The organism is Kitasatospora sp. NPDC094015, from assembly GCF_040304075.1.
Lineage (GTDB): Bacteria > Actinomycetota > Actinomycetes > Streptomycetales > Streptomycetaceae > Kitasatospora.
The window spans coordinates 56654-287339 of sequence record NZ_JBEOUL010000002.1 but is presented as its reverse complement, the minus strand read 5'-3'; the positions used below and the strand labels follow the sequence as shown (position 1 = coordinate 287339).

201 protein-coding genes, 2 pseudogenes and 3 riboswitches (2 of these 206 cut by a window edge) are annotated in these 230686 nt (G+C 73.5%); of the genes and pseudogenes, 124 read left to right on the top strand and 79 right to left on the bottom strand.

All coding sequences use genetic code 11. The features are described from left to right. A protein-coding gene (locus tag ABT014_RS03575) for a bifunctional [glutamine synthetase] adenylyltransferase/[glutamine synthetase]-adenylyl-L-tyrosine phosphorylase (RefSeq protein WP_350636600.1) crosses the window boundary here: on the top strand, positions 1 to 1388 show its 3' portion. It extends 1651 nt beyond the left edge of the window; 1388 of the gene's 3039 nt are visible here — the last part of the coding sequence; its start codon lies off the left edge, out of view; it ends in the stop codon at positions 1386 to 1388. 96 nt (positions 1389 to 1484) lie between these two features. Here ABT014_RS03575 and ABT014_RS03570 read toward each other — a convergent pair whose 3' ends face one another. Further along, positions 1485 to 2441 carry a phosphatase PAP2 family protein gene (locus tag ABT014_RS03570; protein ID WP_350636598.1) on the bottom strand — a complete coding sequence of 319 codons (957 nt, stop codon included), beginning with the start codon at positions 2439 to 2441 and terminating at the stop codon, positions 1485 to 1487. A gap of 419 nt (positions 2442 to 2860) precedes the next feature. On the opposite strand from ABT014_RS03570, the gene pulA reads away from it, so the two are divergent. From pulA to ABT014_RS03550, 4 genes are all read left to right on the top strand, one after another. Continuing rightward, complete coding sequence (pulA, locus tag ABT014_RS03565; protein WP_350636596.1) at positions 2861 to 8398, top strand: pullulanase-type alpha-1,6-glucosidase; 5538 nt, start codon at positions 2861 to 2863, stop codon at positions 8396 to 8398. A 527-nt stretch (positions 8399 to 8925) separates the two neighbouring features. Beyond that, complete coding sequence (locus ABT014_RS03560; RefSeq protein WP_350636594.1) at positions 8926 to 11253, top strand: M4 family metallopeptidase; 2328 nt, start codon at positions 8926 to 8928, stop codon at positions 11251 to 11253. A 142-nt stretch (positions 11254 to 11395) separates the two neighbouring features. After that, the gene (locus ABT014_RS03555) at positions 11396 to 11734 is read left to right on the top strand and encodes a P-II family nitrogen regulator (protein WP_350636592.1); all 339 of its coding nucleotides are present in this window, start codon (positions 11396 to 11398) and stop codon (positions 11732 to 11734) included. Positions 11735 to 12098: 364 nt separating this feature from the next. Then, complete coding sequence (locus ABT014_RS03550) at positions 12099 to 13862, top strand: carbohydrate-binding module family 20 domain-containing protein (protein ID WP_502894831.1); 1764 nt, start codon at positions 12099 to 12101, stop codon at positions 13860 to 13862. Between the two features lie 94 nt (positions 13863 to 13956). Here ABT014_RS03550 and ABT014_RS03545 read toward each other — a convergent pair whose 3' ends face one another. Then, on the bottom strand, positions 13957 to 14700 hold the full coding sequence (locus ABT014_RS03545) for an SDR family oxidoreductase (protein ID WP_350636590.1): 744 nt from the start codon (positions 14698 to 14700) through the stop codon (positions 13957 to 13959). Positions 14701 to 15169: 469 nt separating this feature from the next. On the opposite strand from ABT014_RS03545, the gene ABT014_RS03540 reads away from it, so the two are divergent. The 3 genes from ABT014_RS03540 (at position 15170) to ABT014_RS03530 (ending at position 18182) form a co-directional block, all read left to right on the top strand. Next, a complete protein-coding gene (locus tag ABT014_RS03540) occupies positions 15170 to 16189 on the top strand; it encodes an alpha/beta hydrolase (protein WP_350636588.1) in 1020 nt (339 codons plus the stop codon). A 230-nt stretch (positions 16190 to 16419) separates the two neighbouring features. Then, complete coding sequence (locus ABT014_RS03535; RefSeq protein WP_350636585.1) at positions 16420 to 17157, top strand: hemerythrin domain-containing protein; 738 nt, start codon at positions 16420 to 16422, stop codon at positions 17155 to 17157. A gap of 62 nt (positions 17158 to 17219) precedes the next feature. Next, the gene (locus tag ABT014_RS03530) at positions 17220 to 18182 is read left to right on the top strand and encodes a DUF1152 domain-containing protein (protein ID WP_350636583.1); all 963 of its coding nucleotides are present in this window, start codon (positions 17220 to 17222) and stop codon (positions 18180 to 18182) included. Positions 18183 to 18217: 35 nt separating this feature from the next. Here the strand turns inward: ABT014_RS03530 and ABT014_RS03525 are convergent, their stop codons facing one another. After that, on the bottom strand, positions 18218 to 18766 hold the full coding sequence (locus tag ABT014_RS03525) for a DUF1697 domain-containing protein (RefSeq protein ID WP_350636581.1): 549 nt from the start codon (positions 18764 to 18766) through the stop codon (positions 18218 to 18220). A gap of 127 nt (positions 18767 to 18893) precedes the next feature. Here ABT014_RS03525 and ABT014_RS03520 point away from each other — a divergent pair, with 127 nt between their 5' ends. Then, positions 18894 to 19364, top strand: a complete 471-nt coding sequence (locus ABT014_RS03520) for a pyridoxamine 5'-phosphate oxidase family protein (protein WP_350636579.1) — start codon at positions 18894 to 18896, stop codon at positions 19362 to 19364. A gap of 24 nt (positions 19365 to 19388) precedes the next feature. Here ABT014_RS03520 and ABT014_RS03515 read toward each other — a convergent pair whose 3' ends face one another. Continuing rightward, on the bottom strand, positions 19389 to 19748 hold the full coding sequence (locus ABT014_RS03515) for an arsenate reductase family protein (RefSeq protein ID WP_350636577.1): 360 nt from the start codon (positions 19746 to 19748) through the stop codon (positions 19389 to 19391). A 172-nt stretch (positions 19749 to 19920) separates the two neighbouring features. Between ABT014_RS03515 and ABT014_RS03510 the strand changes: the two genes are divergently transcribed. Both ABT014_RS03510 and ABT014_RS03505 read left to right on the top strand, forming a co-directional pair. Next, positions 19921 to 21159, top strand: coding sequence for a cytochrome P450 (locus tag ABT014_RS03510; protein WP_350636575.1), 1239 nt, complete (start codon positions 19921 to 19923; stop codon positions 21157 to 21159). A 32-nt stretch (positions 21160 to 21191) separates the two neighbouring features. Beyond that, positions 21192 to 21386 carry a DUF6011 domain-containing protein gene (locus tag ABT014_RS03505; protein ID WP_350636573.1) on the top strand — a complete coding sequence of 65 codons (195 nt, stop codon included), beginning with the start codon at positions 21192 to 21194 and terminating at the stop codon, positions 21384 to 21386. A gap of 15 nt (positions 21387 to 21401) precedes the next feature. Here the strand turns inward: ABT014_RS03505 and ABT014_RS03500 are convergent, their stop codons facing one another. Beyond that, positions 21402 to 21983, bottom strand: coding sequence for a Uma2 family endonuclease (locus ABT014_RS03500; protein ID WP_350636921.1), 582 nt, complete (start codon positions 21981 to 21983; stop codon positions 21402 to 21404). 448 nt (positions 21984 to 22431) lie between these two features. Next, a complete protein-coding gene (glnA, locus tag ABT014_RS03495; RefSeq protein WP_350636570.1) occupies positions 22432 to 23844 on the bottom strand; it encodes a type I glutamate--ammonia ligase in 1413 nt (470 codons plus the stop codon). A gap of 271 nt (positions 23845 to 24115) precedes the next feature. Between glnA and ABT014_RS03490 the strand changes: the two genes are divergently transcribed. Then, entirely contained in the window at positions 24116 to 24583 is a 468-nt protein-coding gene (locus ABT014_RS03490; RefSeq protein ID WP_350636568.1) for an RDD family protein, read from the top strand. A 112-nt stretch (positions 24584 to 24695) separates the two neighbouring features. Here the strand turns inward: ABT014_RS03490 and ABT014_RS03485 are convergent, their stop codons facing one another. The 7 genes from ABT014_RS03485 to ABT014_RS03455 all read right to left on the bottom strand — a co-directional run bounded on the left by ABT014_RS03485 (position 24696) and on the right by ABT014_RS03455 (position 32149). Then, complete coding sequence (locus ABT014_RS03485) at positions 24696 to 25385, bottom strand: DUF4191 domain-containing protein (protein ID WP_350636566.1); 690 nt, start codon at positions 25383 to 25385, stop codon at positions 24696 to 24698. 69 nt (positions 25386 to 25454) lie between these two features. Next, positions 25455 to 25691 (bottom strand): hypothetical protein, encoded by a 237-nt coding sequence (locus ABT014_RS03480; protein WP_350636564.1) that lies wholly within the window; start codon positions 25689 to 25691, stop codon positions 25455 to 25457. A 217-nt stretch (positions 25692 to 25908) separates the two neighbouring features. Then, complete coding sequence (gene lipA, locus ABT014_RS03475; RefSeq protein WP_350636562.1) at positions 25909 to 26862, bottom strand: lipoyl synthase; 954 nt, start codon at positions 26860 to 26862, stop codon at positions 25909 to 25911. A 118-nt stretch (positions 26863 to 26980) separates the two neighbouring features. After that, on the bottom strand, positions 26981 to 27781 hold the full coding sequence (lipB, locus tag ABT014_RS03470) for a lipoyl(octanoyl) transferase LipB (RefSeq protein ID WP_350636919.1): 801 nt from the start codon (positions 27779 to 27781) through the stop codon (positions 26981 to 26983). Positions 27782 to 27898: 117 nt separating this feature from the next. Next, entirely contained in the window at positions 27899 to 29836 is a 1938-nt protein-coding gene (locus ABT014_RS03465; RefSeq protein WP_502894829.1) for a helix-turn-helix domain-containing protein, read from the bottom strand. A gap of 69 nt (positions 29837 to 29905) precedes the next feature. After that, positions 29906 to 31270, bottom strand: a complete 1365-nt coding sequence (locus ABT014_RS03460) for an MFS transporter (protein WP_350636560.1) — start codon at positions 31268 to 31270, stop codon at positions 29906 to 29908. 114 nt (positions 31271 to 31384) lie between these two features. Further along, positions 31385 to 32149 (bottom strand): 3-hydroxybutyrate dehydrogenase, encoded by a 765-nt coding sequence (locus tag ABT014_RS03455; protein WP_350636558.1) that lies wholly within the window; start codon positions 32147 to 32149, stop codon positions 31385 to 31387. Positions 32150 to 32449: 300 nt separating this feature from the next. Here ABT014_RS03455 and ABT014_RS03450 point away from each other — a divergent pair, with 300 nt between their 5' ends. Beyond that, complete coding sequence (locus ABT014_RS03450; protein ID WP_350636556.1) at positions 32450 to 34174, top strand: NsdA family TPR-like regulatory protein; 1725 nt, start codon at positions 32450 to 32452, stop codon at positions 34172 to 34174. Between the two features lie 1132 nt (positions 34175 to 35306). On the opposite strand, the gene ABT014_RS03445 is transcribed toward ABT014_RS03450, so the two are convergent. Continuing rightward, positions 35307 to 36635 (bottom strand): FAD-dependent oxidoreductase, encoded by a 1329-nt coding sequence (locus ABT014_RS03445; RefSeq protein ID WP_350636554.1) that lies wholly within the window; start codon positions 36633 to 36635, stop codon positions 35307 to 35309. A gap of 402 nt (positions 36636 to 37037) precedes the next feature. Continuing rightward, entirely contained in the window at positions 37038 to 37943 is a 906-nt protein-coding gene (locus ABT014_RS03440) for a TIGR01777 family oxidoreductase (protein ID WP_350636552.1), read from the bottom strand. A gap of 69 nt (positions 37944 to 38012) precedes the next feature. Here ABT014_RS03440 and ABT014_RS03435 point away from each other — a divergent pair, with 69 nt between their 5' ends. Continuing rightward, positions 38013 to 38510: a GNAT family N-acetyltransferase gene (locus tag ABT014_RS03435; protein WP_502894828.1), complete on the top strand. Its 498-nt coding sequence runs from the start codon at positions 38013 to 38015 to the stop codon at positions 38508 to 38510. 86 nt (positions 38511 to 38596) lie between these two features. Beyond that, positions 38597 to 39601, top strand: coding sequence for a DUF2510 domain-containing protein (locus tag ABT014_RS03430; protein ID WP_350636548.1), 1005 nt, complete (start codon positions 38597 to 38599; stop codon positions 39599 to 39601). 67 nt (positions 39602 to 39668) lie between these two features. Here the strand turns inward: ABT014_RS03430 and ABT014_RS03425 are convergent, their stop codons facing one another. The 7 genes and pseudogenes from ABT014_RS03425 to cobU form a co-directional block, all read right to left on the bottom strand. After that, positions 39669 to 40184: a DUF4240 domain-containing protein gene (locus tag ABT014_RS03425; RefSeq protein WP_350636915.1), complete on the bottom strand. Its 516-nt coding sequence runs from the start codon at positions 40182 to 40184 to the stop codon at positions 39669 to 39671. Between the two features lie 139 nt (positions 40185 to 40323). Continuing rightward, a complete protein-coding gene (gene sucB / locus ABT014_RS03420; RefSeq protein WP_350636546.1) occupies positions 40324 to 42147 on the bottom strand; it encodes a 2-oxoglutarate dehydrogenase, E2 component, dihydrolipoamide succinyltransferase in 1824 nt (607 codons plus the stop codon). Positions 42148 to 42203: 56 nt separating this feature from the next. Continuing rightward, a complete protein-coding gene (gene lpdA / locus ABT014_RS03415) occupies positions 42204 to 43592 on the bottom strand; it encodes a dihydrolipoyl dehydrogenase (RefSeq protein ID WP_350636544.1) in 1389 nt (462 codons plus the stop codon). A 383-nt stretch (positions 43593 to 43975) separates the two neighbouring features. Beyond that, positions 43976 to 45472, bottom strand: a complete 1497-nt coding sequence (locus ABT014_RS03410) for a leucyl aminopeptidase (RefSeq protein ID WP_350636542.1) — start codon at positions 45470 to 45472, stop codon at positions 43976 to 43978. A gap of 266 nt (positions 45473 to 45738) precedes the next feature. Beyond that, on the bottom strand, positions 45739 to 46503 hold the full coding sequence (locus tag ABT014_RS03405) for an adenosylcobinamide-GDP ribazoletransferase (protein ID WP_350636540.1): 765 nt from the start codon (positions 46501 to 46503) through the stop codon (positions 45739 to 45741). A gap of 11 nt (positions 46504 to 46514) precedes the next feature. Next, positions 46515 to 47633, bottom strand: a complete 1119-nt coding sequence (locus ABT014_RS03400; RefSeq protein WP_350636537.1) for a nicotinate-nucleotide--dimethylbenzimidazole phosphoribosyltransferase — start codon at positions 47631 to 47633, stop codon at positions 46515 to 46517. Between the two features lie 28 nt (positions 47634 to 47661). Further along, positions 47662 to 48240, bottom strand: a pseudogene (cobU, locus tag ABT014_RS03395) (bifunctional adenosylcobinamide kinase/adenosylcobinamide-phosphate guanylyltransferase); the annotation flags it as partial. A 92-nt stretch (positions 48241 to 48332) separates the two neighbouring features. On the opposite strand from cobU, the gene ABT014_RS03390 reads away from it, so the two are divergent. Then, the gene (locus tag ABT014_RS03390) at positions 48333 to 48533 is read left to right on the top strand and encodes a hypothetical protein (RefSeq protein ID WP_350636535.1); all 201 of its coding nucleotides are present in this window, start codon (positions 48333 to 48335) and stop codon (positions 48531 to 48533) included. 14 nt (positions 48534 to 48547) lie between these two features. Here ABT014_RS03390 and ABT014_RS03385 read toward each other — a convergent pair whose 3' ends face one another. After that, complete coding sequence (locus ABT014_RS03385; RefSeq protein ID WP_350636913.1) at positions 48548 to 49318, bottom strand: methyltransferase domain-containing protein; 771 nt, start codon at positions 49316 to 49318, stop codon at positions 48548 to 48550. A 170-nt stretch (positions 49319 to 49488) separates the two neighbouring features. Beyond that, complete coding sequence (locus ABT014_RS03380; protein WP_350636533.1) at positions 49489 to 50085, bottom strand: DUF3043 domain-containing protein; 597 nt, start codon at positions 50083 to 50085, stop codon at positions 49489 to 49491. A 271-nt stretch (positions 50086 to 50356) separates the two neighbouring features. Between ABT014_RS03380 and ABT014_RS03375 the strand changes: the two genes are divergently transcribed. Both ABT014_RS03375 and pspAA read left to right on the top strand, forming a co-directional pair. Beyond that, a complete protein-coding gene (locus ABT014_RS03375) occupies positions 50357 to 51142 on the top strand; it encodes a PspA/IM30 family protein (protein ID WP_350636531.1) in 786 nt (261 codons plus the stop codon). Between the two features lie 31 nt (positions 51143 to 51173). Further along, positions 51174 to 51467 (top strand): PspA-associated protein PspAA, encoded by a 294-nt coding sequence (gene pspAA, locus ABT014_RS03370; RefSeq protein ID WP_350636529.1) that lies wholly within the window; start codon positions 51174 to 51176, stop codon positions 51465 to 51467. 101 nt (positions 51468 to 51568) lie between these two features. Here the strand turns inward: pspAA and nadA are convergent, their stop codons facing one another. After that, entirely contained in the window at positions 51569 to 52750 is a 1182-nt protein-coding gene (gene nadA, locus ABT014_RS03365) for a quinolinate synthase NadA (protein ID WP_350636527.1), read from the bottom strand. Between the two features lie 191 nt (positions 52751 to 52941). On the opposite strand from nadA, the gene ABT014_RS03360 reads away from it, so the two are divergent. From ABT014_RS03360 to ABT014_RS03350, 3 genes are all read left to right on the top strand, one after another. After that, a complete protein-coding gene (locus ABT014_RS03360; RefSeq protein WP_350636525.1) occupies positions 52942 to 53871 on the top strand; it encodes an NADP-dependent oxidoreductase in 930 nt (309 codons plus the stop codon). Between the two features lie 85 nt (positions 53872 to 53956). Further along, the gene (locus ABT014_RS03355; protein WP_350636522.1) at positions 53957 to 54421 is read left to right on the top strand and encodes an Lrp/AsnC family transcriptional regulator; all 465 of its coding nucleotides are present in this window, start codon (positions 53957 to 53959) and stop codon (positions 54419 to 54421) included. Between the two features lie 251 nt (positions 54422 to 54672). Then, positions 54673 to 56019, top strand: a complete 1347-nt coding sequence (locus ABT014_RS03350) for a pyridoxal phosphate-dependent decarboxylase family protein (RefSeq protein ID WP_350636520.1) — start codon at positions 54673 to 54675, stop codon at positions 56017 to 56019. 231 nt (positions 56020 to 56250) lie between these two features. Here ABT014_RS03350 and ABT014_RS03345 read toward each other — a convergent pair whose 3' ends face one another. Continuing rightward, a complete protein-coding gene (locus tag ABT014_RS03345) occupies positions 56251 to 57123 on the bottom strand; it encodes a GNAT family N-acetyltransferase (RefSeq protein WP_350636518.1) in 873 nt (290 codons plus the stop codon). Between the two features lie 204 nt (positions 57124 to 57327). On the opposite strand from ABT014_RS03345, the gene erpA reads away from it, so the two are divergent. Next, positions 57328 to 57684: an iron-sulfur cluster insertion protein ErpA gene (gene erpA / locus ABT014_RS03340; RefSeq protein WP_350636516.1), complete on the top strand. Its 357-nt coding sequence runs from the start codon at positions 57328 to 57330 to the stop codon at positions 57682 to 57684. Positions 57685 to 57769: 85 nt separating this feature from the next. Here erpA and ABT014_RS03335 read toward each other — a convergent pair whose 3' ends face one another. Together ABT014_RS03335 and ABT014_RS03330 are read right to left on the bottom strand one after the other, a co-directional pair. Further along, complete coding sequence (locus ABT014_RS03335; RefSeq protein WP_350636514.1) at positions 57770 to 58387, bottom strand: hypothetical protein; 618 nt, start codon at positions 58385 to 58387, stop codon at positions 57770 to 57772. 101 nt (positions 58388 to 58488) lie between these two features. Next, the gene (locus tag ABT014_RS03330; protein ID WP_350636512.1) at positions 58489 to 58707 is read right to left on the bottom strand and encodes a hypothetical protein; all 219 of its coding nucleotides are present in this window, start codon (positions 58705 to 58707) and stop codon (positions 58489 to 58491) included. A gap of 222 nt (positions 58708 to 58929) precedes the next feature. Here ABT014_RS03330 and ABT014_RS03325 point away from each other — a divergent pair, with 222 nt between their 5' ends. Beyond that, positions 58930 to 59904 carry a carbohydrate kinase family protein gene (locus tag ABT014_RS03325; protein ID WP_350636510.1) on the top strand — a complete coding sequence of 325 codons (975 nt, stop codon included), beginning with the start codon at positions 58930 to 58932 and terminating at the stop codon, positions 59902 to 59904. On the opposite strand, the gene ABT014_RS03320 is transcribed toward ABT014_RS03325, so the two are convergent. Then, positions 59897 to 61324, bottom strand: coding sequence for a cysteine desulfurase/sulfurtransferase TusA family protein (locus tag ABT014_RS03320; protein WP_350636508.1), 1428 nt, complete (start codon positions 61322 to 61324; stop codon positions 59897 to 59899). The genes ABT014_RS03325 and ABT014_RS03320 overlap by 8 nt on opposite strands. A gap of 385 nt (positions 61325 to 61709) precedes the next feature. On the opposite strand from ABT014_RS03320, the gene ctaC reads away from it, so the two are divergent. The 4 genes from ctaC to ABT014_RS03300 all read left to right on the top strand — a co-directional run bounded on the left by ctaC (position 61710) and on the right by ABT014_RS03300 (position 66291). Further along, on the top strand, positions 61710 to 62564 hold the full coding sequence (gene ctaC, locus ABT014_RS03315; protein WP_350636506.1) for an aa3-type cytochrome oxidase subunit II: 855 nt from the start codon (positions 61710 to 61712) through the stop codon (positions 62562 to 62564). Further along, positions 62561 to 64339 (top strand): aa3-type cytochrome oxidase subunit I, encoded by a 1779-nt coding sequence (gene ctaD, locus ABT014_RS03310; protein WP_502894827.1) that lies wholly within the window; start codon positions 62561 to 62563, stop codon positions 64337 to 64339. Before ctaC ends, ctaD begins: the two co-directional genes overlap by 4 nt. Beyond that, entirely contained in the window at positions 64339 to 64737 is a 399-nt protein-coding gene (locus ABT014_RS03305) for a cytochrome c oxidase subunit 4 (RefSeq protein WP_350636504.1), read from the top strand. The genes ctaD and ABT014_RS03305 overlap by 1 nt, the downstream gene beginning before the upstream one ends. 285 nt (positions 64738 to 65022) lie before the next feature. Then, positions 65023 to 66291, top strand: a complete 1269-nt coding sequence (locus tag ABT014_RS03300; RefSeq protein ID WP_350636502.1) for a L,D-transpeptidase — start codon at positions 65023 to 65025, stop codon at positions 66289 to 66291. Positions 66292 to 66319: 28 nt separating this feature from the next. On the opposite strand, the gene ABT014_RS03295 is transcribed toward ABT014_RS03300, so the two are convergent. The 5 genes from ABT014_RS03295 to ctaE all read right to left on the bottom strand — a co-directional run bounded on the left by ABT014_RS03295 (position 66320) and on the right by ctaE (position 71131). Continuing rightward, the gene (locus tag ABT014_RS03295; protein WP_350636500.1) at positions 66320 to 66727 is read right to left on the bottom strand and encodes a GntR family transcriptional regulator; all 408 of its coding nucleotides are present in this window, start codon (positions 66725 to 66727) and stop codon (positions 66320 to 66322) included. Positions 66728 to 66819: 92 nt separating this feature from the next. Then, positions 66820 to 68481 (bottom strand): cytochrome bc1 complex cytochrome b subunit, encoded by a 1662-nt coding sequence (qcrB, locus tag ABT014_RS03290; protein WP_350636498.1) that lies wholly within the window; start codon positions 68479 to 68481, stop codon positions 66820 to 66822. Further along, complete coding sequence (gene qcrA / locus ABT014_RS03285) at positions 68478 to 69548, bottom strand: cytochrome bc1 complex Rieske iron-sulfur subunit (RefSeq protein WP_350636496.1); 1071 nt, start codon at positions 69546 to 69548, stop codon at positions 68478 to 68480. Before qcrA ends, qcrB begins: the two co-directional genes overlap by 4 nt. Next, positions 69545 to 70354: a cytochrome bc1 complex diheme cytochrome c subunit gene (qcrC, locus tag ABT014_RS03280; RefSeq protein WP_350636494.1), complete on the bottom strand. Its 810-nt coding sequence runs from the start codon at positions 70352 to 70354 to the stop codon at positions 69545 to 69547. The genes qcrA and qcrC overlap by 4 nt, the downstream gene beginning before the upstream one ends. A gap of 156 nt (positions 70355 to 70510) precedes the next feature. Continuing rightward, positions 70511 to 71131 carry an aa3-type cytochrome oxidase subunit III gene (gene ctaE, locus ABT014_RS03275; RefSeq protein ID WP_350636492.1) on the bottom strand — a complete coding sequence of 207 codons (621 nt, stop codon included), beginning with the start codon at positions 71129 to 71131 and terminating at the stop codon, positions 70511 to 70513. A gap of 436 nt (positions 71132 to 71567) precedes the next feature. Between ctaE and ABT014_RS03270 the strand changes: the two genes are divergently transcribed. The 3 genes from ABT014_RS03270 (at position 71568) to ABT014_RS03260 (ending at position 74919) form a co-directional block, all read left to right on the top strand. Beyond that, positions 71568 to 71993, top strand: a complete 426-nt coding sequence (locus ABT014_RS03270; protein WP_350636490.1) for a hypothetical protein — start codon at positions 71568 to 71570, stop codon at positions 71991 to 71993. A 162-nt stretch (positions 71994 to 72155) separates the two neighbouring features. Next, on the top strand, positions 72156 to 73232 hold the full coding sequence (trpD, locus tag ABT014_RS03265; RefSeq protein WP_350636488.1) for an anthranilate phosphoribosyltransferase: 1077 nt from the start codon (positions 72156 to 72158) through the stop codon (positions 73230 to 73232). Positions 73233 to 73362: 130 nt separating this feature from the next. Beyond that, a riboswitch (SAM riboswitch) is annotated at positions 73363 to 73480 on the top strand. Positions 73481 to 73527: 47 nt separating this feature from the next. Continuing rightward, a complete protein-coding gene (locus ABT014_RS03260; RefSeq protein WP_350636486.1) occupies positions 73528 to 74919 on the top strand; it encodes an aminotransferase class V-fold PLP-dependent enzyme in 1392 nt (463 codons plus the stop codon). Between the two features lie 60 nt (positions 74920 to 74979). Here ABT014_RS03260 and ABT014_RS03255 read toward each other — a convergent pair whose 3' ends face one another. Together ABT014_RS03255 and ABT014_RS03250 are read right to left on the bottom strand one after the other, a co-directional pair. Next, positions 74980 to 75258 carry an Lrp/AsnC family transcriptional regulator gene (locus ABT014_RS03255; protein ID WP_350636484.1) on the bottom strand — a complete coding sequence of 93 codons (279 nt, stop codon included), beginning with the start codon at positions 75256 to 75258 and terminating at the stop codon, positions 74980 to 74982. Positions 75259 to 75300: 42 nt separating this feature from the next. Beyond that, complete coding sequence (locus ABT014_RS03250) at positions 75301 to 76083, bottom strand: rhomboid family intramembrane serine protease (RefSeq protein WP_350636482.1); 783 nt, start codon at positions 76081 to 76083, stop codon at positions 75301 to 75303. 148 nt (positions 76084 to 76231) lie between these two features. On the opposite strand from ABT014_RS03250, the gene ABT014_RS03245 reads away from it, so the two are divergent. From ABT014_RS03245 to ABT014_RS03220, 6 genes are all read left to right on the top strand, one after another. Further along, entirely contained in the window at positions 76232 to 76495 is a 264-nt protein-coding gene (locus ABT014_RS03245) for a hypothetical protein (protein WP_350636480.1), read from the top strand. A gap of 207 nt (positions 76496 to 76702) precedes the next feature. Then, on the top strand, positions 76703 to 78082 hold the full coding sequence (locus tag ABT014_RS03240; protein WP_502894841.1) for an NYN domain-containing protein: 1380 nt from the start codon (positions 76703 to 76705) through the stop codon (positions 78080 to 78082). Between the two features lie 189 nt (positions 78083 to 78271). Then, a complete protein-coding gene (locus tag ABT014_RS03235; protein WP_350636478.1) occupies positions 78272 to 79300 on the top strand; it encodes a C40 family peptidase in 1029 nt (342 codons plus the stop codon). Positions 79301 to 79690: 390 nt separating this feature from the next. After that, positions 79691 to 79874, top strand: a riboswitch (cyclic di-AMP (ydaO/yuaA leader). Positions 79875 to 79884: 10 nt separating this feature from the next. Further along, positions 79885 to 80967: a C40 family peptidase gene (locus ABT014_RS03230; RefSeq protein ID WP_350636475.1), complete on the top strand. Its 1083-nt coding sequence runs from the start codon at positions 79885 to 79887 to the stop codon at positions 80965 to 80967. Positions 80968 to 81214: 247 nt separating this feature from the next. Then, positions 81215 to 82279: a C40 family peptidase gene (locus tag ABT014_RS03225; RefSeq protein WP_350636473.1), complete on the top strand. Its 1065-nt coding sequence runs from the start codon at positions 81215 to 81217 to the stop codon at positions 82277 to 82279. 20 nt (positions 82280 to 82299) lie between these two features. Then, on the top strand, positions 82300 to 83574 hold the full coding sequence (locus ABT014_RS03220; RefSeq protein ID WP_350636471.1) for a hypothetical protein: 1275 nt from the start codon (positions 82300 to 82302) through the stop codon (positions 83572 to 83574). A 34-nt stretch (positions 83575 to 83608) separates the two neighbouring features. Here ABT014_RS03220 and ABT014_RS03215 read toward each other — a convergent pair whose 3' ends face one another. Both ABT014_RS03215 and ABT014_RS03210 read right to left on the bottom strand, forming a co-directional pair. Then, a complete protein-coding gene (locus ABT014_RS03215; protein ID WP_350636469.1) occupies positions 83609 to 84523 on the bottom strand; it encodes a carbohydrate kinase family protein in 915 nt (304 codons plus the stop codon). Between the two features lie 157 nt (positions 84524 to 84680). After that, positions 84681 to 86072 carry a glycosyltransferase 87 family protein gene (locus tag ABT014_RS03210; RefSeq protein ID WP_350636467.1) on the bottom strand — a complete coding sequence of 464 codons (1392 nt, stop codon included), beginning with the start codon at positions 86070 to 86072 and terminating at the stop codon, positions 84681 to 84683. 247 nt (positions 86073 to 86319) lie between these two features. Between ABT014_RS03210 and ABT014_RS03205 the strand changes: the two genes are divergently transcribed. Beyond that, the gene (locus ABT014_RS03205) at positions 86320 to 87456 is read left to right on the top strand and encodes a glycosyltransferase family 4 protein (protein WP_350636465.1); all 1137 of its coding nucleotides are present in this window, start codon (positions 86320 to 86322) and stop codon (positions 87454 to 87456) included. An 82-nt stretch (positions 87457 to 87538) separates the two neighbouring features. Here the strand turns inward: ABT014_RS03205 and ABT014_RS03200 are convergent, their stop codons facing one another. Then, a complete protein-coding gene (locus tag ABT014_RS03200; RefSeq protein WP_350636463.1) occupies positions 87539 to 89332 on the bottom strand; it encodes an AMP-dependent synthetase/ligase in 1794 nt (597 codons plus the stop codon). Positions 89333 to 89619: 287 nt separating this feature from the next. Between ABT014_RS03200 and ABT014_RS03195 the strand changes: the two genes are divergently transcribed. The 5 genes from ABT014_RS03195 (at position 89620) to ABT014_RS03175 (ending at position 93778) form a co-directional block, all read left to right on the top strand. Then, positions 89620 to 90054: an SRPBCC family protein gene (locus ABT014_RS03195; RefSeq protein ID WP_350636461.1), complete on the top strand. Its 435-nt coding sequence runs from the start codon at positions 89620 to 89622 to the stop codon at positions 90052 to 90054. Between the two features lie 67 nt (positions 90055 to 90121). Continuing rightward, on the top strand, positions 90122 to 91300 hold the full coding sequence (locus tag ABT014_RS03190; RefSeq protein WP_350636459.1) for an ArsA family ATPase: 1179 nt from the start codon (positions 90122 to 90124) through the stop codon (positions 91298 to 91300). Positions 91301 to 91399: 99 nt separating this feature from the next. After that, on the top strand, positions 91400 to 91705 hold the full coding sequence (locus ABT014_RS34570; RefSeq protein WP_502894824.1) for a DUF5304 family protein: 306 nt from the start codon (positions 91400 to 91402) through the stop codon (positions 91703 to 91705). A 193-nt stretch (positions 91706 to 91898) separates the two neighbouring features. Next, positions 91899 to 92840, top strand: a complete 942-nt coding sequence (locus ABT014_RS03180) for an ROK family glucokinase (RefSeq protein WP_350636457.1) — start codon at positions 91899 to 91901, stop codon at positions 92838 to 92840. A gap of 122 nt (positions 92841 to 92962) precedes the next feature. Beyond that, positions 92963 to 93778: an endonuclease/exonuclease/phosphatase family protein gene (locus ABT014_RS03175; protein ID WP_350636455.1), complete on the top strand. Its 816-nt coding sequence runs from the start codon at positions 92963 to 92965 to the stop codon at positions 93776 to 93778. On the opposite strand, the gene ABT014_RS03170 is transcribed toward ABT014_RS03175, so the two are convergent. After that, the gene (locus ABT014_RS03170) at positions 93733 to 94701 is read right to left on the bottom strand and encodes a DUF4352 domain-containing protein (protein ID WP_350636453.1); all 969 of its coding nucleotides are present in this window, start codon (positions 94699 to 94701) and stop codon (positions 93733 to 93735) included. The genes ABT014_RS03175 and ABT014_RS03170 overlap by 46 nt on opposite strands. A gap of 221 nt (positions 94702 to 94922) precedes the next feature. Here ABT014_RS03170 and ABT014_RS03165 point away from each other — a divergent pair, with 221 nt between their 5' ends. Beyond that, the gene (locus ABT014_RS03165; RefSeq protein WP_350636451.1) at positions 94923 to 96089 is read left to right on the top strand and encodes a low temperature requirement protein A; all 1167 of its coding nucleotides are present in this window, start codon (positions 94923 to 94925) and stop codon (positions 96087 to 96089) included. Between the two features lie 31 nt (positions 96090 to 96120). On the opposite strand, the gene ABT014_RS03160 is transcribed toward ABT014_RS03165, so the two are convergent. Then, positions 96121 to 96708 (bottom strand): hypothetical protein, encoded by a 588-nt coding sequence (locus ABT014_RS03160; protein ID WP_350636449.1) that lies wholly within the window; start codon positions 96706 to 96708, stop codon positions 96121 to 96123. 10 nt (positions 96709 to 96718) lie between these two features. After that, a complete protein-coding gene (locus tag ABT014_RS03155; RefSeq protein ID WP_350636447.1) occupies positions 96719 to 97498 on the bottom strand; it encodes an alpha/beta hydrolase in 780 nt (259 codons plus the stop codon). Positions 97499 to 97708: 210 nt separating this feature from the next. Here ABT014_RS03155 and ABT014_RS03150 point away from each other — a divergent pair, with 210 nt between their 5' ends. The 3 genes from ABT014_RS03150 (at position 97709) to ABT014_RS03140 (ending at position 100585) form a co-directional block, all read left to right on the top strand. After that, a complete protein-coding gene (locus tag ABT014_RS03150; protein WP_350636907.1) occupies positions 97709 to 98575 on the top strand; it encodes a lysophospholipid acyltransferase family protein in 867 nt (288 codons plus the stop codon). A gap of 226 nt (positions 98576 to 98801) precedes the next feature. Next, positions 98802 to 99920 carry a MacS family sensor histidine kinase gene (macS, locus tag ABT014_RS03145; protein WP_350636905.1) on the top strand — a complete coding sequence of 373 codons (1119 nt, stop codon included), beginning with the start codon at positions 98802 to 98804 and terminating at the stop codon, positions 99918 to 99920. Beyond that, positions 99920 to 100585 carry a response regulator gene (locus ABT014_RS03140; RefSeq protein WP_350636445.1) on the top strand — a complete coding sequence of 222 codons (666 nt, stop codon included), beginning with the start codon at positions 99920 to 99922 and terminating at the stop codon, positions 100583 to 100585. The genes macS and ABT014_RS03140 overlap by 1 nt, the downstream gene beginning before the upstream one ends. Before the next feature lie 24 nt (positions 100586 to 100609). Here ABT014_RS03140 and ABT014_RS03135 read toward each other — a convergent pair whose 3' ends face one another. Both ABT014_RS03135 and ABT014_RS03130 read right to left on the bottom strand, forming a co-directional pair. Then, positions 100610 to 101374 carry a hypothetical protein gene (locus tag ABT014_RS03135; protein WP_350636443.1) on the bottom strand — a complete coding sequence of 255 codons (765 nt, stop codon included), beginning with the start codon at positions 101372 to 101374 and terminating at the stop codon, positions 100610 to 100612. Between the two features lie 186 nt (positions 101375 to 101560). Next, on the bottom strand, positions 101561 to 103552 hold the full coding sequence (locus ABT014_RS03130) for an anthranilate synthase family protein (RefSeq protein WP_350636441.1): 1992 nt from the start codon (positions 103550 to 103552) through the stop codon (positions 101561 to 101563). A 205-nt stretch (positions 103553 to 103757) separates the two neighbouring features. Here ABT014_RS03130 and ABT014_RS03125 point away from each other — a divergent pair, with 205 nt between their 5' ends. After that, the gene (locus tag ABT014_RS03125) at positions 103758 to 105209 is read left to right on the top strand and encodes a class II 3-deoxy-7-phosphoheptulonate synthase (RefSeq protein ID WP_502894823.1); all 1452 of its coding nucleotides are present in this window, start codon (positions 103758 to 103760) and stop codon (positions 105207 to 105209) included. A 238-nt stretch (positions 105210 to 105447) separates the two neighbouring features. Beyond that, positions 105448 to 105684, top strand: coding sequence for a (2Fe-2S)-binding protein (locus tag ABT014_RS03120; protein WP_350636437.1), 237 nt, complete (start codon positions 105448 to 105450; stop codon positions 105682 to 105684). A 54-nt stretch (positions 105685 to 105738) separates the two neighbouring features. Here the strand turns inward: ABT014_RS03120 and bfr are convergent, their stop codons facing one another. Further along, the gene (gene bfr / locus ABT014_RS03115; RefSeq protein ID WP_350636435.1) at positions 105739 to 106218 is read right to left on the bottom strand and encodes a bacterioferritin; all 480 of its coding nucleotides are present in this window, start codon (positions 106216 to 106218) and stop codon (positions 105739 to 105741) included. A gap of 190 nt (positions 106219 to 106408) precedes the next feature. Between bfr and ABT014_RS03110 the strand changes: the two genes are divergently transcribed. Continuing rightward, positions 106409 to 107038: a sulfite oxidase-like oxidoreductase gene (locus ABT014_RS03110; RefSeq protein WP_350636433.1), complete on the top strand. Its 630-nt coding sequence runs from the start codon at positions 106409 to 106411 to the stop codon at positions 107036 to 107038. A gap of 40 nt (positions 107039 to 107078) precedes the next feature. Here the strand turns inward: ABT014_RS03110 and ABT014_RS03105 are convergent, their stop codons facing one another. From ABT014_RS03105 to thiO, 7 genes are all read right to left on the bottom strand, one after another. Continuing rightward, positions 107079 to 107747 (bottom strand): hypothetical protein, encoded by a 669-nt coding sequence (locus ABT014_RS03105; RefSeq protein ID WP_350636431.1) that lies wholly within the window; start codon positions 107745 to 107747, stop codon positions 107079 to 107081. Then, positions 107744 to 108733 (bottom strand): WXG100 family type VII secretion target, encoded by a 990-nt coding sequence (locus ABT014_RS03100; protein ID WP_350636429.1) that lies wholly within the window; start codon positions 108731 to 108733, stop codon positions 107744 to 107746. The genes ABT014_RS03105 and ABT014_RS03100 overlap by 4 nt, the downstream gene beginning before the upstream one ends. After that, the gene (locus ABT014_RS03095; RefSeq protein ID WP_350636426.1) at positions 108730 to 109044 is read right to left on the bottom strand and encodes a WXG100 family type VII secretion target; all 315 of its coding nucleotides are present in this window, start codon (positions 109042 to 109044) and stop codon (positions 108730 to 108732) included. The genes ABT014_RS03100 and ABT014_RS03095 overlap by 4 nt, the downstream gene beginning before the upstream one ends. Positions 109045 to 109212: 168 nt before the next feature. Beyond that, positions 109213 to 110973, bottom strand: coding sequence for a Stk1 family PASTA domain-containing Ser/Thr kinase (gene pknB / locus ABT014_RS03090; RefSeq protein ID WP_350636903.1), 1761 nt, complete (start codon positions 110971 to 110973; stop codon positions 109213 to 109215). Positions 110974 to 111067: 94 nt separating this feature from the next. Then, on the bottom strand, positions 111068 to 111865 hold the full coding sequence (locus ABT014_RS03085) for a thiazole synthase (protein WP_350636424.1): 798 nt from the start codon (positions 111863 to 111865) through the stop codon (positions 111068 to 111070). Positions 111866 to 111870: 5 nt separating this feature from the next. Next, entirely contained in the window at positions 111871 to 112080 is a 210-nt protein-coding gene (gene thiS, locus ABT014_RS03080; protein WP_350636422.1) for a sulfur carrier protein ThiS, read from the bottom strand. Beyond that, complete coding sequence (thiO, locus tag ABT014_RS03075; RefSeq protein WP_502894822.1) at positions 112077 to 113240, bottom strand: glycine oxidase ThiO; 1164 nt, start codon at positions 113238 to 113240, stop codon at positions 112077 to 112079. Before thiO ends, thiS begins: the two co-directional genes overlap by 4 nt. Then, positions 113233 to 113345: riboswitch (TPP riboswitch) on the bottom strand. Its footprint overlaps the gene before it by 8 nt. Positions 113346 to 113423: 78 nt before the next feature. On the opposite strand from thiO, the gene ABT014_RS03070 reads away from it, so the two are divergent. From ABT014_RS03070 to thiE, 3 genes are read left to right on the top strand one after another with little or no spacing between them, the layout of a single operon-like run. Then, complete coding sequence (locus ABT014_RS03070; RefSeq protein ID WP_350636418.1) at positions 113424 to 114617, top strand: NAD(P)/FAD-dependent oxidoreductase; 1194 nt, start codon at positions 113424 to 113426, stop codon at positions 114615 to 114617. Positions 114618 to 114664: 47 nt separating this feature from the next. Then, the gene (locus ABT014_RS03065) at positions 114665 to 115030 is read left to right on the top strand and encodes an Rv2175c family DNA-binding protein (RefSeq protein ID WP_350636416.1); all 366 of its coding nucleotides are present in this window, start codon (positions 114665 to 114667) and stop codon (positions 115028 to 115030) included. Beyond that, positions 115027 to 115674 carry a thiamine phosphate synthase gene (gene thiE, locus ABT014_RS03060; protein ID WP_350636413.1) on the top strand — a complete coding sequence of 216 codons (648 nt, stop codon included), beginning with the start codon at positions 115027 to 115029 and terminating at the stop codon, positions 115672 to 115674. The genes ABT014_RS03065 and thiE overlap by 4 nt, the downstream gene beginning before the upstream one ends. A 4-nt stretch (positions 115675 to 115678) precedes the next feature. Here the strand turns inward: thiE and ABT014_RS03055 are convergent, their stop codons facing one another. Next, the gene (locus ABT014_RS03055) at positions 115679 to 116785 is read right to left on the bottom strand and encodes a polyprenyl synthetase family protein (protein WP_350636410.1); all 1107 of its coding nucleotides are present in this window, start codon (positions 116783 to 116785) and stop codon (positions 115679 to 115681) included. A gap of 201 nt (positions 116786 to 116986) precedes the next feature. On the opposite strand from ABT014_RS03055, the gene metF reads away from it, so the two are divergent. Together metF and ABT014_RS03045 are read left to right on the top strand one after the other, a co-directional pair. Further along, a complete protein-coding gene (metF, locus tag ABT014_RS03050) occupies positions 116987 to 117901 on the top strand; it encodes a methylenetetrahydrofolate reductase [NAD(P)H] (protein WP_350636407.1) in 915 nt (304 codons plus the stop codon). 99 nt (positions 117902 to 118000) lie between these two features. Next, positions 118001 to 118795, top strand: coding sequence for a hypothetical protein (locus tag ABT014_RS03045; RefSeq protein WP_350636404.1), 795 nt, complete (start codon positions 118001 to 118003; stop codon positions 118793 to 118795). Positions 118796 to 118827: 32 nt separating this feature from the next. On the opposite strand, the gene ABT014_RS03040 is transcribed toward ABT014_RS03045, so the two are convergent. Together ABT014_RS03040 and ABT014_RS03035 are read right to left on the bottom strand one after the other, a co-directional pair. Beyond that, positions 118828 to 120252: a phytoene desaturase family protein gene (locus tag ABT014_RS03040; RefSeq protein ID WP_350636401.1), complete on the bottom strand. Its 1425-nt coding sequence runs from the start codon at positions 120250 to 120252 to the stop codon at positions 118828 to 118830. Positions 120253 to 120319: 67 nt separating this feature from the next. Next, positions 120320 to 120925, bottom strand: coding sequence for a DUF4126 domain-containing protein (locus tag ABT014_RS03035; RefSeq protein ID WP_350636398.1), 606 nt, complete (start codon positions 120923 to 120925; stop codon positions 120320 to 120322). A gap of 427 nt (positions 120926 to 121352) precedes the next feature. Between ABT014_RS03035 and ABT014_RS03030 the strand changes: the two genes are divergently transcribed. The 3 genes from ABT014_RS03030 (at position 121353) to ABT014_RS03020 (ending at position 123555) form a co-directional block, all read left to right on the top strand. Beyond that, complete coding sequence (locus ABT014_RS03030; protein ID WP_350636395.1) at positions 121353 to 121970, top strand: SAV_6107 family HEPN domain-containing protein; 618 nt, start codon at positions 121353 to 121355, stop codon at positions 121968 to 121970. A 108-nt stretch (positions 121971 to 122078) separates the two neighbouring features. After that, the gene (locus ABT014_RS03025; protein WP_350636392.1) at positions 122079 to 122831 is read left to right on the top strand and encodes a methyltransferase domain-containing protein; all 753 of its coding nucleotides are present in this window, start codon (positions 122079 to 122081) and stop codon (positions 122829 to 122831) included. Positions 122832 to 123171: 340 nt separating this feature from the next. Further along, positions 123172 to 123555, top strand: a complete 384-nt coding sequence (locus tag ABT014_RS03020; protein WP_350636389.1) for an SCO2097 family morphological protein — start codon at positions 123172 to 123174, stop codon at positions 123553 to 123555. A gap of 113 nt (positions 123556 to 123668) precedes the next feature. Here the strand turns inward: ABT014_RS03020 and ABT014_RS03015 are convergent, their stop codons facing one another. The 4 genes from ABT014_RS03015 to ABT014_RS03000 all read right to left on the bottom strand — a co-directional run bounded on the left by ABT014_RS03015 (position 123669) and on the right by ABT014_RS03000 (position 129303). Continuing rightward, positions 123669 to 126077, bottom strand: coding sequence for a transglutaminase TgpA family protein (locus ABT014_RS03015; protein WP_350636386.1), 2409 nt, complete (start codon positions 126075 to 126077; stop codon positions 123669 to 123671). Next, the gene (locus ABT014_RS03010; protein WP_350636383.1) at positions 126074 to 127411 is read right to left on the bottom strand and encodes a DUF58 domain-containing protein; all 1338 of its coding nucleotides are present in this window, start codon (positions 127409 to 127411) and stop codon (positions 126074 to 126076) included. Before ABT014_RS03010 ends, ABT014_RS03015 begins: the two co-directional genes overlap by 4 nt. Position 127412: 1 nt before the next feature. Further along, positions 127413 to 128351, bottom strand: coding sequence for an AAA family ATPase (locus ABT014_RS03005; protein WP_350636901.1), 939 nt, complete (start codon positions 128349 to 128351; stop codon positions 127413 to 127415). A 391-nt stretch (positions 128352 to 128742) separates the two neighbouring features. Then, positions 128743 to 129303 (bottom strand): beta-class carbonic anhydrase, encoded by a 561-nt coding sequence (locus ABT014_RS03000; protein WP_350636380.1) that lies wholly within the window; start codon positions 129301 to 129303, stop codon positions 128743 to 128745. Between the two features lie 518 nt (positions 129304 to 129821). Between ABT014_RS03000 and rsmH the strand changes: the two genes are divergently transcribed. The 15 genes from rsmH to ABT014_RS02925 all read left to right on the top strand — a co-directional run bounded on the left by rsmH (position 129822) and on the right by ABT014_RS02925 (position 147611). Beyond that, positions 129822 to 130790, top strand: coding sequence for a 16S rRNA (cytosine(1402)-N(4))-methyltransferase RsmH (gene rsmH, locus ABT014_RS02995; protein ID WP_350636377.1), 969 nt, complete (start codon positions 129822 to 129824; stop codon positions 130788 to 130790). Between the two features lie 53 nt (positions 130791 to 130843). After that, positions 130844 to 131461: a cell division protein FtsL gene (gene ftsL / locus ABT014_RS02990; RefSeq protein ID WP_350636374.1), complete on the top strand. Its 618-nt coding sequence runs from the start codon at positions 130844 to 130846 to the stop codon at positions 131459 to 131461. Next, a complete protein-coding gene (locus tag ABT014_RS02985) occupies positions 131458 to 133521 on the top strand; it encodes a peptidoglycan D,D-transpeptidase FtsI family protein (RefSeq protein WP_350636371.1) in 2064 nt (687 codons plus the stop codon). Before ftsL ends, ABT014_RS02985 begins: the two co-directional genes overlap by 4 nt. Continuing rightward, complete coding sequence (locus tag ABT014_RS02980) at positions 133521 to 135203, top strand: UDP-N-acetylmuramoyl-L-alanyl-D-glutamate--2,6-diaminopimelate ligase (protein WP_502894820.1); 1683 nt, start codon at positions 133521 to 133523, stop codon at positions 135201 to 135203. The genes ABT014_RS02985 and ABT014_RS02980 overlap by 1 nt, the downstream gene beginning before the upstream one ends. Continuing rightward, positions 135200 to 136603 carry a UDP-N-acetylmuramoyl-tripeptide--D-alanyl-D-alanine ligase gene (locus tag ABT014_RS02975; protein ID WP_350636365.1) on the top strand — a complete coding sequence of 468 codons (1404 nt, stop codon included), beginning with the start codon at positions 135200 to 135202 and terminating at the stop codon, positions 136601 to 136603. Before ABT014_RS02980 ends, ABT014_RS02975 begins: the two co-directional genes overlap by 4 nt. Further along, a complete protein-coding gene (mraY, locus tag ABT014_RS02970) occupies positions 136600 to 137661 on the top strand; it encodes a phospho-N-acetylmuramoyl-pentapeptide-transferase (RefSeq protein WP_350636362.1) in 1062 nt (353 codons plus the stop codon). The genes ABT014_RS02975 and mraY overlap by 4 nt, the downstream gene beginning before the upstream one ends. Next, complete coding sequence (murD, locus tag ABT014_RS02965) at positions 137658 to 139091, top strand: UDP-N-acetylmuramoyl-L-alanine--D-glutamate ligase (protein ID WP_350636358.1); 1434 nt, start codon at positions 137658 to 137660, stop codon at positions 139089 to 139091. Before mraY ends, murD begins: the two co-directional genes overlap by 4 nt. Before the next feature lie 45 nt (positions 139092 to 139136). Further along, positions 139137 to 140504: a putative lipid II flippase FtsW gene (gene ftsW / locus ABT014_RS02960; RefSeq protein WP_502894819.1), complete on the top strand. Its 1368-nt coding sequence runs from the start codon at positions 139137 to 139139 to the stop codon at positions 140502 to 140504. A gap of 6 nt (positions 140505 to 140510) precedes the next feature. Then, positions 140511 to 141617 carry an undecaprenyldiphospho-muramoylpentapeptide beta-N-acetylglucosaminyltransferase gene (gene murG / locus ABT014_RS02955; RefSeq protein WP_350636355.1) on the top strand — a complete coding sequence of 369 codons (1107 nt, stop codon included), beginning with the start codon at positions 140511 to 140513 and terminating at the stop codon, positions 141615 to 141617. Next, entirely contained in the window at positions 141610 to 142383 is a 774-nt protein-coding gene (locus ABT014_RS02950; RefSeq protein ID WP_350636352.1) for a cell division protein FtsQ/DivIB, read from the top strand. Before murG ends, ABT014_RS02950 begins: the two co-directional genes overlap by 8 nt. A 361-nt stretch (positions 142384 to 142744) precedes the next feature. After that, positions 142745 to 143950 (top strand): cell division protein FtsZ, encoded by a 1206-nt coding sequence (gene ftsZ, locus ABT014_RS02945; RefSeq protein WP_350636349.1) that lies wholly within the window; start codon positions 142745 to 142747, stop codon positions 143948 to 143950. A gap of 299 nt (positions 143951 to 144249) precedes the next feature. After that, positions 144250 to 145038 carry a YggS family pyridoxal phosphate-dependent enzyme gene (locus tag ABT014_RS02940; RefSeq protein ID WP_502894817.1) on the top strand — a complete coding sequence of 263 codons (789 nt, stop codon included), beginning with the start codon at positions 144250 to 144252 and terminating at the stop codon, positions 145036 to 145038. Positions 145039 to 145249: 211 nt separating this feature from the next. Continuing rightward, positions 145250 to 145858, top strand: a complete 609-nt coding sequence (locus ABT014_RS02935) for a cell division protein SepF (RefSeq protein ID WP_033825327.1) — start codon at positions 145250 to 145252, stop codon at positions 145856 to 145858. A gap of 75 nt (positions 145859 to 145933) precedes the next feature. Continuing rightward, positions 145934 to 146224: a YggT family protein gene (locus ABT014_RS02930; RefSeq protein ID WP_033825326.1), complete on the top strand. Its 291-nt coding sequence runs from the start codon at positions 145934 to 145936 to the stop codon at positions 146222 to 146224. Positions 146225 to 146273: 49 nt separating this feature from the next. Beyond that, positions 146274 to 147611, top strand: coding sequence for a DivIVA domain-containing protein (locus ABT014_RS02925; RefSeq protein WP_350636344.1), 1338 nt, complete (start codon positions 146274 to 146276; stop codon positions 147609 to 147611). Positions 147612 to 147749: 138 nt separating this feature from the next. On the opposite strand, the gene ileS is transcribed toward ABT014_RS02925, so the two are convergent. Continuing rightward, positions 147750 to 150884 (bottom strand): isoleucine--tRNA ligase, encoded by a 3135-nt coding sequence (ileS, locus tag ABT014_RS02920; protein ID WP_350636341.1) that lies wholly within the window; start codon positions 150882 to 150884, stop codon positions 147750 to 147752. Positions 150885 to 151485: 601 nt separating this feature from the next. Between ileS and ABT014_RS02915 the strand changes: the two genes are divergently transcribed. From ABT014_RS02915 to ABT014_RS02900, 4 genes are all read left to right on the top strand, one after another. Continuing rightward, positions 151486 to 151992, top strand: a complete 507-nt coding sequence (locus ABT014_RS02915) for a TraR/DksA family transcriptional regulator (protein ID WP_350636338.1) — start codon at positions 151486 to 151488, stop codon at positions 151990 to 151992. Positions 151993 to 152107: 115 nt separating this feature from the next. Continuing rightward, positions 152108 to 152851 carry a signal peptidase II gene (gene lspA / locus ABT014_RS02910; RefSeq protein ID WP_502894840.1) on the top strand — a complete coding sequence of 248 codons (744 nt, stop codon included), beginning with the start codon at positions 152108 to 152110 and terminating at the stop codon, positions 152849 to 152851. Between the two features lie 86 nt (positions 152852 to 152937). Continuing rightward, a complete protein-coding gene (locus tag ABT014_RS02905; RefSeq protein ID WP_350636332.1) occupies positions 152938 to 153876 on the top strand; it encodes an RluA family pseudouridine synthase in 939 nt (312 codons plus the stop codon). Positions 153877 to 153886: 10 nt separating this feature from the next. After that, entirely contained in the window at positions 153887 to 154342 is a 456-nt protein-coding gene (locus ABT014_RS02900) for a GNAT family N-acetyltransferase (RefSeq protein ID WP_350636329.1), read from the top strand. Positions 154343 to 154398: 56 nt separating this feature from the next. On the opposite strand, the gene ABT014_RS02895 is transcribed toward ABT014_RS02900, so the two are convergent. Both ABT014_RS02895 and ABT014_RS02890 read right to left on the bottom strand, forming a co-directional pair. Further along, positions 154399 to 155418, bottom strand: a complete 1020-nt coding sequence (locus ABT014_RS02895) for a mechanosensitive ion channel family protein (protein WP_350636326.1) — start codon at positions 155416 to 155418, stop codon at positions 154399 to 154401. A gap of 129 nt (positions 155419 to 155547) precedes the next feature. Then, entirely contained in the window at positions 155548 to 157614 is a 2067-nt protein-coding gene (locus ABT014_RS02890) for an N-acetylmuramoyl-L-alanine amidase (RefSeq protein WP_350636323.1), read from the bottom strand. A gap of 291 nt (positions 157615 to 157905) precedes the next feature. On the opposite strand from ABT014_RS02890, the gene ABT014_RS02885 reads away from it, so the two are divergent. The 3 genes from ABT014_RS02885 to ABT014_RS02875 all read left to right on the top strand — a co-directional run bounded on the left by ABT014_RS02885 (position 157906) and on the right by ABT014_RS02875 (position 162959). Then, complete coding sequence (locus tag ABT014_RS02885) at positions 157906 to 160665, top strand: alpha/beta fold hydrolase (RefSeq protein WP_350636320.1); 2760 nt, start codon at positions 157906 to 157908, stop codon at positions 160663 to 160665. After that, positions 160662 to 161528, top strand: coding sequence for an ABC transporter permease (locus ABT014_RS02880; protein ID WP_350636317.1), 867 nt, complete (start codon positions 160662 to 160664; stop codon positions 161526 to 161528). Before ABT014_RS02885 ends, ABT014_RS02880 begins: the two co-directional genes overlap by 4 nt. A 216-nt stretch (positions 161529 to 161744) precedes the next feature. Beyond that, entirely contained in the window at positions 161745 to 162959 is a 1215-nt protein-coding gene (locus tag ABT014_RS02875) for an MFS transporter (RefSeq protein WP_350636314.1), read from the top strand. Positions 162960 to 163069: 110 nt separating this feature from the next. On the opposite strand, the gene ABT014_RS02870 is transcribed toward ABT014_RS02875, so the two are convergent. Continuing rightward, positions 163070 to 164728 (bottom strand): alkaline phosphatase D family protein, encoded by a 1659-nt coding sequence (locus ABT014_RS02870; RefSeq protein ID WP_350636311.1) that lies wholly within the window; start codon positions 164726 to 164728, stop codon positions 163070 to 163072. A 386-nt stretch (positions 164729 to 165114) separates the two neighbouring features. Here ABT014_RS02870 and ABT014_RS02865 point away from each other — a divergent pair, with 386 nt between their 5' ends. The 3 genes from ABT014_RS02865 (at position 165115) to ABT014_RS02855 (ending at position 168835) form a co-directional block, all read left to right on the top strand. Beyond that, positions 165115 to 167655 carry a collagenase gene (locus tag ABT014_RS02865; RefSeq protein ID WP_350636308.1) on the top strand — a complete coding sequence of 847 codons (2541 nt, stop codon included), beginning with the start codon at positions 165115 to 165117 and terminating at the stop codon, positions 167653 to 167655. Positions 167656 to 167830: 175 nt separating this feature from the next. After that, the gene (locus ABT014_RS02860; protein ID WP_350636305.1) at positions 167831 to 168415 is read left to right on the top strand and encodes a dienelactone hydrolase family protein; all 585 of its coding nucleotides are present in this window, start codon (positions 167831 to 167833) and stop codon (positions 168413 to 168415) included. Between the two features lie 6 nt (positions 168416 to 168421). Further along, complete coding sequence (locus ABT014_RS02855; RefSeq protein WP_350636302.1) at positions 168422 to 168835, top strand: DUF3052 domain-containing protein; 414 nt, start codon at positions 168422 to 168424, stop codon at positions 168833 to 168835. A 21-nt stretch (positions 168836 to 168856) separates the two neighbouring features. Here the strand turns inward: ABT014_RS02855 and ABT014_RS02850 are convergent, their stop codons facing one another. Continuing rightward, a complete protein-coding gene (locus ABT014_RS02850; protein WP_350636299.1) occupies positions 168857 to 169627 on the bottom strand; it encodes a hypothetical protein in 771 nt (256 codons plus the stop codon). A gap of 131 nt (positions 169628 to 169758) precedes the next feature. Beyond that, positions 169759 to 171087, bottom strand: a complete 1329-nt coding sequence (locus ABT014_RS02845; protein ID WP_350636296.1) for a DUF2252 domain-containing protein — start codon at positions 171085 to 171087, stop codon at positions 169759 to 169761. Between the two features lie 212 nt (positions 171088 to 171299). Between ABT014_RS02845 and dnaE the strand changes: the two genes are divergently transcribed. Further along, positions 171300 to 174833, top strand: a complete 3534-nt coding sequence (dnaE, locus tag ABT014_RS02840) for a DNA polymerase III subunit alpha (protein WP_350636293.1) — start codon at positions 171300 to 171302, stop codon at positions 174831 to 174833. Here the strand turns inward: dnaE and ABT014_RS02835 are convergent. From ABT014_RS02835 to ABT014_RS02815, 5 genes are all read right to left on the bottom strand, one after another. Next, positions 174796 to 176688, bottom strand: a complete 1893-nt coding sequence (locus ABT014_RS02835; protein ID WP_350636290.1) for an NACHT domain-containing protein — start codon at positions 176686 to 176688, stop codon at positions 174796 to 174798. The genes dnaE and ABT014_RS02835 overlap by 38 nt on opposite strands. 97 nt (positions 176689 to 176785) lie before the next feature. Next, positions 176786 to 177238: a type II toxin-antitoxin system PemK/MazF family toxin gene (locus ABT014_RS02830; protein ID WP_350636287.1), complete on the bottom strand. Its 453-nt coding sequence runs from the start codon at positions 177236 to 177238 to the stop codon at positions 176786 to 176788. A 107-nt stretch (positions 177239 to 177345) separates the two neighbouring features. Beyond that, complete coding sequence (locus tag ABT014_RS02825; RefSeq protein ID WP_350636284.1) at positions 177346 to 180321, bottom strand: AAA family ATPase; 2976 nt, start codon at positions 180319 to 180321, stop codon at positions 177346 to 177348. Between the two features lie 205 nt (positions 180322 to 180526). Beyond that, positions 180527 to 180946, bottom strand: coding sequence for a recombinase family protein (locus tag ABT014_RS02820; protein WP_350636281.1), 420 nt, complete (start codon positions 180944 to 180946; stop codon positions 180527 to 180529). A gap of 362 nt (positions 180947 to 181308) precedes the next feature. After that, a complete protein-coding gene (locus tag ABT014_RS02815; protein WP_350636278.1) occupies positions 181309 to 182193 on the bottom strand; it encodes a LysR family transcriptional regulator in 885 nt (294 codons plus the stop codon). Between the two features lie 72 nt (positions 182194 to 182265). Here ABT014_RS02815 and ABT014_RS02810 point away from each other — a divergent pair, with 72 nt between their 5' ends. The 7 genes and pseudogenes from ABT014_RS02810 to ABT014_RS02785 all read left to right on the top strand — a co-directional run bounded on the left by ABT014_RS02810 (position 182266) and on the right by ABT014_RS02785 (position 188576). Continuing rightward, the gene (locus ABT014_RS02810) at positions 182266 to 183150 is read left to right on the top strand and encodes a dihydrodipicolinate synthase family protein (RefSeq protein WP_350636275.1); all 885 of its coding nucleotides are present in this window, start codon (positions 182266 to 182268) and stop codon (positions 183148 to 183150) included. 108 nt (positions 183151 to 183258) lie between these two features. Further along, positions 183259 to 184287: an aspartate-semialdehyde dehydrogenase gene (locus ABT014_RS02805; protein ID WP_350636272.1), complete on the top strand. Its 1029-nt coding sequence runs from the start codon at positions 183259 to 183261 to the stop codon at positions 184285 to 184287. A 218-nt stretch (positions 184288 to 184505) separates the two neighbouring features. Further along, positions 184506 to 185768 carry an NYN domain-containing protein gene (locus tag ABT014_RS02800; protein WP_350636269.1) on the top strand — a complete coding sequence of 421 codons (1263 nt, stop codon included), beginning with the start codon at positions 184506 to 184508 and terminating at the stop codon, positions 185766 to 185768. Between the two features lie 284 nt (positions 185769 to 186052). Then, positions 186053 to 186556: pseudogene (locus ABT014_RS34565) on the top strand (ABC transporter ATP-binding protein); the annotation flags it as partial. Next, positions 186545 to 186922, top strand: coding sequence for a hypothetical protein (locus ABT014_RS34560; protein ID WP_502894839.1), 378 nt, complete (start codon positions 186545 to 186547; stop codon positions 186920 to 186922). The pseudogene ABT014_RS34565 and the gene ABT014_RS34560, both read left to right, overlap by 12 nt. A gap of 31 nt (positions 186923 to 186953) precedes the next feature. Continuing rightward, positions 186954 to 187763: an ABC transporter permease gene (locus tag ABT014_RS02790; RefSeq protein WP_350636266.1), complete on the top strand. Its 810-nt coding sequence runs from the start codon at positions 186954 to 186956 to the stop codon at positions 187761 to 187763. A gap of 45 nt (positions 187764 to 187808) precedes the next feature. After that, positions 187809 to 188576 carry a DUF2567 domain-containing protein gene (locus ABT014_RS02785; RefSeq protein WP_350636263.1) on the top strand — a complete coding sequence of 256 codons (768 nt, stop codon included), beginning with the start codon at positions 187809 to 187811 and terminating at the stop codon, positions 188574 to 188576. Between the two features lie 35 nt (positions 188577 to 188611). Here ABT014_RS02785 and ybaK read toward each other — a convergent pair whose 3' ends face one another. From ybaK to ABT014_RS02770, 3 genes are all read right to left on the bottom strand, one after another. After that, entirely contained in the window at positions 188612 to 189106 is a 495-nt protein-coding gene (ybaK, locus tag ABT014_RS02780) for a Cys-tRNA(Pro) deacylase (RefSeq protein WP_350636260.1), read from the bottom strand. Positions 189107 to 189137: 31 nt separating this feature from the next. Beyond that, the gene (locus tag ABT014_RS02775) at positions 189138 to 189866 is read right to left on the bottom strand and encodes an LON peptidase substrate-binding domain-containing protein (RefSeq protein ID WP_350636257.1); all 729 of its coding nucleotides are present in this window, start codon (positions 189864 to 189866) and stop codon (positions 189138 to 189140) included. Between the two features lie 163 nt (positions 189867 to 190029). Next, positions 190030 to 191607, bottom strand: a complete 1578-nt coding sequence (locus ABT014_RS02770; RefSeq protein WP_350636254.1) for an oxidoreductase — start codon at positions 191605 to 191607, stop codon at positions 190030 to 190032. Positions 191608 to 191702: 95 nt separating this feature from the next. Between ABT014_RS02770 and hisD the strand changes: the two genes are divergently transcribed. Genes hisD through hisF form a run of 8 tightly spaced genes read left to right on the top strand, consistent with a single transcriptional unit; the run spans position 191703 to position 197458 of the window. Further along, positions 191703 to 193010 (top strand): histidinol dehydrogenase, encoded by a 1308-nt coding sequence (gene hisD / locus ABT014_RS02765; RefSeq protein WP_350636251.1) that lies wholly within the window; start codon positions 191703 to 191705, stop codon positions 193008 to 193010. Beyond that, complete coding sequence (locus ABT014_RS02760; RefSeq protein ID WP_350636248.1) at positions 193007 to 194116, top strand: histidinol-phosphate transaminase; 1110 nt, start codon at positions 193007 to 193009, stop codon at positions 194114 to 194116. The genes hisD and ABT014_RS02760 overlap by 4 nt, the downstream gene beginning before the upstream one ends. Further along, positions 194113 to 194706 (top strand): imidazoleglycerol-phosphate dehydratase HisB, encoded by a 594-nt coding sequence (gene hisB / locus ABT014_RS02755; RefSeq protein WP_350636245.1) that lies wholly within the window; start codon positions 194113 to 194115, stop codon positions 194704 to 194706. Before ABT014_RS02760 ends, hisB begins: the two co-directional genes overlap by 4 nt. Then, positions 194703 to 194855 carry a CG2302 family histidine operon protein gene (locus tag ABT014_RS02750; protein WP_350636242.1) on the top strand — a complete coding sequence of 51 codons (153 nt, stop codon included), beginning with the start codon at positions 194703 to 194705 and terminating at the stop codon, positions 194853 to 194855. Before hisB ends, ABT014_RS02750 begins: the two co-directional genes overlap by 4 nt. A gap of 23 nt (positions 194856 to 194878) precedes the next feature. After that, a complete protein-coding gene (gene hisH / locus ABT014_RS02745; protein ID WP_350636239.1) occupies positions 194879 to 195514 on the top strand; it encodes an imidazole glycerol phosphate synthase subunit HisH in 636 nt (211 codons plus the stop codon). Between the two features lie 20 nt (positions 195515 to 195534). After that, positions 195535 to 196260, top strand: coding sequence for a bifunctional 1-(5-phosphoribosyl)-5-((5-phosphoribosylamino)methylideneamino)imidazole-4-carboxamide isomerase/phosphoribosylanthranilate isomerase PriA (priA, locus tag ABT014_RS02740; protein WP_033824737.1), 726 nt, complete (start codon positions 195535 to 195537; stop codon positions 196258 to 196260). Beyond that, positions 196257 to 196691, top strand: coding sequence for a RidA family protein (locus tag ABT014_RS02735; RefSeq protein ID WP_350636235.1), 435 nt, complete (start codon positions 196257 to 196259; stop codon positions 196689 to 196691). The genes priA and ABT014_RS02735 overlap by 4 nt, the downstream gene beginning before the upstream one ends. Then, positions 196688 to 197458, top strand: coding sequence for an imidazole glycerol phosphate synthase subunit HisF (gene hisF / locus ABT014_RS02730; protein WP_350636232.1), 771 nt, complete (start codon positions 196688 to 196690; stop codon positions 197456 to 197458). The genes ABT014_RS02735 and hisF overlap by 4 nt, the downstream gene beginning before the upstream one ends. A 25-nt stretch (positions 197459 to 197483) precedes the next feature. On the opposite strand, the gene ABT014_RS02725 is transcribed toward hisF, so the two are convergent. Next, on the bottom strand, positions 197484 to 198263 hold the full coding sequence (locus ABT014_RS02725; protein ID WP_350636229.1) for a VOC family protein: 780 nt from the start codon (positions 198261 to 198263) through the stop codon (positions 197484 to 197486). A gap of 141 nt (positions 198264 to 198404) precedes the next feature. After that, a complete protein-coding gene (locus ABT014_RS02720) occupies positions 198405 to 199046 on the bottom strand; it encodes a TIGR03085 family metal-binding protein (RefSeq protein ID WP_350636226.1) in 642 nt (213 codons plus the stop codon). Positions 199047 to 199185: 139 nt separating this feature from the next. Between ABT014_RS02720 and ABT014_RS02715 the strand changes: the two genes are divergently transcribed. Further along, a complete protein-coding gene (locus ABT014_RS02715) occupies positions 199186 to 199881 on the top strand; it encodes an ester cyclase (protein ID WP_350636223.1) in 696 nt (231 codons plus the stop codon). Between the two features lie 31 nt (positions 199882 to 199912). On the opposite strand, the gene ABT014_RS02710 is transcribed toward ABT014_RS02715, so the two are convergent. Further along, a complete protein-coding gene (locus ABT014_RS02710) occupies positions 199913 to 200425 on the bottom strand; it encodes a hypothetical protein (protein WP_350636220.1) in 513 nt (170 codons plus the stop codon). Between the two features lie 115 nt (positions 200426 to 200540). Here ABT014_RS02710 and ABT014_RS02705 point away from each other — a divergent pair, with 115 nt between their 5' ends. The 22 genes from ABT014_RS02705 to ABT014_RS02605 all read left to right on the top strand — a co-directional run bounded on the left by ABT014_RS02705 (position 200541) and on the right by ABT014_RS02605 (position 222752). Continuing rightward, positions 200541 to 200981: a hypothetical protein gene (locus ABT014_RS02705; protein WP_350636217.1), complete on the top strand. Its 441-nt coding sequence runs from the start codon at positions 200541 to 200543 to the stop codon at positions 200979 to 200981. A 36-nt stretch (positions 200982 to 201017) separates the two neighbouring features. Continuing rightward, positions 201018 to 201392: a phosphoribosyl-AMP cyclohydrolase gene (gene hisI / locus ABT014_RS02700; protein ID WP_350636214.1), complete on the top strand. Its 375-nt coding sequence runs from the start codon at positions 201018 to 201020 to the stop codon at positions 201390 to 201392. 45 nt (positions 201393 to 201437) lie between these two features. Continuing rightward, entirely contained in the window at positions 201438 to 202955 is a 1518-nt protein-coding gene (locus ABT014_RS02695; RefSeq protein WP_350636211.1) for an anthranilate synthase component I, read from the top strand. 49 nt (positions 202956 to 203004) lie between these two features. Further along, positions 203005 to 203583: a Uma2 family endonuclease gene (locus ABT014_RS02690; protein ID WP_350636893.1), complete on the top strand. Its 579-nt coding sequence runs from the start codon at positions 203005 to 203007 to the stop codon at positions 203581 to 203583. A 7-nt stretch (positions 203584 to 203590) separates the two neighbouring features. Further along, a complete protein-coding gene (locus tag ABT014_RS02685) occupies positions 203591 to 204211 on the top strand; it encodes a TIGR02234 family membrane protein (RefSeq protein WP_350636208.1) in 621 nt (206 codons plus the stop codon). A gap of 150 nt (positions 204212 to 204361) precedes the next feature. Further along, on the top strand, positions 204362 to 204622 hold the full coding sequence (locus ABT014_RS02680) for an HGxxPAAW family protein (RefSeq protein WP_350636205.1): 261 nt from the start codon (positions 204362 to 204364) through the stop codon (positions 204620 to 204622). Positions 204623 to 204746: 124 nt separating this feature from the next. Continuing rightward, positions 204747 to 205187, top strand: coding sequence for a DUF2752 domain-containing protein (locus ABT014_RS02675; RefSeq protein WP_350636202.1), 441 nt, complete (start codon positions 204747 to 204749; stop codon positions 205185 to 205187). A gap of 241 nt (positions 205188 to 205428) precedes the next feature. After that, positions 205429 to 206241 carry an indole-3-glycerol phosphate synthase TrpC gene (gene trpC, locus ABT014_RS02670; protein WP_350636199.1) on the top strand — a complete coding sequence of 271 codons (813 nt, stop codon included), beginning with the start codon at positions 205429 to 205431 and terminating at the stop codon, positions 206239 to 206241. A gap of 8 nt (positions 206242 to 206249) precedes the next feature. Continuing rightward, positions 206250 to 206399, top strand: coding sequence for a tryptophan biosynthesis modulator TrpM (gene trpM, locus ABT014_RS34555; RefSeq protein ID WP_502894814.1), 150 nt, complete (start codon positions 206250 to 206252; stop codon positions 206397 to 206399). A gap of 58 nt (positions 206400 to 206457) precedes the next feature. Further along, the gene (gene trpB / locus ABT014_RS02665; RefSeq protein WP_350636196.1) at positions 206458 to 207696 is read left to right on the top strand and encodes a tryptophan synthase subunit beta; all 1239 of its coding nucleotides are present in this window, start codon (positions 206458 to 206460) and stop codon (positions 207694 to 207696) included. A gap of 2 nt (positions 207697 to 207698) precedes the next feature. Next, positions 207699 to 208508, top strand: coding sequence for a tryptophan synthase subunit alpha (gene trpA / locus ABT014_RS02660; RefSeq protein WP_350636193.1), 810 nt, complete (start codon positions 207699 to 207701; stop codon positions 208506 to 208508). A 150-nt stretch (positions 208509 to 208658) separates the two neighbouring features. Beyond that, positions 208659 to 209087, top strand: coding sequence for a helix-turn-helix domain-containing protein (locus ABT014_RS02655; protein WP_350636190.1), 429 nt, complete (start codon positions 208659 to 208661; stop codon positions 209085 to 209087). A 32-nt stretch (positions 209088 to 209119) separates the two neighbouring features. Next, positions 209120 to 209503, top strand: coding sequence for a DUF4180 domain-containing protein (locus ABT014_RS02650; protein WP_350636187.1), 384 nt, complete (start codon positions 209120 to 209122; stop codon positions 209501 to 209503). Positions 209504 to 209666: 163 nt separating this feature from the next. Beyond that, complete coding sequence (locus ABT014_RS02645) at positions 209667 to 209924, top strand: hypothetical protein (protein WP_350636184.1); 258 nt, start codon at positions 209667 to 209669, stop codon at positions 209922 to 209924. 152 nt (positions 209925 to 210076) lie between these two features. Further along, positions 210077 to 210592, top strand: coding sequence for a MauE/DoxX family redox-associated membrane protein (locus ABT014_RS02640; RefSeq protein WP_350636181.1), 516 nt, complete (start codon positions 210077 to 210079; stop codon positions 210590 to 210592). 55 nt (positions 210593 to 210647) lie between these two features. Beyond that, positions 210648 to 211505, top strand: coding sequence for a DsbA family protein (locus tag ABT014_RS02635; protein ID WP_350636178.1), 858 nt, complete (start codon positions 210648 to 210650; stop codon positions 211503 to 211505). A gap of 182 nt (positions 211506 to 211687) precedes the next feature. Continuing rightward, on the top strand, positions 211688 to 212680 hold the full coding sequence (gene lgt / locus ABT014_RS02630; protein WP_350636175.1) for a prolipoprotein diacylglyceryl transferase: 993 nt from the start codon (positions 211688 to 211690) through the stop codon (positions 212678 to 212680). A gap of 183 nt (positions 212681 to 212863) precedes the next feature. After that, positions 212864 to 213601 carry a VIT1/CCC1 transporter family protein gene (locus ABT014_RS02625; RefSeq protein WP_350636172.1) on the top strand — a complete coding sequence of 246 codons (738 nt, stop codon included), beginning with the start codon at positions 212864 to 212866 and terminating at the stop codon, positions 213599 to 213601. Between the two features lie 482 nt (positions 213602 to 214083). Then, entirely contained in the window at positions 214084 to 218667 is a 4584-nt protein-coding gene (gltB, locus tag ABT014_RS02620; protein WP_350636891.1) for a glutamate synthase large subunit, read from the top strand. After that, complete coding sequence (locus tag ABT014_RS02615) at positions 218660 to 220120, top strand: glutamate synthase subunit beta (protein ID WP_350636169.1); 1461 nt, start codon at positions 218660 to 218662, stop codon at positions 220118 to 220120. Before gltB ends, ABT014_RS02615 begins: the two co-directional genes overlap by 8 nt. A 243-nt stretch (positions 220121 to 220363) precedes the next feature. Further along, complete coding sequence (locus tag ABT014_RS02610; RefSeq protein ID WP_350636166.1) at positions 220364 to 221230, top strand: Sco1979 family transcriptional regulator; 867 nt, start codon at positions 220364 to 220366, stop codon at positions 221228 to 221230. A gap of 64 nt (positions 221231 to 221294) precedes the next feature. Continuing rightward, a complete protein-coding gene (locus ABT014_RS02605; protein WP_350636163.1) occupies positions 221295 to 222752 on the top strand; it encodes an aldehyde dehydrogenase family protein in 1458 nt (485 codons plus the stop codon). 78 nt (positions 222753 to 222830) lie between these two features. On the opposite strand, the gene ABT014_RS02600 is transcribed toward ABT014_RS02605, so the two are convergent. Next, positions 222831 to 223820: an ArsR/SmtB family transcription factor gene (locus ABT014_RS02600; RefSeq protein ID WP_350636160.1), complete on the bottom strand. Its 990-nt coding sequence runs from the start codon at positions 223818 to 223820 to the stop codon at positions 222831 to 222833. Positions 223821 to 223912: 92 nt separating this feature from the next. Between ABT014_RS02600 and ABT014_RS02595 the strand changes: the two genes are divergently transcribed. Continuing rightward, positions 223913 to 225232 (top strand): MFS transporter, encoded by a 1320-nt coding sequence (locus ABT014_RS02595; RefSeq protein ID WP_350636157.1) that lies wholly within the window; start codon positions 223913 to 223915, stop codon positions 225230 to 225232. A gap of 39 nt (positions 225233 to 225271) precedes the next feature. Here ABT014_RS02595 and ABT014_RS02590 read toward each other — a convergent pair whose 3' ends face one another. Next, on the bottom strand, positions 225272 to 225793 hold the full coding sequence (locus tag ABT014_RS02590; protein WP_350636154.1) for a GNAT family N-acetyltransferase: 522 nt from the start codon (positions 225791 to 225793) through the stop codon (positions 225272 to 225274). Between the two features lie 190 nt (positions 225794 to 225983). Then, on the bottom strand, positions 225984 to 227801 hold the full coding sequence (locus ABT014_RS02585; RefSeq protein ID WP_350636151.1) for a bifunctional metallophosphatase/5'-nucleotidase: 1818 nt from the start codon (positions 227799 to 227801) through the stop codon (positions 225984 to 225986). Positions 227802 to 228230: 429 nt separating this feature from the next. Here ABT014_RS02585 and pyk point away from each other — a divergent pair, with 429 nt between their 5' ends. Continuing rightward, a complete protein-coding gene (pyk, locus tag ABT014_RS02580) occupies positions 228231 to 229658 on the top strand; it encodes a pyruvate kinase (protein WP_350636148.1) in 1428 nt (475 codons plus the stop codon). Between the two features lie 246 nt (positions 229659 to 229904). After that, positions 229905 to 230686, top strand: partial view of a hypothetical protein gene (locus ABT014_RS02575; protein WP_350636145.1) — the 5' portion only. 214 nt of this gene lie beyond the right edge of the window; the window shows 782 of its 996 coding nt (coding positions 1-782); the start codon lies at positions 229905 to 229907; its stop codon lies beyond the right edge, outside the window.

Sequence of the window (230686 nt, the reverse complement as noted above, 5' to 3'; positions counted from 1 at the left end):
CCGCCATCCAGCGCACCCTGCTCCCGGTGATGCTGGGCTGGTTCGCCGACTCCGCCGACCCGGACGCCGGGCTGCTCAACTTCCGGCTGGTCTCCGACGCGCTCGGCCGCACCCCCTGGTACCTGCGGCTGCTGCGGGACGAGGGCGCCGCCGCCGAGCGGCTGGCCCGGGTGCTGTCGGCCGGCCGGCTCGCCCCCGACCTGCTGCTGCGGGCCCCGGAGGCGGTCGCCATGCTCGGCGACCCGCAGGGGCTGGTGCCGCGCGGCCGGGCCGCGCTGGAGCAGGAGATCCTGGCGGCGGTCGGCCGGGCCGGCAGTGCGGCGGCCGGGGTCGCGGCGGCCCGTGCGGTGCGCCGCCGGGAGCTGTTCCGGACCTCCGCCGCCGACCTGCTGGGCCGGTTCGACCCCGACCCGGCGCGCGCCCTCGACCTCGCCGGCGAGGCGCTCACCGCGCTCAACGCGGCCACCCTGCAGGGCGCGCTGCGGGCCTGCACCGCGGGCTGGGAGGCGGCCCACGGCGAGCTGCCGACCCGGATCGCGGTGATCGCGATGGGCCGCTTCGGCGGGAACGAGCTCGGCTACGGCTCCGACGCGGACGTGCTGCTGGTGCACGAACCGCTGCTCGGCATGCTGGACGAGGACGCCGCCCGGGCCGCCCACGCGGTCTGCCACGAGCTGCGCACCCTGCTCGCCGCACCCGCCACCGAACCCCCGCTGGTGGTCGACGCCGACCTGCGCCCGGAGGGCCGGCAGGGCCCGCTGGTGCGCAGCCTGGCCTCGTACGAGGCGTACTACCGGCGCTGGTCGCACGTCTGGGAGAGCCAGGCGCTGCTGCGCGCGGAGCCGGTGGCGGGCGACGCCGAGCTGGGGGAGCGGTTCCGGGCGCTGATCGATCCGCTGCGCTACCCGGGCGCCGGGGTGCCGGAGCGGGACCTGGTGGAGATCCGTCGGATCAAGGCCAGGATCGAGTCCGAACGGCTGCCGCGCGGGGCCGACCCGACCACCCACACCAAGATCGGGCGCGGCGGGCTCGCCGACGTGGAGTGGACGGTCCAGCTGCTCCAGCTCCAGCACGGGCACGCGGTGCCGGCGCTGCGCACCACCCGGACCAGGGCGGCGCTGGCGGCGGCCGCGGAGGCCGGGCTGATCGAGGCCGAGGACGCGGCGGTGCTGGACACCGCCTGGGTGCTGGCCTCCCGGGTGCGCGGCGCGGTGATGCTGGTGCGCGGCCGGGCCGGGGACTCCTTCCCGGGCGATCCGCGCGAGCTGTCCGGGGTGGCCCGCTACCTGGGTTACGGCGAGGGGCACAGCGGCGAGCTGGTGGACGACTACCGGCGCACCACCCGGCGGGCCCGCGCGGTCGTGGAGCGGCTGTTCTACGGTCCGTGACCAGGGCCCGTCCGGCCACCAGGAAGCCCGGAGCCCCGCCACGGCGAAGGCCCCGCCCGGACGGATCCGGGCGGGGCCTTCGGTGGCGGGGGAGGGTCAGCGCGGGCCGACGCCGACCGTGCTGCTCCACTGCTCGGGCACGGTGACCGGCTTCTCCTGCGGGCCGCCGGGGAGCCGGGGCAGCTGGTAGACCCAGACGTGGTAGACGGCCCGGGCGGCGACGAAGCCGACCGTCAGGCACAGGGCGCCGCCGACGGCGTCCATCCAGAAGTGGTTGGCGGTCGAGATGATCACGACCAGGGTGGCCGCCGGGTAGAGCAGGCCGAGCAGCCGGACCCAGAGCGGGCGGGCCAGGAAGAAGATGGTGAGCCCGCACCAGAGCGACCACCCGATGTGCATCGAGGGCATCGCCGCGTACTGGTTGGAGACGTGCGCGCCGGCGCCGGAGGCCATCGAGCCCCAGGTGTGGTGGGTGAGCACGGTGTCCACGAAGCCTCCGCCGGTCATCAGCCGGGGCGGGGCGAGCGGGAAGAAGTAGAAGCCGACCAGCGCGATGCCGGTGGTCACGAAGAGGACCGTGCGGGCCGCCGCGTAGCGGCCGGGGTGCCTGCGGTAGAGCCAGACCAGGACACCGATGGTGACGATGAAGTGCAGGGTGGCGTAGTAGTAGTTCATCCCCACCACCAGCCAGCCGACCGAGTCGACCGCGTGGTTCACCGAGCGCTCCAGGGCGATGCCGAGGGAGCGCTCGAAGTCCCATATCCAGGTCGCGTGCCGCTGGGCGATCGAGGCCTGCTCGGGCACCGCGTTGCGGACGAGGGAGTAGAGCCAGTAGCTGATGCCGATCAGCGCCAGTTCGAACCAGAGCCGCGGCCGGGCGGGCCGTCTGCGCTGCTCGCGGACCCGGCCGCGCAGGGCGGCGCGGGAGGACTGGGCGACCCGGGTGGCTCCGTCCGGCTGCCGGCCCGGTCGGGCGGCGCCAGGCACGGAACCACCGGTGGTCGCGTCGGCGCGGTCGGCGTCGGCTGCGTTGCTCTCGGTCGGTTCCCCCATGGACGAGAAGTCTGCCAGACGTCCCGTGGCCGCCTGCTCATCCTCTGGTCGGGGATTCTTCACCGACCGTCCCCCTACGGGGGTACGGGTAGAAGAGGTATAGGGACGCATATCGACCATTGTGGCTCGACGGTAACGGCCGGTCGAACGCGGGTGGTCGTTCTTGACCGGACCTTTGACCGGCGGTCCGGGTACGGCCGACCGGCCGTAGGGGTGCCGCAGGGCCGTGGTCCGGGTACGGAGGGGGCTGTGGCCCGCCGGGGGTCAGGTGTCCGGCGGGCGAACTCGACTCTGCTGCCTGCGCAACGGTTCGGTCAAGACCTTGCTTGCAACAATTTCAGCATCTTGCTGAAACATATTTCAGCGCGCTACGGTCCGGCCACTCATCGACGACGAGCCGCATCGAGGGAGAGCCAGCCGTGGCCGAAGTCCAGCCCCGCCCACCCCGGAGCACGACGCCCCACCGCACCCCCGGCCGAGCCGCAGTCCTGCTCGCCGCATCTCTGATCGCCGTCACGCTCGGCGCGGCCCCGGTGGCCGCCGCCGCCCCGCCCACCCCGCCGTCCGACGCCGCGCTGGCGGCCACGGCGGGCCGGCACGACCTCACCCGGGAGCAGTTCTACTTCGTCCTCCCGGACCGCTTCGCCAACGGTTCGAGCGCCAACGACACCGGCGGCGTCACCGGCGGGCGCCTGGACAACGGCCTCGACCCCACCGACAAGGGCTTCTACCACGGCGGCGACCTCCAGGGCCTGATCGACCGGCTCGACTACATCCAGGGCCTGGGCACCACCGCGATCTGGATGGCCCCGATCTTCAAGAACAAGCCGGTCCAGGGCACCGGCGCCGACGCCTCGGCCGGCTACCACGGCTACTGGATCACCGACTTCACCCAGGTCGACCCGCACTTCGGCACCAACGCCCAGCTCAAGGAGCTGATCGCGAAGGCGCACCGCAAGGGCATCAAGGTCTTCTTCGACGTCATCACCAACCACACCGCCGACGTCCTCGACAACCGCGAGCAGAGCCACGGCTACCGCTCCACCGGCGCCTACCCGACCCTGGACACCGACGGCAACCCGGTCGACGAGACCGCGCTCGCCGCGGCCGGCGCACCCTGGCCGAGAACCACCGCCGACTCCTTCCCGTACAGCCCGGTGCTGCGCACCAAGGCCGACGCGACCGCCAAGACCCCGTCCTGGCTGAACGACCCCGCGCTCTACCACAACCGCGGCGACTCGACCTTCGCCGGCGAGTCCGCCACCGAGGGCGACTTCTCCGGCCTCGACGACCTGGACACCCAGAACCCCAGGGTGGTCGAGGGCTTCAAGAAGGTCTACGAGCAGTGGGTCCGCGAGACCGGCGTCGACGGCTTCCGGATCGACACCGTCAAGCACGTCGACCTCGCGTTCTGGCAGCAGTGGGCGCCGGCGCTCAAGAAGTACGCCGCCGACCAGGGCGACAAGCGGTTCTTCATGTTCGGCGAGGTCTACTCCGGCGACCCGGCGATCACCTCCCCGTACGTCACCCGGGGCAAGCTCCAGGCCACCCTGGACTTCCCGTTCCAGGAGGCGGCCCGCTCCTACGTCTCGCAGAACGGCTCCGCCGAGGCGCTGGCCTCGGTCTACGGCCAGGACTACCGCTACACCACCGCCGACACCGACGCCTACGAGTTGCCGACCTTCCTCGGCAACCACGACATGGGCCGGATCGGCTCCTTCCTGCGCACCGACGACCCCGGCGCCGGCCCCGAGCAGCTGCTGCGCAAGGACCAGCTGGCGAACGAGCTCCAGTTCCTCACCCGCGGCCAGCCGGTCGTCTACTACGGCGACGAGCAGGGCTTCACCGGCGCCGGCGGCGACAAAGACGCCCGCCAGGACATGTTCGCCTCGAAGACCCCCTCCTACAACAGCGACCCGGTGATCGGCGGCGCCCCCGGGTCCGCCGACCGCTACGGCCGTACCGGACCCCTCTACCAGGGCATCTCCACCCTCGCCGGGCTGCGCCGGGACAACCCCGCGCTGGCCGACGGCGCCCAGATCGAGCGCTACGCCGCCGACGGCCCGGGGGTGTACGCGTTCTCCCGGATCGACGCGACCCAGCAGGTCGAGTACCTGGTGGCGGTCAACAACGCGGCCGAGCCGAAGACCGTCACGCTGGACACCTTCTCCGCCGGCATGGCCTTCGACCGGCTCTACCCCTCGGCCGGGCAGCGGCTCACCAGCGGCGCCGACCGGAAGGTCACCGTCACCGTGCCGGCGCTCTCCTCGGTGGTCCTCAAGGCCGCCGGGAAGCTCGCCCCGGTCACCGCCGCCCCCGCGATCACCCTGCACGCCCCCGCCGACGGGGCCACCGGCACCGTCACCGTCGGGGCCGCGGTGCCCGGCGGCGGCTTCGACCGGGTGAGCTTCGCCGCCCAGATCGGCTCCGGCCCCTGGCGCACCCTGGGCACCGCCGACAACGGCGACTACCGGGTCACCCAGGACCTGACCGGGACCGCCCCCGGCACCGTGGTCCGCTACAAGGCCGTGGTCCGCGACTCCAGCGGCCACCTGCGCTCCGCCACCGCGAGCTTCACCACCGGCACCCCGGCGCCCGCGCCGGTGCCCACGGCGTCCTCGCGCCCGTACGCGGTGGTCCACTACCAGCGCCGGGACGAGGACTACGACGGCTGGAACCTCTACGCCTGGGGCGACCTCGCCGACGGCGAGTCCACCCCCTGGCCGGCCGGCCACCCCTTCACCGGCCGGGACGCCTACGGGGCGTTCGCCTACGTGAAGCTGAAGAACGGCGCCGCCGACCTCGGCTTCCTGGTGGAGAAGGACGGCACCAAGGACGTCGACACCGACCGGCACATCGAGCTCGGCAGCACCGGGGAGATCTGGCTCAAGGAGGGCGACCCGACCGTCCGCACCAGCAACCCCGACCCGGTCACCCCCGTCCCGGCCGGCACCGCCGTGATCCACTACCACCGGGCCGACGGCACCTACACCGGCTGGGGCCTGCACGACTGGACCGGCGCGGCCACCCCCACCGACTGGGGCAACCCGCTGCCGCCCGCCCGCACCGACGCCTTCGGCGCCGTCTTCGAGGTGCCGCTCGCCCCCGGCGCCACCAGCCTCAGCTACATCCTGCACAACGGCAACGACAAGGACCTGCCCACCGACCAGTCGCTGGACCTCGCCACCACCGGCCGGGAGGTCTGGATCATCGGCGGCCAGGAGGGCCACCTGCTCCCGCAGGCCCCCGGCAGCAGCTCGCAGCTCGACCTCGGCTCCGCCCGCGCCCAGTGGATCGACGCCACCACGGTGGTGGTCCCGGCCGGGTACGGCGCCGGGGACACCGCCCTCGCCGGCGGCACCAGCGCCCAGCTGGTCTACGACCCCGAGGGCGGCATCAAGGCCGACAAGGGCGCGCTCACCCGGCCCGGCCACTGGATCCGGCTCACCCCGACCGCCGGCGGCCTGACCGCCGCCCAGCGGGCCAAGTACCCGCACCTGGCCGGCTACCGCGCCTTCACCGTCGACCCGCGCGACACCGGCCGGGTCACCGCCGCGCTGCGCAGCCAGCTGATCTTCACCGAGCACCTGCCGAACGGCGCCGTGCTCGCCGGCACCGGCGTGCAGATCCCCGGCGTGCTCGACGACCTGTACGCCGGCAAGGCCGCCGCCGCCCGGCTCGGCCCGGTCTACACCGCCCGCCCGGGCCAGGACTGGCTGCGCCGCGACCGCCGGACGGTCACCCTCTCGCTCTGGGCGCCGACCGCCACCGAGGTGTCCGTCCAGCTCTTCGACCGGGCCACCGGCGGCACCCCGCGCACGGTGCCGCTGCGCCGTGACGAGGCCAGCGGGGTCTGGTCGCTGACCCGGGACTCCGGCGAACTCGACGGCCGCTACTACCTGTTCCAGGTCAAGGTGTGGGCGCCCGGCGTCCAGCAGGTGGTCACCAACACCGTCACCGACCCCTACTCGGTGGCCCTGTCGGCGGACTCCCGGCGCAGCCTGGTCACCGACCTCGCCGACCGGGCCAACAAGCCGAAGGGCTGGGACGAGCACCGCACCCCGCCCGCCGTCCCGGCCGTCCGGCAGCAGATCCAGGAGCTGCACGTCCGCGACTTCTCGGTGGCCGACAGCACGGTGCCTGCCCCCGAGCGCGGTACCTACCTGGCCTTCACCGAGTCGCAGTCGGCCGGTATGAAGCACCTGCGCGAGCTGGCCGCCGCCGGCGTCACCACCATCCACCTGCTGCCCACCTTCGACATCGCCACCATCCGGGAGAACCGGGCCGAGCAGCAGCTGCCGGCCTGCGACCTGGCCGCGCTGCCGGCCGACGGCGAGAAGCAGCAGGAGTGCGTGGCGGCCGTCCAGGCCGGCGACGCCTACAACTGGGGCTACGACCCGCTGCACTACACGGTGCCCGAGGGCTCGTACGCCACCGATCCGACCGGCACCGCGCGCACGGTGCAGTTCCGCGCGATGGTGCAGGCGATGCACGAGGCAGGCCTGCGGGTGGTGCTGGACGTGGTCTACAACCACACCGCCGCGGCCGGGCAGGCCGAGCACTCGGTGCTCGACAAGGTGGTGCCCGGGTACTACCAGCGGCTCGGCGACAGCGGCCAGGTGACCACCGACAGCTGCTGCGCCGACACCGCGCCCGAACACGCCATGATGAACAAGCTGGTGGTCGACTCGGTGGTGACCTGGGCCCGGCAGTACCGGGTGGACGGCTTCCGCTTCGACCTGATGGGGCTCGACCCGAAGTCGACGATGCTGGACGTGCGTTCCGCGCTGTCCACGCTGACCGCGCAGCGGGACGGGGTCGAGGGCAAGGACGTCTTCCTGTACGGGGAGGGCTGGAACTTCGGCACCGTCGCCGACGACGCCCGGTTCGTCCAGGCCACCCAGGCGAACATGGCGGGCACCGGGATCGCCACCTTCAACGACCGGATCCGCGACGCCGCGCGCGGCGGCAACTTCCAGCTCACCTCCGCCCCGCAACAGGGCTTCGCCTCCGGCCTGTTCACCGACCCGAACGGCTCGGCCGACAACGGCACCCCCGAGCAGCAGAAGGCCCGGCTGCTGCACCAGATGGACCAGATCAAGGTCGCACTGGCCGGCAATCTGGCCGGATTCGGCTTCACCGACAGCAGCGGCAAGGCCGTCACCGGTGCGGGCGTCGACTACAACGGCGCCCCGACGGGCTACGCGGCCGCGCCCGGCGAGGCGGTCGAGTACCTGGACGCGCACGACAACGCCGACCTGTTCGACGCGCTCGCGTACAAGCTGCCGCCGGCCACCGCGCCGGCCGACCGGGCCCGGATGCAGGCGCTCGGGCTGTCGCTGACCGCGCTCGCCCAGGGGCCGGGCTTCGCCCAGGCCGGCAGCGACCTGCTGCGTTCCAAGTCGCTGGACGCCAACTCCTACGACTCGGGCGACTGGTTCAACGCGATCCACTGGGACTGCCGGCAGGGCAACGGCTGGGGCCGGGGCGTGCCGATGGCCGCCGACAACCAGGCGATGTGGCCGGTCGCCAAGTCGCTGCTGGCCGATCCCCGGCTGACCGTCGGCTGCAACGAGACCGGCGCGAGCAGCGCGATCTACCAGCAGTTCCTGCGGATCCGGCAGGCCTCGCCGCTGTTCGCCCTGAGCAGCGCCGCCGAGGTGCAGCGCCGGCTGTCCTTCCCGCTGTCCGGCGGTGCGGGGGAGACCCCGGGGGTGATCACCATGCACCTGGACGGCACCGGGCTGGCCGGCGCCGAGAAGGGCCTGACCGTGGTCTTCAACGCCACCCCGACCACCCAGCGGCAGACCGTGGCCGTGCTGGCGGGCACCGCCCAGAGCCTGCACCGGGTGCAGGCGCAGGGCGCCGATCCGGTGGTCAAGCAGGCCGGGTTCGATCCGGCCACCGGCGCCTTCACGGTGCCGGCCCGGTCCGTGGCGGTGTTCGTGCAGAACTGACCGAGATCCCTTGCGCCACAGGGGCCCCGCCACCGCGGGGCCCCTGTGGCGTACGGGGGTCTCGGGGGCGCCGGTGGCCGAAAAAGGCCGCTCCAGGCTTGAAGAGTCTGACATGTACGGGCCCTTGCGATCTTCCGGAACCGACCGTCCGTTCGGCCGGTCTACGCGCGCAGTGCGGCGGCTAGCTCCATCGCTGCCGAAGCGCAACGACATCCATGCCCAGGAAGCCGCGACCGTGGCACCGCTCCGGCTTTGCGGTGCCATTGGCAGTAATTGGCCAATCAGTGGCATGCATCTGTCATTCATGGTCCGTTTGCTGCCACGATTCCCCCGGCTGCAGACGAGTGGGGCCCCACCCCCCGGTGCAGCCGATCCAGCGCAGGTTCAGCGCTACCGCACTTCGCTCCGCTCCTGATCGCACCGCACCCACGCCGCGCACCAGCGGCAGGGCCCCCGCTGCGCCGCAACCCCGCGGCCAGGTTCTCTCCACCGGACGTGACCCCGCGCCGGTCGGAAAAGGAGTCTGCATGCCCCGCTACACCCATGCCCGGACGAGTCTGGCCGCCCTCGCCGCCACCACCGCGCTGCTGGTGACCGGCTTCCCGGTCGTCGCCGCGCAGGCCGCTCCGGCCGCTCCCGCCCCGGTCTCGGCGGCCGGTCACGCCTCCGCGCTCGCCGCCGCCGGCCAGCAGAGCGCCGCGCTGGCGCAGACCCTCGGCCTCGGCAGCCAGGAGAAGCTGGTCGTCAAGGACGCCTTCAAGGACGCCGACGGGACCCAGCACTTCCGCTACGAGCGCACCTACGCCGGACTCCCGGTGCTCGGCGGTGACCTGGTGGTGCACCAGACCGCCGGCGGCGTCGTGAAGGGTGTCGACAAGGCCACCCAGGCCTCGCTGACCGGTGTCAGCACCACCCCGGCCCTGGCCGCCCCGAAGGCGCAGGCCACCGCGCTCGCCGCCGAGGCCGGCTCCAGCCTGGAGGCCGCCCCGCGCCTGGTCGTCTGGGCCGCCGACGGCAACCCGCGGCTCGCCTGGGAGACCGTGGTGTCCGGCAAGGAGGCCGACGGCACCCCGAGCAAGCTGCACGTGGTCACCGACTCCAGCACCGGCGCGGTGATCCACTCGTTCGAGGGCATCCAGACCGGCACCGGCCAGGGCGTCTTCGTCGGCAACGTCACCATCGGCACCACGCTGTCGGGTTCGACGTACCAGATGAAGGACACCACCCGCGGTGGGATGTACACCACCAACATGAACAACGGGACGTCCGGCAACGGCACCCTGTTCACCAAGTCCACCGACGCCTGGGGCAACGGCCAGGCGAGCAACAAGGAGTCCGCGGCCGTCGACGCCCACTACGGCGTCGCGATGACCTGGGACTACTACAAGAACACCTTCGGCCGCAACGGCATCCGCAACGACGGTGTCGGCGCCTACAGCCGCGTCCACTACGACAACGGCTACGTCAACGCGTTCTGGGACGACTCCTGCTTCTGCATGACCTACGGCGACGGCGCGAACAACACCGCCCCGCTCACCGAACTCGACGTGGCCGGCCACGAGATGAGCCACGGCGTCACCGCCGCCACGGCCAACCTCAACTACTCGGGCGAGTCCGGCGGCCTCAACGAGGCCACCTCGGACATCTTCGGCTCGATGGTGGAGTTCTACGCCAACATCCCGTCCGACAACCCGGACTACCTGATCGGCGAGCTCATCAACATCAACGGGGACGGCACGCCGCTCCGTTACATGGACAAGCCGTCCAAGGACGGGGCCTCCGCCGACTACTGGTCCTCCACCGTCGGCAACAAGGACGTCCACTACTCGTCCGGCGTCGCCAACCACTTCTTCTACCTGCTGGCCGAGGGCAGCGGCGCGAAGGTGATCAACGGCGTCAGCTACAACAGCCCCACCTCCAACGGCTCCACCCTCACCGGCATCGGCCGGGACAAGGCCGCCGCGATCTGGTACCGCGCGCTGACCACCTACATGACCTCCACCACCAACTACGCGGCCGCGCGCACCGCGACCATCAACGCCGCCAACGACCTGTACGGCGCGAGCAGCGCCGAGGCCGCCGCGGTCGCCAACACCTGGGCCGGCGTCAACGTCGGTTCCGTGGTCAGCAACTCGCCGGTGGTGGCCAACCCCGGCAACCAGACCACCCAGGTCAACACCGCGGTCAACCTGCAGATCTCGGCCACCGGTGGCACCGGCGCGCTGACCTACTCGGCCACCGGCCTGCCGGCCGGCCTGTCGATCAACGCCTCCACCGGCAAGATCACCGGCACGGTGACCACCGCGGGCACCTCCAGCGTGGTCGTGACCGCCAAGGACACCGCCAACAAGACCGGCACCACCAGCTTCACCTGGACGGTCAACAGCACCGGCGGCGGCTGCACCTCGACCCAGCTGCTCGGCAACGCGGGCTTCGAGACCGGCTCCGCCGCGCCGTGGACCACCACCTCCGGCGTGGTCGACAGCAGCTCCTCCCAGGCCGCCCACTCCGGCTCCTGGAAGGCCTGGCTGAACGGCTACGGCTCCACCCACACGGACTCCGCCGCCCAGACGGTGACCATCCCGGCGGGCTGCCACGCCACCCTCAGCTACTGGCTGCACATCGACACCGCGGAGACCACCACCACCACCGCGTACGACAAGCTGACCGTGACGGTCAACGGCACCACCGTGGCCTCGTACTCGAACCTCAACAAGGCCACCGGCTACGCCCAGAAGACCGTCGACCTGTCGGCCTACGCCGGTCAGACGGTGACCCTGAAGTTCAACGGCGTCGAGGACTCCTCGCTGCAGACGAGCTTCGTGATCGACGACACCGCGATCCAGACCAGCTGACACCGGCTCGGTGAAGAAGGGCCCGGCAGCCACGGCTGCCGGGCCCTTCGGCGGTACGATCGCGTCGTCCCGGACCGCGCCGGCCTTCGCGGCCCGCGCCGCCGCAGCCACGCACCCCGGACCCCGGACGGAACCCCGCGCCATGAAGCTGATCACCGCCGTCGTCAAGCCGTTCAAGCTGGACGAGGTCAAGACCGCGTTGCAGGAGCTCGGGGTGCACGGACTGACCGTCACCGAGGCCAGCGGGTACGGCCGCCAGCACGGGCACACCGAGGTCTACCGGGGTGCCGAGTACCGGATCGACCTGGTGCCCAAGGCGCGGCTGGAGGTGGTGGTGGAGGACGCCGACGCCGAGGCGGTGATGGCGGCGATCGTGGCCGCCGCCCGGACCGGGAAGATCGGTGACGGCAAGGTGTGGTCCGTCCCGGTGGAGGGGATCGTCCGGGTCCGCACCGGGGAGCGCGGGCCCGACGCGGTCTGACGCGCTCCGACGGCGGGTCCGCACCCGCCGCTGCTGTTCCGGCACCGTGTCGACCTTCCGGTGCCGCCGCGGCCACCGCCCGCCCCCGCTGGGGGAGCGGCCGGTGGCGCCGCCGTGCCCGGCGGCCGGGCCGAACCGTTGCCGCGCACGCCCTTGACGCGCCCACGACGCGGCCATATGTTTCCAGCGCACTGCAAGTTTCCTGAAAGTTTCAATGAGCTTTCAGCGGGCTTTCACGCCGGGTCGCGCCCCACCTTCCGCACCCGTCGGCTCCGCCGTGCCACCTCACCGCCCCCGCCGTACCCGCCCGTGCACCTGCGTCCACGGGCCGAACCAGGCCGCCCACCCGCCCCCTGGAGACATCGTGGTCACCCTTCCCCCCACCCGCCGGCCCGCCCGCGCCACCGGCGCGCTGGCTGCCGCAGCCACCCTCGCGCTGTCGATCGGCGCCGGCCTCACCCTGGCGCCCAGCGCCGACGCCACCCCGCCCGGCGGTGGCAAGGACGTCACCGCCACCCTCTTCGAGTGGAAGTTCGACTCGGTCGCCAAGGCCTGCACCGACACGCTCGGCCCCAAGGGCTACGGCTTCGTCGAGGTCTCGCCGCCCCAGGAGCACATCCAGGGCGCCCAGTGGTGGACCTCCTACCAGCCCGTCAGCTACCGGATCGCCGGCCGGCTCGGCGACCGCACCTCCTTCCAGGCCATGGTGGCCAGCTGCCACGCGGCGGGCGTCAAGGTGATCGCCGACTCGGTGGTCAACCACATGTCCGCCGGCTCCGGCACCGGCACCGGCGGGACGGTCTACAGCAAGTACAACTACCCCGGGTACTACCAGGACCAGGACTTCCACTCCTGCCGCACCGCGATCTCCAACTACGCCGACCGCGGCAACGTGCAGAACTGCGAGCTGGTCAACCTCTCCGACCTCGACACCGGCAGCGCGTACGTCCGGCAGACCATCGCCAACTACCTCAGCGACCTGCTCTCGCTCGGCGTCGACGGGTTCCGGATCGACGCGGCCAAGCACATCGCGGCCGCCGACCTGTCGGCCATCAAGGCCAGGACGAGCAACCCGAACGCCTACTGGGTGCAGGAGGTGATCTACGGCGCCGGCGAGCCGATCCAGCCCGCCGAGTACACCGGCACCGGCGACGTCGACGAGTTCCGCTCCGCGACCTGGCTGAAGAGCGCCTTCGACGGCGGCCGCATCGCCGACCTCTCGACCTGGGGCTCCGGCCTGCTCGGCAGCTCCCAGGCCCGCACCTTCGTCGACAACTGGGACACCGAGCGCAACGGCTCCACCCTCACCTACAAGTACGGCAACACCTACACCCTGGCCAACGTCTTCCTGCTGGCCTCGCCGTACGGATCGCCCAACGTCTACTCCGGCTACGCCTTCAACGGCAACGACGACGGCCCGCCGAACGGCGGCACCGTCAACTCCTGCTACCAGGACGGCTGGAACTGCACCCACGCCTGGCGGCAGGTCGCCAACATGGTCGGCTTCCGCAACGCCGTGGCCGGCACCGCGCTGACCGACTGGTGGTCCGACGGCAGCAACGCGATCGCGTTCGGCCGCGGCGGCAAGGGCTACGTGGCGATCAACCACGAGAGCGGCCCGCTCACCCGGACCTTCCAGACCTCGCTGCCGGCCGGCAGCTACTGCGACGTCCAGCACGGCGACCCGGTCGCCGGCGGCTGCACCGGAGTGAGCTACACGGTGGGCGCGGACGGCAGGTTCACCGCGACGGTCGGCGCGGGCGACGCGGTCGCGCTGTACGTCGGCGCGGGTGGCGGCGGCACGACCGCGTCCCCCTCCCCGTCCTCCTCCGCGGCCGCCGGGGCCTCGTTCGCGGTCAACGCGACCACGGTGTTCGGCCAGAACATCTTCGTGGTCGGCGACAACGCCGCCCTCGGCGGCTGGGACCCGGCCAAGGCGCTGCCGCTCTCCTCGGCGTCCTACCCGGTCTGGAAGCTGGACCTCGCCCTGCCGGCGGGCACCGCCTTCCAGTACAAGTACCTCCGCAAGGAGGCGAACGGCTCGGTCACCTGGGAGAGCGGCGCCAACCGCACCGCCACCGTCCCGGCCGGCGGCAAGGTCACGCTGAACGACACCTGGCACAGCTGACCCGGCCCCCCGATCCCCGCCCGGCGAGGCCGCGGCGGGGGTCACGGCTTCGCCCCGGACCCGGTGGCGCGCCGCCGTTCCGGGCGGCCGCCCCTCAGCCCCGCCCGATGTACGGCATCGCCGTCGCCAGCACGGTGGCGAACTGGATGTTGGCCTCCAGCGGCAGCTCGGCCATCTGCCGCACGGTCCGGGCGACATCGGCCACGTCCATGGTGGGCTCGGCGGCGATCCGCCCGTCCGCCTGGCGCACTCCCACGCTCATCGCCTCGGTCATGTCGGTGGCCGCGTTGCCGATGTCGATCTGGCCGCAGGCGATCCGGTACGGGCGGCCGTCCAGCGAGAGCGACCTGGTCAGACCGGTGACGGCGTGCTTGGTCGCGGTGTAGGCGATGCTGTGCGGGCGCGGCACGTGCGCGGAGATCGAACCGTTGTTGATGATCCGCCCGCCCTGCGGCCGCTGCCCCTTCATCTGGCGGAACGCCCCCTGGGCGCACAGGAAGGCGCCGGTGAGGTTGAGGTCGACCACCGCCCGCCACTCGGCGTGGCCCAGCTCCTCGACCGGGGTCGGGGCGCCGAAGGTGCCGGCGTTGTTGAAGAGCAGGTCGAGCCGGCCGAAGCGTTCGGCGGTCTCGGCGAACAGCGCGTCCACGGCGGCGGGGTCGGTGACGTCGGTCGGCACCACGGCCGCCGAGGGCGCGCCGAGCCGGGCGGTCTCGCGCAGCGGCTCGCTGCGGCGCCCGGCCAGGACCAGCTGCCACCCGGCCCCGGCGAGTTCCAGGGCGACCGCCCGCCCGACCCCGCTGCCGGCTCCGGTGACCACGGCGACCTGCTGCGACACGTGCTGCTCCTCGGTGCTCGACGCTGCCCCGATGATCCCCCGCCCCGGCCCGGCGCGTCACTGGTACGAGCGTCCAAGCCCGGCACCGGCGGGCGGCGGGCCCGCTGGCGGGACGTCCGGAACGGCGCGGCCCGGCGTGAGAGTGGTCACGCCGGGCCCCGGGCGAGGCGCCGGCCGGGGCGTCCGTGCCGCCCGTCGTACGCCGGGCCCGGCGGGACGGGCCCGCGGGCCGACCCTGTCCTCCGGCGGGGTGAGACCCCCGCCGGACGGGGGGTTCCGCCCCTGTGGCGCAACCGGTCGCGGGGTCGACCCGTCATAGGATCACAGGTGCTGCGGTCCCCGTTCGGGGCCCGCCGTGCCAGTTCCGGGGCGGCTGACGCGCAGTGGTCGGTCGCCCGTTCCCAGGCCCCGTCGGGGCCACTGCCCGGATCCACCGACCGGGCGAGACACCGCTCGGAGAGTCCCCACCGTGCAGCCGCAGCCGCTCGCCACCCGTACCCGCGCCGTCCTGTCCGCCGTCGCCGCCCTCGGCCTGGCCGCCGCCCTGGCGGCGTGCGGCAGTACCGACACCGGCAAGCCGGTCGGCGACGGTGCGAAGACGGCCGGTGGGTCCGCCCCCGCCGCCCCGCCGAGCCCCACCAAGGCCTCGAAGGTGCTCAAGCCGACCGGACCGGCCGCCGAGCTCAAGACGGTCGGGCAGACCGGGGTCGGCCCGATCCTGTCGACCACGCTGACCGGGGCGAAGTCCGGGGTCACCGGCAAGGTCTGGGTCTGGCTCCCGCCGGAGTACAACGACCCCAAGTACGCCAACACCGGTTTCCCCGTGCTCACCCTCTACGCGGGCGGCCAGAGCGCCGGCTACAACACCTGGACCGACAACCAGCTGCCGATCCAGGCCGCCGACGTGGAGCTGACCAAGCAGGGCAAGGCGCACCCGTTCATCATGATCATGCCGGTGCAGAACCTGAACTCCAGCGAGGCCACCGCCATGGAGTGCGCGGACATCCCCGGCCAGCCCAAGATCGGCACCTGGATGGCCGAGGACATCCCGGACTTCGTCCGCGCCAACTTCCGCACCGTCAAGGGCCGGGACGGCTGGGCCGTGATGGGTGCCTCCACCGGCGCGTTCTGCAGCGCCAAGCTCGCCCTCCAGCACCCGGACGTGTTCAAGGCCGCCGTCCCGATCGACGGGTACTTCAACCCGGACTCCCCGCTCTGGAAGGGCCACGAGCAGGAGCGGCTGGCCAACAGCCCCGACCAGCTGGCCGCCGTCGGCACCGCGGACGTCCGGATGCTCGCCACCGCCGGCCAGGCCAACACCGGCGAGGTCAAGACGGTCAAGGCCTGGGTGGCCAAGGTGAAGGCGCCCGCCACCGTCGAGTACTACGAGCAGCCCGGCGGCAAGCACCTGACCTCCGACTTCAAGAAGATGATCCCGCTCACCCTGGAGTGGCTGTCCAAGAACGTGGCCGGCCCCGAGAGCGACTGACCCGGGACGGGGTTCGCGAAGCCGCCCCCGCCCGGGGGCGGCACGCGCGATACTGGTCGGGCAGGCCCCGCGGCAGGCCGGCGAAAACCGCCGACGACCCCGCTGACCTGCGCGTCAATCAGACATTGATTCGACCCTGATGGCATATCACCACCCTGGAGACCCGGGCCGGGACGCCGCAGATGCGGAGTCCGCAGCGGCCAGCCTCAGCCAGTCGTGAAGAGAGCGCCATGCCCAGCCACCTGCTGCCCGTCAGGACCCCGCACGTCCCCGCCCAGCCGGACGGGGAGAGCGCTCGGGCCACCGCCGAACCGCCCACCGAGCCGATCCCGTTCGCCGGCCTCCAGCTGGTGCACGCCGCCCTGCGCCGCGACCTCGCCCGCCTGCCCAACGCGCTCCGGCTGCTCCAGCCCGGCGACACGGTGGCCGGTGACGCGCTCCAGCGGCACTGGGACTTCATGATCGCCATGATCACCTGCCACCACGAGCAGCAGGACACCCGGCTCTGGCCGCTGCTGCGCCGGTTCGTCCCCGAGCTGCGGCTGCTGCTCAACTGGCTGGAGGCCGACCACCACAACCTCGACCACTCGTTCACCCGGGTCACCACCCTGGTCCGGATCGCCACCCGGGACGCGGCCAGCAGCTGGCCGGTCGCGTACGCGGTCGAGGAGCTGGCCGCCCGGCTGGAGACCCACCTGCGGATCGAGGAGCGCCAGCTGCTGCCGCGGATGGCCGGCGTCTTCCCGGCCGGCTCCCGGATCGGCACCCTGCCCGAGCTGCTCGACCTGATCCGGCTCGCCGACGGCCCGGCCTCCTCGGACGCCCTGGTCTGGCTGCTCGACGGCGTGCCCGAGGACCAGATCGACCGGCTGCTCGCCGACTGCGACCACGAGACCGCCCGCCACTGGCCGCACTGGCGCGACACCTACGCCCGCTGCACCGACCAGCTGTGGGGACCGCGGGTCTAGCGACCGCCCGGCGGAGGTGAAAACCGGCCCGGCGGCGGCCGCCGCCCTGGTAGCGTCCGCCGGTGCCCTCGCTCTTCGAACCCCCGCTGCTCACCCGCCTGATGGCCGCCGACCGGATCCTGATCGCCGGCGCGGGCGGAGGCTTCGACGTCTACGCCGGCCTGCCGATCGCCCTCGCGCTGCGCGAGGCCGGCAAGGACGTGCACCTGGCCAACCTGTCGTTCAGCCACCTCCACGGCCTGGACACCGACGTCTGGCTGGAGTCCGACGTGGCCGCCGTCCGCCCCGACACCCGGTCGGCCGAGCGGTACTTCCCGGAGCGCACCCTGGCTCGCTGGCTGCGGACCCACGGCATGCCGGACACCGTCTGGGCCTTCGACCGGGTGGGCGTCCGGCCGCTGCGCGCGGCCTACCGGGCGCTCGTGCGACACCTGGGCATCGACGCGATCCTGCTGGTCGACGGCGGCACCGACATCCTGATGTGCGGGGACGAGGCGGGGCTCGGCACCCCGGAGGAGGACATGGCCAGCCTCGGCGCGGTGGCCGGCCTGACCGAGGTCCCCGAACGGCTGGTCAGCTGCCTGGGGTTCGGCGTCGACGCCTACCACGGCGTCAACCACAGCCTGGTGCTGGAGAACCTGGCCGCGCTCGACCGGGCCGGCGGCTACCTCGGCGCCTTCTCGCTGCCCCGCGACTCCCGCGAGGGCGCGCTCTACCTGGACGCGGTGGCGCACGCCCGGGACGCCTTCCCGGAGCACCCCAGCATCGTGCACGGATCGGTCGCCGCCGCCGTGCGCGGCGAGTTCGGCGACGTCCGGTTCACCGAACGCACCCGGCACAGCGAGCTGTTCGTCAACCCGCTGATGACGCTGTACTTCTCGGTCACCGTCGAGGCGCTGGCCGCCCGGCATCGCTACCTCGACCGGATCGAGCACACCGTGCTGCTGCGCCAGATCAGCACCGCCGTCGAGGAGTTCCGCGACGGCCTCGCCGGGCTGCGGGCGCCGCGGATGTTCCCGCACTGACGGCCCGCCGGCCCGGCCCTCCGGACCCGGCGGCCTCAGGCCTTCCGGGCCGCCGCGACGATCTTCGCGGTGGTGTGGAAGAAGCGCGAGGTGCCCTGGCCGCCGTACCCGGGGGGAAGGGCGGTGGCCGGGTTGGACCCGAGCCGGCCGCCGCGCAGGTGCATCACCACGTACGCCGCGCCCGGGGTGGCCCCGAGGATCTCCCAGTCGCCCTTGGCCGAGCGCAGCGGGAACTCCAGGCCCCCCGGCAGCGGTTCGGACAGGAACACCACGCACAGGCGCAGCTCCGGCGTCACCTCCACACCCGCGAACGGCTCGGCCGCGACCAGCTCCTCGACCTCCTCGACGGTGCGGACCATGGTCGGCACCGGGAAGCCGAGGGCGGCCTCCAGATGCCGTCCGATCCGCCGGCCGAGCGCGGACAGGTCCTGCTCCTCGGTGTCGAAGAAGACGTTCCCGCTCTGGATGTAGCTGCGCACCCGCTCGAGCCCGAGCTCGGCGAAGAGGGCGCGCAGCCGCTCCATCTTCACGGTCCGCCCGCCGACGTTGATCGCGCGCAGGAATGCGATGCAGGTCTGTGCCATCCGGCCAGTCTCGCAGTGACCACCGACAGCGACCACCGAGAGCGACCACCGGCGGCAGCGCCTGTCGGCCCCCGACCCGGGGCCCGGCCTGGGCCGGTCCGTCGGTGGCCGCTGGCACACTGGCGCCATGGCTACCTGGCAGGATTTCGAACAGCAGGCCCCGGATCTCGCACCCGCCGTACGCGCCCGGTTCGAGGCCCACAAGCACCACGTGCTGGCCACCCTGCGCAGGGACGGCGCGCCGCGGGTCAGCGGCACCGAGGTGCAGTTCATCGGCGCGGAGCTGACGGCCGGGTCGATGTTCGGCGCCGTGAAGGCCCGCGACCTGCAACGGGACGGGCGCTACGCCCTGCACAGCCACCCGGGCGACGAGACGATGGTCGACGGCGACGCCAAGATCTCCGGGGTCGCCGCCGAGCTCACCGACGCGCTGGAGCTCGCCGCGTACGAGAGCGAGCTCCCGCAGGCCCAGCCCGGCCCGTACCACGCCTTCCGGCTGGGCCTGTCCGAGGTGGTGCTGACCACGGTGGACGGCGACCGGCTGGTGATCCGCTCCTGGCGCCCGGGCGAGGAGGTCCGGACCACGACCCGCACCTGACCGTGCGGGGCCCGGCCGCGCCGATCAGCCGGGGAGGACCGAGCGGACCGCCTCCGGGGTGCGGGCCACCACGGCGTGCCCGTCGTCCGCGGTGATGATCGGGCGCTGGATCAGGATCGGGTGCTCGGCCAGCGCGGCGATCCAGCGGTCCCGGTCGGCCGCCTCGCGCGGCCACTGCTTCATGCCCAGGTCCTTGGCCACCTGCTCGTCCAGCCGGGTGATGTCCCACGGCTCCAGCAGCAGCCGGCCGAGCACCTGCTCCAGCTCGGCGGCGGTCGGCGGGTCCTCCAGGTAGCGGCGGACGGTGTACTCGGCCCCGGCCGCGTCCAGGTCGGTGAGGGCGCTGCGGCACTTGCCGCAGCGCGGGTTGATCCAGATCTCCATCCCGCCACCCTACTCAGCGCGGCCCCGCCCACCCGGGGTCCCGGCCGGGTGTCGGCGGCTCCGCCGCGGCCGGGTGCGGGCCGGCCCTGCAGCCCGGGAACGCCGCCGCGCCCGCCGTCCGTTGCTCCCGGGGCGGAGTGATCACGATCAAGGGGGCGGTGCCGTGGACGGCATGGCGATCATCGAGCACCTGGTGTCACCGGAGGGCCGGGCCGACCCGTACCCGCTGTACGAGCTGGCCCGGCAGCAGAGCCCGGTACTGCCCTGCGGCGACGGGCTGGTGCTGGTCACGGGGTACCGGGAGGCCGACCGGGTCCTGCGCGACCCGGCCTTCGGGGTACGGAGCGCGGAACAGCAGCCCGAGGTGGGCCGGCCGCCGGTCGCCGGACCGGCCCGGGAGCTGTTCGCCCGGTCCGTGCTGGAGACGGACGCACCCGACCACACCCGGGTCCGGTCGCTGATCGGCTCGGTCTTCACCGCCCGCCGGGTGGCCGCCCTCGCCCCGGCCGTGGCGCTGGCCGTCGACCGGCTGCTCGACGAGCTGGCCGAGCGCGGCGCCGGCGGTACCCCGGTCGACTTCATGGACGCCTTCGCCTTCCGCCTCCCGGTCGGAGTGGTCTGCGAACTGCTCGGCGTGCCCGAGCAGGATCAGCACCGCTTCCGCGGGCTGGCCACGGACCTCACCGCCGCACTCGAACTCGACGCGGAACCGGCCGAGTTGGACGCCGCCGACCTGGCGGCCGAGGAGCTCGGCGACTACTTCCTGACGCTCGCCGCCCGCCGTGCCGCGGATCCGCGCGACGACCTGGTCAGCGACCTGGTCGAGGTCGCCACCGCGGACGGCCGCCGGCTCGGCGGGCACGAGCTGATCGCCAACCTGGTGGTGCTGCTGGTGGCCGGCTTCGAGACCACCACCAACCTGCTGGGCAACGCCCTGCAGCTGCTCTTCGACCACCCGGAGCCGCTCGCCCGGCTGCGCGCCGGCCGGCTCGCGCCGGGCGCCGTCACCGAGGAGGTGCTGCGGTTCGACCCACCGGTGCAGCTCACCACCCGGATGGTGCAGGGGGACGGGCAACGGCTCGGCGGGGTCCCCGTCCCGGCCGGCACCGGGGTGCTGCTCCTGCTCGGTGCGGCCAACCGCGACCCGTCCCGCTATCCGGAGCCCGACCGCTTCGACCCCGACCGCTTCGACCCGGCCCACTGCGGCCCGGCGGGCCCGGCGGGCCGGCCGCTCAGCTTCGGCGCCGGCGCCCACTTCTGCCTCGGCGCCCGCCTCGCCCGCCTGGAGGCCGACCTCGCCCTGCCCGCCCTGCTCGACCGCTTCCCGGCGCTCGCCCCGGCCGCCGCCCCGCCCCGGCGCGAGCGCCTGGTCCTGCGCGGCTACCGCGCGATGCCGGTCCGCACGGTCTGACCCGGGGGCGAGCGAGCGGGCACACTGTGGGGGTGTCGGACCCCGCCCTGATCCCCCCGATCCCCGCCCGCCTGCCGGCCGAGGTGCGCTGCCTGCGCTGCGGCCGCCCGCTGCACGACCCGGAGTCCCGGATGCTCCGGCTGGGCCGCGAATGCCGCCGCCCCGACCCGTCCGTCCGCGTCCTCCCCGGCGACCAGGACCCCCTCCCGGGCCTCACCACGGACTGAGCCGGGCGCCCGGCGCTACCAGCTGTCCGGGTAGCGGGTCAGCCCCGCCGTCTCGAAGACCCAGCGGTCGACGTGCACGGCGTCGCCGAACGCGTGCGTGCGGGCGGTGGCGTAGCGCGTCCCCTCGGGCGAACGGACCGGATCGCCGTAGACCGACAGGGTCGCCTTGCGCGGATCGACCACGAGATAGGTGGGGATGCCCATCCGCGGGTAGTCGTCGAGCTTCTCGCGGTAGTCGTTGTTGGGATTGCTCCCCGAGACCACTTCGACCACCAGCAGCAGGTCACGCGAATTGACCTTCCGGGCCGCCAGGTCGATCCCGTCGGCCGCGAGCACCATGAGGTCGGGAATCTTGCGGAGCCCGGTCACCGGGTCCTCGACGTCGGTGTCGCTCAGCACGATGACGTCCGGCGTCTGTGCCTCGACCTGCCGGCGCAGGTGGCGGACGTTCAGGCCGCGAGGCAGCGTCCGGTCGACCATCACGACGGAGATCTGCCCTTCGGTGATCTCCACCTTCCAGCCGCCCTCCAACTGCTCGACGACTTCCCGCAGTTCGTCGGCCACCTCGCGCAGCCGCCGGATCTGTTCGGGGTCCATGCTGTTCACGCCGCCCTCCGTGGGTACCTGGGTTCAGGCTGCATGGGAGCGGGCCGGGCGGGTCGTACGGCCAGGGCGGCCGTCCCCGGGGCGACGGCGTGGCCGACGAGTCCTTCCTTGTTCGGCCGACCGGAAAAACCCGTTGCCCGTACCGCCCGCTCCCGTGCAGCCTGACCGGGTGTCCAGAGTGCCCTACCCCCGTGAACTTGCCTGGGAGGACGTCGATCCTGCCCGTCATCCTTTCGATCCCGGTGCGGTGGCACAGGTGGTCAACTCCCTCGGACCGGCGAGGCGGGTGCCCTCCCGTACGGATCCGGAGATCGACCTGACCCGGGTCAATTGGGTGCTCGGAGCGAGTCCGCGGTACGACATTTCCTCAGGTCAGCGAGGTGCTGACCTGCGGAAACATTGAGAGATCGACCTGCGTTCCCGCAGGTCGGAGGTCCCCCTACAGGTCGTAGTACAGCTCGAACTCGTGCGGGTGGGGCCGCAGGGCGATCGGGGCGATCTCGTTGGTGCGCTTGAAGTCGATCCAGGTCTCGATCAGGTCCGGGGTGAAGACGCCGCCCGCGAGCAGGTACTCGTGGTCGGCCTCCAGGGCCTCCAGGACGGCGCCGAGGGAGGCGGGGACCTGGGGGACGGCCGCGTGCTCGTCGGGGGCGAGCTCGTAGAGGTCCTTGTCGACCGGCTCCAGCGGCTCGATTTTGTTCTTGATGCCGTCCAGGCCGGCCATCAGCATGGCGGCGAAGGCCAGGTACGGGTTGGAGGCCGGGTCGGGGGCGCGGAACTCGATCCGCTTGGCCTTGGCGTTCGAGCCGGTGATCGGGATCCGGATCGCGGCCGAGCGGTTGCGCTGCGAGTAGACCAGGTTGACCGGTGCCTCGAAGCCCGGGACCAGGCGGTGGTAGGAGTTCACCGACGGGTTGGTGAAGGCGAGCAGCGAGGGCGCGTGCTTGAGCAGCCCGCCGATGTAGTACCGGGCGGTGTCGGAGAGGCCCGCGTAGCCCTGCTCGTCGTAGAAGAGCGGGGAGCCCTCGGTCCACAGCGACTGGTGGACGTGCATGCCGGAGCCGTTGTCCCCGAAGATCGGCTTCGGCATGAAGGTGGCGGTCTTGCCGTTGCGCCAGGCGACGTTCTTGATGATGTACTTGAACAGCATCAGGTCGTCGGCGGCGTGCAGCAGGGTGTTGAACTTGTAGTTGATCTCCGCCTGGCCGGCCGTGCCGACCTCGTGGTGCTGGCGCTCCACCTCCAGGCCCGCCTTGGCCAGTTCGAGCGACATCTCGGCGCGCAGGTCGGCGAAGTGGTCGACCGGCGGGATCGGGAAGTAGCCGCCCTTGTACTTGACCTTGTAGCCCCGTACGTCGCCCTCGGCGGAGCCGCTGTTCCAGGCGCCCGCCTCGGAGTCGATGTGGTAGTACGAGGCGTTGGCGCTGGTCTCGAAGCGCACCGAGTCGAACACGTAGAACTCGGCCTCCGGGCCGAAGAACGCTGTGTCGGCGATGCCGGAGGAGGCCAGGAACGCCTCGGCCTTCTTGGCCACGTTGCGCGGGTCGCGGCTGTAGGCCTCGCCCGTGATCGGGTCCTGGATGAAGAAGTTGATGTTGAGGTGCTTCTCGGTCCGGAACGGGTCCAGACGGGCGGTGGCCAGGTCCGGGACGAGTGCCATGTCGGACTCGTGGATGGCCTGGAACCCGCGGATCGACGAGCCGTCGAACATCAGGGTCTCGGACGGGTCGAAGGTGGCCGCCGGCACCGAGAAGTGCTGCATGACGCCCGGCAGGTCGCAGAACCGGACATCGACGAACTTGATGTCGTTGTCGGCGATGTACTGCTTCACCTCGTCGGCGTTGGTGAACATCCATCCTCCTCAGCGTGCGGTCTGGTGGCGCCCTAGGGCGGCTCACGTTAGAGCTGGGCCGTTTCCGGCCGGTGACTCCACCGTTTCCTGAATGTTAACCGGACCGCGCCGCCGGGCGGCAAAGCCGTACGGTTCCGGACAAAACGCGGCCCCCGGCGGCACCCTGGACCCCAAGTGGTCCAGACCACTTGTGGCAGTCCGGCGACACCGGATTCACCCCTCGGGGGGAGGGCGGCGAAGATCGCCCGAGAGGTCCGGATACTGTGGATTCGTGGATACCAGAGAAGCGTTGGGATCGTGGATCGACGGCCCGAAGGCCGCGGCCGAGCGGATGGGCGCCGACTTCGGCCACCGCGGCGAGCGCCTGGGCCTGCCCGCGGAGGGCCCCGGCTCGGTCGCCGGCCCCGGCCGGCGGATCGGCGCGCTGTTCGTCGACGGCTGGCTGTGCAGCCTCGTCGCCTACGGGCTGCTCGCCCGCGGTGACCAGGCGGTCGCCAACCTGTGGACCACCCCGCTGTTCTACCTGGTGACCGTGGTGCTGCTGGCCACCGCCGGCTTCACCGTCGGCAAGCGGCTGTTCGGCCTGCGGGTCGTCCGGCTCGACGGCAGCCGGCCCACCGTGCCGCAGGTGCTGCTGCGCACCCTGCTGCTCTGCCTGGTGGTGCCCGCGCTGGTCTGGGACCGCGACTCCCGCGGCCTGCACGACAAGGCCGTCGGCACCGTCGAGGTTCGGATCTGACGAGGTCCGGATCCGACACCACGACCTGACAGGTCGAGAACGGCCCCGCACGTCGAACGGCCCCGCCGCGAGTGGATCGCGGCGGGGCCGTGGTGTCGTCGGGGCCGCTCGGTCAGCGGGCCTGGCCGCCCTTGGGTATCCGGGCGCCCTTGGGCATCGGGCCCTTGGGGATCGGGGCCTTGGAGAGCAGGTCGCCCAGCGCGCGCAGCCGGTCGTTGGTCTCGGTGACCTGGCCCGGGGTGATCGCCCGCGGCAGCCGCATCAGGTGGATCTGCAGCTTCTTCAGCGGGATCTCGCCGTCGCCGTTGCCGACCATGATGTCGTGCACCGGGATGTCGCCGACCACCTTGGACATCTTGCGCTTCTCGGCCGCCAGCAGCGGCCGGACCCGGTTCGGGTTGCCCTCACCGATCAGCGCGATGCCGGCGCGGCCGACCGCCCGGTAGACCGCGTCCTGGTTGCGGGTGACCGCGACCGGGGTCGAGTTCGCGCTCCAGCCGCGGCGGATGTTGTCCAGCACCGCGGCGACCGCGCCCGGCTGGCCCTCCATCTGCCCGAAGGCGGCCCGCTCGGCCCGGCGGCCGAAGACGATCGCCATGGCCAGGAAGGCCACGATGAAGCCCAGGATGCCCAGGTAGATGGGGTGACCGATCAGGAAACCGATGGCGAGGAACACGCCGAAGGTGAGGAGGCCGATGCCTCCGATGATCAGGCCGATCTTGGTGTCGACCTTCTTGGTCATTTGGTATGCCGTGCGGATCTGCTTCAGCCGCCCGGGGTTCTCGGATGTTTCCCTCGCCATACCGCTCATGGTACGTGTGGCAGGTACGGGATATCCAAGGGCGGTGCCGGTTCGTGACCTGGTCGTCCGCTACGCGTGCTGCCGGGAGCCGGTCGGACCCCCGCCCCGGACGCCGGACGGCGCGGTCCCGTCCACCCGGTCGGCCGCGTGCCGCCGGTTCTCGCAGACCGCGGACCAGGCGTTGATCCGGGCGCGGCGCTGGCCGCCGGCCAGCAGGACCCGCTCCGCCAGCCGCACCGCGTCCCCGACCGACCGCACCCGGCCCAGGTCGAGCCCGCCCCGTACCGCTCCGATACCTGCCTGCATGTCGCGCGCTCCCGTGCCTGTCGGATTGCCTGTCGGATCGCCGGTCGGACCACCTGGCCGGTGCCCACCGGGTGAGCCCGCCGGGACCGGTCCGACCCCGCCATCATGACCGCCCGCTGTTACCGGTCGGTGACCTCGGCGTCAAAGGCCGATGAAGCCACCCGGACGCGACGACGGGGCGGGCCCCAACGGGACCCGCCCCATCATCGGACGAAACTCAGACCGCGGCCTGCGCGCGGTGCTCCAGCGCCTGCCGGTACAGCCGCCCGGCGCGGTAGGAGGAACGCACCAGCGGACCGGACATCACCCCGGCGAAGCCCAGCTCCTCGGCCTCCTGCTGGAGCTCGACGAACTCGTGCGGCTTCACCCAGCGCTCCACCGGGTGGTGGCGCACGGACGGCCGAAGGTACTGGGTGATGGTGATCAGTTCGCACCCGGCGCCGACCAGGTCGGCCAGCGCCTGGCTGACCTCCTCGCGGGTCTCGCCCATGCCCAGGATCAGGTTGGACTTGGTCACCAGACCGGCCGCGCGGGCCTGGGTGATGACGTCCAGCGAGCGCTCGTAGCGGAACGCGGGGCGGATCCGCTTGAAGATCCGCGGCACCGTCTCGACGTTGTGCGCGAGCACCTCGGGGCGGGAGTCGAAGACCTCGTCCAGCAGCGCCGGCACCCCGTTGAAGTCCGGGATCAGCAGCTCGACGCCGGTCCGGCCGGCGGCCCGCTCGGCGGTCAGCGCGTGCACCTGGCGGACGGTCTCGGCGTACAGCCACGAGCCGCCGTCCTCCAGGTCGTCACGGGCGACGCCGGTGATGGTCGCGTAGTTCAGGTCCATCGTGACGATCGACTCGGCCACCCGGCGCGGCTCGTCCCGGTCGAAGTCGGCGGGCTTGCCGGTGTCGATCTGGCAGAAGTCGCAGCGGCGGGTGCACTGGTCGCCACCGATCAGGAAGGTCGCCTCGCGGTCCTCCCAGCATTCGAAGATGTTGGGGCAGCCCGCCTCCTGGCAGACCGTGTGCAGCCCCTCCTTCTTCACCAGCGACTGCAGCGCGTTGTACTCCGGGCCCATCTTCGCCCGGGTCTTGATCCACTCGGGCTTCCGCTCGATGGGGGTCTCGGCGTTCCGGACCTCCAGACGGAGGAGCTTCCGGCCGTCGGGTGCGACAGCGGACACGTGCGACTCCTAGGACTAGACGGGGTACCCCCAGGGTACGCCTGTACTTTCTTCGATTGCGCCGGGCCCGGCCCTGCAATCGCAGGGCAACAACCGAGACCCGGTATGGATTCCCGGCTCAGTGGGCGAGCGAGGGCTCCGCGAGCTCGGCCAGCACCGCCGTGAGCTGCCGCTCGACGACCGGCAGCGCGTCGGCCACCGTGAAGTCCCGGCCCAGCTCGGAGCTGACCGAACCGACCCCGGCGTCCCGGATCCCGCACGGCACGATCTTGTCGAACCAGGTCATGTCCGGGTCGCAGTTGAGCGCGAAGCCGTGCATGGTCACGCCGCGCGCCACCCGGACGCCGATCGCGGCCAGCTTGCGGTCGTCACCGCGCTGGCCCGCGTTGGACGGCGCGTACTCCGGGCCGGCCAGCCGCGGATCGATCCCCAGCGGCAGGCCCATCCGCAGCGTGAGCTTGCCGATCTCCACCACCTGGGACGGGTCCACCACCGCGTCCGGGATCTCCGCGCCCAGCTTCCAGACCCCGCTGCGGCCCTCGATCCTGGTGGTCTCCACGCCGAACTCGGCGCACGCCCGGATCAGGGCCTCCTCCAGCCGCCGCACGTAGGCGACGACGTCGATCGGGTCCGGCAGCTTGACGATCGGGTAGCCGACCAGCTGGCCGGGGCCGTGCCAGGTGATCTCGCCGCCCCGGTTGACCTCCACCACGGGGGTGCCGTCGAGCGGCAGGTCGGCCGGGTTGGTGCGCTTGCCCATGGTGTAGACGGGCGGGTGCTCCAGCAGCAGCACGGTGTCCGGGATCTCGTCCGCGACCCGCAGCGCGTGCAGCCGCTGCTGCTCGGCCCAGGCCTCCTGGTACGGGACCGCGCCGGCGCCCGTCCCCAACCGCACGAACCGTATCTGCTCGCTCACCACTGCTCCTTGCCAGGCGTTCGAGACCAACCCCAGAACTGTACGCCTGCGCCGCGGCGGCGCGTCCGGCAGCGCCCCGGCCCCCGTCCGGCCCCCGCCCGGCCCGCGGCGGGCGGGGGTTCAGCCGGCCGCGAGCAGCTGGAGGCGCAGCGCGAGGTGGAGTTCGAGGCTGCGCTCGGGCCGGTTCCAGTCCGCCCCGAGCACCGCCTCGATCCGGTCCAGCCGCTGCACCACCGTGTTGACGTGGACGTGCAGCTGGTCCTTGGCCCGGGTGAGGCTGCCGCCGCAGTCGAAGTACGCCCGCAGGGTGCGCACCAGCTCGGTGCCGCGCCGGGCGTCGTACTCCAGCAGCGGTCCGAGGGTGGCGCCGACGAAGGCGTCCACCTCGTGCCCGTCGCCGAGCAGCACCCCGAGGAAGCCCAGGTCGGAGGCGGCGGCGCCCTCACCGTCCCGGCCGAGCACCCGCAGCGCCCGCACGCAGCGCAGCCCCTCCGCGTACGCCGCGGCGAGCGGTGCCGGCCCGGTGGCGGGCCGGCCGACGCCGACCGTCACCGGGGCGCCGGCCAGCCGGGCCAGCCGTTCGGCGGTGTCCCGGGCGAGCGGGCCGGGGGCCGTGCCGTCCTCGGGGAGCAGCAGGACGACGGCCTCGCCGTGCTCGGCGCTCAGGCCGCGGGAGCCGAACAGGTGGCGGGCCGCGGCGCCGGCCAGCCGGGTGCGGCCCTCGGCGGTGGTGGTGGCGACCAGGGCCAGGTGCGGCCGGGCGAGGTCGACGCCGAGCCGGCGGCCGCGGGCGGTCAGTCCGGCCGGGTCGCGGTCGGGGGCGGTGAGCAGGTCGGTGAGCAGTTCGCCGCGGATCCGGTTCTCGGTCTCGGCGACGGAGCGCCGCAGCAGCAGGAGCAGCGCGGTGACCACCCCGGCGCGCTCGAAGATCCGGCGGTCGGCGTCGTCCAGGCCGGGGCGGCCGTGCAGCGCGAGGCCGCCCAGCAGTTCCTGGCCGGCCAGCACGGCGCACACCCAGCCGGTGCCGTGCCGCACCGCCCGGGCCTCGCGGCGGGAGGCGGCGAGCGCCTGCGCCAGGTCGCCGCCGGTCAGGGCCCGGCCGGTGACCGGGGCGCCCTCGGGGTCGTGGACGGAGACCTCCGCGTCGAGCAGGACGGCCACCTCGGCCGCCACGTCGGCCACCTCCGCGCCGCGCAGCACCAGGTCGGTGAGCCGGTCGTGGGCCTGTTCGGCGCGCTGGACGGCGGCGGAGTGGGCCCGGATGACCTCGTTGGCGGTGGCGAGCCCGGCGAGCGCGGCACGGGTCTCGGCGAGCGAGCCGGCGGTGTCCAGGGCGATCGCGGCGTGCGCGGCCAGGGTGCAGAGCAGGGCCACCTCGTCGGGCGAGAAGGCGCGGGCCGAGCGGTCGGCGGCGAACAGCACGCCGATGACCCGCCCGCCGAGCAGCAGCGGCACCCCGATGATCGCGACCAGGCCCTCGTCCAGCACGCCGGCGTCGATCCGGGCGGTGTGCCGGAACCGCTCGTCGGTGCGGTAGTCGGGGGTGGCGTACGGGCGGGCGTGCTGGGCGACCAGGCCGCCGAGGCCGTCGCCGAGGCTGAGCCGCAGGTGCTGGAAGAGCGCGGAGACCGAGCCGTCGGTGACCCGCATGTAGGTGTCGCCGGCGGCCTCGTCGGGGAGCGTGAGGTAGGCGGTGTCGGTGCCGAGCAGCATCCGGGCCCGGCGGACGATGGCCTGCAGCACGGAGTCGAGGTCGCGGGAGGCGGCCAGGTCCCCGGCGGTGTCGAAGAGCGCCGTCAGCTCGGTCTCCCGGCGCCGGTGCTGGCGCAGGGTCCGGTGCACCCGCAGGGCCTGCCAGGTGGCGTCGTCGATCTGCGCGAGCACCTCGGCCGGGGCGCCCCGGCGGCGGGCGTCGGCGAGCACGTCGGCGAAGTCCTCGGTGGCGGCGCCGGCGGCCAGCAGGTCGAGCAGCCGGCGCAGCGCCGGGGCCGCGGTGGGGTCCGTGGCCGGGGCGCCGGGCGCGGTGCCGGTGTCGGGGTGGTCCATGGTGCGGGACATCGTGCCAGTTCTCGCTGGAGGGCGGAACGGCCCGGCGCGGATGGCGGAGCGCGCCGGGCCGTACGGGGCTCAGACGGTGACCGCCTGCCCTGCCGCCCGCTCGCCGGCCGCGCCGGAGGCCTCGACCTCGGTCAGGTCGCTGCCGCGGGTCTCGCGGGCGCACAGTACGGCGAGCACGGTGACGGCGGCGGCGATCGCCACGTAGACCGCGATCGGGGTGGCGCTGCCGTAGTCCTTGAGCAGTGCGGTGGCGATCAGCGGGGCGGGCGCGCCGGCGGCGACCGAGGAGAACTGGGCGCCGATCGAGGCGCCCGAGTAGCGCATCCTGGTCGCGAACAGCTCCGAGAAGAAGGCGGCCTGCGGTGCGTACATCGCACTGTGGAAGACCAGGCCGACGGTGACCGCCAGCACCAGCGAGCCAAAGTCCTTGGTGTCGACCAGGCCGAAGAAGACGAACGCCCAGATCCCCACCCCGACCGCGCCGACCAGGTAGACCGGCTTGCGGCCGACCCGGTCGGAGAGCGCGCCGAACAGCGGGATCAGCGCGAACTGGACGGCGGAGCCGATCAGTACGGCGTTCAGCGCGGTCTGCTTGGACAGGTGGACGTGGCCGACGGCGTAGGCCAGCACGAAGGTGGTCATCACGTAGTACGAGATGTTCTCGGCCATCCGGGCGCCCATCGCGACCAGCACGTCCCGCCAGTGGTTGCGCAGGACCGCGACCAGCGGTGGCTGCTCCTGGCCGCCCCGGGCCTCGGCCGCGGCCAGCGCCTGCTTGAACAGCGGGGACTCGTCCACCGAGAGCCGGATCCACATCCCGACTATCACCAGCAGCGCCGAGAGCAGGAAGGGGATCCGCCAGCCCCAGGCGAGGAAGTCGGCGTCGCTCTGCACGGTGGTCAGCAGCGAGAGCACGCCGGCGGCCAGCAGGTTGCCGGCCGGGGCGCCGCCCTGCGGCCAGGAGGCCCAGAAGCCGCGCCGCCGCCGGTCGCCGTGCTCGGAGACCAGCAGGACGGCCCCGCCCCACTCGCCGCCGAGCGCGAAGCCCTGCACCAGGCGCAGGGCGGTCAGCAGCAGCGGCGCGGCCACGCCGACCTGGCGGTACGTCGGCAGGCAGCCGATCAGCGTGGTCGCCCCGCCCATCAGCAGCAGGCTCAGCACCAGCAGGCGCTTGCGGCCGATCCGGTCGCCGAAATGGCCGAAGACCAGCGCACCGAGCGGGCGGGCGGCGAAGCCGATCGCGTAGGTGAGGAAGGAGAGCAGGGTGCCGGTCAGCGGGTCGCTGTTCGGGAAGAAGACCTTGCCGAAGACCAGGGCGGCGGCCGTTCCGTACAAGAAGTAGTCGTACCACTCGATGGTGGTGCCGATCAGGCTGGCACCGACCACCTTCCAGAGCCGGGAGCCGCTTCTCGCGGCGTCGGGGGAGCTGGCCATCGGGGTCACCTCGGGGGGTCGGGTGGTGCGGGGCGGGTGGGTGCGTGCGGGGGTGCGGCGGGTGCGTGCGGGGCGGGTGGGGTGTCAGGGGCGGGGCCGGGTGGTGCGGGTGGGTCAGTGCGCGGTCCAGCCGCCGTCCACGGGGAGGCTGGTGCCGGTGATGTACGAGGCGGCCGGCGAGCAGAGCCAGACGGCCAGCGCGGCCACCTCGGCGGGCTCGATCAGACGCTTGACGGCGGTGCGGTCGAGCATGATCCGCTCCACCACCTCGTCCTCGGCGATGCCGTGGGTGTCCGCCTGGTCGGCGATCTGCCGCTCCACCAGCGCGGTGCGCACGTAGGCGGGGCTGATGCAGTTGCTGGTGACGCCGTACCGGGCGCCCTCCAGGGCGGCGGTCTTGCTGAGTCCCTCCAGCGCGTGCTTCGCGGTGACGTACGCCGATTTGAAGGGGCTGGCCCGCAGGCCGTGCACGGAGGAGATGTTGACGATCCGTCCCCAGCCCTCCCGGTACATGTGCGGCAGGGTGCGGCGCAGGATCCGGAACGGCGCCTCCACCATCACCCGCTGGAGCTGGAGGAACCGTTCCACCGGGAACTCGTGCAGCGGAGCGACGTGTTGGAGGCCGGCGTTGTTGACGACGATGTCGGCGTCGTCCGGCAGCGCGTCCACCGCCACCGGGTCGGCGAGGTCGGCGACCCAGGCGGTGCCGCCGATCCGGCCGGCCACCTCGGCGGCCCCGGCGGCGCTCAGGTCGACGACGTGCACCCGGGCGCCGGCCGCGGCGAGCGCCTCGGCGCAGGCCCGGCCGATGCCCGCGGCGGCCCCGGTGACCAGGGCGGTCCGGCCGCTGAGCGGGCCCGGGGCGGAAGTGGTGTCCATGGCCGAGAACGGTAGGAACTGCGGGCCCGTCCTCCTATGTGACCGACCGCCACAGCACCCGCCCCGGACATGGGGTTCGACGCCATGGGGGCGGATTCGGCGCAGCAGACGTCCAAGCCAAACACGCGGGACCCGAGCTTCCCCACAACGGACGCCAATGCATCACCCGTTCGGAGGATTGCCCGCCCAGATCCGCCCATAGCGCCCGAATGCTCGCTACATTCACGCCGATTCCCGACAGGGGGCGCCGCACCGAGCACCGGGGGGATCCGGTGCGTCGCTCGAGAGGTGTTGACAGACATGCCCCAACGGCCTGCAACCGACAGCCCGGCGTACGGACCGCTCGACCCGCTCGACCCGCACAAGGTGCCGGCCGGGGCCCCTGCGCACGCGCCCACCGTGCCCACCGTGCCCAGCGGGTCCGCTCTGCCCGGCGGGTCCGCCCTACCCGGTGGGTCCGCCGCCGACCACCCGGCCGACCCGGCCCCGGCCGGTCCGACCCGTACCCAGAACCCACAACTCGCCGCGCTCATCGAGGAGTCCGGCTTCTCGCACGCGGGGCTCGCCCGCCGGGTCGACCAACTCGGCCTGGAGCACGGGCTCGACCTGCGCTACGACAAGACCTCGGTGACCCGCTGGCTGCGCGGCCAGCAGCCCCGCGGGGCCACCCCCGCGCTGATCGCCGAGGTCTTCACCCGCCGCCTCGGCCGCCGGCTGACCGCCCAGGACGTCGGGCTGGACGCCTGCGCCCCGGTCTACGCCGGCCTGGAGTTCGCCGAGACGCCGCAGGAGGCGGTCGACATCGTCGCCTCCATGTGGCGCAAGGACAACGGCCCGTACGCCGAACTCCGGAAGATCGCCTTCACCCCGGCCGGTCTGGTGGTGCCCAGCCGGGACTGGCTGATCGGCCGCACCGACGAGCGGGTCGCCCGGGACGGCTCCGCGCCGCCCCCGGAGGAGGCCCCGCCGACTGCCCGGGTCGAGCTCCCGGCCGCCCGGGCCGGCCACCACGCGGGCCCGCCCCGGGTGCCGCAGCAGGGCCGGCCGCCCCAGCACGGCCGCCGGCCGCCGGCCGGTCCCGACCAGCCGGAGCAGCCCCGCGACCACCGGCCGCCGGTCCGGGTCGGGCGGGGCGACATCGCCGCCATCCGCGCCGTCGGCGACCTCTTCCGCGCCCTCGACCACGCCTACGGCGGCGGCCACGCCCGCCAGGCGCTGGTCCGCTACCTGGAGAGCGAGGCCGAGCCGATGCTGCGCGGCCGCTACGGCGAGCCGGTCGGCCGGGCGCTGTTCAGCGCGGTCGCCGACCTGACCAGGCTGGCCGGCTGGACCTCGTTCGACATCGCGGCGCACGGCCTGGCCCAGCGGTACTTCGTGCAGGCCCTGCGGCTGTCCCAGGCGGCGGGGGACAGAGTGCTCGGCGGCTTCATCCTCACCACCATGAGCCAGCAGGCCGTCCACCTCGGCCACGCCCGGGAGGCCATCCAGCTCGCCCGGGTCGCCCAGCAGGGCGTCGGCAGCACCGCCGTACCGGTGGTGCAGGCGCTGATGCACGCCGCCGAGGCGCGCGGTCACGGCCTGGTCGGGGACGTCCGCTCCTGCACCACCGCGCTGGTGCGCTGCGAACGGGCCCTGGCCACCAGCCGCCCGAGCGACGAAGTGCCCTCCTGGGCACGGTACTTCGACGACGCCCAGCTGGCCGACGAGTTCGCGCACTGCTACCGCGACCTCCAGCAGTGGCGGCCGGCCGCCCAGCACGCGGAGAAGTCGCTGCGGCTGCGCGGGCCCGCCTACGCCCGCAGCCGGATCCTGTGCCGGCTGGTCCTCGCCTCCGCCCGGCTGGGCCTCGGCGAGGTCGAGGAAGCCTGCTCGATGGCCACCGACGCGCTGCGGGCGGCCGGTGAGATGCGCTCCGCGCGCACCGTCGAGTACCTCCGGGACTTCCACCGCCGGCTGGCCCCCTACCGCAGCCACAGCGGCGTCCGGGCCTTCGAGGACGCGGCCCGGCAGTCGGGCGTGATCTGACCCCGCCCCGGCCGAGGCCCCACGCCCGCCCCGCCGCACGGCCACCCGGCCACGGGGCGGGCACGGGGCCCGACCGGAGACGGACACCCGGCCACGGACCACCCGCGGGGCGATCCGTACGCGCGCGTCGGTGATCCGCCGCGGTGCGCGGGGCGTGCGGAGTGGTGGCGCTCCCGGAGACCGGCGCCCCGGGTGATCTGCCGCCCCTGACGCCCTTCGCGCCGGGGGCGGGTCACGCCGCCCATCGTGCGTCGTCGCCGGGCAACGCGGTGCACGCGCGGGGCGCTGGGCCACCACGTCGACCGTCCGCTGCCGTGCGCGGGTGGGCGAAGCGGTGCCGCTCCTGGGTCCGGAATGCCGGGTATCCGGCCGCCCGAAAGCACTCTGCGCCGGGGTGGGTGATGCCGCCCATCCGTACGGGCGGCGCAGGGAGGCCCGACGACGCGACAGGAGGCGGGCGGGCCCACCCGCTGGGCGCTGGGCACCAGGTCGGCCACCCGTCGCCGTGCGCGGCCGAGCGGAGTGGTGCCGCTCCCGGGGACCAGCATGTCGGTTCACCCGTTGTTCGGATGCCCTCTGTGCCGGAGGTGGGTCATGCCGCCGATCCGTGCGTCGTCGCCGGGCTCCGCAGTGAGTCCTGACGACGCGACCGGAGGTGCGAGGGCCCACCCGCCGGGCGGCCGGTGCAGGCGGCGCGCTGGGCACCAGGTCAGCCACCCGTCGGTCCTGCCGTTCCCGGGGACCGGCAGGCCGGGGCGCCCGCCGCCCGAACGCCCTACGAACCGGAAGCGGTCACGCCGCCCGTCGGGCACCGCAGGGAGGGCCGTCCGGTACCCCGGGCCCCGCGCAGCCCGATCGGCCGGCGGCACGCCGGAGTTCCCGGGGGTCCGCCGGGCCGTGGGCGGCAGCCTGCCACCCACCAGGCCACCTGCCGCCCGGGCGGTATGGCGCTCCGGACCCCCGGCCCGGACGGCTACCGGCTCGGCCGCCCCCTCACCGGCCGAGTCACCTGTGTCACCCACCCGCCGGTCGGAGGCCGGGGGAGGGCCGGTCCGGCCGGTGTCCGGATCCACCGCGCCCCCCGGTACGAGGGTGATCCGGACACCGGCCCCGCCGCTGCGCCACTGCGCCCCTACGCGGCCACGTCCGCCGCCCGCTCCGCCGACGGCACGCCGAGGTCGCTGAGCACCGCCTCGGCCGCCCGCCGCCCCGACACCAGCGCGCCCTGGACGGTGCTGGTGTCCCGGTGGTCGCCGCAGGTGTACAGCCCGGCGAGCAGCCGTACCGGGCGGCGGACGTTGTGCGGCGGCGGCATCGCCGGCACGGCGTCCGGCTGGTGCCGCACGCTCAGGAACTCCCAGCCGGCCGTCCCCGTGCCGTACAGCTCCGCCAGCCGCCGCCGTACCGCCGGCTCCGCCCCCGCCGGGCCGCCCGGGTCGAAGCTCTGCCGGCCGAGCACGGTGGTGGCGATCAGCGACCGCCCGGCCGGCGCGTAGGACGGGTCCAGCGCGCTGAGCACCAGCGAGTGCGAGATCCCGCCCCGCGCCGTGTCCCGGTCGGCGTCGAGCAGCAGCAGCGGCTCGTCGGTCGGGGCGCGGTCGGCGGCGTGGAAGTACGTGGTCACCGGGTGGAAGCCGGGCAGCCGCAGTCCGGGCAGCAGTACGGCGGCCGAGCGTGCGTCGGTGGCCACCACGACCGCCCGGGTGGCGATCCGGCCGTGCGCGGCGGTCTGCACGCCGTCCGCCGAGACCGCGACGGCCTCGACGCCGAGCCGGACGGTGCCGGCCGGCAACTGCTCGGCCAGCTGGGCGGGCACCGCGCTGGCCCCGCCGGCGGGCAGGCAGAGCCGGCCCCGGGCGTAGCTGCGCAGCACCAGGTCGGCCACCCGGCTGCTGGTGGTGAGCGCCGGGTCGGCCAGCAGCACCCCGAGCAGCGGCCGCAGGAAGCCCTCCACGATCCGCGGCGACAGGCCGCGCTCGGCCAGGGCGCGGGCGGCGGTGGTCTCCGGGCGGGCCAGCAGCCGGGAGGCCGGCGTGGCGGCGAGCCGGCCGAGGGTGGCGGCCAGCCGGGCCTTGTCGAGCGGGCTGCCGAGCGGGCCTCGAGTGGCGGCCTGGCGGGCGGTGGTCTGCTGCGGGTCGCCGACCCGGTGCCGCCGGCCGCCGCTGTACACCAGCATGCCGGGGGCCAGCGGGCGCAGCGCGAGCCGGTCCACGTCGAGGCGGCGGCCGAGCTCCGGGAAGTCGGTGTTCAGCAGCAGGGCGCCCTGGTCCAGCCGGAAGCCGTCCAGCTCGCGGGCGGCCATCCGCCCGCCGAGCTGCTCCGCGGCCTCCAGGACCTGGACGGTGATCCCGCGTGCGGTCAGCGCCCGGGCTGCTGCGAGGCCGGCGAGACCGGCGCCGATCACGACGACGTCGGGGTCCGACGGCTGGCGGATGCGGCGGGTGAAGTCGTATGCGGGCACGGATGTGCTCCTCCCTGACGGTGGTCTCCGCGGCCGGGCGCGGCCGGACCGGTGAACTCCGGCCGTGCGGGCAGCGTCGTGCCGGGAACCGGTCCGTTCTCGTGATGCCCCGTCAATGTGCTGATCAGACCGCAGGGCCCGGTGGAAAGGGGAGTCACGGGAGGGGCGTGGCGGCACCAGGCGGGGGCACGGTCACGGAGTGTGCGCCATCCGGGGGCGGCCGGTGGGGTCGCGGGCGCGTACGGTCACCACAGGCGCGCAACGCGCCGTCGGCATGCCTCCGTGCGCCCCCCGGTGTGCGCGGTCGCCGGGAATGCACGGCCCGAAGCGCCGTTCCCACCCGTCCCCGCAGCCCGCACCCGCCCGCAGGACCCCCGCCTACAGCGCCGCCCGGACCCCCGCCTACAGCGCCGCCCGGACCACCGCCTCCGCGTCCCCGTGCCGGAACTCGAACCCGGCCGCCAGGAGCCGCTCGGGCCGCACCCGGTGGCTGCCCGCCACCTCGACCGCCATCTCGCCGAGCACCGTCCGCAGCGCGAACTCCGGCACCGCGAACACCGTCGGCCGTCCGAGCACCCGGCCCAGCACCTCGGTCAGCTGCCGGTTGGTCACGGGCTCGAGGCCGGTCAGGTTGACCGGCCCGCTCAGCTCCGGGGTGTCGATCAGGAACCGCAGCGCCGCGACCTCGTCGGCCAGCGAGATCAGGCTCCAGTACTGCTCGCCGGAGCCGAGCCGGCCGCCCAGCCCCAGCTTGAACAGCGGGAGCAGCCGGGCCCCGGCGCCGCCGTCCGGCGAGAGCACCAGCCCGGTCCGCGGGTGCACCACCCGGATGCCCGCCTCGGCGGCCGGCCGGGCCGCCTGCTCCCACTCCACGCAGACGGAGGCCAGGAAGTCCCGCCCGGCCGGGTCCGTCTCGGAGATCACCCGGGCGCCGGTCTGGCCGTAGTAGCCGACGGCCGAGCCGCTCACCAGCACCGCCGGCGGGTCCTTCAGCCCGGCCAGCGCGCCGGCGATCGCCTCGGTGCCCAGCACCCGGCTGTCCCGGATCTCCCGCTTGTACGCATCGGTCCAACGCCGGTCACCGACCCCGGCACCGGCCAGGTGCACCACCGCCTCGACGCCCTCGAGACCGGCCGTGTCCACCCGCATCAGGTGCGGGTTCCAGCCCACCCCGACGGTGCCGTCCGGCTGCGGCCCGGTCCGGCCGCGCTGCCGTACCAGCCGCACCACCTGGTGCCCGTCCGCCAGCAGCGAGCGGACCAGCGCCGAACCGATCAGACCTGTGGAACCCGTCACCGCGATACGCATGCGGCCATCCTCGCAGCCCCGGGGCCGCGGCCGGGGTCACAGCCGGGGTCACGGCCTACCATGTCGGCCATGCGCACCAGTGATCTGACGATACGTCCGGCCGTGGTCGAGGACGAGCCGGCCCTGCTGGCCCTGGACCGCGCCGTCTGGTCGCCGGTCAGCGAGGTCACCCCCAGGCGGACCGAGGACGCCGTGCTCTTCGACGAGCGGCACGTCCCGGAGCAGTTCCTGATCGCCGAACTGGCCGGCCGGGTGGTCGGGTACGTGCGGCAGGTCCCGCCCACCCCGCTCGCCAGCAACCGGCACATCCGCCAGATCCAGGGCCTGGGTGTGCTGCCCGAGGCCCGTGGCCGGGGCGTCGGCGACGCGCTGATCGAGGCGGCCTGCGCGGCGGCCCGCGCCGAGGGCGCCCGCCGGATGACGCTGCGGGTGCTCGCCCCCAACACCGCCGCCCGCCGGCTGTACGAGCGCCGCGGCTTCCGGGTCGACGGCGTCCTGCCGGGGGAGTTCCTGCTGGAGGGCTGCTACGTGGACGATGTGTTGATGGGCCGTCGGCTCGACGGCTGAGCCCCGCCCGGGACGCGCCCCGGCGTGCCAAGTCGTGACCGCTCCGCCCTGCCGCCCGCCGGTCCGGGGCCGGTACCGTTGCGGGGGTGACCAACTCGATCCCTCCCGGCTGGTACCCCGTCCAGGGGACGTCCCAGGAGCGTTGGTGGGACGGCACCGCCTGGACCGCCGACGTGCGCCAGGCCGGTGCGCCCACCCCCGGCCAGCTCGCGGACGCGCCGACCCAGGCCTGGGAGAGCCCGGCCGCCGCCCAGCCCGGACAGTCGGCGCAGCCCGCCCAGCAGCCGGCGCAGCCGGGGTACGGCCCGGCCGCCCAGCCCGCCTACGGTTACCCGCCGCAGGGCCAGCTCGGCGGCTACGGCTACCCGGGACCCCCGCCGGAGCCGCGGCGCAACGGGCTGGTGATCGGCATCAGCATCGCCGTGGTGGCGGTCCTGGTCGCGGCGGCCGCGATCGGCTACGCGTACACCCGCGGTGGCGACGACCCCACGCCGCCCCCGCCGTCCCCCTCGCCGTCGGCGTCCGCCTCGCCCAGCAGGTCGGCGCCGCCGTCCCGCAGTCCCAGCCCACGCCCCAGCCCCTCGCCCAGCGCGGGCGCCGCGACGACGGTCACCGACGCCCAGCACGGGCTGCGGGTCACCGTCCCGGCGGGCTGGACGTCCCGGGACGCCACCGCGGTCGCCTCGATGCACGCCACCAGCGGTCCGTACGACTGCGGGCTGTCCGAGCAGTGCGTGCGCGGCCAGTTCTCGATCGAGGCCCAGGCGTTCCCCGGCACCGACGCCAAGATCGCGGCGGAGGCGGCGATGGCCAACTACGCCCCGGCGATCTTCGGCAAGCTGACCGGCCACCGCGACCTCACCTCCGGCCCGATCACCGTCGCCGGCGTCGACAGCTACGCCGTGCGCTGGTACGTCACGCCGGAGCAGGGCGCCAGCGGCTACGTCCTGATGGTGGCGGCGCCGGCCGAGGGCGGCGGCTTCGTGCTGCTGCACGGCGGGGTGGACGACGACCCGCTGGCCCCCAAGCCCGCGGTGCTGGAGCAGATCGTCGCGGGCATCCGCTCCACCGCCGGCGGCAGCGGCGCCTGACCGGCGGGCGGGTGGGCCCGGCGCCGAGCCGGGCCCACCCGCTCCTGATGCACTCACCCCGTGGCGCTCACTCCCCGAACCGCTCCCAGAGCAGGGGGAACCGTTTCGCCATCACCGCGGGGTCGTCGAAGTCGAACGGCTCGCCCTCGGGCCCGTCCGGCTGCTCCAGCCCGAGTTCGGGCAGCGGCAGCCCGGTGAGCTGCTCGTACGCCTCGTCGGCGGCGTAGCCCAGGTCCTCGGCCTCGCCGTCCTCCTCGTCGTCGAAGTCCGGCACCAGCTCGGCCAGCGCGTCCGGCTCGTGCACGGCGCCCTCGTACACCTCGCGGCCCTGCCCGATCAGCCAGCACCGGAAGTAGTCGAAGGTGTCGTCCGAGGCACCGTCCAGGAGCAGGTACGCGGCGCCCCACAGCTCGGTCCGGTACGCCCGCTGGAACCGGGCCTCGAACAGCCGGGCGAAGTCGATCACATCGTCGGGCGTCAGCTGCACCAGGCGCTCCACCAGCGCCTCGGCCTGGTCGTCCGGGTCGCCGTCGGCCGCGTCCCTGGTCTCGTCGATCAGCTGCCAGAACTCCGTCTCGTACATCACCGCTCCAGCATCCCCGTTCCCCCCGGCCCGCGCACACCCGGCGCACGGCGGGGCGGCCGGCGAATCCGAGCCCTTTCCCGGGAACGACGGTGCCCCGCCCGTCCGAGGACGAGCGGGGCACCGGGGTGCGGCCGGATCAGAGGCCGAGGTCGCCCTCGAAGGCGCCCTCTTCCAGACGGGCCTTGACCGTGCCCAGGTAGCGGGCGGCGTCGGCGCCGTCCACGATCCGGTGGTCGTACGACAGGGCCAGGTAGACCATGTCGCGCACGGCGATCGTCTCGCCCAGGTCCGGGTGGTTGATGACCACCGGGCGCTTGACGGCGGCGCCGATGCCCAGGATCGCCACCTGCGGCTGGTTGATGATCGGGGTGTCGAACAGCGCGCCGCGCGAGCCGGTGTTGGTGATGGTGAAGGTGCCACCACCCAGCTCGTCCGGGGTGACCTTGTTGTCGCGGGTGCGGGCCGCGAGGTCGGCGGTCTTCTTGGCGATGCCGGCGATGTTGAGGTCGCCCGCGTCGTGGATGACCGGGACGAGCAGACCGCGCTCGGTGTCCACCGCGATGCCCACGTGCTCGGCGCCGTGGTAGGTGATGGTGCCCTCGGCCTCGTTCACCTGGGAGTTGACGACCGGGTGGGCCTTCAGCGCCTCGGTGGCGGCCTTCACGAAGAACGGCATCGGGGACAGCTTGACGCCCTCGCGGGCCTCGAAGCCGGCCTTCGCCTTGGCGCGCAGGCGCATCAGCTTGGTGATGTCGACCTCGACCACGGTGGTCAGCTGCGCCGACACCTGGAGCGACTCGACCATGCGCTTGGCGATGACCGAGCGCAGGCGCGACATCTTGACCGTGGTGCCGCGCAGCGGCGAGACCTCGGCGACGGTGGCCGGGGCCTTCGCGGCGGAGGCGGCCGGGGCGGCGGTACGGGCCTTGGCGGCCTCGGCCGCGGCCAGCACGTCCTGCTTGCGGATCCGACCGCCGACACCGGTGCCGGTGACGGCGGACAGGGCGACACCCTGCTCGGCGGCGAGCTTGCGCACCAGCGGGGTGACGTAGGCGTCACCACCGTCGGCGGCCGGTGCGGCCTGCGCCACCGGAACAGCGGCGACCGGGGCGGCCGGAGCGGGAGCCGCGACCGGGGCCGGGGCGGCGACCGGGGCGGCCGGAGCCACCGGGGCCGGGGCCGGGGCGGCGACCGGGGCGGCCGGAGCCACCGGGGCCGGGGCCGGGGCGGCCGGAGCGGCGGCGACCGGAGCCGGGACCGCAGCCGGAGCCGCGGGGGCGGCCGGAGCAGCCGCCGGAGCCGGAGCGGCCGGAGCCGCGGGGGCGGCCGGAGCCGCACCCGCCGCGCCGATCAGCGCGAGCTGGGCGCCGACCTCGGCGGTCTCGTCCTCGCCGACCAGGATCTTGACCACGACGCCGGCGACCGGCGAGGGGATCTCGGTGTCGACCTTGTCGGTCGAGACCTCGAGCAGCGGCTCGTCGACCTCGACCGTGTCACCCTCGGCCTTCAGCCAGCGGGTGACGGTGCCCTCGGTCACGCTCTCGCCCAGGGCGGGCAGCAGGACCGGGGTGGCGTCGGCAGCGGGCGCGGCCGGAGCGGCGGCGGCCGGCGCGGCAGCCGGAGCAGCCGGAGCGGCGGGGGCCTCGGCCACGGGGGCCGGGGCGGGGGCGGCGGCCGGAGCGGCCTCCGCCACCGGGGCGGCAGCGGCGGCGGGCGCGCCGGAGCCGTCGTCGATGACCGCCAGCTCGGCGCCCACCTCGACGGTCTCGTCCTCGCCGACCTTGATCGAGGCCAGGATGCCGGACGCCGGCGCCGGGATCTCGGTGTCGACCTTGTCGGTCGACACCTCGAGCAGCGGCTCGTCCATCTCCACGTGCTCACCCTCGGCCTTCAGCCAGCGGGTGACGGTGCCCTCGGTCACGCTCTCGCCCAGTGCGGGCAGTGTTACTGAGACCGCCATGGTTTCAGCGACTCCTATCAAGTCTTGCGTACAGGAATGGGGGTGCTCGGTCGCGATCAGTCGTGCGCGTGCAGCGGCTTGCCGGCCAGCGCCAGGTGCGCCTCGCCGAGGGCCTCGGACTGGGTCGGGTGGGCGTGGATGAGCTGGGCCACCTCGGCCGGCAGCGCCTCCCAGTTGTAGATCAGCTGAGCTTCGCCGACCTGCTCGCCCATGCGGGCGCCGACCATGTGGACGCCGACCACGGCGCCGTCCTTGACCTGGACGAGCTTGATCTCGCCGGCGGTCTTCAGGATCTTGCTCTTGCCGTTGCCGGCCAGGTTGTACTTGAGCGTGACGACCTTGTCCTTGCCGTAGATCTCCACGGCCTTGGCCTCGGAGATGCCGACCGAGGCGACCTCCGGGTTGGAGTAGGTGACCCGCGGCACGCCGTCGTAGTCGATCGGCACGGCCTTGAGGCCGGCCAGCCGCTCCGCGACGAGGATGCCCTCGGCGAAGCCGACGTGGGCCAGCTGCAGGGTCGGGGCGAGGTCGCCGACGGCGGAGATGGTCGGCACGTTGGTGCGCATGTACTCGTCGACGAGGACGTAGCCGCGGTCCATCGCGACGCCGTTCTCCTCGTAGCCGAGGCCGGCCGAGACCGGGCCGCGGCCGATCGCGACGAGCAGCAGGTCGGCGTCGATCTGCTTGCCGTTCTCGGTGGAGACGCGGACGCCGTCGGCGGTGTACTCGACACCGGAGAAGCGGGCCTTGAGCTCGAACTTGATGCCACGCTTGCGGAAGGCACGCTCCAGCAGCTTGGAGGAGTTCTCGTCCTCCAGCGGCACCAGGTGCGGCAGGGCCTCGACGATGGTGACGTCGACGCCGAACGACTTCCAGACGGAGGCGAACTCGACGCCGATCACGCCGCCGCCGAGGATGACGGCCGACTTCGGGATCCGGTCGAGCTTGAGGGCGTGGTCCGAGGAGATGATCCGGTCGCCGTCGATGGTCAGACCGGGCAGCGACTTCGGCACCGAACCGGTGGCGAGGATGATGTGGCGACCCTCGATGCGCCGGCCGTTCACGTCCACCGAGGTCTGCGAGGAGAGCTTGCCCTCGCCGGTGATGTAGTTGACCTTGCGCGAGGCGACCAGGCCCTGCAGGCCCTTGTACAGGCCGCTGACCACGTCGTCCTTGTACTTGTGGACACCGTTGATGTCGATGCCCTGGAAGGTCGCCAGGACGCCGAACTCGGCGGCTTCCTTGGTCTCGTCGGCGATCTCGGCCGCGTGCAGCAGGGCCTTGGTCGGGATGCAGCCGCGGTGCAGGCAGGTGCCGCCGAGCTCACCCTTCTCGATCAGGGTGACGCTCAGACCCAGCTGGGCGGCGCGGAGCGCCGCGGCGTAACCGCCGCTTCCGCCTCCGAGAATGACTACGTCGAAAACGGTGCTGGCGTCGTTCGCCACGTCACGTCCTCCATGCAAGGGGTGCGGTTCGCCGGGCCGGTCGCGGTCCGGTGGGTCGGAAGCCTTTGTAAGGCGCCCAGTCGTGCCGGAAATACATCTTTGCACTTGTTGGCGGCGGCTGGCGTCGGGGGCTGCCCCGAAGGGCCCCTCGAGGGCGCCGACGGGGGGCCGAGCCGCCCCTACGTGTGGTCATTGTCGCAGCTCAAACCCCTGTCGGGGCAGGGCCGAAGGGCCCGGCGGCCGGCCGGGGCCCCCGCCGCCTTCCGCTCTGCGGAACAAAGTTTCGCCGGAGGCGAACAGGCGATCTCATTGCGAAGCCCGTTACCGGCTGGTAATGCCGGAGGGGCCCGGCACCGTCACGGCGCCGGGCCCCTCCGCGGGGGTCACGCGTTCGCGGTGTCCTCGGCGAAGCGCACCAGGGTGCGGATCGCGCTGCCGGTGCCGCCCTTGGGGGTGTAGCCGTACGGCGCACCCTCGTGGAAGGCCGGGCCGGCGATGTCGAGGTGGGCCCAGTCGATGCCCTCGGCGACGAACTCCTTCAGGAACAGGCCGGCGACCAGGCCGCCACCCATCCGCTCGCCCATGTTCTGCAGGTCGGCGATGGTGGTCTCGACCATGGCCTTGCGCAGCTCGGCCGGCAGCGGCATCGGCCAGGACTGCTCGCCGACCGCCTCGGCGGTCTCGTGCAGCCGGGTGCGCAGGTCGTCGTCGTTGGCCATCACGCCGAAGGTGCGGTTGCCCAGGGCGAGCACCATGGCGCCGGTCAGGGTGGCGACGTCGACGATGACGTCCGGGTTCTCCTCGCCGGCCCGGACGATCGCGTCGGCGAGCACCAGCCGGCCCTCGGCGTCGGTGTTGAGGACCTCGACGGTCTTGCCGCCGTACATCCGCAGCACGTCGCCGGGGCGGGTGGCGGAGCCGGAGGGCATGTTCTCGGCCAGCGCGAGCCAGCCGGTGACGTTGACCGCGAGGCCCAGGCGCTTGGCGGCCACCACGGCGGCGAACACGGCGGCGGCGCCGGACATGTCGCACTTCATGGTCTCGTTGTGGCCGGCCGGCTTCAGCGAGATGCCGCCCGAGTCGTAGGTGATGCCCTTGCCGATGAAGGCGAGGGTCGCCTTGGCCTTCGGGTGGGTGTAGGCCACCTTCACCAGGCGGGGCGGGTTGGCCGAGCCGACGCCGACCCCGAGGATGCCGCCGAAGCCGCCCTTGGCCAGCGCCTTCTCGTCCAGCACCTCGACCTTGAGGCCGTGCTCCTTGCCGGCCGCCTGGGCGATCGCGGCGAAGGCCTTCGGGTGCAGGTCGTTCGGGGCGGTGTTGATCAGGTCGCGGGCGCGGTTGATCTCCTCGCCGAGCGCGGTGGCGCGCTCCGCGGCGGCCTTGGCGTCCTTGTTGCCCTTGCGGGCGGCCAGCAGCACCAGCTCGCCGACCGGCTCCTTGCCGCTGCCGGCGCCCTTGTAGCTGCCGAAGCTGTACGCGCCGAGCAGGCCGCCCAGCGCGACGGCCTCGATCTCCTCGGCCGACTCGGCGGGGAGCAGCAGCGCGGCCTTCTTGACGCCGGCCAGGGTGCGGGCGGCGACGCCGGCGGCACGGCGCAGCGTCTCGGCCCCGTAGCCGGCCTCGGCGGCCTCGCCCAGGCCGACGGCCAGCACCAGCGGGGCCTTCAGACCCGTGGCGGCGGGGAGCTTGACCGCCTCACCCTCGGCGCCGGTCGCGCCCAGGGTCGTGAGGACCTCGGCCAGCTTGCCCTCGAACGCCTCGGCGACGGCCTCGGCGCCGGAGGCGACGACCAGGCCCTTGGGGCCCTTCGCCACGCCGATCACCAGGGCATCCGCGCGCAGCGATGCGGCGGAGGAGGTGCTCACAGACAGTGCAGTCACGTAAATGCGTCCTGTTCTTTCGCGGTCCACGGCCGGGTACGGCACCGGTGCCGTACCGGCATAACCCCGGCGTGATCCGCGGGAAACGGGCACAGGGCTACGATTGCTCCCCGCATGGTAGTCCGCATGGTGGGATCACGCGCCCCCGGTGTCCCGGCCGTCGCCGGCGCCGTCCGGCGGTGCGGGTCCCGGCCCGCGCCGGGTGCATCGTCCCCGATCGGCCGTCAGCCGGGCCCGGCTCGCCCTGCCGGGCCGTCAGGCGCTGGTCAGAGCAGGGCCAGCGCCACCAGCGCGCCGGTCGCCGCGGTCTCCGCGAGCGCCCCGAGCACGTCCCCGGTGACGCCGTCGAAGCGCCGCACGCAGCGCCGCAGCAGCAGCCCCGCGCAGCCGAGTCCGAGCAGCAGGGCCAGTGGTGCGCGCAGCGCGGCCCATCCCTGGCCGGCGCCGGCGAGTGCGAGCACCGCCGCCGAGGCCGCCGACACCGCGAGCGCCCCGGCCACCGGGACGGTGCCCGCGACGGTCGCGCCCAGCCCGCCGGGCCGCGCCGCCGGCACCTGGCGCAGGCAGCCCCAGGCGAGCGCGCAGCGGGCGGTCACCGCCGCGGTCAGCACGGCCAGCGCGCCCCGTGCGGTCGAGGCGGCGAAGGCGTCGGCCAGGGCGGCGATCTGAGCCAGCAGCACCAGCAGCAGCGTCAGCACCCCGAACGGGCCGATGTCCGACTGCTTCATGATCCGCAGGGCGTCCTCGGCCGGCTTCCCGCTGCCCAGCCCGTCCGCGACGTCGGCCAGGCCGTCCAGGTGCAGCCCCCGGGTCAGCGCGGCGCCCGCCGCGACCGCGGCCACCGCCGCCAGCGGCGCACCGCCGCGCCAGGCGACCAGCGCGCCGGCGGCGGCGGCCAGGGCGCCCAGCAGCAGGCCGACCAGCGGGGCCGCGAGCATCGCCCGCCTCGCTGTCGGGCGGTCCCAGCGGTCCACCCGCACCCGCAGCACCGACAACGTCCCGAACGCGAACCGCAGTCCGTCGAACGCCACCGGGCCCGCCCCTAGCCCCGGCCCAGCAGCTCCGCCGCGCTCGGCAGCCGGGCCGGCGGCCGCGGCTCCAGCGGGCCGGCCGCCGGCACCGCCGACGGCTCGGCCAGGGTGTCCGAGGCGGCCTGCAGCAGCGGCAGCGCCAGCAGTGCGCCGGTGCCCTCGCCCATCGAGACGCCGAGGTCCTGCACCGGGGTCAGGGTCAGCCGGTCGTACGCCTTCGCCTGGGCCGGCTCGCCGGTCGACATGCCGGCCTGCCACCACTCGGGCGCCCGGAACGCGATCCGCTGCGCCACCAGCGCGCAGGCGGCCGAGACCACGCCGTCCAGCACCACCGGCAGCCGGCGCACCGCGGCCTGCAGCAGGAAGCCGGTGATCGCGGCGAAGTCCGCGCCGCCGGAGGTCGCCAGCAGCGCCAACTGGTCGCCCAGCACCGGGCGGGCGCGGCGCAGCGCGTCCCGTACGGTGGCGCACTTGACCATCCAGATCCGGTCGTCGATGCCCGAGCCGCGCCCGGTGACGGCGGCGGCGTCGGTGCCGCAGAGCGCGCCCACCAGCACGGCGGCGACGGTGGTCGAGCCGACCCCCAGGTCGCCGAGGACCACCAGGTCCGTGCCGGCGTCGGCCTCCTCGTCGGCGATCGCAACACCGGCCCGGAAGGCGCGGGCGGCCTCCTCGGCGCTCACCGCGTCCTCGACGTCGATCCGCCCGGAGCCGCGGCGCACCCGGTGCCGGACCACCTCCTCCGGGAACTCCCCGGGGTCGGCGTCCACCGCGAGGTCGACCACCCGGACCTGGGCGCCGTAGCGGCGGGCGAGCAGCGCGACCGGCGCGGTGCCGTCCAGCACGGCGCGGATCCGGCGGGCGGTGCCGCCGGGCGCCTGGGGCCGGGACACCCCGAGCGAGGCGACGCCGTGGTCGCCGGCGAAGAGCAGCACCTTCGCCGCCACCAGCGGCCGGGTCGGCGCGGCGCCCTGCACCGAGGCGAGCCAGCTGCCCAGCTCCTCCAACTGCCCGAGCCCGCCACGGGGCTTGGCCGACGCCTGCCAGCGCTCCTCGGCGGCGCGCCGCGCGCTCTCGTCGGGGCGCTCGACGAGCGAGGAGAACGTATCGAGATCCACGGTGGTGTCCATCGTCCGGAAGGCTACACGGCACCCGTCGTCAGGCAGCAGCAGGCTTGATGGTCAGCGTCTGACCCGCTACGACGAGCAGCACCCGCTCCGAGCCGTCCGCCACCGCCATGTTCAGCCGGCCGAGGGTGTCGCGGAAGCGCCGGCCGGCGGCGGTGGCCGGGACCACGCCCATCCCCACCTCGTTGCTCACCGCGACCACCTGACGGGCGGTCCGCCGCCAGGCCAGCGCGAGCGCCTCGCAGCGGGCCCGCACCGCCTCCTCACCACCGGCCGCCCAGCGGTCGTCCGCCCAGGCGTCGTGCTCGTCCATCACCGTGGTCAGCCACAGTCCGAGGCAGTCCACCAGCACCGGCGCCGGGTCGGTGCGGTCGGCCAGCACCGGCTCCAGGTCGCAGGTCTCGGCGGTGCGCCAGCCGGCCGGCCGCCGCTCGCGGTGCAGCTCGATCCGCTGCGCCCAGTCGACGTCGCCCTCCCGGCGCCCGCCGGTCGCCACGTACAGCACGTCGGGGTGGTCGGCGAGCAGCTGCTCGGCCCGGGTCGACTTGCCGGAACGGGCGCCGCCGAGGATCAGGGTGCGGGGGAGCTGGGCCATGCGCCCCATCCTGCCGGAGAAGCGTGCCGGTGAGGGTATGGGACCGATCACGGCGGGCACGCTACTGTCCGTACGACACAGCGGTCGGACGGTGGGAGGAGCACGGCATGGTGTGGACGTGGCGGTTCGAGAAGGAGGACGGCTCGCAGGCCGTCGAGGCCGGCGGCCAGGAGGAGTTCAGCAGCCAGGGCGACGCGGAGTCGTGGATCGGCGAGAGCTGGAAGGACCTGGTGGAGGGCGGCGCGGACCGCGCGGTGCTGCGCGACGACGACCAGGTGATCTACACCATGAGCCTGCACGAGGGCTGAGCCCGCCCGGCGGCCTACTTGCCGCCGAAGACGTGGAGCAGGGCCGCGACCTGGCGGTACGGGTCCTGCCGGCCGGCCCGCTCCTCGGCGTCCAGCAGCTGGGCGAGCTGGCGGCCGTCCACCGGCGCCTCGTGGTCGGCGGTGTTGTCGGTGAAGACCCGCACGCCGTACCAGGCGCGCAGCGGCACCGAGATCTCGGTGAGCGTGACGGAGAGGTCGGCCAGCCGGTCGGCGCGGGCCGACAGGCCCAGCCGGTTGGTGTAGCGCACCGAGTCGAACGAGTGCAGGGCGCCGCGCCAGTCGCCGGCCAGGCCGGGGCGCATCGCGAGCGCGTCGGCGTTGCGCACCAGCAGCGAGAGGACCCCGCCGGGGGCCAGCACCCGGGCCAGCGAGGCGAGCAGCGGATCCGGGTCGGAGAGGTACCTGAGCACGTCGTGGCAGAGCACCACGTCGAAGCTGCGCGGGCCGAACCAGCGCCCGCAGTGGTGGCCGTCGCCGGTGAGCAGCTGCACCCGGGCGCGCACCTCGTCCGGCTCGGCGGCGAGCGCGGCCTGGGCGGCGCCGAGGGTCACCGGGTCCGGGTCGAGGCCGGTGACCAGGTGGCCGGCGCGGGCCAGGCGCAGCGCCTGGGTGCCCTGGCCGCAGCCGACGTCGAGCACCCGCAGGCCGGTGTGCCCGGCCAGCTGCTCGGCGAGCTGCCGGGCGACCAGTTCCCGGCGGACCAGGTTGCGCAGCCCGCCCTGCCGCTCCAGCCACTGGCCGGCGGCGCTGCCCAGCGGCGGCATCCCGCGGGCCGGCAGGTGGGCGGGCGGCAGGTGGGCGGGCGGCAGGTGGGCGGGCGGCAGCGGTGCGGTGAACCGGTCGTGCTGGCCGCCGCCCTGCCCGGGCAGCGCGTACAGCCCGGGTGTCTGCGGATCGACCGCGGACACCCAGTACGGCGGGACCGGCTCCGCGGTCAGGGCCGCTCGCCCCGCTTCACCTGCGGCTTGGGCAGCCGCAGCCGGCGCATCTGCAGGGTGCGCATCATCGCGTAGGCGACCACGCCGCGGGAGTTGTCGTTCGGGAAGCGCTCGCGCAGGGCCTTGCGCAGGCCGAGGCCCAGGCGCAGGAAGTCGAGGATGACCACGACGAAGAAGGCCATGAAGAGCAGGGTCGACAGCACCTGGAGCGACTGCACCTGCATCACACTGAGCACCAGCACGACCACCGCGTACGGCAGGAAGAACTCGGCGGCGGACCAGCGGGAGTCGATGTAGTCGCGGGCGAAGCGCTTCACCGGGCCCTTGTCGCGGGCCGGGAGGTAGCGCTCGTCGCCCTCGAGCAGGGCGGTGCGCTGCTTCTCGCGCTCGGTGCGCATCCGGTCGCGGGCCTGGCGGTTCGCCTCCTTGCGGTCCTTGGGCACGGTCACCCGGGTCCGCCGGTGGGCCTCCGCCTCACTGCGCTTGGGCGTCGGCCGGCCCTTGGGGGCCTGCGGGTCACGGGACAGGGTCTTCTCGTCCTGCTCGGCCAGCGCGGTGGCGGAGGAGGCGTCATCTGAGCGGCGTCGGAACACACCACCAGCGTACGTGCTGACCGGGTGCTTTCGGCCAGGGCCGTCGGACCCGAACCGGTATCGATCACCCGGGCGTGTCCCTCAGGGGTGGCCCCGGCCTCCGGTGGATCATGGGATCAGGGTCGGATCCACCCCAGGGACGATGCCGCACGGGCGCCCGGTGTAGCAGTCTTGTTGCAGCTCGTGCACTGCGGCGACCACCTCGCTGCGAATACACTCGACGTGTTACGAGACGAATCCGCAGGCCCGAAGAAGGGGGCACTCGAGGCCCATGAGCGACGGAATCATGAAGCGTATGGGGCTGATCTTCCGCTCCAAGGCGAACAAGGCCTTGGACCGGGCGGAGGACCCGCGCGAGACGCTCGACTACTCCTACCAGAAGCAGCTCGAACTGCTGCAGAAGGTGCGCAGGGGCGTCGCCGACGTGGCCACCTCGCGCAAGCGCCTGGAGCTGCAGCTCACCCAGCTCCAGCAGCAGTCCGCGAAGTACGAGGACCAGGGCCGCAAGGCGCTCTCGCTCGGCCGCGAGGACCTCGCCCGCGAGGCGCTGACCCGCAAGTCGAACCTGCAGTCCCAGATCACCGACCTGGAGGTGCAGTACCAGCAGCTCCAGGCCGAGGAGGAGAAGCTCACGCTCGCCTCCCAGCGGCTGCAGGCCAAGGTGGACGCCTTCCGCACCAAGAAGGAGACCATCAAGGCCACCTACACCGCGGCCCAGGCGCAGACCCGGATCGCGGAGTCCTTCTCGGGCATCTCGGAGGAGATGGGCGACGTCGGCCTCGCGATCCAGCGGGCCGAGGACAAGACGGCCCAGATGCAGGCGCGGGCCGGTGCGATCGACGAGCTGCTGGCCTCCGGCGCGCTCGACGACGCCAGCGGTCTCGGCCGCAAGGACGACATCGAGGCCGAGCTGGAGCGGGTGGCCGGCGGCAGCGACGTCGAGCTGGAGCTGGCCCGGATGAAGGCCGAACTCACCGGTGGCACCCCGGGCGGGGCGCCGCAGGCGATCGAGCAGGGCAAGCAGGACAACCCGCCCACCATCAACTACAACAAGTGACCTGACCTCGACGGACCGGGAGACGCGCGGCATGATCATGAGGGTCATGGGTGAGGGGCAGTTCAAGGTCGGCGACGGCCATCTGAACGAGCTCAACCGGCTCGACGACGAGCTGCTCACCGCGCTGGAGGCGGGTGACGAGACGGCCTTCCGGGCCGCGCTCGGCAACCTGCTCGAAGCGGTGAGGAAGTTCGGCTCGCCGTTGCCGGACGATTCCCTGGAGCCGTCCGATCTGATCCTCCCGGACGCCGAGGCGACGGTGGAGCAGGTCCGCGAACTGCTGCGGGACGAGGGCGACGGCCTGATCCCGGGGCTTCCGGAGTAGTAGTCCGTGACATGGAGCGGGGCGGCACCCACCGGGTGCCGCCCCGCTCCATGTCCGCACGGGCGTGCGGAAACGTTCCTGCATGCCGCAGGCCCGCCGCCTTACGGCAGGGCGAGCATCCGGTCCAGCGCCGCCTTGGCGTACTTCTCGGTCTCCGGGTCGACCGTGATCACGTTCGGCACCCGGCCGTCCACCAGCGACTCCAGCGCCCAGACCAGGTGCGGCAGGTCGATCCGGTTCATGGTGGAGCAGAAGCAGACCGCCCGGTCCAGGAAGACGATCTCCTTGTCCGGGTGCGCCTTGGCCAGCCGGCGGACCAGGTTCAGCTCGGTGCCGATGGCCCACTTGGAGCCGGGCTCGGCCGCGTCCAGCGCCTTGATGATGTACTCGGTCGAGCCGACCATGTCGGCGGCCGAGACCACCTCGTGCTTGCACTCGGGGTGCACCAGCACGGTGACCCCGGGGATCCGGGCCCGCACGTCGTTGACCGAGTCCAGCGAGAACCGGCCGTGCACCGAGCAGTGGCCGCGCCACAGGATCATCTTCGCGTCGCGCAGCTGCTCGACGGTCAGCCCGCCGTTCGGCTTGTGCGGGTTGTAGAGCACGCAGTCGTCCAGCGAGAAGCCCATGTCGCGCACGGCGGTGTTGCGGCCGAGGTGCTGGTCGGGCAGGAAGAGCACCTTGCTGCCCTGCTCGTACGCCCACTCCAGGGCCCGCTGGGCGTTGGAGGAGGTGCAGATGGTGCCGCCGTGCTTGCCGGTGAACGCCTTGATGTCGGCCGAGGAGTTCATGTACGAGACCGGGACGGTGACGTCCGCGATGCCCGCCTCGGTCAGCACGTCCCAGCACTCGGCGACCTGCTCGGCGGTGGCCATGTCGGCCATCGAGCAGCCGGCCGCGAGGTCCGGCAGCACGACCTGCTGGGCGCTGCTGGTGAGGATGTCCGCGGACTCGGCCATGAAGTGCACGCCGCAGAAGACGATGTACTCCGCCTCCGGTCGGGCGGCCGCGTCCCGGGCCAGCTTGAAGGAGTCACCGGTGACGTCGGCGAACTCGATGACCTCGTCACGCTGGTAGTGGTGACCCAGGATGAAGACGCGGTCGCCCAGCTTCTCCTTGGCCGCCCGGGCGCGCTCGACCAGGTCGGGGTCGGAGGCCGCGGGCAGGTCGCCCGGGCACTCGACGCCGCGCTCGCTGTTCGGGTCGGCCTCGCGGCCGAGGAGCAGCAGTGCGAGCGGCGTCGGGGTGGGGTCGACGCCGTAGGTCTCGGTGGTGGTGGTCACGGGCGGGTGCCCTCCTGTGCGGCCGATCGAACGAACCAGCCTTCTCGTCTATCTGACACTATCTATGATAACCCGTTAGCGTCACTCTGACGATGGCCGTCCTGTCAGTGTGACGAGAACCGCTCGCCGGTTCGGCGTCTTCCCGGCGTGCCCGAATCGATATCCGGGCCCGGTCGCGCTTGGCTTGAGCCATGAAGGCAATCGCGATCAGAAGGTACGGCGGCCCCGAGGTCGTCGAGTACACCGAGCTGCCGGACCCGAAGGTGGGGCCCGACTCGGTCCTGGTGCAGGTCAGGGCGGCCGGGGTCAATCCGGTCGACTGGAAGATCCGCGAGGGCGCGATGGACGGCCTGATGGACGTCCACTTCCCGCTGATCATGGGCTGGGACCTGGCCGGCGTGGTGCTGGCGGTCGGCGGCGCGGTCACCGAGTTCGCCCCGGGCGACGAGGTGATCGGCTACGTCCGCAAGGACGCGGTGGAACACGGTACCTACGCCGAGCTGGTCTCCGCCCCCGTGCGCACGCTGGCCCGCAAGCCCGCCTCGCTGGACTGGGCGCAGGCCGGCGGTCTGCCGCTGGCCGGCCTGACCGCCCGGCAGTGCCTGGTCGGGGCGCTCGACCTGCGGCCGGGCGAGAGCGTGCTGATCCACGGCGCGGCCGGCGGGGTCGGCTGCCTCGCGGTGCAGCTCGCGGTGGCGATCGGCGCCCGGGTGATCGGCACCGCCAGCGAGCGCAACCACGCGTTCCTGCGCGGCCTGGGCGCCGAACCCGTGGCGTACGGCGAAGGGCTGGTGGACCGGCTGCGCGAGCTCGCCCCCGCCGGTCTGGACGCCGCGCTGGACCTGGTCGGCGGCGGCGAGCCGCTGGAGGTGTCGGCCCAGCTGGTGGCCGATCCCGCCCGGCTGGCCTCGATCACCGACTACGGCGTGGTGGCCCGCGGCGGGCACTACGTCTTCGTCCGCCCGGACGCCGAGGGGCTGGCCGAACTGGCCGCGCTGGCCGACCGCGGCGCGCTGCGGGTGCCGGTGGCGTCCACCTTCCCGCTGGCCCAGGCGGCCTCCGCACAGGCGCTGAACGCCGAGGGCCGGACCAGGGGCAAGATCGTGCTGCTGGTGGACTGACCCCGGTCCTGGTCAGAATGGGGTCGGGCGCCGTCCGCGACGGGGCCCGACCTCCCCACCCGCACCACCCGTGGAGCCCGCACCGATGACCACGCACCGACCGGCAGACCAGGGCGGGGCGTCGCTGGACGAGACCGACCGGCTGCTGCTGCGCCACCTGAGCCGGGACGGCCGCGCCTCGTACGCGGAGATCGGGCTGCTGGCCAACCTCTCCGCCACCGCCGTCCGCCGCCGGATCGACCGGCTGCGCTCGCGCGGCGTGGTGCGGGGCTTCACCGTGGTGCTCGACCCGGCGGTGCTGGGCTGGCAGACCGAGGCCTTCGTCGAGGTCTACTGCCGCGAGCGCACCGCGCCCGAGGAGATCCTGGCCAGCCTGCGGCAGTTCCCCGAGGTGGTCGCCGCCTGGACGGTCACCGGGGACCCGGACGCGCTGGTGCACCTGCGGGCCGCCGACACCCGGCACCTGGAGGCGGTGATCGAGCGGATCCGCAAGGAGCCCGGCGTGCAGCGCAGCCGCAGCTCGGTGGTGCTCTCCCGGCTGATCGGCTGACCGGCCGACCGGCCGGAAAGGGCCCCGGGAGGAGCCGCGCAGGATTCCTGCGCGAGGTGCCCCGAACGCGCTCGAATCCGTCCCGGAGGGCCTCGTTCCGACGCGCGGCGGAACGTTTCTGCTGCCTAGGCTGAAGAGCGTCCGGACGGCCCCACCAGCCCCACCAGCCGCCGGAATCCCCGCTCCGGGAGCAGCCCGTCGAGCCGCGAGAACGACTGAGAGGGACACCGGTGTCCGCAGCCCCGCACCGCATGCACCAGCCCGACAACGAGCTGGTCGACCTGGTCTTCGACTACATGCGCGAGCGGCTCCAGTACGACCCCGTACCGCTCGACCACCCCGGCGACGGCGACCACCTGCGCCGCCAGCTGGCCGGCCTGCTGAACGAGCGCGGCAACGACGCCGCCGACGTGCTCAAGCTCTACGACCACGAGCTCTCCAGAGCCGTGATCTCCGCCGACAGCCCGCGCTACCTGTCGTTCATCCCGTGCGCCCCCACCAAGGCCGCGCTGCTCTTCGACATGGTGGTCTCCTGCGCCTCCCTGCAGGGCATCTCCTGGCTGGAGGCGGCCGGCGCGATCGCCGCCGAGAACCAGGTGCTGCGCCTGATCGCCGACCGGGCGGGCCTGCCCGGCACCGCCGGCGGCACCTTCGTCTCCGGCGGCTCGGCCGGCAACCTGTCCGCGCTGGTGGTCGCCCGGGACACCGCCCGGCGCCGGCTCGGCGTCGGCCCCGAGGCCCGGCTGCGGATCGCCGTCGCCGACCAGGTGCACTCCTCGGTCAAGAACACCTTCAACATCATCGGCGTGGAGGCCTTCAAGGTCCCGACTGTCGACCGCCGCTTCACCGGCGAGGCGCTGCGCGCCGCGCTGGCCGCCGACCCGAACCCGGAGACGGTGATCGCGGTGGTCGGCACCGCCGGCACCACCAACGAGGGCATCGTCGACGACCTGGCCGGGCTCTCCGAGGTCACCCGCGAGCGCGGCATGTGGTTCCACGTCGACGGCGCCTACGGCGGCGCGGGCCTGTTCGCCCCCTCGGTCCGGGAGCGCTACAACGGCATCGAGCACGCCGACTCCTTCGTGGTGGACCCGCACAAGTGGCTGTTCGCGCCCTTCGACTGCGCCGCGCTGATCTACCGCAACCCCCAGCTCGCCCGGGCCGTGCACACCCAGGACGCCTCCTACCTGGACGTCCTGCACACCGAGGGCGACGAGTGGAACCCCACCGACTACGCCTACCACCTGACCCGGCGCGCCCGCGGCCTGCCGCTCTGGTTCTCGCTTGCGGTGCACGGCACCCAGGCGTACACCGACGCGATCGAGGCCGGGCTGACGCTGGCCCGGGACACCGCCCAGGTGATCCGGGACACCGAGCACCTGGAGCTGCTGCACGACCCGCAGCTGTCGGCCGTCTGCTTCCGCCGCACCGGCTGGACCCGCGAGGACTACTACCGCTGGTCCCAGCAGCTGCTCGCCGACCAGATCGGCTTCGTCACCCCCACCGGCTGGGACGGCGAGACGGTCGCCCGCTTCGCCTTCCTCCACCCGGGCACCACGATGGAGATGGTCGAGGAGATCCTCGCCACCATGGTCTGAGCCTGCGCCCGCCGGCCGGGGGAGCGCCCCCGGCCGGCGGCTTTCCCTGACCTCGGGGGGCTGCGGCCTAGGGCTTGTCTGACAATTCGCGTCGGATGAGCGCGCGGCGGTGGGCGCCCGGCTGGGCGTGCCGGCGAAGCGTCCTCGTACTGGACGTACTTGGACGTTTCGCCGGTGCGTTCAGGCGGGATGCCCGGCGTCGCGCGCCCGGCGGGAATTGTCAGACAAGCCCTAGAGCAGCCCGCCGTCCGGTATGTACGGCGTCGGCGGCCGCATCCCGCGCAGCGCGAGGTAGCCGCGGGTCTCCAGGGTGAGGCCCAGCTCCAGGCCGACGTCCACCGCCCACTCCTGCTCCGCCGTGAGGTGCTCCACCCGCGCCTCGGTGCCGTCCGGGACCCGGGCCAGCGCCTCCCGCAGCAGCCGGGTCGCGATCCGCTTCGAGGTCGCGCCCAGCAGCCGCACCGCCCCGCCGTCCCGGTAGCAGTACCCGCTGCCGGCCAGGCTGTCCGCGATCAGCAGCTCCTCGTAGTGGCCCATCAGGTAGGCGTGGTCCGGCCCGTGCGCCGCGCCGCGCAGCCGGCGGTCCACCGAGTCGAGCAGGTGCAGCTGCCCGGTGCCCCCGGGGTGCACCGGGATGTCACCCGGGTCCAGCAGCCCGGCGCGGTCCACCGAGCCGCTCAGCGCCATCGCCGGGTGCAGGGTGAACCCGGCCCGCCGGTAGTGCCGGGCCGCCGCCGGCGACGGCGAGCCGCACACCATCCCGCGCAGGCAGCCCCGCCCGTACGACGCCGTGCGCTCCAGCAGCAGCCGGCCGACCCCGTGGCCCCTGGCCTGCGGCACCACCGCGAACAGCGCCATGATCCAGACGCCCTCGCGGCGCAGCGACAGCGCCGCGCCGAGCGGCTCGCCGTCCCGCTCGGCGATCCAGCAGCCGGCCGGGTCCGCCCGCACCAGGTGCCGGGTGAGCGCCAGCTGCCGCACCACCGCGGGCCGGTCGCCGGGCCGTTCGGTCGCACCGCCGGGCGGGCGGCGCGCGGCAGCCCGCACCACGCGCTGCACGGCCCTGGCGTCGGTGGCCGTGTCCTGGAGCTGACGAAGGATCACGCCTGCCATCCTCGCCGCACAGGGCCCGTGACGTGGCCGGTTCGCCCGGATCGGGCGGTGACCAGGGTGCCGCGGTGTGCGAGCATGGGTGTGTGGGGGAGCGGGCGACGAAAAGTCCCCCGGAAGCACCACCGACCGGAAATGATTCCGGGAGGCCGCTGGTTGGCACTGGCGGCAGATAGTCGTCAAAGACCGGGAGTAAGCATGACCGTCCAGGACGAGACCACCAAGGTCGAGAGTGGCATCCAGCTCACCGATGCCGCAGCGGCCAAGGTGAAGGGCCTGCTCGACCAGGAGGGCCGCGACGACCTCGCGCTGCGGGTCGCCGTGCAGCCGGGCGGCTGCTCGGGCCTCCGCTACCAGCTGTTCTTCGACGAGCGCTCGCTGGACGGCGACGTCGTGAAGGACTTCAACGGTGTGAAGGTCGTCACCGACCGGATGAGCGCCCCCTACCTGGGCGGCGCGACCGTCGACTTCGTCGACTCCATCGAGAAGCAGGGCTTCACCATCGACAACCCGAACGCCACGGGCTCCTGCGCCTGCGGCGACTCGTTCAGCTAAGCGCTGATCTGCCGAAGGGCGGCCCCGGGATCATCCCGGGGCCGCCCTTCGGCCGTTCCCGGCCGTTCCGTGCCACGGATCGGCGTCAGCGCGGCCCACCGGCCGGCTGGCCGCCCGGCTGGACCTGCTCGCCGGTCGCCACGTCGAGCACCGCCTCGCCGTGGAACGGCTGCGGCAGCGTCGCGGACACCTCGTTCACCCTCACCAGCGCGGCGCACGCCTGCCCCTTGGGCGCGGGCTGGGCGATCACCACCCGGACCCGGATCACCCCGGGCGTGGGCTCCTCGGCCTTCAGCCCGTACTTGTCGCAGGTGCCGCCGTAGAACGACACCACCAGCGTGCTGGCACCGTCCACCCGGTAGCCGAGCGCCGGGTACTTCGGCGCCGACGGGTCCGGCTCGCCCACCGCGATACCGGGCTTGGTGGGGCTCCCGGCGGACGGCTGCGCGCTCGGGTCGGCCGGCGGCGTGGACGCCGGGGCGGAGGCCGAGGCCGGCGGCGAGGCCGCCGCGCTCGATGCGGGCCCGCTCGGCGATGCGGCTCCCGAGGAGCCCGCCCCGGCCGAGGAGCTGTCCGAGGCCGTGGTCGACCCGGTCTGCCCGCACGCGGTCAGCGCACCCGCCCCGACCAGCAGGGCTGCCAGTGCGACGGCGCCCCGGCGGCGGGCGCTGCGGAACGGTACGGCTGCGGTCCTGTCGTCCATGGTGTGACTTCCTCCCGAGGGCTGCGCAGCCCGCCTCCGCGGTGCTGCGCGGATCTGACGTGCCCCGGAGGAATCCGGTTCCCCGGCGGTGGATCCGGACGTCAGCCGCCGTAGTCCGGCATGCCCGCCACCAGGCGCTGCGCCCCGGGCGAGACCTTCACCCCGCCCGGCGCGACCGCGGCCGGCTGCGGACCGGACGCCAGCGGGGGCCAGAACCGGCCGAGCCGCCGGGAGGAGCGGACCAGCGCGGCCAGGCTGTCCGGATCGGCGTCGCCCCGCGGCGTGCTCGTCGGCCTGACGGGGGAATGGCTGGGAATCATCGGTGATTCGCTCCGATCGCCGCGCCGCGGCGCGGTGCCGCGGCCCTGGAGAGGCCCGGTCGGGCCCCCTGTCTGCGACCCTAGGCCCGCCCGGGCGGCCTAGCCAGGCCTACCACGGGGTAGCACTCGGACGACGGACGGTCGGCCCGGCGCACGGACCCCTGTACCGTAGGTGAGTTACCGTTCACCGCTTCCGGCCCCCTTCCGCCCGAGGAGACCACCGTGCGTATCGCCGTCGCCGGCTCGATCGCCACCGACCACCTGACGACCTTCCCCGGTCGCTTCGCCGATCAGCTGGTCGCGGAGCAGCTGCACACCGTCTCGCTCTCCTTCCTGGTCGACACGCTCGACATCCGGCGCGGCGGCGTCGGCCCCAACATCGCCTTCGGCATGGGCAGCCTGGGCCTGCGCCCGATCCTGGTCGGCGCGGCCGGTGCGGACTTCGACGAGTACCGCAGCTGGCTGGAGCGCAACGGCGTGGACACCCAGTCGGTGCACATCTCGGAGACCCGGCACACCGCCCGCTTCATGTGCACCACCGACCAGGACCACAACCAGATCGCGTCCTTCTACACCGGCGCGATGGCCGAGGCCCGCAACATCGAGCTCAAGCCGATCGCCGACCGGGTCGGCGGCCTCGACCTGGTGCTGATCGGCGCGGACGACCCGCAGGGCATGGTCCGCCACACCCAGGAGTGCCGCACCCGCGGGTACGCCTTCGCCGCCGACCCCTCCCAGCAGCTGGCCCGCCTGGAGGGCGACGACATCCGCGAGATCGTGGACGGCGCCGCGTACCTGTTCACCAACGAGTACGAGGCCGCGCTGATCGAGACCAAGACCGGCTGGAGCGCGGAGGAGATCCTCACCCGGGTCGGCACCCGGGTCACCACCCTGGGCGCCAAGGGCGTCCGGATCCAGCGCAAGGGCGAGCCGGACATCACCGTCGGCTGCCCCGCCGAGGACCGCAAGGCCGACCCGACCGGTGTCGGCGACGGCTTCCGGGCCGGCTTCCTGGCGGGCCTGTCCTGGGACCTCGACCTGGAGCGCTCGGCCCAGCTCGGCTGCATGCTCGCCACCCTGGTGATCGAGACCGTCGGCACCCAGGAGTACCAGCTGCGCCGGAGCTCCTTCCTCAAGCGCTTCGAGGCCGCCTACGGCGCCGAGGCCGCCGCCGAGGTCCGGGCCAAGCTCAGCTGACCCGGCGCACCAGGTAGGCCTGGCCCCGGTCGCCGCCGTACCCGGCGGCCGGGGCCTCGCCGAGGTACTCCTGCCCGCGCATCGCGCACCACGCCGGGATGTCCAGCCGCGCGGCCTCGTCGTCGGCCAGCACCGCCGCGGTGCCACCGACCGGCAGCTCGCCGAAGCGCTTGGCCAGCTCGATCACCGGCAGCGGGCACCGCTTGCCGAGCGCGTCCACCACCAGCGGGTCCGCCGCCGGTTCCGGCACCGGGGACGCCGAAGCCGGGGCCGGCGCCGTCGCGGCCACCGGCTCCAGCCCGAGCGGCGCCCGGACGCCCGCGACCAGGTCCGGCAGCACGGCGAGGAACCGCTCCACGTCCGCCTCGGCCACCCCGTACGGGAGCGAGACCCGCACGTTGCCCTCGGTCAGCACCCCCATCGCCGCCAGCACATGGCTCGGGGTCAGGGTCGAGGAGGTGCACGAGGAGCCCGAGGAGACCGCGAACCCGGCCCGGTCGAGCTCGCTCAGCAGTACCTCGCCGTCCACGTACAGGCAGGAGAAGGTGACCAGGTGCGGGAGCCGGCGCACCGGATCGCCGACCACCTCCACCTCCGGCACCAGCTGCGGCACCCGGGTCCTGATCCGCTCGACCAGCGCGTGCAGCCGGTCGTTCTCCCGTTCGGCCTCGGCCCGGACCGCGCGCAGCGAGGCCGCCGCGGCCACGATCGCCGGCACGTTGACGAACCCCGGCACCCGGCCGCCCTCGCGCTCGTCGGCCGGCAGCGGCGAGGCGTACCGCACCCCCTTGCGGACGGCCAGCACCCCGACGCCGGCCGGGCCGCCCCACTTGTGCGCGGAGGCCGTGAGCAGCGACCACCCGGCGGGCACCGGCTGCCGGCCCGCGCTCTGCGCCGCGTCCACCAGCAGCGGGACCTGGCGCTCCGCGCAGAGCGCCGCGACCTCGGCCACCGGCTGCACGGTGCCGACCTCGTGGTTGGCGCTCTGCAGCACCGCCAGCGCCGTCCCCTCCCGCAGGCGCGCGGCGTAGCCGGCGGGGTCGACGCGGCCGTGGCGGTCGACCGGCACCGCGTCCACCTCGCCGCCCTGCGCCTCGTGCTGCTCGGCGACGTGCAGCACCGAGGAGTGCTCGACCGCCGAGTGGAGCAGGTGCGCGCCCCGGCGGCGGTTGCTGCGCAGCGCGCCGAGCACGCCCAGCTGCACCGCCTGGGTCCCGCTCGCGGTGAACGCGATCTCGTCGGCCCGGGCGCCGAGCACCTCGGCGACCGTCCCGCGGGCCGCGTCCAGCAGCATCCGGGCCTGCCGGCCGGAGCGGTACAGCCGGGCCGGGTCGGCCCAGCCCTCCTCCAGCGCGGCGGTCAGCGCCTGGCGGGCGACGGGGTGCAGCGGGGCGGTGGAGGCGACATCGAAGTACGACACGACTCCCACGCTATCCCGCCCGCCGGGCGGTGCCGGGCGGCGCTGACAGCGGCTCAGTCGGGCTCGGTCCGGTGGTCGGGATGCACCTGCTTTCGGCTGGTTCGTCCCGGCCCGACGGGCCGTCACCCGCGTGTCGCAGTGCCGTCGCCCGATCGGGCGTGCGACCCTCGGACGCCTGCGATGACCTGCGGGTCAGCCCTGCCCGGGTCTGATCGGGTAGCCGGGCGGCGCGTTACCGGGGGCTGCTCGTGAGTGGCGCATAAGGATGCAGTAGCGTTTGGCCCGCATAAGCATTCAAACCGTGCCCGTGGCCGGGCCGCCGGGGGAGCAGAGGCTCCCCGTCCAGGGTGGCGCGATCGCGGGCGAGACTTCGGGAAGGCGCTACGTGAGTCCCAACGGCTCCGACCGCTCGCCGCGGCGCACGATGCGGCGGAAGCTGCCTCAGGCGCTGGCACTGGGCCTCGTCATCGCGTCCGCCACCGGCTGCTCGGCCAACGACCTGCCCAGGCTTGGCCTCCCCTCCCCGGTCACAGAGGAAGGGCCCCTGGTCCTCCATATGTGGCAGGGGTCGTGGATCGCGGCGTTGGCTGTCGGCGCACTGATGTGGGGTCTGATCCTCTGGAGCGTGATCTTCCACCGGCGCAGCCGCACCAAGGTGGAGATCCCCGCTCAGACCCGGTACAACGTGCCCATCGAGGCGCTGTACACAGCGGTCCCCCTTGTCATCGTCTCGGTGCTCTTCTACTTCGTCGCCCGCGACGAGGCGACGCTGACCTCCACCTCCGCCAAGCCCCAGCACACGGTCAACGTGGTGGGCTTCCAGTGGAGCTGGGCGTTCAACTACGAGAACACCGAGAAGCCGGACCCGGCGAGCACCACCGCCGCGTACGACATCGGCACGCCGCAGGAGCCGCCGACGCTGTGGCTCCCGGTCAACGAGTCGGTGAAGTTCGTCCTCACCTCGCGGGACGTCATCCACGACTTCTGGCCGATCAACTTCCTGATGAAGCAGGACGTCGTGCCGGGCGTGGTGAACGCCTTCGAGGTCACCCCGACCGCCGAGGGCACCTACCGCGGCAAGTGCGCGGAGCTGTGCGGCGTCGACCACTCGCGGATGCTCTTCGACGTGAAGGTCGTCTCGCACGACGAGTACGAGCAGCACCTCAAGGAGCTGCGGGCCAAGGGCCAGAGCGGCGCGGTGCCTTCGGGCATCACGACCACGGGAAGTGAATCAGAGTGACCATCCTCAACGAGCCCGCCGCGGCCGGCGGGGGCGCCGGGGCCGTCACGGCCGGCGGTGCCACGCGCACCCGCAAGCCGGGTTCCACCATCATCAAGTGGCTCACCACCACCGACCACAAGACGATCGGCACGATGTACCTCGGTACGTCGTTCGCGTTCTTCCTGATCGGTGGCATCCTCGCCCTGGTCATGCGCGCCGAGCTCGCCCGTCCCGGGACGCAGATCCTGTCGAACGAGCAGTTCAACCAGGCGTTCACCATGCACGGCACGATCATGCTGCTGATGTTCGCCACCCCGCTCTTCGCGGGCTTCGCGAACTGGATCATGCCGCTCCAGATCGGCGCTCCCGACGTCGCGTTCCCGCGGCTGAACATGTTCGCCTACTGGCTCTACCTGTTCGGCTCGCTCATCGCGGTCGCCGGCTTCATCACCCCGCAGGGCGCCGCCGACTTCGGCTGGTTCGCCTACTCGCCGCTCTCCGACGCCGTCCGGTCCCCGGGCATCGGCGCGGACATGTGGATCATGGGTCTGGCCTTCTCCGGCTTCGGCACCATCCTCGGTGCGGTCAACTTCATCACCACCATCATCTGCATGCGCGCGCCCGGCATGACGATGTTCCGGATGTCGATCTTCGTCTGGAACGTCCTGCTGACCGCCGTGCTGGTCCTGCTGGCCTTCCCGGTCCTGGCCGCCGCGCTCTTCGCGCTGGAGGCGGATCGGAAGTTCGGAGCACATGTCTTCGATCCGGCCAACGGTGGTGCGATGCTCTGGCAGCACCTGTTCTGGTTCTTCGGTCACCCCGAGGTGTACATCATCGCGCTGCCGTTCTTCGGCATCGTGTCGGAGATCATCCCGGTCTTCAGCCGCAAGCCGATGTTCGGCTACTCCGGCCTGATCGCGGCCACCATCGCGATCGCCGGTCTGTCCGTGACGGTGTGGGCGCACCACATGTACGTCACCGGCCAGGTGCTGCTGCCGTTCTTCTCCTTCATGACCTTCCTGATCGCGGTCCCGACCGGTGTGAAGTTCTTCAACTGGGTCGGCACCATGTGGAAGGGCAGCCTGAGCTTCGAGACCCCGATGCTCTGGACGGTCGGCTTCCTGGTCACCTTCCTCTTCGGTGGTCTGACCGGCGTGCTGCTGGCCTCCCCGCCGATCGACTTCCACGTCTCGGACTCGTACTTCGTCGTCGCCCACTTCCACTACGTGGTCTTCGGCACCGTCGTGTTCGCGATGTTCGCCGGCTTCCACTTCTGGTGGCCGAAGATGACCGGCAAGATGCTGGACGAGACGCTCGGCAAGATCTGCTTCTGGACGCTGTTCATCGGCTTCCACGCGACCTTCCTGGTGCAGCACTGGCTCGGCGCGGAGGGCATGCCCCGCCGCTACGCCGACTACCTGGCCTCGGACGGCTTCACCACGTTGAACACGGTCTCCACCATCGGCTCCTTCCTGCTCGGCCTGTCGATCCTGCCGTTCCTGTACAACGTCTGGAAGACCGCCAAGTACGGGGAGAAGGTCGAGGTCGACGACCCGTGGGGCTACGGCCGCTCGCTGGAGTGGGCGACCTCCTGCCCGCCGCCGCGGCACAACTTCCTCACCCTGCCGCGGATCCGCTCCGAATCGCCGGCCTTCGACCTCCACTACCCGGAGATCGCCGCGCTGGACTACCTGGAGAACCACGGCGAGCACGCCAAGCACTTCGCCGGTGTGACCCCCGCGCAGTACGACCGCCCCCCGCTGGGCAAGGGCAAGAAGGAGGGTGACGCCTGATGAAGGAGCAGGGCAAGATCTTCATCGGCTTCGCCGTCTTCATCCTGGCGATGGCCATCACGTACGGCCTGTGGTCCAAGGAGCCGGCCGGTACCACCGCGCTGTTCCTGGCCTTCTCGCTGTGCGCCTTCATCGGCTACTACCTGGCCTTCACGGCCAAGCGGGTGGACGCCGGCCCGGGTGACAACCCCGAGGCCGAGGTCGCCGACGACGCGGGCGAGGTCGGCTTCTTCGCCCCGCACAGCTGGCAGCCGCTCTCGCTGGCCGTCGGTGGCGCGCTCGCCTTCCTGGGCGTCATCTTCGGCTGGTGGCTGCTGTACTGGTCGATCCCGATCATCGTGGTCGGCCTGTACGGCTGGGTCTTCGAGTTCTACCGCGGCGAGAACCAGAACCAGTAGGTTCCGCTCCCGCCGCACGCACCGGGCCGGGCATCCCTTCGGGGGTGTCCGGCCCGGTGCTTCGTGCTGTCCGGCCACCGCCCCGGGCCGCGGGAGGCGGCCGCGCGCCACGCCGGGGACGCCACGCCGCGCAGTCGGGGGTCCGTCGTTCGGCCGCTCAAGCCACGACCCAAGCGCCCCAAGGGGCCCATCACCCGGGTGGGGCAACCGGCGCGGCGCCGGGGTGCCGTCCGTCCGGGTGCTTCCTACGCTCCGAGTAATCGTCTCAAGAGCTCGGAGGAAACGATGGGCCGCAGTCGGAGACACACGAACGGGCGGACCACCGCCGCCGCGATACTGCTGCTGGTGCCGATCGCGGCCTGTTCATCATCGGGCGGGGCCAAGGACGACCTCACCTACGCGACGGTGGACGCCGGGCCCCTGGTGCACGCCGCGGCCGACACCGACGTCGACCCGTCGAAGCCGTACACCGTCACCGCCTCGGCGGGCAGCCGGCTGACCGACGTGACCGTCACCGGTCCGGACGGCAAGCAGGTGGCCGGCCAGCTCGCCGGTGACCAGGCCAGCTGGCGGACCACCGGACGGCTGCGGGCCGGCACCCACTACACCGTCCAGGTGGCCGCGGACAACGGCAAGGGCGGCCGGGGCCTGACCACCACCGCCTTCACCACCGTCGCCGCGCAGAACCTGCTCACCGCCGAGCTGGGGCCGGACTCCTCCGGCAGCGGCCTGTACGGGGTCGGCCAGCCGCTCACGGTCAAGCTCTCCGCCCCGGTCAAGGACCCGGCGGGCCGCCAGGAGGTCGAGCGCAGCCTGACCGTGCGCTCCGAGCCGGCCGCGGTCGGCGCCTGGTACTGGGTGGACGACCAGAACCTGCACTTCCGCCCGCAGACGTACTGGCCGGCCAACGCCAAGGTGCAGCTGCTCTTCGACGCGGCCGGCGCCCGGATCGCCGACGGCCTGTACGGCGGCGACCCCAAGAGCCTCAGCCTGCGCACCGGCGACAAGGTCGAGGCGCTGGTGGACGCCGGCACCCACGAGATGACCTTCAAGCGCAACGGCGAGCTGGTGAAGACCCTGCCGGTGACCACCGGCAAGCCCGGATTCGACACCCGCAACGGCATCAAGGTGGTGCTCGGCCAGGAGTCCCAGGTGCGGATGAGCGGCGAGAGCATAGGCATAGCCGCCGGCAGCGCGGACTCCTACGACCTGGAGGTCATGTGGGCCACCCGGGTGACCTGGAGCGGTGAGTACGTGCACGCCGCGCCCTGGTCGGTCGGCTCCCAGGGCGTCGCCAACGTCAGCCACGGCTGCACCGGCATGAGCACCGAGAACGCCCACTGGTTCTTCGAGAACACCCGGGTGGGCGACATCGTCCAGGTGGTCAACAGCCTGGGCGACAGCATGGAGCCGTTCGGCAACGGCTTCGGGGACTGGAACGTCTCCTGGGAGGACTGGGTCAAGCACAGCGCCCTCGGCAAGCCGGTCTCCACCTCCGGCACCGTCGACGGCGGCCCCGGCCAGGCCTGGGGCGGGCTGCTGCCGCAGGTCTGAGCCGTTCCCGACGGTCCGCAGGGGCCGGCTACAGGGCGCGTTCGCCGTACGCCACGGCGAGCGCGCCCGCCGCTGCCGCCAGCGCCTCCTCGCGGGTGACCCCGAGCCGGACCGCCTGCCGGGCGTACTCGGCGGCCGCCGCGGCCGTCAGCCGGTGCGCGGTGTCGCCGACCGCGGCGATCAGGGTGCCGCGCCGGCCGTGGGTCTCCACCACCCCGTCCGCCTCCAGCTCCCGGTAGGCCCGGGCCACGGTGTTGGCGGCCAGGCCGAGTTCCTCGGCGAGCGCCCGCACGGTGGGCAGCTTCAGGCCGACCGGCAGCTCGCCGCCGCGCGCCAGCTCGGCGATCCGGGCGCGCACCTGCTCGTACGGGGGGACGGGGGAGTCGTGGTCGACGGACAGCTGCACGGGGGCTCCTGACGGTGGGCCGGGCACCATCGTGCCCGGCGGGCGGGGGACGACGAGGGCCCCCGCGCTGCTGCGCGGGGGCCCTCGTGCTGTGGCGGATCAGCTGGGTCGGTCAGACCCGGTCAGTGGTGGCCGTGGCCGCTCTCGATCTCGCGGAACTCCTCGACGGTCGGCTTGGCGATCTGGCCGCCCTCGCCGTAGTAGCCCTCGGAGAGCTTGGCGCGGGTCTTGGCCACGAGGCCGGCCTTGCGGGCGACCCCGTTCTCGTCCGTCTGGGCGGGGAGCTCGATCGGCCGGGGCTGCTCGTGCGCCGTGAGGGTGTGCAGGTCCTTGGCCGCGAGCGGCGCGTGGACCTCGACGAACTCACCGTGCGGCAGGCGCTTGATGATGCCGCTCTCGCGGCCGTGCAGCACCTTCTCCTTGTCGCGGCGCTGGAGGCCGAGGCACCAGCGCTTGGTGACGAAGAAGACGATCACCGGCACCACGAAGAAGCCGACCCGGACGAAGTACGTGATCGAGTTCAGCGACAGGTGGAAGTGGGTGGCGAACAGGTCGTTGCCACCGCCGACCAGCAGCACCAGGTACAGGCTGATCCAGGCCGCGCCGAGACCGGTGCGGACCGGGGCGTTGCGCGGGCGGTCCAGGATGTGGTGCTCGCGCTTGTCGCCGGTGATCCAGCCCTCGATGAAGGGGTAGACCGCGATCGCGACCAGGACCATCGGGAAGATCGCCAGCGGGATCATCACGCCCAGGTTGAGGGTGTGACCGCCCCAGACCGAGATCTCCCAGCCCGGCATGACGCGGATCAGGCCCTCGGAGAAGCCCATGTACCAGTCGGGCTGGGCGTCGGTCGACACCTGGTCCGGACGGTACGGGCCGTACGCCCAGATCGGGTTGATCGTGGCGATCGCCGAGATGGCCGCGATGATGCCGAAGACCAGGAAGAAGAAGCCACCGGCCTTGGCCATGTAGACCGGCATCAGCGGCATGCCGACGACGTTCTTCTCGGTCTTGCCAGGGCCCGCCCACTGGGTGTGCTTGTGGTAGAAGACCAGGATCAGGTGCGCCACCAGCAGGCCCAGCATGATGCCCGGGATGAGCAGCACGTGGATGGTGAAGAACCGCGGCACGATGTCGGTGCCGGGGAACTGCCCGCCGAACAGGAACATCTGGATGTAGGTGCCCACCAGCGGCACCGCCAGGATCGCGCCTTCCATGAACCGGATACCGGTGCCCGACAGCAGGTCGTCGGGGAGCGAGTAGCCGAAGAAGCCGTCGAACATGCCGAGCACGAGTAGCAGGAAGCCGAAGACCCAGTTGATCTCACGGGGCTTGCGGAACGCGCCGGTGAAGAAGACGCGCATCATGTGCACGAGCATCGCCGCCACGAAGACCAGCGCGGCCCAGTGGTGGATCTGGCGGATCAGCAGACCGCCGCGGATCTCGAAGCTGATGTTCATGGTCGAGGCGTAGGCCTCGGACATCCGGATGCCGTCGAGCGGGGCGTACGGGCCGTGGTAGACGACCTCGGCCATGCTCGGCTTGAAGAACAGCGTCAGGTACACACCCGTGAGGATGATGATGACGAAGCTGTAGAGGCAGATCTCGCCGAGCATGAAGGACCAGTGGTCCGGGAAGATCTTGCGCAGGTTGGACTTGGCCAGGGTGTAGATGCCCAGTCGGCCGTCCGCCCAGTCCGCGACCGACTCCGCCTTGTTGGCGGGCTTGGCGCGGGTGCTGGCCGGCTTGGAGGCGCTGGAGGTCGCGCCGCTCGTCGTGCTCATCGCTTGCGCTCCCAGAAGCTCGGACCGACGGGCTCGTCGAAGTCGCCGGTGGCGACCAGGAAGCCGCGCTCGTCAGTGGTGATCTTCAGCTGCGGAAGCGGGTGACCGGCCGGGCCGAAGATGACGCGGGCGCCGTCCGCCAGGTCGAAGGTCGACTGGTGGCAGGGGCAGAGCGCGTGGTGGGTCTGCTGCTCGTACAGGCTGATCGGGCAGCCGACGTGGGTGCAGATCTTCGAGTAGGCCAGGATGCCCTCGAAGCCCAGGTCGCGGGAGGTGGTGTCCTTGATGTCCTCCGGAGCGATCCGGACCAGCATCAGGGCGTCCTTGGCGATCTGGACCTGGAAGTCCTCCGCGTCCTCCTCCAGGCCCTCGGGCTTGGCGAAGGTGAGCGAGCCGACGATGATGTCCTCGGCCTTCATCGGCTCGTTGGTGTTCATGTTGATCAGCTGCAGCGGCTTCTGGGGGGTCGCGACCTCCCAGCCGGTGTGGTTCAGCTTCTGCTCCGGCAGCGGGCCGAGGTCGCGCAGCAGCACGACGCCGGACAGCGGCACCAGGGCCATCGAACCGATCAGGGTGTTGCGGATCATCTTGCGGCGGCCGAAGCCGGACTCGCCGGCGCCGGTCTTGAACTGCTCGATGACGTCCGCGCGCAGCTCGTCGTCGGCCTCGATCGGGTGCCGCTCGGCCGGGATCTCGTGGTCCGACATCAGCGTGCGGGCCCAGTGGACCGCGCCGGCGCCGATGCAGAAGAGCGCCACACCGAGGGTCAGGCCGAGCGCGAAGTTGAGCGCGCTGACCTTGCCGATCGGGAAGACGTAGACGATCTTGTCGATCGGGAAGATCACGTACGAGGCGATGAAGCCCACGGTCGCCAGCATCGAGACCACGAACATCAGCGACACCTGGCGCTCGGCCCGCTGGGCGGCCCGCTCGTCGATGTCGGTGCGGCGCGGCTGGTGGACCGGCAGGCCCGGGTCGGCGAACGGGTCGTCGTGGACGGCGACCGCGTGGCCGTGGGAGTCGCCGTGCGACTCCGGCAGGTTCTCTTCAGAGATGTCGTGGCTCATGACTTCTTGGCCTTGGTGGTGTGGGCGGCGACCCAGATCGCGACCGCAATGAGGACGCCGAGACCGAAGATCCAACCGAACAGGCCCTCGGTCACCGGACCGAGGCTGCCCAGCGTGAGACCACCGGGGTTGGGCTCCTCGTTGGTGGTGTGGCGGACGAAGGCCACGATCTGCTTCTTCTGCTCCTCCGGCATGGTGGTGTCGGGGAACGACGGCATGTTCTGCGGGCCGGTCTGCATGGCCTCGTAGATGTGCTTCGAGTCGACACCCTCCAGCGACGGCGCGTACTTGCCCTTGGTGAGCGCACCGCCCTGGCCGGCGAAGTTGTGGCACTGGGCGCAGTTGGTGCGGAACAGCTCGCCGCCCTTGGCCACGGCGTTCGGGTCCGTCGCGGTGTACTGCTCCGCGGTCGGGGTCACCGGGCCGGGGCCGAGCGAGGCCACGAAGGCCGCCATCTTGTCGATGTCGTCCTGCGAGTAGATGTTCTTCTTCGCCGGCACCTGGGCGCCGGGCTGCTGCGCGGGCATGCGGCCGGTGCCGACCTGGAAGTCGACCGCGGCGGAACCGACGCCGACCAGGCTCGGACCGTCGGAGCTGCCCTGGCCGTTCAGCCCGTGGCAGGAGGAGCAGCCCACGGCGAAGAGCTTGCGGCCCTCGTCGATCTGCAGGGACTGCGCGGCGGTGTCGGCCTGGGCCTTCTCGGCCGGCGCGAAAGCGGCGTACAGCCCCCCGGTGGCCGCCAGGGCGAGAAGTAGGACGACCAGCGCCGCCAGTGGGTGGCGCCGTCGTGCGGAGAGCTTTTTCACGGAATAACCCCGGTGTCAGGATCTGGTCGGCTGGTGGCTGCGTCCGGGTGCCTCGGCTGCTCAGGCCGGGCAAGGGGACGCGAGGTCGGGTCGGTGGGGCGCCTGCCCGGGGGCAGGCACGGTCTCCGGCCGGCGGCCAGCGACCTGATCAGCTGGTTACTTGATCAGGTAGATGGTCGCGAACAGGCCGATCCACACGACGTCGACGAAGTGCCAGTAGTACGACACCACGATCGCGGCGGTGGCCTGCTCGTGCGTGAACCGCTTGGCTGCGTACGTCCGTCCCAGGACCAGCAGGAAGGCGATCAGACCACCCGTCACGTGCAGACCGTGGAAGCCGGTGGTCAGGTAGAACACCGTGCCGTACGGGTCGGAGGAGAGCGAGAGCCCGTCCGTCTTCACCAGCTCGGTGTACTCGAAGATCTGACCACCGATGAAGATCGCGCCCATCACGAAGGTGATGGTGAACCACGAGCGGAGCTTCTTCACGTCACCGCGCTCGGCGGCGAAGACGCCGAGCTGGCAGGTGAGCGAGGAGAGCACCAGGATCGTGGTGTTCACCGAGGAGAACGGGACGTTGAGGGCGCTCGCCTTCTCGGTCCAGAACTCCGAGCCCTTGACCGAGCGGAGCGTGAAGTACATCGCGAACAGGGCCGCGAAGAACATCAGCTCGGAGCTCAGCCAGACAATGGTTCCGACGCTGACCAGGTTCGGCCTGTTGACCGCTCCGTGCGCGTGTCCGGTTTCTGTTGCTGTTGCTGTCGCCACGACGGACATTATGTCGGTCCCTTATTCCGTCTTCACGTCGGGGGGTCTCCCTCGGAGTGTCCGGTGCGTGCGGTATGCCCCGTTGGACGCGCGGCGGCGGCCGCCGGGTGCCGCTCGCTGGGCATTGTCCGATTTCTGACGGTTGTTCGGTGGGCCCCTGGCGGGCCCGGCCACTCGTCTGCTCCGTGTGTCCCCCGGGGCCCCGGGGTGGCAGGGGTGTAAAGGCGGAGCCGTCCGGGTGGTCCGCGGCGCACAGGGTGACGGCGGTACACCCGTAGGAGTGAGCGGTGCGCGCGGCGGCTTGAGCGAGATCGCGTCAGGGGCTCACCACGGGGGGTGGGCGGGAGTAGCATCCGGAGGTGAACGTGGTCCGGATCACACCGGCCGCGCGGAGCCGACACGCACGACACCTATTAATGGGGACGAGCACCCGGGAGCAGGGCCCATGGCGCACAGGACCGACGAGACGCTCACCGTTCTCGTCTACAGCGACGACCGCAACACCCGCGAGCAGGTCACCCTGGCGCTCGGGCGCCGCCCCGCCACCGACCTTCCCGAGGTCACGTACCTGGAGTGCGCGACCACCCCGGCCGTGCTGCGGGCGCTGGAGAAGGGCGGGATCGACCTCTGCGTGCTCGACGGCGAGGCGGTGCCGGCCGGCGGGCTGGGCCTCGCCCGCCAGCTGAAGGACGAGATCTACGGCTGCCCGCCGCTGCTGGTGGTGATCGGCCGCCCGCAGGACGCCTGGCTGGCCGCCTGGAGCCGGGCCGACGCCGCGGTCTCGCACCCGGTCGACCCGGTGGCGCTGGCCGGTGCCGCCGCCACCCTGCTGCGGGACCGGATCTCCCGGCGGACCCCGGCGCACCGCTGACCGGACCGCTCTCACCGCTCGTCCGCCGGTCGTCCGGCGGTCGTCCGGTCGGTCGTCTCACCAGGAGAGAAGCCGTCCCGGGATTTCGGCGCGGGCCCCGCGCCGGTCGCTAGGCTGGCTCCGACCCGACGGCGATGTACCGATTGAGAGCTGGAGTCAGCCATGGTGAACGTGCACCCTGCGAACGGCGGCGACGACCCCGCGCAGGTGGTCCGCACCTGGCCGGACGTCCTGACGATGCTGTTGAAGGGGGAGGACCTCGCCCAGGCCGACGCGGCCTGGGCGATGGACCGGATCATGACCGGCGAGGCCACCCCGGTCCAGGTGGCCGGCTTCATGGTGGCGCTGCGGGCCAAGGGCGAGACGGTCGAGGAGGTCTCCGGCCTGGTCGACGCGATGTACGCGCACGCCGAGCCGCTGTACATCCCGGGCCCGGCGGTGGACATCGTCGGCACCGGCGGCGACCGGGCCAAGACGGTCAACATCTCGACCATGTCGGCGATCGTGGCGGCGGCGGCCGGCGCCAAGGTGGTCAAGCACGGCAACCGGGCCGCCTCCTCGGCCAGCGGCTCCTCCGACGTGCTGGAGAAGCTCGGCATCCGGCTCGACCTGAGCGCCCGGCGGGTCGCCGAGGTCGCCGAGGAGACCGGCCTGACCTTCTGCTTCGCGGCCAAGTTCCACCCCGCGATGCGGCACGCCGCGCAGGCCCGCCGCGACCTGGGCGTGCCCACCGCCTTCAACATCCTCGGCCCGCTCACCAACCCGGCCAAGGTGACCGCGCACGCCATCGGCTGCTTCGACACCCGGCTGGCCGGCCTGATCGCCGGCGTGCTGGCCCGGCGCGGCTCCACCGCGCTGGTCTTCCGCGGTGACGACGGGCTGGACGAGCTCACCATCTCCACCACCTCGCGGATCTGGCTGGTGCGCGACGGCCGGGTGGAGGAGAGCAGCTTCGACCCGCGCGAGGTGGGCATCGAGCTGGTCGGCATCGAGGCGCTGCGCGGCGCCGACGCCGAGTACAACGCGAGCGTGGTGCGGCGGCTGGTGGCCGGCGAGCGCGGCCCGGTGCGGGACGCCGTCCTGCTGAACGCGGCGGCCGCGCTGGTGGCGCTGGACCTGACCGACGCGCCCCTGGCCGAGCAGCTGGCGGCCGGGATGGCGCGGACCGCCGCCGCGATCGACTCGGGCGAGGCCGAGGCGACCCTGAAGGACTGGGTGGCGGCCACCGCCCGCGACTGAGCGGAGCCGACCGGACGAGCGCCGGAGCCGACCGGGGCCCGCCGTGCCGAAAGCGCGGCGGGCCCCGGTGCGTCCGGATGCCGGAACGGTGTTTGACCACCCTCCGGATGCTGTCCTAGAGTCCACGACAGGTCATGAGTGACAGCGACAAGCCCCAGCTTGCTGTCCGGCAACCCTCCGTCCGTGGCGGGGTGCCCTGGGTGAGGACCGGGCCACTCGGCGATCCGTCCGCGTGGCAAGCGCGGACCTCCGGCATCGCACTCCCGGGGTCCTTTCCCCAGGAGGAGTGCATCCCATGTCCCTTGCCACCATCACCCTGCCCGCCGCCCCCGAGGGCGAGCCGGCCTCCTGTGCCCCGCTGGCCGTGCTCGGCCACGACGTCCAGGTGCCGCTGGTCGGCGGCGAGAAGGTCACCTACGCCGCGCTCGACTACGCGGCCAGCGCCCCCGCGCTCCAGCGGGTGTGGGACGACGTCGCCGCCTACGCCCCCTACTACGGCAGCGTGCACCGCGGCGCCGGCTACCTCTCCCAGCTCTCCACCGACCTGTTCGAGCAGAGCCGGCAGGCCGTCGCCGACTTCCTCGACCTGCGCGAGGGCGACCAGGTGGTCTTCACCCGCGCCACCACCGACTCGCTCAACCTGCTGGCCGCGGCGGTGCCCGCCGGCACCCGGGTGTTCGCCTTCGAGACCGAGCACCACGCCTCGCTGCTGCCCTGGCGCCGGGACGGCCTGACCGTCAGCTACCTGCGCGCCCCGCGCTCGCACGCCGAGGCGGTCGCCGCGCTGGAGGCGGCGCTCACCCAGCACCCCGAGGGCCCGCGGCTGTTCTGCGTCACCGGCGCCTCCAACGTCACCGGCGAGCTGTGGCCGGTCGCCGAGCTGACCGAGGTCGCCCACCGCCACGGCGCCCGGGTGGTGCTGGACGCGGCGCAGCTGGCCCCGCACCACCGGGTCTCGGTCCGCGAGCTGGGCGTGGACTGGATCGCCTTCTCCGGGCACAAGCTGTACGCGCCGTTCGGCGCCGGGGTGCTGGCCGGGCGCAGCGACTGGCTGGACGCGGCCGAGCCGTACCTGGCCGGCGGCGGCGCCAGCCGGACGGTGGCCCGGGAGGTGGACGGCTCGGTGGCCGTCGAGTGGCACACGGGCCCGTCCCGGCACGAGGCCGGCTCGCCCAACGTGATCGGCGCCTATGCGATCGCCTCGGCCTGCCGGGCGCTCACCGAGGCCGGCTTCGACGCGCTCCAGGCCAGGGAGCAGGAGCTGATCGAGCGGCTGCAGACCGGGCTGGCCGCGATCCCGGAGGTCAAGGTGCTCAGCCTGTTCGGCACCGACGCGGCCCGGGTCGGGGTGCTCTCCTTCGTGGTGCGGGGCTGGAACAGCTCGCACTTCTCGGCCGCGCTGTCCGCCGAGTACGGCATCGGGGTGCGCGACGGCCTGTTCTGCGCGCATCCGCTGGTGCGGACCCTGCTCGGCGGCGAGGAGGCGGCGCCCTCCGAGTGCGGGGCGCCGGAGGCCTCGCTGCCCGGCGAGCGCAGCCTGAACGCGATCCGGGTCAGCTTCGGTGCCGGCACCCCGGACGAGCACCTGGACCGCTTCCTGGGCGCGGTCCGCGAGCTGGTCGCCGACGGCGCCCGCTGGAGCTACCGCAACGAGGGCGGGCGCTGCGTGGCCGACACCCGCCGCTGAACGCCCGCTCCGGGCCGGTCACTCCGGGCCGGTCACTCCGGGCCGGTCACTCCGGGCCGGTCACTCCAGACCGAGCGCGAAGGCGGCCTCCAGGTCGTGCTGCGAGTAGGTGCGGAAGGCGATGTGGGTCTCGGTGTGCTCCACCCCGGGCACCTTGTTGACCTGGCCGGGGATCACCTCGGCCAGGTCGTCGTGCTGCCGCACCCGGACCATCGCCACCAGGTCGTAGCTGCCGGTGACCGAGTAGACCTCGCTGACGCCCTCGATCGAAGCGATCGCCTCGGCGATCTCGGGGATCCGGTCGACGCTGGTCTTGATGAGGACGATGGCGGTGATCACGCTGGACTCCTGTGTGAGGGGACGGGCCCAGCGTATCGGCCGTCAGGTGGCGCGTCTCCTGGCCCGCGCGCAGCCGGCCCAGGCGGCCGACCAGCCCACCGCGAAGCCGATCACGTGGACCAGGTAGGCCACCCCCGAGCCGCCCGAGCTGACCGACCACCCCTGCAGGGCGAACCACAGCCCGAGCACCAGCCAGGCCGGGAAGCGCAGCGGCAGGAAGAGCAGGACCGGCACCAGGGTTGTCACCCGGGCCCGCGGGAACAGCCGCAGGTAGGCGCCGAGCACGCCGGCGATCGCGCCCGAGGCACCGACCAGCGCGCGCACCGAGTCCGCCGAGTGTGCCTCGGCCAGCGCGTAGCCGTAGGTCGCCAGGTAGCCGATCCCCAGGTACAGCAGCAGGAACCTGACCCGGCCCAGGCGCTCCTCCACCCCGGGGCCGAAGACGAACAGGAAGAGCATGTTGCCGAGCAGGTGCAGCCATCCCGCGTGCACGAACAACGAGGTCAGCACCGACAGCGCCGGGCTCTTGCCCGGGGTGGCGTGCAGCGTGCAGCCGTCCGCCGCGGTGGGCAGGGCGGCCAGCTGGTCCGCCGTCAGCGGATGCCGGCTCAGCAGTTCGGCCGGAACGGCCCCCCAGCGCTGCTCGTAGCGCTGCTCGGCGCAGGCCCGGGCGGCGCCGGTGCCGTACACCGGGTTGAGACCGAAGCTCGGGCCGCAGAGCAGGACCAGGGCGCTCAGCGCGATCAGCGCGTAGGTGACCTGCGGCGCCCGGAGCCGGCCTACGGCCTGCGGACGGACGGTCCGGTCGAGGAGGGGGAGCGCCATCCTCCGAGCATTGCCCGGCCGGGGACGGGGGGCACCGCGGGACTACTGCGCGCGGGTGAGGGCGCCGGTGGTGGACCGGTGCCGGGGCGCGGGGGCGCAGGCAATAGGCTGGAGGGCCCGGAACCGGGACGATCCGAGAGGACCTCCGATGACCATCGCCGCCCCCACTGCCGAGACCCGCTGGCGCTGCACGCTGTGCGGGAACCTCACCCGCTTCGACGTGACGCGCAGTGCCCGGGTGGTCGAGTACCTGCACTTCGACCTGGCCGGCGAGTCGAAGGTCGAGGAGACCGAGGTGCTCAGCGAGACCATCGAGTCGGTGCGCTGCCGCTGGTGCAACGCGGTCGACCAGGTCGAGCTGGTGGCGCGTCCCGGCGCCGACGAGGCCGCGGACGAAGCACCCGGGGCCTGACCGGCCCGGCGCCCGGACGGCCCGCCCCGATGTGTGGCGTGCTGTCGGTGGGGCACGGTAGACGGGACAATTGCAGAGAGCGGTGAGTTCCAGGGCAGCGGCACAGGGCCGTGCGGACCCCGCCGGACCAGGATCGGAGCCGAGCACGTGGTGGACGCAGCGAGGGGGCCCGCCGAGCCGCAGGGGCAGCAGCCCGCCGCGGACCCGGTGCTCCCCGGCCCGGACGACGCCGCGGCGACGGTCGAGCCCGACCCCGGGGCGGAGGACCCGGGCGCGCCCGAGCAGCTGGACCGGCCGCTGCCCGAGGGCGTCCGCCGCCGGGTGGTCGGGCTGGCCGCCGACGCGCTCGGCGGGATCCCCGCCGCCGACCTGCCCGCCTCGCTGCGCCAGTACGCCAAGTTCACGCCGGCCCGGCGGGCCAAGTACGCCGGGACGGCGCTGGCCGCCGCGCTGGAGGCGGACCCGGCGTTCCGGCTGCGGATAGCCGACCGCCTGCGGCTGGGCCAGCCGGACCTGGTGAAGTCCCTCGAGTCGGGCACCGTGCCCGGTGCGGCCGACCCGATGGACGTGGCCGCCGGTGCGTACCTGCTGCGCACGGCCGGCTGGACCAGGGTCGTGGTGGAGGCCGGCGAGGAGGTCGAGCGGGCCGGCGCGGAGGGCGCCGCCGCGGAGGCCGCCCGGCTGGTCGAGAAGTTGCAGGAGGAACTGGCCGAGGCCCGCGCAGGGGCGCGGGCCGACCTGGAGCGCCAGCGGGCCGAGGCGGAGGGCGTCCGCAAGGAGGCGGAGGCCCTGCGCAAGCGGGTCCGCACGCTGGAGAGCGACACCCGGCGGGCGCAGGCCGAGAGCCGAAAGCTGCTGAGCGAGCTGGAGGCGCTGCGCACCGCGGGCGCGACCGAGCGCAGCACCGCCGACAGCGAGGTGCGCCGGCTCAAGCACCGGATCACCGAGCTGGAGACGGCCGTGGAGACCGGCCGGCGCTCCGCCCGCGAGGGCCGCACGGTGGAGGACATGCGGCTGCGGCTGCTGCTGGACACCGTGCTGCACTCGGCCCAGGGGCTCCAGCGGGAGCTGGCGCTGCCGGTGGTCCAGCTGCGTCCGGCGGATCTGGTGGACGCGGTGGAGCCGGTCTCCGCCTCGCCCAACGACGTGGCCCGTCGCGGGCTGGCCGAGGACGATCCGGCGCTGCTGGACCAGCTGCTGGCGATCCCGCAGGTGCACCTGGTGGTGGACGGCTACAACGTGACCAAGTCCGGGTACCCGGCGCTGCCGCTGGAGCAGCAGCGGATGCGGCTGCTCGGCGGGCTGGCGATGCTGGCGCAGCGCACCCAGGCCGAGGTGACCTGCGTGTTCGACGGGCAGGACCTGGACGTGCCGGTGATGATGGCGCCGCCGCGCGGGGTACGGGTGCGGTTCAGCCGGACCGGGGAGACCGCGGACGAGCTGATCCGCCGTCTGGTGCGGGCCGAGCCGCAGGGGCGTCCGGTGGTGGTGGTGTCCACCGACAAGGAGGTGGCGGACGGCGTGCGCAAGGCCGGCGCGCGCCCGGTGGCCTCGATCCTGCTGCTGAATCGGTTGGCCCGGGCCTGAATCGGTGAGCCGTCGTCAGCCCCTGGTTGACGGGATGTGTCGGCGGCGTGAAGTCCCGTGGCGGGTAGGAAGTTCGTTCCGGTAGGGGAGTGGCGCCGGAGCATGATCTTCACTAGGGTCTGGCGTCAAACCTATATTCCGGACTTTCGCTCGTTCGGGTGAGTCCAGCAGGAAGAAGGAGCTACCCCCTTGGCCTCCCACCGCCGTCCTAAGCAGCCGAGCCGTGCGCGGGTGACCGTGCTGACCGCTGCCGCAGCGACCGCGGTCGCCCTGTCCGCCCAGGTGAGCGCGCACGCCGCGCCCGCCAAGCCGAACAAGGACGAGGTCAAGGCGCAGGTCGACAAGCTGCTGGACGAGCAGGAGCAGGCCGCCGAGCGCTACAACGGCGCCAAGGAGCGGGCCGACCAGCTGCGCAAGCAGGCCGACCAGCTCCAGGACCAGGTCGCCCGCGGCCAGGGCCAGATGACCGAGCTGGCCTCCGGGCTGGCCGCGGTGGCCGGGCAGGAGTACCGCTCCGGCGGCATCGACCCGTCGATGCAGCTGATGCTCTCCACCAACCCGGACGGCTACCTGGCGCAGGCCTCCAGCTTCGAGCAGGCGGCCAGCACCCAGGCGGACACCCTGAAGTCGCTGAAGGACCAGCAGCGCCGGCTGGACCAGCAGAAGCAGGAGGCGGCGACCGTCCTCGCCGAGCTGGACCGCAGCACCCAGGCGCTGAACGACGCGAAGAACGACGTCCAGGCCAAGCTCAAGGAGGCGCAGCAGCTGCTGAGCCAGCTGAGCGCCGCCGACCGGGCCGCGGTGATGGGCGACAAGGCATCCCGCAGCGACTCCCGCTACGACCTGGCGAACCTGCCGGCCCCCAGCGGCTACGCCGCGGCGGCGGTCGCGGCCGCGATGAGCAAGCGCGGTTCGGCGTACGTCTGGGGCGCCACCGGCCCGAGCACCTTCGACTGCTCCGGCCTGATGGTCTGGGCGTACGCCAAGGCCGGTGTCTCGCTGCCGCGCACCTCGCAGTCGCAGGCCAGCGTGGGTACCAACGTCGGCACCAACATCGCCAACGCCCAGCCCGGCGACCTGGTGATCTACCACAGCGACGCGCACCACGTCGGGATGTACATCGGCAACGGCCTGGTGGTGCACGCCCCGCACACCGGTGACGTGGTGAAGGTGATGGCGGCCGACGCCATGCCGATCAAGACCATCCGCCGGGTCTGAGCCACCTCGGCCGCGCCGGCGGCGGGCCCCTGACGGCCCGTCCCATATCGGACATTTGCCCGTACTTCCGGCGAACTGACGGCCCATGACACGCCCGGGCGGGTCGAGATCTCCTTGTGATCTCCGACACGTTCGGGTGTTTCGCATTCCGGCCGTTTCCGGGATATCCATCATCCCTGCGTAGGGAAGCTGTCACTGTCGGTCGCAATCGCAATCGAACAGGGCAAGGATTTCGACTTTTTTCCGACAAGGATTTGAACGGATCACGGATGGGTTACTAGGGTCATCCCACGGACCGCCGCCCAGTCGCTCACCCAACCAGGGTGACAACGGTGGTCGCCGCCGAGTCCGAGACGCAGCTGGGCAGCCCGACTGCCCAGGGGGAAGCCCCCGTTGGGGGTGCTGTCGATCGGAGCCGGGGAACCACGTTCCTCGGGGTGAATCGGCGCCAGGCCGCCGCTCCGGCGGTGCGCGGAGGACCGCGCACCTGACGGGTGGTCGGTGAGGCGTCGTAGGGCATCTCTTCCGGCCCGAACCCGTCAGCTCACCCGGTAGGCGGTGTGAGGAAGAAGGAGTCCGCCTTCGTGGCGTCCCATCGTCGTCCCAAGCCCGCCGGTCGGGCCCGTGTCTCGATCCTGACGGCCGCCGCGGCCACCGCGGTGGCGCTCTCCGCGCAGACCGGCGCGCACGCCGACCCGGCCCCCACCAAGGACCAGGTCAAGCAGCAGGTCGATGAGCTCAACGAGCAGGCCGAGGTCAAGACCGAGGCGTTCAACGCCGCCACCGAGCGCGAGCAGGACCTGCAGAAGCAGGTCGGGCAGCTCCAGGACCAGGTGGCCCGGCAGCAGGCGCAGGTCAGCGGCATCCAGGGCACCCTGGGCGAGCTCGCCGCGGAGCAGTACCGCACCGGCGGGATCCCGCAGACCGTGCAGCTGATGCTCTCCGCCAGCCCGGACTCCTTCCTCAACCAGGCCGGCGCGGCCAACCAGGTCGGCAGCTCGCAGGCCGACGTGCTGAAGTCGTTCAAGGACCAGCAGGCCAAGCTCGACCAGCAGAAGGTGGAGGCCGAGCAGAAGCTCGCCGAGCTGGACGCCACCACCAAGCGGCTGAAGGCCGACAAGGAAGAGATCCTCGGCAAGCTCGCCAAGGCGCAGAGCCTGCTCGACTCGCTCACCCAGAAGGAGCGGGACGACCTCGCCGCCGCCGAGGCGAAGTCCGCGGCCGAGGCGAAGGCCAAGGCGACCTCCGCCCCGGCGCCCGAGCGCGCCTCCCGCGACTCCGCCCGCGCCGACGTGCCGGTCAACGTGCCGGCCGGCTCGCACGCCGCCGCCGCGATCGCCGCGGCCACCTCCAAGCTCGGCTCGCCGTACTCGTACGGCGCGGCCGGCCCGAGCGCCTTCGACTGCTCCGGTCTGATGAAGTGGGCCTACGCCCAGGCGGGCGTGTCGCTGCCGCGCACCTCGCAGGACCAGGCCGGCGCCGGCACCAGCATCGGCACCAACGTGGCCAACGCCCAGCCGGGCGACCTGATCATCTACTACGGCGACCAGCACCACGTCGGGATGTACATCGGCAACGGCCAGATCATCCACGCGCCGCGCACCGGTGTCCCGGTGCGCTACGAGTCGGCGACCGCGATGCCGATCTCGAAGATCGTCCGCCCCTGACCCCGTGTCACGCCGTCCGCCGGCCCGGTGCTCCCACGAGCACCGGGCCGGCGTCGTCGTACCCGCCGACCTGCGGCGGGCCGGGGATTGGGCCAGCTGTCCGATTAGTGCTCAAATATTCGCTCCTGGAGGGGTTTGGACTGGATCGCCGCGACTCGCTAGGGTCTGCCCCCGGACCTCCGCGAGGACGGCCGACCCGGTCCGGGCGGCGGCGGTGGCCCGGTCGCAGGAACGGAGCCGCCGCAGCATGACCGTGCACCGCCGTCCCCAACTGCCAGGCGTGCGGCGGCTCGCCCGCGCACTCGCGGTCACGGCCGCCGCCACCACCGCCCTCGGTGTGACGGTCGCGGGCAGTGCCCATGCCCTCCCCGGCGCCCCGGTCGAGCCGACCGCCAAGAAGGACGTGAAGGCGCAGATCGACCAGCTCTACGACGAGGCCGAGCAGGCGTCCGAGAAGTACAACGCCGCCCAGGAGTACCAGAAGCGGCTGCAGCGCGAGACCACCCTGCTGCAGGGCCAGGTCGCGGCCGGCCAGGAGGACCTCAACCGGCTCCGCCAGGACCTCGGGTCGCTGGCGGCCGAGCAGTACCGCTCCGGCGGGATGGACCCGGGGGTGCGGCTGATGCTCGACTCCGACCCCGACGCCTACCTGGCCGGGGCCCGCGTGCTCGACCAGGCCGCGCAGCGGCAGAACGACGCGCTGCACCAGGTCCTGGACCGCCAGCGCCGGCTGGACCAGCGCCGCCAGGAGGTCGGCGCCAAGCTCACCGAGCTGGAGGACGTCCGGCGGACCCTCGCGGAGAGCAAGACCGAGATCCACCAGCGGCTGGTGAAGGCGCAGCACCTGCTGAACGGGCTGGGCACGGTCGAGCGGGCCCGGATGGCGGCCGACGACGCCCGGGAGGCCGAGCAGCGCGCGACCCGCGGCACGGACCGGCTCGACCTCGGCGACCAGCCGCCCTCCTCGGGCCGGGCGGCGGCCGCGCTGGCCGCCGCGATCAGCAAGATCGGATCACCGTACGTCTACGGATCGACCGGCCCCCGTACCTTCGACTGCTCCGGTCTGATGTACTGGGCGTGGCGGCAGGCCGGAGTGACCCTGCCCCGCACCTCGCAGGCGCAGGCCTCGGCGGGGCAGCGGATCAGCCTCGGAGAAGCACGGCCCGGAGACCTGGTGATCTTCTACAAGGACATGCACCACGTCGGCATGTACGCCGGCGGCGGCGTGGTCGTGCACGCCCCGTACCCGGGCGCCCGGGTCCGCTACGAGAGCGTCAACGCGATGCCCGTCGCCGGGGTGGTACGGGTCTGAGCGGCGAGCCGGAACAGCTGGTGACCGACCTGCCGCCGCAGCCGCCGGCAGGGCGGTCCCGGCTGTCCCGGCGGGCCGCGCTGCTGCTCGCGGCCGGCGGGCTGGCCCAGGCCTCGGTGCCGCTGCTGCGCCCGGCGGCGCGCCCGTCCGCGGTGCCCGAGGCGGCCCGGCCCGGGGTGCGGCCGGTGGTCGAGGGGCTGCTGGCCGAACGGGCGGCGGCGCTGCTGCGCCACGACCGGGCGGCGCTGGCCGCCGGAACGGCACCGGACGCGGCGCAGGCCCAGCTCGCGCTGCTCGACCGGCTGGCCGAGGTCCCGTTCGCGGAGCTCGGCTACCGGATCACCTCCTTCACCGAGCCGCCGCCGGAGGCGGACCGGATCGTCGTCGCCGCCGAGCTCGACCACCGGCTGACCGACCTGGACCAGTACCCCGCGGTGGTGTCCCGGCGACTGGCGTTCGTCCGGCTCCCGGAGGGCTGGCGGCTGGCCGAGGACGAGCCGTCCGGCGCCCCGGCACTCTGGGACCTCGGGCCGGTCCGCGCGGTGCGCGGGGCGCGCTGCCTGGTGCTCGGGCTCGCCGAGCAGACCGAGCTGGCCACCCTCGCCGCCCGGGCGGACCAGGCGGTGCCGGCCGTCGGGGCCGTCTGGGGGGACGCCTGGCCGGGCCGGCTGCTGCTCGAACTGCCCGGCTCGGAGAGCGAGTTCGCCCGCCTGCTGGATGTGCAGCCGGAGTCGTACCAGGGCATCGCCGCGGTCACCGTGGCGGTCTCCGGCGCCCCGGAGCACACCCCGGCCGACCGGATCCTGGTCAACCCGGAGGCGTACCGCGGGCTCAGCGAGCTGGGCCGCCGGGTGGTCGTCACGCACGAGGCCACCCATGTCGCCACCCGGGCCTACACCCGCGGCTGGACCCCGATGTGGCTCTCGGAGGGCGTCGCCGACCACACGGCGTACCTGGACACCGGGCGCAGCGCCCGGCAGATCGCCCCCGGGCTGGCGCAGGACGTGGCGGCCGGCCGGATCCCCCGGACGCTGCCCTCGGACGCCGACTTCACCGCGGGCGCCGCCCGGATCGGGCAGGCCTACGAGCTGTCCTGGCTGGCCTGCGGGGTGATCGCCCGGGAGTTCGGCGAGCGCAGCCTGGTCCGGTTCTACCAGGACGTCGGCGAGTCGGGACGGCCGGCGGCGGGGGAGAGCCCGGACGCGGTGCTGGACCGGCTGCTGCGCGGCCGGCTCGGGATCGGCGTGGCCGATTTCACCGCGCTGTGGACCGCCGAGGCCGCCCGGCTGGCCTGACCGCCGCTCCCCCCGCTCACCCCCGAAGGCCCGCTCACCCCCGGACGGCGGTCGCGCCCAGCGCGGCCCGCAGCCGGGCCGGGTCGATCAGCGCGGTGTGCGTGCCCGGCCGGGTGCAGGCGTACGCCCCGGCGGCGGCACCGGCCCGCATGCACTCCTCCACCGGGCGCCCGGCCAGCCGGCGGGCGAGGAACCCACTGACGAAGGCGTCCCCGGCGCCGTTGCTGTCCAGCACGGGCAGCCCGGGGTCGGTGGCCGGGAAGTGCCGGACCTCGTCGCCGTCCCGGGTCAGCAGGTAGCTGCCCCGGGCGCCGGCGGTGGCCACCACCAGCTCGGCCCGGCCCCCGGCCAGGATCGAGCGCATCACCTGCTTGTGCCGGCCCGCGCAGCCGGCGGTGGACAGGAACACCAGGTCGGCGCGGTGCGCGTAGGAGCGGTGGTGCTCCTCGACGCCGTCCCAGGCGTGCAGGTCGGTGGAGCAGCTCACCCCGAGGCGCCGGATGTCGGGGTCGAGGTCGCGGTTGACACCGGTGATCGACAGGTGGACGTGGCGCGAGCGCTCCAGGAAGGGCAGCCAGAAGGCGCGGGGGAGCCGGAGGTCGGCCGGGTGCCGGCCGTCGTAGAAGGACAGCCGCCGCCCCGCGCCGTCCACCAGGTTGACCCCGCGCGGGGTACCGGCGGGCGAGATCAGGTGGCCGAAGTCCAGGCCGTGGCGGCGGAAGGCGGCCAGCACCAGTTCGCCCTGCGGGTCGTCGCCGAGGAAGTCGAGGAACTTGGTCCGCAGGCCGAGCGTGTGGCAGCCGAGGGCGACGCCGCTGCCGGTGTGGCCGACGTGGTCGTGCACCGGCGGGACCTGCACCGAGTCCGCGTCCGGCAGCTCCAGCCGGTCGACCCGGACGATGGTGTCGACCCCGGCGCCGCCGACCACCAGGACGTCGTACTCGGACAAGGCGGCTCCCGGAGACCAGGTGGGCAGGACGGTGCCCGATGCTGCCAGGGGTGGCGCCGCTCCTGCAAGACCTTGCAGGAGCGGCGCCACCGCTCCTGCAAGACCTTGCAGCAAGTTTCCAACTGCCGTCGAGCGCCGGATCTCCCCGGCGGTCGGCTCAGGAGGCCGTGCTCCGCCCCACCGGCTGGTCCAGCCCGTCCAGCAGCGCCTGCTCGTACGCGATGCCCGGCCGGACGGGGTAGCCGACGGCGACCGGCTCGGCGGTGGCGGGCAGCACCACGGTGGTGACCGGCTCGATCCGGCGGGTGGAGCGCCACAGCCGGCGGCAGGAGATCAAGGTCGCCGCCAGCAGGGTCAGGTTGCGCGCGCTGATCACGATCACGCCGAGCAGCTGGCTCTTCTGCACCTGGCCGAAGAGCAGCGGGAACTCCAGGGTGGTCAGCACCGCGGCGACCAGGATCAGCACCGCCACCGGCTTCTGGCTGGTGCCCCGCACGGTCAGGCAGACCGCCGCCAGCCCGATCAGCCAGATCATGTACTGCGGGCTGATCACCCGGCTGGTCACGGTGAACACCAGCAGCGCCGCCAGCGCCGCGTCGAACGGCGTCGCCGCCTGCCAGCGGGCCGCCCGCAGCCGCCAGATCAGCAGCCAGCCGAAGCCGACCGCGGTGCCCGCCAGCGACAGCTTGGCGATCACCGGCACCCACGGGCCCAGCATCTCCTGGGCGCCGTAGTTCATGGTGACCTGGCCGTGCCAGGCGCCGAACAGCCGGGCGAAGTGCAGCGGCAGGGCGCCCAGCGACTCGATCTCGATCCCGCGCTCCTTCTGGAACTTCAGGAAGTCGAAGGCGCCGTTCATCCCGGCGGTCAGCAGGAAGCCGAGCGCGCCCGCGGTGGCGGCCGCGGCCGTCCAGGACCGCCTGGTCCGCCGGCCGCGCGGGGTGCCGGTCAGCGCCAGCACCGGCCAGACCTTGATCAGCGCGCCCAGCCCCAGCAGCAGCCCGCCGACCGCGGGCTTGCGCAGCACGACCAGCAGCCCGATCACGGTGATCGCGGTGACGATGATGTCGTACCGGCAGTAGACCGTCGGCCCGAGCAGCGGCACCCCGACCACCCACATCCAGGCGCCGGTGAAGCTGCGCCCCTTGCGCTGGCCGACCCGCATCAGCAGGCCCATGGTCAGCGCGTCGAACAGGCCGCAGAGCACGAAGAACGAGACCAGGTACGACCAGGGCAGCACCCCGGGCAGCATGATCACCAGGGCGGCGCCGGGCGGGTACTGCCAGGTCACGTCGTCCAGCGGGAAGGTGCCGGTGCGCAGCACCTCGAACCAGCCGTGGTAGATCACCGAGACGTCGGTGGAGACGTCGGCGCCGGAGAACCGGACGATGCCCAGCACCATCAGCACGATCAGCACCCGGGTGGCGAGCCAGCCCGCGCCGAGCCCCCAGAGCGCGCCGCCGGCCGGGCTGGGAGCCGACGGGGACAGCGCGGGGCGCTCGGTGTTGCCGACGCTGCGCTCGGCTCTGCCGGCCGGGGCCAACTCCACGACTCTCCTTCGTTCGTCACAGACGCGTCCGGCTCCCGGGCCGCGGCCGCGGTCGGAGGTCGGACGCCGTGGGCCGCGCACCCGCGGCGTGCCAACAGCTGCTCCCCCCGGGGCCCACCTGCTAGGACCCGCCCCGAGCCGAAACGGTTGCGCGGGCATGCTTCGTTCCCGACGCGCCGGGGTGTTGACCTATGGTACGGATCAGCGAGCGGTACACCGAGCACCCCCCGACCGAGCGAGCCGTGGCATGCACAAGACCCTGATCGTCACCAACGACTTCCCGCCCCGGCCCGGCGGCATCCAGGCCTTCGTCCACAATATGGCCGTCCGCCAGCCGGCGGGCAGCATTGTGGTCTACGCCTCGACCTGGCGGGACGGCAGCGAGGTGGCCCGGTTCGACGCGGAGCAGCCGTTCCCGGTGATCCGCGACCGGACCAGGATGATGGTGCCGACCCCGCGGGTGACCCGCCGGGCCGCCGAGATCCTGCGGGCCGAGGGCTGCAGCTCGGTCTGGTTCGGTGCGGCCGCGCCGCTCGGCCTGATGGCGCCCGCGCTGCGCCGGGCCGGCGCGGCGCGGCTGCTCGGGATGACCCACGGGCACGAGGCGGCCTGGGCCCAGCTGCCCGGCTCCCGGCAGCTGCTGCGCCGGATCGGCGCGGGCACCGACACCCTCACCTACCTCGGCGAGTACACCCGCTCCCGGATCGCCGCCGCGGTCGGCCCCGAGGCGGCCGGGCGGATGGTGCAGCTGCCGCCGGGGGTGGACGAGCAGACCTTCCGCCCGGACTCCGGCGGCGCCGCCGTGCGGGCCCGGCTCGGCCTCACCGACCGTCCGGTGGTGGTCTGCGTCTCGCGGCTGGTGCCGCGCAAGGGGCAGGACACCCTGGTCTCGGCGATGCCGCGGATCCTGGCCGAGGTGCCGGACGCGGTGCTGCTGATCGTCGGCGGCGGCCCCTACCGGGCCGACCTGGAGAAGCTGGTGGACGCCACCGGCGTGCGCGAGGCGGTCCGGTTCACCGGCGCGGTGCCCTGGGAGGAGCTGCCGGCCCACTACGGCGCGGGCGACGTGTTCGCGATGCCCTGCCGGACCAGGCGCGGCGGGCTGGACGTGGAGGGGCTCGGGATCGTCTACCTGGAGGCCTCGGCGACCGGGCTGCCGGTGGTGGCCGGGGACTCCGGTGGTGCGCCGGACGCCGTCCTGGAGGGGGAGACCGGCTACGTCGTGCCGGGCCGCTCCACCGAGATCACGGCCGAGCGGATCGTCCGGCTGCTCCAGGACGAGGAGCTGCGCCGGCGGATGGGCGAGGCCGGGCGCCGCTGGGTCGAGCGCTCCTGGCGCTGGGACCTGCTGGCCGGGCGGCTGACCTCGCTGCTGGCCGGCTGAGCCCGGCACCGGCCCGCGCCCCGACGCCGATGGCCCGCCCGCTCCCCTCGGAGCGGGCGGGCCATCGGGCGTCCGGCGGCGGTCAGCGCTGGTAGAGCGCCTCGATCTCGGCCGCGTAGTCCTTGAGCACCACGTTGCGCTTCAGCTTGAGCGAGGGCGTCAGGTGGCCGCTGTCCTCGGAGAAGACGGTGTCCAGCAGGCGGAACTTCTTGACCGCCTCGGCGTGCGAGACGGCCTGGTTGCCCTCGTCGACCGCCGCCTGGAGGGCGGCCAGCAGGTCCAGGTCCTCGCGCAGCTCGGCCAGCGTGGCCTCGGCCGGCTTGCCGTTGAGCTCCTTCCACTTCGGGAAGAACTCCGGGTCGACGGTGATCAGGCAGGCGATGAACGGCCTGCGGTCGCCGACCACCATCACCTCGCCGACCAGGGCGTGGGCGCGGATCCGGTCCTCGATCACTGCGGGGGCGACGTTCTTGCCGCCCGCCGTGACGATGATCTCCTTCTTCCGGCCGGTGATGGTCAGGTAGCCCTCGTCGTCCAGGGTGCCGATGTCACCGCTGGCGAACCAGCCGTCGCGCAGCACCTCGGCGCTGGCGTCGGGGTTGTTCCAGTAGCCGGTGAACACCTGCGGGCCCTTGAGCAGCACCTCGCCGTCCTCGGCGATCTTCACCGCGGAGCCGGGCACCGGCTGGCCGACGGTGCCGATCTTCGGCTTGTCGTGCGGGTTGAAGGCGATCGCCGCACAGGTCTCGGTCAGGCCGTAGCCCTCCAGGACGGTGAAGCCGATGCCGCGGTAGAAGTGGCCCAGGCGCTCGCCCAGCGGGGCGCCGCCGGAGATCGCGTGGGTGCAGCGGCCGCCCAGCGCGGCGCGCAGCTTGCTGTAGACCAGCTTGTCGAAGACCGCGTGCCGGATCCGCAGCCCGAGCGGGACCCGGCCGGCGTCCAGCGCGCGGCTGTACGCGATCGCGGTGTCGGTCGCCCGGTCGAAGATCTTGCCCTTGCCGTCCGCCTGGGCCTTGGCCCGCGCGGTGTTGTAGACCTTCTCGAAGACCCGCGGCACGCCCAGGATCAGGGTCGGCCGGAACGAGCCCAGCTCGGCCGTGACGTTCTTGATGTCGGAGACGTGCCCCAGCTTGATCGGGGTGATCGCGGCGGCGATCTCGGCGATCCGGCCGAGCACGTGGGCCAGCGGCAGGAACAGCAGCGTGGAGCTCTCACCGGTGCGGAACAGCGGCTCCAGGCGGGCGGTCACGTTGCCGAGCTCGGAGATGAAGTTCGCGTGCGTCAGCTGACAGCCCTTCGGGCGGCCGGTGGTGCCCGAGGTGTAGACGATGGTGGCGAGCGAGTCCTCGGTGGCGATCGAGCGGCGCTCGGTGACCGTGGCGTCGGTGACCTTCGCGCCGGCCTCGGCCAGCTGCGCCAGCGCCCCGGCCTCGATCTGCCAGGTGTGCGCCAGCTCCGGCAGCTCGGCCCGCAGTCCGGCCACCACGGCGGTGTGCGCGTCGGTCTCGGTGATCACGGCGACGGCGCCGGAGTCGCCGAGGATCCAGCGCACCTGCTCGGCGGAGGAGGTCTCGTAGACCGGCACGGTGACCGCGCCCGCGGACCAGATCGCGAAGTCCAGCAGGGTCCACTCGTACCGGGTGCGGGAGAGGACGCCGACCCGGTCGCCCGGCTCGATGCCGGCCGCGATCAGGCCCTTGGCCGCGGAGTGGACCTCGGCCAGGAACTGCACCGCGGTGACGTCCTGCCAGACTCCGTCCACCTTGCGCCCGAGGACGGCCACGTCCGGGTGCCGCTCGGCGTTCTGGTGGACGAGGTCGGAGAGGTTACCGCCGCTCGGTACCTGGTAGAGGGCCGGAAGGCTGAACTCGAGCAAGACTGCTCCTCGTCTGCGACGCTGCGGGACGGCAGGACGTTACTGCCCGGTAGGTCGATTCGACCAGGGGGGTTGGCTTCGGTGTTCCGATAGTCACACCCGTCACATCGGGTGACCCGGGCAGCTCTGTTCCCCTCCGCACCTTACGACAGCCCCCAGGTGACCGATCGGTAGCGGGTGCGCCCCGGGCCGCTGGTCACGGCGGTGCCAGGGGCGGCGGGCCGGGCGGCGGCCGGATCGCGATAGCCTGCCCTGGGCGCACAGCTGGAGAGACGCGGAGGGCCGTCATGGCGGAGCACACCAGGTCGAGCATCATCATCGACGCCACCCCGGCCGAGGTGATGGCCGTGATCGCGGACTTCGCCGCGTACCCGGCCTGGACCGGGGAGGTCAAGGAGATCGAGGTGCTGGCCACCGCCGAGGACGGCCGCGCCGCCGAGGTCCGGCTGCTGCTGGACGCCGGGGCGATCCGCGACGAGCACGTCCTCGCCTACACCTGGGACGGCGACCGCGAGGTCTCCTGGACGCTGGTGAAGAGTCAGATGCTCCGCGCCCTGGACGGGTCGTACGCGCTGGCCCCGCTGCGCAGCGGCTCCACCGAGGTGACCTACCAGCTGGCCGTGGACGTGAAGATCCCCATGCTCGGGATGATCAAGCGCAAGGCCGAGAAGGTCATCATCGACCGCGCGCTCGCCGGCCTGAAGAAGCGCGTCGAGGGCTGACGCCCGGCCCGCCCCGGGCCTTCCCGACCCCGACGCCTCCCCACCCGACGCCGAGCGGAGACACCCCGTGGCACCCCGCACGATCCTGGTCAGCGGCGCCGAAGGGGCGGCCGCCACCGTCGCCGCCGCCACCGCGCTGCACGCCGCCGGCACCGGCCGACGCACCCTGCTGCTGGCCGCCGACGACCCGCACCGCACCCTGGACACCCTGCTCGGCACCCGGATCGGCACCGATCCCACCCGCTGCGCCGACCATCTGACGGTGGCCCGGATCGACGAGCAGAGCGCCTTCCGCGACGCCCTCGGAGCGCTGGAGGGCCGGCTCGCCCCCGCCCTCGCGCTGATCGGCGCCGAGCCGCTCGACCCCGAGGAGCTGACCCCGCTCCCCGGCACCCGCCAGCTCGCCCTGCTGCGCCGGCTGCGCACCGTGGATGCCGAGGTGGTCGTGGTCGCGGCCCCGGCCCCGGCCGAGCTGATCGCCACCCTCGCCCTGCCCGAACAGCTGGAGCGTTACCTGGCCCGGCTGCTGCCCGAGCAGCGCCAGGCCGCCCGCGCGCTGCGCCCGCTGCTGGCCGCCGTGGCCGGCGTCCCGATGCCCGCCGAGTGGCTGTTCGAGGCCGGGGCCACCGCCCGGCAGGCGCTCGCCGAGGCCCGTGCGGTGCTCGCCTCGCCGCGGACCAGCGTCCGGCTGGTGGTCGACGCCGAGACCCACCGCCCCGAGGAGCTCCGCCGGATCCTGGCCGGACTCGCCCTGCACGGGCACCGGCCGGACGCCGTGGTCGCCCACCGGGCCCTGCCCGCCGGCGCCACCGACTCCCCGGACCCGTGGCTGGCCGAGCTCGCCGCCCGCGAGCGCGACCGCCTCGCCGAACTCGCCGCCGAGCTCGGCCCGCCGCTGCTGATCGGCCGCCGGCCCGACGTGACCCTGGAGCAGGTGGCCGCCCAGCTGTACGCGGCGGGGGAGCCCACCCCCGAGCCCGCCCCGGCGCCCCGGGTCGAGGACCGGCTGGCCGAGGACGGCCTGCTGCTCTGGCACCTGCCGCTGCCCGGCGCCGACCGCGGCGAGCTGGAGCTGGTCCGGCGCGGCGACGAGCTGGTGCTGGGGGTCGGCCCGTACCGGCGGATCCTGCTGCTGCCCTCGGCGCTGCGCCGCTGCGACGTGGGCGGGGCCGCGCTGGCCGACGGGGTGCTGTCGCTGCGGTTCGTGCCCGACCCCGCGCTCTGGCCGGCGGGTCCCCGCGGCTAGGAGCCGTGCCCGCCCGGGTCGGTCCGCACGCTCGGGCGACCCGGGGCGGGGGCCGGTTCCGGTAGCGTCGGGGGTTCACCGCGGCGAGAGGGACCAGTGATGGCGGAGCAGCAGGGCGACCGGACCGAGCGGCCGGAGGGCTCCGGCGAGCCGTTCGGTCCGGAGCTCGGGCCGCTGGTGGACGAGGTCCGCCGGTTCGCCGAGGCGGTCGGCGGCAAGGCCCTGGAGTTCGGGGTCCGGTTCCGGGAGAGCAACCCCGAGGTGTACGGACACCTGGCCGCCGCCGGTGGTGAGCTGCTCGCCGCGTACCGGGCGGCCGTGACCGGCCACGAACGCCGCTGGTCGGGGCCCGGACACGCCGACTCCGAGCGCATCGACGTCGACGAGCCGTCCGACAACTTCTGAAGCTGCAGCTCAGCCATGGTGACCGAAGGTCCTGCTCATGTCACTCTGAGGGGCGAACATTACGACTTTTGAAGGCGACTCGGGCATATTCTCGAAAATTGTCTTCGATTTATGTATGTCGCACTGTGTACGGGAGTACGGGTCAGCGGGTAGCGTTTCGCTCAGCGGGAACGAGTGAATAGCTGAGGGACACATGGCTCTGACCATCGGCGTCGATGTCGGCGGGACCAAGATCGCGGCCGGTGTGGTCGACGAGACCGGCGAGATCCTGGCCAGGACGCGGGTACCCACCCCGGCCGACCCCCAGTGGGCGGTCGACGCGATCGCGCAGGCCGTCCGCGAGCTCAAGGAGCAGTACCCGGGCGTGGCCGGTGTGGGCGTGGGCGCCCCCGGCTTCGTCGACCGGGACCGTTCCACGGTGATCTTCGCGCCCAACATCGACTGGGAGAACGAGCCGCTCAAGGCCCGGATCGAGGAGCTCACCGGCCTTCCCACCGTGGTCGAGAACGACGCCAACTGCGCCGCCTGGGCCGAGTTCCGGTTCGGTGCCGCGGCCGCCCACGAGGACATGGTGCTGATCACCGTCGGCACCGGCATCGGCGGCGGCATCGTGCTCGACGGCCGGCTGCACCGCGGCCGGTTCGGCGTCGCGGGCGAGATCGGCCACCTCAACATGGTTCCTGACGGCCTGCTCTGCGGCTGCGGCGGCCACGGCTGCTGGGAGCAGTACGGCTCCGGCCGCGCGCTGCGCCGCTACGGCCGGGAGAAGGCCGCCGCCGACCCGATCGCCGGCAAGCGGATGCTGGAGCTCAACGACGGCGTCGCCGAGACCATCCGCGGCATCCACATCACCGAGGCGGCCGAGGACGGCGACCCGCTCGCCCTGGAGTGCTACGCGGAGCTCGCCGACTGGCTCGGCCGCGGCATGGCCGACCTCGCCGCGCTCTTCGACCCCGGGGTGTTCGTGCTCGGCGGTGGCGTCTCCGACTCCGGCCGGCTGCTGCTGGAGCCGGTCGCGGCCGCCTTCGGCCGGTACCTGACCGGTGGTGTCCACCGGCCGCGCGCCGACGTGGTGCTCGCCTCGATGGGCTCCGCCGCCGGCATCGCCGGCGCCGCGGACCTCGCCCGGACCTGACTCCGCGCCGCCCGCCGCCGGCCCCGGAAACCGCATCGGGGCCGGCGGTCCGGCTGCCCCGATGCGCCCGATCCGCGTGCTGATCCTGCGTCACGTACCCGGCAGGGCCTAGCATCGGCTGCGTGACGTCAGCGACCGAGCCGCCCGAGCTGCCCGAACTGCCCACCTCCGGCGCCGAGCCCGACGGGGCCCAGCGGGTCCGGGTGCTCAGCTACAACATCCGTTCGCTGCGCGACGACCGCGAGGCGGTGGCCCGGGTGATCCGGGCCTGCGCGCCCGACCTGGTGTGCATCCAGGAGTCCCCGCGCTACTGGAAGCCGGTCAAGCAGGCCGCCCGGCTCGCGCACCGGACCGGCTTGATCATCCTCGCGGGCGGCGGCCGGATCGCCGCCGGCCCGCTGGTGCTCGGCCGGCTGCGGGTCGACGTGCTGGGCACCAGGGACCGGCTGCTGCCCAAGTCCCGCGGCCTGCACGCCCGCGGCTTCGCCACCGCGCTGGTCCGGATCGGCCACTCGGTGCCGTTCTCGGTCACCAGCTGCCACCTCAGCCTCGACGCGGACGAGCGCCGCCGCCAGTTCGCCCTGCTGCCGGGCCAGTTGGACCCGGGCGAGGCGGGCGTGATCGCCGGTGACCTCAACGAGCACCCGGACGGCCCGGGTTGGCGCTCGCTGGCCGAGCGCTTCCAGGACGCCCACGTCACCGCGCCCTGGGGCGGCACCTTCACCTCCGTACCGGAGAAGCCGTACCAGCGGATCGACGCGGTCTTCGCCACCCCTGGGGTGTCCGTGCTGGCCTGCGGGGTCCCGCACGGGCTGCCGGGGCTGGACCCGGCCGACCTACGGGCCGCCACCGACCACCTGCCGGTGCTGGCGGTGCTGCGGGTACCGGCCGATCAGCGGATCGAGGCGCCGGTGATCACGCCGTCCACCACCGTGTAGCTGCCCGCGAAGTGGCGGTGGCTGCCGTCGCGTTGGACCGCGTCCAGGGTGACCTCGACGGTGTTGCCGTGGACCCCGGTGACGGTGAGCGTGTCGGCGGCGGTGTCGGCGAATCCGGCGCTGAACGCCGCCAGGCTGGGGCTGAGGTTGCGCCCGCCGAGGGCCCAGGCGCGGGCGTAGTCATGGGCGTTGATGGCGGCGTAGTAGTCGCGCACCACCTGCGCCGGGTCCGCGGCCGTCACGGTGGCGGTGGTGGTCGCCGTGGCGGTCGGTGCCGTGGTGACGGTCGAACCGGCGGGCGCCGACGGGGTGGTGGGGACGGCCGGGGTCGTGGCCGGCCCCCCGGTGACCGTCCACTGGCCGGTCTGCGCGGCGAGGCCGGACTCCAGGGTGAACTGGACCTTGGCGGGGGTCGATCCCACCGGCAGGTCGAAGCTGATGACCCCGAGCGCGCTCTCGCCCCGGGCGATCCGCAGCGGGGTCGCGAAGGGCGGGCCGGCGGTGGTCGGAGCGATCGTGGCGTTGAAGCTCTGCCCCTGGGAGTCGATCAGGGTGGCCCCGTTCGAGGGGGCGTCGGCGTAGTCGGCGGTGCCGGTGTTCTGCAGCCGGAACTGGACGGCCACCAGGCGGTGGCCGGGGCTGGGGGCGACGACCTCCGAGGTCGGCCGGGCCGGGTCGACGACCTGGGTCGCCGTCACCGTCATCCGCTCGCCCGCGTCGAAGCCGGTGAGTTCCAGGGAGTCGCCGATCACGGCCCGCTGGGATGAGCTCCGGGCGGCCGAACTCCCGGCGGCCGGGGTGCTCGTGGCGGGGGTGCTCGTGACCGGGGCGGTGGTGACCTGCGGGGATCCGCAGCCGACCAGGAGGCCCAGAGCGAGGGCGGCGCAGGCCACGGCGGCACGGGCACGGTGAGCGGCACGCACGGTCCACCCCCTCCTCGATCGGCGGAGTGTTCCCGTCCAGCACTCTCCAGGGTAGGTCCGGGCGGCGAACTCCCGCCTGCCGGGCGCGGCCTGGGCCCGTCCACGGCCACGCCACGGGCGCCCGGGACGGCCTTTGGGACGGCCCCCGGGGGCCGGTCGGGCGCCGGATCCGCCCGGCGAGCCGCTGGCCAAGGACCCCGGGGGCCGCGCAGAGTATGGGCGTGAGCGAGACGACGACGGCGGCGGACCCGGAGGACCACCGGGCGGGCTGGTTCGAGCTGTTCTTCGACCTGGTCTTCGTGGTGACGGTCAGCGTGCTGGCCCGCGCCCTGCACGGCGACCCGGACGCGGCGGACTTCGGCACCTTCGTGGTGCTGTTCTTCCCGGCCTGGTGGGCCTGGGCCAACCTGATGGTGACCGTCAACGTCTTCGGTTCGGCCCGGCCGGGCGTGCAGGCGATGCTGCTGTGCGCGATGCCGGGGCTCGGGCTGATGGCCGCCGCCGCGCCCGAGGGGCTGGGCGACCGGGCCTGGGCGTACGCGCTGGGCGCCGCCTGGGTGCGGCTGGTGTTCTTCGTGATCTGGTACGACCGGGCCCGGCGCGGTGACGACCCGGTGCCGCTCTGGCGCCCGCTTGCCTACGGGCTGCTCCCCGCGCTGCTCTGGGCGGTGTCGGCGGCGCTGCCGGGCAGCGGGCGGTTCGTGCTCTGGGGGGTGGCGATCGCGCTGGAGGTGGTCCTGCTGGCGGTCCGGACCGGGCTGACCGATGAGTTCTACGGCCGGTTGTCCACCGAGCACCTGGTGGAGCGGATCAGCCTGTTCGTGGTGATCGTGCTCGGCGAGAGCGTGTTCACGGTGGTGGCCACGCTGGCCGACCACTTCACCACGGCCTCGGCCGGCGCCGCGCTGGCCGGTTTCGTGGTGGTCGCCGAGCTGGCCATGGTCTTCTTCGCCTGGGGCACCACCAGCGCCGCCCGCGGCCTGGACCGGGCCCAGGCCGGCGGTTCGACCAGGGCGATCCGGGACACCGTGATGTACCTGCCGTTCGTCCTGGTCGCCGGGATCACCGTGATCGCGGCCGCGCTCGGCACCGCGGTCGCCGAGCCCGACCACCACCTGCCGTCCGGGTCCTGCTGGGCGCTGTGCGGGGGCGTGCTCGCGTTCTACACCGCCAACGCCGCCATCGCGCTGCGCTACGGCGACGGTGGCCGGGTGGTGCTGCGCTGGTACGCGCCCTGCCTGGTGCTCACCCTCGGCGTCCTGCTGCCCGCCGCGCTGCTCCTGCCGGCCTGGGCGGCGGTGACCTGTGCGGCGGGGGTGGTGTTCCTGCTCGCCAAGATCTCCCGCCGCCGCCTGCGGGTCCGCGGCCTGCTCGGTGCTGCCGGCTGAGCCCGCGGCCCGGGCCCGAGGGGACGGCCGCTCAGACCACCGCGCCGCCGGTCGGGTCCTCCGGTTCGTCGTCGTCGCCGGCCTTCATCCGCGCCACCAGGGTCACGAAGCCGCCGAGGAAGGCGCTCACCCCGACCCAGGCCGGCCAGCCGGAGACCTCTCGCCAGACCAGCGCGTCGAACAGCAGCAGGGCCGGGCCGCCCAGCACCGCGAGCCAGGCGAACTTGGCGGTGGTGTCGGCCGGGGGCAGCGGCGGCGGCTCCGGCGGTACGAAGTGGCCCTCGTCCGGGTCCTCCGCCGCCACGTAGTCGCGGGGCCCGCCCTCGCCCCGGCGGGGGCGGGGCTGCGGCGCCAGCTCGTGCAGGACGGGGTCGGCCGGCCGCTCGGTGGCCGCGCGCAGGTTCTCGATCTCCGGCCACTCCGGGTCGGTGAGGTCCACCGGGTCGTCGAACTGGGCGACCAGGGCGGCGAAGATCGCGTCCTGCTCGGCCTGGCTGCCGGCGGCGGGACGGCGCGGTGCGGCGCCGGCCGGCTCGGCCGTGTCCTGGTCGGCGGGCTCGCTCTCGGCGCCGCCCCGGGGCAGCTCCTCGTCGCCGCCCGCCTTGTTGGTCTCGTGCACTGCCGGCCCTTCAGCCCGAGTGGTTGTCGGCTTCGACTGTCGCCACCGGTGCCAGCCGACGGATGAAGTCGAGGCTCGCCTCGAAGATCAGCCCGGCGTCGTGGTCCAGTGTTGCCACGTGGTAGCTGCGTTCAAGTAGCAGCTCGGTCACATCGGTCGAGGATATCCGGGCGAGTACCAGTTCCGAGTTGGCCGGCGAGACCACGTGGTCCTGCGGGCTGTGCAGCAACAGGACGGGCTGCTCTATTTCCGGCAGCACCGATTGGACGTCCTTCCACAGCCGGGACAGCGACCAGGCCGCGTGCAGCGGCGTCCGGTCGTAGGCCAGCTCGGTGGAGCCCTCCAGCGCGATGTCGTTGGCGACCCCGGGCAGGCTCGGCACCAGGTGGCGCAGCGCCGGCAACAGCACACTCGCGGGGTTGTCCGAGCGGACGGACGGGTTGACGAGCACCAGTCCGGAGATCGCCGAGCGGTGCCGGGAGGCCAGCCGCAGCGCCAGCGAACCGCCCATCGACAGCGCGCAGACGAAGACCTGCTCGCACTCGGCCAGCAGGGTCCGCAACTCCCGGTCGACCTCGGCGTACCAGTCCTCCCAGCGGGTGAGCTGCATGTCCTGCCAGCGGGTGCCGTGGCCGGGGAGCAGCGGCAGCGAGACGGTCAGCCCGGCCGCGGCCAGGTGGTCGGCCCACGGGCGCAGCGACTGCGGCGAGCCGGTGAATCCGTGCACCAGCAGCACGCCGACCGGGCCGCCCTGATGGCGGAATGGTTCGGCACCGGGCAGTGGCGGCATCTACGGGCTCCTCGGCGGGGCGGGGACGGGGTCGGCCGATCGTCCCACGACCGGCGCGGCCCGTACAGGGCGTGCCCCGGCCGGGGAGCCGGGGCCCGGGCGGGCGCCGGGCGGGGAAACGGGACGGCCCCGCCGGTACTGAGCCCGCTGCCGTGGGCATTAGGATCGACCGGTCCGCATAACAGGAGGCCCGGGTTGTTCTACCGACTGATGAAGATGATCGTCGCACCGCTGCTGCGGATCTTCTTCCGGCCCTGGATGGAGGGCGAGGAGAACATCCCCGACGAGGGGCCGGCGATCCTCGCCAGCAACCACCTGTCCTTCTCCGACTCCTTCTTCCTGCCCGCGCTGCTCAAGCGCCGGGTCACCTTCATCGCGAAGGCGGAGTACTTCACCACCCCCGGCCTCAAGGGCCGGCTCACCGCCGCCTTCTTCAAGGGCGTCGGCCAGCTGCCGGTCGACCGCTCGGGTGCCCGTGGCGCCGGCGAGGCGGCGATCCGCAGCGGCATCGCGGTGATCGAGCGCGGCGAGGTCTTCGGCGTCTACCCCGAGGGCACCCGCTCGCCCGACGGCAAGCTGTACCGCGGCAAGGTCGGCGGCCTGGCCCGGGTGGCGCTGGCCACCGGCGCCCCGGTGATCCCGGTCGCGATGATCAACACCGAGAAGGTGCAGCCCCCCGGCCAGGTGGTGCCCAACTTCGGCATCCGCCCCGGCATCCGGATCGGCCGCCCGCTGGACTTCTCCCGCTACCAGGGCATGGAGAACGACCGCTTCATCCTCCGTTCGGTGACGGACGAGGTGATGTACGAGATCATGCGGCTCTCCGGCCAGGAGTACGTCGACATCTACGCCACGGCGGCCAAGCGGCAGCTCACCGAGGACAAGAAGCGCGCCGACGCGGAGCGCAAGGCCGTCCAGAAGGCCGAGGCGGCCGAGCAGAAGGCGGCCCAGAAGGCGGAGAAGGAAGCCGAGAAGGAGGCCGAGCGGGCCGCCGCCGAGGCCGCTGCCGCCGCCGGTACCGAGGCCGAGACCGCTGCCACCGAGACGGCGAAGCAGGACGAGGCCGGGGAGAAGTAGCCCCGGGCGGGGCGAGGGGGAGCGGATGGCGGAGCACGGCTCCGGCGGCCCGGCCACGGCCGGGACCGGCCCGGCAGCGGACCTGGCGACGGCCGGTGGCACCACCGCCGGGCCCACCGGCACGGGCCTCGCCGGGTCGGACCGCGGCGGCCCGGACCGCGGCGGCCCCGTCGAGGTCGCCCGCGCCCTGAGCGCCCCGCTGCGCGGCAGCCTCGCGGCCGGCGGCATGTCGGTCGAACTGCCGCTCTGGCGGGCCATCTCCTACTTCCGGATGCTGGCCCTCGCCTACGCGGTGGTCCGGTACTTCGACTCCTACCTCGACTTCCGCCACCCGGTCTCCGGCTGGATCTACCTCGGCGCGCTCACCCTGTGGACGCTCGCCTCCACCCGGGCCTTCGCCAACCCGCTGCGCTGCACCTGGGCGGTGCTCGGCTTCGACCTCACGATGGCGCTGACCGGCGTCGTGATGAGCGGCTTCATCGACACCCCGGCCCGGATCCACGCGGGCGCCCTCACCCTGCCCACCATCTGGGCCTGCGGCACCGTACTGGGCTTCGCCTGCAAGGGCGGCTGGAAGGCGGCCGCGTTCGCCGCCACCCTGATCGGGATCGCCAACATCGGCGGCCACGGCGGTATCAGCCCCGACAACCTGCACAACATCGTGCTGCTGCTGATGGCCGGTTGCGCGATCGGCTACGTGATCGAACTCGCCCGCGCCAGCGAGGCGGTGCTCACCCGCGCGCTCCAGGTCGAGGCCGCCACCCGGGAACGCGAGCGGCTCTCCCGGGACATCCACGACGGCGTCCTCCAGGTGCTCGCCATGGTGCAGCGGCAGGGCGCGGCCGCCGGCGGCCCCGGCGACCTCGGCGACCTGGGCCGGCTGGCCGGGAAGCAGGAGCGGGCGCTGCGCACCCTGATGACGGGTGCTCCGGTGCCGGCGCAGGCCGCCGCGGCGCAGGACCTGCGGCAGCTGCTCGCCCCGTACGCGGACGAGCGGATCACCGTCTCGGCGCCGGCCACCCCGGTCCTGCTGGCCGGCGCGGTGGCGACCGAGCTGGCGGCCGCGGTCGGCGCAGCCGTCGACAACGTCCGCAAGCACGCCGGGCCGGCCGCCCGGGCCTGGATCCTGATCGAGGACGAGCCGGAGGCCGTCACCGTCTCGGTCCGCGACGACGGCCCGGGTTTCGAGGCCGGCCGGCTCGGTGAGGCGGAGCGGGCCGGACGGCTCGGCGTCTCGCAATCGATCCGCGGCCGGCTGCTCGACCTGGGCGGCAGCGCGGAGCTGTACGCGGTGCCCGGGGAGGGCGTCGAGGTGGAACTCCGGGTTCCCAGGGAGGGGTTGTGATGACCGAGCAGGTCCGGGTGATGGTGGTCGACGACCACCCGATGTGGCGGGACGCGGTCTCACGCGACCTCGCCGAGGCGGGCTTCCAGGTGGTCGCCACCGCCGGCGACGGTGAGGAGGCGCTGCGCCGGGCGCGGGCGGCCGGGCCGCAGGTCCTGGTGCTCGACCTCAACCTGCCGAGCCTGCCCGGTGCGGAGGTGTGCCGCCAACTGGTGCAGCACGACCCGACCTTGCGGGTCCTGGTGCTCTCCGCCAGCGGCGAGCACGCGGACGTGCTGGAGGCGGTCAAGTCCGGCGCCACCGGCTACCTGCTGAAGTCGGCCGGGCGCGAGGAGCTGATCGAGGCGGTCCGGCGCACGGCAGCCGGCGACCCGGTCTTCACCCCGGGCCTGGCGGGCCTGGTGCTCGGAGAGTTCCGCCGGCTGGCCACCGAACCCGCGGCCCCGGCCGCACCGGTCGCCCCGCAGCTGACCGCCCGGGAGACCGAGGTCCTGCGGCTGGTGGCCAAGGGGCTGTCGTACCGCCAGATCGCCGAACGGCTGGTGCTCTCGCACCGGACCGTCCAGAACCACGTCCAGAACACCCTCGGCAAGCTCCAGCTCCACAACCGGGTCGAACTGGTCCGCTACGCCATCGAACAGGGCCTGGACGACGACCTGCGCTGAGCCCGACGGGCCACGGGCGGGTCGTCAGAAGTGGAACCGCATCCGAACCACGAGACAGTCCGGCGCGAGGTTGTCCAAGTGGTCGTCGGCGAATCGGTGGTAGTCGCCCGTGCGGCCGAGCTTGCTTCCCCAGTGGTCGGAGGTGCCGTCGATCCAGTGGCCGTCCAGGGTCAGCAGGTAGTTCGTCGGAACCACCCTCGACGTCTCACGCTGGACGAACTCCTCCGGGCTGCCGCGGAAATGGCCGAGCGGATCGGTCATCCGCGGGAAGAGCCCGCACGCCTCGCCGGGGGCGTCGGCAGCGTTGATCAGTGGCTGTGCGAGGAAGTCCTCGCGTGCCCGAGCGACGGGGTAGGCCGTGAGGTCACGGCGGGCGCGCTCGATGAAGTCCTCGAAAGGGACCGCGGGAGGGTAACCGGCCGAGAAGAGGTCCCACGCCCGGCGACGTTCCGCAGCGCGTTCGGCCACCGGCGCCCGGGCGGCGTCGAAGTCGAGCAGGCCCCGGGGCCCGCCGTCCCAGCGCAGCGGCGTCCGTTCGCGGATGGTGCCGGTGGGCATGGACGGCTCGAAGATCAGCCGGGGGTCCGCCTCGTGCTCCGGGGTGACCCGGAAACCGTCGCCGTCGTACCCGCCGTAGACGTGCCACCAGTCCCATTTGCCTTGCCAGGCGGGCCCACCCGGCTGCTCGTCGAAGTTGTAGTCGAAGGGGGCCATGGCAGCGTCCAGCGCTGCCATCACCTCGCCCGGCGGGGTCGGGGGAAGGACGACGGTCAGGAGATCACGTGCCATGGTGTGCGCCTCGGGGATCGAACGGTCCGGGCCGCACGGGGCGGCCTGCCGATCCTACTGATCACCAGGTCAGGTGCTGCAGGTCAGGGCCAGGTGAACACCCTCCCGCGCCCCGAGGTCCTCCAGCACCACGAGCCGCCTCCGGATGCTCGGCCGACCTTGCCCCAGGGTACGGCTGACGTCCGCTCAGCCTCCCACCGGGCTGGTCGCCCCCTGGAGGAGGCCGGCGACGATGTCGACGCCCTCGCGGGTGAGGACGGACTCCGGGTGGAACTGGAGGGTGGCGAAGCCCGGGCCGCGCAGGGCGTGGACGTCGCCGGTCAGCGGGTCGCGGGCGACCTCGATGCCGTCCAGGGCGAGCCGGGCCGCGTCGGCGTCGCCGCAGCGGGCGGTGAAGGTGTTGTAGAACCCCACGGTGCGGCGCACGCCGAACAGGTCGATGCTCTCCTGGGCGCCCTGGTACGGGATGTGCTTGCGCGTCAGCGGCAGACCGAGCCGGTGGGCGGTCAGCTGGTGGCTGAGGCAGACCGCGAGCAGCGGCGCGGTGCGGGTGCCGGAGCGGGCGGCCGCCAGGGCGTCGGCGGTGACCGCGCGCAGCAGCGCCATCTTGGGGTCGGCCGCATCGGCCGGATCGCCGGGGCCGGGGCCGAGCACCAGCGGACCGCGGTGCGCCGCCGCCGTCTCCCGCAGCCCCCGGGCGTCGTAGCGCAGCACCTCGACCCGGTGGCCGAGCGAGCGGAGCAGGTGGGCGAGCATCGAGGTGAAGGTGTCCTCGCCGTCCACCACCAGGGTGTCCTGACCGGGCACCGGGGTGACGGGCTGTTGCATCCGCAGCCAGAACGGGGCCAGCCCGCCCCGGCGCGCGTCCAGCGCGGCCTGCACCCGGTGGTCGTCGGCCAGCCGCCGGGCGCCGCCGCCGGCCGCGCCGCCACCGCCGTCCACCGCGCCCCCACCCGCACCGCCCGAGCCGCCGGCCCGGGCCGGCCCCGGCCGGGCGCCGATCGCGGCGAGCACGCCGGCCGCCTTGGCGTGCGTCTCGGCGACCTCGGAGTACGGGTCGGAGTGCCGGACCAGCGTGGCGCCGACCCGGACCACCAGGGCGCCGGTGGCGGGGTCGATGTCGGCCGCCCGGATGCAGATCGGCGAGTCCAGCTGCTGCCCGCCGCTGGCGCCGCGGCCGATCAGGGCCAGCGCGCCGGAGTAGTAGCCGCGCCCGCCGCGCTCGTACCGCTTGATCACGCGGGTGGCGTTCTGTACCGGGCTGCCGGTGACGGTGGCGGCGAACATGGTCTCCTTCAGCACCTCCCGGACGTCCAGCGAGGTGCGCCCGCGCAGCTCGTACTCGGTGTGCGCGAGGTGGGCCATCTCCTTGAGCCGGGGGCCGAGCACCTGGCCGCCGAGGTCGCCGACGGTGCACATCATCTTCAGCTCCTCGTCGACCACCATGGTGAGCTCCTCCAGCTCCTTGGGGTCGTGCAGGAAGTCGAGCAGCGAGTCGATGTCGGAGCCGGCGGCCGGGTAGCGGTAGGTGCCGGAGATCGGGTTCATCACCACCGTGCCGCCGGACTGCCGGACGTGGACCTCGGGGGAGGCGCCGACCAGCACCCGGTCGCCGGTGTGCACCAGGAAGGTCCAGTACGCGCCCTGCTCCTGCGCCAGCAGCCGGCGGAACAGGGCGAGCGCGGTGCCCGTCCCGAAGTCCTCCAGCGTCGCGTCGAAGTCGCGCCGGATGACGAAGTTGGCGCCCTCGCCGTTGCCGATCTCGTCCCGGATCACCCGGCGGACGATCCCGGCGTACTCCTCGTCGTCGATGTCGAAGGCGCCGCCGCGCAGCCGGACCGCCTCGTCGGGCAGCGCCGCGACCAGCTCGGCCAGGCCGAAGGCGTACTGCTCCTCGACCAGCAGCGCCTGCAGCGGGGCGCCGTCGTCGTGCGCCTCGAAGCCGCGTTCGCGGATCTGCCGGTACGGGACCAGGGCGAGCAGGTCGTGGCGCGGCCCGTCGGCCGGGATCCCGGCCCGGACCGGCAGGTCGGCCAGCTCCTGGTAGCGGCCGACGGTGCCGAGCAGCACCTCGACGGTGTCCGGGGCGAGCCGGGGGGTGCGGCGGTGCAGCAGGGCGAAGGCGGGCGCGCCGGGGGCGGTGAGACGGGCGAGCAGGGCGGCGGGACTGGTGGTCACGGTGCGGCTTCCTTCCGGGAAGGTGGGCGGGGAGCTGTGCTCCGGTCCGCTGTCCGGGAGGGCCGTCAGAGCCTCGATACGCCGACGGCCGCCCCGAGGGGCGGCCGTCGTTCGTCTCAGGGACGCGCGATTCGTGGACCACCCGACGGGTTGGTCCACCACCAGCTGAGGGTGTGCGGCGCGTTCATGGGGACGAGCGTAACCGATGGCCCGGGCGTGTGAAACGGATCACCGAAATGTCCACCGGGTGTCTCATCCAGCGGGCGGCGGTCACAATCCGCTTGTCGCACCCCGTAGCCTTGATCCTGTGACCGTGACGACTGAGACATCGAGGACTGGCCACTCCTGGCAGTCCCTGCCCGCGGCGCAGCAGCCTGAATGGCCGGACCAAGAGGCGCTGCGCAAGACCCTTGCGGACCTCGCCTCCTATCCGCCGCTCGTCTTCGCCGGCGAGTGCGACCAGCTGCGCGCCCGGCTCGGTGCCGTCGCGCGGGGCGAGGCGTTCCTGCTCCAGGGCGGTGACTGCGCCGAGGCCTTCGACGGGGTCTCGGCCGAGCAGATCCGCAACAAGCTGAAGACGCTGCTGCAGATGGCCGCCGTGCTCACGTACGCGGCCTCGGTGCCGGTGGTGAAGGTCGGCCGGATCGCCGGGCAGTACTCCAAGCCCCGCTCCAAGTCGACCGAGACCCGCGACGGGGTGACCCTGCCGGTCTACCGCGGCGACTCGGTGAACGGCTTCGAGTTCACCCCCGAGTCCCGGATCCCGGACCCGGACCGGCTGAAGCGGATGTACAACGCCTCCGCCGCCACCCTGAACCTGGTCCGCGCGTTCACCACCGGTGGCTACGCGGACCTGCGCCAGGTGCACGCCTGGAACCAGGACTTCGTGCGCAACTCGCCGGCCGGCCAGCGGTACGAGAAGCTGGCCCGCGAGATCGACAACGCGCTGGCCTTCATGAACGCCTGCGGGGTCGCTCCCGAGGAGTTCAAGACGGTCGAGTTCTTCTCCTCGCACGAGGCGCTGATCCTGGACTACGAGACCGCCCTCACCCGGACGGACTCGCGGACCGGCCACCTGTACGACGTCTCCGGCCACATGGTCTGGATCGGCGAGCGGACCAGGCAGCTGGACCACGCGCACATCGAGTTCGCCTCGAAGATCCGCAACCCGATCGGGGTCAAGCTCGGCCCGACCACCTCGGTCGACGAGGCGCTCACCCTGATCGACCGGCTCGACCCGGACCGCGAGCCCGGCCGGCTGACCTTCATCACCCGGATGGGTGCGGGCAAGGTCCGCGAGCACCTGCCCAACCTGGTCGAGAAGGTCACCGCCTCCGGCGCCCAGGTGGTGTGGATCTGCGACCCGATGCACGGCAACACCTACGAGGCCGAGACCGGCCACAAGACCCGCCGCTTCGACGACGTGCTCGACGAGGTCAAGGGCTTCTTCGAGGTGCACCGCGCGCTCGGCACCCACCCGGGCGGCATCCACGTCGAGCTGACCGGTGACGACGTCACCGAGTGCGTCGGCGGCGGCGACGAGGTGTTCGAGGACGACCTGCACCAGCGCTACGAGACGGCCTGCGACCCGCGGCTCAACCGCAGCCAGTCGCTGGACCTGGCCTTCCTGGTGGCGGAGATGTACCGCGGCCACTGAGGCCCGGCGGCGGGTGCCCGACGGTGCCCGGCCGCGTCCGGTGTGACGAAAGCCCCTCCCCACTCGGGTGATCCGAGTGGGGAGGGGCTTTTTCGCGCCCCGATCGCCGGGTAAGGTAAGGCTTAGCGAGGTAAGGCAAGGCTCTACTGATCTTGCCCGCCGAACCGCCGGTGCTAGGCCGCCGGCGCAGAACTACCAGTACCGCCAGTACCGTCCAGCACCACCGGGAGAGACCGCGATGTATGTCTGCATGTGCCATGCGGTCACCGAGGCCCAGGTGAAGGACGAGATCGACGCCGGCGCCGTCACCCCGCGCCAGATAGCCAAGGGCTGCAAGGCCGGTACGGACTGCGGCTCGTGCGTGCGGCGGATCCAGGCGCTGCTCGGGGAGCACGGTGCCCGCCCGTGCCCGACATCGAGGCTGGCGGCCAGGCTCGGGCTCGCGGAGCCCGGTTCCGAACCGCTGGCGGCGTGACACCCTGGTCGCCCTAGGCCCCCGGGAGGGACCTGCGGCGGCCCGCCGGTCGGCTCAGGACTCCGGCTGCTCGATCAGCTGGGCCAGGTAGAGCGGCTCGCCGAGCTTCTCCAGGAGTTCCAGCTGGGTGTCGAGGTAGTCGATGTGGTGCTCCTCGTCGGCCAGGATGTCCTCGAAGATGTTGGCCGAGGTGACGTCGTTCTTGGCCCGCATCACCACGATGCCCCGGCGCAGCCGGTCGATCGCCTCGACCTCGACCTGGCGGTCCGCCTCGAACATCTCCTTCACGGTCTGCCCGATCCGGACGTGGAACAGCCGCTGGTAGTTGGGCAGGGCGTCGAGGAACAGGATCCGGTCGGTGAGCGTCTCGGCGTGCTTCATCTCGTCGAACGACTCGTGCCGGGTGTACTTGGCGAGCTTGGTCCAGCCGTTGTTCTCCTGCATCTTGGCGTGCAGGAAGTACTGGTTGATCGCGGTCAGCTCGGCGGTGAGCTGCTCGTTGAGGAATTCGATGACCTCGGGGTCGCCCTTCATGGCGGTGCCTTCCTGTCCCATGCGTCACTCGCGCTACCGCGATTGAGGGCATCGTGGCACCGTTGCGCGCGCGAATTCCAGTAAGTTCACACTCACTAGGACATGTGTCGGATTGTCCGATATGCGTCAAGTGGGGGCGTGAACGAGGGGCGCGCACGGCGCGGCGCCCGCCGTCTGTCACCATGGACGTATGGGTCAGCACCAACCGGAACAACCTCGGCCGACCGACCCGCGGCTCCCCCCGGGCCAGCGCCTGCAGCGCGGCTGGCCGGTGCTGCACTACGGGCCGGTGCCCCGCTTCAAGCCGCTGAGCTGGGACTTCCAGGTGTTCGGTGCGACCGCCTCGGCCGAGAAGCAGAGCTGGGACTTCACCGCCTTCCACGCCCTTCCCCGGGTCACCGTCCGTGGCGACCTGCACTGCGTGACCAAGTTCTCGATGCTGGGCAACGAGTGGGGCGGCGTGGCCGCCAAGACCGTCCTCGACCTGGTGCCCCCCGCGCCCGGCGTCACCCACGTCATGGTCTGGGCCGAGTACGGCTACAGCGCCAACCTGCGGCTGGCCGACTTCGCCGACCCGGCGACCGTGTTCGCCACCCACCACAACGCCGAGCCGCTCACCCTCGAGCACGGCTTCCCGGTCCGCCTGGTGGTGCCCCACCTGTACGCCTGGAAGGGGCCCAAGTGGGTCCGCGCGGTCGAGTACATGCGGGCCGACCGGCGCGGCTTCTGGGAGGAGCGGGGCTACCACAACCTGGCCGACCCCTGGGCCGAGCAGCGCTACTCGTACCAGGAGGAGCCGGGCGACGGGCCGCTGCGCTAGGGCTTGTCAGACAAGCCCTAGCGGCGGCCCGCCCGCCCGGTCAGTCCAGGACGGCGTGCAGTGCGGCCACGTCCTCGGTGCGGTCCATCCGCAGGGCCAGCCAGGAGCCGTCGGCGAAGGCCAGGTCGACCCGGCGGGTCTGGCGGGCCGGGTGCGGCTCGCGGCGGCGGTGGTAGCCGCCCCTGGGGATCGCGGCCAGCAGTTCCTCGGGTTGCGGGCGGCTCGGGGTGGATCCGTCGGTCAGCACCAGCAGACGCCGGTCGGTCACGGCGACCAGGAGGTTGTCGTCGTCCCAGCGCACCGGCCGCAGCCGGGCCGACCCGCGGACCGCGGCCAGCACGCCGCCGGCCGTACCGGACCAGTCGCCCGACCAGGAGCCGCCGTGGAAGGCCCGGCGCACCGCGCGGTAGGAGCGGCGGCCGAAGGCGGGGCCGTGCCAGCTCACCGCGAACGGGTTCAGCCATTCGGGCAGCAGCTGTTCGAAGACCGCACCGAACCAGCTCTCGGCGTCCCGCCCACCCGGGCGCGGGCGGCGGTGGGCCCGCGGCACCTTCAGCGGCAGCAGGTCGTCCAGATCGCACTGGAGGACCAGCAGCAGCTGCTCGCCGGGCCACAGGTGCGGGGCCAGGACGGGGGCGAACGGGCCCGGCCCGACCGGGTACGAGGTGCTCATCGCGTTCGCCCCGCCCATCGCGTTCGTCCAGCTCATCCGAAGGCCTGCTCGATCCGGCCGCGGTCCACGTGGTACGCGGGCGGGGCCTCCTCGCCGTCGTCCAGCAGCGACCGGCGGCCGTTCGCGTCCTTCGCGAAGTCCTTCAGCGGGCCGGTCCACTTCTTGTCGATGCCGACCTCCTTGAGCCCCTTGCCGACGAGCTTGGCGGGCGCCCCGATCGCCTGGCGCTGCAGGAAGCCCAGGCCCTCCTCCTTGCCCTCCTTGCCGCTCAGCGCCTTGGCGGTCTTGCGCAGGTCGGCGGCGGCGGACCGGACCTTCTTGGCCTCGGCCAGGATCTCCTTGATCGGCTTGCCGGCCCGCTGCGCCTCCTTGAGTTCCTTGACCGCCTTCAGCAGCTCCTCCAGCGCCTTGCCGAGCCGTACCGAGACGGCCGAGATCCGCTCCACGTAGACCGCCACCTCGGCGCCGCTGACCAGCGCGTCGACCACGGTGGCGAGGCCGAAGCTGACCAGGTCGAGGATGAAGCTGGTGGCCAGCTGGGCGATCAGCAGGTCGATCAGCTCGGAGATCAGGTGGATCACCGTCTCCTCGGCCAGCTCGCACTCCTTGGCGGCCTGCCCGAGGATCTGCGCGGTCCGGCCCATGTCCTGCGCGGTCGCGTCGATCGCCTCGACGACCTGCCCGGTGTGCCGGGCGAAGTTGTCCGAGGCGACGCCCTGCCACTGCTGGGCCAGCGGGGCGGCGCCGGCCCGCAGCTCGTCCGCGACCCCGGCCAGGTCGACGGCCCGGTCGCGCCAGCCGTGGGCGGCCTGCGACAGCAGCTCGGGTGCTCCGGTGATCTTCTCCAGCCACTCCAGGACGCCGGTCTTCTCCAGGGTCCACTCGACGGCCTCGTCCAGCGCGCCGCTGATGCCGTCCCGGTCCGGGCTCTTGGCCTCGGGTATCGCCGGGAAGTCGGGCCGCGCGGACCGCCTGGTCCAGCCGTACGCGTCCGAGGTGCCCTGCTCGCTCATCACGCTCATGCGGGGATGCCGCCCATCGCGCCGGCCAGCTCGGCGTCCAGGGTGCGGTAGCTGTCGGCCGTGCCGGTCAGGCCCTCGGCGGTCTCGGACAGCAGCTGGGCGAGGTCGGCCAGGTTCTGCACGTCCGCGTCGTGGTGCTCCTGGTACGAGGCGGCCAACCCGTGCGAGTCGGGGAGCTTGCCGAAGGCGTCCTCGGGGACGTCGACCGAGCCCAGCGAGCTCATGAGCTGCGAGATCCGCTGCCCGGCCTGCTCCAGTGCCGAAGCGTACCGATCGAGTGCGTCCGGTTGGACCTGGAACCCCGTGCTCATGACTCTCCCCGTGCTGAACTGACGTTCGGACGGTGCGTCAAGTTACCCGACCCGGGGCGCCGATCAGCTCGTGAGCGGCCGCCCCGGGGCGGTTGTGATGAAGTCATCGCGGAAAGATGGGCTGCTCTTTGCCGTCGGGCGGCCGGAGCGGGCAACCGCGCCCGCGGCCTAGAACAGCCCGAAGTCCAGCGTCACGGTGGTGCCCTGCGGACGGGGCTGGCCGGCGGCCGGGTTCTGCTTGTTCACGGTGTTCAGCAGGCCGAACAGGTCACGGCCGGTGATCTGCGCCTTGAACCCGGCGTCGGCGAGCGCCTTGGTGGCCGCGTCCTTGTCCATCCCGACCACGTTCGGCACCAGGACCATGCCCTTGCTGACCACCAGCGCGACCGGGGCGCCGACCGGGAGCTGCTGGCCGGCGGCGGGGGCGGCGCTGACCACCGCGCCCTTGGGCACCGTGTCGTCGAACGCCTCGGTGACCGTCCCGGGCGTCAGCCGGGCGTCGGTGAGCGCCTTGCGGGCGGCCTCCAGCGGCTTGCCGGCCAGGTCGGGCACCGCGATCCGCTCCGGGCCGCGGGAGACCCGCACCTTCACCGAGTCGCTCTTGCGCACCTTGCGGCCCACGTCGGGATCGGTCGAGATCACCTGCCCGGCCTCGACCGACTCGCTGAACTCCTGGACGTAACTGCCGTGCAGGCCGGCCTTGTCCAGCGTCGCCTGGGCCTGCGCCTGGCTCTGGCCGAGCACGCTCGGCATCTTGGTGTACACCGCGCCGGACAGCGTGTACGTGGCGACGCCGACCAGCGCCAGCACCACGGCCACCACCGCGGCCCAGACGAACGGCTTGCGCGAGCGCCGCCGCCGCGCCGCCCGGCCCGGCCGGACCGCGCGCAGCTGCACCGTGTGGTCGGCGCCCGGCTCCTCGCCGACCACGGGGCGCGGCGGCAGCAGGTCCGGCGGGACCTCCAGCACGCTGGTGCGCTCCACCGGCGGGGTGATCACCGAGGTCACCTCGCCGGTCGAGTACTGCGGGGTGAGCCGGGAGGAGGCCGGCGGCTCGGCGTCCAGCTGGGCCTGGGTCAGGTTGCGGCGCACCCGCTGCAGGGTGGCCAGCAGCTCGACCGCGTCCCAGGGCCGGTCCTGCGGGTCGCGGGCGGTGGCGGCGGCCACTATCGCGTCCAGCTCGGGGGCGACGGCCGGCGCGGACAGCGAGGGCGCCGGGACGTGCTCGTGCAGGTGGCGGTACATCACCTGGGCCGGGTGGTCGCCGGTGTGCGGCTTGGCGCCGGTGAGCAGCTCGTACAGCAGGATGCCGGCCGCGTAGACGTCCACCCGCTGGTCGGTCGGGTCCTGCCGGATCTGCTCCGGCGCCAGGTAGGAGACGGTGCCCAGCACGGTGCCGGCCTCGGTGGTGCTGGTGACCGCGCCCTCGGTGCCGGAGAGCAGCCGGACCAGGCCGAAGTCGGCCACCTTGACCATGCCGCCCTCGGTGATCAGGACGTTCTCCGGCTTGATGTCCCGGTGCACCAGGCCGGCCCGGTGCGCCGCGCCGAGCGCGGCCAGGATCGGCTCCAGGACGTCCAGCGCGGCCCGGACCGAGAGCGCGCCGCGGTCGCGCAGCACGTCGCGCAGGTTGCTGCCGGGCACGTACTCCATCGCCAGGAAGACCGCCTGGCCGTCGGCGCCCTGGTCGAAGACGTTCACCACGTTGGGGTGGGCGAGCCGGGCGATCGCCTTGGCCTCGCGGATGAAGCGCTCGGTGAAGTCGCTGTCGCCCACCAGCGAGGGGTGCATCACCTTCAGCGCGACCACCCGGTCCAGCCGGGTGTCCATCCCCCGGTAGACGGTGGCCATCCCGCCGGCGGCGATCCGCTGCTCGACCCGGTACCGACCGTCGAGCAGGGTTCCGATGAGGGGGTCGCGCAGCGTCATGTCCACCTGAGGAGTGTAGGGGCGGGGCCGCCCGCCGGGCCGGGGAGGCCGGCCGCGGCGGGCGGTCTGTGCCGAAGTTGAGACCCGGCGCGGCTCAGAAGGCGGGGCGCTCGCGGACGTCGAGCTCGGCCCGTCCGGCCATCGCCGAGGAGGCCTCGGCGTGGAAGCGGCGCGGGATCCGCCCGGCGCGGTGGGCGAGCCGGCCGGCCTCCACCCCGCGGCGCATCGCCTCCGCCATCAGCACCGGGTCCTGAGCGCGCGTCACGGCCGAGGCCAGCATCACCGCGGCGCAGCCCAGCTCCATCGCCAGCGCCACGTCGGAGGCGGTGCCGGCGCCCGCGTCCAGCACCACCGGCACGCCCGCGTTCTCCACGATCAGCTGGAAGTTGTGCGGGTTGCGGATGCCGAGCCCGGAGCCGATCGGCGAGCCCAGCGGCATGATCGCGGCGCAGCCCACGTCCTCCAGCTTCCGCGCCAGCACCGGGTCGTCGTTGGTGTAGGGGAGCACCGTGAAGCCGTCGTCGACCAGCGTCTCGGCGGCGTCCAGCAGCTCGATCGGGTCGGGCAGCAGGGTGCGCTCGTCCGCGATCACCTCCAGCTTCACCCAGTCGGTGCCGAGCGCCTCGCGGGCCAGGCGGGCCGTCAGCACGGCCTCGCCGGCGGTGAAGCAGCCGGCCGTGTTGGGCAGCACCCGGATGCCGTTGCGGGTCAGCACGTCCAGCACCGAGCCCTGGGTGCCCGGATCGACCCGGCGCATCGCCACCGTGGTCAGCTCCGTGCCGGACACCAGCAGCGCCTGCTCCAGCACCTCCAGGCTGGGGGCGCCGCCGGTGCCCATGATCAGGCGGGAGGTGAAGGTGGTGTCGGCGATGGTCAGCAGGTCGTCGGCCATCGCGCTCAGCCGCCCTGGACGGCGGTGAGGATCTCCACCCGGTCGCCCGGGCTCAGCACGGTCTCGGACCAGGCGCCGCGCGGCACCACGGCCTCGTTGAGCGCCGCGGCCACCCCGGACGGCGCCTTGCTCAGCTGCGCGACCACCTCGGCCAGCGTGATCGCGGCGGGCAGTTCGCGGGGCTCGCCGTTGACGGTGAGCGGGATCTGGTTCATGACGGGACCTCTGCGGTGGAGCGGGTGGGGGTGAAGCGGGCGGGGGTGAAGGGGGCGGCCAGCTCGGGCACGGCCCCGGTCGCCAGGTGCTCGGCGAGCAGGTCGGCGGTGACCGGGGTGAGCAGCACGCCGTTGCGGTAGTGGCCGGTCGCCACGGCGAGGCCGGGCAGCGCGGTCGGCCCGAGCAGCGGGGCGTTGTCCGGCGACCCGGGCCGCAGCCCGGCACCGGTCTCCACCAGCGGCAGCTCGGTGATGCCGGGGATCAGCTCGTGCGCGTCGCGCAGCAGCTCGTACACCCCGCCGGCGGTGACGGTGGTGTCGTGGCCCAGCTCCTCGCTGGTCGCCCCGATCACCAGCTCGCCGTCGGCCCGCGGCACCAGATAGATGTGCTGCCCGCGGACCACCGCCCGGACGTTGCGGGACAGGAACGGCGCGTACGGGCGCGGGATCCGCAGCCGCAGCACCTGGCCCTTGACCGGGCGGATCGCCGGCAGCACCCCGGCCGGCAGGCCGGGCAGCAGATGGCTGCGGCAGCCGGCGGCCAGCACCACCCGCGGGGCGGTCAGCCGGGTGCCGTCGGCCAGCCGGACGCCGGTCGCCCGGCCCTCGGCGACCAGCAGCTCGGCGGCCTCGGCCCGGTGCAGCACCACGCCGGCCCGCTCGCAGGCGGCGACCAGGGCGGCCGACATCCGGCGTCCGTCGACCTGGTGATCGCCCGTCACCTGGAGGCCGCCGCGCACGCCGGGGGCCAGCATCGGCTCCAGCCGGCGGCACTCGCGGCCGGTCAGCCAGTGCGACTCCAGGCCGAGCCGCTGGTGGAAGGCGAGCAGCTCGCGCAGCTCGGCGCGGTCGTCGGAGTCCAGCGCCACCGCCAGCGTGCCGGTCGGCCGGTAGCCGGTGTCCAGGCCGGTCGCCTCGGTCAGCTCGGCGGCGAAGGCCGCGTACCGCTCGTTGGAGGCCATGCCCAGGCGCAGCAGCGGCTCCTCGCCGTACTGGAGCTCGGTGACCGGCGCCAGCATGCCGGCCGCGACCTGCGCCGCGCCGCCGCCGGGGGCCGGGTCGAGGACGGTGACCGCCAGCCCGCGCTGCGCCGTGCGCCAGGCCACGCCGAGACCGATGATCCCGCCGCCGACCACCAGGACGTCAGGTGTCCGTGCCAAAGTCGATACTCCCTTCGCCGGCATGACCCGGATCAGGTTCGGACGGTCGCGGGCCGCCGCAGCCCGCCTCTCAGCCCGGTGCGCCGGGCTCCCGTGTGAGGTGTCCGTCCACCATAACGCCGGGCGCGCCCCGGCCCGAAGGTGCGTACGGAGGGTGGACACCGCGGTCGATAGGCTGACCCGGTGGTCGAACTGAAGAGAACCGGACGGGTGGTCGTGGTCGGGGCGGGCATGGCGGGCGCGCAGGCCGCGCTGGGCCTGCGGCGCGGGGGCTGGGAGGGTCGGATCTCGCTGCTCGGCGACGAGCCGCACCGCCCGTACGACCGGCCGCCGCTGTCCAAGAACGTGCTGCTCGGCACGGTCGCGGACACCGCGTTCGACATCGACTGGGAGCACCTGGGCGTCGAGCTGCTGCCCGGCCGCCGGGCGCTCGCCCTGGAGCCCGGCCTGCTGCGCACCGACGCCGGCGAGCTGCCGTACGAGGCGCTGGTGATCGCCACCGGCGCCGAGCCGCGCCCGCTGCCCGGCGCCCCGGGGGCCCGGCTGCTGCGCACCCTGGACGACGCGCGGGCGCTGCGCGAGCGGCTGCGGCCCGGGGTGCGGCTGGTGCTGGCCGGCGCGGGCTGGATCGGCGCGGAGACCGCCACCGTGGCCCGGCAGCTCGGTTGCGAGGTGACGGTGGTGGAGGCCGGCCCGGCGCCGCTGGCCGGCGCGCTGCCCGGGTCGCTGGGCGCGGTGATGGCCGGCTGGTACGCCGCGGCCGGGGTGGCGCTGCACTGCGGCGTGGGCGTGCTGGCGGCCGAGCCCGGCGCGGTGGTGCTCACCGACGGCACCCGGCTGCACGCGGACGAGCTGCTGGTCGGGATCGGCGCCCGCCCCGCCACCGGCTGGCTGGCCGGCTCCGCGGTCGGGCTCGACGCCGCCGGCACCGTCCTGGTGGACGAGCGGCTGCGCACCACCGCCCCCGGCGTCTGGGCGGCCGGCGACTGCGTCAGCTACCCGTCGGCCCGCGCCGGTGCCCGGCTGGCCGTGCAGCACTGGGACCACGCCCTGCAGTCCGGCGGCGCGGTGGCGGCCTCGCTGCTCGGCTCGGACGCGCCCTACGACCCGGTGCCGTACTTCTGGTCCGAGCAGTTCGGGCGGATGGTGCAGTACGCCGGCCGGCACGCCGGGGCGGACGAGCTGCTGCACCGCGGCTCGCCCGAGGAGCCGTCCTGGACGGTGCTGTGGCTGCGGGACGGCGTGCTGGTGGCGGCCCTGTCGGTGGACCGGCCGCGCGACCTCAACCAGGCCCGCCGGCTGATCGGCTCGGGCGCGGCGCTGGACCGGGCGATGGCGGCGGATCCCGCCGTCCAGCTCAAGGCGGCGGCGGCCTGAGCGGGTGACAGGTGCGCCCGGGGCGCCGGAGGTGGCAGGCTGGGGGCGTGAGCACGATTGATCCCAAGATTGAAGCCCTTGTCCCTGCGTGGCTGTACCTGCCCGACATCTCGGAGCTGTGGGGGGTGCAGATCACCGAGGTCCGGGACCAGGTGAAGAACCGGACCCTGCTGGCCGTCCGGCGCGGCCCGAACAACTCGCTCCAGGTGCCCGCCGCCTTCATCGAGCCCGAGGGCCCGGTGAAGCACCTGGTCGGCACGCTGACCGTGCTGCGCGACTGCGGGCTCAACGACGAGGAGATCCTCGAGTGGATGTTCACCGAGGACCCGTCGCTGCCCGGCAGCCCGATCCAGGCGCTCCGGGAGAACCGCGGCACCGAGGTGAAGCGCCGCGCCCAGGCCATGCTGCTGTGACGGCCGATCCGCGCGCCGCCCTCGCCGACGCCCGCCTCTACCTGTGCACCGACGCCCGCCGGGAGCAGGGCGACCTGCCCGAGTTCCTGGACGCGGCGCTGGCCGGCGGCGTCGACGTGGTCCAGCTGCGGGACAAGGGGCTGGAGGCGAAGCAGGAGCTGGAGTACCTGGAGTTCTTCGCCGAGGCCGCCCGCCGGCACGGCCGGCTGTTCTCGGTCAACGACCGCGCCGACGTGGCGCACGCCGCCCGGCCGCAGGTGCTGCACCTCGGCCAGGACGACCTGCCGGTGCCGGCCGCCCGGGCGATCCTCGGCCCCGAGGTGCTGATCGGCCGCTCCTGCCACGCCGAGTCCGAGGTGGACACCGCGCTGGCCGAGCCGGGCGTCGACTACTTCTGCACCGGCCCGGTCTGGCCCACCCCGACCAAGCCCGGCCGGTACGCACCCGGGCTCGGCCTGGTCTCGTACGCGGCGCAGCAGGTGACGGACCGTCCGTGGTTCGCGATCGGCGGCATCGACCTCGGCAACCTGGACCAGGTGCTGGAGGCCGGTGCCCGCCGGGTGGTGGTGGTCCGGGCGATCACCGAGGCCGACGACCCCGGTGCGGCCGCCGCGGAGCTGGCCCGCCGGCTGCGGGAGATCTGACCGCTCAGTACGTGCGGACGGTGGCGGCCTCGGCCAGCGCCAGCAGGACCGGCCGGGCCGGTCCGGCGGCCAGCGGGGCCGCCTCCAGCGCCGCCAGCGAGCGGTGCATCAGCTCGTCGATCCGCTTCTCGACCAGGTCGGCCGCCCCGCTGCGCTCGATCAGCGCGCGCAGCCCGGGGATCTCGCCGGCGGTCAGGTCGGGGGCGCCGAGCCGCTCGTCCAGCTGCCGGGCCTCGCCGGGCGGCAGGCCGCGCATCGCGTGCGCCACCAGCAGGGTGCGCTTGCCCTCGCGCAGGTCGTCGCCGGCCGGTTTGCCGGTGACCCCCGGGTCGCCGAACACGCCGAGCAGGTCGTCCCGCAGCTGGAAGGCCTCGCCGAGCGGCAGGCCGAAGGCCGCGTAGGCCTCCACCAGCTCCGGCCCGGCCCCGGCCAGCAGCGCGCCGACCTGGAGCGGGCGCTCGATGGTGTACTTCGCGGACTTGTAGTGCAGGACGGTCTGCGCCCGCTCCAGCGCCTGCGGGTCGGCGGAGTCTCCGGCCACCGGCTCCAGCACGTCGAGGTACTGGCCGACCATGACCTCGGTGCGCATCAGGTCGAAGGCGGGCTTGGCGCGCCGCACCGCGGCCGGGTCCAGCCCGCAGCCGTTGAACAGCTCGTCGCACCAGATCAGCAGCAGGTCGCCGAGCAGCACCGCCGCCGAGGCGCCGTACTGCTCGCGGTCGCCGCGCCAGCCGCTGGCGCGGTGCAGGGCCTCGAAGCGGCGGTGCACCGAGGGCAGGCCGCGGCGGGTGTCGCTGCGGTCCATCAGGTCGTCGTGCACCAGTGCACTCGCCTGGAGCAATTCGAGCGCGGCCGCGGCCCGGGCGATCCCGTGGTCGTCGCCGGCCCCGCCGGCCCCGCGCCAGCCCCAGTAGCAGAACGCCGGGCGCAGCCGCTTGCCGCCGTCCAGCAGGAAGTCGCGCAGCGCCGCGGAGACCGGTCCGAGCTGGGGCGAGATGCCGGCGAGCAGGGCGGTTCGGCCGTCCATGAACTCGGCGAGGGCCGCGTTGACGCGCTCGCGTACGGCTTCCGCGTCGATGGGGTGGGTGGGCAGACCGCTGGGCGAACGCACGGGAGACTCCGGATCGATTGGCTGACAATCAGACTATCGGGGTGTTTGTAGGGCTTCTCGTCGCGGTCGGAGCGGGCGCCCGGCGGCGGTGGATCGGGCCCTCGGCGGCGGTGGATCGGGGGCGAACCGGCGTCTCGACACCCGTCTCAATCCGTGGACCCGGTTTGGTCGGCCTCTCCGGATCCCGGCTAACCTGCGAGCATGGCACTCGGGATTCCCTCCACCAGGACCGACCGTGCGCAGACCGTGCGCGATCTGCTGGCGGCAGGTGACCGCTCGTTCTCCTTCGAGTTCATGCCGCCGCGCACCGAGGCCGCCGAGCGCCGGCTCTGGGACGCGATCCGCCGGGTCGAATCGCTCGACCCCAACTTCGTCTGCATGACCTACGGCGCCGGCGGCTCCTCGCGCGGGCGGACCGTCGACCTGGTCGGCCGGATCGCCACCGAGACCACGCTGACCCCGGTCGCCCACCTGACGGCCGTCGACCACTCGATCGCCGAACTGCGCAACATCATCGGCCAGTACGCCGACCAGGGCGTGCGCAACGTCCTGGCGGTCCGCGGCGACCCGCCCGGCGACCCGATGGGCCCGTGGGTGTGCCACCCGCAGGGGGTCACCTACGCCTACGAGCTGGTCGAGCTGATCAAGGGGATCGGCGACTTCTGCGTGGGCGTGGCCGCCTTCCCGCAGATGCACCCGCGCTCGGCCGACTGGGACTCCGACATCCGGCACTTCGTCGCGAAGTGCCGGGCCGGCGCCGACTACGCGATCACCCAGATGTTCTTCGAGGTCGAGGACTACCTGCGGCTGCGCGACCGGGTCGCCGCGGCGGGTTGCACGACGCCGATCATCCCGGAGATCATGCCGGTCACCAACATCAAGCAGCTGGAGCGCTTCCCCCAGCTCTCCGGCTCCGCCTTCCCGGCCGATCTGGAGCGCCGGTTCCGGGCCGCCGCGGAGGACCCGGAGGCCGTCCGGGCGATCGGCATCGAACACGCCACGGCGATGTCCGAGCGGCTGCTCGCCGAGGGCGCGCCGGGGCTGCACTTCATCACGCTGAACCACTCGACCTCCACCCTGGAGATCTACCAGAACCTGGGGCTGCACCAGCGCTGAGGCGCGCGCCCGGAACAGCCGGTCGGGGATGTGGGTCCGGCGGCCGGGAACCGGTACAGTCGCCCGCAACCGCGCGGTACGCGACTGGAGGTAGCGGGGATGAGCATCGGATACCTGCTGCTGTACGTCGCGTTGGCGCTGGTGGCGCTCTGGCTGGTGGCCGAGTTGCTGCTGCAGAGCCGGGCCCCGCTGGTCTGGCGGGCCGTCGCGCTCGCCGGGTTCTGCTGCGTGGTCGTGGGGATGCGGGCGGGCTCGGTCCTGGTGATAGGGGCCGGCGCCGCGACCTTCGCGCTCGGGCAGTCCTTCGTCACCCTGGCCGTCAAGCGCGGCCGGCCGGTCGGCTGGTCGCTGCGGCGACCCGACGGCGCCCTGCCCGGCCCGCTCTCCAAGGTCCCGCTGCTCGGCGCCGCCACCGGCGGTGCGGCCGCGGCGGCCGCCGTCGAGGCCCCCGCCGCGGTCGGCGAGGTCGGCCCGGTCGAGGCCGAGGAGCCCGAGACCGCGCACGCCTACGAGCAGTACCAGGAACTCGGAGCCGACGACGGGGTCTACGCCGAGCAGCCCGTGGCGTACCAGCAGGAGCAGCAGCAGGCGTACTACCAGGGCGAGTACCAGCAGACCGGCTACGCCGACCAGCAGTGGCAGCAGCAGGGCGGGTACCAGTACGACGCCTACGGACAGCCGCAGTACCAGCCCCAGTACCAGGACCCGTACGCCCAGCCCCAGTACCAGGACCCGTACGGGCAGCAGCAGCCGGTCCAGCCGTGGAGCGAGTACCAGCAGCAACAGCCGTACCAGGGCGTCCCGCAGCAGGCCGGGCCCCAGCAGCCCGGGTCGGAGTACCCGGCGGCGGCCGGTTACCAGCCGCAGCCCTGGGACTACCAGCAGCAGGGCTGAGGCGCCGCGCCCCGGCCGGGCACCCGTACGGATCAGGCCGGGCCGATCAGGCCCGCCGTGACGGCCGCCGACATCCCGGTCCTGGCCAGCCCGCCGCCCGGGTGGGCCGCACCGCCGACCAGGTACAGGCCGGGCAGCGCGGTCCGGTTCGGCAGGCCGAGGAAGGCGCCGCCCGCACCGGCCAGTGCCGGCGGGGCGAGCGGGGCGCCGGTGCGCACCTCCTGCCAGCGGATCCGCCCGCGCAGGTCGAGGCCGGCCGCCGCCAGGTGCTCCAGCAGGTGCTCCGGGTAGCCGGCCAGGTCCTCCGCGGTGACCCCCTCGGGCACCGCCACCGTCAGCGTGACCGCCTCGTGCTCCGGGCCGGGCACCAGCGCCGGGTCCGCCGGGCGCAGCACCTCCACGGTGGGCCGCTCGGGCGGCACGCCGGGCGCGTCGAACAGCTGCTCCCACTCGCGCCGCTGGTCGGCGGCGTGCACCACCGTGCGGTGCGCCACCCTGTCCGGCCGCCCGCCGCGCAGCGCGAGCAGCACCTTCAGCTGCCGTACGGCGGCGCCCGGGACGGGGCGGGCGCCCCCGGCGGACGCCAGCTGCTCGTGCCCGCCGGCCGCGATCACCAGGTCCGCGTCCAGCCGCTCGCCGCCCGCCACGATCCCGCTCGCCCGCCCGTCGTCGGTCAGCACCTCGGTGACGGGCGTGTCGAACCGGAACTCCACCCGGCGCAGCTCGCACCGCCGCCGCACGGCCTCGGCCAGCGCCCGCAGACCGCCCCGGACGTACCAGACGCCGAACGACTGCTCCATGTACGCCAGCACGGTGGCCCCGGCGGGCGCCTCGCGCGGGTCCAGGCCGTGGCGCAGCGCGTACTCGTGCAGCAGCCGGGCCAGGTCGGGGTGGTCGCCGAGCTCCTCGCGGGCCACGTCGGCCAGCGTCCAGGTGCCCGGGCGGCGCAGCCGGGCCAGGCCGCGGCGCGGCGGGCGGGCGTAGGGGTCCGCGTGCAGCGGGGCCGGGTCCGCCGGCAGGGGCTCCTCCAGCAGCGGGCGCCGGGTGGCCTCCCAGACAGCCCGGCCGCGGTTCATCACCTCGCCCCAGCGGGCGCCGGAGCCGGGCCCGAAGGCCGCGTCCAGGGCCTGGCCGACCCCGCCGCGGGAGGCGTTGGGCAGCACCACCTCGGTGCCGTCCGGGAACAGGTGCCGGCTCTCCGGTTCGACCGGGACCAGCTCGACCAGCTGCTCCAGCGGCTCCTTGCCGGTCTTCAGGGCGAGGTCCCGGTAGACGGCCGGCAGGCTGAGCAGCCCGGGGCCGGTGTCGAAGGCGAAGCCGTCCCGCTCGTACCGGCCGAGCACGCCGCCGTAGCCGCCGGTGGCCTCGCAGACGGTCACCCGGTGCCCGACGGTGGCCAGCCTGGCGGCGGCGGCGAGCCCGCTCATTCCCGCGCCGATGATGACGATCCGTGCCATGGCAGAAGATCCTAGGGCGTGCCGGGGCCGCCCCTTCGCGCGCGGCGGGCCGCCCGTCCGCGCGCGATCAGTAGGCGGGTGCGGGGGCCGTCCGGGCGGCCCGGCGCTCCCGGCGGCGCTGCAGGAAGCGGCGGATCCGGGAGACCGCGAACAGCACCAGCAGTACGCCGAGCGCCAGCAGCACCGCGGCCACCGACGCCGCCGCCCAGGGGTGGAAGACCGCCAGGGTGACCACGCCGGCCACCGAGAGGTCCTCCAGCAGACTCACGATGATGTTGGAGGCCGGCTCCGGGGAGGTGTTGACCGCCATCCGCAGCGAGGCCTTGATCAGATGGCTGACCAGCGCGGTGGTGCCGCCCAGCGCCCCGGCGGCGACCTCGCCCAGCGAGCCCGGGTCGTGCGAGGCCATCAGCGCGGCCACGGTGGCGCCGGCGGCGGGGCGGATCGCGGTGTGGATCCCGTCCCAGACCGTGTCCACGTACGGGATCTTGTCGGCGACCGCCTCGCAGAGGAACAGCAGGCAGGCCGCGACCAGCACGTCGGTGCGCTCCAGCACCGGCGGCACGCTGTCCGCGCCGCCGAAGCGGCCGAACAGGCCCAGCAGCAGCAGCACGGCATAGGCGTTGATCCCGCTCGCCCAGCCGCTGGTGAAGATCAGCGGAATGATGCTCAACCCAGTGCTCCCCTTCGCCTGCCCCGCCCGCTCCCCGGACCGCAACCGGCCCCATGACGGGCCCGGCGCTGTCAGGACGCGCCGCGGGTCCGTACGGTTCCCGCCGCCGGGGTCGGCGGCGGGAATGAGTACGGATACTCAGTTTCGCACTTGAGTACCCGAGCGGATGGCCTCCCACCTGCGCGAACGGCAGAGTGTGCGGGGCGCGGCCGGCCCGGGGGAGGGCCGGCACGGGGCGCCAGGGGGGTCCGCGGGCGGGGCCGGGCCGGTCGGCAACAGGGGAGCCGACCGGCTCGGAGCGGCCCCCGCCCGTGCCGGGGAAGGACGCTTCGGGGCCGCACCGACGGCCGGACTGTCAGTGGTGCCGTTCACGATGGAGGGGCACGGGCCGACCGGCCCGGGCGCTCGCCTCGGACCGGGGGAGACCATGACCATCAGCCGTCCTGAGCCCGTCACCCGCCGCCCTGTCGCCGACCAGTCGCCCGCCACCCCCACGCCCGGCGCCACCCTGCCCCTGGCCCCGCTGCCGGCCCCGCCGGCCACCGACCCACGGGCCGGTGCCGGCCCGGCCCGGCTGCCGCACGCCCGGGGCGGCGACGTCCACCCCGTACCCCGCAGGTCCACCGCCCCACCGGCCGCCCTCGACCTGCTCAAGCACGCCCACGGCACCCTCGAACAGGCCCGGGCGCTCCAGGACCCGCTGGAGCGCTACGCCACCGCCCACCTGGCCGCGCTGCGCACCACGGCCGCGGTGCTGGCGGTGCACGGCCGGCCGGAGCGCCACCCGCGCCGCCGGCAGGCCATCCGCAGCGCCTGGGAGCTGCTGCCCGAGGTGGCCCCCGAGCTCGCCGAGTGGGCGGTGTACTTCGCCGCCGGGGCCCGCCGCCGGGCCGCCGCCGAGGCGGGCATCACCGGCGCGGCCAGTGCCCGGGACGCGGACGACCTGATCCGCAACACCGCGCTGTACCTGCGGATCGTGCAGCGCCTGCTCGGGCTGTCACCGGCGCCGCCGGCCCAGCCGCTGCCGCTGGAGGAGGCCGGCTGAGCGCCCGCGCCGCAGGGCGGCGCCCGGGGTGAGCGGGCGGGTCGGTCCGGGTCGGGTCGGTCTAAGGTGGAGCCGTCCGCCGACCCACCGTGCCCGAGGAGCCCACCCTTGTACCCGACTCGTCCCCGCAGTGCCCTGCGTACCGCTGTGGTCTGGGAGGTGGTGCGGGCGGCCCTGGAGCGGCGGGCCGCCGAGTTGGACCAGCCGGTGCTGGACGTCCTCGACACGGGCGGCGGCACGGGCAACTTCGCCGTGCCGGTGGCCCGGCTCGGCCACCGGGTGACAGTCGTCGACCCGAGCCCGGACGCGCTGTTCGCGCTGGAGCGCCGGGCCGCCGAGGCCGGCGTGACGGACCTGGTGCGGGCCGTCCAGGGCGACACCCAGACCCTCCCCGACCTGGTCGAGCGGGGCTCGGCGGACGCGGTGCTCTGCCACGGCGTGCTGGAGGTGGTGGACGACCCGGCGGAGGCCCTGGGCAGCCTCACCGGGACGCTGCGCAAGGGCGGCCTGGTCAGCCTGCTCGCCGCCAACCGCAACGGCGCCGTGCTGGCCCGCGCGCTGGCCGGCCACTTCGCCGAGGCCCGTACGGTGCTCGAGGGCGCCGACGGCCGCTGGGGTGCGGGCGACCCGATGCCCCGCCGCTTCACCGGCGAGGAGCTCACCGGGCTGGCCGGTGCGGCCGGGCTGCGGGTCGCCTCGGTGCACGGCGTCCGGGTCTTCGCCGACCTCGTCCCCGGCGTCCTGGTGGACACCGAGCCCGGTGCCATGGAGGCGCTGCTGAAGCTGGAGCTGGCCGCCGCCGAGCAGCCCGCCTTCCACGCCGTGGCGACCCAGCTGCACCTGCTGGCCGAGCTGGTCTGAGGCTCCGGCAGGAGGGCGTTCCGCCACCCGTCACCCGCCCGTCGTCCGTCCTTCGCCGGCCGGTCCCCGGCCCGTCGCGCGCGGGTCGGCACCGGCCCGACCAGGTGATTCCGTCGACTCGGGCACTTGTCCCCGGGCTGCGGCGTTGGGCAGCGTGCGGGCACTGTGCCTAAGTGTCCCGAGCCACGCTGGATTGACCACGCCGAAGCGGCCCGCTGGACCGTATGATCTGGGTAAAGCCGGAAAGCATGACACCCGGACCCCTGGGGCATATGGACCACACAGGGCCAGCCAGGGGTGGCGGACCGGTCGCCCCGCGACCGACGAGTAGGAGGACTCCGTGCCGCTCTCGGAGCACGAGCAGCGACTGCTCGAGCAGATGGAGCGAGCGCTGTACGCCGAAGATCCCAAGTTCGCGTCAGCGCTTGAGGGAACCGGGCTGCGCACCTACACCCGTCGGAGGGTCTATCTCGCCGCCGCCGGGTTCGTGGCGGGCATCGCGCTGCTGATGGGCGGCATGGTCGCTCAGATCATCTGGGTCAGCGTGGTCGGGTTTCTGGTGATGCTGGGTTGTGCGGTCCTCGCCGTCACCGCGTGGAGACGGGGCCCGATCGGGTCCCACACGGGCCCGAGGACAGCCTCGGCACCGCGCCGCAAGGCCGGTGTCATGGATCGTATGGAGCAGCGCTGGCAGCGCCGCAGGGACGAGCACGACGGCCTGTAGACCAGGGCCGGAGCGCCGGGCACCACGGCTTCCAGCTGGACCACGAGCAGAGACCGCGAGGGCGGACAGTCACCGACTGTCCGCCCTCGCGGTCTCGTGCGTGCCCCCGGCGGTCAGCCCCGCCGGAACGGCTTGGTGGCCGCCGACCGGACCGCGCCGGCCAGCCGGCCCGCCCGCTCCCTGGTGGCCTGACGCACCGCCATGACCCGGTCGGCGGCCCGCCACCAGACCCGTGCCATCGAGGCCGGCAGCAGCACCGCACGGATCCGGCCGACCCGGCCGGTGCGGGCCCGCAGGCCTTCCCGGGCGGCCCGCACGTCCGGTCCGAGCGGGGCCAGCGGGCCGAGCTCGCGGGCGTACAGCACCTGCTCGGTGGCGAGGGCCACCCGTCCGGCCGCCTCGGCCGCCGCGGGGCCGAGGTCGGCGGTCTCGGTGAGCCGCTGGACGGTGCGGCGCGGGGTGCGCGCGTCGTCCGGCGGGATGCCGAGGTCCCAGGCCGAGTCGACCAGTTCCTGCCAGGCGGCGAGCACCTGGGCGTCGGTCAGCTCGACCCGGTCGGCGCCCGCCCGGTAGCGGCCCGTCCCGAGCCGCCGGCGGCGGATCCGGGCGCGCCACACCATCGGGGTGCCGAGCAGCGCCAGCAGCAGCGCCGTCACGGCGGCCCCGGCCAGCACCGGCGGGCTGACCCACCAGTCCTGCTGACCGGCCCCCGCCGCGGCGGCGGGGCGGTCGGCGCCGCACTCGCCGATCCGGCGCAGCTTGGGGTCGCAGGAGCTGTCGGCGGACGTGGTCGGGGCGGCGGTGTCGGAGGCGGCGGCGGAGGGCTGCTGGGTCGGGGTGGTGGTCTGCGGCGCGTTCTTGTCGCGGGTGTAGACCGGCGCCGAGCCGCGGCTCGGGGTGGGCTCGAACCTGGTCCAGCCGGTGCCCGGGAAGAACAGCTCGGGCCAGGCGTGGTAGTCCAGGCTGCGGACCTGGCGGTTGTTCCCGCCCATGTCCTGGCCCGGGGTGAAGCCGACCGCGACCCGGGCGGGGATGCCCAGCGAGCGCGCCATCGCCGCCATGGTCGCCGCGAAGTGCACGCAGAAGCCCTCGCGGGTCTCCAGGAACTTCTTGATCGCGTCCGGGCCGGTGCCGGCGTCGATCTTGGTGGAGTAGGTGAACCGGCCGCTGGTGAACCAGCTCTGCAGCGCCAGCGCCCGGTCGTACGGGTTGTTCAGGCCGGCCGTGACCGTCAGCGCGGCCGTCCGCACCTCCGGCGGCAGGTTGTCCGGCAGCTGCAGGTAGCGGTCGGTGATCTCCTTGGACGGCGCCGCGGCGGACCGCAGCTGCTCGGCCGTGGGCCGTACGTCGAGGCTGGTGACCTCGTAGGCCAGGCCGTTGGTCTTCTGGCCGTTCTCGCCGCTGACCATCCGGGTCACCGGGTCGAAGCGCCAGTGGCCGGGCACCTTGACGGCGGTGGCGGGGTAGGGCATCGCCAGCCAGTCGCTGCTCAGGCTGTCGGTCACCCGGACGTTGGTGTGCACCGTGGCGGGGGTGGCGTTCTGCGCCAGCCCGTCCGGCGGCGGGAACGGCGAGCCGAGCGGGCTCAGCGACTGGTCGCCGAACTTCCACTCCACACCGTCGAACTCGTCCAGCGCGGCGACCCGCAGGTACATCTCGTCCGCGTTCGGGCCGTCGGTGGAGTAGTTGAACAGCACCGTGTTGTCGTTGCTCTTCAGGCTGGCGGCCAGGGTGACCACCGGGCTGAGCGCCTTGAGGCCGGCGCCGCCCCCGCCGCCCCCGCCCGAGCCGTGGCCGCCGAAGCCGGCCACCAGGCCGAGGCCGACCGGGCCGATCAGCAGCGGCACCACCAGGGCCACCGCCAGCGCGATCACGCCGGCCTGCCGCCCGCCGTGGGCCGTGGAACCGGCGCCGTCGCGGCCGGTGCCGTGGAACACCCGGCCCCAGCGCGAGATCCGGTCCTGGCCCTCGGTGTGCAGCAGCGCCAGGTAGCCGGCGCCGGCCAGCAGGAACCACAGCCAGCCGGCCGCGGTGCCGCCGGACAGCCCGGTGCCCACCGAGTACAGCGCGAGCAGCGGCAGGCCCGCGGCGGCGGCCCGGCGGTAGGTCACCGCGACCGCGTCCACCAGGGCGGCGACCAGCGCGACCGAGCCGACCACGATGAGCCGCAGCCCCGCGGTGGCCGGTGCCGGGATCGCGTACTCCTGGATGTTCCCGCCGCCGTCGGCGAGCACGCTGCCCAGGGCGTCCAGCGCCGCCGGGCCGGGCAGCAGCCCGGCCGTCATCGAGGACTGCACGAAGCCCAGCATCACCAGGTAGACCATGGCCAGCAGCTGGAGCGGGAGCACCAGTATCCGGGGCACCGGCAGCCGCCGCAGGCCGGCGCCGATCGCCCCGGCGGCCGCGATCAGCAGGATCGCGTGCGCCACCCAGCCGCTCGGGTGCAGGACCGGGAGCAGGCTGAAGGTCACCAGCGTGGTGGCCAGCGCCGCGAACACGGTCAGTTTGGCCCGGGTGGTCATCGGCCCACCTCGTCTCGGTAGGGGGAGGAGCTGCCGGCCCGGCCGGGCCCCTCGGTACGGTCGGCGGACCGCCACAGCTGGGCGACGGAGTCGCCGGCCCTGGTCGGCAGCACCGTCCAGCCGGCCAGGCGCAGCCGCTTGATCTGCTCGTCGAGTTCGCTCGCGGACCCGTCCGCCATCAGCGTCCCGAGACCGGACCACGAGCCGGTGTCCAGCAGGAAGGCCACCGCGCCCGCGCTGCGGCGGCGCAGCCGGGCGAGCCGGGTGACCTGCTCCTCGTCCAGCTCGCCGAGGACCGCCACCAGCAGGCCCTCGCCGCCCAGCCGGAGCGCCTCCTCGGCCCGGGAGAACCCGCCGCCGTCGGAGTGCTCGACCACCGCGAGGGAGTCCAGCAGCAGCCCGGTGGCCTCGCCGACGGTGCTCACCCCGATGCCGGGTGCGGGCGTCAGGTGTCCGGTGTCGGTCAGCAGCCTGATCTGGTAGCCGCGCTCGGCCAGGTGCACGCCGACCGAGGCCGCGCAGCTGACCGCCCACTCGAAGGAGGAGGCCGGGCCGCTGCCGCGGTGGCCGATCTCGCGGGTGTCCAGCAGCACGGTGGCCTTGGCCTTCAGCGGCTGCTCCTCGCGGCGGACCATCAGCTCGCCGTAGCGGGCGGTGGACTTCCAGTGCACCCGGCGCAGGTCGTCGCCGTGCCGGTACTCGCGCGGGATCACGTCGTCGTCGCCGGCCAGCGCCAGCGCGTGCGAGCTGCTCTCGCCCTGGCCCGACCACTCGCCCGGCAGCCGGACCGGCGGCAGGCTCTGCACCTGCGGCACCACGGTCAGCACGTCGGAGGCGGCGAACGCCCTGGTCAGCTCGCACATCCCGAACGGGTCGGACAGCCGCAGCTGGAGCGGGCCGAGCGGGTAGCGGCCGCGCAGGTCCGAGCGGACCCGGTAGGAGACCTCCCGGAAGCCGCGCGGCTCCACCCGGTCGAGCACGAACCGCGGGCGCGGCCCGAGCACGTACGGGACCTTGTCCTCCAGCAGCAGCAGGCCGGTGGGCACCCGGGAGACGTTGTCCAGGCGCAGGTGCACCCGGGCCTCCTGGCCGGCGGCCGCGCGGTGCGGGCTGAGCCGGCGCCCGCTGGCCACCCGGTAGCGGGTGCGCAGCAGCAGCATGGCCGAGGCCAGCGGAAGTGCCGCGAGCAGGACGCCGATCCGCAGCAGCGCGTCCTGCCCGAAGAGGAACGCGCAGAGCGCCGCGGTGGCGCCGGCGGCCAGGAAGGACCGGCCGCGGGTGGTCAGGCCGCGCAGGCCCGTCCGGAGCCCCGACGGGTTCTCCGAGCCGGGCACGTCAGCGGCCCTGCGGGCGCGGGATCGGCAGCCGTGCCACCAGGTCGAGCACCACCTGCTCGGCGGTGCGCCGGCTCAGCTGGGTCTCGGCGGTGGGCAGCAGCCGGTGGGCCAGCACGGGGACGGCCAGCGCCTGGATGTCGTCCGGCAGCACGTAGTCCCGGCCGTCCAGGGCGGCGGCGGCGCGGGCGGCCCGCACCAGGTGCAGGGTGGCCCGGGGGGAGGCACCCAGGCGCAGCTCCGGGGAGGTGCGGGTGGCGCCCACCAGCTCGACCGCGTAGCGGCGGACCGGGTCGGAGACGTAGACGGTGCGGACCAGCTCGATCAGCTTGAGGATGTCGTGGGCGTGCGCGACCGGCAGCAGGTCGTCCAGCGGGTTGGCGCCGCCGTGCAGGTCGAGCATGGCGAACTCGGCGTCCGGGCTGGGGTAGCCGATCGAGATCCGGGCCATGAAGCGGTCGCGCTGGGCCTCGGGGAGGGGGTAGGTGCCCTCCATCTCGACCGGGTTCTGGGTGGCCACCACCATGAACGGCGACGGCAGCTCGTAGCTGGTGCCGTCGATGGTGACCTGGCGCTCCTCCATCGACTCCAGCAGCGCGGACTGGGTCTTGGGCGAGGCCCGGTTGATCTCGTCGCCGACCACGATCTGGGCGAAGATCGCGCCCGGCCGGAACTCGAAGTCGCGCTGGTGCTGGTCGAAGACGTTGGTGCCGGTCACGTCCGAGGGCAGCAGGTCCGGCGTGAACTGGATCCGGCGCACGGTGCAGTCGACCGACTTGGCCAGCGCCTTGGCCAGCATGGTCTTGCCCACCCCGGGCACGTCCTCCAGCAGCAGGTGGCCCTCGGCCAGCAGGACGGTCAGGGCGATCCGGACGGCCTCCGGCTTGCCCTCGATCACGCTCTCCACCGAGCCGCGGATCCGCTCGGCCACCGCGGCCAGCTCCGCCGGGGCCGCCTTCTCGCGGTGCCCGCCGGGGCCCGTCGAAGGCGATGTCCCCGCTGCGCTCTGCCCGTTGTAGGTCGTCACCCGTTGCTCCCATTTGGCCGTTCACATGCCGGGCCTCGTCACGGCCCCGCCCACCCCGATGACACGGGCCCGGACACCCGGTGGTTCCGTGCGGAACCGTTCCGGCGGGCTCGTGGCCGGACCGCCCCAGGTGGTTCGGGGCCGGGTCCGCAGGCGCATTCTCCCCTGCCGGCCGGGCAGAAGTCACCCTCTGGCCGCGGGCCACCGACCCGCGGGGCGCTGTCCCGGTTCGTCCCCGGAACGATCGGCGGCCCGACGCGAGCGGCCGGTCACGGTGGGTGCCCGTGACCGGCCGGGAAGGGTCTCAGGCGTTGCCGGGCAGGTCCTGGCCGTGCACCTCGCGGAGCAGCCCGGTGTGGACGTCGAAGACGAAGCCCCGGACGTCGTCGGTGTGCAGCAGGAAGGGCGAGGTGCGCACCCGCTGCATCGACTGGCGGACGTCGCCGTCGAGGTCCACGAAGGACTCCACCGCCCACTGCGGCCGCTGGCCGACCTCCAGCTCCAGCTCCCGGCGGAAGTCCTCGGTCAGCCCGAGCAGGCCGCAGCCGGTGTGGTGGATCAGCGCGACCGACCTGGTGCCCAGGGCCCGCTGGCTGATGGTGAGCGAGCGGATGGTGTCGTCGGTGACCACCCCGCCCGCGTTGCGGATGATGTGCGCGTCGCCGAGCTCCAGGCCCAGCGCGGCGAACAGGTCGAGCCGGGCGTCCATGCAGGCGACCACGGCGACCTTCTGCACGGGGCGGGCGTCCATGCCGCCGTCGCGGAAGTCGACGGCGTAGGCCCGGTTGGCCTCGACGAAGCGGTCGATGATCGACTCGGGGGTGGCAGCGGCGGTCGGCGCGGGCCGGTCAGGGGTCACTGTCATGGGGATGACGGTAATAGGATTTCCGCGGCCGTGGGGGGCCGGTCACTCCTCGAATTGCCGCTGTGACCGAACCCATAGCGGAATTCGAGCCGCCGGTCAGTGGTGATGGCCGGGTTGCACCGTTCTGTCCCGGCGCGGAGTTCCGCCGTGCGCCTGTTCGCCGCGCTGCCGGTGCGCCCGCCCCGACCTGCGGATATCCATACCTCCGGCCGGGTGGCTCACCGGTGCGGACCGTTGACTGGCCACCGGCCCGCGATAGTCTGGCGGCGCACCGGAGCACAGTCCGCACAGATCGTCAACTGTGTCTCCCCAGCCGGTCGCTGCGGCCCGTGCGCCGCCCGCGGCCTCCACCCGCTCTGGCCTCCCGGCACACCTTCCCCGGTGCCTGGCGGCCCCTTCTTCCCCAGGTGAGCGGGCGGGGACCACGGGCGGCGTCCCGCCGCGGCGGCCCGGTGGGCCAGAATGGGAGCAGCCGTCCGGTCCTGGGCGGCAGCACCGAGGAAGGGCGCCACCGCGCAATGACGAACGACGCTCCGGCACCCAAGCACGTCCCGGTGATGCTGCAGCGCTGCGTGGACGCGCTGGCGCCGGCGATCTCCGCGCCGGGAGCGGTGGTGGTGGACGCCACCCTCGGCCTCGGCGGGCACAGCGAGGCCCTGCTCACCCAGTTTCCCGAGGTCCGGCTGGTCGCGGTGGACCGCGACCTGGCCGCGCTGGAACTCTCCGCCGAGCGGCTCGCCCCCTTCGGCGACCGGGCCACCCTGGTGCACGCCGTCTACGACGAGATCCCGCAGGTGCTGGCCGACCTGGGCATCCCCGAGGTCCAGGGCATCCTGTTCGACCTGGGCGTCTCTTCGATGCAGCTGGACGAGGCCGACCGCGGCTTCGCCTACGCCCAGGACGCCCCGCTGGACATGCGGATGGACCAGACCCGGGGGCTGAGCGCCGCCGAGGTGCTGAACACCTACAGCCACGGCCAGCTCGCCCGGATCCTCAAGGTCTACGGCGAGGAGCGGTTCGCGGGCAAGATCGCTTCGGTGATCCTGCGCGAGCGCGAGAAGGAACCGTTCACCACCAGTGCGCGTCTGGTCGAGTTGGTACGCAACGCCATCCCCGCCGCCACCCGGCGGACCGGGGGGAACCCGGCCAAGCGCACCTTCCAGGCGCTGCGGATCGAGGTCAACGGCGAGCTGGAGGTGCTGGACCGGGCCATCCCGGGCGCGCTGGACTCGCTCGCCCTCGGCGGGCGGATCGTGGTGATGTCGTACCAGTCGCTGGAGGACCGCCTGGTCAAGCAGTACTTCGCCGCCGGCGCGACCAACACCGCGCCGCCCGGGCTGCCGATCATTCCGGAGGAGCACCAGCCCTGGCTGAAGCTGCACACCCGGGGGGCCGAACTGGCCACCGAGCAGGAGATCGAGGAGAACCGGCGCGCCGCACCCGTACGGCTGCGGGTGGCGGAGAGGATCAGGGAAAACCGGGGCTGACCCGCCCGCGGGTGAGTGCGGAAGACCGAGAGGGACCGAGAGGGAGGGCAGCGGTGCCGGTGGCCGGCCAGGGGGCCTGGGGGAGCGGTCGGCTCCCGGGGCAGAGCGGCAGGGCGCGGATCACCGTGCGCCCCGGGGCGCGGCAGATCCGGGGGCGCACCCCGTTCGCCGTCCTGGTGGTGGCGCTGCTGACGGCCGGACTGCTCGGACTGCTGACGCTCAACACGGCGCTGAACGAGAACTCCTTCGAGCTCTCCCGGCTCAAGCGCCAGACCACCGAGCTGACGGACCGCAAGCAGTCCCTCCAGCACGAGATCGACCAGTACTCCGCCCCCGACGCGCTGGAGCGCCGGGCCCGGGAGCTCGGCATGGTCTCGGGCGGCGACCCGGCCTTCCTCAAGGACGACGGCTCGGTGCTCGGCAAGCCGGCCCAGGCCCAGGACGGCCCGCCGGTCAAGCGCACCGACAACGGCCTGTGGCAGCAGCCCGGCGCCGCCGCCCAGCCGGCCACCCCGCAGCCGAGCCCCGGCCCGAGCGCGCCGCCCACCGGGCAGCCGCCGGCCCAGCCGACCCCCCCGGCCGCCGCGGACGGCGGGGTGGAGATCGCCCCGCTGCCCCCGGCCACCGGTTCCGCCGCCCCGTCAGTTCCGGCCGGAGGTACGCCGCGATGAGCACGCCCCGTCAGCCGTCCCGAGGGGCGGGCGAGCGCCGCCCGCCCCGGCCCGCCCGCCCGGGCGAGCAGCGGCCGCGCGCGCCCCGGCCGCGCCCGGGTGAGCAACGCCGCCCCGCCCCGCGCCGCCCGGCCGCCCGCCGCCCCTCCGCCCGGCCGCACTCGCGGCCGATCAAGCTGGCCGACCCGCGGCGCCGGCTGCGCCTGGTCAAGGTCGCGCTGACGGTCGTCCTCACCATCTTCGCCGGCCGGCTGGTCCAGCTCCAGCTGCTCGACTCGGACGCGCTGGCCGCCGCGGCCGGCGCCAACAAGTACGTGAAGATGGAGCTGCCCGCCGAGCGCGGCTCGATAACGGCCGCCGACGGCACCGTGCTCGCCACCACCGTGGACGCCTACGACATCGTGGGCGACCCGACGCTGCTCACCCCGGCCGCCCTGAAGGTGGCCGACGGGCCCGAGCAGGCCGCCGCGCTGCTCGCGCCGATCCTCGGGCAGCCGAAGGAGAAGCTGGCCGCCGCGCTGCACCTCAACCCCAAGAACCCCAAGAGCCAGTACGCGCCGCTGGCCTTCCGGCAGACCCCGGACGTCAAGAACCGGATCACCGAGCTCAGGAGCACCCTGGCCAAGCAGACCGACACCGCGGCCTGCCGCGGCCAGCGCCAGCTGCTCGGCAAGCCCGCCGAGCAGGGCGGCCGGCCGTCCCTCGACGCGGCCTGCGTCAACCCGCTGACCTCGATCGCCAGCACCGAGAGCAGCCGCCGGGTCTACCCGGCCGACGGGTTGGCCGCCAACCTGGTCGGCTTCGTCAACGCCGAGGGCGTCGGCACCGGCGGGCTGGAGCTGCAGTACCAGCAGCAGCTGGCCGGGCAGAGCGGCCGCACCACCTACGCCTCGGCCGGCGGCCGGATGGTCGCCACCGCCGGCGGCAGCCGCCAGGACCCGGTGCCCGGCGCCGACCTCAAGCTCACCCTGCACCCCGACATCCAGTGGGCGGCCCAGCGGGCGATCACCGACCAGGTGGCCAACGCCGGTGCGGAGAAGGGCTACGTGGTGGTCCAGGACGTGCGGAACGGCCAGGTGCTGGCGATGGCCACCTCACCCGGCTTCAACCCGAACGACCTGTCGGCGGCCAAGTCCGACCAGCTCGGCAACGCCGCCCTCCAGGACGCCTACGAGCCCGGCTCCACCGCGAAGCTGATGACCATGGCGGCGGTGCTGGACACCGGCAAGGCGACCTGGGACACCCGGGTCACCGTGCCCAACACGCTGCAGCGCTCCGACCGGGTGTTCCACGACGACGTGGACCACGAGACCTGGTACCTGACCCTGGCCGGGGTGCTGGCCAAGTCCTCCAACATCGGCACCATCGAGGCGGCCGAGACGCTGGGCGCCGACCAGGCCGAGTCCAACCGGGTGCTGGCCGGCTACCTGGACAAGTTCGGCATCGGCCGCCCCACCGGGCTCGGCTTCCCCGGCGAGACCCGCGGCATCCTGGCCGAGCCGGAGGACTGGAAGGGCTCGCAGCAGTTCACCATCCCGTTCGGCCAGGGCCTGTCGGTCAACGCGCTCCAGGCCACCTCGGTGTTCTCCACCATCGCCAACGGCGGGGTGCGGGTGCAGCCGAGCCTGCTGATGGGCACCACCGGGCCGGACGGCCGGTACACCCCGGCCCCGGCCGCGCCCACCTCGCGGGTGGTGGGCGAGCAGACCGCGAAGACGCTGACCGAGATGCTGGAATCGGTGGTCACCGACGAGCAGGGCACCGGCACCAAGGCCGCCATCCCGGGCTACCGGGTGGCCGGCAAGACCGGCACCGCCAACCGGGTGGACCCGAAGACCGGCAAGTACTCCGGCTACACCGCATCCTTCATCGGCTTCGCGCCGGCCGACCAACCCCGGGTGACGGTCTCCTGCGTCATCCAGGACCCGGTCAACGGCCACTTCGGCGGCCAGCTGTGCGGGCCGGTGTTCAAGCAGGTGATGGAGTTCACCCTGAAGTCCCTGCAGGTACCGCCGAGCGGCAGCGACGCGCCCAACCTGCCCGTCGACTGGAAGCCCTGATGAGCGACGCCCCCGATCGCAGCACCGGCGCACCGCGCCCCGTAGGTACCGGAACGACCGGGGTCGGGGGGCCCGGCACGCAGAAAGCTTCCCCCCGTTTTGGCCCTGGGGGCACTTCGGCCGATAGCCTGCCCGCCGTGCCGAAACCCGATCAAATCTCCGCGAGCCCGCCCCGTCCCACCGAGGAGGCGGCGATGCCGCTCGCCGAGGTGGCCCGCCTGCTGGGCCTCGACCCCCTGGACGGGCCGCAGGTCACCGGTATCACCCATGACTCCCGGGCGGTGCGGCCCGGCGACGTGTACGTGGCCTTCCCCGGCGCCAACCATCACGGCGCGGCCTTCGCCGCCGCCGCGGTCGCGGCCGGCGCGGCAGCGGTGCTGACCGACGCGGCCGGCGCCGAGCTGGCCGCGGACTGCGGTGCGCCGCTGCTGGTGGTGGAGAGCCCCCGGGCGGCCATGGGCGAGCTGGCGGCGGCGGTCTACGGCCGCCCGAGCGAGCGGCTGCTGATGATCGGGCTGACCGGCACCAACGGCAAGACCACCACCTCGTACCTGGTCGAGGGCGGCCTGCGCGGCGCCGGACGGCTGCCCGGGGTGATCGGCACGGTGGAGATGCGGGTCGGCGACGAGCGGATCAAGAGCGAGCGAACCACCCCGGAGTCCACCGACCTGCACGGCGTCCTCGCGGTGATGCGCGAGCGGGGCGCGGACGCGGTGGTGATGGAGGTCTCCAGCCACGCGCTGGTCTTCGGCCGGGTCGACGGCGTGGTCTACGACGTGGCGCTGTTCAACAACCTCACGCCCGAGCACCTGGACTTCCACCCGGACATGGAGGACTACTTCCGCGCCAAGGCGCGGCTCTTCCAGCCGGACAAGGCCCGCCGCGGCCTGGCCAACCTGGACGACCCGTACGGTCGCCGGCTGGCCGGCGAGGCGCCGATCCCGATGACCACCTTCTCCGCGCAGGGCGACCCGGACGCGGACTGGCGCGCGCTGGAGGTCCAGCTCGGCCCGGCCGGCTCGACCTTCCAGGTGGCCGGGCCCGACGGCGTCCGGGCCGACGCCTCGGTGCCGCTGCCCGGCCCGTTCAACGTGGCCAACGCGCTCGGCGCGATCGCCGCGCTGGCCACCGCCGGGGTGCCGCTGGCCGCCGCGGTCGCCGGTGTGGCCGCCGTCCCGGGCGTGCCCGGCCGGCTGGAGCGGGTGGACGCGGGCCAGCCGTACGTGGCCGTGGTCGACTACGCGCACAAGCCGGACGCCCTGGAGGCGGTGCTCAGGTCGCTGCGCGAGGTGACCAAGGGCCGGCTGCACGTGGTGGTGGGCTGCGGCGGCGACCGTGACCCGTACAAGCGCGGGCCGATGGGCGCGATCGCCGCCCGGCTCGCCGACACCGCCGTGCTGACCAGCGACAACCCGCGTTCCGAGGACCCGCTGGCGATCCTGGCGACCATGCTGACCGGCGCCGCCGAGGTGCCCGAGGCCGAGCGCGGCGAGGTGCTGGCGGTGCCGGACCGGGCCGAGGCGATCGCCCTGGCGGTGGCCCGGGCGCACGCCGGTGACGCGGTGCTGGTGGCCGGCAAGGGGCACGAGCTGGGGCAGTACGTCCGAGGTGAGGTGCGGCCGTTCGACGACCGCGAGGTGCTGCGCGAGGCCATCGCCCAGCTTCAGGAGGAGGACCGGTGATCGCTCTCACCCTGGCCGAGGCCGCCACGGCGGTCGGCGGCACCCTGGACGCCGCCGACCCGCAGGCGCGGGTCACCGGCGCCGTGGTGGTGGACTCCCGACTCGTCGAGCCGGGCGGCCTGTTCGCCGCCGTGGTCGGCGAGCACGTGGACGGCCACGACTACGCCGAGCGCGCCGTCGCCGCCGGGGCGGTGGCCGTGCTGGCCTCCCGTCCGGTCGGCGTGCCCGCGATCCTGGTGGACGACGTGGTGACCGCGCTCGGCCGGCTCGCCCGCGCGGTGGTCGAACGGGCCCGGGAGACCGCCGTGGTGGCGCTCACCGGCTCGGCCGGCAAGACCTCCACCAAGGACCTGATCGGCCAGCTGCTCGGCCGCCGCGGCGAGACCGTCTTCCCGCCCGGCTCCTTCAACAACGAGATCGGCATGCCGCTGACGGCGCTGCGGATCACCGACACCACCCGGCACCTGGTGCTGGAGATGGGCGCCCGCGGCAAGGGCCACATCGACTACCTGACCGGCATCGTGCCGCCCACCGTCGGCGTGGTGCTCAACGTCGGCACCGCGCACGTCGGGGAGTTCGGCTCCAAGCAGGCCATCGCCGAGGCCAAGGGCGAGCTGGTCGAGGCACTGACCAGCGACGGCATCGCGATCCTCAACGCGGACGACCCGCTGGTGCGGGCGATGGCCGAGCGGACCAAGGCCCGGGTGGTGTTCTTCGGCGAGAGCCGCGAGGCCGCGGTCAGGGCGGAGCACGTTCGCCTGGACGACACCGGACGGCCATCGTTCACGCTTGTCACCCCAGCCGGTTCCGCACCCGTGAAGCTGCGCCTGTACGGTGAGCACCACGTCTCGAACGCCCTCGCCGCCGCAGCGGTGGCGGTGGAGCTCGGGATGTCCGTCGACGACACCGCCGAAGCCCTCGGCGAGGCGGGCGCGCTGTCCCGCTGGCGCATGGAGGTCGTCGACCGGGCCGATGGTGTCACCGTCGTCAACGACGCCTACAACGCGAACCCCGACTCGATGCGGGCCGCGCTGCGGGCGCTCGCGACGATGGCGGGCCGCGGTCCGGAGCGCCGCCGCACCTGGGCGGTGCTCGGAGAGATGCGGGAGCTCGGCGAGGAGAGCCTCGACGAGCACGACGCCATCGGGCGGCTCGCGGTCCGGCTCGACGTCACCAAGCTGGTGGCGGTCGGCGGACGCGAGGCGGCCTGCATGGAACTGGGCGCTAGGAACGAAGGTTCGTGGGGTGAGGAGTCGGTGCTGGTGTCCGACGCGGACGCGGCGGTCGAGCTGCTGCGCAGTCAGGTGCGGCCGGGGGACGTGGTGCTGGTGAAGGCCTCCCGTTCGGTGGGTCTGGAGAAGGTCGCTGAGGCGCTGCTCTCGGACGGAGCCGCACAGTGAAGCAGATCCTCTTCTCGGGCATGATCGGCCTGGTGCTGTCCCTGCTCGGGACCCCGGCCCTGATCAAGTTGCTGGCCAAGCACGGCTACGGCCAGTACATCCGCGACGACGGCCCCAAGGCCCACCACAGCAAGCGCGGCACCCCGACCATGGGTGGCATCGCCTTCATCCTGGCGACACTGATCGCCTACGCGGCGACCAAGGCGATAACGGGCGAGTCGCCCACCGCCTCCGGCCTGCTGGTGCTGTTCCTGACGGCGGGTCTGGGCCTGGTCGGCTTCCTGGACGACTACATCAAGGTGGTCAAGCGCCGCTCGCTGGGCCTGCGGGCCAAGGCGAAGCTGGCCGGCCAGTCCCTGGTGGGTCTCGCCTTCGCGATCCTCGCGCTCCAGTTCAAGGACGGCCGCGACCTCACCCCGGCCTCCCAGCACCTGTCCTTCGTCCGGGACTTCGGCTGGTCGGTCGGCCCGGTGCTGTTCGTGATCTTCGCCTACTTCATGATCGCCGCGATGTCGAACGGCGTGAACCTGACGGACGGTCTGGACGGCCTGGCCACCGGCGCCTCGGTGATGGTCTTCGGCGCCTACACCTTCATCGGCGTCTGGGAGTACAGCCAGAGCTGTGCGTACGCGATCACCGCGACCGCCGGCTGCTACGACGTCCGCGACCCGCTCGACCTGGCCGTCGTGGCCGCCGCCCTGATGGGCTCCTGCTTCGGCTTCCTGTGGTGGAACACCTCGCCCGCCAAGATCTTCATGGGCGACACCGGCTCGCTCGCCCTCGGTGGCGCGCTGGCCGGCCTGGCGATCTGCTCCCGCACCGAGCTGCTGCTCGCCCTGCTGGGCGGCCTGTTCGTGGTCATCACCCTCTCGGTGATCATCCAGGTCGGCTCGTTCCGGATGACCGGCAAGCGCGTCTTCAAGATGGCACCGCTCCAGCACCACTTCGAACTCAAGGGCTGGAGCGAGGTGCTGATCGTGGTCCGGTTCTGGATCATCCAGGGCCTGTGCGTCGCGGTCGGCCTCGGACTCTTCTACACAGGATGGGTAGCCGGATGACCCCCAACCCCGAGTGGCCGGGCCTGCCGGTGGTGGTGGCCGGCCTCGGTCTCTCCGGGATCAGCGCCGCCCGGGTGCTGCACGGCCTCGGCGCGCGGGTCACCGTGGTGGACGGCAGCGAGGGTCCGGCCCAGCAGGCCAAGGCCGCCGAACTCGAGGCCCAGGGCGTCACCGTGCGCCTCGGCGACGGCGAGACCCTGCCGACCGGCACCCGGCTGATCGTCACCTCGCCCGGCTGGGCGCCCACCAGCCCGCTGTTCACCGAGGCCGCGCTCGCCGACGTGCCGGTCTGGGGCGACGTCGAGCTGGCCTGGCGCCTGCGCCGCCCGCTCCCGGACACCGGCGAGTACGCGCCCTGGCTGGCCGTCACCGGCACCAACGGCAAGACCACCACCGTGCAGATGCTCGCCGCGATCCTCGGCGCGGCCGGCCGGCGCACCGCCGCCGTCGGCAACGTCGGCGTCTCGGTGCTGGACGCCGTGCTCGCCGAGGAGCCGTACGAGGTGCTCGCGGTCGAGCTCTCCAGCTACCAGCTGCACTGGGCGCCCAGCCTGCGCCCGCACTCCGCGGTGGTGCTCAACCTGGCGCCCGACCACCTGGACTGGCACGGCACCATGGAGGCGTACGCCGCCGACAAGGGCCGGATCTACCAGGGCAACCAGGTCGCCTGCGTCTACAACCTCGCCGACCCGGTCACCGAGGAGCTGGTCCGGGCCGCCGACGTCGAGGAGGGCTGCCGGGCGATCGGCTTCGGCCTCGGCGCCCCCGGCCCGTCCCAGTTCGGCGTGGTCGACGGCCTCCTGGTCGACCGGGCCTTCGTGGCGGACCGGCAGAAGAACGCCGCCGAGATCGGCGCCGTCGAGGACGTCCGCCCGCCCGCCCCGCACAACATCACCAACGCCCTGGCCGCCGCCGCGCTGGCCCGCGCCTACGGGGTGGACACCAAGGCGGTCCGGGACGGCCTGCGCGCCTTCCACCCGGACAAGCACCGGATCGCCGAGGTCGCCCGGGTCGACGGGGTCACCTGGATCGACGACTCCAAGGCCACCAACACGCACGCCGCGGCGGCCTCGCTGGCCTCGTACGAGCCGGTGGTGTGGATCGCCGGCGGCCTCGCCAAGGGCGCGACCTTCGACGACCTGGTGGCCGCCGCCGCCGACCGGCTGCGGGCCGCCGTACTGATCGGCGAGGACCGCGAGCTGATCCGCCAGGCGCTGGCGCGACACGCGCCGGATGTCCCGGTGATCGAGGCCGCCGAGGGCCAGACTGGCGCGGTGGCGATGGCCGAGGTGGTCCGCACGGCCGCCGGCCTCGCCCGGCCGGGCGACACCGTACTGCTGGCGCCGGCCTGCGCCTCGATGGACATGTTCACCGACTACGGCGAGCGCGGCGACCTCTTCGCGGCGGCGGTACGGGAACTGGGGCGCTAGCGGTCGCCCCCGGGGGTGACGAGGCGGACGAGGGGAGCGGGGAGCGTGGCGGGTGACGGCAAGGCGGGGACCACCGCCCCGCCCGAGCGGTCCTCCCCGCTCAAACTCATCTCGGCGACCACCACCACCTTCAAGTCGGCCGGCCCGATCGCCCGCGCCCGCGCCTTCCGGGCCCGCTTCCGGTACACCCTGGACCGGCCGCTGACGCCGTACTACCTGATCCTCGGCTCGACCCTGCTGCTGGTCGTGCTGGGCCTGGTGATGGTCTTCTCCGCCTCGCAGAGCGTGGTGACCGACAACCACCTGCCGATGACCTTCTTCTTCCGCAAGCAGCTGGTCGCCCTGCTGCTCGGCGCGGTGCTGGCGACGCTGCTGGCCCGGGCTCCGGTGAAGGGGCTGCGGGCGCTCGCCTACCCGGTGCTGTTCGGCGTGCTGGCCGGTCTGGCGCTGGTCGCCGTCCCCGGCATCGGCACCCAGGTCAACGGCAACCGGAACTGGATCAGCCTGGGCTTCTTCCAGATCCAGCCGTCCGAGTTCGCCAAGCTGGCGCTGGTGCTGTGGGGCGCCGACCTGCTCGCCCGCAAGCAGCGCACCCACATGCTCGACCAGTGGAAGCACCTGCTGGTGCCGCTGGTGCCGGGCACCGTGCTGCTGATGCTGCTGATCATGATCGGCGGCGACATGGGCACCACCATGGTCCTGGTCGGGATGCTGTTCGGCCTGCTGTGGATGGTCGGCGCCCCGATGCGGCTGTTCGCCGCCACCCTCGGCATCGCCGTGGTCGCCTGCACCGCGCTGATCATCACCGTCCCGCACCGGCTCGACCGGCTCGGCTGCGTCGGCGTCACCCGGCCCGACCCCAACCTCAACTGCTTCCAGGCCCTGCACGGCCTGTACGCCTTCGCCGCCGGCGGCCCGTTCGGCTCCGGACTCGGCGCCGGCGTGGAGAAATGGGGCCAGCTGCCGGAGGCCCACACCGACTTCATCTTCGCCGCGACCGGCGAGGAACTGGGGCTGGTGGGGACGCTGTCGGTGCTCGGTCTCTTCGCGGCACTAGGGTATGCGGGTATCCGTGTGGCTCTCGGCACCAAGGACCCGTTCGTCCGCTACGCCGCGGGAGCGGCCACCACGTGGATCATGGCGCAGGCCGTGGTCAACCTGGGGTCGGCCCTGGGGCTCCTGCCCATCGCAGGCGTCCCGCTCCCGCTGTTCTCGTACGGCGGCTCCGCCATGCTGTCGGCCATGTGCGCCATCGGCGTGCTGCTCTGCTTCGCGCGCAGCTCCCCGGGGGCGAAGGCGGCCCTGGCCGCCCGGAGCTCGAACTCCCGGCTCAGGCCCGTCCTGGCCCGGGTGCTGCCACGACGACGGACCACAGCGCGCAAGGCCATCCGGCCGCCGCGCAGGGAGCGGTGAATTTCGGTGCATGTCGTACTCGCCGGCGGCGGGACCGCCGGCCACATCGAGCCGGCCATGGCCCTCGCGGACGCCCTCCGCAGGCACGACCCGTCGATCGGGATCACCGCGCTCGGCACCGAGCGCGGCCTGGAGACCCGGCTGGTGCCCGAACGGGGCTACCACCTGGAGCTGATCCCGGCCGTCCCGCTGCCCCGCAAGCCCACCCCCGAGCTGATCACCGTGCCGGGCCGGCTGCGCGGCACCGTACGGGCGGCCCAGGACATCATCGAGCGGGTCAAGGCGGACGCCGTGGTCGGCTTCGGCGGCTACGTCGCGATGCCGGCCTACCTGGCCGCCAAGCGCGCCGGGGTGCCGATCGTCGTGCACGAGGCCAACGCCCGGCCGGGCCTGGCGAACAAGATCGGCGCCCGGTACAGCGACTTCGTCGCGGTCTCCACCCCCGACTCCAAGCTGCGCGACTCCCGGTACATCGGCATCCCGCTGCGCCGCACCATCGCCACCCTGGACCGCAACGCGGTGCGCCCGGAGGCCCGGGCGCACTTCGGGCTCGACCAGCGGCTGCCCACCCTGCTGGTCTCCGGCGGCTCGCAGGGCGCCCGCCGGCTGAACGAGACCGTCCAGGCGATCGCCCCGCGGCTCCAGCAGTACGGGGTGCAGATCCTGCACGCGGTCGGCCCCAAGAACGAGCTGCCGCGGATCGACGACATCCCCGGCATGCCGCCGTACCGGGCACTGCCGTACGTCGACCGGATGGACCTGGCGTACGCCGCCGCGGACCTGATGCTCTGCCGGGCCGGCGCGATGACCGTCGCCGAGCTGGCCGCGGTCGGTCTGCCGGCCGCGTTCGTGCCGCTGCCGATCGGCAACGGCGAGCAGCGGCTGAACGCCCAGCCGATGGTCAAGGCCGGCGGCGGCCTGCTGGTCGACGACGCCGAGCTGACTCCGGACTGGGTGCTGCAGAACGTGCTGCCGGTGCTCACCGACCCGCGCCGGCTGTGGGACATGAGCCGCGCGGCGGCCGAGTTCGGCCGCCGGGACGCGGACGACCTGCTGGTCGGCATGGTCTACGAGGCCATCGACGCCGCCCGGGGTGGCCGCCGACGTGGCTGACGTCCCGGTCCTCGACGACCTGCTGGAGGAGGACGGGCAGGAGCGCGCTCCGCGGCTCCGGCTCTCCCGGCGGGGCGTCGTGGTCGTGGGCGTGCTGGCCGCACTGGTGGCCGGCACCCTCGGCTGGCTGGTCTTCCTGTCCTCGGCCCTGGACGTGCGCACGGTCGCCGTCCAGGGCCTGGACAGCGGCCACCTGAGCGAGGACGAGGTGCGCCGGGCGGTCGGCGCCGAGCAGGACCGGCCACTGGCCCGGGTCGACCTGGCGGCCGTGGAGCGCCGGGTCGCCGCGGTGCCGCGGGTGGCCGGGGTGGAGGTCTGGCGCGGCTGGCCGCACACCTTGCGGGTGAAGGTGACCGAGCGCCGCGCGGTGGCCGCCATCCACACCGAGCAGGGCCGGTTCGTCCAGGTCGACGCGGGCGGCAAGGAGTTCGCGGACGAAGCACAACCGCCGGACGGGGTACCGGTGGTGGAGCTCCAACTCAGTCAGCAGGCGAACGAGGCGCTCGGCGTGATCGACCGCCCGGCGCTGGTGCGGGCCGCCGTGGTGGTGGCGGCGGGCCTGCCGGCCGACGTGGCCAAGCGGGCCGGCGCCCTCCAGGTGCACTCCTGGGACGACATCCGGCTCCAGCTGCGCGACGGGGTGACGGTGCGTTGGGGGAGTCAGGACCGGACACCGCGCAAGGCGGCGGTGCTGACCGCACTGCTCGGCCGGAAGGCCGCGAATTATGACGTGAGTGCGCCGGACGCACCAGCTGTGTCGGGATGATCCGGTAAGTTCTGTGCCTGAGGGCGGTATTGACGGGGCTCAGGCTCCGGTCCGACTCTTGGTGGTCACCCCGGTTTCACCGAGGGGTCGATGATCACATAGGCTCAAAAGAAAAAAGGGAAGCTCGGCGTGTTCGTTGAACACGTACCGTCCCGCAACCTACTGTCCTGTTCACCAGGCTGTGTCGGACAGTGATGTGACACAGGAGCAGCAGTAACCCTAAACCTCAAGTTCAGGGTTCGGGTCGGCGGTCGGCATTTCGGACAATCTGTTCGAAAGCGCGCTCCCCACCCATCGACATCCGTCGGACTTCACCCACGCGGGGAGCCGACCCGGAAATTCGAGGCGAGAGGCCTTCGACGTGGCAGCACCCCAGAACTACCTCGCGGTCATCAAGGTTGTCGGAATCGGTGGCGGTGGCGTCAACGCCATCAACCGGATGATCGAGGTCGGGCTCAAGGGCGTCGAGTTCATCGCGATCAACACCGATGCGCAGGCCCTCCTCATGAGTGACGCCGACGTGAAGCTCGATGTGGGCCGTGAACTCACCCGGGGCCTCGGCGCCGGCGCCAACCCCGATGTCGGCCGCAAGGCCGCCGAGGACCACCGCGAGGAGATCGAGGAGGTCCTCAAGGGGGCCGACATGGTCTTCGTCACCGCCGGCGAGGGCGGCGGCACCGGCACCGGCGGCGCGCCCGTGGTGGCCAACATCGCCCGCTCGCTGGGCGCCCTGACCATCGGTGTGGTCACCCGCCCCTTCACCTTCGAGGGCCGCCGCCGCGCCAACCAGGCCGAGGACGGCATCGCCTCGCTGCGCGAGCAGGTCGACACCCTGATCGTGATCCCCAACGACCGGCTGCTGTCCATCTCGGACCGCCAGGTCAGCGTGCTGGACGCGTTCCGGTCGGCCGACCAGGTGCTGCTCTCCGGTGTCCAGGGCATCACCGACCTGATCACCACCCCCGGTCTGATCAACCTCGACTTCGCCGACGTCAAGTCGGTCATGTCCGACGCCGGCTCCGCGCTGATGGGGATCGGCTCGGCCCGCGGGGAGGACCGCGCCAAGGCGGCCGCCGTGATGGCGATCTCCTCGCCGCTGCTGGAGGCCTCCATCGACGGGGCCCGCGGCGTGCTGCTCTCCATCTCCGGCGGCTCCGACCTCGGCCTGTTCGAGATCAACGAGGCGGCCCAGCTGGTCAGCGAGGCGGCGCACCCCGAGGCGAACATCATCTTCGGCGCGGTCATCGACGACGCCCTCGGCGACGAGGTCCGGGTCACCGTGATCGCGGCCGGCTTCGACGGCGGCCAGCCGCCGGCGATCGTCCGCGAGCCGGTGGTGAAGTCCGCCTCGACCGCCGCCCCGGCGAGCGCCCCCGAGCGTCCGGCCACCCGCCCGAGCTACGGGTCGATCGGCTCGGTCACCTCGCGCGGCGAGGAGTCGGCCCGCTCGACCGAGTCGGCGCCCACCACCACCGCCGCGCCGGTGCCGCCGCAGGTGCAGCCGGCCCGCCAGCCGTACGTGGAGAGCCCGGCCGAGGAGCTGGATGTTCCCGACTTCCTGAAGTAGCCGCCGGCCGGACCGCGGGAGCGGGCCGACGCGACGTCACGGTGCTCACTCGGCCGCCACCCTCCGGTGGCGGCCCGGGTGGGCACCGTGCCGTTGGGCGGGGCGGGGCGGTGCGGTGGCGGTGGCGCGCGGGCGGGCACGGCGGGGATCCGCCGGTGTGGCGGTCGGTCTCAAGGCGTGTCGGACCGTCGAATTGGTGAGATCATCTTCCTGCACCCCTGCGCCGGCCGAGCACCACTCCTACCGTCGCGAGCAGCCGGCCGGCTCGCGCGCTACCTCTGGTTGGGTCCTGAACTCTCATGACGAACGACATCTACGGGCCGTTCCCGGGAAGCAGCCGATTCCTGGCGGGGCTGACGGAGCGGCAGCGCGCCCGGTACGAGCAGCTCGGCGCCAACCTCGAGGTGGTCGAGCGGCGGATCGCCGACGCCTGCGCGGCGGCCGGGCGGGAGCGTTCGGAGGTGTCGCTGGTCGTGGTCACCAAGACCTACCCGGCCGAGGACACCGCCCTGCTGGCCGCGCTCGGGGTCACCGAGGTCGCCGAGAACCGTGACCAGGACGCCGCCCCGAAGGCGGAGCTCTGCGTCGACCTCCCGCTGACCTGGCACTTCGTCGGCCAGTTGCAGACCAACAAGGTGCGCTCGGTGGTCCGGTACGCGGACCTGGTGCACTCGGTGGACCGGCCGCGGCTGGTGGAGTCGCTCGCGGCGGCCGTCCGCAACGCCGAACGTGCGCCGCTCGGCTGCCTGGTGCAGGTCGCGCTGGACAAGGAGGCGGGGGAGGGGCAGCACCGGGCCGGGGTGGCACCCGACGAAGTCCCGGCGCTGGCCGATCTGATCGCCGACACGCCCGGGTTGCAGCTGGCCGGTGTGATGACCGTCGCTCCGCTGTCCGGACCGCTGGCCGGCGATCCGGCCGCTTCCTTCGGTCGGCTGGCGGAAATCGCAAGCGCCGTACGCGCGGCGCATCCTGCTGCCACGATGGTTTCGGCAGGGATGAGCGGCGATCTTGAGCAGGCCGTGGCGGCCGGAGCGACACATGTGCGCGTCGGGACGGCGGTACTCGGAGTGCGGTCACCGCTCGGGTAACGTCACCGGGTAGTAGATCAGACTGCAGGACAAAATAGGACAGAACCTAGCAGCTTTTCAGAGCGCTAGCGAACCGTGGATCGCACCTCCGCAACCCCCTCCCTCGCGGCCTGATGAGCCGTCGGCCTGACGGCCGGTGAGCGGGCGGCGGAATCCGCAGGCGAAGACCGTAGTCGGAGCCGATCCACCACAGAGCGGAGGAGACAGGAGCATGGCCGGCGCAATGCGCAAGATGGCGGTCTACCTCGGCCTCGTGGAGGACGAGACGTACGACGGCCAGGGGTACGACCCCGACGACGACTACGACTCGGACCCCGAGCCGATCCGGACCGGGCGCACGGAGGACCTGAGGTCCGCCGCCGCCACCCAGCCCGCCCCGGCGCCGGTCGCCCACATCGCCCCCCAGCCGGTGCCGGCCGCGGTGCCGATCCGGCAGGAGGCCCCGCGGATGGCTCCCGTGTCGTCCATCACACCCGACCGTCGCCACAACGTGGAGAAGAGTGCCCCGGTGATCATGCCCAAGGTAGTGAACGAACGAGAGCCCTACCGCATCACCACGCTGCACCCGCGGACCTACAACGAGGCCCGTACCATCGGGGAACAGTTCCGGGACGGGACTCCTGTGATCATGAATTTGACCGAGATGGACGACACCGACGCCAAGCGCCTCGTAGACTTCGCCGCTGGGCTCGTCTTCGGTCTGCACGGCAGTATCGAGCGCGTGACCCAGAAGGTGTTCCTCCTGTCTCCTGCTAACGTCGACGTCACGGCGGAGGACAAGGCTCGGATCGCCGAGGGTGGGTTCTTCAACCAGAGCTGACCCGGCCACGACTACACGTGTGGATCGAGCAACAGTGAGTGACTGAAGGCATGTTGGCAGGGGAGAGGGAACGAGATGGGGATCGTCGGCGCGGTGCTGTACTGGGCGCTGACCGTCTTCTTGTTGATCCTGCTCTTCCGGCTGGTCATGGACTGGGTCTTCCAGTTCGCCCGCTCGTGGCGACCCGGCAAGGCCATGGTCCTGGTCCTGGAGGCCACGTACACTGTCACGGATCCGCCACTCAAGCTTCTTCGGCGATTCATCCCGCCGTTGCGTCTCGGGGGCGTGGCGCTCGACCTGTCCTTCTTCGTTCTGATGATCATTGTGTATGTCCTGATCTCGCTCGTGCGGTCCCTGTCGGTGTGAGCGATGCGACAGGATTCCGGAGTGCCGACGATCACGTTGAGGTGAAGAGATGCCATTGACCCCCGAGGACGTTCGGAACAAGCAGTTCACGACCGTCCGGCTGCGCGAAGGCTATGACGAGGACGAGGTCGATGCCTTCCTCGACGAGGTCGAAGCCGAGCTGACCCGCCTGCTGCGCGAGAACGAGGACCTGCGCGCCAAGCTGGCGGCGGCGACTCGTGCTGCCGCGCAGAACCAGGCCAACATGCGCAAGGAGCAGCAGCCGCAGGACGCCCGCCCGGGCGCTCCCGTTCCCGCTGCCATATCCGGCCCGCCGGTGCCCGGCCAGCAGCAGGGCCCCGGTCCGCAGCAGATGGGCGGCCCGCAGCAGCAGCAGATGGGCAACCAGCCGCTCGGCCTGCCGTCCGGCGCCCCGCAGCTTCCGGCCGGTCAGGGCGGCCCGATGCAGCAGATGGGGCAGCCGCAGCTCGGCCAGCCGATGGGCCAGCCGCAGATGCAGCAGCCGATGGGCCAGACCATGGGCGGCCAGCAGCAGCTGGTGCAGCCGATGGGTGGTCAGATGCTGCAGCCGATGGGCAACCCCATGCAGCAGCAGATGCAGCAGCCGATGGGCCAGACCATGGGCGGGCAGCAGCTGCAGCCGATGGGCGGTCCGATGGGCCAGCAGCTCGGCGGCCCGATGGGCCAGCCGCAGATGCAGCAGCAGCAGCAGGGCCCCGGCGGCGACAGTGCGGCCCGCGTGCTCGCCCTCGCCCAGCAGACCGCCGACCAGGCGATCTCCGAGGCGCGGTCCGAGGCCAACAAGATCGTCGGCGAGGCCCGCAGCCGCGCCGAGGGTCTGGAGCGGGACGCCCGCGCCAAGGCCGACGCCCTGGAGCGGGACGCGCAGGAGAAGCACCGCGTGGCGATGGGCTCGCTGGAGTCCGCCCGCGCGACGCTGGAGCGCAAGGTCGAGGACCTGCGTGCCTTCGAGCGTGAGTACCGCACCCGCCTGAAGTCGTACCTGGAGACCCAGCTGCGCCAGCTGGAGTCGCAGGCCGACGACTCGCTCGCCCCGCCGCGGATCCCCGCCACCGCCTCGCTGCCGCCGGCCGCGTCGTCGATGGCGCCCGCCGGTGCGTCCTCGATGAGCAGCGCCACCCCGAGCTTCGGCGGCCAGCCGTCGTTCGGTGGCAACGGCCAGTCCTTCGGCGGCCAGAGCTCCTTCGGCGGCAACGGCCAGCCCTCCTTCGGTGGTCAGTCGGGTGTCGGCAACGGCGCTCCGCAGATGGCCCCGGCCGGGATGACCCAGCCGATGGCCGCGGTGCGCCCGCAGCCGCCGCAGCCGATGCAGCAGGCGCCCGCGCCGATGCGCGGCTTCCTCATCGACGAGGACGGCGACAACTAAACAGCTCCACCTTCGAGGGCGCCCCCGCCGTGACCATGGTCACGGTGGGGGCGCCCTCGTGCGTGCGCGCCGGTGGGGGCGCGCACGGGAACGGAACGGCCCGCCACCCGGACGCGGGTGGCGGGCCGTCCCGGTGGGTCACGCCTTGCGGAGCCGGAAGCTCAGGCCGAGCGACTCGTCGGTGAAGGACTCGGACTCCCAGTCGGCCGGGCCGGCCGCGAAGTCCACCGCGAGCACCTCGTCGGCGACCAGCTGCCCGTGCTCGGTGACGGCTGCCGCGGTCTCCTCGTCGGCCGACTCCCAGCGCAGGACGATCCGGTCGGCGACGTCCAGGCCGGAGTTCTTGCGGGCCTCCTGGATCTGGCGGATCGCGTCCCGGGCGACGCCGAGGCGCTTGAGCTCGGGGGTGATCGCCAGGTCGAGGGCGACGGTGGCGCCGGCCTCGTTGGCCACCGCCCAGCCCTCGCGCGGGGTCTCGGTGATGATCACCTCGTCCGGGGTGAGGGCCACGGTCTCGCCGTTCACCTCGACGTTCGCCTCGCCACCGGCCCGCAGGGCGGCCGCGAGCGCGGCGGCGTCGGCGGCCGCGACGGCCTTGGCGACGTCCTGGACCCCCTTGCCGAACCGCTTGCCGAGCGCCCGGAAGTTGGCCTTGGCGGTGGTGTCGACCAGCGACCCGCCGCCCGCCGAGGCGGCCAGCGATTCCAGCACCGAGACGTTCAGCTCCTCGGCGATCTGCGCCCGCAGGTCGGCCGGGAGCTCCTCCCAGCCCTGGGCGGCGACCAGCGCGCGGGACAGCGGCTGACGGGTCTTCACCCCGGACTCGGCCCGGGTCGCCCGGCCGAGCTCGACCAGCCGGCGCACCAGCGCCATGTGCCGGGACAGCTCGGTGTCGATCAGGGTCCCGTCCGCCACCGGCCAGCCGGACAGGTGCACCGAGACCGGGGCCTCGGGCACGACCGGGACGACCAGGTCCTGCCAGACCCGCTCGGTGATGAACGGGGTGAGCGGGGCCATCAGCCGGGTGACGGTCTCCAGCGCCTCGTGCAGGGTGGCCAGCGCGGCGGCGTCGCCCTGCCAGAAGCGCCGGCGGCCGCGCCGGACGTACCAGTTGGAGAGGTCGTCGACGAAGCCGGAGAGCAGCTTGCCGGCCCGCTGGGTGTCGTAGGCCTCCAGCGCGGAGTCCACCTCGCGGACCAGGGTGTGCAGTTCGGAGAGCACCCAGCGGTCCAGCTGCGGGCGGTCGGCCGGGCGCGGGTCGGCGGCCGAGGGCGACCAGCCGGCCGTGCGGGCGTACAGCGCCTGGAAGGCGACGGTGTTCCAGTAGGTCAGCAGGGTCTTGCGGACGACCTCCTGGATCGTCCCGTGCCCGACCCGGCGGGCCGACCAGGGCGAGCCGCCGGCCGCCATGAACCAGCGCACCGCGTCGGCGCCGTGCTGGTCCATCAGCGGGATGGGCTGCAGGATGTTGCCCAGGTGCTTGGACATCTTGCGGCCGTCCTCGGCCAGGATGTGGCCGAGGCAGACCACGTTCTCGTACGCGTTCTTGTCGAACACCAGGGTGCCGACCGCCATCAGCGTGTAGAACCAGCCGCGGGTCTGGTCGATCGCCTCGGAGATGAACTGCGCCGGGTAGCGGCTCTCGAACAGCTCCTTGTTCTTGTACGGGTAGCCGTACTGGGCGAACGGCATCGAGCCCGAGTCGTACCAGGCGTCGATCACCTCGGGCACCCGCACGGCGGTGCCGGAGCAGGTGCGGCAGTCGAAGGTGACGTCGTCGATGAACGGGCGGTGCGGGTCCAGGCCGCTCTGGTCGGTGCCGGTCAGCTCGCCCAGCTCGGTCAGCGAGCCGACGCAGGTGAGGTGGCCCTCCTCGCAGCGCCAGATCGGCAGCGGGGTGCCCCAGTAGCGGTTGCGGGAGAGCGCCCAGTCGATGTTGTTGTTCAGCCAGTCGCCGAAGCGGCCGTGCTTGACCGTCTCCGGGTACCAGTTGGTGGCTTCGTTCTCCCGGATCAGGGCGTCCTTGACCGCGGTGGTGCGGATGTACCAGGACGGCTGCGCGTAGTAGAGCAGCGCGGTGTGGCAGCGCCAGCAGTGCGGGTAGCTGTGCTCGTACGGCAGGTGGCGGAAGAGCAGGCCGCGGGCCTGCAGGTCGGCCACCAGGGCCTCGTCGGCCTTCTTGAAGAAGACGCCGCCGACCAGCGGGACGTCGGCCGCGAAGGTGCCGTCGGCCTCGACCGGGTTGACCACCGGCAGGCCGTAGCGGCGGCAGGTGGCGAGGTCGTCCGCGCCGAAGGCGGGGGACTGGTGGACGATGCCGGTGCCGTCCTCGGTGGTGACGTACTCGGCGGTCAGCACGTAGTGCGCGTTCTCGATCTCGACCAGGTCGAACGGCCGGCGGTAGGCCCAGCGCTCCATCTCGGCGCCGGTGAACGACTCGCCGGTGGTCTCCCAGCCCTCGCCGAGCGCCTTGCCGACCAGCGGCTCGGCGACGACCAGGCGCTCGGTGCCGTCGGTGGCCACCACGTAGGTGACCTCCGGGTGCACGGCCGCGGCGGTGTTGGAGACCAGCGTCCACGGGGTGGTCGTCCAGACCAGCAGCGCGGCCTGCCCGGCCAGCGGGCCGGAGGTCAGCGGGAAGCGGACGAACACCGAGGGGTCGACCACGGTCTCGTAGCCCTGGGCCAGCTCGTGGTCGGACAGGCCGGTGCCGCAGCGCGGGCACCACGGGGCGACCCGGTGGTCCTGCACCAGCAGGCCCTTGTCGAAGATCTGCTTGAGCGACCACCAGACGGACTCGATGTACTCCGGGTCCATCGTCCGGTACGCCTCGTCGAGGTCGACCCAGTAGCCCATCCGCTCGGTGAGCTTGGCGAACTCGTCGGTGTGCCGGGTGACCGAGTCGCGGCAGCGGGCGTTGAACTCGGCGATGCCGTACGCCTCGATGTCCTGCTTGCCGGAGAAGCCGAGCTCCTTCTCGACGGCCAGCTCGACCGGCAGGCCGTGACAGTCCCAGCCGGCCTTGCGGGCGACGTGGTAGCCCTTCATGGTGCGGTACCGGGGGAAGACGTCCTTGAAGACGCGGGCCTCGATGTGGTGGGCGCCCGGCATGCCGTTGGCGGTCGGCGGGCCTTCGTAGAACACCCACTCCGGGCGGCCCTCGGACTGGTCGAGGCTGCGCCGGAAGACCTTCTGGTCCTGCCAGAAGCTCAGGATCTGGTGTTCCAGGGCAGGCAGGTCTACCTGGGCGGGAACGGCGTTGTAGGTGCTCATCGCGGGCGTCTACCTCCGGCGGATGCGTGGACTGGCTTCCGACGGAGGGACGAGACGGCGCGCCGTCCCGCGGTACCACCCTCCTTGACCGCGGTGCTGTCTGCGGCCCTCTTGTTTTGGGGGTTGCTGCCGGGTCTACCGGGCCGGGGTGCGGCCGTTCTTCCGGCGGCTCCGGGGTGATCTTCCCGCCGCGCACACCCCCGGGCTCACACCGTCCCCGGGTCGCTCGTGGCTGCGTACGTCGGTACTCGTCCCATCAGCGCCTTGCAGGCCCAGTGTATCGGCCCCGGCAAGCGCCTTTTGCTGGCTTGCGCACGCGGCGTGAGATTAGCCGATGACGATCTGGGCACAACTGGGGCAGCAACGGGGTGCGGGTGAAGCGGTCGCGGCTGCCCGAGTGGGTTCGGAGGAGCGTATCGGTATGTCCCGTTGTGGCCGGATTCGATGGGGATTATCGTTCCGGCACCGGAGACCGCCGGGAACCGGCGGTTCGAATAATTCGTAAATGAGGTCGAAAGCCATGGCTGAGAAGGCAACAGGTGCGGGTACCGCCACCAAGCGGGCGCGCAAGGCTGTGGCAGGCGACCCAGGGGAGGGGACCGTGAGCACTACACGGCGCAAGACCACCACCACCGGCCATTCGGCGGCCACCAGCCGCACCCACGTGCCCGCGGGCACCGGTGCCCGGGGCGGTGGCGCCGAGTCGGTCGACCCGGCCGAGCTCCCGGTCCGCCCGGGGGAGGACCCGTGGACGGCCGCCGAGGTGGCCGAGCTGCACGCCGAGTTGGCCAGCGACCTGGAGCGGCTGCGGGCCGAGATCGAGGCCTCCGAGGCCGCGATCGCCGGCCTGATGCGGGACTCCAACGACGGCGCGGGCGACGACCAGGTGGACGCCGGCACCAAGAACATCAACCGCGAGAGCGAGCTGTCGCTGGCCAACAACGCCCGGGACAGCCTGGCCCAGACCGAGCGGGCGCTGGCGCGCCTGGAGGGGCTCGGCTTCGGAGTCTGCGAGTCCTGCGGACAGGCCGTCGGCAAGGCCCGGCTGCAGGCCTTCCCGCGGGCGACCCTCTGCGTGACCTGCAAGGCGAAGCAGGAACGCCGCTGACACCCCGCGCGGAGGACGGGAGACGGGCGGTCGGGCCGGTCCTTGCCGTACGCTCGTCCCCGTAACGTCGGCCCGCCCGGCCGGTCCCTGGGACCGGCCACCCCGGCCGGTCCCCCTGTACACGGCAGCGGAGCGGATCATCAGCACTCCAGGTTCCCCCCAGACCCAGGACGACGCCGTCCCCACCGCGCGCGCACCGCACGAGCCGGAGGGCGCCGTGGACGAGCCCGTCGAGCCCCTCGCCGCCACCGACCCGTCGGCGCCGGCACCCGGCCCCGTCGGGGCGACCGCCGCGGGCGCCCGGGCCGCCGTCCGCCGCCGGCGGATCGGGGTGCTGCTCGGGGTCGCGCTGCTCGCGTACGTGATCGACCTGATCTCCAAGCTGGTGGTGGTCGCCCGGCTGGAGCCGGACCACTCGGTCATCCGGGTGATCGGCGACGTGATGACCTTCCAGGTGATCCGCAACCCCGGCGCGGCCTTCGGCATGGGCCAGGCGATGACCGTGGTCTTCACCGCCATCGCCGCCGCCGTGATCGTGGTGATCTGGCGGATCGCCCGCCGGCTGTACAGCCTGCCCTGGGCGATCGCGCTCGGCCTGCTGCTCGGCGGGGCGCTCGGCAACCTCACCGACCGGCTGTTCCGCTCGCCCGGGGTGTTCCGCGGGCACGTGGTGGACTTCATCTCGGTCCAGCACTTCGCGGTCTTCAACCTCGCCGACTCGGCGATCGTCTGCGGCGGCATCCTGGTGGTGCTGCTCTCCTTCCGCGGCTCCAACCCGGACGGCAGCAGCCACCAGCCGGCGAAGCCCAAGGCCGGTCGGGCCGACCAGGGCGGCCCGGAGGGCACCGGGCCCGAGTAGCACCGGGCCCGCCCCGGTGGCGGGCGGCGGTGCGGGCCGCGCCCTGACGGTCGGGCGGCGGCCCGCGGTCCGGCATACTCGTACGGGTGAGTACCGCAGCGCAGACCCGCAGCCTCCCCGTACCCGACGGCCTGGAGGGTGAGCGACTCGACGCCGCCCTGGCCCGGATGTTCGGCTTCTCCCGGACCAAGGCCGCCGAGCTGGCCGCCGACGGCAAGGTGACGCTCGACGGGGCCGTGGCCGGCAAGTCGGACCGGGTGACCGGCGGCGCCTGGCTGGAGGTCGAGATCCCCGCCCCCGCCGCGCCCGTCCGGATCGTCGCCGAGCCCGTCGAGGGCATGCGGATCGTCCACGACGACGACGACATCGTGGTCGTCGACAAGCCGGTCGGCGTCGCCGCCCACCCCAGCCCCGGCTGGACCGGCACCACCGTGATCGGCGGCCTGGCCGCCGCCGGCTACCGGATCTCCACCTCGGGCGCGGCCGAGCGCCAGGGCGTGGTGCACCGCCTGGACGTCGGCACCTCGGGCCTGATGGTGGTCGCCAAGTCGGAGCGCGCCTACACCGACCTCAAGCGGCAGTTCCACGACCGGATCACCGAGAAGAAGTACCACACGCTGGTCCAGGGCCACCCGGACCCGATGAGCGGCACCGTGGACGCCCCGATCGGCCGCCACCCCAGCTCGGACTGGAAGTGGGCGGTGACCAAGGACGGCAAGGCCTCCATCACCCACTACGACCTGATCGAGGCCTACCGGGCCGCCTCGCTGCTGGACATCAAGCTGGAGACCGGCCGCACCCACCAGATCCGGGTGCACATGTCCGCGCTGCGCCACCCCTGCGTCGGTGACCTCACCTACGGCGCCGACCCCACGCTGGCCAAGCGGCTCGGGCTGACCCGGCAGTGGCTGCACGCCGTGCAGCTCGGCTTCGAGCACCCCGCGGACGGCGAGTGGGTGCAGTTCACCAGCGAGTACCCGGCCGACCTGCAGAAGGCCCTGGACATCATCTCCTCGGAGAGCTGAGGAGCCCGGCATGACCGAGATCCGTGAGGCCGCCGGCCCCGCCGACCTCGCCCTGGTGCGCGCCATCCGCCACGAGGTCTTCGTGGTCGAGCAGAACGTGCCCGAGGAGCTGGAGTACGACGACCTGGACGCCACCGCGGTCCACCTGCTGGCGGTCACCGACGACGGCGCCCCGCTCGGCACCGGCCGGCTGATCCACGGCGCCGACGCGCTCGAGCTGACCGGCGTCGAGGGCCGGGTGCTGCTCGGCCGGCTGGCCGTGCAGCGGACCGCCCGCGGCACCGGGCTCGGCGCGGACCTGGTCCGGGCGATCGAACGGGCCGGGCGCGAGCGCGGCGCCGTCGAGCTGGAGCTGCACGCCCAGGTGCAGGCGCTCGGCTTCTACGAGCGGCTCGGCTACACCGCCGAGGGCCCGGTCTACCAGGACGCCGGCATCCCGCACCGGACGATGACCCGGGCGCTGTAACCGCTCGCCGCCGCTCGGGCCCGTGTGCTCGGGCCGGTGCGCTCGGGCCGGTGCGCTCAGCCCGGCCCGGTGGTGCGGACCCGGGGGAGCGCCCCCGGGTGCCGGTCGCGGAGGTGGGCGATCAGGTGCTCGCGGACCTCGAAGCGCAGCGCCGCCGTGTCGTCCGGGGTCCGGGCGGTCATCGCCGCCCGGACCACCACCGTGCTCGGGGTGGTGTCGACGACCTCCAGGTGCCACTCCTTGCCGTCCCACAGCTCGCCGGCGGCCAGCCGCTCGTACAGGACCGTGCGCAGTTCCTCGACCGGGGCGGTGTGGTCCAGGTGCAGCAGCACCCAGGCGAGCAGGCCGGGGTCGCGGCGGGTCCAGTTCTCGAACGGCTTGCTGACGAAGTACGAGACCGGGACCACCAGGCGCCGCAGGTCCCACAGCCGCAGCACCAGGTAGGACAGGGTGATCTCCTCGACCGTGCCCTGCTGGCCGTCCACCACGACGGTGTCGCCGATCCGGACGGTGTCGCTGAAGGCGATCTGCAGCCCGGCGAAGAAGTTGCCCAGGGTGGACTGGGCCGCGATGCCCGCGACGATGCCGATGATGCCCGCCGAGGCCAGCAGGCTGGCGCCGAGGCTGCGCATCGCCGAGAAGGTCAGCAGGATCGTCGCGACCGTGACCACCCAGACCAGCGCGCTGAGCACCCGGCGCAGCAGGCCGAGCTGGGTGTGCACGCGCTGCACCCGGGAGGCGTCCTCGGTGACCGTCTCGTACCGGGTGAGCACCGCGCCCAGGACGGCCGCCACCGCCCGGACCGTCAGCCAGCCGAGTGCGGCGATCAGCACCAGCAGCAGGACGTGCCGGGCGGTGTCGTCCGCCAGGCCGAACAGCTGCTCCAGGGGGCGGACGGCGATCAGCAGTCCGGTCAGCAGCACGAGTTGCAGCGGCACCCGGCAGCGCCGCAGGAGCGGCCAGAGCGGCGCGTCCGGGCGGGCGGCCGCGACCCGTTGGAGGACCTGGTCCACGACCCACCCGACCGCGAGTGTCGCGAGGACGATGGCGAGCAGGCCGGCGAGGGGCCAGAGCACGGGGACACCTCGGTCGGGTTCGACACCTGGGTGTCTGGCACCCTACCGCCGGGCCCGGCCGGATCCCCGGCGGCGGGCCGACGGTGTGTCAGGCGCCCGGATCGGGTGGGGGATTTCCGTCCGGCGTTCTCAGCCGGCGGGCCCGCGGTCGGCGGGCGCCGGATCGGCGGTGGTGGTCCGGGAGTCGACGTCGCTCGCCTTCAGGAAGGCGAGCCGGTGGTTGTAGCGGATCGGGTAGTAGGTCTCGTCGCCGACCACCAGGGTGCGGTCGGCGGGCGCGTCCCCGTCGATGTTCTGCGCGTAGTAGTAGTCGGCCCGGACCGGGTCGGGGCCGACTGCCAGGTAGGCCTGGCCGGCCGGGACCGAGATGGTGGGGTAGGGGACCGGCGCCAGCTTGGCGGTGTCGATCGCGGCCGGGTACTTCGCGAGCTCCGGGTACGCCCTGCCGTACACCGGGACGGACGCCAAGCCCTGGCGCGGGGTCAGCACGGTCTGCCCGGCGCGGTTGCCGGCGGCGCCGGTGCGGCCGTCCGGGTTGAAGAACCAGGCCTTCTGGCTGCCGTACCAGATCGCCGTCCAGTCGCCCTGCTGGTCGGCCACCACGAAGCCGGTGCCGGCGACGGCCTTGGCGCGGACGTCGGCGGCCTGCGTGGTGCCGCCGTTGATCAGGGCGGCGCCGGCCGAGGGCTGGGTACGCAGGTAGACGAAGTTCTGCGGGCGGGTGGCGCTCTGGTCGACCGGTGGGGTGTTGGTGGCGTCGAAGGCCGGGGCGACGGTCACCGTGGCGCCGGCCAGCAGCGGGCCGCCGGTGTCCGCCCGGACGGGCGCGCCGAGCAGGTCCATGTAGTGGTTCCAGTCCCAGAAGGTGCCCGGGTCCCAGTGCATGCCGGAGATCTTGTCCTGGGTCGGGCCGGGGACGTCGTCGTGGCCGATGATGTGCTGCCGGTCGAGCGGGACGCCGAAACGGTCCGCCAGGTAGCGGGTGAGCGCGGCCGAGGACTGGTAGAGCTGCTCGGAGTACCAGGTGGGCTTGGTGGTCGGGAAGGCGTAGCCCTCGTGCTCGATGCCGACGCTGTGCATGTTGACGGTCTTGTTGCCGGAGTGCCAGGCGACGTCCTTGGTGGCCACCAGCTGGCTGACGTGCCCGTCGGAGGAGCGCACGATGTAGTGGGCGCAGGCCTGGGTGGCCGGGTCCTGGAAGCTCGCGATGGAGCCCTCGAACCCGCCCTCGGTGTCGTGGATCACGATGGACCGGATCGCGTCACCGTCACCGGGCCGGTCGGCGATGTTGTAGTTGCCGTACGAGCTCGGGTCGTGCGGGTCGGTCAGCGCGTACGCGGCCGGGCGGACGTCGCAGCCGAGTCCGGCCGGGCACTCCGCGGCGCCGGGTTCGAGGGCGCGGCCCGGGCCGGGCGTGGTGGCCCGGGGTGGCCGGCCGGACGGGGTGGCTCGGGGGGCCCGGCCGGACGGGGTGGCCGGCAGGGTGACCAGCTGGCCGTCGGCGGTGGTGCGGGAGGCGCCCGCCTCGACGGTGTCCAGGACGCGGTCGGCGAAGGCCCGGCCGCTCGCGGTGCCGGGGGACCCGCTGAACGCGGCGAGCGCCTCGGACCAGGCCGCGGGATCGTCCGAGGCCGGACGGTGCTCGGCGAGCAGGGCGGCGGCGCCGCGGATGCTCTGGAGCGGGTCGGACTTCAGCCGGTCGGCGGGCCGACCGAGCAGGTGCGCCGCCCGGGCCAGGGTGTGCAGCGCGGGTCCGTCCTGGACCGCGACGGCCGGTGGGCGACGGCGCACCGGCGCGTCGTCGCCGCGTCCGTCGGCCTCCGGGCCGGGGCCGGCCGCGATCGCCCGGGCGACGGCGGCCGGATCGACCTCGGTGAGGCCCATGACGTTGTAGTTCCCGGTGGTGCTGGGATCGCCGCCGTGCGACTCCCACCGGGTCTCCTGGTAGGAGAGCGCCAGCAGGACGCCGGGTGGCACCTGGAACTCGCGGGCCGCGTCGGCGAAGGCGTGCTGGAGGCTGCCGGGGTCGGCCGCGCGCCCGGTGGGGCCGGCGCCGGCCGGCGGCGTGAGGCCGGTGGTGGAGGCGACCACGCCGGCCAGCACGGCCAGCGGGATCCACCGGCGCCCCGGGCGCCGGGAGGAGGACGGGGCGCCGTTCGGTGCGGCGCGGTGACCGGTGGGCAGGGTGCTGGTCAACGGAGTGGGTAGGCCTTCCGGGGTCCGTGACCGCGCGGATGGGCCGGTCGGGGGAGCGCGGCCAGGGGGTGCGCTCGGGCGCGGGGGCGCCGCCGTGCGCCGTCCTGTTCAGCGGGATGCTGGCGACGCTAACACCGGGCCGGTGCGGGCGGCGTGACCTGGAGCGTCGCGCCGGGTGTGGTGTCGCGACGGCCGGCGGTCCGGCCGGGGACAGGTACGAACGGGACGGCCGGCGAGGACCGGGGGAGCCTTACGACGCCCCTACCGAACCGCTGAATAGGATCGGTGACCATGAGTGTCGGTGGGGCATGGCGGAGGTGGCCGAAGGGCCGGCGGGCGGTGGTGGCGGGTCTGCTGCTCGCCCTGCTGGCCGTGGTCGGCGGGATCGGCGCGGTGGCGGCCGCCGGGTCGCAGCGGGCGGTGCACCAGGAGGACCGCTTCCTCGACCTCCCGGAGACGCCGGGCAGCGCGCAGACCGTGCGGATCGACACCTCCTTCTTCACCTCCGGCTCCGGCGCGCGCCCGGCCGTCCTGCTGGCGCACGGCTTCGGCGGGTCCAAGACGGACGAGCGGGCCCGCGCCGAGCAACTGGCCAGGGCCGGCTACGCGGTGCTGACCTGGTCGGCCCGCGGGTTCGGGCAGTCCGGCGGGAAGATCGGCCTGGACGCGCCCGACCGCGAGGTGCAGGACGTCCGGCACCTGGTCGACTGGCTGGCCCAGCGCCCCGAGGTGCGGCTGGACGCGCCGGGCGACCCCCGGGTGGGGATCAGCGGTGCCTCGTACGGCGGCGGGGTGGCGCTGCTCGGCGCCGCGTACGACCCGCGGATCGACGTGGTGGCCACCCAGATCACCTGGTGGAACCTGGCGGACGCGCTGTTCCCGCAGGGGGTGCAGGGCAGCGGGGCCGCCGACGGTGTCTTCAAGAAGCTGTGGGCCGGGATCTTCTTCACCACCGGTTCGGCCGGCGACCTGGCGGGTGGCGACCCGGCGGGCGGCAACCGGGCCGGGGCGCCCGAGGGGCCGATCGGCTGCGGCCGGTTCCTGGACGAGCTGTGCGCGATGTACAACCGGGTGGCGACCGCCGGGCACGCCGACCCGGACGCGGTCGCGATGCTGGACAGGTCGAGCCCGTCCTCGGTCGGTGACCGGATCAAGGTGCCCACGCTGGTGGTGCAGGGCCAGCAGGACTCGCTGTTCCCGCTCGACCAGGGTGACCGGATCGCCCGTGCGGTCGCGGCCAACGGCGCCCCGGTGGCGGTGGACTGGTTCGCCGGCGGCCACGACGGCGGCACCGAGGGCAGTACCCGGGTGGACGACCGGGTGACCGCCTGGTTCGACCGCTACCTCCAGCAGGACGGCGACCGCTCCACCGGGCCGGCCTTCCGGGTCACCCGCACCGGCGGGGTCGACTCGACCGGCTTCCAGGCCGTGCTGCGCGGCGCCGACGCCGACAGCTACCCGGGGCTCGCCGGGACCGGCAGCCGGCGCGTCGAACTCACCGGCCGGGAGCAGCAGTTCGCCAACCCGCCGGGCGGCACCCCGCCGAACATCTCGACCGTGCCCGGCATCGGCGCGCTCGCCCAGGCCTCCTCGCTCGGCGCCGGGCTCGCGCTGGACTTTCCCGGGCAGTACGCCGCCTTCGACTCCGCGCCGCTGGACGGCTCGCTGCACCTGACCGGCGCGCCCACCACCCGGATCACCGTGCAGGCCGACCGGCCGGACGCGGTGCTCTTCGCCAAGCTCTACGACCTCGCCCCGGACGGCAAGCAGTCGCTGCCCCAGCAGCTCGTCGCCCCGCTGCGGGTGACCGGCGCCGACGCGCCCGGCGGCCGGGCCGTCGACATCACCCTGCCCGCCGTCGACCACACCTTCGAGTCCGGCCACCGGCTGCGGTTGGTGCTGGCCAGCACCGACCTGGCGTACGCCTCGCCGGCCCAGCCGGCGACCTACCGGGTGGCCGCGGACGGGCCGTTGACCATGCCGACGGTCGACGCCCTGCACACCGAGGCCGCCCCGCTGCCCGCCCGCACCTGGCTGCTGCCGCTGCTCGCGATCGGCGCCGCCGCCGCCCTGCTGCTGGTCCGCCGCCGCGGTGGCCGGCCCGCCCCCGACCCGGCGCTGGCCGGGGTGCCGCTGCAGATCACCGGACTCGGCAAGCGCTACCGCGGCGCCGCCGACCGGTACGCCGTGAAGGACCTCGGGTTCCGGGTCGAGCAGGGGCAGGTGCTCGGCCTGCTCGGCCCGAACGGCGCCGGCAAGACCACCACCCTGCGGATGCTGATGGGCCTGATCCGGCCCGACGCCGGCGAGATCCGGATCTTCGGCCACGCCATCCGGCCCGGCGCCCCGGTGCTCTCCCGGGTCGGCGCCTTCGTCGAGGGCGCCGGCTTCCTGCCGCACCTCACCGGCCGGGCCAACCTGGAGCTGTACTGGCGGGCCACCGGGCGCCCGGCCGAGGACGCGCACCTCGACGAGGCGCTGGCCATCGCCGACCTCGGGGAGGCGCTCGACCGGGCCGTGCGCACCTACTCGCAGGGCATGCGCCAGCGCCTGGCCATCGCCCAGGCCATGCTGGGCCTGCCCGACCTGCTGATCCTGGACGAGCCCACCAACGGGCTCGACCCACCGCAGATCCGCGAGATGCGCGAGGTGATGATCCGCTACGCCGCCGCGGGCCGTACCGTCATCGTCTCCAGCCACCTGCTCTCCGAGATCGAGCAGAGCTGCACCCACCTGGTGGTGATGGACCGCGGCCGGCTGGTGGTCGCGGGCGAGGTCGCCGAGATCGTCGGCGCCGGTGAACTCCTGCTGGTCGGCACGCCGGCCGGGTACGGGGCGGACGCCCTGGCGGTGGCCGCCGACAAGGTGGCGGCGCTGGCCGGGGTCGGCTCCGCCGAGGCCGTCGACGGCGGGCTGCTGGTCCGGCTGGACGGCCTGCCGGCCGGCGCGCTGCTGGCCGAACTGGTCCGGCTGGAGGTGCCGGTCGAACGCTTCGGGCCGCACCGCCGGCTGGAGGACGCCTTCCTGTCACTGATCGGAGGAGCGGCATGACCGCCACCGCCACCCCCGCCGCGACCGCCGCCGCACCCGGCTACCGGGCCGGCCGGACCTTGCCGCTGCGGGTGGAGGCCGTCCGCCAGCTGCGCCGGCGCCGGACCCTGGTGATCGGCGGGGTGCTGGCCGCGATGCCGTTCATCGTGCTGGCGGCCTTCCAGATCGGCGGCCCGCCCGGCCGCGCGGACCGGACCAGCTTCATCGAGCTGGCCACCGCCTCCGGCCCCAACTTCGCGGCCACCATGCTCTTCATGGGGACGGGCTTCCTGCTGGTCATCCCGATGGCGCTGTTCTGCGGCGACACGGTGGCCTCGGAGGCGAGCTGGTCCTCGCTGCGCTACCTGCTGGCCGCGCCGGTGCCCCGGGCCCGGCTGCTGGCCCGCAAGTTCACCGTGGGCCTGGCCTTCTCGGCGGCGGCCGTGGTGCTGCTGCCGCTGGTCGGACTCGGGGTGGGCACCGCCGCGTACGGCTGGGGCGACCTGCGGCTGCCGACCGGGGTCAGCCTGCCGGCCTCCGTGGCGCTGCCCCGGCTGGCGCTCGCGGTGGCCTTCGTGGTGCTCGCCGAACTGGTGGTCGGCGCGCTGGCGTTCTGGCTCTCCACCGCCACCGACGCCCCGCTCGGGGCGGTCGGCGGCGCCGTCTTCATCTCCATCGTGACCGGCGTGCTGGACGCCATCACGGCGCTCGGCGGGCTGCGCGAGTGGCTGCCCGCGCACTGGCAGTACGCCTGGGCGGACGCGCTGCAGCCGCAGCTGGAGTGGGGCGGGATGGTGCAGGGGGTCTCGCTGTCCGTCAGCTACTCGGTGGTGCTGCTGGCGCTGGCGTTCCGCGGGTTCGCCCGTAAGGACGTGGTGTCCTGACGGCTGCGGCCGGGCCCGGGGCCACGGCTCGGCCGGCGGGCGGCCGGGGGAGGGGATCCGGCCGCCCGGGGGCCGCCCGGGGAGTACGGTGGACCGCGGCCGGGGCCCGGGCCTGCGGGGACCGGCGCCGGGCCAGGGGGCCCGGGTGGCCGGCGGGGCAGTCTTGACGGCCACTTTGTTGACGATGCATCAACGTACGAAATACTGTCTTATGTCATGGCCACATCCAATAGGCGACTGCTGATCGGCCGCACCGTCGCGGCGCTGGCAACCGCCCTGATCCCGATGACCCTGACGCTCGCGCTGGTGCGCACCGGGTCCGCGGGCGACCTGGGACTGGTCCTGGCCAGTGAAGTCGTCCCGATGCTCGCCCTGCTGCCGGTCGCCGGCGTGGTGGCCGACCGCTTCCCTCCGCAGCGGACGGTGCTCACCGCCGACCTGGTGCGGGCCGCCGCCCAGCTGGGCATCGGCGCCGAACTGCTCGGCGGCTCACCGCGGGTCGCGGACCTCGCGGTGCTCGCCGCGGTCACCGGCGCGGCCGTGGCGTTCGGCCAGCCCGCGGTGCGGACCCTGGTGGCGGGCGTGGTGGAGAGCTCCGAGCGGCTGCGCGTCAACACCCGGCTCGGGGTGGGCCAGGCGCTCGCCCAGGTGGTCGGCCCCGCGGTCGCCGGCGCGCTGATGCTGCTGGTCGGCGCGGGCTGGTCCTCGCTGCTGACCGGCGCCCTGTTCGTGGTCTCCGCGACCACGCTCGGCGGCCTGCGGCCCCGGCCCGCGCCGGACCGGCCGCGCCGGGCCCCGTTCTTCGCCGAGCTGGCCGAGGGCTGGACCGAGACCCGCCGGCACCCCTGGTTCCTGGCGAACGTGCTCGGGCACGGCGCGATCCACCTCTCGATGGGGCTGGTGCTCACGCTCGGCCCGCTGATCGCCGTCCGCAGCCTCGGCGGTGAGGCGTCCTGGGTGGTGATCGCGCAGGTCGCCACGGTGGGGCTGGTGGCCGGGGTGTTCGCCGCGCCGCGGCTGCCGATCCGGCACCCGCTGGTCGGGGTCGCGCTCGGCGCGGCCGCGTACGCCGTCCCGATGGTGGCCTTCGCGCTGAAGCTGCCGATGCCGGTGATCGTGGTGACCTACAGCCTGGCCGCGTTCGGGATCGGCCTGCTCGGCCCGCTCTGGGAGACCACGTTGCAGCGCCGGATCCCGTCGGCGGTGCTCGGCCGGGTGGCCTCGCTCGACACGATGATCTCCACCGTCGCCCGCCCGGTCGGCCTCGCCGTCGCGGCGCCGCTCGCCGCCCTGGTCGGCACCGGCGTCCCGCTGCTGGCGGGGGCGGTGCTGGTGGCGGGCACCAACCTGGTGATCCTGCTGCTGCCCGACGTCCGGGAGGCGCCGGCCGTCCTGGCCCCCGGCGAGGGCCGGGCGGTCCAGCAGGCGTAGGCACGGCCCAGCGAACGTTCAGGATTTCACCGGCTGAGCACAACCGGACCGGGGTCGGGCGGTGGTGCGGGCGGCGGGGAGGCCCCGAGGGGATCCCCGCCGCCGGTGCGTCACTTGACGGGGGCGTAGACGCGCTCGATCTGCTGGGTGCCGGAGCGGGTCCGGTACGAGCGGGTCCACTTGGAGGTGGCGTCCTTGCTGGTCCGGTCGGACAGCACGTAGTAGTCCATCTGGGCGGCCTGCGGCGTGATGTCCAGGACGCCGTAGCCGTGCGAGTCCAGGTCGATCCACTTGATGTGCCGGTTGGCGGCCTCCAGCGCCGCGACGCCCAGCAGCGAGAGGGTCTGCGGTGCGACCTTCAGCACGTCGTCGATGTTGTCCGAGGTGACCGAGGTGACCACGAACTCGGTGGCCGCGCTGCCCGAGGACGGGTAGGTGGCGGCCTCGTACGGCACGTCGGCGGCCCAGGCGGAGTGGATGTCGCCGGTCAGGAACACCGTGTTGGTGATGCCGTTCTGCTTGAGGTGGCCGAGCAGCTCTCTGCGGTCGTGGGTGTAGCCGTCCCACTGGTCGGTGTTGATCGCAATGCCCTCGCCGGGCAGGCCGAGCAGCTTGGCCAGCGGGCGGAGCAGGAAGCCGGGCAGCGACAGGAAGGCGACCGGCGAGATCATCACCTCGTTGCCGATCAGGCGCCAGGTGGTCTCGGAGGCGGACAGGCCGGCCTTCAGCCAGTCCAGCTGTGCCCGGCCGGTGATCGAGCGGTCGGCCGAGTCGACGTCGCCGTTGCCGACCTTGACCTGCTCGGAGCGGAACGAGCGCAGGTCGAGCAGGTGCAGGTCGGCCAGCTTGCCGTAGCGCAGCCGGCGGTAGGTGGTGCCGGCGATGGACGGGCGCACCGGCATCCACTCGAAGTAGGCCTGCTTGGCGGCGGCCACCCGGTCCGCCCAGTTGCCCTCGGTGCCCGGGGTGTGGTTCTCCGCGCCGCCCGCGTAGGCGTCGTTGGCGAACTCGTGGTCGTCCCAGATGGCGATGGTCGGGACGGCGGCGTGCAGCGCCTGGAGGTCCGGGTCGGTCTTGTAACGACCGTGCCGGGTACGGTAGTCGACCAGGTTGATGATCTCGTGGGTGGGCTCGTGCGGGCGCACCACGGTGCCGCGGGCGCAGAACTCGCCGGACTTGTACTCGTAGATGTAGTCGCCGAGGAACAGGAAGGCGTCCAGGTCGCCGCGCGCGGCCAGGTGCCGGTACGCGGAGAAGTAGCCGGCCTCCCAGTTGGCGCAGGAGGCGACGCCCAGGCGCAGGCGGGAGAGGGCGGCATCGTTGGCCGGGGTGGTGCGGGTGCGGCCGACCGGCGAGCTGACGCCCGCGGCGGTGAAGCGGTACCAGTAGCCGGTGTCCGGCCGCAGGCCGCGGACGTCGGCCTTGACGGTGTGGTCGGAGGCGGCGGTGGCGGTCACCGTGCCGCTGGCCACGACGGTGCCGAACGCCTTGTCGGTGGCCAGCTGCCAGACCACGTCGGTGTCCGGGCCGAGGCCGGAGCCGGGGACGGCCTCCGGCGACGGGGTGACCCGGGTCCACAGCAGGATGCCGTCGGCCAGCGGGTCGCCGGAGGCGACGCCGTGCAGGAACTGCGGTGCGGGCGCGGCGGTGGCGGTGGCCCCGCCCAGCGCCAGCGGGACGGCGACGGCGCCGGCGGTCAGCGCGGCGGCCTTGAGGACCCGGCGGCGACGCGGCCGGGCAGCGGAGAGGGCATCGGTAAGCTCAGTCACGTCGCCACAGGCTACTAGCGGGTAATCAGCCGTACAGCCCCTGGGACTGACTGTTCGTCGACTCTTCATCCGGCGGTCCGAACCCGATCCGGGTCCGACCTGGGCTCGGCCCGGCTTCGACCCGGATGCGGCCCGGGTGCGGTCCGGACTCGGTTCGGGCGCCAACTGCCTGGTGGTGCGGGGAACTTGTCGGGTCCGAGGTCTTCCCAAAGCCATGTGATACGTGCAATTGTACATGTCACACCCCCTGTCGGCTGCGCCGGCCCGGTTCCCCGCCGCGCCGTCCCGCCGAGGTTCCCCTGGCCGCACCCCCAATCCGGCCGCCCCCACATCCCCCCACGCGGTCGCGTCCGCACGCGGCCATCCACCGGCCCGGAGGCCCCCACGTGAGATCCTTCCGGACAGATTCGGCGCGCCTGCTCACCACAGCCGTCGCCGCCTGCCTCGCCTTCGGCCTGTTCTCCCCCCAGAGTCAGGCCGTCACCCCGGGCGCGGGTCGCGCGCCCGCCGCGCCCTCGGCCGGCGCCCCCGCCTCGCCCTCGAACGTTGCGCCGCAGCCCGCCACCGGCACCGCGCTGACGGAGGACCAGCACCTCGGCCGTACCGTGCCGCTGTCGGAGCGCGCACCCCGCAGCGCCTCGGTGGCCGCCGTCCGCGCGGACTACGCCGCGCCGAAGGCGCTCGCCGCCCCGCGGGCGCTGGACGCCGCCGCCTGCAACGTCTCCGACTTTGCCTCGAAGACCGGCAGCGCGCTGGTCCAGCAGGTCAAGTCCGTTCCGGTCGACTGCGTGAACAGCCTGTTCGTGCTCACCGGCACCACGGCGAACGCGGTCTTCCGCGAGGCCCAGATGGTCAGCGTCGCCAACGCGCTGCGGGACGTCTCCGCGTCCTACCCGGGTGACGACTCCACCTCGGCCGGGCAGCTGGTGCTGTTCCTGCGGGCCGGCTACTACGTGCAGTGGTACCACCCGCAGGACGTCGGCACCTACGGCAGCACGCTGAAGACCGCGATCCGCTCCGCGCTGGACGCCTTCTACGCCTCCGCGCACTCCGGAGACGTCACCGACGCGAACGGGGCCACCCTCTCCGAGGCCGTCACCCTGATCGACAGCGCCGGCGAGAACGCCCGCTACCTGTACGTCGTCAAGCGGCTTCTGAACGGCTACTCCAGCGCGTACGACGGTAGTTGGTCGATGCTCAACGCGGTCAACAACACCTACACGGTGCTCTGGCGCGGACACCAGAACGCGGACTTCCAGGCCGCCGTGCAGGCCGACCCGAGCATCACCGACACGCTGGCCGCCTTCGCGCCGGCGCACTGGGACCTGTTCGGCACCGACCGGGCCTACCTGGCCGCCAACTCCGGCCTGGAGCTGGGGCGTTTCCTCCAGTACCCGGCCCTGCTCGACAAGGTCCGCCCGCAGATCCGGGACCTGATCGCGCGCGGCGCCATCACCGGCCCGACCGCCGGGCTCTGGGTCAACCTGGCCGTCGCGACCGACACCTACGACAAGGCCAACTGCGCCTACTACGGCACCTGTGACCTCGGCGCCCGGCTCAAGGCGGCGGTGCTGACGACCAATTACACCTGCAGCCCGAGCATCAAGATCATCGCGCAGCAGATGAGCGCCGCCGACCTGGCCGCCAGCTGCACCAGCCTGACCAATCAGGACGCCTACTTCCACTCCCTGGTCAAGGACACCGGTCCGGTCGCCAACGACGGCAACTCCACCATCGAGGTGGTGGTCTTCCACTCCAGCACCGACTACCAGACCTACGCCGGTCCGATCTTCGACATGGACACCAACAACGGCGGCATGTACCTGGAGGGCAACCCCGACCAGGCCGGCAACCAGCCGCGGTTCGTGGCGTACGAGGCCGAGTGGGTCCGTCCGACCTTCCAGATCTGGAACCTCAACCACGAGTACACCCACTACCTCGACGGCCGCTTCGACATGTACGGCAACTTCGACGCCGGCATGACCACGCCGACCGTCTGGTGGGTCGAGGGCCTGGCCGAGTACATCTCGTACTCGTACCGCAACGTGCGCTACGACGACGCGATCGCCCAGGCCGGGCTGCACACCTACAGCCTGCGGACGCTGTTCGACTCCACCTACGACAACGCCGACCAGACCCGGATCTACAACTGGGGCTACCTGGCGGTGCGGTACATGGTCGAGAAGCACCCGGCCGACGTGAGCGCGCTGCTCGCCAAGTACCGCGTCGGTGACTGGAACGGCGCCCGGACCCTGCTGACCAGCACCATCGGCACCCGGTACGACGCGGACTTCGCCGCCTGGCTGACCGCCTGCAACACCGGCGCCTGCAACCCGGGCGGCCAGGCCAACAAGCCGCCGGTCGCCGCGTTCACGGCGCAGGTCACCGACCTGTCGGTGAACTTCACCGACACCTCCACCGACCCGGACGGCACCATCGCGGCCCGCAGCTGGAACTTCGGCGACGGCACCAGCTCCACGGCCGCCAACCCCGCCAAGAGCTACGCGGCGGCCGGCAGCTACACCGTCACCCTGACCGTCACCGACGACAAGGGCGCCACCGCGACCCGCAGCCAGACGTTGACCGTGGCCGGGCTGCCGCTCTGCTCGGCGGCGGACGTGCGGCAGTACGACAAGAACTGCCGCCGCACCGGGGTGAACGCCACCACCGGCAACTACAGCTACATGTTCGCCTTCCTGCCCGCCGGGGTGAAGCAGCTCAAGCTCACCAGCAGCGGCGGCACCGGCAACGCGGACCTCTACTACAACGGCACCAACTGGGCCACCACCGGCTCGTACCTCAGCAGGTCCACCACCTCCGGCAACGCGGAGACGCTCACGGTGAGGACGCCGCCGGCGGGCTGGGTGTACTTCAGCCTCTACGCCAAGAGCTCGTTCAGCGGCGTGACCATGAAGGTCGAGTACTGATCCCCGACCCCGTGGCCGGCCCCTCGGCCGACCGGTCCGCCCTCCCGCCCGTGCCAGGGCGGGAGGGCGGACCCGCTGTGCGGGTCGGGGGGACCGGACCCGCTGCGGGCGGCGCGGGATGTGGGGGATCATGGAAGGCGTCCGCACCCGCCGTCCGCCGTCAAGGAGCCGAATCGTGGCCACCATCCTCCTGCTGCACTCCGTCCACGGGCTGCGGCCCGCCGTGCACGCCGCCGCCGACCGGATGCGGGCGGCCGGACACGAGGTGCACACGCCCGACCTGTTCGACGGGAAGACTTTCGACGACGTCGAGGCGGGGATGGCCTACAAGGAGGAGGTCGGCAGCGACGAGCTGCTGCGGCGGGCGGTGACCGCCGCGGCGCCGCTGATCAGGCCGGGGGAGCCGGGCCTGGTGTACGCCGGGTTCTCGCTGGGCGGGGCGCTGGCGCAGAACCTGGCCCTGGCCGACGAGCAGGCCCGCGGGCTGCTGCTCCTGCACGGCACCTCGGACCTGCGGGAGGACGCGGCGACCGGGATCGCGGTGCAGCTGCACGTCGCGGAGCCGGACCCGTTCGAGACCGAGGACTGGCTGAACACCTGGTACCTGCAGATGACCCGGGCCGGGGCGGACGTGGAGGTGCACCGCTACCGGGGCGCCGGGCACGTCTTCACCGACCCGGACCTGGACGACTACGACGCCGAGGCGGCCGAGCGCACCTGGAGCATCGCGCTCGACTTCCTGGCCGAGCTGGACGGCTGAGCGCGGGTGGACGCCGGCCGACCGGCCGCGCCGCTGGCCCGCAAGCTCGGCGTCCGGCCCGGGGACAGCCTGCTGCTGGCGGGTGCGCCCGCCGGCTTCGAGGTGGCCGGGCTGCCGCCGGACGTGCTGGTCCGGCGGGCGGCCGGCCCGGCCGGGCCGTTCGACGTCGCGCTCTGGTACCCGGTGGACCGGGCGGAGCTGGCCGACCGGCTGGCGGAGTTCCGGGCGGCGATGCGGCCGGCCGCGGGCCTGTGGGTGGCGTGGCCGAAGCGGGCCTCCCGGGTGCCGACCGACCTCACCGAGGACGTGCTGCGCGAGGTGGCGCTGCCGACCGGGCTGGTCGACAACAAGGTGTGCGCCGTCGACGCCACGTACTCCGGGCTGCGGCTGGTGATCCGCCGCGAGCTGCGCGGCCGCTGACCGGCCGCGCGCCCGCGGGGCTCAGAGCTTCGGCGGTACGGAGGGCGGGGCCGGGGGAGCGGCCGGAGCCGGCGGGCTTGCGGATGGTGTCTTGGGGGGTGTGGCGGGCGGGGTCGCGGGTGGCGCGGCCGAGGGCGGGCCGGGGTACGGGTGCTGGTCCTGTGGCTCCGGATAGGGCTGGGGCACCTGGTACTGCTGGGGCACCGGGTAGGCCTGCGGCGCCTGGTACCCCTGCGGCACCGGGTACGGCTGTGCCGTCCAGGACGGCTGCGTGGTGGCCGGCCCGCGGGTGGCGCCCACCAGCACGGCGACCGCAAGGGCCAGCACCAGGGTCGCCAGCACGGTGAGGTTGAGCACCAGGTGACTGACCGGCTCGGCGAAACCGTCCCCGCCCTGGCTGATCAGCAGCGCGCCGGCGGCGTAGGCGTTGGCCCCGAGCAGCACGACCGCCGCGGGCCTGGTCCACCGGGCGCGGTTGAAGGCGCCGACGATCAGCACCGCCAGCGCCACGCAGAAGGCCGTGTCGAAGCCGAAGAAGCCGACCGGCGCCTGGACGTAGGCGGTGAAGGAGAAGCCCAGCGCGGTGAGCGCGTAGTCGGGCCCGGCCTGGCTGAAGTCCCAGGCCAGCACGCCGAGCTCGATGGCCAGCTGTGCGAGCAGCAGCAGCCCGAGCGCGATCAGGCCCCCGCCACCGCCGCGACCGGCGGCGCCGGGCGCGGCGGGGTGCGGTGGTGCGTACGGCGGTGCGTAGGGCGAGGCCGCCGGTGGCGGGTACGGCGTTGGGTAGGACATGGGCCCCCTCCGATGCGTCGGCGCCGACAGTAGCGCGCGGGCGGCGGGGGCGGAATCCCCCTCCGTACGTGCCACCCGATCGGGGACACTGCGCCGGCGGGAGCGGGCCGGGAGGTGCCCCGGGGCGGGGCTCAGAGGCCGGGGATCCGGCCGTTGCGGAAGAGGTCGACGAACAGCTGGTGGTCGGCGCGGGCCCGGGCCCCGTAGGCGTGCGCGAACTCCACCAGCATGTCGACAAAGCCACTCTCGTCGCCGGCGACGGCGGCGTCGATCGCGTGCTCGGTGGAGAACGGCACCAGGCCGTGCCCGCTGGAGGACTCGTCGGCGGCCGCGTGCATGGTGGCGGTGGCCCGGCCCAGGTACTCGGTCACCGCGAGCAGGTCGGCGGGCTCGTTCAGGTCGGTCCAGTCCAGGTCGGCCGCGTACGGCGAGACCTCGGCGACCAGCTGGCCCCGGCCGCGCAGCGTGGCGTACCCGAGCCACGGGTCGCTGTGGGCCTGCAGGGCCCGCTGGGAGATCACCGTGCGGTGGCCCTCGTGCTCGAAGTACCCGCGGATCGCGGGGTCGGTGACGTGCCGGGAGACCGCCGGGACCTGGCCCTGCTTGAGGTAGATGATCACGTCGTTCTCGAGCGCGTCGGTGTGCCCCTCCAGCAGCAGGTTGTACGAGGGCAGCCCGGCACTGCCGATCCCGATGCCCCGGCGGCCGACCACGTCCTTGACCCGCAGCGAGTCCGGCCGGGCGCGGGAGGCCGGCGGCAGGGTCTCCAGGTACGCCGCGAAGGCGGCCAGCACCTCGGCCTGCTCCGCCCCGTCCAGCTCGATCGCCCCGTTGCCGGTGCGGAACCGCCGGTCGCAGCCGTCGATCACGGTCTCCTGGTCCAGCAGCTCCACCCGGGTCTGCAGCCGGGCCCGGCGCAGCGTGTCCAGGATCGGCCCGTCGGCGGTGTCCAGGGTGTACACCGCGCCCGCGCCGGGCCGGTTGACCAGCGCGGAGATCTGGCCGCGGTAGGCGGTGGCGAAGGCCCGCACCAGGTCGGTGATCACGGCGTCGGACAGCGCCTTGGCGTGGCCGATCAGCGCCAGGCTGGCGGCCAGCCGCTGGACGTCCCAGGTGAACGCCCCGACGTAGGCCTCGTCGAAGTCGTTGACGTTGAAGACCAGCCGGCCCTCGGCGTTCAGGTAGGTGCCGAAGTTCTCCGCGTGCAGGTCGCCGTGGATCCACACCCGGCTGGTCCGCGGGTCGAGGAAGCCGGCCCCGTACGCGGCGAACGGCGCCGCGGTGAGGTCCGCGTAGAACAGCGCCGCGGTGCCGCGGTAGAAGGCGAAGGCGGAGGCGGCCATCTTGCGGAACTTCACCCGGAAGGCCGCCGGATCCTGGGCGAGCAACTCGCCGAAGGCCGTCCCGAAGACCCGGAGGATGGTCCGGGCGCGGTCGTCGGAGGTGACCTGGTCGGACATGCGGCGCATCCTTTGCAACGGCCGGGAGCCTTCGATGGGACTCCTGCGACAGGAGGCTAGAGTAGTTCCGTGAACGTGTGAGAGGTGGGTCCGGGCCGGTCGAGCGGCTCGGGCCTCTGCTGTTTCCAGCGCCGTGACCTGCACCGAGGCCTGCGCTGCGGCCTGCGCGTTCGCCGGCCAACCCGACCGCACCAGCCTCCGGAGGCCCCGCCTTGAGCGACCAGCCGTACGCGCACCTGCACGTCCACACCGAGTACTCGATGCTGGACGGCGCCGCCCGGCTGAAGCAGCTGTTCAAGGAGGTCGAGCGGCTCGGCCAGACCCACGTCGCGATGACCGACCACGGCAACATGTACGGCGCGGCGGAGTTCCACAAGCAGGCCACCGCGGCCGGCATCACCCCGGTGATCGGCATCGAGGCGTACGTGGCGCCGGAGTCCCGCTCGAACACCAAGCGCATCCTGTGGGGCCAGCCGCACCAGAAGCGGGACGACGTGTCGGCGTCCGGCGCGTACACCCACAAGACCATCTGGGCCCGGGACCGGCAGGGCCTGCACAACCTGTTCAAGCTGACCTCGCGCTCCTACGCGGAGGGCTGGCTGGTCAAGTGGCCCCGGATGGACAAGGAGATCATCGCCGAGCACGCGGCCGGCCTGATGGCCACCACCGGCTGCCCCTCCGGCGAGGTACAGACCCGGCTGCGGCTCGGCCAGTTCGACGAGGCGGTCCGCTCGGCCGCCGACTACCAGGACATCTTCGGCAGGGAGAACTACTTCCTGGAGCTGATGGACCACGGCCTCGACATCGAGACCCGGGTCCGCGACGGCCTGCTGGAGATCAGCCGGAAGCTGAACATCCCGCCGGTGGTCACCAACGACTCGCACTACACCACCGAGGCCGACGCCGGCGCGCACGACCTGCTGCTCTGCGTCCAGACCGGCAAGAACCTCTCCGACCCGGACCGCTTCCGCTTCGACGGCACCGGCTACTACATCAAGTCGGCCGCCGAGATGTACGGCCTGGACTCCTCCGACGCCTGGCAGGAGGGCTGCCGCAACAGCCAGCTGCTGGTCGCCGAGCGGGTCGACACCACCGGCATGTTCGAGTTCAAGAACCTGATGCCGCGCTTCCCGATCCCGGAGGGCTACGCCTCCGAGTCGGACTTCTTCAAGGCCAAGGTCTGGGAGGGGATGGACCGGCGCTTCCCGAGCGGCTACGACGAGGAGCACAAGAAGCTCGCCGAGTACGAGATGGACACCATCATCCAGATGGGCTTCCCGGCGTACTTCCTGGTGGTCGCCGACTTCATCATGTGGGCCAAGAGCCAGGGCATCGCGGTCGGCCCCGGCCGCGGCTCGGCGGCCGGCTCGCTGGTCGCCTACGCGATGGGCATCACCGACCTCGACCCGATCCCGCACGGCCTGATCTTCGAGCGCTTCCTCAACCCCGAGCGCATCTCGATGCCCGACGTCGACATCGACTTCGACGAGCGCCGGCGCGGCGACGTGATCCGCTACGTGACGGAGAGATGGGGCTCCGACAAGGTCGCCATGATCGTCACGTACGGCACCATCAAGGCGAAGGCCGCCATCAAGGACTCCTCCCGGGTCCTCGGCTACCCGTACGCGATGGGTGACCGGATCACCAAGGCGATGCCGCCGGACGTGATGGGCAAGGGCATCCCGCTCTCCGGGATCACCGACTCCGCGCACCCGCGCTACGGCGAGGCCGGCGAGATCCGCGGCCTGTACGAGAGCGACCCCGACGTCCGCAAGGTGATCGACACCGCCCGCGGCATCGAGGGCCTGATCCGCCAGCCCGGCGTGCACGCGGCCGGTGTGATCATGTCCGCCGAGCCGCTCACCGACCACATCCCGGTCTGGACCCGGCACAGCGACGGCGTCACCATCACCCAGTTCGACTACCCCACCTGCGAGGGCCTCGGCCTTCTCAAGATGGACTTCCTCGGACTGCGCAACCTCACGATCATGGACGACGCCGTCAAGGCGATCGAGCGCAACAAGGGCGTCAGGATCGAGCTGCTCGACCTGCCGCTGGACGACAAGCCCACCTACGAACTCCTCGCCCGCGGCGACACGCTCGGCGTCTTCCAGCTCGACGGCGGCCCGATGCGCTCGCTGCTGCGGCTGATGAAGCCCGACAACTTCGAGGACATCTCCGCCGTCCTGGCGCTGTACCGGCCCGGCCCGATGGGCGTCAACTCGCACACCAACTACGCGCTGCGCAAGAACGGCCAGCAGGAGATCACCCCGATCCACCCGGAGCTGGAGGCGCCCCTGGAGGAGATCCTCAAGCCGACCTACGGCCTGATCGTCTACCAGGAGCAGGTGCAGAAGGCCGCGCAGATCCTGGCCGGCTACTCGCTCGGCCAGGCCGACCTGCTGCGCCGGGCGATGGGCAAGAAGAAGAAGGAGATCCTGGAGGCGGAGTTCGTCCCGTTCCAGAGGGGCTGCCGCGAGCACGGCTACTCCGACGCCGCGATCCAGGCCGTCTGGGACGTGCTGGTGCCCTTCTCCGGCTACGCCTTCAACAAGGCCCACACCGCCGGCTACGGCCTGGTCTCCTACTGGACCGCCTACCTCAAGGCCAACTACCCGGCCGAGTACATGTCCGGCCTGCTCACCTCGGTCAAGGACGACAAGGACAAGTCCGCGGTCTACCTCAACGAGTGCCGCAAGATGGGCATCCAGGTGCTCCCGCCGGACGTCAACGAGTCGGACGCCGACTTCACGCCGCACGGTGACACCACCGTCCGGTTCGGCCTCACCGCGATCCGCAACGTCGGCGGGCCGGTGGTGGACTCGATGATCCGCACCCGCCGGGCCAAGGGGAAGTACGCCTCCTTCCCGGACTTCCTGGACAAGGTGGAGTCGGTGGTCTGCAACAAGCGGACGGTCGAATCCCTCATCAAGGCGGGCGCGTTCGACTCGCTCGGGCACACCCGCAAGGGCCTCACCGCGCAGTTCGAGCCGATGATCGACAACGTGGTCGGGGTCAAGCGCAAGGAGGCGGAGGGCCAGTTCGACCTGTTCGGCGGGGACGTGGTCGCCGACGAGCCGAGCTTCGGCCTCGACGTGGTGTTCTCCGAGGAGGAGTGGGAGAAGGCCTTCCTGCTCACCCAGGAGCGCGAGATGCTCGGCCTCTACGTCTCCTCGCACCCGCTGCACGGCATCGAGCACGTGCTCGCCGACAAGGCGGACTGCGCGGTTGCCGACCTCGCCGAGCGGCCCGACGGCGCCATCGTCACCATCGGCGGGATCATCTCCGGCCTCCAGCGCAAGATGACCAAGCAGGGCAACGCCTGGGCGATCGCCACCGTCGAGGACCTGGCCGGCTCGATCGACTGCATGTTCTTCCCCGCCAGCTACCAGCTGGTCTCCTCCCAACTGGTCGAGGACTCCGTGGTGTTCGTCCGCGGCAAGCTCGACAAGCGGGAGGACGTGCCCCGGCTGATGGGCATGGAGCTGTCCGTCCCGGACCTCTCCAACGCGCACGCCGACGCGCCGATCGTCATCTCGATCCCCAGCGGCAAGATCACCCCGCCGCTGGTCGCCCGCCTCGGCGAGGTGCTCGCCCACCACCGCGGCACCACCGAGGTACGGCTGCGCCTGGAGGGCGACCGGCAGACCACCGTGCTGCGCCTGGACCGGCACCGGGTGAAGAGCGACCCGGCGCTGTTCGGCGACCTCAAGCAGCTGCTCGGCCCGAGCTGCCTGACGGGCTGACCGGGGGCGGATCGGGCGAAGCGGCCAGCCAGTCCTGGAACTCGCGGTGCCGGAACTGGTAGGTGGGTCCGGCCAGCCGGAGCAGGCCGGCCCGCGTCGCCCAGTCGAGGAAGGCACCGAGCCGCACGGGCAGCACCCCCCGACCGAACAGCAGGAAGGTGAGGTACCGCTGGCCGACGCCCCCGACCAGGGCGAACGCGGCGAACGCCGCCCGCGGCAGCGCCAGCAGCAGACCGTCGTGCACCCCGCACAGGCTGACCAGCGGACCGGTGAGGGCCAGGCCGATCGCCGCACCGAGGACGCCACCGAACAGGAGGTCCCCGCGGATCGGCCCGCGGGGAGGCAGCACCGCCCCGGGCACGACCGTCAGGGAGCTGGCCAGGAGCCCGGGCACGAGCACCCCGAGGAACGCGAGCACGGCCGCCGACCAGCCTAAGAACGCCCAGTTGAGGGCCCCGGTCGCCAGCGCCGCGGTCACTGCTACGGCGGTGACCGGCCAGGTGAGCGATCGCAGCGCAGTGCCGAGGCGGAGCGTCCGCGGGCGGGTCTCCATCGGTGGGCCCCACACGATCAGGCCCAGGACGATCGGCAGCACGGCGGCGGCCTGACTTCCCAGCAGAGCGGTCCGGTGGGTCAGCGGCAGCAGGTGGTCGACCCAGGGCAGAAGGAGGGCGGCGAGAGCCACCAGCAGGCAGCGGACCGCGACGATCCGGGCGGATCCCCGGGCGTCCCAGAGCTCGTGCAGCGCGAGGGTGGCGCGCGGCCGGGCGCCGTCATCGAGTCGGCGGGCCAGCAGGTGGAGCCGGCGGTGGACGTCCCCGGGCTGGTTGCCCCGGCGCGGGTGCAGTGCCACGGCGGCCGGGATCAGTCGGGAGAGCAGGTGCCGGTCGAGCACCGCCGGGGACCGGAGCTGCGTCAACTCGCCCGGCAGGCCTTCCTCGGCATAGACGGTGGCCACCAGGCAGAGCCGCCAGGGCGTCGACAGCAGGGCCGCCAGCGGTGAGCCGGGCCGAGTGGCCAGATCGTCCAGCAGCGGCTGCCAGCGGGCGCGGTCGGTGGCGCGCGCCCGCAGGTACGCGAGTGCCTCCCGGGGGCCCACGGGCTCGATGGCGATGCGGGCGGCGTCCAGCAGTCGTCCGGTCCGTCCGGCGTCGTGGCCGAGCGCCTCGTAGGAGTCCGACCGGACCGTCAGGACGAGCGCCCCGGGCGCGCGTCCGACCTGGTACTCGTTGAGCAACCGCAGTGCCTCGCGGGCACGCGGGGCGACCCGGTCCGGGCGCCCGTCGGTTCGCGGCGGATCCATCTCGTCGAGACCGTCCAGGACCGGGAGGACCAGGCCCCGTCCGACCAACGCCCGGGCCATCCGGCGGGGCCAGTCGTAGCAGCGGGCGAGCTCGTCGACGAGGTGGTCGGCGAGCGGGACCCGGGTGTCCCACCCGGCCAGCTGCACGCGGACCGGTACCGGGTCGCCCGGGCGGCGGTGCTCGATCAGCGCCAGGATCAGCTCCACTGCCAGCACGCTCTTGCCCGCCCCGGCGGCGCCGGTGACGACCAGGCGGCGTGGGCTCAACGCCCGGAAGTAGTCGAGGACGCCGACCGGTCCGTGCGGCGCCCCGAGCAGCCGGCCGCTCCCGGCGGAGTTCCCGGCCTCGCGGCCGGCCGTGCGGGTGAGGGTGTAGCCGAGGTCGATCCGCTCGGTGTCCCCGCCCAACAGGCGCCGCCACTCGCCCTGTTCGAGGGTCCGGACCTGGTGCGCGAGCGCCGTTGCCCACCGCTCCTCGCGACTGGCGGCCACCTCGATCGAGCCGATCTGCGCCACCGGACCGTGGAAGGTGCCGCCACTGATCTCCTGCATCACCGCGGGCGGAGCGGGCGTCGCGCCGGGCGGCCGAGGTCGCCGCACTGCCATCGGTGTCCCCCCGGGTGATGGTCCAGGGGGACAGCCTACGGCGTCAGCTCCAGCGGTAGCGGCGCTTGAGGTTGTCGACGACCAGGTTGAAGCGGGCCCGGTCCAGGGCGCAGGCCTCGCGGCGCATGCCGCCGTCGAAGACGCGCATCACCCGGTCCAGCGCCACCCAGGAGTCGCGGCCGGACTTGTCCCAGGGGCCGGCGCCGATCGGCACCCAGTCGGCGTCGTGCGCGTGGCCCTTGCTGGAGAGCATCACCGCGAGCAGCGAGCCGCCGGTCTCGCGGGCCACCACCAGCACCGGGCGGTCCTTGCCGCGCCCGTCGCGCTCCTCGTACGGCACCCAGGTCCAGACGATCTCGCCCGGGTCCGGGTCGCCGTCGTGGTCCGGCGCGTACTCGGTGCGCACCTGGCCGACCTGGTACGCCTCCACCTCCACGGTGGCGTCGGGGCCGTAGCGGCCCGGGGCGTCGTCCTGCTGCTCTGTCCACTGGGTCATGGGGGACAGGCTAGTGGTGCGGGGTCGGCGCCCGGCGGGCGCGGGGGCGGGAAAGGTGTGACGGAGTGTGAAGACCTCGGGCGTGCGGCCCGAGGGCGGAGCCGGGTTCACGGGCGGGGCCCGAGGGCGGAGCGCACCTCCCGGCGGGTGGGGACGCGGAGCTTGCGCAGCACCTTGGCCACGTGCTGCTCCACCGTGCGCGGGGAGAGGAACAGCACCTGGGCGATCTCCCGGTTGGTGCGCCCGGAGGCCAGCAGCCGGGCCACCTCCAGCTCGCGGGGCGTCAACTCCTCGCCGTAGCCGCGCCGGGCGTGGGCCCGCGGGTCGCCGATGCCCTGCTCGCGCAGCACCATCGCGCAGCGCGAGCTGTCGGCCACCGCGCCGAGCCGCTCGTACTCCTCGGCGGCCTCCACCAGTCCCGGGGTGGCCGGGCGCTGGCCGGCGGCGAGCCGGGCCAGCGCGGCGAGTTCGGTGGCCCGGGCGCGGGCGTAGCGGCGGCCGATCCGGCCGTGCACGGCGGCGGCGCGCTGGTAGTGCTCGGCGGCGAGCGCCGGGTCCTGGTCCACGGCCAGGTGCCCGAGGGCGAGTTCGACGCCGGCGAGGACGGCCGGTGCCGGGTGGTCGGCGCAGGCCTCGGCGAACTCCTCGGCCAGCCGCCGGGCTTCGTCCGGGTGGCCGGCCGCGAGGGCGGCGAGCACGGCCTCGGGGACGAGTTCGCAGCCCCAGGCCCAGACCGCCTTGGTGCGGTACAGCTCCAGCGCCGGCCCGAGCGCGTGCCAGGCCTGCTCGGCGTTGCCACTGCCCAGGGCGAGCCGGGTGGCCAGCGCGTGGGTGTCGAAGAACGGCATCGGGTCGGGGCCGTGGCCGCCGGTCAGCACCGGCTGCAGGGTGGCCGCCGCCTCGTCGAACTCGCCGTGCAGGGCGTGCAGATGGGCCAGCACCAGCAGCACGTCGGTGCGCAGCGCGGGCATCTCGGAGATCTCGCCGAGCAGCGCCCGGGCGCGGGCCTCCAGGCCGTCCAGCCGGGCGGTGTGCCAGTCCAGGACCAGGGTCATCGCGCGGCCGACGCCCTGCATGAAGTCCATGCCGGTGGCCTCGGCGAGGTCCAGGCCCTCGTCCAGGTAGCGCCGGGCCTGCTCGTTCAGGCCCCAGCCCACCGCGCCGCTCGCGGCATTGCACAACGCCCTTGCAGTCTGCCGCAGTTCGGCCTGGTCGCGGGTGCCGCGGGGGAGTTCGGCGAGCAGCTCCCAGGCGGTCGGGTCGCCGACGCAGGCCAGCCAGGTGACCCGGCTGGCGAGCACGCCGGTCCGGGCGACCGGGTCGCCGCTGAGCCGGGCGGCCCGCTCGGCGCGGTCCAGCCAGCGGGCCTGCTGGGTGGCGTGGACGGCCAGGATCGGCGCGGCCAGGGCGCCCATCGCGCGCGCGGCGAGGTCCGGTCGCTCGCGCAACTCCACGACGCATCGTTCGAGTTCGCGGAAGCCCGCCTCGGTGTCGCCCTCCTGGTTGAGCAGCAGGAGGCCGAGCGAGAGCCGGACCTCGCCCCTGGTCACCACCGCGAGGTCGGCCGTGGTGACGATCCGCCGCAGCACCCCCAGCACCTGCTGGTGGTCGAGGGTGTTGACCGACACCCGGGCCAGCGACAGCGCCGCCCGGGAGCGGTGCTCGGGCGGCAGCGAGGGCTCGGCGAGCAGCTGGTGCAGGAGTTCGGTGGCGGCGGCGAAGTCCCCGGCGGCGACGGCCTGGTCGGCGGCCGCCTCGGCCTCCGCGCGCCAGCCGGTCAGATCGCCGGCGGCCCGCAGGTGCCGGGCCAGCTCGGCCGCCGGGACCGGCTCCACCGCCAGCAGGGCCTGCGCGGCCGCCAGGTGGGCGCGCCGCCGCTCGGGGCCGGGGACGGCCAGGTGCACCGCCTCCTGGAGGAGCGGGTACGGCAGCCCGTACCGGCAGTCCGGGCCCTCGACCAGCCGGCCGCCCGCCAGGGCTTCGAGCAGGGCGGAGCGGGCCGCCGCGGGCGCCAGGTCGGCCACCGTGGCCAGCAGGTCCTGGTCGGCCGGGCGCCCGACCACGGCGCAGGCCGTGACCAGGGCCGCGGCCTCGGGCGAGCCGGTCTCCACCGGGTGCACCAGGGCGGCGGCGGCGCGGCGGGCGGCCTGCTCGACGGGCCGTTCGCCCGGCGGGTGGTCGCCGCCCGAGCTGCCGGAGCTGCCGGAGCTGCCCGAGGCACTCGAGCCGCCCGAGCCGCCGGAGCCGCCCGGGCCGTCCGGCCGGTCGAGCCGGTCGAGGAGCTGGACCAGCAGCCAGGGCGCGCCGCCGCTCCAGCGGTGCAGCTCGGCGACGGTCGCGGCCGGCCGGTCGCCGGCGGCCCGGGCGACCTGCTCCTCGTCCAGCGGGGCGAGCCGCAGTTCGGCCCCGCCGACGCCGGGCGGCCGGTGCGGGGGTGCGGCGCCCAGCGGGGCGCCGGGGCGTTCGGTCAGCAGCAGCCCGAGGGTCGGCACCGGGTCCAGGGCGAGGGCCCGCAGCAGTTCCAGGCTGTCCGGGTCGGCCCACTGGAGGCCGTCGACCAGCAGCACGGTCGGCCCGAGGGCCGCCAGCACGGCCCGGACCGCGCGGAACACCCGGTGCCTGGCCAGATCGGGATCGGCGCTGGGCGGGGGCGGCGGCGGCAGGAACGGCGCTGCCTCCGGGAGCAGTTCGGCCAGCGCGCCGGCGATCGGGTCCAGCTCGGCGGGCAGCTCGGGGCCGGTGGTGCGCAGCAGCTCCGCAAACACGCCGAACGGGAAGGGCCGCGCCAGCGGCGGGCACCGGGTGCCCAGCACGCGCAGCCCGTCCGCGCGCAGCCGTACGGCGGCCTGCTCGACCAGCAGCGTCTTGCCGAGGCCGGCGGGGGCGTTCACCCGGACCACGGCGGGGAGGTGACGCAGGCCCGCCAGGACGGCGGCGAGTTCGGTGTCCCGGCCGACCATCGGGCGCTGCGGGGCCGCCGTCGTGAAGGGGCCCGGGTGCGGGTCCGTGGTCTCCGGGGCCGGGCGGGCCGCTGCTGGGCGGGCCGCGTCGAGGCGGGCCACCGGGCGTCTGGCTGTGTCCACTGGGCTCCCCACGGGTGCGCGGCCCGGCCGGGCGTCAACCGGGCGATGGCTCAAGATCGTTCGCTCAGTCCCGTCGTCCACGGGCGCCGGGCCTGCGCCCATTGTGGCCGTCGGCCGGTCGGAGCCGTCAACCGGCCCCGCCCGTCGGGTCGGTGACGCGGCGCCGGGTGAGGTGTACGGGTGACGCGGGCGGGTGCGGCGGGCGTCAGCCGATCCGGGGCAGCAGGTCCGGCATCCGGGGTGCGGGCACGGCGCCCGTCGGCACCGGGCGCGCCGGGACGGGAGGCCGACCGGCGCGGTCGTACGGCAGTTGGAGCACCGAGGCGCCGAGCACCGACAGGCGGTGGCAGACCTTGGCCGCGCGCACGTCGTCCAGGTGGAAGACGAACGGGCCGGGCACCAGCACGATGCTGAAGGTGTTGCGTTCGACCGCGGTCAGCAGCTCCAGCAGGCGGGGCTTGGGGCCGCCGGAGGACTCGCCGTTGTCGATGAACCAGACCGGATCGGCCAGGCCGAGCTCGCGGGCCCACTTCTCCATGGCGTGCCGGTGCACCGGCATCTCCCAGGTGTCGAACGGGACGCATCTGAGATAGGCGGCGCAGGAGCGCCGGGAGCCGCTGAGCACGTAGACCTCCTGTCCGGCGAACCGCCGGTGTCGGAGCGGTCACCGTTGACCGCCCGTCTCGGTCGGCAGGCCCCGGAACGTCCCGTCAGGTGGACGTCCCGGGGCCGGCCGGCCGTCCCCTCGGACCGCGTACCCGCCGGTAGCGGGACGCCCCCGAGGTGAGTACACCGGGTACGGAGCGAGCCGGACAAGCACTACGTAGGGGGCTAGGTAGGGCGCCCTCCGGCCCGCCGGGCTACCTAGGGGTACGGGGGCCGGTGGCCCCGTCGAAGCCCCGCTCGGTGAAGGCGCAGCCGCCGCGCTCGGCGGGGGAGAGCACCCGGTGCGGCGATGGCGCGGGCGCCCGCCCGGGCGGCCCGAGGTCAGCTGCCGCCCGTCAGTCCCGGTGGCAGGGCCTCGCGCAGTGCGGTGGTGAACGCGGCGACCGCCGGGTGCGCCCCGGCGCCGGCCCGGAAGGCGACCCGGGTGCGGCGGTACATCGGCAGCCGGGTGAGGGTGACCGCCGGGTGCGGCGCGGTGCCCAACTGCGGGATCAGGGCCACCCCTTGGCCGACCCCCACCAGCGCCAGCGCGGTGGCGAAGTCGTCCACCCGGTGCCGGATCCGCGGGGAGAACCCGGCCTGCCGGCAGGCCCGCACCGCCATGGTGTGGCAGAGCGTGCCCGGCGGCGAGACGATCCAGGGCGCCCGCCGGAAGTCCGCGAGCGTGCCGGGGCCGGGCGCGGCCAGGTACATCGGCTCGGTGAAGATCGCCCCGGTGGTGGTCAGCCCCGGCTCGGGCTCGGCCGGCACCAGGTCGTACTCGTGCACCAGCGCCACGTCCAGCTCGCCGGCGCGCAGCTGCGCCGCCACGTCGGCCGGGTCCACCTCGCTCACCATCGGCTCCAGCGCCGGATGGCGGCTCATCAGGACGGCGAGCGCCCCCGGCACGATCGCGCGGGCGGCGGACGGGAAGGTGCCGATCCGCAGCGGCCCGGCCAGCCCCTGCCGGGCGCCGGCCAGCTCGGCGGTGGCCTGTTCCAGCCGCTCCAGCACCGCCTCGGTGTGCCGCACCAGCTTGCGCCCGGCGGGGGTGAGCGCGACCCGGCGGCCGGTGCGCTCCAGCAGCGGCACCCCGGCCTCCCGCTCCAGCACCGACAGCTGCTGGGAGACGGCCGAGGCACTGAACGAGAGCGCCTCGGCGACGGCCGCGATGGTGCCGCGGTGGGACAGTTCGCGCAGCAGCCGCAGGCGGCGGAGATCGAGCATCGGCTCAGCTTACGAGAACCATCGGGAATGTGAACTGGACCCGGACGATCACCACCCGGCAGGCTCGTCGGCATGGAACCTCACCGGATCGGTCTCAGCGGCGTCCACATCCCCCTGATCACCCCGTTCGCGGCCGACGGCTCGGTCGCGTACGAGGCCCTCGAAGCCCTGGCCGTCGACGCGCTGGACGCCGGCGCGGCCGGCCTGGTCGTGCTCGGCACCACCGGCGAGCCGGCCGCCCTCGACGAAGCGGAGCGGGCCGCCGTCACCGAGGTCGTCGGCGCGGTCTGCCGGGCGCGCGACGCTGTCTTCACCGTCGGTGCGGGCGGCGCGCAGGCGCTCGCCGTGCTGGACGGCGCCGCGGACGCGGCCCTGGTGACCGTCCCCGCCTTCGTCCGCCCCGGCGAGGCCGGGGTGCTCGCCCACTTCACCCGGCTGGCCGCCGACAGCCCGGTCCCGCTGGTCGTCTACCACATCCCGTACCGCACCGGGCAGGCGCTCGGGGCCGCGACGCTGCGCCGGATCGGCGCGCTGCCGGGCGTCGTGGGCGTCAAGCTGGCGGTCGGGTCGGTGGACGCGGACACCGTCGGGCTGCTCGCCGACCTGCCGCCCGGCTTCGCCGTCCTGGCCGGGGACGACCTGCTGCTCTCGCCGCTGCTGGCGCTGGGCGCCGCCGGCGGCATCCTGGCCTCCGCGCACCTGGCGACCGAGCGGTTCGTCGCGCTGGACGCGGCGTGGCGGGCGGGCCGGGTGGAGGAGGCGCGCGAGCTCGGGCACCGGCTGGCGGGGCTGTCCGCAGCCGTGTTCACCGAACCGAACCCCACCGTGGTCAAGGGCGTGCTGCACGCCCGGGGGCGGATCCCGACCCCGGACGTCCGGCTGCCGCTGCTGCCGGCGGCCAAGGAGTCGGTCGAGGCCGCGCTCGCCGCGCTTGAGCGGGTGCGGCCCACACCGTAAGACGGGTCGCCGCCCACCCGCCCCGGCAGGGCATGATGGGCAGGGTGCGGCGGTGATCAAGCGCAACCTGATCAACCTGAGCGAGCACGAAACCGGAGGAGCAGTCGGATGAGGATCGGCATCGTAGGGGCGACCGGCCAGGTCGGCGGAGTGGTCCGCAGCATTCTGGCGGAGCGCGAGTTCCCGGTGGAGCAGCTGCGGCTGTTCGCCTCGGCCCGTTCGGCCGGGCGGACGCTGCCGTGGGGCGACACCGAGATCACCATCGAGGACGCGGCCACGGCCGACTACAGCGGCCTGGACATCGTGATCTTCTCGGCCGGCGGCTCCACCTCCAAGGCGCTCGCCCCCAAGGTCGCCGCGGCCGGCGCCGTGGTGATCGACAACTCCTCCGCCTGGCGCCGTGACCCCGAGGTCCCGCTGGTGGTCGCCGAGGTCAACCCGGACGCCATCGGGGACCGCCCGAAGGGCATCATCGCCAACCCGAACTGCACCACGATGGCCGCCATGCCGGTGCTGCGCCCGCTGCACGAGGAGGCCGGACTGGCCGCCCTCGTGGTCGCCACGTACCAGGCGGTCAGCGGCAGCGGCCTGGTCGGCGTCTCCGAACTGCACGACCAGGCCCGCAAGGTGGTCGACGGCGCGGCCGCGCTCACCCACGACGGCTCCGCCGTCGAGTACCCGGAGCCCGCCGTCTACAAGCGGCCGATCGCCTTCAACGTGATCCCGCTGGCCGGCTCGGTCGTCGACGACGGCTCCAACGAGACCGACGAGGAGCAGAAGCTCCGCCACGAGAGCCGCAAGATCCTCGGCATCCCCGAGCTGAAGGTCGCCGGCACCTGCGTCCGCGTCCCGGTCTTCACCGGCCACTCGCTCCAGGTCAACGCCCGCTTCGCGCGGCCGATCAGCCCGGCCCGCGCCGCCGAGTTGCTGGCCGGCGCCCCCGGCGTCGAGCTGTCCGACATCCCGACCCCGCTCCAGGCCGCCGGCCAGGACCCCACCTACGTGGGCCGCATCCGGGCCGACGAGACGGTCGAGCACGGGCTGTCGCTGTTCCTCTCCAACGACAACCTCCGCAAGGGCGCGGCCCTCAACGCCGTCCAGATCGCGGAGCTGGTCGCGGCCGAACTGAACGGCTGACCTCCCCGGTCACCCACGCCGAGGCTCCGCCCCCGCACGTCGGGGGCGGAGCCTCGGCGTTTCCGGCGGGCGGCCGCGGCGGGTGGGCCGATCGGGCTCCGGTGGGATTCGGGCGGTTCGTCGGGCGTGCGGAGGGTAGAGGAAGGCCCAATAGCCGCACGGACCGCCAGGGCCGGCCCCCCACGCCGCCCGGCCGACCCGAGAAGAGGTGCGGGGCTGTGGACCGTTGTGTGGTTCTGGTCGATGCCGGATACCTGTTGGGCGCCGCCGCCAGCCTGCTCGCCGGAGAGCCGGGCAGGTCCCGGGTGGCGGTGGACCACACCGTGCTGATCTCGGCACTGCGGGAGCGGGCCGAGGCCGAGACGGGCCTGCCGCTGCTGCGGATCTACTGGTTCGACGCCGCCCCCGAGCGCCGCCCGCTGCCCGAGCACCGCCGGCTGCGGGTGCTGCCCCGGGTCACCGTCCGGCTGGGGGCGCTCACCCGGGCCGAGGGCCGGTGGGTGCAGAAGGGCGTGGACGCCGCGATGCACGCGGAGCTGTCCGAGCTGGCCCGCAACCACGCCTGCGCGGACGTGGTGCTCGTGACCGGGGACGGCGACCTGCTGCCCGGGGTGATGTCCGCCAAGGAGCACGGCGTGGCCGTCCACCTGTGGGCGCTGCAGGCCGCCGACGGCGACTTCAACCAGTCCGAGGACCTGGTCGGCGAGGCCGACGAGCGGCGGGTCCTGGACCGGGAGTGGATCGAGCGCTGGGCCCGGCTGAAGGAGCACCCCGCCTTCCACTCGCCGTTCCCCGCCCCCGCCCCGGCCGCCGAGATCTCCGAGCTGGCCGAGCTGCTGGCCCCCGGCCCGGTCGAACCGGTCGCGCCCGCCGCGGTCTCCCGGCCGCGGCCGGCCGCCGCGCTCCGGATGATCCCGACCCCCAAGGACCTGGCGGTGCGCTCGACCGCCCCGAGCGTCCCCGCCGCGGCCGCCGCCCCGGCCGGCCTCGGCGGCCCGGTGCTGCGCTGGTCCTCCGACCGCGGCTGGGTGGACCGCCCGGCCGACGGCGTGCTGACCACCGCCGCCGACGGCCTGCCCACCCTCGCCCAGCTCACCAGCGCCGAGCAGCGCTGGGCCGACCGCGAGGAGGACATCACCACGGTCGGCGGCGACGCGCACGAGGTCGGCCAGGTCTTCGCCCGCCGCTGGACCGACCGGCTCTGCGCGGCCGACCGCTCCGGCGTGGTCGACCCGCAGGGCACCCGTGACCGCCTCGGCGTGCTCTGGACGGACTACCCGCGCATCCCGCACCGGCTGGACGGCGAGCTGCTGCGCTACGCGGCCCGGTTCGGCCTGCTCGCGCACAAGGACGACCAGATCGACGAGCACGACCGGTACGCGATCCGGGCCGGCTTCTGGAAGGAGTTCGCCGTCCGGGTCCCGCAGGGCCGGCAGATCCCGCTGCCGGAGGCCCGTGAGGCCCAGGACGCCCGCGAGTGACGCCCCGGGCCCGGGTGGCGCGCCGCCACGGGCCCGCCGCGCGCCGCCACCGGCCCGATTGACCCCGTTGTCCGGATCCGTACCGCCAGCGCGTAGAGTCTTCGTCCGTGAGCGACACCGACCGGCAGGCACCCCAGGCCTTGCCGCGCGGCGGCGCGGACGGGCCCGGCCTCCACCCGGCGGGGCCCTGCTGCACCGTCCGCGGCCTGGCCAAGAGCTACCCGAGCGGGGCCGGCCGGCGCGCCGCCCGCGCGGAGGCGATCCGGGCCAACGACGGTGTCGACCTGACCATCCACCGCGGCGAGATCTTCGGCCTGCTCGGCCCGAACGGCGCCGGCAAGTCCACCCTGGTGCGCCAGCTCACCGGCCTGCTGCGGCCGGACGGCGGCAGCATCGACATCCTCGGCCACGACATCGTCCGCCACCCCGAACGGGCTGCGCGACTGCTCGCCTACCTCGGCCAGGAGTCCAGCGCGCTGGACGAGCTGCCGGTCGCGCTGGCCGCCGAGACCACCGGACGGCTGCGCGGCCTGACCCGCGCCGAGGCCCGGGCCGCGACCGCCGAGGTGCTCGCCGAACTGGGCCTGGAGCCGCTCGCGGCCCGCCCGCTGGCCAAGCTCTCCGGCGGCCAGCGCCGGCTGGCCTGCTTCGCCGCCGCCCTGGTGGGGGAGCGCCCGCTGCTGGTGCTGGACGAGCCGACCACCGGCATGGATCCGGTCGCCCGCCGCGCCGTCTGGTCCGCGGTGGACCGCCGGCGCGCCGAGCGCGGCACCACCGTGCTGCTGGTGACCCACAACGTGATCGAGGCGGAGACGGTGCTCGACCGGGTCGCGGTGATCGACGAGGGCCGGGTGATCGCCTGCGACACGCCCGGCGGCCTGAAGGCCCTGGTGGACGGTGACGTCCGGCTGGACCTGGTCTGGCGCACCGAGGCCCCGGTCGAGGTGCCCGCGGTCGCCCGGCTGGCCGAGCGCGCGGAGCGAACCGGGCGCCGCTGGACCGTCCGCACCACCCCCGAGGACGCTCGCGACCTGGTGGCCGCCGTCACCACCGGCCCCGCCTTCGCCGCCCTGGACGACTTCACCCTGGCCACCCCCAGCCTGGAGGACGCCTACCTCAAGCTCGGCGGCCGGAACGGCGGTCTGGCCAAGTGAGAGCCCCTGACCGGACCTGGAGCGTGACCGGGTGACCCTGCTCGACGCCCCCACGGCCGCCGCCGCCCCGAGCGCGGCCGAACCGGCCCCGCTGGCACCGGCCGCCCGGCTGCTGCCGGCCCTGGCCGCCGTCTACCGGGCCCAGCTCGCCCGGGCCAAGGTGGCCCGGATCCCGCTGCTGTTCGTGGCCACCTTCCAGTCGGTCGGCATCCTGGTGATGATGCGCGGCGTGGTCGACCCCGGCGACAACCCGGCGGCCCGCTCGGTGGTGGCCGGCTCCAGCGTGCTGGTGGTCGCCTTCGTCGCGCTCAACCTGCTGGCCCAGTACTTCGGCCGGCTGCGCGCCACCGGCGGCCTCGACCACTACGCCACGCTGCCGGTACCGCCGGCCGCCGTGGTGCTCGGGGCGGCCGGCGCCTACGCCTCGTTCACGCTGCCCGGCACCCTGGTCACGGCCGGGTTCGGGGCCTGGCTGTTCGGGCTGTCCGCGGCCAACCTCTGGGTGCTGCTCGCGGTGGTGCCGCTGGCCGGCGCGGCGCTGGCCGGGCTCGGGGCGGCCTGCGGGCTGCTGGCGCCCCGGCAGGAGATCGCCACCCTGCTGGGCCAGCTCGGGATGTCCGCCGCGCTGCTGCTCGGCGTCCTGCCGGTGGACCACCTGCCGACCGTGGTGCGCTGGCTGCGCGACCTGCTGCCGTCCACGTACGGGGTGGAGGCCTTCGCCCGGACGTTCGGCGACCGGCCGGACTGGACGGCGGTGCTCGGCGACCTGTCGGTGTGCGCGGCGGTCGCGCTCGGCTCGCTCACCCTGGCCACCTGGGCCTACCGGCGGGCCACCCGCTGACGGGCTGGGCGGACCGCGGCGGGCCCGGCGTGAAACGATGGGTCCGTGACCGTACCGAACACACCTGCGGGTGCCGACGCCGGACCCGCCCGGGACCCGTACGCCCCGCCGCCCGCCGGCGGGCCGACCGAGCCCGCGGGGCGGAGCGCGGCCGCGCTCCTGTCCGAGGGGCGGGTCGGCGCGCTGACCTTCCTGGCCTGCGCCGTGCTGGGCGTGCTGATGGGCCTGCTCTGGTTCTGGCTGGCGCCCCGGGTGATGTTCCAGGTCAGCGGCAACCAGATCCTCTACATGGACCCCGAGGGTGAGCAGCGGGCCGGCGCGGACGCGGTGTTCGCGCTGCTCGGCCTCGGGGCGGGCCTGCTGACCGCGGTCGGCGCGTTCCTGCTGACCCGGGGGCGCGGCGGCGGCATCGCGGTCGCGGTCGGCCTCGCCCTCGGCGGGCTGGCCGGCTCGGTGGCGGCCTGGCAGCTCGGTGCCGCGCTCGGCCCGACCTCGGACCTGCCCGCGCACGCCCGGCAGGTGGGCGACGGCGGGACGTTCAGCGCGCCGCTGGAGCTCGGGGCGCACGGGGCGCTGCTGGTCTGGCCGATGACCGCGATGGTGCTGCTGCTGGCGCTGTCGGCGGCGTTCGGCAAGCGCGAGCCCGACCCGCTGCCGTACTGGGCCACCGGCCCGCAGTGGAGCCTGTCCGGCGAGCCGGGGGCACCGGGGGAGCCTGCGGAGCCGGCCAGGCCGCAGCACCCCGGGTACCCGCACCAGGACCAGGGCCAGGAACAGCCGCCCCCGCAGGACGGTCCGCGCCCGCCCGCGTAGCGCCCGGCACCCGGCACCCGGGCCCCGCGGGGCCGTCAGCGCCCGATCGGTGCCGTCCGGGCCGAGGTCAGCGCGATCAGGTCGGCCGGGGCGAGTTCGACCTCCAGCCCGCGGCGGCCGCCCGAGACGAACACCGTCGGGTGCTCCAGCACGCTGTGGTCCAGCACGGTGGGCAGCGGCCGGCGCTGGCCGAGCGGCGAGATCCCGCCCCGGACGTACCCGCTGCTGCGCTCGGCCGCCGCCGGGTCGGCCATCGCCGCCCGCTTGCCGCCCACCGCGGCGGCCAGCGCCTTGAGGTCGAGCTTCCCGGAGACGGGGACGACCCCGACCGTGAGCGCCCCGTCGACCTCGGCCACCAGGGTCTTGAACACCCGCGCGGCGGGGATCCCCAGCGCCTCGGCGGCCTCCCCGCCGTAGGTGTCGGCGGCGGGGTCGTGCGCGTAGGAGTGCACGGTGAAGTCCACCGCGGCGGCCTCCAGGGCGACCGTCGCCGGTGTGCCCTGGCCGCCCTTCTTCGCCTTCCTGGCCATGCGCGGTCCTTTCGGGTGGGCTCCGGGGAGCTCAGTTCGGGCTGAACGCCTGCCGGGTCAGGTCGACCGCGGGCAGCGAGGGCAGCTGGGCGAGCAGCGCGCTCTCGCGGCGCAGCAGCTCCAGTTCGAGCGAGAGCCGCCCGGCGGTGTCCGGGCAGGCCAGCAGCTGCTGCTTGACCGGGGCGGGCAGTACGGCGGCGGCCGCGACCAGGTACGACAGCACCTGCGGGTCGCCCGGCAGGTCCTGCTCGCCGGCCAGGCTGGCCTCGCGGGCACCCGCCAGCCGCTTCTGGTACGCCCGGAACGCCCGCACCACCCCGGCCGCGAGCGCGCCGGCGCCCTCGCCCGGATGCTCCCCGAGCCCCTCGGTCTCGCCGGTCAGGTACGGGCCCGAGGCGTCCACCGAGTGCAGCCGGAACCGGGTGGTGCCGGTGACCAGCAGCTCGAAGCGGCCGCCGGGCTGCTCGCGCACCGAGGTGACGTCGGCGACGCAGCCGATGTCGTGGATCGCCTCCAGCGGGTCGCCGGTGACGGTGCCCAGACCGTCCAGCGGGCCGGCGGTCCCGTCGCTCTCGCGGACCGGGGCGACCTCGCGCCCGTCCCGGATCGCGACCACGCCGAACCGGCGCGGCCGGTCCTCGGGCAGGTTCTGGAGATCGGCCACGAGCCGGCGGTAGCGCTCCTCGAAGACGTGCAGGGGCAGCACCAGTCCGGGGTAGAGGACCGTGTTGAGCGGGAAGAGCGGCAGCCGTTCAGTCACGGCGCACAGCGTAGTTGCCGCGCGCCCGCTCCCGCCCCGCCGTTTCCGCGGCCGCCCCGGGCGGGACGCCCGGACGGCGGGGCCGCGCCGCCCGGACGGCCCCGGGCGCCGCCGCCCGGACCGCCCCCGGCCGCGCCGTCCGCGGGCCCCGCGGGGCCCCGGTTCAGCCGCGCTGGAGCAGCCGGGTCGCCGCGGTGACCACGGTGGTGGCGAGCACCCAACCGGTGATCACCAGGGCGGCGGCCACCCACTGGCCGTGCTGGTCCGGGTTCCAGCCGTCCTGGCCGAGGTCGACCACCGGGATCACCTTGCTCAGCGCGTACAGCGGCGGGTTCCAGGCCGGTACCTCGTCGGCCTTCAGCGGCGCCGGCGGGTGGGCGGAGAAGTAGGCCGTGCCCGCGCCCCAGGCCAGCGCCAGCCAGAGCGCGGCGCGCCCGGGGCGGTAGCCGTAGCCGACCGTGAAGTCCTGCAGCACGCCCCAGAGCCGGCTGGGCAGCGGGAGCTGGGCCCGGCGTCGGCGCTGCTTGGCGTACTGCACCTCGCGGGCGTCCTCGTCCCGGCCGTCCCGGCGCAGTGCCGCGGCCAGCTGCTCGTACGGCTCCGGGCGGTACTCCGGGAGCGCGCCCTCCAGCCAGGCGATCCGCTGGCGGACGCTGAACGGCCGGTCGGGGCGCAGCGACTCGTAGGTGAAGCCGGTCAGGCCGACCTGGCCGTTGCGCGGCCAGCTCTCGGGGGAGTCGACCAGGTTGCCGACCCGGGCGCGGGAGAGCGAGACCCGGCCGGCCGGCGGGGTCGGGCAGGTGATCCGCAGCTCCGGGGTCTGGATCCGGCGCAGCGAGAGCTCCTGGAGCGGCGAGAGGTGGAACTCGGCGTTGGTGATCAGGCAGGCGTTCTCGAACCGGGCGTCGACCAGCCGGACGCCGCCGAAGGCGCGCAGCGGGGTGCTGGGCGTGCCGGGCGGGATGGGGGCGCCGTAGCCGTCGCCGTAGATGGTCCGGGAGTCGGCCCAGCCGCCGTCCAGCGAGCCGCCGAGGTAGAGCGTGTGGCCGACGCTGATGTGGGCCAGGTTGAGGCAGTTACGGTCGTCGCCGGCGGCGTGCAGCTGGGCGCCGCGCAGCGAGAGCCGGCCGCCGATCCGGGCCGAGCGCAGGCTGAGCTCGCCGTGCGAGGTGATCCGGTCGGCCTCCAGGTCCTGGCTGACCGTGAGGCCGTCGCCGGCGAGCGCCCGGCCGTACCGGTCGGCGCCGATGACGGCCTGGTTGAGCAGCAGGTCGGTGCCGATCTTGGCGTCGGTGAGCCGCAGGCCCTGCGGCAGGTGGCAGCGGGCCAGGTGCAGGTCGCCCTCGGTGGCCAGCCGGGACGCCTCCAGCCGGGGTATCAGGCAGCTGATCAGCCGGACCGTGCCGGCCCTGGCCTCGGAGATCAGCACCTTGCGCTCGAACCGGCACTGGTGCAGCTCGATGTAGTGCCGCAGCTCGGCGCCGGCCAGCACCAGCGGCCCGGTGATCAGCGCGCCGCTGAGCTTGAGCGAGGAGACCCGCCCGGGCGCCGGTTCGGGGCCGGCCAGCAGCAGCCGGGCGATCACCTCGGAACGGATGGTGCGCTCCGGGCCCCAGACGGCCGCGCCGGCGGCGTCGTCGACCTCCTCGTCGCCGACCCGCAGGTCGTGCACGCTGCCCTGCCGGAAGGCCTGCCACAGCCGCTGCTCGGTCGGCGTCCAGCTCGCCGGTGCCTGGTCCACGCCGTCTCCCCCGAAGATCGTCCGCTGTCTCGGCTTTCGTATCACGGACTGAAATGCCGGACCGTGGCTTTCGGCCACTCCCTACACTTGGCCGTGTGATCTCTCGAATCGACCTGCGCGGCTCCTCCTCGGACCTGCGCGACGTGCTGCCCCGTGCCGAGTTCGACGTGGAGGCCGCCCTGGAGAAGGTGCGGCCGATCTGCGAGGACGTCCGCCATCGCGGGGTCGCGGCGCTGATCGAGATCACCGAGCGGTTCGACGGGGTGACCCTGCGGACCACCCGGGTCGCCCAGGAGTCGATCGACGCCGCGCTGGAGCAGCTGGACCCGAAGGTCCGGGCCGCGCTGGAGGAGTCGATCCGCCGCGCCCGCCTGGTCCACCGCGAGCAGCGCCGCACCGACCACACCACCCAGGTGGTGCCGGGCGGCACCGTCTCCGAGCGCTGGGTGCCGGTCGACCGGGTCGGCCTGTACGTGCCGGGCGGGCTGGCCGTCTACCCGTCCTCCGTGGTGATGAACGTGGTGCCGGCCCAGGAGGCCGGGGTCGCGGGCATCGCCGTCACCTCGCCGCCGCAGAAGGAGTTCGGCGGCTCGGTGCACCCGACCATCCTGGCCGCCTGCGCGCTGCTCGGGGTCACCGAGGTGTACGCGGCCGGCGGCGCCCAGGCGGTCGCGATGTTCGCCTACGGCACCGAGGAGTGCGCCCCGGTCAACCTGGTGACGGGGCCGGGCAACATCTACGTGGCCGCCGCCAAGCGCCTGCTCAAGGGCCGGATCGGGATCGACGCCGAGGCCGGCCCGACCGAGATCGCCGTGCTGGCCGACGACAGCGCCTCGGCACGGGAGGTCGCCGCCGACCTGATCAGTCAGGCCGAGCACGACCCGATGGCCGCCTCGGTGCTGGTCACCGACTCGCTCGCGCTGGCCGAGGAGGTCGAGACCGAGCTGAAGGCGCAGGTCGCCGCCACCAAGCACCGGGAGCGGGTCACCGAGGCGCTCGGCGGCCGGCAGTCCGGCATCGTGCTGGTCGACGACCTGGAGCAGGGCCTGGCGGTGGTGAACGCCTACGCCGCCGAGCACCTGGAGATCCAGACCCGGGACGCCCGCGCGGTGGCCGCCCGGGTGCGCAACGCCGGCGCGATCTTCATCGGCGCCCACTCGCCGGTCTCGCTCGGCGACTACGCGGCCGGCTCCAACCACGTGCTGCCCACCGGCGGCTGCGCCTGCCACTCCTCGGGCCTGTCGGTGCAGTCCTTCCTGCGCGGCATCCACGTGGTCGACTACTCCCGCGAGGCGCTCGCCGAGGTGGCCGCGCACGTGGTCAACCTCGCCGACGCCGAGGACCTGCCCGGCCACGGCGACGCCGTCCGGGCCCGTTTCGACTGGACGGTACCGGCCCGATGACCACGATCGACGAGCTGCCCGTCCGGGACGAGCTGCGCGGCCAGTCCCCGTACGGCGCACCGCAGTTGGACGTGCCGGTGCAGCTCAACACCAACGAGAACCCGTACCCGCTGCCGGAGCCGCTGGTGGCCCGGATCGCCGAGCGGGTGGCCGAGGCGGCCCGCCACCTCAACCGCTACCCGGACCGGGACGCGGTGGAGCTGCGGGACGGCTTGGCGGCCTATCTGACCCGCACCACCGGCTTCGCCCGCGACCGGGCGCAGGTGTGGGCGGCCAACGGCTCCAACGAGGTGCTCCAGCAGCTGCTGCAGACCTTCGGCGGCCCCGGCCGCAGCGCGCTCGGCTTCGAGCCCTCGTACTCGATGCACGCGCTGATCTCGCGCGGCACCGGCACCGGGTGGGTCTCCGGGCCGCGCCGCGCGGACTTCACCATCGACCTCGACGCGGCCACCCGGGCGATCGCCGAGCACCGGCCCAACGTGGTGTTCGTCTGCTCGCCGAACAACCCGACCGGCACGGCGGTCGCCGCCGACACCGTCCTCGCGCTGTACGAGGCCGCCCAGGCGGCCGGCCCGAGCCTGGTGATCGTGGACGAGGCGTACGTGGAGTTCTCGCACCGCCCCTCGCTGCTGCCGCTGCTGGAGGGTCGCCCCAACCTGGTGGTGACCCGCACCATGTCCAAGGCGTTCGGCGCCGCCGGGCTGCGGCTCGGCTACCTGGCCGCCGACGCGGCCGTGGTCGACGCCGTCCAGCTGGTGCGGCTGCCGTACCACCTGTCGGCCGTCACCCAGGCGACCGCGCTGGCCTGCCTGGAGCACACCGACACCCTGCTCGGCTACGTCGAGCAGCTGAAGGCCGAGCGCGACCGGCTGGTCGACGCGCTGCGCGGCCTGGGCCTCGAAGTCACCGACTCCGACGCCAACTTCATCCAGTTCGGCCGCTTCGCCGACACCCACGCGGTCTGGCGGTCCATCCTCGACCGGGGCGTCCTGGTCCGGGACAACGGCGTCCCCGGGTGGCTGCGCGTCACCGCCGGCACCCCCGCCGAGAACGACGCCTTCCTGGACGCCGTCCGCTTCGCCCTCAAGGAGCTGTCACCCGCATGACCCGTACCGGCCGCGTCGAACGCACCACCAAGGAGACCTCCGTCCTGGTCGAGATCGACCTCGACGGCACCGGCAGGACCGAGATCTCCACGGGCGTCGGGTTCTACGACCACATGCTCGACCAGCTCGGCCGCCACGGCCTCTTCGACCTCACCGTGAAGACCGACGGCGACCTGCACATCGACACCCACCACACGATCGAGGACACCGCCCTCGCGCTCGGCGCCGCCTTCAAGCAGGCGCTCGGCGACAAGGTCGGCATCTACCGGTTCGGCAACTGCACCGTGCCGCTCGACGAGTCGCTCGCCCAGGTCACCGTCGACCTCTCCGGCCGCCCGTACCTGGTGCACACCGAGCCCGAGCACATGGCGCCGATGATCGGCAGCTACGACACCACGATGACCCGGCACATCCTGGAGTCGTTCGTGGCCCAGGCGCAGGTGGCCCTGCACGTGCACGTACCGTACGGTCGCAACGCGCACCACATCGTCGAGTGCCAGTTCAAGGCACTCGCGCGTGCTCTGCGCTACGCCTCCGAGCGCGACCCGCGCGCGGCGGGCATCCTCCCCTCGACCAAGGGCGCGCTGTGAGCAAAGCCGCAACACTGCTGATCATCGCCGGACTCTTCCTGTCCGGCGGCGTGTACTCGTTCTGGAAGCAGAAGCAGTCCAAGAGCCTGATCGCGGTCCTCGCGATCGGTGCCGTGCTGTGCCTCGCCTCCGGCGTGATGCGCCTCTAGAGACCGGAAGAGACGAACCTCTCATGGCCAAGAACGTCGTCGTGCTGGACTACGGCTCCGGCAACCTGCGCTCCGCCCAGCGGGCCGTCGAGCGCACCGGCGCGAACGTCACCGTCACCTCCGACTTCCAGCAGGCGCTCGACGCCGACGGCCTGCTGGTGCCTGGCGTCGGCGCCTTCGAGGCCTGCATGCGCGGGCTGCGGAAGGTCCGCGGCGAGGTGATCATCGGACGCCGGCTGGCCGGCGGGCGCCCGGTCCTCGGCATCTGCGTCGGGATGCAGATCCTGTTCGAGCGCGGGGTCGAGCACGGGGTGGAGACCGCGGGCTGCGACGAGTGGCCCGGCACCGTCGAGCCGCTGGACGCGCCGATCGTCCCGCACATGGGCTGGAACACCGTGGACGTCCCCGCGGGCAGCCGGCTGTTCGCCGGGCTGGACCCGCAGACCCGCTACTACTTCGTGCACTCCTACGGGGTGCGCAGCTGGGACCTGCGGGTCACCAACGACAGCATCGCCGCCCCGCTGGTCAGCTGGACCACGCACGGGCAGCCGTTCGTCGCCGCCGTGGAGAACGGCCCGCTGTGGGCCACCCAGTTCCACCCCGAGAAGTCCGGCGACGCCGGCGCCGCCCTGCTGACCAACTGGGTCAACACCCTCTGAGCCAGGAGCCTGTCCTACCGATGAGCCGCCTCGAACTCCTCCCCGCCGTCGACGTCCGCGACGGCCAGGCCGTCCGCCTGGTCAAGGGAGCCTCCGGCACCGAGACCTCCTTCGGCGAGCCGCTCGCCGCCGCCCTCGCCTGGCAGCACGCCGGCGCCGAGTGGCTGCACCTGGTCGACCTGGACGCCGCCTTCGGGACCGGCTCCAACCGGGAGCTGCTCGCCGAGGTCACCGGCCGCCTCGACATCAAGGTCGAGCTCTCCGGCGGCATCCGCGACGACGCCTCGCTGGCCGCGGCGCTCGCCACCGGCTGCACCCGGGTCAACCTGGGCACCGCCGCCCTGGAGACCCCGGAGTGGGTGGCCAAGGTGATCGCCGAGCACGGGGACAAGATCGCGGTCGGCCTGGACGTGGTCGGCACCACCCTGCGCGGCCGCGGCTGGACCAGGGACGGCGGCGACCTCTACGAGGTGCTCGCCCGCCTCGACTCCGAGGGCTGCGCCCGCTACGTGGTCACCGACGTCAACCGCGACGGCACGCTGACCGGCCCCAACCTGGAGCTGCTGCGCAACGTCTGCGCGGCGACCGACCGGCCCGTGGTCGCCTCCGGCGGTGTCTCCTCGCTCGACGACCTGCGCGCCATCGCCACCCTGGTACCGGAAGGTGTCGAGGGTTCGATTGTGGGCAAGGCCCTCTACGAGCAGAAGTTCACCCTCGAAGAGGCCCTGGAGGCTGTGTCCCGATGACCGATACCCCGGCCGCGCCGCGTTCGCACCGAGTCTCCGGATCCTCCCCCTGGGAGGAGCAGTTCGGATTCTCCCGGGCCGTCGCGGTCGGGGACACCGTCCTCGTCGCTGGTACCACCGCCTTCGAGGACGGGCTGGTCCAGCACGAGGGCGACCCGTTCCGGCAGACCCTGGCCGCCTTCGGGGTGGCCCTCAAGGCGCTGGCGCCGTACGGCCTTTCGGTCGCCGACGTGGTCCGCACCCGGATGTACCTGACGCACGTCCGGGACTGCGACGAGGCCGGCCGCGCGCACAAGCAGCTGTTCGACACGGTCCGGCCGGTCTCCACCATGGTCGTGGTGGAGGGCCTGATCGACTCCCGGATGATGGTCGAGGTCGAGATCGAGGCCTACCGCGCCGGGCTGGCAACCTCTTCGGAAGGCACGCAGTGACCCTCGCGGTACGAGTCATCCCCTGTCTGGACGTCGACGCCGGACGGGTCGTCAAGGGTGTCAACTTCCAGAACCTGCGCGACGCCGGTGACCCGGTCGAGCTGGCCAAGCTCTACGACGCCCAGGGCGCCGACGAGTTGACCTTCCTCGACATCACCGCCTCCTCCGGCGACCGGGCCACCACCTACGACGTGGTGCGGCGCACCGCCGAGCAGGTCTTCATCCCGCTCACCGTCGGCGGCGGCGTGCGCACGCCCGAGGACGTGGACCAGCTGCTGCGGGCCGGCGCCGACAAGGTCGGCGTCAACACCGCGGCGATCGCCCGGCCCGAGCTGATCCGGGAGATCGCCGAGCGGTTCGGCCGGCAGGTGCTGGTGCTCTCGGTGGACGCCCGCCGCTGCCCCGAGGGCACGGTGACCGCGTCCGGCTTCGAGGTGACCACGCACGGCGGGCGCCGCGGCACCGGCCTGGACGCCATCGAGTGGGCCGCCCGCGCCGCCGAGCTGGGCGCCGGCGAGATCCTGCTCAACTCGATGGACGCGGACGGCACCAAGGACGGCTACGACCTGGAGATGATCCGGGCCGCCCGCAAGGCCGTGGCCGTCCCGGTGATCGCCTCCGGCGGCGCCGGCAAGCTCGCCGACTTCGCCCCCGCCGTCGACGCGGGCGCGGACGCGGTGCTGGCCGCCAGCGTCTTCCACTTCGGCGACCTGCGGATCGACCAGGTCAAGGAGAGCCTGCGGGAGGCGGGGCACCCGGTCCGCTGAGCGCCGCCGCCCCCGCCGGGCGGGCTCAGGACTGCGACTGGGCGCTGCTGATCACCGCGAACCGGGCGCCGGCCGGGTCGGCCAGCCAGGCCATCCGGCCGATGCCCGGCGCGTCGGTGGCGGCCATGACCACCGAGCCGCCGCCCGCCGTGGTCCGGGTGACCACCCCGTCGACGTCCGCCACCTCGAAGTACGGCAGCCAGTGCGACCGCCCGTGGCCGTCCTCGAGGCTGGCGACCCCGCCGAAGGAGGCCTCCTGCTGGTCGCCCTCGGCGGTGGAGAGCGTCAGGTAGGTCATCCCCGGCACCTCCACCTCCTGGCTGCGCCAGCCGAACAGCGTCCGGTAGAAGGCGGTGGCGGCCGCGCGGTCGCCGGTGTGCAGCTCGGCCCAGCACAGGCTGCCGGTGACCGTCACGGCGTCCAGGCCCTTGACCCGGGCGGGCTGCCAGACGGCGAACTCGGCGCCGGTCGGGTCGGTCAGGCAGGCCATCCGGCCCGCGTCCATCACGTCGAAGGCGGGCACCCGGACGGTGCCGCCGGCCTGCTCGGCGGCCTTGACCACCGCGTCCGCGTCCGGGGTCTGGAAGTACACCGTCCAGGCCGGGGCGGCGCCCTCGTCCAGGCCGCCGAGCGCCGCGACCGTCCGCCCGTCCTGCTGGAGGAAGCCGTAGCCGCCGGCCTCGGGCCCGGCCGAGCTGAACGACCAGCCGAACACCTCCCCGTAGAAGGCGGCGGTGGCCGGGATGTCGCGGCTGCCGAGGTCGAGCCAGCTGGGGGAGCCGGGCTGGTGATCGGTGCTGAGCATGGGTGCTGCTCCTTCGACGGGACCGGTAGGGGCTGCGGCCGGGCAGGGCGGAGCGGCGTGCGCCGCCACCACGACGCCCGGCCGGGAACAGGCTGACACAGCCCACCGACAACCCGTCGCACCTCGCCGGCCCCGGCGAGGTCAGGGCATCGGCAGGACCCGCTTCAACGCCGCCACCGCCGTCTCGGGCCCGCTCACGGACACCTCGGCGCACGCCCCGCGGCCGTACCCGAACAGGACCAACTCGCCCGGCTCCCCGGTCACTTCGACGGTCGGCGCGCCGGCCCGCCCGAACTCCGCGCGGCGCCCGTCGGGGTGCACCAGCGCCAGCTGGACCGGCAGCCGGCGGCCGTGCTCGAACCGCATCAGCGAGGGCAGCCGCCGCCACAGCGCCTCCGCCAGCCCCGGATCGACCGGCTCCGGGCCCACCGCCGCGCCGGCCCGGCGGACGTCCTCCGCGTGCACGAAGTACTCCACCATGTTGGCCACCTCGTCCACCCCGGGCAGCGCGAACGGCGACAGCCCGGGCGGCCCGGAGCGGAACAGCCGCACCAACTCCCCGTACGGGCGCTGCGCGAACCCGTACTGCACCCGCCGCGTCAGGCCCGCCAGCGCCCGCACCCGGATCCCCGCCGCGGCCACCGGCCGCCGCTCCCGCAGCACCAGGTGGGCCGCCAGCTCCCTGGTCCCCCACCCCGCGCACCGGGTGGGTGCGTCGGGGCCGGCCGCCGCCAGCAGTCCGGCCAGCCGTTCGCGTTCCGCCCGTGCATGCCTCGTCGCCATGCGGCACAGCGTAGGGCGTGTCCGACGAGCCCGAGGCTCCGGCCGCCCTTGTGGTGCCGGGGGAGCGGGAGGAGGAGAGTGGAAGACGGCGCGATCGACGGACGCAGGCAGGCAGGGGGAGGGAACCGGGAGGCCCGAGATGACCTTTGTACAGATCGTCGAGTGCCGCACGCAGCGGCCCGACGAGCTCAACCGGCTGATGGACGAGTGGATCGAGCGGACGCGCGGCCGGCGCACGGCCACCCACGCGATGGTCGCCGCCGACCGGGCGGACGCCCAGCACATCGTGGAGATCGTCGAGTTCCCCTCCTACGAGGCGGCGATGCGCAACTCCGGGCTGCCGGAGACCGACCGGATCTTCCACGAGATGGTGGCCCTGTGCCAGGAGCCGCCCACCTTCACCGACCTGGACCTGGTCCGGGACGACCGGTTCCACAAGGAGGCGGCCCGCAGGCTGCTGGTGGACACCGCGCGCGGCGACATGACCCCGCTCGACCAGCTGCTCGCACCGGACTACCGCGACCACGACCCGACGATGGACGGCGACACGGTCGGCCCGGCGGCCGTCCGGCAGATGATCGAGAACTACCGCAAGGCCTTCGACTTCACCTTCGACATCCACAGCCAGGTCGCCGAGGGCGACATGGTGGCCTGCCGGTGGACCTGGCGGGGCACCCAGATCGGCGAGTACCAGGGCATGCCCGCCACCCACAGGACGATCGAGGCCGACGGGATGACGATGTTCCGGTTCGAGGACGGCATGGCCAAGGAAGGCTGGTGGAGCTGGGACGCCGTCGCGATGATGCAGCAGCTGGGCCGGATGCCCGCCTCCTGAGCCGGCTGCCCGCAGACCCGTGGGTGGAGCGTCAGCGCAGCGACCCGGTCAGCTTCTGCCCGCCCTGGTGGTCGCTGACGGCCAGGGTGCAGGTCGCCTTGTGCATCCCCTGCTGGTAGTACTGCAGGTAGGGGCCGAGCGGGAAGCCGTAGTACGGGCCGCCGCCGCCTTGGCGCTGCTCCCACTCGGCCAGCGGCGCCTTGCACAGGTCGCGCAGCGCCCGGCCGATCAGGGTGTCGCTGGTCAGCCCGTCCGGCAGCACCACGTTCGCGATCGCCTCGGCGTCGTGCGGCTGGGCGCACGGCCGCTCCTCGGCCCGGGTGACCTGCTCGCTCAGCTGCGGGTGGTCCAGGCAGGTGCCCGGCAGGAAGTACGGGTAGGGCAGCACCTCGGTCGGCGTCGGGCTCGGGCTGGCCGAGGGGCTCGGCGAGGGCGGCGGTGGCGCGGCCACCCGGTGCCCGCCCTCCGGCCACAGCAGCACCGCCGCACCGACCACCAGCACCACCACGGCGACCACCGTCGCCACCACCCGCCGCTGCCGCACCGCTGCCCCCTCGACTCGCAGCCATTGTCGCCGCGGCCGCCCGCCGCCGACAGCGGTTCGACGAATTCCGGCTACGCTGGCCGCGGCACGGCCCTGATCGAGGGGTCAGAACTTCATGCGTGTGGGGATCATCGGGCACGAGGGCCTGTCTGACCTGACCGAGATGCTGGTCCGCGGCGAGCTGTGGCGGCTGGTGACCGGCTACGGCGCGTACGAGCTGGTCGGGGTCGGCTGCCTGGCGCCCGGCCCGGAGACCTGGTTCGCCCGGGCGGTGCTCGACCACGGCGGGCGGATCGAGGTGATCGTCCCCGCCACCGCCGCCGGTCGACCCGGGCACCGGTTGCTGGACCGGGCGGGCGCCGTGCACCGCCTCGCCCCGGTCGCGTACGGCGGCCTCGGCGAGGACACCGACCGGGCGCTGGTCGGCATGATCGACGAGCTGATCGCGGTCTGGGACGGCCGGCCCGGTACGCGGCCCGCCGCGGTGGTCGAGGCGGCCCGGCGGGCCGGGCTGTTCGTCCAGGTGGTCTGGCCGCTCGGCTGCGAGAGCCCATGATCCGCCGCCCCCGCCCCGGCTGCCACAATGGACGGCATGTCCACCACGCCCGCCGCCCCCGGCACCACCGACCTCGACCCGGCCGTCGCGGCCCGCCTCAAGCGGACCGAGGACGGGCTGCTGCCCGCCATCGCCCAGCAGTACGACACCGGCGAGGTGCTGATGCTGGGTTGGATGGACGACGAGGCGCTGCACCGCACCCTGACCACCGGCCGGTGCACCTACTGGAGCCGCAGCCGCCGCGAGTACTGGGTCAAGGGCGACACCTCGGGCCACCTCCAGCACGTCAAGAGCGTCGCGCTGGACTGCGACGGCGACACCCTGCTGGTCAAGGTCGACCAGGTCGGCGCCGCCTGCCACACCGGTGAGCGCACCTGCTTCGACGCCGACCAGCTGCCGCTCGCTCGGTAACCTGACCCCGACATCCGCCCGCCTACCCGAACGGTGCCCCGATCCATGGACCTTGAGGCATTCCGCAAGCTCGCCGCAGACACCCGGGTCATCCCCGTCACCCGCCGGCTCCTGGCGGACGGTCTCACCCCGATCGGCGTCTACCGCAGCCTGGCCGCCGAACGTCCCGGCACCTTCCTGCTGGAGTCGGCCGAGCAGGGCCGCAGCTGGTCGCGCTACTCCTTCGTCGGCGTGCGCAGCGCCGCCACCCTGACCGTCGGCCCGGACGGCGGGGCCCGCTGGCTCGGCGCGCCGCCGGTCGGCATCCCCACCGACGGCGACCCGCTGGAGGTGCTGCGGGCCGCGCTCGCCGCCCTGCACACCCCCCGGCACGCCGACGACGGCCTGCCCCCGCTCACCGGCGGCCTGGTCGGCTACCTCGGCTACGACATCGTCCGCCGCCTGGAGAAGCTGCCCGACCTCACCCCGGACGACCTGCGGCTGCCCGAGCTGACCATGCTGCTCGCCACCGACCTCGCGGTCCTCGACCACGTGGACGGCAGCGTGGTGCTGATCGCCAACGCGGTCAACCACAACGACCTGGACACCGGCGTCGACGAGGCCCACGCGGACGCCGTGGCCCGGCTGGACGCCATGCAGGCCGACCTGCTGCGCCCGGTCGACCCGGGCCTGGCGACCTTCACCCCGACCGCGGCCGACGCCCGGTCCCCGTTCGGCGGCGAGCCGTACCGCAGGGCCGTCGAGGAGGTGAAGGAGCGGATCCGGGCCGGCGAGGCCTTCCAGGTGGTGCCCTCGCAGCGGTTCGAGGCGCCCTGCCCGGCCAGCGCCCTGGACGTGTACCGGGTGCTGCGCACCACCAACCCCAGCCCGTACATGTACCTGTTCCGCTTCCCCGGGCCGGACGGAGGCGCCGAGGGCGGCTTCGACGTGGTCGGCTCCAGCCCCGAGGCGCTGGTGAAGGTGACCGCGGGCGAGGCCATGGTGCACCCGATCGCCGGCACCCGGCACCGCGGCGCCACCCCGCACGAGGACGCCGAGCTGGCCGCCGAGCTGCTCGCCGACCCCAAGGAGCGGGCCGAGCACCTGATGCTGGTCGACCTCGGCCGCAACGACCTCGGCCGGGTCTGCGAGCCGGGCAGCGTCGAGGTGGTCGACTTCATGGCGATCGAGCGCTACAGCCACGTGATGCACATCGTCTCCACCGTCACCGGCCGGGTCGCCCCCGGCCGCAGCGCCTTCGACGTGCTGACCGCCTGCTTCCCGGCCGGCACGCTCTCCGGCGCGCCCAAGCCGCGGGCGATGCAGATCATCGAGGAGCTGGAGCCCACCCGCCGCGGCCTGTACGGCGGCTGCGTCGGCTACCTGGACTTCGCCGGCGACTCGGACACCGCGATCGCGATCCGCACCGCCGTGATCCGCGACCGCACCGCCTACGTCCAGGCCGGCGCGGGCGTGGTCGCCGACTCCGACCCCGCCGCCGAGGACACCGAGTGCCGCAACAAGGCGGCCGCCGTCCTGAGCGCCGTCGCCACCGCCAACACCCTGCGCGCGCCGCTGTCGTGAGGACAGCAGGGCTGTCGAGTCGGATGAGGAGGCGGACGGCGTGACCGCGATGACCACGGCGAGTGCCTGGGACGTCCTGGAGGGCACCAACGTCCCGAACGGCTACCGCGTCGAGATCACGGACGGGAAGATCATCATGACCCCCCGGGGGATGGCGCAGATGAAGGTCATCTTCAAGGCCGCCCGCCAGATCGAGGACCAGCTCGCCGGCCGCGGTGACTTCATCTCGGATGTCATGGTCGACTTCCCCTCGGCCCTCCACGGATACGCGCCCGACCTGGCCATCATCGCCCCAGGTGCCGAGCTCAACGGCCGCGGCCGGTACGAGTGGCACGACCTGGAGGCCGTCCTCGAGGTCGCCTCGCCGTCGAGTCAGGACAACGACTTCGTCAAGAAGCTTCGGCTCTACGCCGAGTGCGGCATCCCGGTCTACGCGGTGATCGACCCGCGCGAGGGCATGTGCACGGTGCATTCCGCCCCGCAGCGGTCGGGGGTGTATCGCGAGATCGAGCGGGTCCCGTTCGGCCAGGACCTGACCGTTCCGTTGGAGGGACGCACGGTCGTGATCACTACCGACGGGTTCCCGCGTGACCCCGGGCGGTCGGTCGGGTGTGCGGGTCAGGGATAGTGGACGGGTGACCGAACAGACCGCACCCCGCCCCACCGACCGCCGCAGCCTCGGCCTGATGCTGCTGCTCACCGCGCTCGGCGCCGTCCTGGTGCTGACCGCGGTCGGGCGGACCTGGGCGCGGGGGGTGGTGACCGGGCTGGACGGTGGCCGGCTGGAGATCAGCGCGGCCGGCTCCACCCTGACCGGGCTGCCCGGGGGCCTGGCGCTGGTCGCGCTGGCCGCGGCGGTGGCGGTGTTCGCGGTGCGCGGCCGGGCCCGGACGGCCGTCGGCGTGCTCACGGTGCTGGCCGGGGCGGGCGCGGCGGCGGGCGCGGTGCTCGGTGCCACCGACACCGCGGGCCTGCACACCGAGGCCGCCCGCAAGCTGGCGCTGGCCGACGCGCACGCGCAGGCCGTCACCCACTCGTTCTGGCCCTGGGTCGCGCTCGCCGGCGGCGTGCTGCTGGCCCTGGCCGGCCTGCTGACCGTCCGCTCCGGCCGGTACTGGCCGGCGATGGGGGCCCGGTACGAGGCGCCGACCGCGGCCGGCGCCCGCCCGGGGAAGGCCGCCGGGGCGCCGCGGCCGGCGAGCTCCCCGGCCGACCTGTGGAAGGCGCTGGACCGCGGCGAGGACCCGACCGGCTGATCCCGCCGCCGCTGCCCGGCAGGTGTGACGAGGGCTACCGGGCCCCCCTTTGGGGCTTGACGTAACGGCCCGGCACAATGGAAGGCGTCAACCCGTCGAGCGCCACGCGGCCGCCCGCCCGGGACCCGGAGAACCAAGGAGCACCAGCAGATGTCGGCAGCAGCGCACGGCCACACCCCCGCCGCCTGGACCGGCGTGACCATCGCCTTCATCGGCTTCACCGTCAGCGGTGTCGCCATGATCATCCCGAGCATCCCGCTCTTCTGGGCCGGTCTCGTGGTCGTCCTGGCCGCCGGCGTGGTGGGCAAGGCCATGGCGATGGCGGGCATGGGCAAGCAGCCCAGCCAGAACTTCGCCCCCGCCCCGGCCGCCCTCGAGGTCGAGGAGCGCACCGCGGTCGGCGCCGCCTGACCCGCGGCACACCCCAGCGGTACGGGAACCAGCGGTACGGGACTCAGCGGTACGAGCGGCGGGCGCGCCACGCCCGCCGCTGCGCGTTCGCCCGGGCGGACCCGCGGCCGGGCACAATCTCAGCGTGAACGCTCCCGCCGCCCCCGCCTCGCCCGGCTCCGCGCTGCGCAGGCTCGGCCGCCCGCTCGCCGCCCTCGTGGCGGTCGCCGCCCCGACCGCGTACGTCGCCGCGGTCGACCCCAACGCCCCGGGCCACTACCCGACCTGCCCGGTGCTGCAGGCCACCGGCTGGTGGTGCCCCGGCTGCGGCGGGCTGCGCTGCGTGCACGCGCTGGCCTCGGGCGATCTCAACACGGCCGGCCATGACAACCTGCTGGTGCTGGTGTTCGCGGTGGTGCTCGCGGTGTTCTGGCTGCGCTGGGTTTGGGCCGCACTCACCGGCGGACCGGCCCCCAGGATCTCGTTCGGCCTGCGCCAGACCCTCCTGCTGGTCCTGCTGCTGGCCGTCTTCACCGTGCTGCGCAACCTCCCGCCGGGCGCCGGACTGGCCCCGCCGGCGGTCTGAACCGGCGGGCGTCCGGGCGCGCGCGCCGGCGCTCGGGAGGTCCGCTCCGCGAGACGCGAGCCGGTCGGATGCGCTGCACGCCCCCGGCGCCCGATACCATCGAAGGGCCGACGGGTACGCGGAAGCACAGGATCCTCACCGATCCGGGCGAACCGCCACCCGGGGCCAGACCCACTGCAAGACCCGGCGGGGCCCGAACCCCGCCGGCTCACAGCCAGCAGAAGATGATGGGGGCGCTCGCGTGAGTGTGCTCGACGAGATCATCGACGGGGTCCGTGAGGACCTCGCCGAGCGACAGGCCCGGGTCACCCTGGACGAGCTCAAGGAGCTCGCCGCCAAGGCGCCCGACGCGAAGGACGGCGTGGCCGCCCTGCGCGGCGACGGCGTCCGGGTGATCTGCGAGGTCAAGCGCTCCAGCCCGTCGAAGGGCGCGCTGGCGGCCATCGCCGACCCGGCCGCCCTGGCCGTGGACTACGCCGCGGGCGGTGCGGCCGCGATCAGCGTGCTGACCGAGCAGCGCCGCTTCGGCGGCTCCCTCGCCGACCTCGACGCCGTGCGCGCCGCGGTCGACACCCCGGTGCTGCGCAAGGACTTCATCGTCACCGCCTACCAGCTCTGGGAGGCCCGTGCGCACGGCGCCGACCTGGCGCTGCTGATCGTCGCCGCGCTGGAGCAGCCGGCCCTGGTCTCGCTGATCGAGCGGGCCGAGTCGATCGGCCTCACCCCGCTGGTCGAGGTGCACGACGAGGAGGAGATCGCCCGCGCCGTGGACGCCGGCGCGCGGATCATCGGCGTCAACGCGCGCAACCTCAAGACCCTCGAGGTGGACCGCAACACCTTCGGCAACGTGGTGGACGCCATCCCGGCGCACATCGTCAAGGTGGCCGAGTCCGGGGTGCGCGGCCCGCACGACCTGATCTCCTACGCCAACCTCGGGGCGGACGCCGTCCTGGTCGGCGAGTCCCTGGTGACCGGCAAGGATCCGCGGACCGCGGTCGCCGACCTGGTCGCCGCCGGCGCCCACCCGGCGCTGCGCAACAACGGGCGGGGCTGACCCCGACCGTGTCACTCGCCTCCCGCCTCGCCCCCGGCTGCCGCCCGCGCGGCTGCCGCGCGCCCGCACGCCGGGTGCTGGGGCGGCGGGTGCGGTACGTGATCGGCTGCGAGCCGGGACAGGTGCCGGGGCGCCGATGGCGCGGGACGCACGGCTGACCGCGAGGTCGCCGACCCGTCACCGCACGCCATCCCCTTCACCGCAAGGACTCTCTCCATGTCCGAGAACTACCGCCCGGGCACCCAGGTCCCGGACGCCCGCGGCTATTTCGGCGCCTACGGCGGACGCTTCATCCCCGAGGCACTGGTCGCCGCCGTCCAGCAGGTCGCCGACGAGTACGAGAAGGCGAAGGCCGACCCGGCCTTCATCGCCGAGCTCGACCTCCTGCTCAAGGACTACACCGGCCGCCCGAGCCCGCTGACCGACGTCCACCGGTTCTCCGCCGAGGCCGGCGGCGCCCGGGTCCTGCTCAAGCGCGAGGACCTCAACCACACCGGGTCCCACAAGATCAACAACGTGCTGGGCCAGGCGCTGCTCACCCGGCGGATGGGCAAGACCCGGATCATCGCCGAGACCGGCGCGGGCCAGCACGGCGTGGCCACCGCCACCGCCTGCGCGCTGTTCGGCTTCGACTGCACCATCTACATGGGCGAGGTCGACACCGAGCGCCAGGCGCTCAACGTGGCCCGGATGCGGATGCTCGGCGCCGAGGTGGTGGCGGTGAAGTCCGGCAGCCGCACCCTCAAGGACGCGATCAACGAGGCGTTCCGCGACTGGGTCGCCAACGTGGACTCCACCCACTACCTGTTCGGCACGGTGGCCGGTCCGCACCCGTTCCCGATGATGGTCCGCGACTTCCACCGGGTGATCGGCGTGGAGGCCCGCGAGCAGGTGCTGGAGCGCACCGGCCGGCTGCCCGACGCGGTGGTCGCCTGCGTCGGCGGCGGCTCCAACGCGATGGGCATCTTCCACGAGTTCATCCCGGACGCGGAGGTCCGGCTGATCGGCTGCGAGGCGGCCGGCGAGGGCGCCGAGACCCCGCGCCACGCGGCCACCCTGACCAAGGGCGACCCGGGGGTGCTGCACGGCTCGCGCACCTACGTGCTGCAGGACGAGGACGGCCAGACCATCGAGAGCCACTCCATCTCGGCGGGCCTGGACTACCCGGGCGTCGGCCCCGAGCACGCCTGGCTGAAGGACACCGGCCGGGCGGAGTACCGCCCGGTGAGCGACGACGAGGCGATGCAGGCGCTGCGCCTGCTCTCCCGCACCGAGGGCATCATCCCGGCCATCGAGAGCGCCCACGCGCTGGCCGGCGCCCTGGTGCTCGGCCGCGAACTCGGCCCGCAGGCCACCCTCCTGGTCAGCCTCTCCGGCCGTGGCGACAAGGACATGCACACCGCCGCGCAGTACTTCGGCCTCTACGACGACCACGCCGCCGACGGGGGCAAGTGACCATGACCCAGACCAAGCTGAGCGCCACCCTCGCCGCCACCAGGGCGGAGGGCCGGGCCGCACTGATCGGCTACCTGCCGGCCGGGTTCCCGACCGTCGACGGCGGCATCAAGGCGATCCACGCCCTGATCGAGGGCGGCTGCGACATCGTCGAGGTCGGCCTGCCGCACTCCGACCCGGTGCTGGACGGTCCGACCATCCAGACCGCCGACGACATCGCGCTGCGGGCCGGGGTGAAGATCAAGGACGTGCTGCGCACGGTGGCCGAGGTGTCCGCCCGCAGCGACGCGCCGGTGCTGGTGATGACCTACTGGAACCCGGTGGACCGCTACGGCGTGGCCCGCTTCGCCGCGGACCTGGCCGCGGCGGGCGGCGCCGGCTGCATCCTGCCGGACCTCCCGGTGGAGGAGTCGGACGAGTGGCGCAAGGCCGCCGCGGAGCACGGGCTGGACACCGTCTTCGTGGTCGCGCCGAGCAGCCGCGACCGGCGCCTGGCCGAGGTCACGGCGGCGGGCTCCGGCTTCGTCTACGCGGCCGCGGTGATGGGCGTGACCGGCACCCGGGCGGCGGTCGGCAACCTCGCCGAGGACCTGGTCGCCCGGACCCGGGCCACCACCGAGCTGCCGGTCTGCGTCGGCCTCGGGGTCTCCTCGGCGGCCCAGGCGGCCGAGGTGGCCCGGTTCGCGGACGGCGTGATCGTCGGGTCCGCGTTCGTCCAGCGGATCCTGGACGCCGACGGTGACGAGCAGGCCGGCCTGACGGCCGTCCGGGCGCTGGCCGCCGAGCTCGCGGACGGTGTCCGCGCCGGCTGACCCTGCCCGTGCCCCGGAGGCCCGCCGGCCCTCGCCCTGCGAGGTGCCGGCGGGCCTTTCGCTTGACGGCCCTCGGAGAAACTTCCCTATCACTCCGTATCCAGTGCTAGTTTGAGTGCCGATAGGGAAGTAAAGGGAGTGTCGACGAGGATGTCTCAGCAGCTGTACTCGGTGGAGCAGGTCGCCGACCTGCTGGGCCTGCACGTGCGGACGGTGCGCGGCTACGTGCGCGACGGGCGGCTGGCCGCGGTGCGGATCGGCAAGCAGTACCGGATCGCCCGCGAGGACCTGGAGTCCTTCACCGGCCGCCCGGTGCCCGGCCCCGAGGTCGCCGCCGCCCCCGGCGGCGAGGTCACCTGCGTGGTGCGGCTGGAGGGGATCGACCAGGATCGGATGCAGCGGCTCACCACCCTGCTCACGGCCTCGCTGACCGGCCGGCCGCCGGGCGGCGAGCCGCTGCGGGTGGAGACCGTCCACGACGAGGAGCGGTCCACCGCCCGGCTCGTGGTGATCGGCGGCCTGGAGGACAGCGCCGAGATCCTCCGCCTGATCGCCGTGCTGACCGGGCAGCCCCGGTGACCGCCCGCCCGACCGAGGAGAGGACCGAACCCGTGCCGCAGGCCCTGCACGACCTCGACGGCGTCCCGGTGCTGCTGTGCACCGCGGACGGCCCACCGCTGGCGGGTGGGCAGGAGGCGCTCGACCTGATCGGCGAGGCCTTCGGCACCGGCGCCCGGTGGGTGGCCGTCCCCGCCGAACGGCTGCCGGCGGAGTTCTTCCGGCTGCGCACCCGGCTGGCCGGCGAGGTGGTCCAGAAGTTCGCCAACTACTGCCTCGGGCTGGCCGTGCTGGGTGACATCTCCCGGCACACCGCCGCCGGCACGGCGCTCGGGGACTTCGTCCGGGAGAGCAACGAGGGCCGCCAGCTCTGGTTCGTGGCGGACCTCGCCGAGCTGCGCGGGCGGCTGGCCCGGGAGCGCGGCACGGCGCTCTGACGGCGCGGCACCCGCCGGTGGCACGCCGAACGAGTGAACACCGGTGCCGACACGCATCGGTGACGGTTGACCGGCGTTGAGCGGAGGGACGACTCTCCGGTGCCCTGGGCCCTTCGTGGTTCGTGCACCGTTCGACCGATGCCGCTCCGCGAAAGGGCCGCCCGTGCCGTGCCTCCAGCGTTCCGTCCTGCTCCGTGCCGCTGCCGCCGCCCTCGCGCTGAGCGCCTGCGTGGGGGTGGACGCGGCCGTCGAGCAGGCGCTCGCCCGGCGCGGCGTGGAGCGGGCCCGGGAGGACGCGTACGTCTGCGGCGAGGCGGCCCGGCTGGCCGCCGAGGTGCGGGCCGACCGGGCCCTGCCGGGCGGCCGGATCCCGCTCGACGACCTGGCCCGGCGGGGCCGTTGCGCCGACCGCACCCCGTAGGGTGATCTTCGCCGAATCGGACATATGACCGCCTATGCTCACTCATTCGGCTTAATTCGTGAAACTGGAGGAACTCCCCCTTTTCCCCTACGGTTCATCAGGCAGGACGCCGCGCCCGCTGGGTGGCGGCGGCGAACGTAGGAGGGGGCCTGATGGCCAGTCAGCAGACCGCCGAGCCGGTCGCGGGTTCGCGGCTGCGCCGGGCGGTGGACGGCCCGGCGGCCGAGTGGTTCGGCCTGGCCGTGCGGCTGGGGCTGGCGGTGGTCTGGGGCTGGGCCGGGCTGGCGAAGATCTCCGACCCGGCCGAGGCGGCCCAGGCCGTCCGGGCCTACGAGATCCTGCCCGAATCGCTGGTCAAGCCGATCGGCTACGGCCTGCCGTTCCTGGAGCTGGCCCTCGCGCTGCTGCTGCTGATCGGCCTCGGGACCAGGATCGTCGCCGCGATCTCCGCGCTGCTGCTGCTCGCCTTCATCGCCGGGATCTCCTCCGCCTGGGCGCGCGGCATCTCCATCGACTGCGGCTGCTTCGGCGGCGGCGGCACGGTGGACGCCTCGAAGACCGAGTACCTCCAGGAGATCCTGCGGGACTCCGGCTTCCTGCTGCTGGCCGCGTGGCTGATCTACCGGCCGCGGACGAAGCTCTCGGCCGACGCCTGGCTCGCCGCCTAGGCGCGCCCGCCCGGCCACCCACCCCGGAGACCCGATTCCCTTGGAAACAGCACCCATGAGTGAGAAGAACCGAGAAGGCAAGCGCAACGCCCGCGACCGGATGCGTGAGGCGCGGGCCGCCGACGAGGCCCGCGACAAGCGCAAGAAGAAGCTGGTGATCGGCGGTGCGGTGCTGGCGGTGATCGCCGTCGCCGTGGTGGTCGGCGTGGTGGTGCAGGACCAGCGCTCCAAGCCGGAGACCCCGGTCGCCGCCCCGACCGGCGCGATCGGCGACAAGAACCTGGTGATCCCGGCCGGCCCGGCCAACGCCCCGTCCGTGCTCACCGTCTACGAGGACCCGCGCTGCCCGGCCTGCGGTTCCTTCGAGCGCCAGTTCTCGCCCACCGTCGACCAGTTGGAGGACGAGGGCAAGCTCTTCGTCAACTACCACGTGGTCTCCTTCATCGACCGTTCGCTCGGCGGCAGCGGCTCCAAGTACGGGGCCAACGCGCTCGCCTGCGCCCAGGACGCGGGCCACTTCCGGGACTACCACGACGTGCTGTACCGCAACCAGCCGGAGGAGACCAGCGACGCCTTCGGCAACAAGGCGACCCTGATCGAGCTGTCCAAGCAGGTCCCCGGCCTGGACACGCCCGCCTTCGAGGCCTGCGTCAACGACAACAAGTACGGCGACTGGGTGTCGTCGGTCCAGCAGGACTTCGACAAGTCCAGCTACAAGTCCACCCCGACCGTGCTGCTCAACGGCGAGCCGATCTACCCGAAGAAGGGTGAGGACCAGATCTCACCGGAGAACCTGGTGAAGTGGGTGGACGAGGCCAACGCCGGCAAGCCGCTCGGCACCCCCGGGCCGAACGGCCAGAGCCCCGCGCCGACCAGCACCGCCGCGGAGAGCAACACCCCGCCCTCCCCCTGACCGGGGCCCCGACCCGCCGCCGCACCTCCCGCCCGGGGTGCGGCGGCGCCGTGCTGCGCCCGGACGGCACCCGCGGCCCGGCCGGCGCAGGCGGTGGGTGGCCGGGCCGACGGTGTTTGGCCAAGCTGTGACCGGCTGCGGTGCCGGAGTGACGGGTGCGACACGGTAGCGTCGACCCTGCCATGGATATCGCTTACATTCCGAGCCCGTCGCGGGGCGTCCTGTACCTGGGGCCGATCCCGCTGCGCGCCTACGCCTTCTGCATCATCATCGGTGTCGTCGTGGCCGTGTGGCTCGGCAGCAAGCGCTGGGTCGCCCGCGGCGGCGCCAAGCACACCGTCGGGGACATCGCGGTCTGGGCCGTGCCGTTCGGCCTGGTCGGCGGCCGGCTCTACCACGTGATCACCGACAACCAGCTCTACTTCGGGGCCGGCCGCAACCCCTGGAACGCCTTCAAGATCTGGGAGGGCGGCCTCGGCATCTGGGGCGCGATCGCGCTCGGCGCGCTGGGCGCCTGGATCGGCTGCCGCCGCCGCGGCGTCCCGCTGCCCGCCTACGCGGACGCGATCGCCCCGGGCATCGCGCTGGCCCAGGCCTGCGGCCGCTGGGGCAACTGGTTCAACCAGGAGCTGTACGGCAAGCCGACCACGCTGCCCTGGGGCCTGAAGATCGACAAGGTGATGCCGGACGGCACCGTCACCACCGGCATCTACCACCCGACCTTCCTGTACGAGTCGCTCTGGTGCGTCGGCGTCGCCGTGCTGGTGATCTGGGCGGACCGCCGGTTCACCCTCGGCCACGGCCGGGCGTTCGCGCTGTACGTGGCCGCGTACACCGTCGGCCGGTTCTGGATCGAGTACCTGCGGATCGACGAGGCGCACCACTTCCTCGGCCTGCGGCTGAACGACTGGACCTCGATCCTGGTCTTCGCCGGCGCGGTCGCCTACCTGGTGGTCGTCGGGAAGAAGCGCCCGGGCCGCGAGGCGCCGGACTCCATCGACCCGGCCGCCGACGGGGCCGCGCAGGCAGTGGACGAGGACGACGCCGGGCCCGCCGGGCCCGCCGCCGTGCCGGCCCCCTCCCAGGAGAGCGCCGACCTGACCGATCCGGCCGGATCCGACGGGCCCGCCGAGGCCCCGGACAAGCCCGGGAAGAACTCCGACCAGCCCTCCTGACCAGCGGTTGTCCGGCCCTTCGGCCGCCCTCGCCCGACCCGGCGAGGGCGGCCGAAGGCGTGTTCGGACAGCCTTACTTTGCTGGAAACTCGCAGGTCAGATGGCTAACGTCGAGCTCAAGAGCCCTACGGGCAGCTCCGGCTGCACCCGGGGGGAGGAGCTCGACAGAAAGCTGGGACCACCATGACCGCGACCATCACCGAACCGACCGTCGAGGGCCAGCCGCGGATACCCCACGAGGGGCACCACCGCGACGTCAACGGCGGCTGGCTGCGGCCCGCCGTGTTCGGCGCGATGGACGGCCTGGTCTCCAACCTGGCGCTGATGACCGGTGTGGTCGGCGGCGACGTCGGCCGCACCGCCGTGATCATCACCGGGCTGGCCGGGCTCGCCGCGGGCGCCTGCTCGATGGCGGCGGGGGAGTACACCTCGGTCGCCTCCCAGCGCGAGCTGGTCGAGGCCGAGATCGAGGCCGAGCGCCTGGAGCTGCGCCGCAACCCGAAGGGGGAGCTGGCCGAGCTGGCGCAGCTGTACATCGCCAAGGGGGTGGAGCCGGAGCTCGCCCACGAGGTGGCCCGGCAGCTGTCGGTGGACCCGGAGCGGACCCTGGCGATCCACGCCCGGGAGGAGCTCGGCATCGACCCGGAGGACCTGCCCTCGCCGCTGGTGGCCGCCGCCTCCTCGTTCGCCTGCTTCGCGGTGGGCGCGCTGCTGCCGCTGCTGCCGTACCTGCTGGGCGCCACCGTGCTGTGGCCGGCGCTGGCGCTGGCGGCGGCCGGGCTGTTCGCCTGCGGCGCGGTGGTCGCCCGGGTCACCGCCCGCAGCTGGTGGTTCAGCGGACTGCGCCAGCTGGTGCTCGGCGGTACCGCCGCCGGGGTGACCTTCCTGCTCGGTCACCTGATCGGCGGCCAGGTCGGCTGACCAGGTGCGGCAGGGCGGGCGCGGGGGCCCGGGACGGCTGTGCGATGACACATGAGGTTGCATGGTTATGCCTGAGCATGCGTGATGTTCCGCACATGGGGGTGGGCCGTCGCCTGTCCTAGTCTCGGCGACAGGGACGGCCGCCCGAGGATTCCCAACTCCTCGACCGGCTGTCGGGATGGATTCGCAGGCGGGGTGCGTCCCGTCATGTGGACGGGGAGTTTCGGCCCTGTTTCGGGCCGCATGCGGACGGGCACACTGGTGGCAACGTGCGGACCAGGGCCAGTCTCCCCAGCCCCGGGCTAACCGCCGCAAACGGCGTCTGACCTGCGGATTATGTCCGCGATGTGGACGCGATATTCCACTTCTCGGGATATCCGGCATCATGTAACCTGCACGAAATCGCATCAGGGCCAACGTCGTCCCTATTGCTCAGCTTCTTGCCAATGACGACGACGGGAGAGCCGATGCTGTCTGCATCCATGCACTCCGCCAACGAGCCCGAGCAGGCCGCCGCCCGGCCCTACGCGCTCGTTCCGGATGCGCGACCTGTAGCTCAGGGCCTGTACGACCCCCGCAACGAGCGTGATGCCTGCGGCGTCGGCTTCGTCGCCACGCTGACCGGTGCGGCCGACCACACCGTCGTCGAGCAGGCGCTGACCGTGCTGCGCAACCTGGAGCACCGGGGTGCCACCGGCGCCGAGCCGGACTCCGGTGACGGCGCGGGCATCCTGACCCAGATCCCGGACGCCTTCCTGCGCGCCAACGTGCCCTTCGAGCTGCCGGCCGCCGGGCACTACGCCGTCGGCATCGCCTTCCTCCCGCGCGACGACGTCGCCGCCGACCTCGCCGCGGAGCGGATCGAGGCCGTCGCCGCCGAGGAGGGTGCCACCGTCCTCGGCTGGCGCGAGGTCCCGGTCACCCCCGACCTGCTGGGCGCCACCGCCCGCTCGGTGATGCCCCGCTTCCGCCAGCTGTTCGTCACCCACGGTGCGAGGAGCGGCGTCGAGCTGGACCGGACCGCCTTCGTGGTCCGCAAGCGCGCCGAGCGCGAGGTCGGCGTGTACTTCCCGTCGCTGTCCGCCCGCACCATCGTCTACAAGGGCATGCTGACCACCGGCCAGCTGGAGCCCTTCTTCCCCGACCTGTCGGACCGGCTCTACGCCTCCGCGCTCGGCCTGGTGCACTCGCGGTTCTCCACCAACACCTTCCCGAGCTGGCCGCTCGCCCACCCGTACCGGTTCGTCGCGCACAACGGCGAGATCAACACGGTCAAGGGCAACCGGAACTGGATGACCGCCCGGGAGTCCCAGCTCGCCACCGACCTGATCGACGGCGACCTCAGCCGGATCTTCCCGATCTGCACCCCGGACCACTCCGACTCGGCCTCCTTCGACGAGGTCCTGGAGCTGCTCCACCTCGGCGGCCGCTCGCTGCCGCACGCGGTGCTGATGATGATCCCGGAGGCGTGGGAGAACCACGCCACCATGGAGCCGGCCCGCCGCGCGTTCTACCAGTACCACTCCAACCTGATGGAGCCCTGGGACGGCCCGGCCTGCGTCACCTTCACCGACGGCACCCGGATCGGCGCCGTGCTGGACCGCAACGGCCTGCGCCCGGCCCGGTACTGGGTCACCGAGGACGGTCTGGTGGTGCTCTCCTCCGAGGTCGGCGTGCTCGACCTGGACCAGGAGACCATCGTCAAGAAGGGCCGGCTGCAGCCCGGCAAGATGTTCCTCATCGACACCGCGGAGCACCGCATCGTCGAGGACGAGGAGATCAAGGCCGAGCTGGCCGCCGAGCACCCGTACGAGGAGTGGGTGGCCGCCGGGCAGATCCAGCTCGCCAAGCTGCCCGAGCGCGAGCACATCGCGCACACCCACGCCTCGGTCACCCGCCGCCAGCAGACCTTCGGCTACACCGAGGAGGAGCTGCGGGTCATCCTCGCGCCGATGGCGCGCACCGGTGGCGAGGCGCTCGGCTCGATGGGCACGGACAGCCCGATCGCCGCGCTCTCGGAGAAGCCCCGGCTGCTCTTCGACTACTTCGTGCAGCTGTTCGCGCAGGTCACCAACCCGCCGCTGGACGCCATCCGCGAAGAGCTGGTCACCTCGCTGCTCAGCAACCTCGGCCCCGAGGGCAACCTGCTGGACGCCTCCCCGTCGGCCTGCCGGTCGGTCGGCATCACCTTCCCGGTGATCGACAACGACGAGCTGGCCAAGCTGGTCCACATCAACGTGGACGGCGACCAGCCGGGCCTGAAGGCCGTCACGCTCTCCGGCCTGTACAAGGTCTCCAGCGGCGGCACCGGCCTGGCCGCCCGGCTCACCGCGATCGCCGCCGAGGCGGACGCCGCGATCGCCGACGGCGCCCGGATCGTGGTGCTCTCCGACCGCCACTCGGACGCCGAGCACGCGCCGATCCCCTCGCTGCTGCTCACCTCCGCGATCCACCACCACCTGATCCGCACCAAGCAGCGCACCCAGGTGTCGCTGATCGTCGAGGCCGGCGACGTGCGCGAGGTGCACCACGTGGCGCTGCTGGTCGGCTACGGCGCCGGCGCGGTCAACCCGTACCTGGCGATGGAGTCGGTCGAGGACCTGGTCGCCCAGGGCACCTTCCTGACCGGCATCGAGTCGGACAAGGCGATCAAGAACCTGATCAAGGCGCTCGGCAAGGGCGTCCTGAAGGTGATGTCCAAGATGGGCATCTCCACCGTCGCCTCCTACCGCGGCGCCCAGGTGTTCGAGGCCATCGGCCTGGCCCAGGAGCTGGTGGACAGCTACTTCTCCGGCACCACCACCAAGCTCGGCGGGATCGGCCTGGAGGAGCTCGCCAAGGAGGTCGCCGCCCGGCATGCCAAGGCGTACCCGGCCTCCGGCATCCCGGCCGCGCACCGCGCGCTGGAGATCGGCGGCGAGTACCAGTGGCGCCGCGAGGGCGAGCCGCACCTGTTTGACCCGGACACGGTCTTCCGGCTGCAGCACTCCACCCGCTCGCGCCGCTACGACATCTTCAAGCAGTACACCGAGCGGGTGAACGAGCAGTCCGAGCGGCTGATGACCCTGCGCGGCCTGTTCAAGCTGGACGGCAAGGGCCGCGCCCCGATCTCCGTCGACGAGGTCGAGCCGGTCTCCGAGATCGTCAGGCGGTTCTCCACCGGCGCGATGTCCTACGGCTCCATCTCGATGGAGGCGCACGAGACGCTGGCCATCGCGATGAACCGGCTCGGCGGCAAGTCCAACACCGGTGAGGGCGGCGAGGACCCGGAGCGGCTGTACGACCCGGAGCGCCGCTCGGCGATCAAGCAGGTCGCCTCCGGCCGGTTCGGCGTCACCTCCGAGTACCTGGTCAACGCGGACGACATCCAGATCAAGATGGCCCAGGGCGCCAAGCCCGGCGAGGGCGGCCAGCTGCCCGGCCACAAGGTGTACCCGTGGGTGGCCAGGACCCGGCACTCGACCCCGGGCGTCGGCCTGATCTCCCCGCCGCCGCACCACGACATCTACTCGATCGAGGACCTCGCCCAGCTGATCCACGACCTGAAGAACGCCAACCCGGCGGCCCGCATCCACGTGAAGCTGGTCTCCGAGGTCGGCGTGGGCACGGTCGCGGCGGGCGTCTCCAAGGCGCACGCGGACGTGGTGCTGGTCTCCGGCCACGACGGCGGCACCGGCGCCTCCCCGCTCACCTCGCTCAAGCACGCGGGCGGCCCCTGGGAGCTCGGCCTCGCCGAGACCCAGCAGACCCTGCTGCTGAACGGCCTGCGCGACCGGATCGTGGTGCAGACCGACGGCCAGCTGAAGACCGGCCGCGACGTGGTGATCGCCGCGCTGCTCGGCGCCGAGGAGTTCGGCTTCGCGACCGCGCCGCTGGTGGTCTCCGGCTGCATCATGATGCGGGTCTGCCACCTGGACACCTGCCCGGTCGGCGTGGCCACCCAGAACCCGGTGCTGCGCGAGCGGTTCTCCGGCAAGCCCGAGTTCGTGGTGAACTTCTTCGAGTTCATCGCGCAGGAGGTCCGGGAGATCCTGGCCGAGCTGGGCTTCCGCTCGATCGAGGAGGCGGTCGGCCACGCCGAGCACATCGACGCCGCCGACGCGATCACCCACTGGAAGGCCGCCGGCCTCGACCTGGCCCCGCTGTTCCACGTGCCCGAGCTGCCCGAGGGCGCGGCCCGGCACAACACCACCGGCCAGGACCACGCGCTCGACAAGGCGCTGGACAACCAGCTGATCGAGCTGGCCGAGGACGCGCTGGTGCGCGGCGACGCCGTCCGCATCCAGCTGCCGATCCGCAACGTCAACCGCACGGTCGGCACCATGCTCGGCCACGAGGTGACCAAGCGGTACCGCGGCGCGGGGCTGCCCGAGGGCACCATCGACGTGACCTTCACCGGCTCGGCCGGCCAGTCCTTCGGCGCGTTCGTGCCGCGCGGCATCACGCTGCGACTGGAGGGCGACGCCAACGACTACGTCGGCAAGGGCCTGTCCGGCGGCGTGCTGGTGGTCCGCCCGGCCCGGGAGGCGGCCGCCATCGGCGCCGACGCCCAGAGCCACGTGATCGCCGGCAACACCATCGGCTACGGCGCCACCGGCGGCCGGATCCACCTGCGCGGCAAGGCCGGCGAGCGGTTCGCGGTCCGCAACTCCGGGGCCACCCTGGTGGTCGAGGGCGTGGGCGACCACGGCCTGGAGTACATGACCGGTGGCCGGGTGGTGATCCTCGGCGAGACCGGGCGCAACCTGGCGGCGGGCATGTCCGGCGGCATCGCGTACGTCCTGGACCTGCGCCCGGCGAACGTCAACGACGGCATGGTGGGCATCGAGGCCCCGACCGCCGACGACCGGGAGTGGCTGCGCGAGACCGTGCAGCAGCACTACGAGGAGACCGGCTCCACCGTCGCCGCCGAGCTCCTGGCCGACTGGGGCAGCGGCGTCAGCCGCTTCTCCAAGATCATGCCGACCGACTACAAGGCTGTGCTCGCCGCCAAGGACGCCGCTGAGCGCGACGGGCTCTCCGAGTCCGAGACCACTCGCAAGATGATGGAGGCGGCACATGGCTGACCCCAAGGGCTTCCTGACCACGCCCAAGCAGCTGGCGGAGCGCCGCCCGGTGGACGTTCGGCTCCGTGACTGGAACGAGGTCTACGTCGAGCGGAGCCTCCTGCCGATCATCACCAAGCAGGCCGGCCGCTGCATGGACTGCGGCATCCCGTTCTGCCACAACGGCTGCCCGCTCGGGAACCTCATCCCCGAGTGGAACGACCTCGCCTACCGGGACGACTGGGCCGGCGCGATCGAGCGGCTGCACGCGACCAACAACTTCCCGGAGTTCACCGGGCGGCTGTGCCCGGCGCCGTGCGAGTCGGCCTGCGTGCTCGGGATCAACCAGGACGCGGTGACCATCAAGAACGTCGAGGTCACCATCATCGACAAGGCCTGGGACCGCGGCGGCGTGGCCGCGCAGATCCCGGAGCGGCTGTCCGGCAAGACGGTCGCCGTGGTCGGCTCCGGGCCGGCCGGACTGGCCGCCGCCCAGCAGCTCACCCGGGCCGGGCACACCGTCGTGGTCTACGAGCGGGCCGACCGGATCGGCGGGCTGCTGCGCTACGGCATCCCCGAGTTCAAGATGGAGAAGCGCCACATCAACCGCCGCATCGAGCAGATGCGCGCGGAAGGTACCCGGTTCCGCACCGGCGTGCACGTCGGCGAGGACATCACCGGCCAGCAGCTGCGCGACCGCTTCGACGCGGTGGTCGTCGCGGCCGGTGCCACCACCGCCCGCGACCTGCCCGTGCCGGGCCGCGAACTGACCGGCATCCACCAGGCGATGGAGTACCTGCCGCTGGCCAACAAGGTGCAGGAGGGCGACTACGTCGAGTCGCCGATCAGCGCCAAGGGCAAGCACGTCGTGGTGATCGGCGGTGGCGACACCGGTGCGGACTGCGTCGGCACCGCCCACCGCCAGGGCGCCGCCTCGGTCACCCAGCTGGAGATCATGCCGCGCCCCGGCGAGGAGCGCCCCGGCCACCAGCCCTGGCCGACCATGCCGATGACCTACAAGGTCACCTCCGCGCACGAGGAGGGCGGCGAGCGGATCTACTCCGTCAACACCACCCACTTCGCCGGCGACGAGGACGGCGCCGTGCAGGAGCTCCACCTGGTCGAGGTAGAGTTCAAGGACGGTCGGTTCGAGCCGGTGCCCGGCAGCGAGCGGGTCCTGCCCGCACAGCTGGTGACCCTCGCGATGGGGTTCACCGGCACGGACGTGAAGAACGGCCTGGTCGAGCAGCTCGGCGTGGAGCTGGACCCCCGGGGCAACGTCGCCCGCGACGGGAAGTTCGGCACCAACGTCGACGGCGTCTACGTGTGCGGTGACGCCGGCCGCGGCCAGTCCCTGATCGTCTGGGCCATCGCCGAGGGCCGCTCCGCGGCCGCCGCGGTGGACCGGTACCTGGGCGGCAAGACCCCGCTGCCCGCCCCGATCCGACCGACCGACCGGCCGCTCGTGGTCTGACGGTCCGTCCTACCCTCAACCCGATCCGCCGGGCCGCTTCGGCCCGGTAGCACCAACCGTGCCCGCCAGAGCCGCCGGGCCCGGTCCTGCGGCGCCTGCCCATTTCCCCGACCAGGTCATGGGGCAGGCGCCGTTCCGCTTCCCGGAAGTTGAGATTTCGCCTATTCCTGGCCGCGCGGCACCGCGGGGTGAAAGGATGCCGCAGTTGGAGAACGCGGGTTCGATCGGCGGAGGTCATCCGGGATGAGCGGCCAGCAAGCGGGCAGCGGCACGACCGCGCGGCGCATGGTGCTCGGCTCCCGGCTGCGCCGGCTGCGCGAAGCCAGCGGGGTGACCAGGGAACAGGCCGGCTACTCGATCCGGGCCTCCGAGTCCAAGATCAGCCGGATGGAACTGGGCCGGGTCGGCTTCAAGACCCGCGACGTCGCCGACCTGCTCACCCTCTACGGCGTGCACGAGGACGACCACCGTGCGGCCGTCCTCGACCTGCTCCAGGAGGCCAACGCCCCGGCCTGGTGGCAGGCCTACACCGACGTGGTGCCCGGCTGGTTCCAGGCCTACCTCGGGCTGGAGGAGGCCGCCGCCTCGATCAGCAGCTACGAGCTCCAGTTCGTCCCCGGCCTGCTCCAGACCGAGGAGTACGCCCGCGCCGTGGTGCGCCTGGGCAACGCCGCCGCCACCGACGCCGAGATCGACCGCCGGGTCGGCGTCCGACTGCGCCGCCAGCGCCTGCTCCGCGCCCGGCCCGCCCCCGACCTGCTGGTCATCGTGGACGAGGCCGCGCTGCGCCGCCCCTGCGGCGGCCCCGAGGTGATGCGCCGCCAGCTGCACCGGCTGGTCGAACTCGCCGCGCTGCCACAGCTCACCCTCCAGGTGATGCCGCTCGGCAGCGGCGGACTGGCCGCCGAGAGCGGCTCGTTCACCCTGCTCAGCTTCCCCGAGCAGGACCTGCCCGACCTGGTCTACCTGGAGCAGTTCACCGGCGCCCTCTACCTGGACAAGCCCGCCGAGGTCGGCGAGTACGTCGCCGCGATGCAGCGCCTGCGGGCCGACGGACTGTCACCCGAACGCACCCTCGCCCTTCTGCACTCCATCCTCCAAGAGGACTGACACATCAGTACGATGATGTCTCGTCAGTTGGACCGGGCCGCCCCGCCCCAGTGAAAGGCAACGGATGTCCTACATCGAGGAACTGTCGCTGCAGTACATCGACGGCCAGTGGCGAGCCGGCAGCGGCTCCTGGGACATCGTCGACCTCAACCCCTTCACCGGGGAGAAGCTGGCCGCCATCACGGTCGCCACCGTCGACGAGGTCGACCAGGCCTACCGGGCCGCCGAACGGGCCCAGAAGGACTGGGCGAAGCTCAACCCGTACACCCGCCGGCTGGTCTTCGAACGCGCGCTCCGGCTGATGGAGGAGCGCGAGCAGCAGATCACCGAGACCATCATCGCCGAACTCGGCGGCACCCGGCTCAAGGCCGGCTTCGAACTCTCGCTCTGCCGCGACATGCTGCGCGAGGCCATGCAGCTCTCGCTGCGCGCCGAGGGCCGGATCCTGCCCTCCCCGGTCGACGGCAAGGAGAACCGCCTCTACCGGCTCCCGGTCGGCGTGGTCGGCGTGATCAGCCCGTTCAACTTCCCGCTCTTCCTCTCCCTGAAGGCCGTCGCCCCCGCGCTCGCGCTCGGCAACGGCGTCGTCCTCAAGCCGCACCAGGACGCCCCGATCACCGGCGGCACCCTGATCGCCAAGATCTTCGAGGACGCCGGACTGCCCGCCGGCCTGCTCAACGTGCTGCTCACCGACATCGCCGAGATCGGCGACGCCTTCCTGGAGCACCCGGTCCCCAAGGTGATCGCCTTCACCGGCTCCGACCGGGTCGGCCGGCACGTCGCCCAGGTCGCCGCCGGCCACTTCAAGCGCACCGTGCTCGAACTCGGCGGCAACAGCGCGCTGATCGTGCTCGACGACGCCGACCTCGACTACGCCGTGGACGCCGCCGTGTTCAGCCGCTTCGCCCACCAGGGCCAGGTCTGCATGGCCGCCAACCGGGTGCTGGTCGACCGCAGCGTCGCCGAGGAGTTCACCGAGAAGTTCGTCCGCAAGATCGCCGGACTCAAGGTCGGCGACCCGCTCGACCCGGCCACCCAGATCGGCCCGCTGATCAACTCGGCCCAGGCCGACTCCGTCACCGCGCAGGTCGACCAGGCCGTCGACCAGGGCGCCACCGTACTGCTGCGCGGCGCCACCGTCGGCACCCTGATGGACCCGGTGGTCCTCACCGACATCCCCGCCGACGCACCGATCCTGCACCACGAACTGTTCGGGCCGGTCGTCGTGGTGCTCCCCTTCGACGGCGAGGACGAGGCCGTCGCGATCGCCAACGACACCCCGTTCGGCCTCAGCGGCGCCGTGCACACCGGCAGCATCGAGCGCGGCGTCCGGCTGGCCCAGCGGATCGAGACCGGCATGATCCACATCAACGACGGCACCATCCACGACGAGCCGATCGTCCCGTTCGGCGGCGAGAAGAGCTCCGGCGTCGGCCGCCTCAACGGCGACGCCACCGTGGAGGCCTTCACCAAGCTCAAGTGGATCTCCATCCAGCACGAGCGCAGCCACTTCCCGTTCTAGGGCGCGCGACCCGGTGGCCCGGCCTTCCCCGGCCGGGCCACCGGCGCGCCGGGGCTCCCCGCCCGTTCCGGCGGCTGGTCAGCCCGGCTCGCCGCCCGACGCGCCGGCCGCCACCAGCGCCTCCGCGACCGCCGTCCGCAGGTAGAGCACCGAACGCCCGGAACGGTGCCGGGCCACCAGCCCCGCCCCGCGCAGCGCCGTCAGGTGGTGCGAGACGTTCGGCGCCGACAGACCCGAGCGCTGCGCCAGCTCCGTGGTCGACGCCGGCGCCGCCAACTCCGCCAGCAGCAGCGCCCGGGCCCGCCCCAGCACCCCCGCCAGCCCCTCCGGCACCGGCACCGACCGCTCCCACAGCGTCGCCACCCCGCGCGGCGGGTACACCAGACCCGGCTGACCCGGCGGATCGGACTGCGAGTACACCCCCGGCCAGGCGAACACCGACGGCACCAGCACCAGCCCCTGGCCGCCCTCCAGCACCCGCTCCGCCGCGAACCACCGGTGCGCCACCCGCAGCGTCCCGCCCGCCCAGGACACCCGCGGATGCAGGTCCTCGAACAGCGCCGCCGGTCCGCCCACCGACATCTGCCGCGCCCGGCGCAGCACCTCGCCCTCCACCAGCCGCACGACCCGCGGCCAGCACGGCTCCAGCGCCGCCGCCCAGTACCCCCGCACCTCCTCGGCCAGCCGCGCCAGCCCCGCCGCCGGCCGCGCCCGCAACCGCGCCACCAGCGGCGGCAACGGACCCTCGAACCGGTCCAGATCCCCCCGCACCTGCTCCGGCGCGGTCGCCACCAACCGCGCCAACTCCTCCTCCAGCGAAGGCGACCAGCCCGCCGGCACCGGCGTCAGGAAGTCCGGCGTGTACACCGTCGGCACCGGCACCAGCTGGTCCAGCAACCCGTACCCCACCCCCGCCAGCCGCGCCCGCGCCCGCCGCACCCACGGCAGGTGAACGGCGTGCTCACCCGGCTCCTTGAGCACCTGCACGCTGTTCACCACCTCCCACAGCGGGGAACAGGCGAACCGGGTCAGCGCCACGTCCTGCGCCGAGAACTCAAGCGTCAACACCCGGTCCCCCCACCCTCGTACGTCACACCCCCCAGGATTCCATCAGGACGAAATCCCTGGGCACCCCCGGCCCACCGCCCCAGGATCGCCCCATGACCAGCGCGATCCTCCCCCCGCCGGACACCGGCACCGGCAACCACCCCGACGACCGGCCGGGCAACCGCACCGCCGACCGCCCCCGCACCGCCCGGCAGCGCAACCTGCTCGGCGCCCACCTCGTCGACAGCCTCGGCAGCGGGCTCCTGCTCGCCTTCACCGTCGTCTGGTTCGCCCGCACCACCACCCTCGGCCTGCCCGCCATCGGCGCCGCCATCACCCTCGCCCGGCTGCTCGCCCTCCCCACCGCGATCCTGATCGGCCCGCTGATCGACCGCCACGGCCCCCGCCGGATCGCCGCCGCCGCCAACCTGCTCTCCGCCCTCGCCCACACCGCCTTCCTCACCGCCCACCAGACCTGGCAGATCGTCGCCGTGGTCGCCCTCGCCCAGATCGGCACCGCCGCCTACTGGACCGCCAGCACCGGCCTCGTCGTGCTCGCCTCCCACCCCGAGGACCGCCCCCGCTGGTTCGCCCTGATCGGCGCCCTGCGCAACGGCGGCCTCGCCCTCGGCGGCGCCGCCGGCGCCCTGCTGCTCGCCCTCGGCGGCACCACCGGCCTGCGCGCCACCGTCCTCGGCAACGCCGCCAGCTTCGCCCTCGCCGCCGTCCTGCTCGCCACCTGGCGACCCCTCAACACCCCCGCCACCGGCCGTACCGGCCGCACCGGGCCGCACGGCGGCTACCGCCGGGTCCTGCGCGACGGCCGCTACCTGCTGCTGGTCGCCGTCAACCTCAGCTTCGTGTTCGCCTCCCTCGTCCTGAGCCTGCTGCTCGCCCTCTACCTCACCGAAGGCCTCCACCAGCAGGCCTGGCTGGCCGGCTCCCTGCTCGTTCTCAACAGCGCCCAGATCGTGCTCACCCAGAGCGCCGTCACCCGCCGCCTCGAGCACCTGCGCCCCACCCGGGTGATCGCCGCCGGCTCGCTGCTCAACGTGCTGGCCTTCGCCCTGTTCGCGCTGCTCGCCGCCGCCCCCGGCTGGGCCGCGGTGGCCGGCGCGCACCTCGCCATGCTGGTCTACAACCTGGCCGAGACGGTGGCCTCGCCGTACTCCGAAGAGCTCAGCGTACGGCTCGCCGACCCGGCGCAGCGCGGCCGCTACCTCGCCGTGTACCAGCTCTCCTGGACCGTCGGCCAGGCCGTCGCGCCCTGGCTGCTCACCCTGCTGCTGGCGCGGGGGCCGGTCTGGCCCTGGGTGCTGCTCGGCGCGCTCAGCCTCGCCGCCGTCCCCGCGCTGCTGCTGCTCGAACGGCTCGGGGCGCCGGGAGCGGGTGACGGCGTGCGGGCTGTAGGCGACGGCGCCGGACAGCCTTGAGCGGACCCGCCGGCCGAGGGGGCCGCTCGGCGCTCGGCCTCAGCCGGCAGCCAGCCGGAACGCCTCCAGCTCCATCCCGTACCAGCGGTCGGTGCGTCCCAGCTCCGCCATCCCCAGCCGGCGGCAGACCGCCTGGGAGGGCCCGTTGCCCGGGTGGGTGACCGCGTAGACCTCCGTCAGCCCCTCCGCGAACCCCTTCGCCACCGCCGCCCGGGCAGCCTCCGTCGCGTACCCGTGGCCCCAGGAGTCCGGGTGGAAGTGCCAGCCCACCTCGACCTCCCCGGCGCCGCCCGGGATCGGCACCAGCAGGACGGTGCCCGCGACCACGTCCGTCCCGCGCACCTGCACCGCCCAGCAGCCGAACCGTGGGTCGGCGCCCCGGCCGCGGAAGCGTTCCACCAGCGCCTCGGCCTCCGCCCGCGCAGCCAGCGCCCGGGGCGCCGACCCGAGCCAACGGGCCACCTCCCAGCGCGAGTAGAGGTCGAAGGCGCGGTCCACGTCGCCCGCCGACCACTGCCGCACGGTCAGCCGCCCGGTCTCCAGCACCAGCTCGTTCCCCATGTCCCGCCCGCCGTCCTCAGCCGTGTCGACCTGCTGTCCCGTCCAGCTTCCACCGGCCGGCGCCGATCCGCTGCCGGTCGGCGTCGATCCGTCGGCGGTCCTGGGCCGCGCCCACCGGGCCGGGCGCAACGCGGAGCGGGCCCGGCAGCACGAAGCTGCCGGGCCCGCCCCAGGCGTCCGCACGGGTCGGTCAGAACAGCGGCACGCCCGCGCGCACCAGTCGCCAGGTGCCCCCGCTGATCTCGGCCGGGTCGATCACGCCCTTGGCCTTCACCCAGGCGATCATCGTGTTGCGGATCTCGTCCGAGTTCGACCAGACCTTGGTGGCCGCCGCCACGTGCGGGAAGTTGCCGCCGCCGTTGGCCCGGTAGTTGTTCACCGCCAGCACGAACTGCGCCGCCGGGTCGACCGGCTTGCCGTCGAACGACAGCCCGGTGATCCGCGAGCCGACCGGCTGGGTCAGGTCGATGTCGTACGAGACGCCGTACACCGAGTCGTAGTTGTAGTCCGGGATGTTCAGCTGGTTGGTCAGGGTGTCCGGGTCGACCGGGGCGCCGGTGGCCAGCTGGGCGAAGTACCGGGCGGAGTACTCCAGGTAGTCCTTGATCTGGGCACCGGTGAGCAGCCGGGCCTCCAGGGTGTTCTCGTAGATGTACAGCCCGGCGGCGTCCCGCAGCTTCACGTCACCGGCCGGGATCCGCGCGGTGCGGTTGAACGGCGCCGCCTGGGCCAGTACCGGCAGCGCCGCGTACGAGGTGGTGGCGAGGGCGGTCTTGACCGCGTCCGCCTGCACCCGGCCGATCAGGTCGATGATCGGGACGTCCTTGAACCGGGCCTCGGCGATGGACAGTTCGGTCTTGCTGGTGCCGATCACCTGGTTGACGTAGCCGACCACCTTCTTGTGCTGGGCGGCGACCAGCTTCACGATCGCCTGGTCCTCGGCCACCGTGTTGGAGTTCAGCACCCGGGAGGTGACGGCGGTGACCTTCCAGTCGCCGCGCTGGTACTCCACCTCGAAGTCGAAGCAGGTCAGCCGCTCGCCCCAGCAGAGCGGCTCGGAGAGCACCACGGTCTTCCCGGTGGACTTGTTGACCACCAGCCGCTGCGGGATCTCCTTGTGCGCGTGCCCGACCAGCACCGCGTCCACGCCGGGCACGGTCTCGGCCAGCTGCACCGAGGCGTTCTCCGGCCAGGGCAGCTGGTCACCGTAGGAGGACACCTCGTCCATGCCCGAGTGCGAGGCCACCACCACGACGTCCGCGCCGGCCGCCCGCAGCCGCGGGACGCACTTCTTGGCCATCTCGACGATGCCCGGGAAGACCAGCTGGCCCGAGACGTTCGCCTTGTCCCAGATCGCGATGCCCGGGTTGGTCAGCCCGAGGATGCCCACCCGCAGCGGCCGCCCGTGGCCCAGGTGCAGCTCCTTGATCACGTACGGCGCGAAGGCCGGCCGCTCGCTGCGGGCGTCCTGCGCGTTGGCGCCCAGCAGCGGGAAGTCCAGCTGCTTCTCGTAGGCGCGCAGCAGCGGGATGCCGTAGTTGAACTCGTGGTTGCCGAGCGCGGCCGCGTCGTAGCCGATCGCGTTCATCGCGACGGCCATCGGGTGCTTCGGCGGGCGCTTGCCGGTGATCGGCTCGACCCGGGCGTAGTAGTACGACAGCTGGGTGCCCTGGATGGTGTCGCCGGCGTCGATCAGCAGGGTGCGGTGGCAGCCCTTCTGGTCGCGGACCTGCTTGACCAGGGTGGAGATCTTGGCCAGGCCGACGTCGTTGTGCGCGGCGTCGTCGTACTCGGAGTCGGTGAAGTACTCCCAGTTCAGCACGTGCCCGTGCAGGTCGGTGGTGCCCATCACGGTGAAGGTCTCCTTGACCGGCGCCTTCCTGGCCGGCTCGTCGGCGCCCTGGGCGGCGGCCGGGGTGGCGGCGGCCACCGGGACGGCTCCGACCAGGGCGGCGCCGGCCGCGGTGGCGGCGGAGCGGGTGACGAAATCACGGCGGTTCAGGGGCATGAACGACTCCAACGTGGGCGGACGGTCCGTCAGCTGCACTGGCGGGAACAGGTCGTGACGCGCGTAGAAGTCTGCCCGCCCCGGCGGGCGGGGGCCAGGGCGCGGACGTTTCCGGCAGGTGAGATCTTGGCGACCCGGACATGACAGCGGGGGCACGCGGGGGCACACGGGGGCGTTCGGTGTCGTCGCCGGGGCCGGTCCGCCCGCCCCGCCGCGGCGCGTCAACCGGCCGGAATCGCTCTCACCCGGACCGCCGCCCGCCCGGCCGTCCGCGCAGCTCGCGGAGGTCTGTCTATCGGCGGTAACTCCAACTCCGTACCCGGCAAGTCACGATGTGTCAGTTTGTTAATCAAAACTTTCTGCAACCGCCACCGCTCTGCACGCCGGATCCTCGTTGTTACGCACCGGTAATGCCTACGCTCTAGAGATATGCGCCGAGCAAAAATCGTCTGTACCCTCGGGCCGGCCGCCGACTCGTACGACCAGATCAAAGCCCTGGTCGACGCCGGAATGGACATCGCCCGATTCAACCTGAGCCACGGGTCCCAGCTGGAGCACGAGGAACGCTACCGCCGGGTCCGCAAGGCCTCCGACGAGTCCGGCCGCAGTGTCGGCATCCTCGTCGATCTCCAAGGCCCGAAGATCAGACTCGACACCTTCGCCGACGGACCGGTACTTCTTGAACGCGGCGACGAGTTCACGATCACCGTCGAGGACGTCCAGGGCGACCGCGACATCTGCGGCACCACCTACAAGGGCCTCGCCGCGGACGTCTCCCGCGGCGAACGCATCCTCATCGACGACGGCCGGGTCTGCCTCGAGGTCACCCACGTCGACGGCCCCCGGGTGCACTGCATCGTCATCGAGGGCGGCCTGATCTCCGACCACAAGGGCCTCAACCTCCCCGGCGTCGCCGTCTCCGTGCCCGCGCTCAGCGACAAGGACGTCGCCGACCTGCGCTGGGCCCTGCGGACCGGCGCCGACCTGATCGCCCTCTCCTTCGTCCGCAGCGCCAAGGACATCGACGAGGTGCACCGGATCATGGCCGAGGAGGAGCGCGTCCTCCCGGTGATCGCCAAGATCGAGAAGCCGCAGGCCGTCGACAACCTCGAAGCCATCGTGGACGCCTTCGACGGCATCATGGTCGCCCGCGGCGACCTCGGCGTCGAACTCCCGCTGGAGCAGGTGCCGATCGTCCAGAAGCGCGCCGTCAAGCTGGCCAAGCGCAACGCCAAGCCGGTCATCGTCGCCACCCAGATGCTCGACTCGATGATCAACGCCTCCCGGCCCACCCGCGCCGAGGCCTCCGACGTCGCCAACGCCGTGCTCGACGGCACCGACGCCGTGATGCTCTCCGGCGAGACCTCGGTCGGCAAGTACCCGGTCGAGACCGTCAAGACCATGAGCCGCATCATCGAGGCCGCCGAGGCCGACATCCTCGCCGCCGGCCTCCCGCCGCTCACCGAGCACAACAAGCCCCGCACCCAGGGCGGCGCCGTCGCCCGCGCGGCCGCCGAGATCGGTGACTTCCTCGACGCCAAGTACCTGATCGCCTTCACCCAGAGCGGCGACACCGCCCGCCGCCTCACCCGCTCCCGCTCCCCCATCCCGGTGCTCGCCTTCACCTACGAGCCGCCCGTGCGCAGCCAACTCGCCCTCACCTGGGGCGTGGAGACCTTCCTCGGCCCCTTCGTCCCCACCACCGACGAGATGGTCGCCCAGGTCGACGCACAGCTGCTCAGCCTCGGCCGCTGCCAGCGCGGCGACATCGTCATCATCACCGCCGGCTCGCCGCCCGGCCTGGCCGGATCCACCAACCTGGTCCGGGTGCACCACGTCGGCGAACTCCACAACTGACCGCCCCGAAACTGACCGCCCACCGCACCCGCAACACCCCACCGGCGCCGCCCCTTTGGGAGGGGGCGGCGCCGTCGTGCGTCCCACCCTCACCAGCCGGCCGGCTTCACGTTCTCGCACCGATCACGGCGGCCGGGCACCGGAACCGTCCCCATCCGGTCACAGCGCCCCGCCCACCCCACCCACCCGGGTACGTTCCCCTCGACCGGCCCGGCAGCAGGGCCGCCCACAGGGGGACAACCCGCCATGAGCAGCAGCAGACCGCGCAGATCCACCACCCTCGCCCTCGCCGCAGCCCTCCTCACCGTAGGCCTCGCCACCGCCTGCCAGCCCGACGGCAGCGACGACTCCGCCGCCCCGGCCGCCACCACCGCCGTCACCGGCACGCCCACCGCCGCCACCACCGGCGCAGCGGGCGCAACCGGCGCGACCGGCGGAAAGACCGGCACCGTGACCATCGGCCGGACCGCCTACTGGGGCGGGCTGAAGTTCGACGTCAAGACCGCCACCTACACCCCCGACCCGGACGGCGAACACTTCAAGGTCACCCTCGCCACCACCGTCACCAACACCTTCCGCACCACCGCCGTCCGCGACTGGCCCGACATCGCCATCGACGTCAACGGCACCCCGCTCACCGGCGACCACGGCACCGCCGTCCCGCCCACCCCTGGCGCCGCCAACCCGCTGCCCCTCACCTTCACCGGCACCGGCGCCTTCGCCCTCGACGGCGCCTCCCTCGTCCTCGGCGACTCCGGCCAGGCCCAGGCGGTCGTCCCGCTCGGCACCGGCGGCCGCCCCGCCGTCACCCTCGCCCCCGTCGACCTCAAGCTCCCCGCCAACCCGGCCCTCACCTCCGGGCGGCTGACCGTCAACCTCAAGACCGCCCAGCTGCGCGCGGACGTCGGCGGTGGCAGCGGCGGTGGTGCGCTGACCCTCGGGCAGCGCGGCCTGCTCGTGGTCTTCGACCTGAACGGGCAGGTCGGACCGGCCGGGATGGCCGTGGACGGCAGCAGCCTGCGGCTCAA

Bases quoted from the DNA above. Each gene is read 5' to 3' on its own strand.
- ABT014_RS03570 (WP_350636598.1), bottom strand. From the start codon at position 2,441: ATGGGGGAACCGACCGAGAGCAACGCAGCCGACGCCGACCGCGCCGAC.
- ABT014_RS03560 (WP_350636594.1), top strand. From the start codon at position 8,926: ATGCCCCGCTACACCCATGCCCGGACGAGTCTGGCCGCCCTCGCCGCC.
- ABT014_RS03555 (WP_350636592.1), top strand. From the start codon at position 11,396: ATGAAGCTGATCACCGCCGTCGTCAAGCCGTTCAAGCTGGACGAGGTC.
- ABT014_RS03535 (WP_350636585.1), top strand. From the start codon at position 16,420: ATGCCCAGCCACCTGCTGCCCGTCAGGACCCCGCACGTCCCCGCCCAG.
- ABT014_RS03525 (WP_350636581.1), bottom strand. From the start codon at position 18,766: ATGGCACAGACCTGCATCGCATTCCTGCGCGCGATCAACGTCGGCGGG.
- ABT014_RS03520 (WP_350636579.1), top strand. From the start codon at position 18,894: ATGGCTACCTGGCAGGATTTCGAACAGCAGGCCCCGGATCTCGCACCC.
- ABT014_RS03515 (WP_350636577.1), bottom strand. From the start codon at position 19,748: ATGGAGATCTGGATCAACCCGCGCTGCGGCAAGTGCCGCAGCGCCCTC.
- ABT014_RS03510 (WP_350636575.1), top strand. From the start codon at position 19,921: ATGGCGATCATCGAGCACCTGGTGTCACCGGAGGGCCGGGCCGACCCG.
- ABT014_RS03500 (WP_350636921.1), bottom strand. From the start codon at position 21,983: ATGGACCCCGAACAGATCCGGCGGCTGCGCGAGGTGGCCGACGAACTG.
- glnA (WP_350636570.1), bottom strand. From the start codon at position 23,844: ATGTTCACCAACGCCGACGAGGTGAAGCAGTACATCGCCGACAACGAC.
- ABT014_RS03485 (WP_350636566.1), bottom strand. From the start codon at position 25,385: ATGGCGAGGGAAACATCCGAGAACCCCGGGCGGCTGAAGCAGATCCGC.
- ABT014_RS03480 (WP_350636564.1), bottom strand. From the start codon at position 25,691: ATGCAGGCAGGTATCGGAGCGGTACGGGGCGGGCTCGACCTGGGCCGG.
- ABT014_RS03465 (WP_502894829.1), bottom strand. From the start codon at position 29,836: ATGTCCCGCACCATGGACCACCCCGACACCGGCACCGCGCCCGGCGCC.
- ABT014_RS03460 (WP_350636560.1), bottom strand. From the start codon at position 31,270: ATGGCCAGCTCCCCCGACGCCGCGAGAAGCGGCTCCCGGCTCTGGAAG.
- ABT014_RS03455 (WP_350636558.1), bottom strand. From the start codon at position 32,149: ATGGACACCACTTCCGCCCCGGGCCCGCTCAGCGGCCGGACCGCCCTG.
- ABT014_RS03450 (WP_350636556.1), top strand. From the start codon at position 32,450: ATGCCCCAACGGCCTGCAACCGACAGCCCGGCGTACGGACCGCTCGAC.
- ABT014_RS03440 (WP_350636552.1), bottom strand. From the start codon at position 37,943: ATGCGTATCGCGGTGACGGGTTCCACAGGTCTGATCGGTTCGGCGCTG.
- ABT014_RS03435 (WP_502894828.1), top strand. From the start codon at position 38,013: ATGCGCACCAGTGATCTGACGATACGTCCGGCCGTGGTCGAGGACGAG.
- ABT014_RS03425 (WP_350636915.1), bottom strand. From the start codon at position 40,184: ATGTACGAGACGGAGTTCTGGCAGCTGATCGACGAGACCAGGGACGCG.
- sucB (WP_350636546.1), bottom strand. From the start codon at position 42,147: ATGGCGGTCTCAGTAACACTGCCCGCACTGGGCGAGAGCGTGACCGAG.
- ABT014_RS03400 (WP_350636537.1), bottom strand. From the start codon at position 47,633: ATGGACACCACCGTGGATCTCGATACGTTCTCCTCGCTCGTCGAGCGC.
- ABT014_RS03390 (WP_350636535.1), top strand. From the start codon at position 48,333: ATGGTGTGGACGTGGCGGTTCGAGAAGGAGGACGGCTCGCAGGCCGTC.
- ABT014_RS03385 (WP_350636913.1), bottom strand. From the start codon at position 49,318: ATGCCGCCGCTGGGCAGCGCCGCCGGCCAGTGGCTGGAGCGGCAGGGC.
- ABT014_RS03375 (WP_350636531.1), top strand. From the start codon at position 50,357: ATGAGCGACGGAATCATGAAGCGTATGGGGCTGATCTTCCGCTCCAAG.
- pspAA (WP_350636529.1), top strand. From the start codon at position 51,174: ATGATCATGAGGGTCATGGGTGAGGGGCAGTTCAAGGTCGGCGACGGC.
- ABT014_RS03360 (WP_350636525.1), top strand. From the start codon at position 52,942: ATGAAGGCAATCGCGATCAGAAGGTACGGCGGCCCCGAGGTCGTCGAG.
- ABT014_RS03355 (WP_350636522.1), top strand. From the start codon at position 53,957: ATGACCACGCACCGACCGGCAGACCAGGGCGGGGCGTCGCTGGACGAG.
- ABT014_RS03350 (WP_350636520.1), top strand. From the start codon at position 54,673: ATGCACCAGCCCGACAACGAGCTGGTCGACCTGGTCTTCGACTACATG.
- erpA (WP_350636516.1), top strand. From the start codon at position 57,328: ATGACCGTCCAGGACGAGACCACCAAGGTCGAGAGTGGCATCCAGCTC.
- ABT014_RS03335 (WP_350636514.1), bottom strand. From the start codon at position 58,387: ATGGACGACAGGACCGCAGCCGTACCGTTCCGCAGCGCCCGCCGCCGG.
- ABT014_RS03330 (WP_350636512.1), bottom strand. From the start codon at position 58,707: ATGATTCCCAGCCATTCCCCCGTCAGGCCGACGAGCACGCCGCGGGGC.
- ABT014_RS03305 (WP_350636504.1), top strand. From the start codon at position 64,339: ATGAAGGAGCAGGGCAAGATCTTCATCGGCTTCGCCGTCTTCATCCTG.
- ABT014_RS03300 (WP_350636502.1), top strand. From the start codon at position 65,023: ATGGGCCGCAGTCGGAGACACACGAACGGGCGGACCACCGCCGCCGCG.
- ABT014_RS03295 (WP_350636500.1), bottom strand. From the start codon at position 66,727: ATGGTGCCCGGCCCACCGTCAGGAGCCCCCGTGCAGCTGTCCGTCGAC.
- qcrB (WP_350636498.1), bottom strand. From the start codon at position 68,481: ATGAGCACGACGAGCGGCGCGACCTCCAGCGCCTCCAAGCCGGCCAGC.
- qcrA (WP_350636496.1), bottom strand. From the start codon at position 69,548: ATGAGCCACGACATCTCTGAAGAGAACCTGCCGGAGTCGCACGGCGAC.
- ctaE (WP_350636492.1), bottom strand. From the start codon at position 71,131: ATGTCCGTCGTGGCGACAGCAACAGCAACAGAAACCGGACACGCGCAC.
- ABT014_RS03270 (WP_350636490.1), top strand. From the start codon at position 71,568: ATGGCGCACAGGACCGACGAGACGCTCACCGTTCTCGTCTACAGCGAC.
- trpD (WP_350636488.1), top strand. From the start codon at position 72,156: ATGGTGAACGTGCACCCTGCGAACGGCGGCGACGACCCCGCGCAGGTG.
- ABT014_RS03260 (WP_350636486.1), top strand. From the start codon at position 73,528: ATGTCCCTTGCCACCATCACCCTGCCCGCCGCCCCCGAGGGCGAGCCG.
- ABT014_RS03250 (WP_350636482.1), bottom strand. From the start codon at position 76,083: ATGGCGCTCCCCCTCCTCGACCGGACCGTCCGTCCGCAGGCCGTAGGC.
- ABT014_RS03245 (WP_350636480.1), top strand. From the start codon at position 76,232: ATGACCATCGCCGCCCCCACTGCCGAGACCCGCTGGCGCTGCACGCTG.
- ABT014_RS03225 (WP_350636473.1), top strand. From the start codon at position 81,215: ATGACCGTGCACCGCCGTCCCCAACTGCCAGGCGTGCGGCGGCTCGCC.
- ABT014_RS03205 (WP_350636465.1), top strand. From the start codon at position 86,320: ATGCACAAGACCCTGATCGTCACCAACGACTTCCCGCCCCGGCCCGGC.
- ABT014_RS03195 (WP_350636461.1), top strand. From the start codon at position 89,620: ATGGCGGAGCACACCAGGTCGAGCATCATCATCGACGCCACCCCGGCC.
- ABT014_RS34570 (WP_502894824.1), top strand. From the start codon at position 91,400: ATGGCGGAGCAGCAGGGCGACCGGACCGAGCGGCCGGAGGGCTCCGGC.
- ABT014_RS03180 (WP_350636457.1), top strand. From the start codon at position 91,899: ATGGCTCTGACCATCGGCGTCGATGTCGGCGGGACCAAGATCGCGGCC.
- ABT014_RS03155 (WP_350636447.1), bottom strand. From the start codon at position 97,498: ATGCCGCCACTGCCCGGTGCCGAACCATTCCGCCATCAGGGCGGCCCG.
- ABT014_RS03150 (WP_350636907.1), top strand. From the start codon at position 97,709: ATGAAGATGATCGTCGCACCGCTGCTGCGGATCTTCTTCCGGCCCTGG.
- macS (WP_350636905.1), top strand. From the start codon at position 98,802: ATGTCGGTCGAACTGCCGCTCTGGCGGGCCATCTCCTACTTCCGGATG.
- ABT014_RS03140 (WP_350636445.1), top strand. From the start codon at position 99,920: ATGACCGAGCAGGTCCGGGTGATGGTGGTCGACGACCACCCGATGTGG.
- ABT014_RS03135 (WP_350636443.1), bottom strand. From the start codon at position 101,374: ATGGCACGTGATCTCCTGACCGTCGTCCTTCCCCCGACCCCGCCGGGC.
- ABT014_RS03125 (WP_502894823.1), top strand. From the start codon at position 103,758: ATGGCCCGGGCGTGTGAAACGGATCACCGAAATGTCCACCGGGTGTCT.
- ABT014_RS03120 (WP_350636437.1), top strand. From the start codon at position 105,448: ATGTATGTCTGCATGTGCCATGCGGTCACCGAGGCCCAGGTGAAGGAC.
- bfr (WP_350636435.1), bottom strand. From the start codon at position 106,218: ATGAAGGGCGACCCCGAGGTCATCGAATTCCTCAACGAGCAGCTCACC.
- ABT014_RS03110 (WP_350636433.1), top strand. From the start codon at position 106,409: ATGGGTCAGCACCAACCGGAACAACCTCGGCCGACCGACCCGCGGCTC.
- ABT014_RS03105 (WP_350636431.1), bottom strand. From the start codon at position 107,747: ATGAGCTGGACGAACGCGATGGGCGGGGCGAACGCGATGAGCACCTCG.
- ABT014_RS03100 (WP_350636429.1), bottom strand. From the start codon at position 108,733: ATGAGCGTGATGAGCGAGCAGGGCACCTCGGACGCGTACGGCTGGACC.
- ABT014_RS03095 (WP_350636426.1), bottom strand. From the start codon at position 109,044: ATGAGCACGGGGTTCCAGGTCCAACCGGACGCACTCGATCGGTACGCT.
- pknB (WP_350636903.1), bottom strand. From the start codon at position 110,973: ATGACGCTGCGCGACCCCCTCATCGGAACCCTGCTCGACGGTCGGTAC.
- ABT014_RS03085 (WP_350636424.1), bottom strand. From the start codon at position 111,865: ATGGCCGACGACCTGCTGACCATCGCCGACACCACCTTCACCTCCCGC.
- thiS (WP_350636422.1), bottom strand. From the start codon at position 112,080: ATGAACCAGATCCCGCTCACCGTCAACGGCGAGCCCCGCGAACTGCCC.
- metF (WP_350636407.1), top strand. From the start codon at position 116,987: ATGGCACTCGGGATTCCCTCCACCAGGACCGACCGTGCGCAGACCGTG.
- ABT014_RS03045 (WP_350636404.1), top strand. From the start codon at position 118,001: ATGAGCATCGGATACCTGCTGCTGTACGTCGCGTTGGCGCTGGTGGCG.
- ABT014_RS03040 (WP_350636401.1), bottom strand. From the start codon at position 120,252: ATGGCACGGATCGTCATCATCGGCGCGGGAATGAGCGGGCTCGCCGCC.
- ABT014_RS03030 (WP_350636395.1), top strand. From the start codon at position 121,353: ATGACCATCAGCCGTCCTGAGCCCGTCACCCGCCGCCCTGTCGCCGAC.
- ABT014_RS03015 (WP_350636386.1), bottom strand. From the start codon at position 126,077: ATGACCACCCGGGCCAAACTGACCGTGTTCGCGGCGCTGGCCACCACG.
- ABT014_RS03000 (WP_350636380.1), bottom strand. From the start codon at position 129,303: ATGACAGTGACCCCTGACCGGCCCGCGCCGACCGCCGCTGCCACCCCC.
- rsmH (WP_350636377.1), top strand. From the start codon at position 129,822: ATGACGAACGACGCTCCGGCACCCAAGCACGTCCCGGTGATGCTGCAG.
- ABT014_RS02985 (WP_350636371.1), top strand. From the start codon at position 131,458: ATGAGCACGCCCCGTCAGCCGTCCCGAGGGGCGGGCGAGCGCCGCCCG.
- ABT014_RS02980 (WP_502894820.1), top strand. From the start codon at position 133,521: ATGAGCGACGCCCCCGATCGCAGCACCGGCGCACCGCGCCCCGTAGGT.
- murD (WP_350636358.1), top strand. From the start codon at position 137,658: ATGACCCCCAACCCCGAGTGGCCGGGCCTGCCGGTGGTGGTGGCCGGC.
- ABT014_RS02940 (WP_502894817.1), top strand. From the start codon at position 144,250: ATGACGAACGACATCTACGGGCCGTTCCCGGGAAGCAGCCGATTCCTG.
- ABT014_RS02935 (WP_033825327.1), top strand. From the start codon at position 145,250: ATGGCCGGCGCAATGCGCAAGATGGCGGTCTACCTCGGCCTCGTGGAG.
- ABT014_RS02930 (WP_033825326.1), top strand. From the start codon at position 145,934: ATGGGGATCGTCGGCGCGGTGCTGTACTGGGCGCTGACCGTCTTCTTG.
- ABT014_RS02925 (WP_350636344.1), top strand. From the start codon at position 146,274: ATGCCATTGACCCCCGAGGACGTTCGGAACAAGCAGTTCACGACCGTC.
- ileS (WP_350636341.1), bottom strand. From the start codon at position 150,884: ATGAGCACCTACAACGCCGTTCCCGCCCAGGTAGACCTGCCTGCCCTG.
- ABT014_RS02900 (WP_350636329.1), top strand. From the start codon at position 153,887: ATGACCGAGATCCGTGAGGCCGCCGGCCCCGCCGACCTCGCCCTGGTG.
- ABT014_RS02885 (WP_350636320.1), top strand. From the start codon at position 157,906: ATGAGTGTCGGTGGGGCATGGCGGAGGTGGCCGAAGGGCCGGCGGGCG.
- ABT014_RS02880 (WP_350636317.1), top strand. From the start codon at position 160,662: ATGACCGCCACCGCCACCCCCGCCGCGACCGCCGCCGCACCCGGCTAC.
- ABT014_RS02875 (WP_350636314.1), top strand. From the start codon at position 161,745: ATGGCCACATCCAATAGGCGACTGCTGATCGGCCGCACCGTCGCGGCG.
- ABT014_RS02850 (WP_350636299.1), bottom strand. From the start codon at position 169,627: ATGTCCTACCCAACGCCGTACCCGCCACCGGCGGCCTCGCCCTACGCA.
- ABT014_RS02845 (WP_350636296.1), bottom strand. From the start codon at position 171,087: ATGTCCGACCAGGTCACCTCCGACGACCGCGCCCGGACCATCCTCCGG.
- ABT014_RS02835 (WP_350636290.1), bottom strand. From the start codon at position 176,688: ATGCAGGAGATCAGTGGCGGCACCTTCCACGGTCCGGTGGCGCAGATC.
- ABT014_RS02830 (WP_350636287.1), bottom strand. From the start codon at position 177,238: ATGACCCAGTGGACAGAGCAGCAGGACGACGCCCCGGGCCGCTACGGC.
- ABT014_RS02815 (WP_350636278.1), bottom strand. From the start codon at position 182,193: ATGCTCGATCTCCGCCGCCTGCGGCTGCTGCGCGAACTGTCCCACCGC.
- ABT014_RS02810 (WP_350636275.1), top strand. From the start codon at position 182,266: ATGGAACCTCACCGGATCGGTCTCAGCGGCGTCCACATCCCCCTGATC.
- ABT014_RS02805 (WP_350636272.1), top strand. From the start codon at position 183,259: ATGAGGATCGGCATCGTAGGGGCGACCGGCCAGGTCGGCGGAGTGGTC.
- ybaK (WP_350636260.1), bottom strand. From the start codon at position 189,106: ATGGCCAGGAAGGCGAAGAAGGGCGGCCAGGGCACACCGGCGACGGTC.
- ABT014_RS02760 (WP_350636248.1), top strand. From the start codon at position 193,007: ATGACCACGATCGACGAGCTGCCCGTCCGGGACGAGCTGCGCGGCCAG.
- hisB (WP_350636245.1), top strand. From the start codon at position 194,113: ATGACCCGTACCGGCCGCGTCGAACGCACCACCAAGGAGACCTCCGTC.
- hisH (WP_350636239.1), top strand. From the start codon at position 194,879: ATGGCCAAGAACGTCGTCGTGCTGGACTACGGCTCCGGCAACCTGCGC.
- priA (WP_033824737.1), top strand. From the start codon at position 195,535: ATGAGCCGCCTCGAACTCCTCCCCGCCGTCGACGTCCGCGACGGCCAG.
- ABT014_RS02735 (WP_350636235.1), top strand. From the start codon at position 196,257: ATGACCGATACCCCGGCCGCGCCGCGTTCGCACCGAGTCTCCGGATCC.
- ABT014_RS02725 (WP_350636229.1), bottom strand. From the start codon at position 198,263: ATGCTCAGCACCGATCACCAGCCCGGCTCCCCCAGCTGGCTCGACCTC.
- ABT014_RS02720 (WP_350636226.1), bottom strand. From the start codon at position 199,046: ATGGCGACGAGGCATGCACGGGCGGAACGCGAACGGCTGGCCGGACTG.
- ABT014_RS02715 (WP_350636223.1), top strand. From the start codon at position 199,186: ATGACCTTTGTACAGATCGTCGAGTGCCGCACGCAGCGGCCCGACGAG.
- ABT014_RS02705 (WP_350636217.1), top strand. From the start codon at position 200,541: ATGCGTGTGGGGATCATCGGGCACGAGGGCCTGTCTGACCTGACCGAG.
- hisI (WP_350636214.1), top strand. From the start codon at position 201,018: ATGTCCACCACGCCCGCCGCCCCCGGCACCACCGACCTCGACCCGGCC.
- ABT014_RS02695 (WP_350636211.1), top strand. From the start codon at position 201,438: ATGGACCTTGAGGCATTCCGCAAGCTCGCCGCAGACACCCGGGTCATC.
- ABT014_RS02690 (WP_350636893.1), top strand. From the start codon at position 203,005: ATGACCACGGCGAGTGCCTGGGACGTCCTGGAGGGCACCAACGTCCCG.
- ABT014_RS02680 (WP_350636205.1), top strand. From the start codon at position 204,362: ATGTCGGCAGCAGCGCACGGCCACACCCCCGCCGCCTGGACCGGCGTG.
- trpB (WP_350636196.1), top strand. From the start codon at position 206,458: ATGTCCGAGAACTACCGCCCGGGCACCCAGGTCCCGGACGCCCGCGGC.
- trpA (WP_350636193.1), top strand. From the start codon at position 207,699: ATGACCCAGACCAAGCTGAGCGCCACCCTCGCCGCCACCAGGGCGGAG.
- ABT014_RS02655 (WP_350636190.1), top strand. From the start codon at position 208,659: ATGTCTCAGCAGCTGTACTCGGTGGAGCAGGTCGCCGACCTGCTGGGC.
- ABT014_RS02640 (WP_350636181.1), top strand. From the start codon at position 210,077: ATGGCCAGTCAGCAGACCGCCGAGCCGGTCGCGGGTTCGCGGCTGCGC.
- ABT014_RS02635 (WP_350636178.1), top strand. From the start codon at position 210,648: ATGAGTGAGAAGAACCGAGAAGGCAAGCGCAACGCCCGCGACCGGATG.
- lgt (WP_350636175.1), top strand. From the start codon at position 211,688: ATGGATATCGCTTACATTCCGAGCCCGTCGCGGGGCGTCCTGTACCTG.
- ABT014_RS02625 (WP_350636172.1), top strand. From the start codon at position 212,864: ATGACCGCGACCATCACCGAACCGACCGTCGAGGGCCAGCCGCGGATA.
- gltB (WP_350636891.1), top strand. From the start codon at position 214,084: ATGCACTCCGCCAACGAGCCCGAGCAGGCCGCCGCCCGGCCCTACGCG.
- ABT014_RS02615 (WP_350636169.1), top strand. From the start codon at position 218,660: ATGGCTGACCCCAAGGGCTTCCTGACCACGCCCAAGCAGCTGGCGGAG.
- ABT014_RS02610 (WP_350636166.1), top strand. From the start codon at position 220,364: ATGAGCGGCCAGCAAGCGGGCAGCGGCACGACCGCGCGGCGCATGGTG.
- ABT014_RS02605 (WP_350636163.1), top strand. From the start codon at position 221,295: ATGTCCTACATCGAGGAACTGTCGCTGCAGTACATCGACGGCCAGTGG.
- ABT014_RS02595 (WP_350636157.1), top strand. From the start codon at position 223,913: ATGACCAGCGCGATCCTCCCCCCGCCGGACACCGGCACCGGCAACCAC.
- ABT014_RS02590 (WP_350636154.1), bottom strand. From the start codon at position 225,793: ATGGGGAACGAGCTGGTGCTGGAGACCGGGCGGCTGACCGTGCGGCAG.
- ABT014_RS02585 (WP_350636151.1), bottom strand. From the start codon at position 227,801: ATGCCCCTGAACCGCCGTGATTTCGTCACCCGCTCCGCCGCCACCGCG.
- pyk (WP_350636148.1), top strand. From the start codon at position 228,231: ATGCGCCGAGCAAAAATCGTCTGTACCCTCGGGCCGGCCGCCGACTCG.